Raw genomic sequence first — 230,686 nt, forward strand, 5'->3', positions numbered from 1 at the left:
AGTAGCGCTCAATCCAATGTTGAATACTGTGAACAAAAGATTTAAGTATAACGGCAGCACCACCCGATAAGAGCCCCACTATAATACTGCTGACAATCAAAAATTGTTTGTCACTTAAGTGATGCCTGAAAAAAATTATACCACGTGCGATTCTATTAAACCGGTCTATCAAAACATTTCAATTAGGCCTCAAAAATGAAATGATCTGAGCAGCAAAGCAAGTATAATTCAGTCTAAATACTTGTATATACAACTATTGATTGTATTTTCACGTTATTGCACTATGTCATTAGAAGACGATATTAAACAAGATAAATTTCAAAGTGAGCAACATAAGGCCGCTATTAATATAATGTTTACCAGTAGTTGGCTGCATGGCATCAATGCTTCCTATCTTAAAAAGTTCGACATAACTCCTGAGCAGTTTAACGTGTTGAGAATACTAAGGGGAAGTCATCCCAAAAAACTCATGCTCTCGGAAGTTGCCAGTCGCATGATCGATAAGAGCAGCAATTGTACCCGACTTGTAGAGAAACTTCGACAAAAAGCTTTAGTGCAAAGAGAAATCTGTAAAGATAACCGCAGGCAGGTAGATATTTCCATAACCGATAAAGGTCTGACCTTACTCAAAAAACTGGACGCTGAAGCCAGCTTGATGAAAGGCATTATGGATAAGTTGAGCAAGACTGATGCAAAAGAACTTAACCGTATGCTGGATAAGTTGCGAGAAGACAACTAAGGTTATCAACGAATCAACACATTAGCTAATCATTAATTATTCTAATCTGCCCTCAAGGTCTTTACCGGATTTTCTTTTACTACTCTGTATAATTGCGAGACAATGGTTAAGGCCAAAGAAAGAAGCATTAAAGCAAATGTTACCAATACGGGCCATGTTTTCAATGGGATATGATCAGGGTAAACAGCCACATTCAATGCTGAAATAAAGTGGTAACCAAGGGAAGTGCCAATAATAAAGGCAAGTATGATTACCAACACTTATTCCTGACTCATTAATCTGAAAATTGTAAAGGAGTTGGCGCCAAAAATCTTTCTTATACTAAACTCTTTCATTCTTCTGGAAAGGTTATAAGAAATCAAACCGAATAGCCCCATACAAGCAAGGACAAGGGCAATCATAGAAATAAAATACATGATCTTACTATCAGACTTGTTGCTGTTATAAAAACTTGCGAAAACTTCTTTTTGGGTAGCTCCCTGATAAGGATCATCTGGCGCGATATTACTCCAACTGTTTTGAATAATTTTTACAATTTTATCTGAACTTCCCTGCTCACTACTTACAACAAAGAAATTGTAAGTCTCCATTGGTTCTATGTGGAGTATGGCGGGGTCAAGCGGTTTATCAAAATCTTCATAATAGAAATTGTAAGCCACACCAATTACATTAAAAGTAATTCCGTGAAAAGTAATTTGCTGACCTACAGGATCCGTCCAACCAATTTTCTTCACTAAAGCTTCATTAACTACAACAGAGGTATGCTGATCAGCTTCTGCAGCAGCATTAAAAAAGCGTCCTTCTTTCAATCGGATGTTCATCGTTTCCAGATAATCAAATCCTATTGGAAATCTGGTAGCCTGAAAATTGATATCATTTCCCTGTACATTTGTAAGCTCATCATCCACACCGATATGCGATGCCGATCCGGCAAAACGGATAACATCCTTTTGCGGTGACAACAGATCACTCAACGCAAGGTATTGTTCTTTTCCGTGAATTGGGAAATAGCTTATATCATGGTAATCGTAGCCCCAATCTTTCTTTTCAAAGTAATCTTTATTACTAATGCTTAGTAGGGAGAAAACTATAGTGGTAAAAGAAATAACAAATTGAAAACCCAACATGCTCTTACTAAAAAGGCTTTTGCTTCCAAATTTTTCTTTTCCTTTTAGAATATTGACAGCATTAAAAGAGGAAACGTACAGTGACGGATATGCGCCTGATATTAAAGCAATTCCTAAGAGTACAATACCAAAAAACCAAAGCATGGTTGAAGTTGACGAAAAGGAAAATGGAATGGTGATAGGATACAATGAATTAAAAGCCGGTACAAGAAACAAATAAGCAAGCGCAACACCAGAGAGCAGTGAAATGGTACAAAGCACAAAATTCTCAACCATATATTGAAGAATAACTTGCGATTTATTACTGCCAATCACTTTACGAATACCAATTTCTTTTAATCGCAGGGATACTGAAGCGATGGCTACATTCATATAATTGAAACAAGCTAAAAGTAAAAGGAACACAGCTATAGTACCGACTGCAATAATTGTTACAGGGTGTAAGTCCCAAGATAAACTATCAACGATATCATGGCTTTGTGAAGCCATGTTTGAAATAGGAACACAATTGATGTCTGTCACCTGAAATCTGGTGTTGGCTTCATTTTGAAGTTTCTGATACTTAAATAATGATTTTTCGAATGAAGAAGGGTGTTGTCCCTCTTTCATTACTACAAAAGTAGACCTTGACCAAGACGCCCAATTAATGATGCCGTCACTTTTCTTTTCTTCCCAATATTCCATAGGAATCAGAAAACCGAAATGCATACTTGCTTTGTCGGGGAGGTTGTCAACAACAGCACTTACCTTGAACATAATAATCTCACCTGATGAGAATTTGATAGATAGTTCTTTGTCAATAGCGTCCCTTTCGCCAAAATATTGAATGGCCTTTTCTTTACTTAGCACTATACTTTTTTTATCAGATAGAGGATTTTCGGATCCGGATAAAATGGGATAACTAAATACATCAAAGAAGGTGCTGTCGACAGCCCAAACGTTTTCAGAGAACACATGCTCATTGTAACGTATACTTAAATCGCTGATGCGCTGAATACGCACCATTGATTCAACACCAGTCTGCTCAGTTTGAAGAGCAGGCCCTAATAGATAAGGTGTTCGCGCCCATGTTTCAGTTTCGTCACCTGACTTTACTTCGCTGGTTAACAAAAAGAGCCTGTTACCTTTTTCATGAAAATTATCCAGACTATAAAATGAATCGATTAACAAAAAAATACTAATTGCACAACCAATAGCGAGGGAAAGCCCGGCAATATTAATGGTGGAGTGCGTAAGGTGACGCGTTATATTACGTAAACCAGACCGAAAATAACTTTTGAGTATAATCATAAAGTGAACAATGTTAACGTATGGGCTGTTTGTCTTTATTTTGCGGATATTTTTTAATCTAAAAAAGCGGATTACATTCCAGCAATACATAAGATCAGCTACTAGCTTGTTCTTATCAGCTTGACGGTAATAGATTTCGTATGCATCCCCCTGTATTTCTTCTAACAGGTCAGCACGGCAATACCATTGCAGAAATTTATCTGCCCATACAGGTGGTTTATATTTCATTCTGAACGAAGGGTTTTAGCAGGATTCTCTTCTGCTACACGTTTCATTTGGGAGCCAATTGTAAAAACTACCGTGACAATCATGAGTAATATCGCAATGATAAATGGGGCTGGCCCTGCCGTTTGTGGGTCTTTATAAATATGATGTACCAAGGCATCCATTAGAAAAAATCCTGTTGGTGCTCCAATGATAAAAGCAATAGAGAGTATCCACACATAATCGAGACTCATTAACCGAAATACCTGTAGTGTATTAGCGCCAAAAATTTTACGAACACTAAATTCTTTCAACCTGCGTGTTATATTATAAGATACCAAGCCAAACAAACCAAGGCAGGAAAGAAGAATGGACATTGCAGCAATAAAGCTTAGTAGTCTAATTTCTTGTCCATTGTTGCGAACCCAGTTAGAGAAAGCTTTATCCTGCAACGCACCTTCATATGGATCATCTGGTGCTACCTTCTTCCAGGCTTCACGCAGCCAGGCTTCTGTTGCCAGTGTATTTCCCTCCTCAATTTTTATACTCATATAATTATAGCTTTCTTCGTTTGTTACGCTGAACATAACAGGAAGAATGTCTCGATAAAAATCATCGTAGTGGAAGTTTTGAACCACACCAATCACCACTCGTTTTATACTGTCATATTCAAAGATTTGACCAATGGGTTTGTTCCAGCCCATTGTTGAAACAAATTTTTCGTTCACCACTACAGACTCAATAGCATCCGATTGAATTTCTTTATCAAAGAGTCTGCCTTCTTTCAAACGAACATTCATGGTTTCCAGATAATCAAATCCTACTTTATACGATACAATCTCGTAACGCTGTCCGGCTTGCTCAACAGAAGATCGAGGATTCCACCAGGCAATATGATCTTTTGAACCAGCATAGCCTATTATATTTTTTTGGGTACTAACTAAATCACGCAAAGGCAGATATTGTGTTGATGATGCAAGAGGAACCACAATATTTTGATCGTGATTATAACCCCAATCTTTTTTACTCAGGTAGAAACTGTTATCAATAAATACAAAACAGCCCACAATAGTCATGAAGGAAAGCACAAATTGTACTGTGAGCAATACACGACTAAACATACTGCGTTGTCCGAACTTCTCTTTTCCCTTCAGTATTGAAACCGGTTTGAAGTTAGATATGTAGGCTGCTGGGTAAACACCAGAGACGATAACGATTAACAACAAGAGCGAGGCAAAAAAGTAAACCAAGGATTGTGCAGAAGAGAAGGCAAAGGGTATCTCATAATCCATCAATGCATTAAGCCAAGGCATAAAGAAAAAGTAAGCCATGATAAGTCCGGCAAGTAGAGAAAAAGAGCAGAGTACAAAACTTTCGATTACAAATTGCTTCATGATTTCTTGTCGGGAACTGCCAATCACTTTTCGTATGCCAATTTCTTTTAATCGTGTGCTAACGGTTGCTACGGAAATGTTCATATAATTGAAACATGCCAACATGAGTAATACAAATGCAATAACACACAAAACATAAACTCCTTGTGGATTCCCTGGTCCTGCCAATCCACTTTCAATCTCATGTGCTTGATTGCTAAGGGACTGGTATGAGTACACTTTAAATTTTTCGGTCAACCATTCAGGCGATGATGCATGTTGTAAGGTGACCAATCGTTCGAGGGTACTTTCCATCTCCTCACCTTTGTGATTTGGTTGCATCAATACAAACAAGCCATCGGTTAGATACCGCCAATCATTCACTTGTTCTTTACGTAAATCAAAGTAAACATCAATTGGCAATAGAAAATTGAAATAAATTGTGTTGCTCGCGGGTTGATTGATCACAGCAGTTACTGTAAACTCTTCCACACGATTGGCAGAGAACTTTATGGAGAGGGTTTCGCCAAGACAAGTTTTGTTACCAAAATACTTGGTGGCCATTTTTTGAGTAATCACAATACTCTTTTTACTATCCAACGCAGATACATCTCCTTCAACAAAAGGAAAGTTAAACACAGAAAAGAACGAGCTGTCGACAAAATAAAGTTGCTCTGAAAACACAGTGTTACCCACCCGAACAGCTCCATCGCCTAACTCCATGCGCACTATTTTTTCGATGCCAGGCACATTGTTTTGCAAGGCCTCACCCAATGCCATGGGGACATCGCCTAAGGTAACCTTATTATTATCGCGGTTTACAACATTAGTTACCTGATATATTCGGTCGCGTTTAAGTTGAAAATCGTCAGTGTGAAGAAATTGATCAGTAAAAATGAAAATAGTAATGGCACCTGCTATGCCTATTGCCAAACCGAAAGTGTTGATGAATGAGGTAGCACCATTGCGCAAGGCATTGCGCAGGCCAATCAAAAGATAACTTTTTAACATAATTCCGGGGGGTGTAATTTTTATCTTAGCAATATTTCTGATTCGAAAAAACCTCAGTACGTTCCAGATAAACTGAAGGTCAGCTTTGAATTTACTTTCCTTTACTTGTCGAGTATATAATTCATAAGCATCTCCTTGAATCTCTTCCAACAAATCAGCACGGCAATACCACATCAAAAAGCGATCTGCCCACTTTGGTGGAGATGTTGATCGTTGGTGGTTATTAGTTATTCGTGATTTCATTGAAGTGGTATTATTTAGTTAGCTAACTACCATCAACTAGTAACTAAATTGCAATGCGATTTTTGGTATCTGACTGAAAAGCTGGTTTCGTACTTCGTTAGCTTCCTCAAGTGCCCGTTTACCTGCAGCGGTTAACAGGAAAATCCTTTTTCTACGTCCGCCTCGTTCTTGCGAAGGATCACCCATTTTGGATTTGACATAACCTTTTTCTTCCAAACGGGTGAGTACAGCATGTACGGCACTGATATTGAGACTTCGTCCGGTTTGATTCTCCAGTTCGTCCATAACGCCAACACCGTAGGCTTCTGGATAGAGAACACCAACGGTTAACAAAACCAATTCTTCTAACTCACCAAGATAATTTCCTTTCATGACTGAGGATTTATAAGTTCTACAAACGTGAAAGTAATTAATATGTTTCATTTTTGTAGAATATATGGCTTGAAAATTTTTTAGTGTATATTTTAGCACTGAATGGAGCAAAAATTAGTATTTCATCCTTTGGGCGATCAAGCCGTTTTAGTCAGTTTTGGCAACAGCATAAGCCAAGAGTTGAGTAGAGCGGTTTATTCACTTTATCATGCTTTGCGTAAAAATGCTGATCCATCCTGGCTGGATATCATCCCGGCTTATGCTTCAGTAACAGTTGTATTTGAAGCAAGGCAACTTGCTACACAGTCCACCTCACCCTATGAAGCACAAGTAAAAAAGATAAGGACTGTTGCCGAACTTGCAACAGAAATTCAAGGCAAAGAGCAGAGGAAAATTAGTATTCCTGTTTGCTACCACCCCGATTTTGCTTTTGATAGTACAGCCATTTGTAAGCGCATGAAACTTAGTGAAGCAGAACTAGTAGACCTTCATACCGAAAAAAGTTACTTTGTTTACATGATTGGTTTCCTACCAGGCTTCGCTTATATGGGTAGCGTTGATCCGCGCATTGCATCACCCAGACTTGATAAGCCCCGAACATTAGTACCTAAAGGAAGTGTTGGTATAGCAGGATTTCAAACCGGTATTTATCCATTTGATTCACCGGGCGGTTGGAATATTATTGGCCGAACACCTATAAATATGTTTGATCTTAAAAATGAAGAACCAGTATTATTGCAACCTGGTGATGAAGTACATTTTTATGCTATAGATATAAATACGTTTAACGAAATGCAACAGCAACAACCTGTTTCAGTGCAATCATGAGTATACTTATTCAAAAGGCAGGCATACAAGATAGCTTTCAAGACAGCGGTCGCTTTGGATTACAACACTTGGGCATCAATGTAGGCGGTGCTATGGACATGGCAGCGATGCAAGTGGCCAATGCATTAGTAGGTAATGATATAACGGAAGCGGTACTGGAATTTTCCTTCCCTGCTCCTGTTATTCAATTTAATCAGACAGCATTATTGTGTTTAGCGGGCGCTGATTTTGGCGCTGTGCTTGATGGCAAATCTTTAGCAATGCATCAACCTTTTGTAGTGGTAAAAGGATGTGTGTTGTCATTTAAAAAATGGAAAACAGGAAGCTATGCTTACTTGGCCGTACAAGGTGGCTTTATATTAGATAAATGGAAGAAAAGCTACAGCACTAATTTAAAAGTAAATGCTGGTGGTTGGCAGGGACGAAGGCTGAAAAAGGGAGATGAAATTTATTTCAAGAAAATTTTCACAAAAGCAATTCAAACGCACATACTACCTTGGTTAGGCAATACTAGCGGACTATCTTTTACAAGAGAAAAGATCAGGGTGATTACAGGGAATGAATGGAACTGGATGTTGAAAGCTTCTCAAAAAGTATTTAGCAAACAACAATATGTGGTCACAAAGGTGAGTGACCGTATGGGATGCCGACTAAAGGGTGAGAAGTTAAGTAAACAAGTAAAAGAAGAGCTAGTTTCTTCAGCGGTTAGTTTTGGTAGCATACAACTCTTACCTGATGGGCAATTAATTATTTTAATGGCTGATCACCAGACAACCGGTGGTTATCCGCGCATTGCTCATGTAATCAGTGCTGACCGCAGTGCGGTAGCACAATTTCGACCTGGTGAAATATTTTCTTTTGAAGTAGTTTCTTTGGCAGTGGCAGAAGAAGCCTATCTTGCACAACGACTCTGGCTACAACAATTAGTCAGTGGGGCTATGTATAAGCTAAAACAGTACGATTTGATTGCATGACAAAACTTAGCATAGATCTTAATTGTGATTTAGGTGAAGGAATGCCAAATGACAAGGAACTGATGACTTACATCAGCAGTGCTAATATTGCCTGCGGATATCATGCTGGTGATGAAGATACTATGCAACGCACAATTGAATACTGCCTGCAGCATAAGGTAGCCATCGGAGCACATCCAGGTTTTCGCGACAAGGAGAATTTTGGGAGGACAGAGATACAACTCTCTAATGAGCAATTGTATGATTTGATATCAGAACAAATTGTTTTGATGCAAAATTATTGTAAAACAATGCAAGCAGATCTTCATCATATTAAATTGCATGGCGCCCTTTATAATATGAGTGCAAAAAGTGAACGTATGAGTGAGGTAGTTGCACAAGTAATAAAAGATCTGAATCCGAATTTAATAGTATATGGTCTCAGTGGGGGTACAACAATAACGCAATCAAAAATGGCAGGGTTGAAAGTGGCCAATGAAGTTTTTGCCGACCGAACGTATCAAGATAATGGCACACTAACACCGCGAACAGAAAAGCATGCACTTATCAGTGATCAGCAGGCATCACTTCAGCAGGTAATGGATATGGTACTGCACAAAAAGGTTTTATCTAATTCTGGTAAGGAAATACAATTAGAGGTTGACACAATCTGCTTGCATGGAGATGGTGCACATGCCTTGACCTTTGCCAAAGCCATTCATGCGTTTTTAATTAGTAATCATATTCACATTCAGGCACCACAACTTGACTAAGTTAAAAACTTCATCTGCTATTTTGGGAGCTGCCTTTCTGATGGCTACTTCAGCTATTGGCCCCGGCTTTCTTACCCAAACCACCGTATTTACCGAGAAGTTGCTCGCCAGTTTCGGCTTTGTTATTTTGATTTCTATACTTCTGGATGTTGTAGTGCAGTTAAATATCTGGCGTGTGTTAACCATGACAAAAATGCGCGCGCAGGATTTAGCAAATGAAGTAGTACCTGGATTGGGTTATGTATTGGCTGGTTTGATTGTGTTTGGCGGTTTAGTTTTTAACGTGGCTAACATGGGTGGTTGTGGATTGGGATTCAATGTGATCAGCAGCATTCCGGTAACATATGGTGCCTTATTAAGTGGTGTTGTAGCACTTTTTATTTTTTGGTTGAAAGAATTCGGAAAAGCACTTGATGTATTCACCAAAACCTTGGGTGTTCTTATGATCTTATTGACACTTTACATTGCAATTTCATCTAATCCTCCAATGGGGGAGGCTTTTAAACATTCAGTTTTACCTGAGCGCATTGATTTATTGGCCATTGTAACTCTTGTGGGAGGTACTGTAGGTGGCTATATCAGTTTTGCAGGCGCACATCGCCTATTGGATGCAGGTATTAGCGGAGCTGAAAACATTAAGGAAGTAACAAGGAGTGCTGTAAGTGGAATTGTCATCACGGGTGTGATGCGCATCATCTTATTTCTTGCAGTACTTGGTGTAGTGGCAGGTGGTATAGCCTTAGCAAAGGAGAATCCAGCCGCTGCCGTTTTTCAAGAGGCTGCAGGCAATGTTGGTTATAAATTTTTTGGTGTAGTCATGTGGAGTGCGGCCATTACTTCGGTGGTGGGCTGTGCTTACACCTCGATATCATTTTTAAGAAGCTTGCATCCTTTTATTGAAAGGAACCAGCGATACTTTACTTCGGGCTTTATCTTAATATCTACAATTATTTTTATGCTGATCGGACAGCCGGTTAGTTTACTGATTATTGCTGGAGCGGTCAATGGATTTATTTTGCCAATTGCACTCACAATTGTATTGGTGGCTGCGAGCAAAAGACGCTTGGCGCAAAGCAATTATCAACATGCTGTATGGATGAGGATGCTGGGATGGGTAGTAGTTTTGGTGATGACAACAATGTCAGGGATAAGCATTTACAAATTATTAGTGATTTAACTGTATCAGTATTTGCTTAATTGTATGCATGATTTGAAAAACAAAGGGCTGGTTTAACCAGCCCTTCTTATTTTATCTTAATCTTTTATTAATTTTTTTGTTCGAGTCATCTTTCCGGATGATGCCCGTAGAATATACATGCCTTTTGGATAAGTAGAGAAGTCTATTTCCGTAGTGCGATTTGTCATTGTTTGCATATCTAAGATAGCCTCACCTTTTATAGTATAAAAAGTAAGTTGCAGGTTTTGATTACGAGGTGTAGAAACCAGAACACTTACTTTGTCCTTTATAGGATTACCCCAAACCTGAAACTCAGGATCATCATTTCCTTCTTTCAGCAAATCGATTTCTTCAAGTGGTTCGTTTGTATTACTCCTCACACCGGGATCAGTGAATTGTACATATTCGCTTTGACGAACATAAACAGCATAGCTGCGTGGTGGTGCAGAGAAGTAGGCACGACCATCGGAATAAACGGTAACTGTTTCTGACGAGTTAAATGCATTTACTAACGTTTGATTTGTCCAGCTACCCCAACCAGATGGTGCCACATCGACCCAAATACCTTTTGTTTGCGAGTCGTGATTGTTTATAACCACTATTGCACCACTCTTGGTACCGTTACCTGCTCTGCGCGCAACGTAAACATTATACGCATCACCAGATGGATAGGGATTGCCTACCTGACTTAGTACAGTAAGAGTACCGCCTAAATAAGTTTTGCGAACATGAACAAGCTTGCGAATGTCTGTATCAAGATTTGAATCAGGTGTTACAGTTAACCCTGAGTTATGAGCATCGATCATCACATCACCAAAGTAATGGTTATAGAATACGCAAGGGCGACCTTCATGGGTAAGAATATAGGCATAACCTATTTTCCAATCTTTTGTAATCCACTTGTCATGCTCTTTACCGGTATCATGATTTTCCAGCCATGTAACCACTGATGTGCCGGGTAGTGAATTACCACCATTGTTACGTACCATACCTGTATTATTCAACCATCTCATATCGAAACCACTGCCGTTACCATTGCACATATTGGTAAGTGAAATTTTTAATGGGAAATCAAAACCGTCCACATCAGCCCCATAACCTCCAACTGTATTCACCCAATCTTTAATTCTTGAGTCAGAGCCCCAATACTCACCAACAATAAATCTTTGATTTCCATTTTTCAAAGGGAGGTTGTTTACCCATGCCGCAGCGTAACTTTCCTGAAAGCCTCTTACGAAATCTAAGCGATAGCCATCAAAACCAATTTGATTGGAGAGCCATACACCCCAGTCTTTATATCGGTTAGCTACTGTTGTATTGAATGTATTAAGATCATTACCAAAAAATTTTGTGTTGGTAATTATTTCATCAGATCCAGGATATCCTAACCAATCACTGTTATCAACAGGGTGAAAATCGCTGTATGTCCAGCTGAAATTTGCTTCACCTGTACCAGTATGATTAACATAGTTTATACCTGTATTTGTATGCGCTTCCAATTGTGCTGTAGTGGCAATATTGGTTCCGCTTTTCCAGATAGCTTTAGGATAATAGCCATTGGTTTGATCTGCCCAAGCCCATTCCCATGGACTTGCAATTTCTTTACGAGAGGTAAGTTTGATAATAACATCACGAGTTCCGCTTACCGTTATTTTGTATTCATCAAAATCACCCACTTCTATATGACCACGAACAGTATTTCCGGATGCAGGAAATGTATTAAAATTTCCCCCACCATTGTTCGGTTCTGCCTCCCAGCTATTGGTGCTATTAAAACCGGTGCTGTTATAATCAATTTGTAAATCGTAGCCACGTTCAGTTTTTGCAGTACTTGCTAAGTGATAACCATGAATCTGAATAAAGTAGTCGCCAGCAGTAGCATTTTTAATCACCCAGCGTATTTCATTGGTAGGGTAAGGTGAGAATTGTTGACTATTGCGGTAAGCCTCATCAAAAACATATTGCTTCACAGCAGGATTTGACTGGTCTTCGCCATCACCTGTATATAGGTGATTAAGAACAATGTCAGCATAAACGTCTATGCCATCAGTATGAAACTGACTGATCATTTGTTCGAGTTCAGTTCTTGAGCCAAAGCGTGTTTCGGTAGTTCCCTTCTGATTGTAATTTCCTAAATCATAAAGATCAAAGATGCCATAGCCCATATCATAGATTCCGAAATTTCCTTTTGCAGGCGAGGGAACCCAGATACCTGTAATGCCGGCATTTTTCAGGGTTGTTGATTTATTTTTTAGGTTGTTCCACCAGCTACCGTTAAAGTTTGCAGCATCAACGGGTACATCCCAATAGAATCCCTGCATCATAACGTCATTTTGCGCGAAAACCCAGCATGGCAATGAGATAGCCATACCTAGTAATAATGTTCGTAAACTTTTAAGTATCATCTGTATTTGGGTTTGATATCCTCAAATGTTGCAAAATACCACTCTGTAAAACGACCGAAATATGAAAGCAAGACCTATTTCTAAATGGGTTGATGTCCTATTTTTAAAAGTAGGCGCTTTATAGTGGAAATTTTACTCCTGAGTCTCGTGACTTTTGAAGAAGTCGCGCGGATTTTGATCAGTAACCTTTTTAAAGGCTAGATTAAAAGTTGATTTTGAATTAAATCCGACTTCCTGAGCCAGTGCCAAAAAAGTATAATGTTTGTAATCTTTGGTATTCGCTAAAGCAATAAATTCTTCAACGCGGTAAGTATTGACAAAATCTCTGAAGTTTTTTTTATAGGCATCATTTATAATACGTGAGAGAATGTGGGGTTTTGTTTCCAACATTTCTGCGAGGTCAGAAATAGTGAGATCTGCTTTTTTGTATGGCTTTACTTCTAACATGAATAGATTTAATTTAGGAATCCACTCCTGCAAATTATCAGCTACGGGTGTAGCTACTCTTTCATCTTCTATAATTTCCGGATAGCGCCACAGAAAATATGTTTCAATAAAGATGAGAAGTGTGAGCAACAATGCAGTGGTATGGAAATCTTCGAAGAAGGGATAACGCCAACCATTAACAAGGAAAAGAAGTGTAAGTGGCATGGAGATAAGGGCCAGCACATTAACCCAATAAAAACGTGATAAAAATGTAGACGCAGGATGTTTGCTATTCAGGTGAAAAGATTTAACAGCAGGAAATTTTTGAACAATGAAAATCAACACAAAAAAAGTAAAAACTGCACTACTTCCAAAGATGAATACATTTCCTAATGTGAGCGTGGACCATACAGGTTGTGCCAGAAAACTGAAGAATTGAATATTAAAAATACGTACAAGCGCAAGAAATAACGCAATGGCTGCTGGCAGAAAGTATATTCTGAATCTCGATGGTAACACCTGCAATTGCATTTTGTAAAAAAAATACAGCAGTAATGGCGCCCAACACTGTAGACTAATATGGAAAAGAAAAATACAATAGCTCTGCCAGATTTGATTACTTACTTGGTAGATTACCCCGAGCAAAAGAAGTAGTGTGAGTACGCTTGTAACAAGCAGCATCGCTTTAAGTTTACCAGACATTTTCTGGCGAACACGATAGACAAGAAAAAGTAAAAGCAACGCTTGAAAAGCACATGCAAAAAAATAGAATACAATATAATTGAGAGGCCTTGCTCCCCCCAAATCAAGCCAATTATCTATTCGTACATATACCGTTTTCTGGTCAAGAATAAACTTTCGATTATCGATATAGTTGTTTTCAATATCAGTTTCTACTTTAGTCCAGCTACCTCTTGTAAATTTATATTCGTGCCCAAACGTGTTGAACCCAAGTTTAATAGCTAATTGACCGTTTAATTGTTTCTTTAAAGCATATTGTACTTCGTTCGGCTTCCAGTTATTAAAGCTCCCACAAATGTAGATAGTATCGGTACTCGAAGTTGCAGGTGGTAAAGCCTCAACAATTATCTGCACTGGTACTTGTGCAGTGGCAATATGTGTCAGACACAAAAAAATAAGACTACAAAGAAAAGTGCTTTTTAGCATGAAGATAAAAATGGTATTCCATCAAATATAAAAAGAAGCAATAGACTTCTGGAAAAGTGTAGGCTATTAGAAAACAGGCTTATAAAAGCAAAAAGTATAGCGTTTAGTGACTACTCAATTTGTAAATGGTGAGTATAGGAGCATTTCAGACAGCTTACCAGTAAATTGAGCTTATATTAAAGATTTGGATACCTTAATTTTAAGGTATCTACCTGCACAATTAGAAAGTAGCAGATGTATAAGGATGTCAACTTTTTTATAGTTAATTCGATCCCTTATTGTATTATGAACCAAATCAGTTAGCTATTGAATGAAATCTCACATGAAAACTTGTAGAAAACTCAGCCAGAAAAGGATTTCTCTTTAACTATTGTGTGAATTAAAAATTATTGAGCGTAATCCAATAGCCTTCAAATCAATCAACAATAATCTCATTTAGCTTTTCCCAGATATCGTCCTGAAATAAAAATGGTACTAATGAATTATCGGGCACGTCACCCATTCTAATCATTATTAAATTTTGTGAAGGTACGATGTTAATCAACTGACCATTTTTACCCATGGCTGCAAACATGTCTGTTGGCGCTGAAGGTGTTACAGCCGAAGGGATGATCAGTTGGGAACCAGGCGCCATAAAGGATGCTTTGCCATTGAGCCATGTGAGGTAGCCATAGGAGAAATTAAGATTTTGAGAAGAGGTTGAGAGCAGTTCAACGTAATCAATTGGCACAACTTGTGTTTCATTCCATTTGCCTTTGTTTAATAATAGCAAACCAAATCGCGCCATAGATCGGGCAGTGCTATAATACACATTGTTATCACCTGTTTGAATATACTGTCCGTCCATGCCGATGGCGCTTTTCAGATTGTCATTTAGAAGAGTATTTAAATTTTTACCTGTACTGTTGGCAATTACATGATCAAGTAGCGTATAGGGTGCGTTGTGGTAAGCCCAACGAGTACCAGGTTCTGCCTTAAATACAAGACAAGTCGGTGTAGTGCAATCCGGATTGGCTACACCATCATCAAGACCTGTAGTCATAGTAAGCTGATGACGCACAGTAATTTTATTTTCTTGCGCTGTTGTGAGACTTGTCCATCCAACACCCAGGTAGTCTGAAGTTTTAGCATCGAAGTTTAATGATCCTTCATCTTCCGCAATACCTGCCAGTACTGAGGTTAACGTTTTACCTGCTGATGCCCAATACCAATTACTTGCAGCCGAGAAATTTGTGACATTGTCAAACTGTTTACCAAAATATTCTTCAACTACAATTTTGCCATCTTTTAAGATGATAAAGGCTCTTGTGTTATTTACTTCCAAAAAGGTTTTGAGGGCCACTAGTTTATTTACATCCCAACCAAGTGATTCAGGACTTGTACTTTCCCAACTACTATTATTGGGTGGAAAGTATAGTTTACTAGGAGTGGGGTCTTCTTTTTTGCTACAGCCAAGTAAGAGAAGGAACAATGTTATAAATGACAAGTAATTCATAAATCGGGACATTGAATTTATCAAATTTTCCACTAGCGATGAAGGTTTACTAAAGATCGATAATAAATGACAATTTGTTACAGTATAGACTCCCCGTTACTATTAGTTGTTAATATTTCAGTCATATAATCAAAGAAGGGTCTTATAACTTTGAAATCATTGTTTACCATCTTTAAAAAATCTTTTGACAGCACTTCTTTATCTGAATAGGATTTCTCAAACCAAAATTGTTTGTGACGTAAAAGATCGATAGCCACATGATCTTTGGAAAAGCCCTTTGGTTTGGTTTTAACAGTTTCACCTTGCAGAGTACCAAAAGTATTCTTGAGCTTTTTATTCTTTAGCAGCATATGCCAATCTTCATAGTTGATAGCAATATCCTGACGGATGCGCAGTAAGTCTTCTGCGTTTGGGTAAGTAAAGCCACAACCTATCCGTGAGGCACCGGGTTTGATCCAAAAGTAATAACCACCACGTAAGAAAGGTTTTAACCTTTTAATGTTTCCTGCAAAGCGAGGATTGTAAGGAGCTTTGTCTTTTGAAAAGCGAACATCATTATAAATTCTATATAGCGCTTCTTTACCGTTGGCAGTTTTAAGTTGATCGTGCTTGCTTAACTGCGCCAGTAGCGTATCAAGCCATTCAATCATGTTTTCTTGCGAGGCCAGATAGCGTTCTTTATTTTCTTGAAACCACTCACGGTTATTGTTACTCGCTAAAGCTTTAAGAAAATCGAGTGTATATTTTTTGATCATCATTTTTAGTGAGTCTTAAAATTTAAATAATGATAATCGCCTTTTCATTCAGAAATGATCTAAAACCCAACTCACCTAACTCTCTACCAAAGCCTGAGTTTTTAATGCCACCGAAAGGGATTCGTGGATCTGATTTTGTATAATCATTAATAACAACTGTACCCGCTTCAATGCCATGTGCCCATTGTATTGCTTTTGCTTCATCTTGCGACCATACGGATGCGGCTAATCCAAAGTTGGTGTTATTTATATTTCTTAATAAAGTGTTTTCATCCTGATACGGAATGAGATTAAGCACAGGTCCAAAAATTTCTTCCTGATTCATTGGGTTGCTGGCTTCACTCACGATAATGCCTGGTGTAAAAAAGGCTCCTTGTGCTTCAGCGCCTGATATTTTTCGGGCACCAAATGCGATTGCTCTTTTTACTTGTTCTTCTAGTTGTTGCACAAATTCAATTTTAGCAATAGGCCCAAGGTTGATACCTTCTTCTAACGGATTGCCTATGCGCAAGTCTTTTAATTTACCCTGCAGGTAAGCAATAGCTTCTTCAATTTTTTGTTCTCGTACAAAAATGCGTTTTGCAGCAATGCAGGATTGGCCGGCATTAAAAGTGCGTGACTGAAAAGCGCCATCAAGGGCTTTAAATAAAATGGCATCATCTAAAATCACTAAAGCATCTGCACTACCCAGTTCCAACACGCTTTTTTTCAGATGCTTACCTGCTAGCTCGCCTACAGCACTACCTGCTTTTACGCTGCCGGTTAAACATACGCCTTGTACTGCAGGGTGCGCAATAATACTTTCAACCTGATGGAGGTCAATAATAAGTGATTGAAATCTGTTTGGAAATGCTTCAGAAGAAAACAAGTCGTGTAAGGCAAGGGAGCAGCCAGTGGTGCTGGGAGCGTGCTTTAATAAAATAGTATTGCCTGCAAGGAGATTGGGGATGGCAAAACGAAATACCTGCCAGAAGGGATAGTTCCAAGGCATTATACCGAAGACAATACCTGTTGGAGAAAGGGCATGAACTACTTTTTTATCAAGGTATTTTTCTTCACGAGCTTGTAGAAAGGCGGGCACTTTTTCAATGTAGTAGTCGCAAAGTAACGCACACTTATCAATTTCGGCTAAAGCCTGTACTAAAGGTTTCCCCATCTCCGTGCTTATCAGCGTTGCATAAGCATCACGTTGACTGATGAGTTTATTTTTAACAGTATGTATAAAATCCTGTCTTACGGCAATAGCTGTATTTCTCCAATGCTGAAAAGCAAGATGACCTTGATTCAATGTTTTATCAATTTCTTGTTTTGATTGAAAATTGTATGTTTCAAGGACTTGTTGGGTAAAAGGATTAACTGTAGAGAGGGTATTCATATTTTTTAAAAACCTTGCTGTTAAGTCAGGTAGATGCTAAACGTCAAGAATTAAGTTTTGGTTTACAGAAGCAAAGCAGAAATTTTGGTGTAAAATTGATAATAAATATCTGGTTATGGAAGGAAAAGTAATACTGGTAACTGGCGCTAATAAAGGCATCGGTTTTGAAATTGTAAGACAATTGGCAAAACTTGGCCATGAAGTATTGTTAGCCACCAGAGATGAGCAGAAAGGTAGAGAGGCCTTAATTGAATTGCAGAAGGAAAATATTACGGCTCACATTATTCGATTAGATATTATTGATGAAGGTAGTATTAAGGCAGCGGTAAGTCAGGTGCAGCAACAATTTGGCAAATTGGATGTACTGATTAACAATGCAGCTATTCTTTTAAAAGAAGATCAATCATTATTAAAAAATAATTGGTTGACGATTGACCAAAGCCTGCAGACAGATGCCATGGCGCAACTTATGGTAACAAGGCATTTCCAATCATTATTTACCAAAGGGAGTCGGATAATAATGACATCGAGTGGTGGTGGTAGCATGAGTGATCCGGTTGGAGGCTGGTCGCCCGCTTATTGTATTGCCAAATCTTTATTAAATGCGATTACCCGACATTTAGCTTATGAGTACACTCAGCAACAAATTAGTGTAAATGCTTTTTGTCCGGGTTGGGTTAAAACCGATATGGGCGGAAAATCTGCACCGCGTAGTGTGCAGCAAGGAGCGGACACTGCAGTTTGGTTGGCCACAGCAGAGAAAATTCCTACTGGACAATTTTTTAGAGACCGGAAGGAAATTCCCTGGTAGATTTCATTTTAATAATTTTCACTCCAGAATAAATACCCTTATATCAGGTGTATGTAGATTAAAATAACCATATCCACCCTGCACATTAGTCGGATAGTTAATCGGTTCTCCGGCAAATTCCACAAAGCTGAATCGATTATCACTTCTTACTTTTAAGAAATCGTAATATGCCTTGCTGATGTTTGCCATAGACACCGCTATTGAATCGCCCTCCGAAAACTCCTGAAAAAGTACATTAAAGGTTTCAGCCTTTTCCTCACCATCAAATTCTTTGTCATCAAAAAGTTTAGTAAAAATTCTCGGGTTTACGAGATTGCCTAATTCCTGCGATGACCTGAAACGCTGTACGTTGATCATGTAATAGTTTTCACCTATGGGATCATTTAAGCGATAAGCGATCTGTGCAAGCGAATCGAAACCATTATCAAAAATGGTAGCACTTACTTCATTGAAAGATACAAAATCAGGAAGGCGTGTCACTGCACTGACCGACCCTAGTGAGGTTGTGTTGACGGTTAACGTGTAGTCTACATTGTTTTGCCAATCTAATATGATATTCCCGTATAAACCATTGCCAAGGTTTTCAAGTGTGTCAAGGTTCTCATCTACACTGAGGGTTACAAGAGCATCGCTAATGGCAATCTGCTCAATGAGACTTTCTGGATCGCTATCATCTCCGGCATCTAGTGCTCCAATGCTTTTAGAAACAAATACAACTAACCCAGTATTGGGAATAATTTGCGAAGACACAACAATCTTTGTTTCAAGTTTTGGAATGTTATCTACAGGAAGCGGCTCGGGTAAACAACTCAGCACTAGTAACGCTGATATTAAACTTGATAAAATGTTGAATACTTTTTTAGTCATCGCTTAAAACTTAAATCCATAACTGATAAAGGGCAATAATCCAAAAAGACCCGGTTGTTCATATCGGAAAGAACCATCAGGATTAGGTACGATGTTAATACCAAGTGGTGTGGCTCTATTGTATGTATTGTACACACCTACAAACCACTCACTCCTGAATTTTTTTGATGCTAATGATTGATATTTTAAACCAAGATCTAATCTATGTGTATCTGCCAACTTTACTGAGTTAATGCTGGCATACACTGGAATTAACTGAACACCACCCAAGGTAGTGCTTGGCACAATGTACTGACCAATGATGGGTGTAAAACGAGAGCCTGAAATAAATTCGAAAACACCAGAGAGAGAGAAGTGTTTATTTAACTCGTAATTGAGCACAAGGGCTCCGTTGTGTCTTCGGTCGTACCTTGCCAAAAACCAATTACCCTGATTAACCTCATCATACTGACGCAACGATTTGGAAAGTGTATAGCTAATCCACCCAGTGAACTTTCCTTTTTCTTTTTTGATGAGCACTTCAAAACCATATGCTTGTCCGGAACCTTGTATCAACTGATCTTCAAAAGAAGTATTGAGAAAAAGATTGGTGCCCTCTCTGTAGCCAATTAAGTTATTTAAGTCTTTGTAATACGTCTCCAGACTGATGAAGAGATTTCGTTTAGGTAAGTTTTGGTTGAAGGCAAGTGTAAATTGATCTGCAGTTTGCGGAACTACTCGATCTGTTACCGGATACCAGATGTCTGTAGGAAATGCTACAGCCGCGCTAGAGACTCTGTGTATATATTGCGCCATGCGTGAGTAGCTGGCTTTAAGTGCAGCATTCTCTTTTACTTGATAACGGATGGCTAATCGCGGTTCAGGATTCAGGTAGAATGTATTGTTAATCCCCACTGATGACAGGCGTATACCAGTACTCCAGCTCCAATCTTTTCCTAACTTACCATCTGCCTGGTAGAACAGTGAGCTTTCGAAACTTTTTTGTGCTTGTGTATTACTACTTTCCAGTAACTGAGAGATTTCACCTGAAGTGGTAATCACATTCGGGCTCACTTGGTGCTGTACAATATCAAAGCCCAGGGTTTGACTAAAAGCATCTGTCAGCTTTTGTGTCAGGGTCCAGTTAGCACCCCAGTCGAGTATATTCGAATTGGTGAAGAGTCTACTTTCTTCAAATTGATTTTCAATAGAGTAGCGAAAAGAAGTTCTGTAAAGGCGAAGCGTAGAATTAAGTGCTTCATTCATTTTTCTTTTCCATAAAAAAGTTTGTCCGCTGTTAGCAATGGTAAAGTCACTGGTGAAACGGAAGTTGCTTGCTGTGTCTCTTCCTGTTCTTACAAAATTCAGCACATCTTCGCCTACATAGTGTGTAAATTCAAAACGGTCTTTTTTATTAGCCTGATAAATGATTTTGGCATTTACATCATAAAAGAAATAGGGCAATGTTTCGCCAACGGCTTTTACCACTTGGTCCACATAAGTTCTGCGCCCTGCTACCCAGATTTCCAATTTGTTTTTAAGAATGGGTTGGCGTATCATGAGTCTGGAAGCCAGTAAACCGATATTGCCAGACACCATTGTTTTCTCAGCCATGCGCGATTTTGTATTCACATTTAGAATTGAAGAAAGTCTTCCGCCATAGTTTGCCGGAAAAGCACCATTGATTGATTCAACACCTTCTAATATATCAGGATTGAAAACAGAGAGAAAGCCAAAGAGATGTCCTGTATTATAAACAGGAGAACCATCTAACAACACAAGGTTTTGATCGGCAGCACCACCACGCACGAATAAATCAGTGGTACCTTCTATGCCTTTTGAAACTCCCGGTAATAATTGAATGGTTTTAATTAAATCGGCTTCACCACCCAATACGGGAATAGCATTTATCTCTTTTTCACTTAAGGTAAGGGTGCTTGAGCGTGTAGAGATTAATTGATCGGATTGTAAAATCTGGCTGGACTTTATAACTACTTCATTCAATTGTTCACTGTTCATTTGAAGTTTAATGATGAGCGTTGTATCTTTTTTTACATCAAATGATTTCCTGAATGTTGTATAACCTGTGTATCGGATTTCCAACATAAGGCTACCTGTAGGGTATGAGAAGGAAAATTTTCCGTTAACATCCGTAACAAATGCTTTATCATTTATGGGAATAAGAATGTGTGCAAGCGGCAATGCTTCCCCTTCGTTGTCCAGTACTTTTCCGGCAATCGTAAAATCCTGATTGAAAGCGGAAAGACTGATAAGGCTTAATAGTAAAACACAAAGGCCGCGCATGCTTTAAAAACCATTTTTGATAGCTAAAGTTCGGCAAAAAGAGTCTTTTGTAAAGTGAAAGACTGCAATATCTCTCTTTATTTGTCAGCTAAATTGGTTTTACGATCTAGCATCAACTTAGTCAGTAGTTGATTTTACAGGATGGGTGAAAAAGATAAGGGTGAAACAGATCGCAAATAAACCATAGAAAGTAGTTAATACAATGGTTAATACTTCCGGATGGCGGAGACTCAATTTGATCAAAGCGAGAAAACCAATAACAAAATGACAGAGGTTACCTATTGCAACAGGTCTGGCGTAAATACCACCAATCAGGTTGCCTTTGGCTGTCCAGTTAATCATGCCAAAGGCAAAATACAGTGCACCCATTAATTGAAGTAGCACACTTTGTAGAGGTGTGCTACTTTCTATTTGCATTTGCATTAATACTTCTTCTGGCAAAAAAGACAAACTTATGCCAGTACCGATTAGTAAAATTGCACTGGTCTGCATGATTAATTTCGTATTCATGCCTGAAGTTACAAAGAGTGGATTACATATTAGTAGCTAATTTAACCTTGTAACGTGTACCCATTCCAAAGTCTTCATCCATTTTAATAATCTCTCTGCTTTTTTTGCTGATATAGAAAACTGCATACGATTTAGCATTATAATCAATACGTAGTTTCCAACAGTCAATTTGTTTGCCATCAATTGTATTTAACTTTTCAGACCCTGTAACTTTATACTCATAAAATTGTGGATTGCTTCTTCCACCAGGATGATAATAATTAATGGCAAAACGCTTCCCTTCCTTCAAATCCAGTATTGTAAAGGTTTCTAAATCTAATTCCCAGTTAAGTGGTTTTTTTGTGATCAGTTCGAAGGTTGCTTTTTTATTGTTTGCGACTGAGTCGGAGCCTTTTATTTTATTATCATAAAAATCAAAAGCTTCAATGCCTGTTCTTTTTGAGATGGTTTTGTGGTAAGTGGGTAAGTAGTTTTCTTTGTCCACCAAAGAATACACGTACCGATAGTCAGTACTATCAGCGCCATACCAATGCTGTACTACTTCAATGTGGTCTTTCCCATTTACTTGTCTAACTGAGACTTTCCGATCCCACACAAATGTTTTACTTTGTTTAGGCATTTGTTTAAATTTAATAAACACCAGGTACTGGCTTGTGCCTTGTTTTAGTGAAGCATCTATTAACTTTTTCGGAATAGCATAAATGGTATCAACTTGCGCTTTCAGTGTTGAAAAGAAAAGTGTCAGGCTTAGTGTAAGGATAAATTTTGTCATAGCTTTTTTATAGATAGGTACGACTGCTTTAGCTTTCTGTTTACAATAATCAATAGATACCGAAATGAAATCATCGGATTATGATAATTAATCAATAAGATCAGTCTGTTGTATGAATCTTATATTCTGTTGATCCGTTGGACTGATTGATTGAAACTTTACAGCAATTCATCAGCTTTTCTCTATATTAACCCTGCATGAAAACATCTTTTTTCTCGAGGCATCGTATGTTGATGCTGCATCTATCTTTTTGGCTCGCTTATTTCACCTACAGCATTTACGACCTGCAGGCCTATCTCGGTCTGATTAAGGGAGCTGGGTATATTTCTCTTCGGCTGATCTTTCTGTTGCTGGCCAGCTACCTGCATTATTTTTTGGTGTTGCCTATTTGGTTAACAGAAAAGAAGATATGGAAGTATATAGGCTTGGTAACATTATTAACTATCGGAATAGTTAGCTTAAGAATTTTTGCTGAGAATATGATTCTTCCACACATTGTGAAAAATGAAGCCTACTATCAGACAATAAAACTGAGTCGGATAATCAGTACTTGCTGGGATACAATGGTATTCATGATGTTTACCGGGATGATTCGTTTCACTGTTGATCGTTTTGATTTTGAGTCGAGACAGAAACAGTTAGAGAATGAAAAGTTAGTAGCCGAACTGAATTATCTTAAGGCACAGATTAATCCTCATTTTTTATTTAACACTTTGCATAATTTAAATTACCTGGTGTATGCCGGTTCAGCCAAAGCAACTGAGGTAATCATTAAGCTGTCGAATATTATGCGTTACATGATTTACGAAGCGAATAAAACGGAAGTTCCATTGAAACACGAGGTTAATTATCTCTATGATTATATTCACCTGGAGTCAATCAGACTCAGTCAGGTTTTAAATCTTACTTTTGAAAAAGAAGGAGATATTGATAACGTGAACATTGCACCTCTTACACTCATTACCTTATTGGAAAATGCTTTTAAGCATGGTATTCGGGATACGGAACAGGATTGCTGGATAAAACTGAAACTGAAAATTGAAAAGGGTGTGATTTACTATGAAGTAGCTAACCGCATACTTGCCTCTGATCCCACGCGACAGGCTTCAGGCTTTGGGTTAGAGAATTTGCGTAGACGTTTAGAATTAGGCTACCCTAATCGACACAGCTTGCAAATCACCAAACAAAATGAAGTGTATACCGTTCAATTACAATTGAGATAATATGATTCGCTGCCTGATTGTAGATGATGAGCCTTATGCTCGTAAACTTTTAGAGGAGTTTATTCAGAATACAGAAGAGTTAACCTTAATTGCTTCGGCTAACAATGCGATGGAGGCCCGTGCAATACTGACCAGGCAAAAAATTGATCTTGTTTTTTTAGATATTCAAATGCCTGAGTTAACGGGCATAGATTTTCTAAAATCGAGTACTCGGATACCCTTAGTTGTTTTTACTACTGCTTATGCAGAATATGCCTTGCAAGGTTTTGAATATGACGCTGTTGATTATCTGTTAAAACCTTTTGATTTTAATCGGTTCTTAAAGGCAGTGAATAAAATTACTGAACGATTTCAGATAAAGAAGCCACATGTTGCATCAACTTCAGCTAACGAAAAGGATTATATTTTTGTAAAAGACGGTACACGTTTGGTTAAAATTGATTTGAGTAGTCTACTTTATATTAAAGGTTCACGCGAGTATGTAACTTTTGTAACAAAGACTAGTAAAACGATGACCCTGATGTCGATGAAACAGTTGGAGCAAGAACTGAAGGATGATTTTGTCCGCATCCACAATTCTTTCATTATCCGACTTGGGGCTGTTGATGAAATTACTAAAGATGAAGTAATTATTAATAGAGAAGCGCTGCCGATCGGGGCCACCTACAAGAAGTATTTGTTGCAGAAACTGTAGAAATAACTTTTTCTAGTATTTCTTAGCTTCTCTTTAGCTTTTTTTAACCCACCAAAATCTTCCCGGTCTCCTGCAATTCATCCATCACTATCGTATGTGGCCTGTCATGATAAACTTTTACATTAACCTGTGCTCCCATTTTCTCCATCAGTTTTTTTGAATCTTCGCTGCGTGTTATGGGAACATGCGGATCATTCTGACTATTGGCAATGAATACTTTAGTGCCAGCGAAATCACCTTGGTAATGTTCAGGATAAATTTTGTCGCCAATTAAACCACCCGTAAGGGCGAACACCCCACCCCAACGTTGAGCGTTACGTGTGGCGAACTCCAAAGTAAGGCAAGCACCTTGCGAAAAACCACCGATGTAGATGTGTTCTGCTGGAATACCTGCCGCTTGAATATCCTCAACAATGCTTTTTACATAAGCCAAAGCACTGCTGAACCAAGGCTCGTTTTGTTGTATGGGCGCTAAAAAGCTCAATGGATACCATGAGTTGTTGGTCGCTTGTGGCGCAACAATGTAAAAATCATTTACGGGCAAGTGTTCACGAAGCGTTAAAATATCTTCTGCGCTTCCGCCTCTGCCGTGCAGTAAGATCAAGGCTTTCTTTGCCTGACTCAACGGTAAGCCTGCTTCTATTATTTTTTTTACGTGTGTCATTAGTCCATGAATTTATCCGTATTCACTTTGATAGGCTGTAAGCCTTTTTCAATGGCTGTACGTGATGCTTCTTGCCATGGTGGTAATTTTAAAGCTTCACCTAAGTGTGCAGGGTGCTCATCAATAGCGAAACCTGGTGGATTAGTTGCTACTTCAAAAAGAATTCCACCCGGTTCTCGGAAATAAATGCTGTGAAAATATTGTCTGTCTAGTACAGGGGTAACGTTGTAACCTTTCGATAATAATTTCTCGCGCACTTCTAATTGAGAAGTATCATCCGCTGTAGCAAAAGCGAGGTGATGAATGGTCCCGCTACCTCCTACACCACGATCGCTTTCAGGCGTGTTGACAATATCAACAAAGTCACCTGCTACTCCACTTGCCGATAGGCGAAAGCGATTTCCTTTTTCTTTAAGTAATTGATGATCCATGCCATGTAGCAGCAGTGCGGCTGTTCTTTCATAACCCTCTTCCGAAAGTGTTACCCCATGAAATCCTTTCACAGCATGTTCAATCGGGATTTGTCCGTAGGTAAAACCAGGACGGTTATCGTCTTTGTTAAAAACCAACTCTAAACCAAGACCATGTACATCTTCAAAATAAATGAAGAGTTCGTCATCGAATCTTTGTTGTGGTGCCTTATGTTGTATGTTAAATTTTTTGAGACGCTTTAGCCAATAGTCAAGGCTTTTATCCGATACGGAAAAAGAAGTAGCCGTCATCTGGCCTTTACCATGCCTGCCTTTCATCATGCCTTGAAAAGGGAAGAATGTCATTATGGTACCAGGACTACCGGTTTCATTTCCATAATATAAGTGGTACACATCAGGTGCATCGAAATTCACCGTCTTCTTCACCATTCGTAAGCCCAAAATGCCCGAGTAAAAATCCACATTCTCTTGGGCATCATCGCCTAATGCTGTAACGTGGTGAATGCCATTGATTAATTGATTCTGCATAAAATCTCTTCTTTATATGAGTAATTCGAACTTTTTGAAGTAAAAAGGACCAATTAATGTGCTAATGTCAGTATAAACGTTGTAAGATAAAAATAGTTGTATATACAATAATTGTTGTAACTTTAATTAGCAGTTCGCGTGTAATAGATCAGTTATAACCTATGAAAACTTATAAAAACAGCATTTTGATGCTTTTGTTAATGGCTACCGCAATGGTTTCAAATGCACAAAAAACAAAAACCATGAAAACAGTATATCATAAAGCCGATACCCGAGGCCATGCTTACCACGGGTGGCTAGACGCACATCATACTTTTAGTTTTGCTAATTACTACGATCCGCTCCGCATACAATTTGGTGCCTTGCGTGTATTAAACGATGATATTGTGCAGGGTGGAAAAGGCTTTGGTCAGCATCCACATGATAATATGGAGATCATCACCATCCCTTTGCGCGGTGCACTAGAACATAAAGACAATTCAGGAGGACACGGAATTATTAAAGCAGGAGAGGTGCAGGTAATGAGTGCCGGTTCGGGAGTGCAACACAGTGAAGTAAATGCATCATCAACTGAAGAAGTAAATCTTTTACAAATCTGGGTTTTCCCGCGACAAAAAAATGTTCAACCCCGCTATGATCAAAAGCAATTCTCAATAGAAGGCCGCTTGAATAAATGGCAAACCATTGTTTCGCCTGCTAAAGATACTGAGGCGCTGTGGGTAAATCAGGACACCTGGTTTTCACTTGGAAAATTTGCCAAAGGTTTAAGCAAAGATTATGTACTCAATAAAGAAGGCAATGGTGTTTATGTTTTTGTGATTGAAGGTGATGTAAGTGTTAACGGACAAAAATTGAATAAGCGTGATGGACTGGGCGTTTGGGATTTAGATAAACTTACACTTGTAGCCGATAACGATGCTGAAGTTTTGCTTATGGAAGTGCCGATGAAATAGGTAAGAATTTCAAATCTAAAATTTCAAATTTTATCAAAAACGGTTAGGCGTATGAACAAACAAAACATAAAACGTTTGCTGTGGAGGCGAACTATAAATTAAATTATGAAAACAAGATCTGTCTCTCATTTATTATATGCTCACCCCATGGATATGGGAGGCTTGCCCATTAGGCAACCCTTACCTACACAACAGGTTCAGCAGGTAGATCCATTTTTATTATTACACCATGCCAACATAAAAGTACCTGTGCATCGTTCACCGTTGCATAGCGGTGTAGACCCACACCCTCATAGGGGTTTTTCTCCAGTCACTTTTGTTTTTGAAGGTGGTGTGCACCACCGCGATAGTCGTGGTAATAATAGTGTTGTTTATGCGGGAGGTGCCCAATGGATGAATGCCGGCATGGGTATTATTCACAGCGAAAGACCAGCACCAGACATTCATGAAATTGGTGGCAAACAAGAAATTATTCAGTTATGGATTAACACACCAGCAAAGCATAAAATGGATCAACCTTCCTATTTTCCTGTACAAGCGGATGAAGTGCCGGGTTTTCTTTCCACTGATGAATTGATAAAGACAAATGTTTTTGCAGGTGAACTACATGGTGTAAAAGGAAAGGTAAATACACTGAGTCCTGTTAATGCGGCCACTGTGTATGCAAAAAAGGGGGGACACATGGCCTATCAGTTGCCCGAAGATCATGCTGTGTTGTTATACCTGTTAGATGGTAAAATAACATTGGATGGTTATGGTTTAGCAGAAGGCTTGCACTTGGTTTATTTTAAACAAGATGGAGAAGGCATCAGCTTCGAGGCCAATGAAGATACACGTTTGCTTTTATTGAGTGGTGCGCCATTGAATGAACCGGTAGTTTCGCACGGTCCTTTTGTAATGAATAATCAAACACAAATTATGGAAGCCATGCGTGATTATCAGATGGGGAAGATGGGGATATTGGTGGAGGAATAGTTCTAATTCTAGCCCCTAGCTTCTAGCCTCTAGCTTCGAGTTTCTAAATTCTAAATTATGTCAAACAATCAATTAACCTTAACCAAAGCCTTAAAGGCTGGATTAATAGCCGGAATTATTGGAGCCGGTATTAATAATGTATGGAGCTTAATAGCCAGTGCATTGGGCGCTACAATCCCTGCAGGATTTTTTATGGCAGTAACTATTTCATCAATACTACCTGTATTAATCGGTGCATTCCTGTTTTTTGTTTTTGTGCGTTTTGTACCCAAAGGGAAGCTAATATGGCTAGTGCTAAGTATTGGTTTCACCTTATTTAGCTTCTATCCTGTGTTTACAACACCTCAGCTACCGGATGGCACAGTCCTGGATAGTACATTTCGGCTTTTAGCTGCGCCCATGCATGCTTTTTCAGGATTTTTAGCGATTTGGGGAATTCCAAGATGGAGCAAGTAAACCGAATGCACCTGAATATTGTTTGTAAGCGATGATCAATGAATTAACAATGACTAAATCAGCCAATATTGAATTTAAAGTAGCCGACCTGATCAAACAAAGAAAAAGTTCGAGAGCCTTTTCTACGAAGTTGGTTGAGCAAGAGAAAATAAACTCCTTGTTTGAAGCTGCCCGTTGGTCAGCTTCAAGCATGAACGAGCAACCTTGGCAATATTTATTTGCTACCCGTGAACAAACGGAATTATGGAGTAAATTTTTCAGTGTATTAAATGAAGGTAACAAGACGTGGGTTCAACATGTGCCCCTGCTGATTTTTAGTGTAACACGAAAAGTATTCAAACGCTTTAACTCACCCAATGCCTATACGCTTTATGATTTAGGTGCCGCTAACTCCTTATTATCTTTGCAGGCTGTTGACTTAGGTTTACAAGTGCGACAAATGGCAGGTTATGATCATCAAAAAGCCAGAGAAATTTTTAATGTGCCTGATGAATTTGAGTTAGGAGTGATGATGGCAGTTGGATATCCCGCACCGATTGAAGAGATGCCCGAAGAAATTCAGGCAAAAGAATTGACTGCCAGAGAACGCTTGTTGCAGGAACATTTCGTAAAAAATGGTATCTTTTAGGATGGAAGAAAAAGTAGCAGTTGCCACCATTGGCCAAGAAATTTATAAGACGGAATTAGTTGCTCGAACGCATACGATTGTTGCTGATGAACCGCTTGATGTCGGAGGAAAGGACTTGGGACCAAGACCGGGTGATTTCCTAAGAATGTCACTAGCCTCTTGTACTGCCATTACTTTACGCATGTATGCCAACAGAAAAAACTTTGATGTACAAGAAATAAAAGTAACAGTAGCTTCGATAGATGTAGAAGGAGGCACTGGTTTTGAAACACTGGTCGAAGTAAAAGGCAAACTTGATGAGCAACAACATGAGCGTATGTTGCAGATTGCGAAACTCTGTCCAGTGCATAAGGTGTTAACCAACCCTATTAAAATCAGTACCAGTCTTGCGATGATTAGTTGAAATAATTAATGGATAAGAGAAACATAATTAAAAAGTATAGCAATGGTGAGGTTACCATTGTTTGGAAACCTGGTGATTGTATCCATTCCACAATATGCTTTCGTGGTCTTGGTGAAGTATTTGATCCACAAAAACGCCCTTGGGTTACACCCGAACACAGTACCACAGAAAAAATAGTAGCGCAAATCAAAAAGTGTCCAAGTGGAGCGCTTAGTTATTATATGAATAGCGACACTGAACAAACACAGGTGGAGGTGAAATCAGAAACCATTGTTGAGACCAGCCCTAATGGACCACTATTGGTTTATGGAAATGTAGTAATAAAAGACAAAGAGGGTATTCTGACTAAAAAGAATAATGTAACTGCTTTCTGCAGGTGTGGAGCTTCATCTAATAAACCCTATTGTGATGGTTCGCACAAGAGAATAAACTTTGTCGATTAAGCCAGGGGCAAGGTAAAAGTAATTTCAGTACCTATACCCGACTCACTCTTAACAAACATTTGCCCACCATTGTGTTGTACAAATTCACGACAAAGTAAAAAGCCGAGTCCAGTTCCTTTTTCCTGTAAAGTACCAATTTTGGTAAAATGATCCTTGGTAAGCTCAAGGCGTTGTATTTCACTCTCTGTCATGCCAATCCCTTCATCTTTAATAGTTATGTAACAATCTTTTTCAATTGCGTTAGCAGTAACATAAACACAACTACCCGATTTAGAAAACTTGATTCCATTGTGGATAAGATTGCGTAAAATAACCTGTACCTGATCAGGATCAGCATAAACCAATTGAGTAGCTTCTATATTATTCTTTATAACAACTTCTTTGCGATTGGCGATGTCATGTAACAAACGTGTAGCTTCATCAACCGTACCTTTAATATCAATTATTACAGGCCTGGTTCTGATGCCCTCCATCTGACTCATCGACCAATTCAGCAGGTTTTCTAATGTCCGTTGTGTAACATTTACATTAGCTTTTAACTTATCTGAATGTTTAATAAATTCTTCCTGTGTCAGTAAGTTTTTTGTGAATAAATCTAAAAGTGATTGAAGATTATTGACAGGGCCTCGCAGGTCATGACTTATTACAGAAAAGAGTTTGGACTTGAGTTGATTGAGGTCGTGCAGTTTTTCAGCTTGCACCTCCATCTCTTCCTTTTGTTGTTCTATCGATTTATTTTTTGACGAGAGTTCTTCGTTCGCTTTACGATGAGCCCGTTTGGCATTCATTTGTATGAACAGTAAAGCCCACAACAGTATTATTATGATGATTAATGAAAAAACTATAATGCGTTGATTATTACTTTGCTGCTGTTTAAGGGCATTTTCTTTTGCAAGCAGAGAAATGGTATTGTCTTTTTGTTCGGTCTCATATAGAATTTTCATCTCTTCTATTTGACCTAATGAGGTAGCGTTAAACAAACTGTCTTTAAACTGAGAAGCAAGGTTAGTATGTACTAAGGAATTGTAAGGCTCCTTTTTAAAAAGATAGACTTCGCTTAATTTCTCATGTGCTTTAAAAAGAGCCTGCCAGTTATTAATTTCATAACTTGTGCTGATTGCTTTTTTTAGATAGCCTATAGCCTTGTCGTATTGCTCTAAACCAACTAAAGCTGAGGCGACTTGATAATTACTAATGCCGTAGCCACGCTTATTCTGTACCAAACTGTCTAGTATAAGTGCTTTAGTAGATAGTTGAAGCGCCTCATTAAATTTATTTTCCGATAAAAGAACGCGAGCTTTCCTTCCATATAACACACTGGTGTTAAGTGTATCATTTAGCAGATCATAAATTTCAATTCCTTTATCGGAGGCATAAACTGCAGAATCATTTTTATTGACTTCCGCATAATAGAAAGAAAGTTCTCTGTAATAGTTAGCAAGTACCTTTGGATCTTCAGGATGGAGGATTGCTATGTCGTAAACCATATTCAGGTATTTCCTTCCTTCCTCCGGATTATGGAGATCTAGAAAAGTGCGACAAAGTTCTAAAAGTATTAAGGACTTCTCATAGTCATATGGAGTGGTCTCCATGAATTTGAGTGAGCGGTAGCCATACTCTGCACTTAATTTATAGTTAGCTTTCACCCAATTGCTATACGCAAGTGTATAATAGGCAAAACCATTGAGGTAATTGTTTTTAGGCTTAAGCGAAGCGATTGTTTGTTTACAATAATAGATCGCACTATCAGGATTATTAAGCCGGATACTTTGCGCCCTATATAGAACAGCTATGATTTTCAGACTGTCTTGTTCACTTTGTGCTGGGGAAGGTGAGTAAACAAACAGCAGAAAGAATAAGATGATCAGTTTACCCTTCATGCACCCCGAAAAGTAGCGAACTCTTGTTACTTAGAAAAGCATTAACTCATTTAAACTTTTAAAAGTATTGGAATACTTAAATGAAAAGAACTTAAGTACTTATTTTTTATGAATTATTAACTAAAAACCTCGTTTTATGGAATTTTTTTATGTACTACCCAATACGTGGTACACAGTTTTTTGCAGAATATAAATGCGTTAAACAAGCACCGGTCGCTTAAGTAGCGACCGGTGCTTGGTATGGTGATAGAAATTAAATGTTTTCTGATAAGGCTGTAATCCGTTGCTCAGCTTCAGAGTAGCCAAGGGTTGCAGCCAGTTTGTACAACTCAAGTGCTTCTTGTTGTGTAGCTTTTTTCTTACGGGGAGCCAACTTAGTTCTTTCCGCGGCAGTTTCAAGTGCCTGTGCCTGCTTAAAATATGATTCAGCCTGGCTATCAGATGCCTCACGAATTAAACCGTCAACTTTTTGTTGTAAGGAAGCAATCCCTTGCTGATTTAACTTAATTATTTCAGTCTTCTCGAACAACTCCTCATCCTTATGTTTTACCACTAACATCAACTCACTGTTTTCACTTCTTACTTTTTCTACTTCTTCCTGAAGTGCTGCCAATTGCGCTGTACTTAGTTCAAGATCTTGCTTTAACTTTTTAACAGTGTTGGCATAGAAGCGATTATCAGCCTTAGACTTTTTAATGGTAGCCTCCATACCAGCCAGTTTATCAAAAGTCTGTTTCACATATTTATTAATGTCGTTAAGCCTTTCGGTATAATTGGCATATGAAGTGCCTTCAACCATATGCAGACTAAGTGAATTCCTGCTTACATCGATTGAATCGATAAGCACCCCCACATCATTTAAAGTCTGAGCAAGCTCAATACTTGTTTGTAATTCAGATTGAAGTGAATCAACAGTAGTTCTTAGCTGTTTATTTTCCTCAACATTACAACTGCTCAACATTGCTGCTGCAGCAATGCCTGCGGTGATAGTGAATAATTTAAGTTTCATAGATTATAATTAGTTTACACACTATAACGTATGAAGTTGAGGTAAAAATTGAATTCACAGGTGAGCTACAATATGCTTCGGTAAAGTAACGAATGTAGCAATTAACGTTATACTAAAATGAAACTCAATTTTTTATAAAGAATAAAGGCCATGAACTTAATCATGACCTTTATGCATTCGCTTTTAAAATTAATGAAATGGAGTTAGCATCTTTAATTTTTTACATCAACATGAGGAGGTATTAATTTGTATACAACAGGTGTTACAATTCTTGAAAGTAACGTTGAACTGACTAATCCACCGATAAGTACAATAGCCAAAGGAGATATCAAAGGATTAGATGACCAGGCAATCGGTAATAACCCACCAATGGCGGTCATTGAGGTTAAAATGATTGGGAGGAAGCGAACTTCACCTGCTTCACGAATAGCATCTTCTAATGATTTACCCTGCTCTCTCAATTGGTTAGTAAAGTCTACCAATAAAATTGTATTCTTTACTTCAATACCGGCTAACGCAATCAGCCCGATTATGGCAACAAATGAAAGTGAATTGCCTGTGATTAATAAAGCGAGCACTGCACCGACTATTCCTAAAGGAATAACAGACAATACAATTAATGTACTTTTAAATGTTCCAAACTCCAGTACCAGCACAGCTATAAATAAGAAGATGGTTACGATGATTACACTTTCAAATCCGCCAAATGATTCCTGTCTGCTTTCAACTTCACCACCCATGCCATAGGAATAACCAGCGGGTAAAGCCATAGCATCCATTTTTGTCACTACATCGTTAATCACATTATCAACTAAAAAACCTTTACCAACAAAAGAGGTTATAGAAACCATTCGTATTTTATCGAAATGATTTATGTTAATGGGTGATGACTCCAACCTGAGGTCAGCCACTTGATTAAGCGGAATCGCTCTCCCTTGTTGGTTGTTAATATATAGGTTTTGCAAAGCATCCAGAGTAGATTGACCTTGGTTTGCTTTTGTTAACAGAATCTCAACATCATCTCCGTTTTCATCAGAGAATTTACCAACGTTTAATCCTGCTACTGCTAAACGTACAGTGCGGTCAATAGTAACAGTTGGAATCCCCAGCATCTGCGCCTTATCTTTATTTATATCTACCTTAATATCAGACTTAAGGTGTGTAACAGGATTGGTAATGTATAAAGTGCCTTCAGTTTGTTCTAAGGTTTGTTCAACTCTTGCAGCAAGACTTCTGAGGGTGTCTAAGTTATCACCAAACAACCTCACCTCTACTGGTGCATTAATTGGCGGACCTTGTTCGAAGTTTTTCACTTCCACCTTTGCACCAGGGTAGGGTGTCCATTTACTCCGCAGTGTTTCAATCAGCGCAAGTTTCTTGGCTGGCGATGTATCTTCCTGCAACTGAACAAAAATCTGTGTATAATCTGTTCGTTCATTTTCAGGAATTACATTGTAGTAGATGCGCGGATTACCTTTGCCTACATTGGTAGCAACATATTGTACTTCATCATATTGGCTTAGTTCTTTTTCAATTTCTTTGGTAATGCTATCAGTATATGCCAGGTTAGATTGAAGCGGAGTAGTAATCTCCACCAGAAACTGTGGTTTTTCAGAGGCGGGGAATAAACTAAAACCAATGACCGGGAAAAGTTGTAGCGAAGCAATAAAAATAACTAATGCAATACCAATCGTCCACCAAGGTTTTGCTAAAGCTTTATCAAGCAGCACTGCGTAACTACCATTAATAAATTTTTTAAGACTACGCATAAAGATGTTGCCATCAGGATGACCATGGGGTTCTTTTAACAAACGACTTGATAAAAAAGGAATGATAGTTAGCGAAACCAGCATAGAGGCTAATACTGAGGTAATCACACCCATTGGCAAACTTCTGATAAATTCACCGGCTGCTTCCGGTAGAAATACCAAGGGTAAAAATGCGATAATGAGTGTTGCAGTACAGCCAACTACTGCCAAGCCTATTTGTTGAGTAGCTTTTAAAGTAGCCTCCATTCTGCTATGCCCGTCTCTTAACCAGCGCTCAATATTTTCTACTACTACAATACTATCGTCAACTAACAAACCGAGAGCAACCACTAAACCAACAATACTTAATTGATTAAGCGTATAACCCATGGCATTCATTAAGACTATACCTATTGCCAGGGAAAGTGGAATCGAAATCATTACAATGAGTGCGGCACGTTGACCGAGAGGAAGCAACGTTATGGCTACCAGTAAAATTGCAATGATAAAATCCATACCTAAGCCACTCAGTCTCTTATTTACATTGTCAGCCTGGTCGAAGTGGTGAACAAGATCAATGTTAACGGGAAGTGTTTTTTTAAACTCTTCAATAATGGGCGCATATATTTCCTGTGTTTTAGAAATGTTTTCACCTGGCTTTTGGGCAGCAGTTACAAAAATACTTCTATAACCATTCAATCGGGTAATGTGTGTCTCGTCCTCATAACTTAAATAGACAGCAGCAATATCTTTTAGTAGAATATTTTTGTTATTTGATGAAAGTACAATGGTGTTGCGGATTTCATCTACATCTTTATAATTACCGCTGGTTTTTATATTGAATGATTTGGTGCTTGCATCAACACTACCACCAGGGATGTTAGCGATTTCACTTTGCAGGTTTCCAATAACAGCCTCAAGCGGAATACGGAGCTGGGCCATTTTTTCTAACTGTAGGTCTATGCGTACTATTCGATCGGGCAGACCATGAATTTTTACGTTTTTTAGTTGTTTGATTTGTTCCAGCTTGTCCTGTAAATTTTCTGCGGCTTCTTTCATTTTATCGCGCGCGGCACTCTCGGAAACCAAGGCGATCTGAATGATGTTAACATCAGAGGGTAGTACCCTGCGCACTTCAAGACTCGCCAGGTTTTGAGGTAGTTCAGTGCGCAAGGCATTTACTTCTCTAACCAGCTCAGAGTATTTATCGTCAACATCATTTTCATAGAGGTATTCTACAAATAAAACAGCTACACCATCAGAGATATTTGTTTTGATGCGCTTGATACCTTCGAGTCCTGAAATTTTTTGTTCCATTGGCTCAACCACCAGTTCTTCCATGTCTTTAGGACTGGTACCAGGAAACACGGCTACAATTGGATATTGCGGTGCATGAAGTTCGGGGTCTTCCGAACGTGGCATTGTCAGAATTGTAGTAACGCCAAGCGCTATTATCATTAGAAAGATCACCAGTGTAAACTGATAATTCTTTACTGCATAATCTGATATTTTCATAGTAGTATTGGATCTACAGAGATCGCATTGTCTGATTAACTAATATTTAACTACTGGATAACTTTAATAGATGAACCATCCTTTAAGTAGGCGCTACCGGATATAATCAGCAGTTGCTTATCATCTAAACCAGATACGATGATCACTTCGTCTTTAGTAATGCGGCCAATACTTACTATTGTTTTCTGCACCGTTTTTGAATCGTTGGTGGTAAATACATAACCTGTTTGGGCATCACCATCCAATAAAGCAGTGTAGGGAATACGCCAGCCACGCTGTGCTTTGCTGGTGGTAATATTTACTTTGGCAAATAAACCGCTGGCCAGGTTTTCACTTTTGTTTTTAAGGGTAAGTTCTATGTTGAAGGCACCACCCATGCCATCGGTGGCTTCTGATTTTCTGCTAACAAAAGCCTCATGAACTAGATTTGGTGTTGCATCGGTGCTCACTTCTGCCACATCCCCAATATTGATTAAAGCCCACTCGCGATCACTCACACCTACTTTTACTTTCCATTTATTTTCTGAAGCACCATTGGTTTGAAATACGGCACTGCCAGAGGTGATTACTTGTCCTTCGTTAGCGATTTTACGAAGGATAAAACCATCACTTAGAGCTTTAATTTCAGAGTAACTAAGGTTAAAATTTGCTGCATCCATTTGTTGCTGTGCTACCTGCATGCCTGTTTTAGCATTTTGGTATTGCTCAAGTGTTGCCACACTGTCTTTGTATAAATTTTCGACACGCTTGTAATCGCGTTTAGCTTTTTCGAAAGCTAGTTTAGCTTGCGATACTTGCGCAGAAATTTCAGTAAGATTTAAGCGTGCCAGTATTTGATCTTTTTTAATGGCATCACCTTCTTTTACAAATATCTTATCGATAACACCACCAGTTTTAAAAGACAAAAATGTTTCATCATCCGTTGTGAATACACCTGAGCTTTGAATGGTAGAATTAAGTTTTTCTTTGGTAAGCGGTTTAACCGTAACGGGGATAACATCTTTAGCCAATTGCTTTTCGTTGTTGCCTTGGCTTGTGGTGCAGGCCTGAACAATGATCAGGGCTGCAACCATGAGGAATAGGGAGTTTAGTTTCATCGTTTTGTTGTTGAGTGTTGTATAATTTGGGGTCTGTAATAATTTTATCAGTTAACTAATAGTTTTCTTTTGGATCCGTCTGACCGCTGTTGGTATTGGTATTAAGTGGCCTGACGGATTTAATAGTCGTTATGTATTTGTTATTACTTCAGTGAATAGGCAGCTGTTTCTCGTTCAAGGTTAGCAGCAGCAATGAGTACTTTGTATCGGTTAATGTTTAGCAATAGTTGCGTTGTGGTTAGCTGATTGCGAGCATCGATACTTTCAATAAAAGTGCTGACACCTTCTTTATAACCTTTATCTATCAATTTTTGATAGCTGAGCGAAGCTTCATATTGCTTTTGTGCTGATACATAATTTTGGTAGGCACTGCTCACCGTATTGCGCGCAAACTGTGTACTCATTTTTAATTGACTGGCTACAAGACTGCGGTTGAGTTCAGCATTTCTAACATCAAGTTTCGATTGTTGTATGCGATGGCGATTAGTAAAACCAGCAAATAGAGGCATATCGAGTTGTAGACCAATCAAATAGTAGTTGGCGTCATTGTTGTATTTTAAGTTTTCAGCCTGAGCACCTAAGTCTACAAAGCCACTTAGTTTTGGCATCCAGAAAGCTTGTTTCATATTTAACACTGTAGTATTGAGCTCTACTGCACTTTGTAATTGCAATAACTCTTCGCGTTCACGAGCAATGTTTTCACTCTGGAAAGTACTGACAACCTCGTTAACTGCGTCCACAGCATTAAAGTCGGCATTGATGGGTGCATCGCTATCTCTGTTCAAGAGAAAGTTAAAATACAGTTTTGCATTTTTTACCTGCTGTTCAGCTTCGGTAGCCTGTGCTTTAATACTTTCGATTTCACTTTCTGCACGAAGTACATAAGCAGGTAATCCTTTTCCATTTGTTAGCAGTGACTCATTTACACGTTTACTTTCCAACGCCCTGTTCATAGCACTTTGGTAGATGCCTTGTGCTTCTAAAGCGTTTAAATAATTGTAGTATGCAGTTTTTATATTTTTTACAAGCTCTCGTTTGTACACCACTACTTCATATTCTTGTAATAGCTTTTGTTGTTGCTGAATTTTCTTATTGTAAACCAGATCAGTATTGATAAGCGGCATGGAAGTACGCACACGCACATCGTAAAAATTTTTAGGAAAAAAATTCTGATTTACATTTTCAATTTGCGGAAACTGATCGCTGGTGGTAAGTTGGTTTAGAGTAGCGTATACTGGATTTAACAAGTCACCAACAGGTAATGCAATACTTCTTCCACCATCGCCAGTAGTATAGTTACCGATAAGACCAACAGAAGGAGCAAACATGCCATTAGCTATTTTCAAAGCCAGCATGGCTTTGTTGAGCATAACAGTTTTTTGCTGGAGTACCTGATTAGAATCAATACCCTGACGGATATAATCTTCCAGGCTTTGTGCGTATAGCGACTGCGTTGCAAACAACACAACCAGTAGCTGGAGGGATAGAAGGGATTTTGTTAATGGTGTTCTCATAATGAACAGTGTTAAGTGAGGGGATAAAAAATTTTAGTTTTTTAGTTTTTCTAAGAGCGCTATAAATGTTCCGAAGTTGTGATCCAATAAAGTGTTTACATCCATGTTTAAATCTGTTACTTCTGCACAAGAGGTGGCCATGTGTTCTAAATGACCACTGGTTCGCAAAGTACAAAGTCCGTGCATGCTACTCCAGATCATAAAAGACAGACCAACTGACTCAAGGTCTTTGAAATAACCTTCTTTCTTGCACTCCTCTACAGTTCTGTATAATAAAGAGAAAGCGCGATCGCCTTCATGCCATTCTTTTTCGCAATCTGTTACATGCTGCATTGGCTCTTTCATAGAAAAGATAAGCGTATACACATCAGGATGTTCGAATGCGAATTGCATATAAGCCTTGCCTAAGGCAATGAGGCGTGAGAAAGCAGATTGACCAAAATCGATAGTACTGAAATGCTGCATTAATAAGTTGAAACCATCTTGATGCAAGGCATGAACAATTTCATTCTTGTCTTTATAATAGAGATAGATGGTAGCAGGTGAGTACTCAATTTTTTCTGCGATAGCGCGAATAGAGGTTGCTTCGAAGCCTTTTTCTGTAAACAATTGCTTAGCTGCGGTTAGAATATCTTTTTTCAGATCTTCCTTATGTCTCTCTTTTCTTTCGGCTACTCCCATATCGATAGCAAAACAACGGAATTATTCTGAACAGTGTTTAGTATCTCCCTAGTATTTTTAGCCAAAAATTTATAAGTATCTGATAATGAGGCAAAAAATTTTGATTTCTTGTTTTACTGAGCGGTCAAAAACTGATTAATGGAGCACCCTTTTGGGAGATTTACTGTTCTGAGATCTTGCGTAGTAGGGTGACTGGTATGTTTTTTTAATAGAAATTCACCAAACGGAAGCAGGTAATAACCCATAGCTAGTAGCGACAGCCCTAAAGTTTCACGCTGCAAGCTTCCTGAAGGATATGTGCTCAAAAGGTGGGGATATATTTCAAAAAATTGCATCTTACTAACACATTAATGAAATGGGCATTAAACTCGATTGACTCGCAAAAAGAGTCCTTTACTTCTGCTTTTGAGTACTTAACCTATTTTATTCAAAATAATCGAATATCACATGGAGCAGATAACTGAATTCTTTTCTAAACTATTTCAGACCGATGATTGGCCTGCACGCTGGGTGTGTGGTAAATGGTCATCGTTTCATGGGTGGCTATATATCACCAGTGACATTGCCATTTGGCTAGCCTATTTTGTGATCCCCGCCATTATCATTTTCTTTATCCAAAAGCGCCACAGTTTGCCATTCTTACCTGTCTTCTGGTTATTCGGTGCGTTTATTATTCTATGTGGGAGTACACATCTTGTTGATGCATTGATGTTTTGGTGGCCCGGTTATCGCGTGAGCGCGCTTTTACGGGTGTTAACAGCTTTTGTGAGTATGGCTACTGCTTTTGTGCTTATTCGAGATTTGCCTAAGTTGATAGATACACGTCCGGAAGATGAGTTAAGAACATATCAGTTGGAAAAGCAATTGAGAAAGTATGAAGCCGAAATCGCAGAATTAAAAATGCAATTGAATAATAAGGCTGATTAATGACTACTCAGCGAAGGGTTTTAATCTTTATGCAGAATGCCGTCTTAATTTTTATGGCGACATTAATTACGAGCGTTGTTTTCATAGTAGATATGAATACAGATAGCACAGTAGCGGTTGCCAGTATGTATGCTATAGTAATCTTATACAGTTGGCTCTTGCCTGGAAAACGTGCTACTACCTACACGGCAATGATATGTACCGCGCTCACTATTTTTTCCGCAACACAATCCCCAGAAATGGCTGTTAATCCTGATGAATTATCAAAAGCGAATTTCATTATATCATTGGTGGTTATTTGGATTTGTGTAGTAATGGTATTCATTGCAAAGAGTGGTTTTTCTAGCCTTGAAGGAATTAACAAACGACTTTCAGAAAGCACAATTGCACTGCGGGAGAAAGTAAGAGCATTGGATGAACAACAAGATCAATTATCAGATCAAAAGTTAAAACTCGAAAATCTGAATGCCGATTTAATAGTTAAAAATCGAGAACTTGAGCGTTTCACGAGTATTGCAAGTCATGATTTACAAGAACCACTTCGTACCATCAGTAACATGACCCAACTCATTACCCGCAAGTACTACGATAGTTTTGATGATCAAGGAAGAAAGGTGCTCGATTATGTGGCTACCGCAACCAACAGGATGACGGTCATGATTAAAGGACTATTAGATTTTAGTAGAATTGGTAACAAGCGAGAAACAGAAACTGTAGATTGTCAGGAGCTGGTACGTAATATTATATTGGATTTTGATTCAACTTTGAAAGCCGTAAATGCTTCCATTACAATCCATCCGCTACCTGATGTTAAAGGCAATTCAATTGAATTGCGCTTGCTATTTCAGAACTTGATCAGTAATGGACTAAAATTCAGAAGAGCTGATGTAGCACCCAGCATTGAATTATCTGCGCATAGTGATAGCACTCATGTTGAGTTTTGTGTAAAGGACAATGGTATTGGAATAGAAGAAACTGATCACCAAAAAATATTCTACATTTTTCAGCGTCTGCATTCAGCTGAACAGTACGAAGGAACAGGCTTGGGGTTGGCTTATTGCCGTAAGATAGTAGAGTTGCATGGCGGAAAAATTTGGCTTAAATCCATTAAAGGAGTCGGCACTTCTTTTTATTTCACTTTATCTAAAATTATATGAACGAAAAAATTAATAAACTGGAATGCGTCTTGCTAATTGACGATGATGAGGCTACAAACTTTTATCATAAAATAATATTGAAGGAAGAATGCACTCAAGTGCATGTGCAGGCCGTAAGCTCAGCAAAAGAGGGGCTTGATTTTTTGCTAGGCAGAGAAACTTTCGCGGATAGCCCTAAGCCGGGTATTATTTTTCTAGACATCAACATGCCCGGTATGAACGGTTGGGATTTTCTGGCCAAATACAACGAACTCTCATCGGATATACATGAACGATCGGTGATAGCAATGTTGACAACAAGTATTAATCCTGACGACAGAGAAAGAGCTACCGCAATACCTGTAGTGAAAGAATTTGTACATAAACCCCTTACACCTGAAGTTTTCAAGAAAATAGTTCAGAAAAATTTTGCCGATTAATCATTTCTCGTACCTGACATTTCATCGTTTACAGTAGCATATTATTTACTATTATTTGATTTCCACTCGTTGTATTTTTTAAATTCAACTTATTCATTGTGTAGTACCAGATGAAAGAAGAGAAACTTGGGCGCACATCTTTTTTATAATTGTTCTCCAAACGTTAGCAGGTTGTTATCAGGGTCTAACAAAGAAAATTCTTTTTGCCCCCAGGCTTTGCGTTGTAATTGTCCTGCTGGGTGTATGTTTACATTATTATTGAGCATGGCCTGGTATAAACTTTCTATTTCGTTGGCACGAATATAGACTTGGCCATAATTTTCTTTTGGATCAAGCGCCCTAAACTCAAAAAAATGAATTTGTATGTTATCTTTTTCCACCATGAGATAGCCTTCATAATCCTGGCCACCAAATTCAGAAAATCCGAGCATATTCAAATAGTAGTTTTTGGTAACGCTTTTGTCGCGCATAGGCAACTTAGGGTGAATTGTTGTAAGCATATTGTTTAAATTTATCATTAGGTTATTAAATCATCCCAGCTATAATGATTTGTGCGCACTCTTTTGCTTTAAGCCTAATAAGTTAAGATTATGTACCATAATTACAATAAGCCCGACTCTATTTAGCAAAGAGCCAGATACAAGTTGACTCTAAATCTCTTATCTTGTATTTATGGATGCTCAAATCAGTTTCTAATTATTATTTCGACACTATTCGGAATTCTATTAGTATTCATAATAGTATTGATTCTATTTATTGATTTTAGAGACCTTATTTTAAGTAAGCGCATACGGGCAAAAGTAATTCGCATTGTTGAATCACCATGGACGGACGATGATGGAGGTAAACAGATTATGCGATATCCTGAAATTGGATTTGTCGACCCTAATAGTAAAACGATAATACGCCATCTTGTACTTACTAATATAACATAGCGAAAGCCGGGCGATAGAATAAAAATTTATTATCGGCCTGTTAAAAATGAGGTGGGATATAAAATTTGTGCACCTTTTGTATGGATAAAACTTATAGTCATCTTTTTTCTTCCAGCAGGTGCGTTCATGCTATTTTTTGGGCCGCATAGACAATAGTATATATTATTATCTATTCCACCTGATATTAGTACACTATCACTTTTGCTTAGCATGTCCAGCGTAAGTATATCCTGACTTCATTTTTTATTTCTGCTTTCTTCCTAATTGCCCAACTTTTCTTAACCATTGTTTCCTTAAACTTTCAGAGGAGCTTTTAACAACACCAATATATGTGGTACGTACGGGTTTTACTCCGCAAAATTCCAGCGTTGATTTTTTTAATTGATTGATACTGGGCCTTCCATAAACAAGCCAGTAATACCAACCTGGTTGATCCATTGTGGTTATGATATGAGCAGTTTTACCTTTCAATAGTTTTTCCCACCAAACAGAGTTTTCCCGATATTTAAATGCAAAGCCTGGCAAAAAGAGTCTGTCAATAAAGCCCTTGCTAATAGCAGGAAGTCCTCCCCACCAAACAGGATGAACCCAGACTAAATGATCGGCCCATTTAATTTTTTCCCAGGCTTCTTTCAAGTCAGATTCCAGGTCGATTCTTTTTTGATAGCCAAATTGCAAGTTGGGATTGAACTTGAGATCTGCAATGATAACTTCTTTTACTGCTGCTCCTGAGGTTTCCGCCCCTCTTTTATACGCAGCTGCAATTCCAAAATTGAAAGCTTCCTTATTTGGATGACCATTAATGATAAGTATTTTTTTGCTCATCTGCTCTTGATTTAATTAAATTCAAAAGTAGAGCTGGAGTTATTCTTATTTTAGGACATTTGTCTAAAAAGAAATCTCTTTTCTTATCCGACTTAAATGCCTTTGAGTGATGCCTAAGTATGAAGCCAAGTATTGCAATGGGATGTTTTGTACATACTCAGGCTGATGTTTAAGCAAATCGATATATCGCTGTGTAGCACTTTTTTTCTGTAGTTTAAAAATTCTGTTTTCAAGTTCAACATACTGTTGCTCGGCAACGATTTTCATGAACTTTAACCAATTTGGATTTTTTAAGGCAAGGCCATCAATTTTGTTTTTAGGAATTATCAATAATTCAGCCGAAGTAATGGCCTGGATATTCTCCTCAGTACTCTGTCCTGTAATAAAAGAGGAGTAAGCTGTCATCAGATTGTTTGGAAAGGTAATGCAATACGTAGTTTCTTCTCCTTTGTCTGAAATATAGTAAGAGCGAAAAGTACCTGTTTGGACAAAGGCCACTTCTTGACAGGTTTCGGTTTCACGAATAAAATAATCTGATTTGTTCAAATTTCTTTTGGTTGAAAGTTGAATGAAATTTTCTATTTCATCATCTGTTAAAACATGAAAGGACTGTAAATATTTTTTTATCATTTTTTGGTTAATCCATTTCTCTCTTTATCGCCTTAGGGTCCGTGCCACTTCATTGTTAATTACTACAGCATCGTATCGTTCGCTTTGCGAGACTATCTTGAAGGTTAATTGGAAGCTTGTGTATTGCCTTGTGCGCCTCTGGTCTTACTCCTTATTGAGAGAGATGCAGCCATTTAGCTAATAGGTTAATTGGAATTCATGACGGAGTTCTTTCAGCAGTTCAGCATTCACCTTGACATAGGCTTCAAAAGGAATCATGCGCGTAGATTTAATATTGTTAGTGTGGTAATACCTAAGGGCATTGATATATGCCTCCCGGTTAATCTTTTCCGGCTGCGATAAATGAAAGGGAATATACTCATCACTGCTTTCGTAACTAGCCAGGCGATCAAAAATTCCTGTATCAAATAACTTACCTTGAAAGTCGAAATCCATGTGATCAATCATGATTGGCTCGATATACAATTTATATACTGCGGCTTCTAGTTCTTGCCGCTCAAGGATATATTCAATGGAGACAGACAAATCGCCCACCAATTGCTGCAAGCGTTGATTCTTAAAATAACGCAGGCTTCCTGAACTTTTTAACTGCTGAAATATGACCGTGCGAGGCGTAAAGATTATTGGCGTTCGGGCTGTGGTAGCCCACAAGAAATTTATTGCCAGACTTTTTGAACTTGTGTGCAGGCTACTGTCTTTCAAAAAGGTGACCATATAGTCGATGGCTTTTTCTTTTTTTATACGCCCTTCTATTTTGGACATGACTGTGATGGAATCATTTTTGAGTTCTTCATAAAAGCTCTTAGCAAGTTCGTAGGCAAGTTGCTTTTCGGCATTCTCCTCTCTCATGCTATCCGCAAAAAATCCTAAGAAAACGGCAAGGAACAGTAGACTAAATTCAAAGAGATATTTGTTGAAATTTCCTGATAAAAATTTTTTGGACTTAGGTTGAGGGGGTTCTGATAGGGCATCCATAGGTGTTATAGATTTTGAACCAATTTAATCAAAATAAAATTTATAATACATATTAATTAAATGCCCGACTTAAGTTGGTTATCAACACATCCGCGGTGCGAGACTATAATTGGATGTTAAGTAATGAAAAACACAAAGAAATGGTTTACATGGTGTTGGGTGAGCTTCACTTCTGAGGTTTGGCTTCTCCTCACACTTGTTGGTGTTGCGGTTAGGGTTTGCGTGCGTGATGCACCAACAAGCAGACGACTTAGCAATTCGGTAATATTGTAAGCGTAACTGTACTATTCATTTGGTATCAATTGTTGGTGATCTTTCCCACTTTACAACGCGCAACACCAACAATAGCGGAGCGAATTTACTGGGTTTCTCGATCTTGCCTGAAAATATTGAAGAGGAAATCGAATGGCATAAAACTGAAAACAAACAAAATAAGTACTAGTAAAGCCACCAAGGTTAGAATGATTGATGCTTTTAATGACAATAGCGTTAGTCCTTTCTTCAATAAAATAACATTGTCACTAATCAAGTAACCACTTTCAGCAAAAATTGACAGCTTCTCTTCTCCAATTTCTGAGCCATCAAATTGACCTTCTATTGAAAAGCCAGCATTGGTAAAATAGGAATCATCTTCAAGCGAGTTTTTGGTTACTTTCACATCTTCGATCACAACATAGCATGTCATATTGGTAATCGATGGGTTGGGATTTTCTTGTATCTCTTTCTTTGAGTATACAGGATAGAAAATACTAGAGATTGTAGTGTCACCGTTTTTGTTAACACGTTGGGACAATATATAGCTATAACTTTCAATCGGAAGGGGTAATGAATTTTCTTTAGCAGTGTCAGCATCTGAAGTTTCGAGTATTTCTGAGCTATAGAGTGGCTGTGCGTTATCGAGAATGATATATCTAGGCAGGTCTTCTTTAGCGATTGTTCTGATCTCTTCAATAGTGTATCGCTTAGGATTTTTTATCTCCAAATTGAAAATGAGATCTGGTACAAAAACACTTGTGAGTAAAATGAAAGCAACGCCCATCACAATAATTCTACTTATTATCCCCGCATTTTTTAAAAAAACCACAACTTTAAAGAGTATCTTCATAAAATGTATTTTACATGACAGACACATTTTATTGTATCCATATCATAAAGATATTAATTTCTCGTATTGTCTTCGCAGGGGTGATGCCTCTTCATTATTAATTTCTAAATAATCGTATCGTCCGCTGTGCGAGACGATACTGGACGTTTAAAGCGATGCTAGAAATGGTATCGGGTCATCTTCACTTCTGGGGTTTTTAATCCTACCCAGAGGTACCCGCAGGGAACGCTGAGCTTGATATGCTCTACCTATGGTTCTCAGAGTCCTTACGCTCATCCTCTACACTTGCCAAGTGACTCTGAGAAGGGGAATAGCTGCCAACGGTTTTGCTTCCACGACATTCTGCAACAACTTCCCTTTTATTTATGCGGATAATACTTTCCTTGATAGGACTTAATCTGAATATTTAAATATTTTAATAGTACCAGAATGTCTATAATATCATTTAGACTTAAACTCGTTACATATTCAATATAGATCCAAGTATTAAGATTATCCCCGCCCTTCCTTATGTGATCGTTCTTCAATCTGATAAGGACATCTCTCATGTCACTCACTTGCATACCCTTTTCTTTGGTCGGCTCACCCATGCTCATCAATTCTTCCCTGCTTTTGCTCTTTATGTACTTCGTTAAGTCGTCAAGGGTTATTTCTTTCGTTCCTACTAGATATTCTTTTGTGTCATAGAATAGTCCGTCCTCTGAAATTACTATCAACCCATCAAGGTGATTTTTTTCTTGAAGGTGTTCATGGTTACCGTAAAAAAATATTTTATCAAAATCCGCAAGTAGGTGGTTTTCTAAATAAGACCTGTACGCCATCAGGGTTGAGTCATCAGTTACTGTAAATTCTATTTGTACACCCATGTGTTTCGTTAGTTTATGTCTTACGTAATATAAAGTGACCAGCGAAATTAATGCTGCTATGTAGTTTGAACTATTTTTTATAAATACCTCAATTTATTTTGAAAGAATCGCCCCAGTCAAAAAGTCATCTATTTACAGTGGTCTAAGTTCTCCACGTGAACTACTGACTATATACATTCCATATTTTTCTCCTATAAAAGCTGCACATATCCAGCTGTATAAGTAAATGTAATCAATATTTCGTTTTTGTAAATGAGTTTACAGACTACTGTTCCAACCTTATCCGCATAATCTTCACATCTTCCAGCACAGCTGCATTGGAAATGGTGCCCTTGTCGTAATGGTTTAAATGGCTGTTGGCGATAAAGTAAAAGTAGTCGCCCGCAATGGCACCTGTAGTGGGTATGTTAAAAGAGACGTGGTCTGCTAATAATACTTCTGCTTTGTTTATAGTGGTGTGGTCAGCATTTAAATAGTAGCGATTAATGCAAGCAGGGTAGGTTACGTTTTGTATGCCTATCAGGGTATTGTCTTTATAATACAAGCCATCGATGCCTACAACAAAGTATTTTTCAAAAGGAATTTGCGTAAGTGTTTTAGTATCTACATCCACCAGATTAAAACCATTGCCTGCACTTACTACTAATTTGTTGTTAGGCATTGTGGTGATACCATTGGCGTAATACAATTTATCAGACTGTATAAAGAGTGCTGGTTTGTCTTTAGCAGGGTCAATTGTAAATACAGCCTTAAACTCTGAGTCGGTTAAATAGACCTGACCATTGAGCAGAACAAGGTCATTGAACAAATGTATTTCGTCTTTAACCTGGTAATTATATTGTTTAATTAGTTTGCCTGTTTTTAAATTGTAGCGGTGTACTGAAGATCTTCCGCCTTTCAGCGATTCTGCTTCGTTGCTGCAAACCCAGAGTTCTTGTTTGTCAGCGTCTATGTGTAAACCCAATACTTGTCCAATACTGTCTTGATGGGAATGCACAAAATCGGTGACTTCACCTTTGGCCGTAATTTTTACAATTTTATTCTTGTGAATACTGCCTACATAAAAGCTCCCGTCTAATGGATTGTAAGCAATGCCTTCTGGTATAAAATCTTTTTCTTTAATGGTAAAGGCGAGTTCGGGGGCTTGCGCTACAGCAAACAGGGGTATGCTTAGGAGTAAAAGTATCAGTCTCATACAGGTTTATATATAAACCTGATTAACGGATTAAAGCGGTAATGGTTGGTTAAGGAATTTTCTTGTTTTACTATTTTATTGATGACTTCACCTAATGATATTTAATATGCCTTCACTTTTTTCTGAGAGAAACCAAAATTAATCCCGGCAAGGGCTATAATATTATTTACATCTGAGAAATTCTTTCCAAATGTGGCTGTCAAGAAAATATTTTCGGCAAGGTGATAGCTTCCGATAGCAGCAAGTCTGTAATCATTTAAAATGTCGGTTGTAAAATTCATACGATGCACGTATTCTAAAGAAACTGTGAATTTTGAAATATCATAATTGAGTCTGCTGCCAATATCAACTAAATCAGCTTCGATATTAGTCTCTTCATATTTTTCGCTGTTGATATAGCGACTTAGTATTGTAAAGTAAAAGTCATCACCTTTTGGGCGACAATTAAATGTCATCCAGACAGCCCAACGGTTTAGCTCAAGGTCATCGAAGGAATTTGTAGTATTACTTCCACCCATTGCAGCTGCGATATCAATAGTGAAGACTGGCTTTTCCAGTATATCAATGTATAATTTGCGAAGAGAGTCAACTCTGTCAAATTCCGAATCAGCAAGTGCATCCTCAATTTTTGTTCGGAGATTATTAAGCTCGGTAGTGTCAGATCGGTAAGATTGAAAAATTCTTGTGCGTATTCCGCCAGACAAGTAACTCAATGTGTCTGTTTTAGCGGAAGCAATAGAGATGGCAAAGTGAGAGAGTATCGGTGACTTTTTATCTGACATAGCTTTAGCCGATAAGTTGGGATGATCTACTAACCAGAATGGTGCAAACTCAAGTGCGCCACCGTTTTGTCCCAGACCTAATAAGCTGAGTCCAAGTCCTTGTGGTGTTGTTGGCTTTTCAATCGAAGAGGGGGTTTCATCAAATAGGATTAATCCTGGTGATGTAGGTGTTTCTAGTTTGGTAAAGGTTAAATCTTTAGCAGAAGTTTGGGCTTGTACTTGTTGGTTAAAAAGACAGCAGAAGAAAAGTAAGACAATGATAAAGTTCACTATATATTTTCCTTTAAAACTGGCGACTCCATTTTCAGGAGCATCTCCTTTATCTATTTTTGAGAAAAGTTCTTTATTATCCTGGTTGTAGAATGCTGTAGTAAACACGCATCGGTTAGTGAATCCATTTACATCTAACACATTCGTTTCTACTTCTATTGTTTTTTGATTCAGGCTGTTTAGGTTTCCAATATGAGTTCGTGTGGTAAGATTTCCTTTAGCCAGTAATTTCCCTTCTGCAGTTACCTTGTTTCCGCCTAATTGTCCATTACCTATTTTAATGGATAGATAGATTTCGTCATTTGGATCTGCTGCATCAACACTTCTTGGATTTGGTTCAAGATTGTAATTTTTAACTTCCATTTTAGTAAAATTTAAATTTTGCGTATTTCTTTTATGAGTTTGTCTTCTTTTACTTAAACAAACAAGACCACATATTTCTCGAATAACCTTCGTTGTAAGCGTAAATATAATTAGAGGTGACTAAAAAAAATCACGGGTTTTAACTTTGCACTTTTCTGCTCCCTACCCTCTTTGAGGTATCGACCAGTAGTAGAATTTGTTTTTTGAAAAGCCAATGCATTCTGTCTTCATTATCGAACACCTTAATTTTAAGGTATAAATATTTTATTTTTTTTCTTGCGTTCATGTACTATTTCAAACAACATAGGTATTACTACTCATTTTTTTATGCGTCAATCGTTCAGGAATTGTAAATGCAGTACGCTTTCTATACACACAAATGTAATGTCGCAAAGCAAATTGTAAAGTTTTTACAAGTAAGAGAAGGCATTATGCATTCGTGTGCAATGCAAATATTGAATTGGCAGACCAAGTGCGGATGGCACCGACTAACAATGGTTTTTTATCAATCCATTGTAACAGCAATTTAAATGTGATGCGTAAGGTTTAGTGATCAATAGAGAAAATCATATCCAATCACTTTGATAGATTTGATTAATGTCAAACTCGTTAGTCCATGAAAGATCGCTTCCCCCCAAACAGTAAAGAACCCATTGCAATTATCGGAATGTCCTGTCGTTTCCCGCAGGCGAAAGACTTAGCAGCGTTTTGGGAAATGCTTGTGCAGGGTAAAGATGCCATTACCGAAATACCACAAACACGTTGGGACATAGAAGCCTACTATGATGCAGACCTGACGGCTGCTAATAAATCAAACCAACGTCATGGTGGCTTGTTAAGTGATATACACCACTTCGATCCACTCTTCTTTAATATATCACCTGCAGAAGCCACGGAGATGAGTCCTTCGCAAAAATTAATGTTGGAACTTACCTGGGAAGCAATTGAAAACTCAGGTATGCCATTTAAGAGAGCCTTGGGTAGCAAAGCAGGTGTTTATGTCGGCAATATCTGGAACGACTTTGAGCATTACCGAAAACATAAAAACGCAGCAGTTACTTCTCACTCTGCTGTAGGGCAGTCCTCTAATATTATTGCTAACCGTGTATCTTTTAGTTTTGGTTTTAGCGGGCCGAGCCTGGTAGTAGATACGGGTTGTTCTTCATCACTTGTTGCTTTACATATTGCCTGCCAGGCGCTTTGGGATAATAGTATAGAGATGGCAGTAACAGGTGGAATCAATCACATCGTTGATCCGGATCAAAATATTCTACTTTCAAAATTTGGTGGGCTTTCGTCTAAAGGTAAATGCAGCACCTTTGATAGTGAGGCCGATGGATTTGTAAGAAGTGAAGGTGCTGGCTTAATCTTATTGAAAACATTATCAAAAGCACAGGCAGATGGCGATCACATTTATGCGCTCATACGCGGATCTGCTATGAATAATAATGGTTACAACGTAAACCTACCTGCTACCAGTGTAAATGGTCAAAAGCAAGTTTTGCACGATGCCTATCAACACAGTGGTATTAATCCAAAAGATGTACACTATGTAGAAGCCCACGGAACAGGTACAAAATTGGGTGATCCTACCGAATCAAAAGCACTAGGAGAGTTTTTTGGTGTTGAGCGTGAGAACAAACTTCACGTAGGTTCTGTAAAAACCAATGTGGGGCATTTGGAAGCAGCAGCTGGTATTGCAGGGTTACTAAAAGTAGTGTTGGCCATGAACAACAAACTGCTTCCCTCAAATTTAAATTTTAAGACTCCTAATCCTGCTATTCCTTTTGATGAGCTGAAGCTGCAGGTGCAAGCGGGCAATACAATTTGGCCAGCACAAGAAGGAGACACACTTAAAGCGGGTGTTAACTCATTTGGTTGGGGTGGCACCAATGCACACACAGTATTAGAAGAGTATCGTGAGCAGGAAAGTGAGCCGATATGGAAAAAGCATTTGCGTTATAGTCTTCCCTTATCTGCAAAATCACCAGCAGCACTTCAGGCTTACCTAAAAACATACAGCGAGTTGTTTGTAAATCTTTCGGAAGCTGAAATTGAAAAAGCTTGTGTCGCCACAGCCATCAGCAAACCTTCTTTTGATTATCGGATACTATTGTCGGCAACATCCAAAGAAGAATTATTACAGACACTTGAACAGGCAGCGGAAGATAGTTTGCAGGCTGCACCACAAAAGCTGCGCGGTGAAAAGAATAAGCTTGTTATGGTTTTTCCCGGACAAGGATCCCAGTGGTTGGGCATGGGGCAGGCGTTGCTTGTAAAGGAGCTAATATTTAAAGAGGCAATTGAAGCATGCGATAAAGCTTTTCAACCTTTTGTGGATTGGTCGCTACTCGAACAACTCAACGCTACTGGCGATGCAAGTCGCCTGAGTGAAATAAATGTTATTCAGCCTATGCTCTTCGCAATACAAGTTGCCCTTGCGCAACTTTGGATTTCATGGGGTATTCGTCCTGATGCTGTAGTTGGTCATAGCATGGGAGAAGTGGCTGCTGCACATGTAGCAGGTGCACTTTCGTTAGAAGATGCCGCTGCCATTATTTGTACACGTAGTTTACTGATGCGTACAGTAAGTGGCAAAGGTGGCGCCATGGTAGTTACTGAGTTGTCTTTAGATGATGCAAAAAAATTAGTAACACAATTCCCTAAACTTTCGATTGCGGTTAGCAATAGTCCTAAATCAACTGTGTTGGCTGGCGATCAGCAAAGCGTAACAGAAGTAATCGCGCTATTAGAAAAGCAAGAACTTTTTTGCAGACAAGTAAAAGTAGACGTGGCTTCACACAGCCAACAAATGAATCCATTGAAAGAACCGCTGCGCGAGGCTTTGCAATCGGTTAGCCCCAATACCATAACAACACCTCTCTTTTCTACAGTACGCATGAAGTTTATGGAAAGTGCGGAAATGGACAAAGATTATTGGGTAGATAATTTACGCGGTACGGTTCAGTTCTCGTATGCCATGCAGCAATTGATGGAGACTGATCATACAGTATTTATTGAGGTAAGTGCGCATCCCGTATTAACTAATGCCATTCAGGAGTGTGCACAAGGCCAAAAAACTGAGGTAGTTATTGCACCATCATTGCTACGCGATAAGCCTGAACATGCAACTTTATATAAAAACATGGCAGACTTGTTTGCAGCAGGATTTAATATTCCCTGGGAAAAATTCTACGAGACAACACGTGCGCCTTATATAAGTTTGCCAAGTTATCCTTTTCAGCGTGAGCGTTATGAAATTGAAGATCACTCAGCAGAAAATGGTCGTCAGCGTCTCAATGCAAAACATCCTTTGCTTGGAGATGCGATTACGCTGGCTGGCAATGAACACACTTCTTTCTGGGAAAGTCAAGTGAGTCTTGAACAGTTTCCATACCTGCGAGATCATCAGGTAAATGATACGGTGGTTGTGCCTGGTGTTACTTACGTTGAAATGATTTTGGAAGCTGCAACTGAACTATACAGTCACGGTGTTCCAGTAATCTCAAATCTTAAATTTTTAAAATCTATTCAACTTGACAAACAACCAGTAACCATTCAGTTGAAGGTAAACCATACAGATATTGGTCAGGATACTTTTCAGTTCTACCAAAAGTCTGTGGGGAAATCTGGTAAAATTAATTGGCTGTTGTTAGCTGAAGGTATGCTTGCCTCTAAACCAAAACATTTAGTGCAGGTAACCAAAACACCTGTAGTAACTGAGGCGCAAGAAATACTTACAGGTGTTGAGTATTATCAACAATTGCGCGCATTAGGCCTTCAGTATGGTGACTACTTTCAGGGCATTAAGCAGATACTAAAAACAAAGGAGCCGCTAAATGAAGTACATTTTATATTGGAGGCAGACGAGCGCTTAAAGAAATCTAAGGCGAAGTATAAGTTACACCCTGCTATACTCGATAGTTTAATGCAACCACTTTTTTATGATGTAATTAAGAAAATTGAGGGAGAAACAAACAGAACAACGCTGCTATCAGAAATTGAGGAAATCACTTTTACAGAGGAATGGAATTATACAGGACTGCTAAAGGGTGTAGCCATAGTTTATCCATGTAAAGAAGATTTGCAACATGGTCTGTTGCATGCTGAAGCAGACATCGCCATCTATAATGAAGATGATCAACTGGTATTGAAAATTAAATCAGCAAAAGCTAAAATTATTGACAGTAGCTTAATAGAAAAGCAACGAGATAAACTGAATAAATGGCTTTATAAAATCAACTGGATTAAAAAAGCGCATGAGCTTAGTGAAGAGACAGAGAAAATCAAACATGAGAAAAGCTGGATAGTTTTTGGTGACCCTTACGGCATCAGTGAAATACTCATTGATAAAATGTTGCAAGCAGGTATGCAAACTATTCTTGTGTCACCAGCAGAGCGTTATGACAAGGTAAATTCTCAACAATATGCGGTCAACTACGCTATGGAGAGTGATTATGAAACGTTGATGAATGATATTTACGCCACAAGGTCTGGTAAGATTGAAGGTATCATTCATGCGGCAAGTATTAGCTATAATTGGAGTGATCCCCCGTTAACAGCCGATAGCGTTGAAGCGCAGCAGGTATTCGGTAGTATTAGTTTTATGTATTTGCATCAGCGACTCAGCGCGCTAAAACTATTTGAAATACCCAGATTGGTAATCGTTACTAATGGTATACAAACTGTAGGCATAGAAAAAGATATTGCACAGCCTGTACATAGTCCTTTATGGGGTATGGCTAAAGTTATGTTCAATGAACTGACCCAATATAATTGCCGATACCTAGATCTAAGCTCAAATCCTTCGCTGGAAGAATTTGAGCAATTGATTCAACACATAAGCTATCCGTTAGAATTTGAAAATGAGATTGTACTGCGTGGTAAAGACAGTTATGTTCCCCGGTTGGCTGTGCATCATCAAGAGGAGTACGATTATTCAGAAAAGAAAAAACAATTTTCGGCTGATGGTACTTACCTGATAACTGGTTTTAAAGGATTGGGATTTCACTTTATTGAGTGGATGATCAGGCAAGGTGCTCGCCATTTTGCATTGGTAAGCCGAACAGGAGAAGCACCTGAAGATGTAATGATTAAAATTACCAAGTACACTGCTCAGGGTTGTACCTTCAATATTTTCCGTGCCGATACCGGCAACTATGATGAACTTAAAACAGTGCTCGGTCTGATTGAGAATTGTATGCCTTCCTTAAAAGGTGTGGTACACGCAGCAGGTGTAATTGAAGCAAAAACACTTACAGATCTTGATCAACAGGGATTTTTGCGAATACTAAATCCAAAAGTAAAGGGCGCGTGGAATTTACACTTGCTTACCTTAAACAAATCACTGGATTGCTTTATCATGTTTTCATCGGCTTCAACACTTATTGGTTTAAGCGGACAAGGCAGTTATGTAGCAGCCAATGCATTTTTAGATACACTAGCACAAAGTCGTAAGAGCATGGGGCTTCCCGGCATGAGTGTTAATTGGGGTGTTATTAAAGATGTAGGCATGGTATCAAACGAAGCAGATTTAGAAAAGTATGCCAGAGCGGAAGGATTTGAACCGGTAGCCATGCGTGATGCGTTGGAAGTATTTAATGCCATTTACGATAGTGAACACACACAAATTGGAATTGTAAAACTTCATGCCGAATCAATGGCAACTTACTATTCCTCTTTAGCAAAGACACAGTATTTTAAAGGATTACTCAAAGCAGAAAATAATCAAGGGGCGCAGGAGAAAAAATTCATGGCCTTGTATGACGAACTCAACTCGAATGAAGAGCGCTCCATTGCACTTGAAGAACTGGTGATGCAACATGTGGCAACTATTGTAAAAACGGCAGTTTCCAGAATTAATCCGGCAATGACATTCAAGGGTTTGGGTATTGACTCCTTAATGGCAATACAACTTAGGAATCTCCTTGAAAAGAGTTTGAATCTGAAACTATCAGTTGCCATGTTTTGGTCGCACCCCAGTATCACAGAGTATGCCGGCTATCTGCTTTCACTTTTAGAAGATAACCATACCAAGTTGATCAAAGAGCTTCCGATCAAAAAAGAAGTACAATGGTTTGTCCGAGAAGCACCAAACCAGGAGGCCGCTGCACGTTTATTCTTTTTTCATGATGCCGGTGGTGACTCATCTTTATTTGCATCACTGACAAAAGCCCTCAATAAAGTATTTGATATTGTTAGTGTAGAGCTACCCGGCCGAGGACACCGCATGCAGGAAACCATGCACACCAATGTGCACACCTTAATTGATGAACTGATTCCAGCAATGATGCCGTTACTGGATAAACCATATTTTGTTTTCGGGCACAGTATGGGTGGGCTACTTGCTTTTGAAGTAACGAAGGCACTGGAAGAGAGAAACCTAATGTTGCCGGTAAAATTATTTGTGTCCTCAACACCTGGCCTGACTACTTATAGTAAAAGGGAAGTAGACCATACTTTACCTGATCAGGATTTGTACGAAATGTTTCCTTACCTGAATCCTGTTATGCATGATGATAAAGAGTGGCATAAATTGTTGATGAAAATGTTGCGTGCCGATCTTCACTTGTTGTCAAATTATCAATACAATAAGAAGTCGCCACTGACTTTACCAATTGTAGCAATTTATGGTAATGAAGATGAACGTGTGCTTAGAGAACAAGCAGAGCGCTGGAGAGATGAGACAACACATGAGTTTAAATTGATAGAACGACCTGGTGCACACCGTTACATTGTAAATGATACTCATTTCTTAAGCATTATGCTGATTGATGAGTTTAATCTTGTAGAGGTTCCAATAAAAACAATTCATTAATGCATGACTGATTCTATTAAAGAAAGATTGATTGGCACCTGGAGACTTGTTAGTTGGAAGTATCGTGATGCAGAAGGCAATGAGGTTGACTATTTCGGTAAGAATGCCGAAGGTATTTTGATGTATGATGCCTATGGAAATATGAATGCTCAGCTTATGCGGGCTAACCGCACCGCTTTTGTTTCTAATGATATAAACGGTGGTACACCACAGGAGACAAAAGTAGCTTTCGATTCATATATCGCTTACTTCGGTAAATATGAAGAAGTACGACCAAGTGAAATAGTGCATAAAGTGCGGGGGAGTCTTTTTCCAAACTGGTTTGAGAATAATCAGCTTCGCTATGCCACACTTTCCGAAAACCAACTCATGTTAAGTACACCACCTGTACCTGTGGATGGAGTTGAGATTGTTTTTCATATTACCTGGAGGCGTGTAACAGATTAAATAGTATTTAGTTAACAGCATATGAGTAACTAGAAATTTGTTGAGACAGTCTATTTACTGAAGAAGAAGAAGAAAATGAGTCGATGTACTTTTAATAGTATTGTAAATCAAGGCATTATCAAAGTACCTTAATTTTAAGGTGTTTTTTGCTTTTATTTTTTTTGTACATAGCACCAACTGAAAACACTATACACTCGTTCACTCTAAATTTTTTAATATTATGCAATCGCTCCACAAAGCAAAAAACATCGAGATTACCTATGACGCTGTAACGAAAATTATGATCTGTAACTGGATTGGTTTTCAAAACAAAGAATCTATTGTGGCATCAGGTGCTGTAATTCTTGACTTAGTAAAAAAGAAAGGAATAACAAAAGTACTTAATGATAACACTAACGTAACCGGCCCTTGGCAGGAGGCAGCAGAATGGACTGCAAAAGAATGGTTCCCAGCTATGATTGCCGGTGGACTAAAACATTTTGCATGGATTTTCTCTTCTAACATTTTTGCAGAAATGTCAGCTAAGAAAGCGATGCCAGCTTCAGATGTTATTAAATCGTTTGGATCTTATCGTGAAGCCAGCGATTGGTTAATGAAGCAAAACTAATTTGTGATAGCTGAATAAGTCACGAATTACGAATTATCTTTTTGATTTCAGCTGAGGCGTTCAAAGGTAGTATTTTTGCTCAATACGGCTTTTGAAATGCTTTAGCTGAAATATTGCTGCTGAAGGCGTTAAGTAAAAAAATTTCTTAACGGGTTTATTTTGTTTGTATCCTTTTACATAAACCAGTACACTATGCAAGTTATTATTGCTTCACTTACAGATTTTACTGAACATTCGCTACTTAGTGTTCAGGCAAGAAGAAAAACAAAAGTGCTTACTTCAAGGCATCGGCATATCTTTTGGAAGGATAAATTAAGGACTGAAGTAGGCATTCTGCTAACCGAAATAATGTTATTGAATATGGGAATTCATGAAAATGAATTAAATACCCTAACAAGAAATACATACGGTAAACCTTTTTTGCCAGGTGCTACTATCGACTTCAATATTTCACATAGTGGAGACCTTGTTGCTGCTGTATGTTCACCCTTCAAACATGTGGGCATAGATCTTGAGCAAAACAGAACAATAGACATATCGGCCTACGAAAGTATTTTTCATCCTAATGAATGGTTCCTTCTGAATTCAACGAATTCTGAAAGAATCTTTTTTGAAATTTGGACTAAAAAAGAAAGTTTGTTGAAAGCAAAGGGTTTAGGATTCCAAACTGATCTGATGAAAATTAATGTTTTTGATGAGGCAGAAACACAATATCATTTTCATTCAATCCCTATTCCAGATTACACTTGCCACATTTGCAGTACTTTTCCGTTGCAAGAAGTTGAACTAAGTTATTTTAGTACGGAACATGAATTATTGTACGAAACGGTATAAGACTTACGTAACGGATGCCGTCACCATTACCTCAGCATAGTCTTTTTTAATCATTTGCTCTTTTGTTAACCAAAAGTGAATATTTCCATCGAAGAATACATCTTGAAAAAAGAGAACATTATCTTGTACTGGCGGTGGTCCGGTGATCCAATCCCAATCGGGAGGTGCAAAAAGCCCATCTTCATCACCTTCTCCTTGCCACAGACGCGGAAATCCATATAGTCCACAGTCTGTATTTTCAAAGTAGGAGAGACTCAATTGATTAGAGAGTAATTCGCACAATTCTAAAGGCACATCCTCTATACCAAAGGTGAAACCTGGGGTAAATTCCATTTTATCGGATGTCGACACCAGGTCTTTGTAATAGCTTGGATGTGATTTATAAAAAGCCTGTGGTGGAGGATTGCGAATTTCAAGTTTATTCATATCTCCATCAAAATATAAAAGCTTAGCTGCTGTTTTACTCACTGGCCTGAAGTCATTGTCAGCGGGATTAAAGAATAACCAGAGCATACCACTATCTGGTAGTAGTTTCAAGGCATCAATAGGTTTAATCTGAGCGCAGTTAAATTGTGCAAAAAAGTAATAATTGTCTGGCCAATTGAAATCTTTAGGTAGATGAGGACAACCCCTGAGTAACGAAGTGCCTATTGGCATTTGCTTCATGTCTTTTATTTCTTTACCCGTTGTACTAATAGCATATTTAAAATGTGAAATGTAAAGATTTTTATCTGACTTACTCAGTGACGAGGCATTAATGATACTAGCGGCTTCCTTTTTAATATCCATGAGCATAAATGTAATTCTTGGCAAAACTAAAAGAGATACTTCTTCATTTATGTGAGGTAAGGATCAAATCATTATTATTTAAGTTCAAGTTTCCTGCTTAATTTCTTTTACTAGATTAATATAATGACTTAACGTAATTCGCGATATACTTTTTGCCAATGGCACCTTTGTCTTCTAGTACTCCTCCTTTAATAAGCCAAGCCGTACTAAAGGCAAAAATCATTAAGGCTTCAAAAATGAGTGTTGAGTATAAAAACATTTAAAATATCCGTAAATAGGTGTTAGAATTAAAAACAAGAGCATTAGCTAGCCACAGAGTTTATAAATGTGGTTTTCATTCCACATGCTCATGGGAATTTCTTCATTCTTCTCATGGCTTATTGTAAAAATGTTAATAGCAATTACAAATAGCGCCAAAAAGAAAGTGGCAGTAAAACCGTAATGCAGCCCACCTAACCAATCAATACAATAAGGGAGAGCAGTGTCTGTTTTTTAATGGCATTAGTGGGCACTAAGGCAAATAAAACAGAATTTTCAATACGGAGAACTATCCTTCAGACCGGTGAATGCGGGAGTAAACGGTTGTCAGACAGATTTTAGGTAAATACATAACTAAAGTATTTCTGTTTTAATAAATTGAGGAACAGAGCCTGTTTCATGATTATATTGCCTCACCAATTATTGACTATGGCTCGTCTTGAACTTACACTTCCAAATCAATTTATTTACACAACCGAACTGATCGTACGTGTTAATGATCTTAACTACGGAGCACACGTTGGCAACGATAATATGCTTGTTTTAATGCAACAAGCCAGAATTAATTTCTATCGCGAAAATGGTTTTAAAGATGAGGTAAGTTTTGAAGGTACTGTCGGGCAGGTAATTAGTGATACTTTAGTCATTTATAAAGCAGAAGCTTTTTTAGGCGATGTATTATTAATTCATCTTGCCATTGCTGATGTAAATAAATATGGTTTTGATATGTTGTATCAGGTTATTAATAAAGTGAATGGTAAGGAAGTGGCCAGGGGAAAAACTGGTATAGTTTGTTTTGATTATAGTAAGAGAAAAGTGGCTCCAATACCAGCGCGACTTCTATCACTTATTACAGCAAAGATTGATTAAACAACGAATTGTTTATTCACTTTTTAAACTTTCAACAGGATTCACAATTGCAGCCTTTAATGACTGGTATCCTACAGTAAACAAAACAATTGCCGATATAATGCCAAGTTCAAGTGCATAAATCCATAAATCAATATCTATTCTATATGTATAGCCAGACAACCAGTTCGACATCAGTAGCCAAGTAATAGGAGCTGCAATTATAAACGCGATAAGCAAGAGATAAGAAAACTCTTTTCCAAAAATGGTCAGTATTTGAGTTACACTACTGCCTAATACCTTTCTTATACCGATCTCCTTTGTTTTCTGAACTGCTAGAAAGGACACTAAACCATATAAACCTATGCAGCCAATAAGTAATGCAATGCAGGAGAATACCTGAACCATTGTAATCATACGTTGCTCCTTCTGGTAGAAGGAGGCAATCTGATCATCCAGAAAACTGTATGAATAAATTAACTCCGGATAAGCAGCCGACCAGTTTTTTTCAAGTGCAGCCAAAGTGTTGCTAATATTATTCATTTTAATTTTAACAGCCAGGGCATTGTAATGTTCTAACGAAGTGGTAATAAACAGTGGTTGTATATCAGATTGAAAGGAACGATCGTGAAAATCTTTGATCACACCCACCACAGGACCATTCAAAGAGCCACCATTTGCCGATAGTTGCCTTCCAAGAATTTCTTCAGCAGAGGAAAGGCCGAGCTTCGTGATAGTTTTTTCATTAACAAGAAATTCGCGTGCCGTATCGGAGGCAGTGAAGTTTCTGCCGGCTACTAGCTCTAAATCAAAAGTAGAGAGGTAATTTTCATCGGCACCTTTAAAGCTTATTGAAAAAGTTTCACTTTCACTGCGATTATCAAAGAGAAGGGAAGTTGTCCACATGTCATCAGAAGCAGGGGCAGCAAAACAAAGCGAAACATTTTCAACATCAGGCAAGGCCAGAAATTGATCTTTTAGTGTTTTCAGTTTCTCATCATTCGATCCGGTAGGAATCATGACAGTTGCATCATGTGCAAACCCCATGTTGGTATTAGAGAAATATTTCATCTGTTGCATCATTATAATTAAACCAATAAGCAGGATTTGCGATATGGTAAATTGTACAATAATAAGTCCGCGCCTGATGTTAAAACTTCCACCTTGTTGCCCCTGAAGTCTGCCCTTAAGTGCAGCCACAGGTTTAAAGCGAGAAAGAATAATGCCCGGATAAGCACCTGACAATAACGTTACAAGAAGTATCAACAAAGCCAGAAATAATAGGAGCCTTGTGTTCAGAAAGAGATCGAGAGAAATTCTTGTATCGAAGAAAGTATTGAGATTGGGTAGAATAAGGTAGGCACCTGAAAAGGCAATTGCAGAAGCTAATAAAACAATAACACCTGTTTCGATTGTGAATTGCCAGAATAATTGTGCGCGTGCACTGCCCAACACCTTGCGAACACCAACTTCTTTAGCTCTGGTAATTGCTTGTGCTGTGGCCAGATTAATGAAATTGAGACAAGCTGTAAAAACCAGCAGCAAGCCAATAGCAGCCAATACCCAAAGTGTAGACTTATCCATTTTACCACCGTATCGGGCATTGAAGTGAACATCACTAATAGCTTGAAGTTTATAGTGATGAACATTCTTACTTTTTGCTCTATACTTTTTTACATAGTCTGGTAATACTTTTTCTACTTCTTGCGGATTAACACCCGGCTGAAGCCGTACAAAGGTTTGGATGCTGGATGAAATACCACCCCAGGCATCATCGGAAGCATACCACTCACTGTATTGGTTTATTGTGCTGTAGGAAAAATAAATTTCAGATCGAAAGTCTGTGTTCTCCGGTATATCTTTTAGTACACCGCTAATGGTGAAGTCGATCCGGTTTTCAAAGCGAAAAGTTTTTCCCAAAGCCGGCTCATCTCCAAAATATTTTTTAGCAATACGCTCCGTTATAATGGCGGTATTGGCTCCACTCAAGACCTTATCAGCATTACCAGATGCCAGTGGAAAGTTGAAAATGCTGAAAAACTCGGGCTCAGCAAAAGCTATTTCCTCACTGAATTTACGGATGTCGGAGCCTTCACCCACAGCAATAAGCTGCTCATCAATGGTGCAAAGGCGTGCTACTTTTTCTCCAAAGGTATAATCTTCACGAAAAGCCTTTCCGAATACCGGTGGTACACTTCCGTCATAGTCGATCTGATCGCGGTGCTCCTCTGTAACAAAACGATAAATGCGATCAGAGTCGGCATGAAAGTTATCAAAATCGAGATGATGTGTAATAAGTGAAAAAATGAGAAGGGCGCAACCAATGCCAAGCGCGAGACCTGCTATATTGATGGAGGCGTAGACTTTTTTCTTGTTTAGATTACGCCAGGCTGTGGCGAAATAATTTTTATACATATCGGTATTTAATGAGTATTGCTGAAGTTCTATTGATTTTATTATCCCCGGACGAAAGAGTAACAATACATCTTTTACAAATTTTCTGTCAGCTTGCTTCTTTCCTTCTTCTCTTACGCGTTCATGATACAATTCAATAAGATCACCCTCAATGCTGTTGCGCAAATCAGGATTGCAATACCAGCGAAAGAATCGATGAAATGTTTTAGGAGGATCCGGTGATTTTTTCATCTTAAAAAAGTTTGACTAATCATTTGTGGTGCCTGAAATAGCTAAATGCTTATCACTTTGGTATTCCAGGCCATTTTTGGTATGGCGCTCCACAACTCGTCTCGTGTTTGTTTTGTATAGGCTACTGCTTTTTTGCCGTATGCTGTAATAGTAAAATACTTTTTTGGTCGTCCTGCTCTCTCTGCAGTTGTCTCACCTTCATGTGATTTGAGATAACCCTTATCTTCAAGTCGTTTTAAGGCAGTCTGTAATGCACCTACACTCACCGAGCGTTTTAATCTTTCTTCAATTTCTTTTTTTATTGAAACACCATAAGCATCATTATAGAGTATGCCCACTGTGAGCATTACTACCTCTTCAAACTCGCCTAACTGATATTTTTTCATTTGCTAATAATTAATTCTTATTTGTAGTAATAATAATCATGCCATTTCTAAAACGTGCCGAATTAGCAAGTATTTTAAGATTTATCAAATTTGCAATGTCCGTCTTCGGACGGATTTGAACGGAATAGATCAGTGAGATAAGTGATAAGTTGTCTCCAGGATTTGGTAATGGAACTATATAAAGAAACACAAGATACTGTATACAACCAGGATTAATTTTTATCAGAAAAATGGTTTTAAAGATGAAGTTAGTTTTGAGGGAAGTGTCGGGCAAGTGATTAATGATGCCCTGGTCATTTACAAAGCAGAAGCTTGTTTAGGGGATGTATTATTAATTCATCTTGCCATAGCTTATATAAATAAATATGGTTTTGATATGCTGTATCAGGTTATGAATAAAGCAAATGGTAAAGAACTCGCTAGGGGAAAAACGAATATGTGTGTTTTGATTATAGCGGGAGAAAGGTGGCTCCAATACCAGAAAAGTTACTGGCAGTAGTAACGTCAAATGAGAAGTAAATTTCTGTTTAGAGGATTTATTACTTGCTGAATGCTTCTGCCCAAGTGATTGATGTTTTCTTAAACTGCCTTTCAAATTATGAATGATTCGATCATTTTTAGGAGGGTTTATCTTTTTCCAATAGATCCTGAACAGGCACTTTCAATGCTTTTGAAATTTCGAAAAGTACTTCGACTGCCGGTTGCCGGTGGTTATTAACATAACGGTTAACCGTACGGTACTCCAATTCCAGTTCACCAGCGAGCCACGCCTGCGTTTTACCCTCATTTTCCAGGACTTCTGCGATGCGATTGTATTTTTTGGGTCGCGCGGACTTCTTTTTGGCCATGCATCGAAAATAGTTCTAAGACCAGTTTGGACATGAGATCAAAATGGTCTTATATTCATCCTTTCGGAACTTTTAGTTAAAAAACGCTATGAATAAGGGAAAGTATAAGTTACCTAAAGAATCAGTAGCTGAATTAAATATTCGTCAAGAAGATCAGCTTCTCGTTCAGTACCAAAACAATAATACAATTATTGATCATCTTTCTGAAATTCCAGTTACACTCCAAACGTATGAGTTTTTGGGCGAACTCTTCTTCAATTACACTTTTCGTGAATTGGGCGAGCACCCACCTTCCGATCAGTGGAAAACGCAATTGAAAACAATACGAAATGATGTGTATCAGTTATTCGAATTAGCAAGGGCAGCTAGGGCGCTAAAGCAGATAAACACGAGTGCTCAAAAGGATTGATTTTCATTTTAAGCATCGTCCCTGCTGAGACAATTCGTGTAGCAGGATGTAATTCGAGCACCCTGCCAAGTATCGTCTCGCGCAGCGGACGATACCATTACTTGAAGTTATCATATTAGAGTACTTACTACTAATTCAAAGTGTTTATAACCAAGCGGCTTTTTCCCTGCGGAGACAAGGCGTAGAGCAGAATGTAAAATTCTATTACTCTGTGATTATCGTATCTCCTTTCGGAGAATTTATGTAATAAGTATCTGTCCTGATTTCTGATTATTTCTAGTAGCTTAAAAATTTAATTATAAAAGAAGGAAAAACTTAATCTTGAGATATTGTTATAAAAAGTAAAAGCTAAAGTATTATATTGAATAACAATGAGACAGTTTCTCCCCATCCTCAGCTTTTATGGAGCCTTAAGTCTTCTTTTACTTTCTTTAGTTTTATTATCATGGCTTATTATACCAGATAATAGATTTGATCAAAATGAAAGTGAAGAAAGAGAAAAACGTTATACAAATAAGCGAGCCTTTGTACTTAACTTCAAAACACCAATACACGAACGCCCAATTGCTGTACTTGCATTAGTGGGAAATAAAGATAGTCTTGCTTTTGAAGAAGTAATTCTGGGCAAGCACTTCTATAAGTTGGCCACCGGGGATTCGGTTACCATTCTTTACAACGAGAGTGATAAAGGTTTGTATTCAGATACTGACCGAAACGAATCTGAAAATTTCAGGCCAATCATATCTATGGGCAACTTCATCTTTTCCGCTATCGGGTTTTTACTTTTGGGTTTACTTATTACACTTATCTGGAAAGGTTATTTCACGATTTCTCCATTAATGATTCTTCCAATGGCTTTTGGTTTAGTACCGATTTATATGGGAGGCTTGACTTATGCTGAAATGTATTATAACGAGCATGTTTTAAATGTAGAATTAGCAACCGCTAAAGTTCATTTTATTGAAGAACACGAATCTTGGATTGATGGAAGGAAGGAATACTACTATACAAACTACATTTCTTATAAAATGAAAAATGGCAATTCATTTTTCACGATTGTACGTGGTTATCACAATGTCAATGATTCTATTCAAGTAGCTGTCTCAGAGAAGGGAAGACAAGTATTTACCGCTAAAGAGTTTAATCCAAATTATTGGTGGGCTTATGCGCCTATAACAGTGGGCTCAATTTTCTGGCTGCTACCGTTCTTTGTTCAATTGTACGGTGTAATTCGATATGGTAATGTAAATCTATAAATGGTTTATCGTTATGGATTGCCAGATGCAATCAAACTAATACATTAAATCATTATTAATAGATACAGCGTTTCTTCGCAATATTATAATCGAGGGGGTCACTTAACTGGTTTTTAATTCCTGCATCGTCCCTACTGAGACGATGCGCGTAGGAGAGTATAAATTCGAGTATTCCGTCAAGTATCGTCTCGCACAGCGGACGATTGGATTTATTTAAATCAATTGGGCGACTTTGTTCATTTTTTTTATTTTTGCACCGCAATGAAGAACACGCATCAAAAGGGGTCGCTGACTCCACCCTGATTTACCAAGTTTAGTTCTGCCACTTCAGGTATCAGCAAGGGCATATTCTTCCCTTACTCTTCATTTCCATTTTTAATTTTTAATAATTTTCCCTACCCTATGCGACAGTATTTTCGATTATTCGATCTATCTCTAAAAGTTAATTATAAAAACGAAATCTTATCAGGTCTTACGGTAGCCCTTGCATTGGTTCCTGAAGCTATTGCTTTCGCATTCATTGCCGGGCTATCCCCACTCACTGGCTTGTATGCTGCTTTTACCATTGGTTTAATTACATCAATTTTGGGTGGGAGGCCAGGAATGATCTCCGGTGCGACTGGTGCGATAGCTGTGGTGATTGTAGCACTGGCTAAAAGTCATGGGGTAGAATATATTTTTGCCACAGTTGTATTGGCAGGTGTAATTCAAATATTTGCTGGTGTATTACGACTTGGAAAATTTATTCGATTGGTTCCGCATCCGGTGATGTTTGGTTTTGTGAATGGTTTGGCATTGGTGATTTTCCTTTCACAATTAAATGAATTCAAGATCAAGGATTCAGCAGGCACGTTACAATGGATGACCGGAAACACCTTGTTTGTAATGGTAGCACTTGTAGCCTTAACTATGTTAATTATATGGGGCTTACCAAAATTGACGAAAGCCATTCCGGCATCACTTGCAGCCATCTTAGCCGTTTCGGGTATTGTAATTGGTTTTGGTATTGATACGAAAACAGTAGGAGATATTGCTTCCATACAAGGCGGTTTTCCTCCGTTCCATATTCCGTCTATTCCTTTTACCTTAGAGAGTCTGCTAATCATTTTTCCGTATGCATTAATTGTTGCAGGCGTAGGTTTAATTGAGAGTTTATTAACGCTAAATCTAATTGATGAAATTACAGAGACCCGTGGAAGAGGAAACAAAGAATGTGTAGCACAAGGTACTGCGAATATAGTAACTGGTTTCTTTTCTGGTATGGGTGGTTGCGCTATGATTGGTCAAAGTTTAATTAATATATCAGCAGGAGCTCGTGCAAGGTTATCGGGTATTGTAGCCTCTGTTATGTTACTTGTCTTCATCATGTTTGGCGCACCGCTTATTGAGCAATTACCAATGGCTGCTTTAACAGGGCTAATGATAATGGTTGCTATTGGTACGTTTGAATGGGCAAGTCTTAAAACATTTGGTAAAATGCCCAAGTCTGATGTGTTGGTAATAATTATTGTTGCTTTGGTAACGGTGTTCCTCCACAACCTGGCGTTAGCGGTGTTAATAGGCGTAGTGATTGCTGCCCTGGTATTTTCATGGGAGAATGCAAAAAGAATTCGTGCCAGAAAGTATGTTGATGATAAGGGAGTAAAACATTATGAAATATTTGGACCACTCTTCTTTGGATCAGTGAGTGCTTTTAATGAAAAATTTGATGTGCTGAACGACCCTAACGAGGTGATAATCGATTTCGCAGAAAGCAGGGTGTCGGATATGTCGGGAATAGAAGCTTTAAATAAGATAACCGAACGTTATCATAAAGCCGGGAAAAAATTACACCTAAAACACTTAAGCCCTGACTGCCGACAACTACTAAGGGATGCAGAAAGTATTATAGTCGTAAATATTATTGAAGACCCTACTTATCGTGTGGCAGTGGATACACTAGCATAAGGATGACAATTAAGAGTCTCAGAGATTTCTGAGGCTTTTTTTATTACTTTTAAGAACAGCGCTTTGCTTGTAAATGGGAATTACTTGTAACTAATTTTAGTTGGAACAATAGTAAAAATAATGCTGATAAAATATGATTATTCTATAGTTGCTACACCCAAAATTGGTAGGTAACTTGTTAAGCATAAGTAAATTTAAAATGATAAAAATTTTAGGTGTTCCTGGAAGCCTTCGTGCAGATTCATCAAGTAATTTGATTCTGAAGGTTATTGCCTCAATGATACCAAAGCATGTCTCCTTTGAAATTTATGATGGTATCGGATCATTACCGCACTTTAATGATGCTAAGGATGTTCCTGACTCAGTTATTTATTTTCGGAATAAAGTGAAGGAGAGTGATGGCGTTTTGATTTGTACACCAGAGTATGCTTTTGGTGTGCCGGGCTCATTGAAGAATGCACTTGATTGGACAGTGGGATCAGGTGAGTTTTTTGATAAACCTGTGAGTCTTGTAACTGCATCCAGTCAGGGAGAGAAAGGACATGCTGCGCTCTTATTAATACTTGAGGCCATATCAGCAAAAGTGATAAATAATGGTACGCTATTGATTCCTTCGGTTCGCGCAAAGCTTGATCCAAGCGGTAACGTCAAAGATCAGGCTACAATTACAAATCTTCACAAAGTTATCGAAGCGCTCGTTCAAATAATCGATAAATGATTACGCCATTCAATAGTTCCAATCATCTTTATATTGTCTGTCTAATATCATAAAGTATGTAGAATGAAGTCGTCTAGTTATTTACGCACTTCCACAAGCGCGCATAGTGTTGGGGTTGGCCGAATTGCCCATGGAGGTCTGGACGGTATCTATCCTGGCAAGCTTAATACCCTTGGTGGTAGTGCAGATTTATAAAGCAATTATGGGTAAGAGAAGTGAGTAGTAGTGTATTTAAACAGTACTACTCACCGTATTCATCTTTACTAGCTTGGTGAAGTCATCGGCTTACTATCTTGCTAAATAACCTCCGTCTACTGGGTAATAGCCTCCGGTAACAAATGATGATTTGTCACTACTCAACCAAAAAATCAGTTCAGCCACTTCTTCACTTTTACCAAGTCGTCCTATGGGATGAAGCGCAACAAGTTGTTGCTTCATTTCCGCATCTAGTGCATCGAGTAAAGGTGTTTCAATAAAACCCGGTGCCACTGCATTGATGCGGATTTTTTGTGCAGAGTATTCCAATGCTGCTGCTTGTGTAAGCCCGACCACACCATGTTTTGCAGCAGTATAACCAGCTGAATTAGCAAAGCCTACAGCACCTAAAATGGAAGATATATTTACAATACTTCCACCTCCATTTTTTAACATAGCAGGTATCTGATATTTCATGCCATAGAAAAGACTGTTGAGATTAATGTCAATAACTTTTTTCCAGCCGTCAATACTCATATCAGCAATGAGTGCTTGCTCACCGCCAATACCAGCATTATTCACTGCCGCATCTAATTGGCCATAAGTTTTAACTGCAAAAGCCACAAGTGCTTCCATCTCTTCAGGCTTGGCAACATCAGTTTTGAAAAAGGATGCTTTACCTCCAGCGGCAATAATACTGTCAGTTGTAGCATTTCCCTCTGCTTCTTGTATGTCGGATACTACCACATTGGCACCATGCCTGGCGAATAATTCAGCTGTTGCTTTGCCAATGCCTGATGCAGCACCGGTAATAATTACAGTTTTATTTTTCATGTTTTTATTTTTTGATTTAACTCCATTGAGCTGACAGTTTACTTAAAAACATTAAAATTTATGATGATGCCAGTCTTTTTACCAAGTGATTGAAATCATGTTTACTGAAATGATAGTTGATTAACTAAATGATAACAGTTAAAGAATGAGATTAAACAGATAACCGGAGAGTATAATACAAGCTGCGACTACACCAAAAAAAATAAGCAGTAACTTAGTAGTCATCACTTTTTTAAGTAATGTGGCTTCAGGGATAGACAAACCTACTACTGCCATCATAAAGGCAAGTGAAGTGCCAATGGGAATTCCCTTGGCAACAAAAACCTGAATAACAGGAATGATACCGGCAGCATTCGCATACATGGGTATGCCCAATAGAACGGCTAGAGGAACAGCATACCAGGTGTCTTTACCAATATACTGTTCAAAGAAACCTTCCGGTACATAACCATGCATAGCCGCACCAATGGCTATACCAATGAGTACATAAACAAGCACACTTTTTACGATACCAAATGCTTCTTTAATGATCGTTGGAATGCGCTGAACAAAAGTTGTTTTTTCAGCATCAAATACTTCCTGATCTGCTTTTGCCTGCTTCCACACCTGCCGGACCCAATCAGTAAGTAAGGGTTCTAAATTCATTTTGCCAAGTACAGCACCACTTATTACGCCTAGTAGTATTCCGCTGACTACGTAAACTAATGTAGCTTTTACACCAAACATGCCTAAGAAAATGGCAATGGCAACTTCGTTTACAAGCGGTGAGGTAATGAGAAATGCAAAAGTTACACCTAAGGGAATTCCTCCCTTTACAAAACCAATAAATAGCGGCACCGATGAACAAGAACAAAATGGCGTAACTGCTCCAAAAGTAGAAGCCATTAGATATTCACCGCCATATAATTTATTGCGTGATAGAAAATTCTTGATTCGATCAATCGGAAAATAGGAATTAACAATTCCCATTAAAAATGTAATTAAAAAAAGAAGAATGAGAATCTTGATAGTGTCATACACAAAGAAGTTTAATGCTTCGCCTAAATGACTTTGTGGTGAAATTCCAATGACAGCGTAAATGAGCCAATCCGCAAAATGTTGCAGCCAGTCGAACATGTTAGTTCAATAGTTTTAGAATTTCGTCAACGCTGGGTACTCTTCCGCTTATTTTAATCTGTTCGTTTACTACCACTACGGGGGTAGTCAGGATGTTATATTTCATCATCCCCTCAAGATCTTCAATTTTGGTTATCTCAGCTTGAACACCACTTTGCTCAACTGCTTTTTTTACTACTTCAAATGTGGTCTTACACTTGGCGCATCCAGGACCTAATATCTTGATTGAAGTTGCCATAATAGTTTTGATTTAATTGTATCGTAATATTACGCTACAATCATTATTGAAGCAGTGACAAAAGTCACACTAACTCCTGATAGTAAACACGTTTAGGATTGCTCAATAAAAGCCTTGATTTCTTCTACGCTTTGTTTAGCACTTCTGCCAACACCAATTAAAGTTGCAGAAGCAAAACCTGTCCAGTTACCATAGCCAACAAACCAATGACCAGGAATAGCATTAGCCTTGGTTTCCTCTGTCGCTACAAGACTTACTTTTGTAATTATACCCAGACTGGATAAATGATTAAGTGAAGATTTGAAGCCGATACCATTTCAAATGGATGCTTATAATTATCTAAAACTTTTGGCTGCATACATTTTCTTCTTGAACCAGAAAGCAAGATTCACAAGCAATATCAACGCAGGCACTTCAATGAGTGGACCGATAACACCGGCAAAAGCCTGACCGGAACTAATACCAAATACACCAACGGCCACAGCAATGGCCAATTCAAAATTGTTTCCCGTTGCTGTAAACGATATGGATGCAATTTCTTCATAGTTAGCACCTAATTTTTTAGACAATACAAAGCTGAGCACAAACATGATGATGAAGTAAATAACTAACGGTATCGCTATCCTAACTACATCAAGTGGAATATCTACAATCATCTTGCCTTTAAAACTGAACATGATGACTATGGTAAACAACAAGGCAATTAATGTAAGCGGACTAATTTTCGGAACTGCATGTTGCACATACCATTCTTCACCTTTTGCTTTCTTAAAAAAGTATCGTGTTAAAAATCCTGCAATGAAAGGAACACCCAAATATAAGAATACACTCTCCGCTACATCGCCCATGCTTACATCTACAATTGTACCTTCAATGCCGAAGTAGGGAGGAAGTACTGTAATGAATAACCAGGCGAACAAGCTGTAAAATAACACTTGAAAAATACTGTTGAGTGCGACCAGTCCGGCTGCATATTCTTTATCGCCCTTTGCCAGATCGTTCCAAACCAATACCATCGCAATGCAACGTGCAATGCCAATCAGGATAAGACCAATCATGTATTCCGGTTTATCACTTAAGAAAATGATAGATAAAACAAACATGAGAATGGGCCCGATGACCCAATTGAGTAATAAGGACAGACTAATCACTTTTACATTCTTAAATACTTTGCCCAAATGTTCATAACGCACCTTAGCCAATGGCGGATACATCATAATGATAAGACCAGCAGCGATCAATAAATTGGTTGTGCCTACCTGGAAGTGATTCATAAAAATTTCCACATCAAAGAAATTGCCCAAGGCAACACCAATCACCATTGCGATGAAAATCCATAGCGTAAGGTAACGGTCTAAAAATCCGAGTTTCTTTTGATTACTCATTATCTAAATATTAAGCGTTAACCTGTGAAAAGGCAAATAGAATTTCTCTTCCAATTTCATGCACTCTTTCTGAATACTTAGCTGCTTCCAAAGGTGTTCCATCAAATTCTTTTGGATCGTTATAGGTTAAAGCAACTCTACCTGATGCACCTAACACCAAGGGGCAATTCTCGTCAGCATGTGAGCAAGTCATAATTGCTGCGAAGTCTTTATTGTGGTTAAACGGATCATCGTACTTTTTTGAAAAAGCAATGACAGGTTCAATACCTTCTGCAAAACGAACTTCATACATTGGATTTTCTCCCTCTTTAGTTATCGCAATAGCGAATCCAGCTTCTTGCATGGCTTTTACGGCACGGGGATTGAATGCAGTTGCCTCTGTTCCGCCCGAGTAGCAAAATACGTTAGGCACCTTATAATAATGTGCAGCTGCCTGTGCCCATATCTGTGATAAATGACTTCTACGTGAATTATGTGTGCAGATAAAATTTAAGTGTACGGGTTGACCAGCCTTTATTTTCTTTTCAACGAATTGTACCAGCTGTTGTAATAAGTCCTTGCGTTCAGCAGGAATTGAATCAAATTCGCTGGCAAGTTTTTCTACCGTTGGTGTGAGTGAGGCTAGCAGTGGTGCTTTGTTAGTTGTCGGCATAAGAGTGATCGTTGAGTTTTCTATATTGTATTATCGTAATATTACGTTATGATTAAGCAAAAAAATATCAGCAACAATCGTTCTGTTTTACGTAGCGTGTAAACATGTTAAGGAAGATATCCTTGGCTTCTTCCCACACTTTTTCATCAATGCAGTAGTTCACTTTCGGGCCTTCTATTTCTCCTTTAATAATGCCTATGTTTTTTAGTTCTTTTAAGTGCTGCGTTATCGTAGATTGAGACAAGGGCAGCACATCTACTAAATCGTTGCAGATACAGGTTTGGTGCGCCAGTAAATGCTCGAGTATAGCTACCCTGGCCGGGTGGTCAAAAGCCTTGGCAAGTGTAGCCATTTTATTTTGTCGCTTTTTGAATAATTCAGACTTGGTTATTCCCATAACGCAATATTACGATATAAGGATAATTTTTGCAAGTTTAATACGAATGTCAGGTATCGTTTTCTGCTAGGGAAGGAAACGATTCTTGATGAGACGATGCGGGAAAGGTCTGGATTTTATCGTTTGTTTTCTTTTTAATCGATGATGATAGAAAAATAACACCCTTGTCAAGTATCGTCTCCCGTAGGGGACGATACGATTAAGAGAACAATTGGCGGATAATTTTTTGCATTATCCCTTGAGAGTCGATAAGAGGGGGAAATTCTACGGTGCCCCAGCATCCTTATAATGGGTAATAGTAATGTAAGGGTGTGCTACATTGAAGTAATAAAATGAAGCACTTGAATGGCGATACTGAGCATAGTCCTCAATAAGTTTCCATTTTCCTCTTACTGGATTGTAATGGATATAATCTAATTTTTGGATGAGAAATTCTTCGGAATAGCATGCTTTAATATCTGAGGATGGCTGAAATACTCTATGCTTCTTTTGCCTTGCCATCTCATTCACTGTAACGCTTGTTCTTAATATTTTTAAGATGTTGTCTTTTTTCTGTTTCTTTAAACGCTTAACTATTTCGTAGGCAAGAAATCGTTTGCCATTAGCAAGGATAGTATTAATAGATTCATCAGAATGCGCGATGTGTATTAAAAGGTGAAGATGATTTGGCATAATAACGAAACCAAGAATCTGGTGACTTTTCTTTGTTAGAAGATTAAACCATTTGTAGACTTCATCATATGTATTAGTTATTTCAAACAATGAAATCCAATTGAGGCATGTAAAAGAGCAGAAGTAGGTTAGGTCGGTTTCGGTTTGTGTTAGCTTAACTGACATTGTATTGAGTATTTTTTAAAGCGAAGCTATTTAGCTTAACTTCTTTATAAAAAACGATAAGCTCAAAAGCTATTTAGAGACATCCATTTAACAAAGTCTTTATAAGGTACAGTTGTGACTCAATAAAAGCAGCTTAACAACTATCCCTTTTCAAGTATCGTCTCCCGCTAGGGGGCGATACGATTAGAAAAACTATTGAAATCTATTGCGTGCACATCGTCCCTTCGGAGACGATGCTGGAAAGGTCTGGGTTTTATCGTTTGTTTTGCTTTTAATTCATGAAGCCAGAAAAGCTGCCCCCTTTTCAAGTATCGTCTCCCGCAGGTGACGATATGATTAAGAAACCTGTTGAAGTCTTTTGCGTGCGCATCGTCCCTTCGAAGGCGATGCGGGAAAGGTCTGGATTTTATCGTTTGTTTTTCTCTTAATTCATGATGCCAGCAAAGCAGCACCCTTGTCAAGTATCGTCTCCCGCTAGGGGGCGATACGATTAGAAAAACTATTGAAATCTATTGCCTGCTTATCGTCCCTTCGGAGATGATGCGGGAAAGGTCTGGATTTTATCGTTTGTTTTTCTCTTAATTCATGATGCCAGCAAAGCAGCACCCTTGTCAAGTATCGTCTCCCGCAGGGGACGATACGGTAAGTAAACCTGTTGAAATCTATTGCTTACGCATCGTCCCTTCGGAGACGATGATAGGAAATTGTAAAGAAGAGATAATTGATTATTTTATTTGACTTTAGGGCCTTCTATTGGCAGTTTTTATGAGGAAAATACATAGATTGTATATAGCTGGTAGTTAGCAGACATTCAAAAAGACGATCACAATCCAAACAACATCAATTGATATTACAATGAAAGAATTTGTATTGCTATTCCGAATGGACTTGACAAATAAGGAAGCACAGCCTTCTCAAAAGCAAATGGAAATATATATGCAACAATGGATGGAATGGATAAATGAAATTACAGACAACGACCAACTTGCAGACGGTGGAAATCATTTTTCCAAACAAGGACGAGTGTTAAAACCAAACAATGAAGTTGTTGAAACACCCCACATTGCCGACAATAATTCCATTGCGGGATACATCATTGTTTTGGCTGAAAATCTTGACGAAGCGACAAAGATTGCCAAAAAATGCCCAATCTTAAACGGACAAAACACAAGTGTTGAAATACGGCAAACATCAACACCGGGTCAATAAACAACGAACGACAAGCAAACAAGAATTAAAAACCGCAAAATTATGGCACAAATTAATCCACACGTTAACTTCAACGGCAATGCCGAAGAAGCTTTTACCTTTTACAAATCAGTATTTGGCGGAGAGTTCGCAAAAATTATTCGTTTCAAAGACTTGGCTAGTGATGAATTTACAGTGAAAGAAAGTGAAGCAAATAAAATAATGCACATTGCCTTACCAATTGGTAAAAGCATCTTAATGGCTAATGATGTGCCTGAAATACTCGGACCAACAAATGAAAATGAGAACAGAAGTAAAATTGTAATTAGTGCAGAAAGCAAAGAAGAAGCCGACAAACTTTTTAGTGGACTTTCAGCAGGTGGGCAAATTGAAATGCCTATTACTGACAGTCCTTGGGGTACCTATTTTGGAATGTTTAGAGACAAATACGGCATTGAATGGATGGTAGATTACGACCCAAATTATAAAGGACAAATTTGAATCTGGAAAAACAACGAGCCGCTAACATTGGTTTGGCAATATAAGGCTGAAGTACTTGTATAGAACACTTGTGCAAGGTTCAACATTCGGCATTCTATTAAACTTTAATACTGAAAATCTGCGCATCAATAAACCACCAACCGTTGACGGGCATTGTGGGAATACTGTTCAGATAATATACTATCAACATAATGACAAAGACAGAAATAGCAAAAGCATTCTCAACCGGAGAATTTGAAAAGACTTACAGGTTCATTTCGGAGAGCGCAGAATGGACTGTTATCGAAGAAGAAAATTTTATAGGTAAACAAACAATTATTGACAATTGTGAGCGGGTTGGCAACTACTTCAAATCTGTAACAACTGACTTTAAAACATTAAACATTATTGCTGATGGGAACTATGTTGTCATTAATGGAACGGCAGAATTTTTAAGAGATAACAAACGTATTTCTTTCGTTTCGGCTTGTGATATATATGAGTTTAATGATCAGAGTCAAATTCAAAAAATTACTTCTTATTGCATTCAATCAAAGTAATCTAATAAAGAATGGAGCATACAGAAAATGAAACAGACGCTATTGTAAGCTCAACCGTGTCGTACTGCTTAATCATATCGTGCCCGTATTTGGTCTAACCAAGTATCACTAATACAACAAAGGCCAGAGAAATTTCTCTACTACTTTACCTCCGCTTTATTATTACCAAAAACCACCACATCTCCTCTTCTTATTTTTTTTCTTCGTTGTGTTTCAATTGCTCCGTTCACTTTAATCTCCTGGTTATCGATAAGCGCGTGAGCCTCACTGCCTGAGTCAACCCAACCGAGTAGTTTAATCAAATTTTTAAGTTCAATATACTCCTCGCCTTCCTTTAGTGTAAAATTCTCCATTATTTTTTGATACTAAATGTGCTCTATAAAATGTCCATTCAACTGGCTATGCCTTGGTTCCAATCGCATAAAGCACGTTGAACAAGGCATTACATTCCCCATTTTAAAATTAATCAAATTGATGCGTGTTCGCTGCCTCTTCCTCGTCTTCGGCCGTCAATATTTCTACATGTTTGCGATCAAAGAGTTTACTCATTAACATCTGTATGGGTACTAGTGCCGCGATCATCAATGGAAATAATATGCCCAACTTTGAAGCCTTCAGCACCCAGAGCACTACAAAGCAAGCCAACTGAATTAAGGTGAATTTGTGAATGGTACTTCGCGGAACGCTTTTTATATAATGCGTATCCGGATACAAAGTAGGATCAGTTACCCACAGCATGAGTCGTTCTGCAAACTGATTGCCACCCAGCGAGGTGAAACCCATGTACAGGAACAGACCAAATAGTACTGCCATAGGAATGTTGGAGACCAGCGCAAGAAAAAACACAGAAGCTCCGATGAGCAAGTGAATGAGCAAACCCGATACACGGTTTTCGCGCACAGCAGTGATCACTTCTTTATTCTCACCTTTTTCAGTAGCCACCACGTTGGTATCTGCCAAACTCTTCACGTGGTTTAAAGAGTGAACCGTGGCGGCCACTATCCAGGGCAGTGCAAAGAAACTACCCACCAATACGATTATACCAACAATGGCTAAATCGAGGTGATAGCCGCTACCCTTTTTTAACTTAAACTCTTTGCTATTGACAAGTCGTGTGGTAATATTTTGATCGAGAAAAAGAAGGATACTTGCCAACAAGGCAGGAATGATAGCAGCAAAAATGGCCCATGTTGGAATGTTGAATATATCTACCAGCCAACTTCTTCCTGAAGTGGGTTCAAGTGCATCGGGTACGGAAGGCGTGCTGAGCTTCACATCCGGAAATTGTAAGGCAAGCATCGTCATGAGAACGATGGCGATGGCAGGACCAAAATCACTTAAGAAAGTTCGCGCGCCAAGTCGCAGAAAGGGAGAGACAGTAATGCGTTTGAGATTACGTGCAATTAAAAATGTTCCGCCTGCCAGCAATACCGTAAGTAATCCTGTTGTTAATCCTCCCGATTCTCCGTTCGATGTAAAAGACTTGGTCATGTCTTTACCCGCTTCCACAATAAAGATTACGGATATTAAGGCTGCAAAAATTTCATCTGTAAACCGATTGAAATAATTCATCAATGCGCTGGCATCAGTTACGGCACAGATCAATAGAATAACACCAGACCATATACCCACCCAGGCGTAAGTGGCCAGAAAGGAAATTTCAAGTTGCGCACAAACGGTATAGAGCATACCGGTAAAGATGACGATGGGACCTGTGCCTCCTAAAATGGTGAGGGGTTGTCCGGCAAAGAGGGCGAATAGTATGCCCCCCACTGCAGTAACAACCAGCATTTCAATAATGCCGATTTCATTTCCTGTGAGTAATCCCGAGAGTGCACCAAAGGCAATGGCATTGGCAAGTGCTGCAAAAAACAGAAACAAGGTGGTGCCTGCTACTTTAGCGTGTAAGCCGTCTTTAAAATCAGAGAGATAATGGGGTGCTCTTCTTTTTATGTCATCGCTGATGCCCCCAAATAGCCTGCCTGTCCATTGAAGACCCTCATTCTCTGATTTAGTTTCACTCATGGTTTATTTATTTAGTATGTGAAAGGTTTATAAGGATAAGAAATGCCATACTGCTCAATAGTACTGCGAACTTAATCATTAATTCTTAGACCCATTAGCCATTATCCACAACCATGCCTGATTTGAGGCACTAGCTAATAAAATGAATGGAGTAGATCTCTTGTCAGGTCTCGTCTCCAAAGGAACGATACGATTAGAAAATTGAAAGATTGATTGTGCATCGTTCCTTCGGAGACGATGCCAGGAAAGAAATGACCAGCATCACGAGCAACCATCAACCAGCAACGAACACCCAATCCCCAGCCACACTACCAAACTTTGCTACGAGTTAACTACTTTTGCTAAAATTGTCTTTATGAAAGAGCAAGTAGCAGCGTTGTTGAAGCAAGTAAAAGATGAATCAATTGCTTTTAAAGAAGTTATTGCATTTATAGAAGCACATTACCAACACATACCAACCGCTTTTAAAAATGGATCAGCGTACAATGAAGCCACACAAAATCAGGGAAGTGCTAAAGTGTTTACATTCGCACAGCTAAATACGCTTGACAAAGAAAATACACTCGCTTTATTTGCAGAACATTATCAGGCGGTAATAAAAACGCCTGATGGTAGCGACCACCAGAATATCAGGCAATTTATGATTCACGGCTGGGAAGGAATTGTTTTTGAAGGAAAAGCACTCGTTGCCAAATAATAAGCCAATGAACATAAGAACGGATAACGTTTTGTGTTAAAAACGATTTCTCATTTACTGACATCGCCTCCGAAAGGATGTTGCCTAAAGAAACAAGTATGAAAACAATGTTGATTACGCCCGAAGGGTTGGAGAAAGTAAAAGCAGAACTCGATCATCTGTGGCGCGTTGAACGACCTGAAACCACGCAAAAGGTATCGTGGGCTGCAAGCCTTGGCGATAGATCTGAAAATGCAGACTACCACTACAACAAAAAACGGCTGAGGGAAATTGACGGACGCATACGTTATCTGCGCAAGTGTATTGATGATTTGAAAGTGGTGCATTATAGTTCTTTTCAGGAAGGCAAAGTAATGTTTGGAGCCTGGGTGGAGATTGCAAATGATAAAGGCAAACAAATACGTTTCCGTATAGTAGGAGGTGAGGAAATCATCAACACTAAAGATTATATTTCTGTAGACTCACCAATGGCCATGGCCTTGTTAAATAAAACAGTAGGAGAGGAAGCAATCGTGAAAACAGGCGCAGGTGAGTTTGTGTGGCGCATTGCTAAGATTGAGTACCAGAAAACGGAGTGAGCATTGACAAAGGACAGATTTCAGTAATAGTAAAAATCACTGGTTGTTAGCCTTAGCAAGGCATTTCTCAAACATCCTACTTGCAAACGAGAACGAGTGGTGTTGAATGTGTGCTGGAGAGAAGAGGCAATCTATTGACGGACATTTACCAGTAAGATTGCTGTGCCCAACCCGGCACAAAGCCTATCCACAGGACTCGCATGACGAGTCTTTTTATTTTTGAGATGGTTTCTACTCTTTTAATTCTTCTGCTACTGATCATCAACCTGGAAACAATTGTCTTCTCTCTGTTGTCTCCTCATAAAAAAATGAAAGGCGGCAATTCAAATAGCCACCTTTCATCAAGAGTCATGGCTTAGTCGTAGCTCAGCGAATCTACAGGGTTGGCTGAAGTAGCTTTGATGGTGTGGTACAAGAGCGACAAGAGCGTGAAGAGGGCACACATAGCAAAGGAAATCAGGAATGGCCAGACAGACAAAGTGATGCGGCTGGAAAAACTTTCGAGCCACATGCTGATCAGGTAATAGGAAGCAGGTATGGCTGCCAGGTTCGCAATCAGCAAGAGCGACACAAACTTTTTAGAAAGCAGTACGATGATGGAATCAGTTGGCGAGCCCAGTACTTTGCGAATGGCGATCTCTTTCTTCTTGAGTTCGGTGGTGTAAGAGATTAGTCCGATAATACCCAACGAGGCAATGAAAACAATGATAAAGGAGAAAGCGGTTAACAGAGATAAAAACTTTTCTTCCTTACGGTATAATTTGCCCAGCGATTCGTCCAGGAAGTTATACTCAAATTCGAAGCCGGCAAATTGTGTTTTCCAAATCGACTCCATGCCTTCAATAGAAGCGCGCAGGTTGTTACTATCAACACGTGCATAAAGTGTCCGGCCACCCTGGTTATTCAGGAAGATGATCAGCGGATTGATCTCCTTATAAGAAGCCCCCAGACTGAAATCTTTTACAACACCCACCACCTCAAGCTTCACTGGATTGCCTGCATCGTCAGTGCCGCCCACATACTTTCCGGCCAAGGGGTTTTTGCCCCAGTTAAATTTTTTCACGGCTGTTTCATTGATGAGGATGGCACCGAGTTCATCAGCCTTTGAAGTATTTGAAAAGTTGCGTCCCGCTACAATCTCGATGCCGATGGCATTCATAAAGTCAGCATCAACAGCAATAAGGTCTGCGCCCATCTGGAAGGTGCTTCCGTCTTCATTCTCCAGCGTAGGTGTAAACTGATTTGCTTCTTCATCCAGCGTATAAAAAGATACAGTAGCGCCTTTTACGTAGGATTGTTTCTTTAATTCTTCAACATAGGCATTGATGTGTCTTGACACAATAGTATCGGCAGGCACAGCCACTGTTATAATATTGCTTTTGTCAAAACCAATATCCTTGTTTTTGATGTACTGAGTTTGTTGTGCCACAAACAGGATACTGGTAATTAACATGGCTGCAATAAAATACTGACTGGTAACCAGCAGCTTCCGCAGCGCCTCACCCTTCGCGCTGTTGGTGAACTTGCCTTTTAATACTTTTAATGATTCTAGTGATGACAGGTAAAAGGCTGGATAGATACCTGAAACAAGGCCGATGGAAAGTGATAAAATTAATATGAAAGCAGTGGTGCCACCATTCAGGAATGTTGTTGCATCAAGGTGAAGGTCGGTAAGCACATTAAAATAAGGAAGCAAACCAATACACAGCAACAAGGCGATTACACCAGAGAACAAGGAAAGCAAAATTGATTCCGTTAAAAACTGGAGGATCAGGAATCGTCTTGGTGATCCGAGAATTTTTCGAACCCCGACTTCCGCAGCACGCTCAGAGGCGCGGGCAGTGGCGAGGTTTACATAGTTGATACAGGCAAAGATGATCAGGAAGATAATGACAATATCCAATGCCGCTACGTTGGTCTGACTGCCATGTGGGTAAGGCTCCCAAACGTACTCTTTAGTTAAATGTATGGAGGTGAGTGGTTGAAAATTCAGGTCCGCTGTTCCGTTAGCTTCATCAAACGTTTTTTTCATGTGCTTCTCAACGAAGGACGGGATTTTGCTGCGGAGACCTTCAATGTTGTTGCTCTGATTGAGAAGAATATAAGTATAAGTGTGTGCCCCATACCATTGCGTCATTTCTCGCGCGTAGGGAAAAGTTGACCATGAAATAAAGGCATCCATGGGGATATGGCTGTTGCGGTCATCATCTTTAATGATTCCCCGAATGGTGACTAAGCGAGGACTAAAGCCTGCCAACAATACCGATTTGCCATAGGCTTCTTCCGATTCAAAAAGTTTTGTGGCGAGCGATTCGGTGATCACAATAGAATTGGGTTCAACAAGCGCTTTGTTGGGATCGCCCTGGATAAAATCACGTTGAAAGACTTGGAATATGGTTGAGTCAGCAATGAAGAACTCCGTTGTCTTCACCCGTTTTTCACCGAGCTCTAAAATACCATTGTGGGTAGTCAGGCCATTCATGCCGCGAAGGCGTGCCGTGGCTTCTACCTCAGGGAAATCGGACTTTAATGTTGGTCCAATGGGACGTGGAGCATTGCTGTAAATATCACGCTTGCCGTTCATGTTAAAATCTGCATTCACCCGATAGATGCGCTCAGCGTTAGCATAATGCTTGTCGTACGAACGCTGATCGTCAGTATAGAACTTCAACAAAAAGGAAAAGGCAATGCTGGAAGCAAGACCAAGAATGTTGAGTACGGTGTAGAATTTTCTTTTCGCGAAGGATCGCAGCGTGATGCTTAACAGATTTTTTAACATAGGCGCTTAAGCGTTATTAAATTAAAAGATTTGCTTCAAAGCTAATGCATACGCGCCTCTATTCAGAAAATGCTTACGATTAGCACAGGGTTTATACGTGAAATTTTCACCGGTGTTGGCACTTGTCTGCTTAATTATTGACTTATTTATACAAGCGGGGCAGATAATAGCTGAGCAGTATCGTGAAGCGCATCTTCTTGTTTACCTATGTCAAGTAAAATAACCCGGGCCTATGGGTAATTTGTATTGTGTTTTGTAAGAAAGGTGCCCGGAAGATGAATTGGAAGATGATGGCGTGAAGCATGGCTTTATTCCTGGTTAACGGTTTTACACTTTCTGTAGACGTTTATGGTCTTTCTGTTTATACACAGAGAATGTCACCGTTAGAATTTAGAAATTAGCGGTGATTATGCTGAACGTAGCAATACATTATCCTCAAAAAAGAATGGTAAATTCTAATTAACCGAATCATGTCATACAAATTTCATACTTCCTTACTGCTGGTGCTTTGTTTAGGCTGTTCGTTTTCCGAGGATAAAAAAATGAAATCGAATTCATCCGATACGCTGGCTTTACTAACAGAACGAGATTTGATTCCGGAAGGTACAGCCTATGACCCCGGAAGCAAGCGACTTTTCATCAGCAGCATGTATAAAAGAAAAATTGTGGCCATCGAACAAAACGGGCAGTATTATGATTTTATTGAATCGGCTGCCGATGATCTGTGGAGTACGTTTGGGATGGAGGTTGATGGTAAAAGAAATAAGCTGTGGGTGATCAGTACAAAAGGAAAATCAATTCCCACAGCCCCGGCAATTTTAGATGATCGTTGGCAGTCGAGACTTTATTGCTATGATATAACAAGTAAAAAATTAACTGGAATTTATCAGGTCAATGCCACTGTTAAAGAGGACTTCGGCTTTAATGATCTCACCGTTGCCGAAAACGGTGATGTGTACATCACTGAGTCCATCACCAATAAAATTTTCATGCTTAAGTACGGGGTTCAGGAAATTGAAGAGTTCTTGAAGCCTGATGGATTTACGTTTCTAAATGGGATAACGCTATCTCAAGATAACAAAACGCTTTTCGTGTCAGGCACAGAGGGCTTACTTAAAATTGATGTAGCCACAAAACACTATAGCATACTGCAAAGTGAATTCACCACGCAGCCTCAAGCGATTGATGGCTTAGCCTTCTTTAATAATAGCCTGATTGCTCACCAGGGTTCTCTGATCAGACGATTTTACCTGAATCATGCGTTGGATTCAATTATAGATCAAAAGCTTATTGATGAACATAATTTGAACAGTTCTACCACAGGAGAAATCGGAGAAAACGGATGGTACTATTATATCGCTAACTCGCAAATCAGATCAGGTGTCGATTACACCCGTAAAAGAGTACGCTCTCTCGACAGTTTGCAAGAGGTGCTGATCAAGCGCAGGAAACTACAGCCTTAGCAATATCACCTTACCGAATAGCCTTGTATAAGCAACGTCTATGAAAGAAAACTGATTATGGAGAGAAAATCGTGCTCTGTTTTATGCTCCGCGTAACAAGGGATGGACAAACTTAACAAACCTTTCCAGGCAGCCACCTTAACACGCTAACACTTTAGCACTCTAACACTTTCACACCTTAACACTTTAACACTTTTATCCCGAGGCTCAAAAATAGTGGCTCGCAACTAAACCAACTTATTCAATAGACTCTACTTAAACATATTAGCACTCGCAGCCATCTTTTTATACTCTGGCAGTATTTTTTCGTAAAGAGCTTCATCTACTTTCTTCAGCGAATTCATGAGTCCACCAATGCCGGAATCTTTCAAAGAGACACGCTGTGCTTTTATTTCTTCCATTTTACCCCTAATGGTGGCTTCCAGTTTTCTAAGTTCTCTTTCGGTCATGGATTTGTATTTATGTGTTGGCGAACAAGGCTCAACGTCAGTGCGAAAGTAAACATAATTTTGTATTGACAGGATGCTTATGGTTTGTCCATTACACAAGCCATAAATTAGCAGTAGGCTACTTTAAGGTACTGATATGAGCAGGTTAATCAATCAAAATACCAATAACATCTGTGCTGAAGTCATTTCTTTTTTAATTTTAGTGTGTAAACGAATAATATGTTTAGCGGCCTGCATCAACTTGTAAGTCAATTTGTAGATTTTAATTCAAGTGAGCGAGTGCTTTTTGAAAATGCCTTTACCTTCAGGCAGATTCCAAAAAAGTTTAAGCTTGTGAGCAAAGGAGAAATATCCTCAGAACTTTACTTTATAAATAAGGGCCTTATCCGGCTGTACTACACCAAAGGTGCTGAAGAAATTACCGGCTTTATTTTTAGTGAAAACTTATTCGCCAGCAGCTACGATAGCTTCCTACGCAGAGCACCGGGCATTCAGACGCTCGAAAGTCTTGAGGAATGTGATTTGCTGGTGATTACCTATGATAAACTGGAGGAACTCTATCAAACACTGCCAAAAGTGAATGTACTTATCCGCAAAATAGCAGAGCAACGATTCATCAACACTCAGCAAGTACTGTCATCTTTTCTTTTAGAAAGTCCGGAAGAAAGGTACAAGCGCTTTGAGCAGCAACATAAGGATTTGCTTCAGCGTGTACCCCAAAACATTATAGCCTCTTACCTGGGCATTACTCCGGTTTCTCTGAGCAGGATACGCAAACGCATGCATGGTACATAACGCGTCCGTTTTATTATCTTTTGTTAAGCATCATTTTTTGTCATGCCTCGTTTGCTAGGGTATGAAAACGAAAAACACGATATCAACTGAAATTATTATCAACGCTCCGGCCGAAAAGGTTTGGGCAGTGCTGACCGACCTGGCTGACTATGCAAGATGGAATCCGTTCATGATTAAATCAGCAGGAGAGATTAAGCCCGGGGCACGACTTAAAAATGTAATGCGCACCAGCAGTGGTACTATGTCCTTTGCACCAGTGGTTCAGCGCGTAGAAGCTCCGTTCTATTTCGATTGGATTGGTAATCTCTTCTTCCGTGGATTGTTTGATGGTCATCACTATTTCAAGATTCAAAAAATAGCTGACAATCAGGTGAAGCTCATTCATGGCGAAAACTTTTCAGGTATACTCTCTTCATTCATTTTTAAAAAAATCGGTAATGACACCCGACTGAATTTTGTGAAAATGAATCAGGCCATCAAAAGCGAAGCAGAGAAAACGGATCATTAATAGCAACCCTGGCTATAAGCTTGGTGATGAACTTACCATTAAGACTACTACATTTGTGGGCTGTGTGATAAAATGGACTATCACATTGCATATTCCGGTTAAACAAAACATGTTCAAAAGAATCTATCTTGAAATATCCAACGTTTGCAATGTGCAGTGTTCTTTTTGTCCGGTAGTAGATAAGGACAAGAAGTTAATGGACGTGTTTGAATTTGAGGCAGTCCTGAAGGAGGTAGCGCCACTGGCTGAAATTGTCTGTTTGCATTTACTGGGCGAGCCACTTGCCCACCCCAGGTTTTCAGAAATACTAGATGTTTGCGAGCGATACAATACACAAATCGACCTGACCACTAACGGTATACTCATCAAACGACACCATGAGCGCATCCTGAATGCACCTTGCATAAGACAAGTTAATTTCTCGCTCCAAGCTTTTAAAGATAATTTTCCAGAGAGGGATCTCGACCCTTATCTCTTGCCCATATTTGAATTTACCACAGCAGCCCACGCCCTGCGCCCCGAACTCTTCATCAATTTCAGGTTGTGGAATCAGGAAAGTAACGACTCAGATAATGAAGATGTCTTTTTAAAAATAGAAGAGTACTTCAATTTAGAGATCAATCGAAATGTGGAGACCGGTGCGATCAAATCAAAAAGAATCTGGAACAAACTTTACCTGCATTTTGATTCCCGTTTTGAATGGCCTTCTTTTTCATTGCCACATCAGGGTACACGCGGTCGCTGCCATGGTGCAGTCAATCATATTGGCATTCATGCCGATGGTACTGTTGTGCCGTGTTGTTTGGATAAAAGTGGTGTTATCAAGTTAGGGAATGTTAAAGAGCAATCGCTGCAAGAGATACTAGCCAGTGAAAGATTTGTGAAGATGAGGAATGGCTTTTTAAATGGTGTGCTGGTGGAAGAATTTTGTCAGCATTGCTCATTTATTACACGGTTTGATAAGTCAGGAAAGAATGAGGCTAACCTTGTAAGGTAGAATCGCTGGCGTTGACTTTTTAAAGTGAATTGAGATTTCTGGTTTGAATCAGCGTTTTTGGATTTCGTTCTCATCCCTGCTAAATTCCACTTACATATAAAAGTGTATAAATAAAAAAACCTGAGTATTGCTACTCAGGTTTTTGTGATCCCGCTGGAGTTAAAATCTTTTGCCTGGGATTGCTTCTGGTTTCCTCAACCCTGAGCTAAACCTTGAATTTTGTTGCCACTTCTTCCTAAGGTTTCCTCCCTACATTGCCTCCAATTTGCCTTATTTTTTGATGCTATTTCCTCTTTTGCCACTAAATTGCCACTGGATTTGCCACCATTCTTAATGAATTCATGACTTAGGAAAAGATTAGATATGTTTAATCGATATACTTGGCTTTTGGGAAATGATTTCCAATAAGTATCTAAATGATCCATCCAAGATTTACTCAATTCTAAGCACAATTGATGGATTTGTGATAGGGCGTTTTAATGCTAATATAACCTTGTCTGGCCAGAGAAAATCCATACAGTTTTTCGTAGGCCGGCTACAGCTCTACACTTGAATGAATTTCCCGTGTGGAACAGACAGTTACTTTAAAAACGACTGAATTTAGGTAGTGTGAGTACCTATATTCTGGAAATTTTAATGAGTCGGATTGGCTACTTTTAAATCTATGATACGGGAGCAAGTGCGAATTTGTGCTGGAGATTGTAAACAATTTAACAAGGCAAAATAGCCTGAAATCTACTTTTACATTTATCACCCTAATTAATTGTATGGTTATTACTCTTTTTTCTTTGTGGGTTTACCCGTCAATTTTTTCACCTCTTTATCGAAATCACTTTCGAAATTGCGGTCTTGTATCACTCTGAATTTATTGTATTCTTTCTCCGCCAATTTCACGGCCACCTCATGGCTCACCTTTCCTGCATCTTTTAAAATCTGATATTCGTTGAATTGAAGGAACGCATCCAACCGTGTAACCCAATCGGCCATCTTCATGGGTATTTGTCGCGAAGCCTGTAGTTCGGCAAAATCAAGATACATGGTAACAACTCTTTCTAGTTCTTTAATCTCTTTTTCGATCAGGTAATTTTTAGCAATGCCTATGTCGCCTTTTAACACTTTGCCTGAGGGTGCATTTTTCCAGGTTTGCAAACCCATGTTGGGTTTATTGGCACTGGCTCTCTCTGCAATAATCTGTGCAGCAGTTTTGCCAGATATGGCAAAATGTAGCTTGTTCTGAACGGTTTTAAAGAACGTTTGGGTAATCTCAGCATCCTTGCTATAGTCGATACTACACTGTTCGTAGATGTCGGTTATTTTGAGGTAAAAACGCCTCTCGCTGGCTCGTATCTCTCGGATACGTTCAAGGAGTTCATCAAAGTAATCTTTGCCAAAACGCTTGCCCTGTTTAAGCCTTTCATCGTCCAGCACAAAGCCTTTGATTATAAACTCCCGAAGGGTTTTAGTTGCCCAAATACGGAACTGGGTGGCTTCAAAGCTATTTACTCGATAGCCCACGGCTATGATGGCATCAAGATTATAAAAATCTAAATTGCGGCTTACGTCTCTGTTTCCCTCTTTTTGAACTACTCGAATTTTTCGAGCAGTTGCCGTTTCCTCTAGTTCGCCTGTTTTATAGATCTCTTTTAGGTGATAGGTAATGGTATGGCTTTCCACACCAAACAATTCCGCCATCCGCTTTTGGGTAAGCCAAAAGGTTTCATCATTAAATACCACTTCTATTTTTACATCACCGGTGGGGGTGTTGTAAAAAATGATGTCGCTATGTTGTGGATTGTCTTTCTCTTCCATATTAAATTCTTCAATCCCAATTATTTTCCTTCAATAATCTTCACCTCGTCTGGTGTAAGGTTGTATAGATTGTAAATGATTTGATCTATCTCATCTTCCAAAACACTAATATCTGCTGTCTGATCTTTCTTTTTAAGTGCTAATATTTTCTCAACTCTTTGAGCGATTTCCTTAGCTTGTTGAGGTTTCACTTTCGGGACCGGAAGAGTTTCCATATAGATAGTTCTTAATTCCAAGCGGCCTCCCTTTTCAGGGTCACCAAGCACAGAACAAATCTTTTTTAAATAGTACCAAGCGAGCTTTGAATTTAAATACCCTAGAAGAAAAAAGTCCTTAGTTGGAATAAAGAATGTTTTATCATTGAAATACATTTCGTCAGCAGAAAATGCAAATCTTGCCTCCTTAGCAATAATCGGGTATACAATCTTGGCAGACAAAAAGCTTTCATAATAATCACAAGCCCTAAGCTCCCACCAGTACTTCCCTTTATCAGAGCGAGCTTCCAGTCTTGATTTAAACCTATCTAAATGATTCTTAATTGCTGGATAGGATTTAATATCAACCCCTATTTTGGTCAGGATTAAGTATCTTTTCGAATAGTCTATATTATACCTTCTAATGTCATCACCAACAGCAAGGGGTACAATTACTTTTTCTGAGTTTTTATCCTCAGTAATCAATTTAGATTTAGTTTCCTCATCTATGAAGAAGGCATCGTTATAACCTGTCTTCAGCCCATATACAATTTTAGTTTCAGTCAAATAATCAGATAAACTTATTCCCTCTGTTTTCAATTTTTCGATCAAGGCTACATTACTTTCCTCGGCAAGTATCCAGTCTTTTTGTAATGATTTCTTTTTAAGCTTTGACCCAATAGATTCTATAATGTCATTTAGATTAACAAAATCTAAGCTCTTTACCTGTGCGAAAGTAAGACCTGGCTTGTCACCATTTTTAGTAACATTTAAAATAACCGGAAATGTAGAAGCTTCATCAAACACTGGTAATTCGCCAAAATCAATTATCTCATCCATTTGATGTTTCGTTAGCAATGACCTTAAATTATGGCCATAATCAGCCTTCATGAATTTATTAGAAACAATCATGCTCAGGCTAGACTGATTTCTGAGAAGCTTCAAGCCTAGTTCAAAGAAATAAATTAAAAGATCCGCTGTACCTGTGAATACTTCATAATTATTTTTTAGGTAAGGTTTAATTTCTTTTATAGACTCTTGCCTAATATAGGGAGGGTTTCCGATCACTACATCAAAACCAATATACTCACCCTTATCATCTAGTACCTCCGGAAATTCAAATCGCCACTCAAAAGCATTTTGGTAAATCTTACTGTTTTTTGCTTCTTCTAGTTCAGTAGCGAGCTTATCATGTTCATCAACTAATTTCTGCCTTTTCTTTTTTTGCTCTTCACTTAGCTTACCGTCAAATAACTGAGTGCCCTGGTATTTGAGGTAAAGTTCCTCGCTTAATTTTTGAAGCCGTAGTACACGTGGATCGGTGTATTTTGCAATCTCTGTTCGAAACTGTGATTTAATCTGATCGATTATTTTTAATAAACCGTGTTTAGTTTCTTTATCATTAGCATTCTTATAATCGTTTACAAATCCGCGATACTGATTGATGTTGTATTTAATGCTGCGCAAGGCTTTTCCTAAATCTGCCTTTATATCAAACCGGCTTACAAGGGAGTTTCCGGCTTTAATGTTAATATCAATGTTAGGCAGGGTTTGTAATTCAAGTGAATCACCCTTTTTAGTTTTTCCATCCGTTAGGTAATAGGCATGTTTCAATAATTCAATCCACAAGCGTAATCGGCAAATCATTACGCTCTTTGGGTTAATATCTACTCCAAACAAACAACCTTCAATAAGCTTTTGCTTTTCGTGGAAGAGTGCCTGTTGTACCTTTTGCAGTGCAATGGGTGGTGTACCATCTTTATCAAGCAAATAATTGAATGGTTCATTAGTGCTACGGTGGGTAACAATGAGGGTATCGTTTTCAATCTTTACCAGGTATTCCAGCGGCTGCCCTTCGGCATCAATTAAAATTCCCAATTCACTTTTTATAGCGAGTAGTTCGTTGAGCGCAGAAACCAGAAAGTGACCGGAACCCACTGCCGGATCGCAAACCTTTATGCTATTAACTGTTTGATTAAATTTCTTAAGGTCTTCTTTTTTGTAAAACTTGTGAACGTACGATTTGACATCATCAAACGATTCTATACTTGGTTCGTGAACTTTAAATTTTTCTGCGACAGACCTTCGCAAACTTTCGCGACACATGTATTCCGTAATGAAGCCTGGCGTGAAAAAAGAGCCGTCTTTATAGCCATTGATTTTCTCGAAAATCAAACCCAATACAGATGCGTTAATCACATCCTTTTTGGTTTTCACTACTATGTTTTCTGTGTCTTCGCTGGCAAAGTCGTAGGCATTCAAAAATTCGAATAGATAGTGTAGGGTGTTTTTCTTACCCTTGAAGCGTTTATCTGAATTGTCTTTCAGTACCGTGCTTGAATAAACAGTTAAATCTAAGCGGTCTTTTAAATCCGCAATTCGCAGGGATGAGTTTTCCAGAGTGCTTGCCTCGAATAATGAGCTATTGAGGTAGGGGATGTTACCAAATTTCTTTACAACAGAAGCAGAGCGCTTTGACTGGGGCACGGCCAGTACTTCAAAAAAGAGTTCGTCCAGCTCATCAAAGTCTGCAATCTTGCCCGTATTTAAAAAGGCATAAGATGGGTCATTGCGGTGAAAGGTTATAAGTTGACCTTCGAGTAGTTTTAAAAACAAGATTCTGTTAAGCCAAGTAATGCAAAGCTCCAGTGCTACACTAAATAACTGGTCTTCTCCTTTTTCACCATATTGATGGAGGTTGTCAATATTCTGTAGCTTACTTCGGGTCTGCAAAATATTAATCGTATTTTCTAGCAGAGAGCCTTCGTCTACATCTTTCTTTTTTCGGTCAATCCGTTTCTTTCCGCCATCTTTTATCTCCTCTAACCCAATAATGTGCAGCAACTCAATATAAAATTCTTTGTTTAGTTGGTTACTGTCGTTGCGGGCTATTTCTTTTAATAGATGTCTTGGTGAAAAAACCTTGAAGTAGAGGGCGAGTTTATTATCGGCTTCCTTTGTATTTTTCTTAATTAGTTTTTCAGCATCTCGTAAGTCAAAATAGGTGTATGCTAACTGAGGCTCTAATTCAGCCACTAAAGGCTTGGCTATTTGCTTATAAAAAAGATCGCGATCACTGCTTACTTTAGCCTTCGCTCTCCACTCGGAATAATCCTTTATTAACGTTTTATTTTTGAAAAATAGTTTTTCAAAAATGGTAGCATCAAAAACGAACCACTCGTGCATATTGGTTGCCACGAGGTATTTAATGTTGATGTTGTTATGTTGAATCCGTTCTTCAAGGAAGTATAGCACCAATTGGTACATGGCCTTGGCATTAAGGTTGCCTGCTCGCACCATGTCGGGGTCAGTCTTTGCAGACGCCCTTTTGGTTTCAATAATGACTACAGGTTGGTCGCCCTCATAGATCGCAAAATCAATCCTCCCTTTTGTATTAATCTCATTTTTATCCTTAAAGAAGGTATCTCTTAAAAAGTCTCTTACAGGGTATTTCGCATTTTCCTCATGTTCAGCGGGATTGATTTTGGAGAGGTACTCAACCAGGTTTTTCTTAAAAAGATCAAATTCGGTTTCTCCAATCTTTTCGATCTGGTAGGAGACCGAGAGTGACTCCTGTATGGTTTGCTGCTGGATTAACTTCATTACGTGCTAAATGAAGCAAAATATGAAAATTTGACGGTTTTTAAGTGCTTTTTAACCCTCATTGTGTCTACCACCATTCTAATATTGTTGTGTAGAATATTCAATTCAGAAAACATTACCTTATAAAAATAATTCAAGCCAATGAAACTAGAACATCGGAAACAAAAAGTAGCACCTTTACCCCAGTTTTTACTCCGACAAGCACGATTTGGCTTATTTGCTTTCTTACTCATTTCAATATCGGTAGGTATTGGCACCTTAGGCTATCACCATTTTGCTAACCTGGTGTGGCTCGATGGTTTTCATATGGCTTGTATGATTTTAACCGGAATGGGGCCTGTGGTGGAAATGACAACTGAACAGGCAAAACTCTTTTCATCGTTTTATGCCTTATATAGCGGGGTGGCGTTTTTAAGCATTACAGCAGTATTTTTTGCACCTATTGTTCACAGGCTTTTGCATATTTTACATGTAGAGGCAACCACAGAAAAAGAGAACTAACGGACTTACCATTCCATTGGCTACAGAATCTCTCCAGAATCACTGTGTTCATTCGCGGTATGGTTAATCAATATATTTCAAAAATAGCTTCACAGAGATCTGGCCTTTTGGTTCTCATTACTGAAATGGTTGTTGGCATTTCCTTCCTTACCAGGATATCTCTACTTATAAAATCCTCATCTTCAGTTGATTTCTCTTTTCTAAATCTAGCGGGTCTTTTTTTAATCGGATTTTTCTACGACTTGGTTAATGCTGCCTACGTTTGCATACCCATCGTGCTGTATTTATGGCTTGTACCGATTCGGATTTATGGTAAAGCCTGGCACCGTTTTGTACTCTATGGATTATTTTCAGTACTCACTTTTCTTTTACTCTTTAATGCAGTTTCTGAATATTTCTTTTGGGATGAGTTCAACACCCGTTTCAATTTTATAGCGGTAGACTATCTGGTCTATACAACAGAGGTTATCGGTAACATTCAGCAATCGTATCCTATCGGATGGATTGTGCTGGCAATTAGTGTTATCTCATTGCTGTTTGTCTACTCACTAAAAAATAAAATCAAAGGAAGTAACATTGATCAAACACTATTCTGGCAACGAACGAAGTTTGTTGGACTGTATACCGTTTTAGTAGCTATGATTTTCTTTTTCGTTACAAATAAACAACATCGCTTTAGCGATAATGCGTATGTGAATGAACTGGCAGGCAACGGACTTTATGAATTATTTGCTGCCTATAGAAATAATGAATTGGATTATGATCAATTCTATAAACGTATTGATAGTAAAGAAGCATTTGCTTTAGTGCATCAATTACTAAAAACTTCAGATGCTGAATTTGTTGACTCAAATACAGAAGGCATCAACAGGAAAATTTCTAATGTTGGCGAGGAAAAGAAACTAAATGTAGTGTTGATAAGTGTCGAGAGCTTCAGTGCCGATTTCATGGCTTCCTTTGGCAACCAGCAAGGCATTACTCCATTTCTTGACTCTCTGGCACAACGGAGTTTACTATTTACTAATTTGTATGCTACTGGCACTCGCACTGTCCGCGGACTGGAAGCCTTATCGCTGTGTGTGCCCCCTACACCAGGTCAGTCCATTGTTAGGCGGCCTCATAATGAAGAGTTATTCTCCCTTGGAAAAGTGTTTAATGAAAAAGGTTATGAAAGCAAATACATCTATGGTGGATATGGTTATTTCGATAACATGAGCTACTTTTTTGGCAACAACGGGTATAGCGTTGTGGACAGGTCTGCCATTGCCGATGAGGACATTGATTACGAAAATGTTTGGGGAGTAGCTGATGAGAATCTCTTTGAATTAGCCACAAGGGAAATGGATAAGAGTTCGGCTGAAAAACCTGTCTTTGCACACATTATGACTACTTCTAACCATAGGCCTTACACCTATCCAGAAGGAAGGATTGATATACCGTCACATACAAACAGGCAAGGTGCTGTTAAATACACCGATTATTCGATTGATAAATTCATTAAGGAATCGTCCAAAAAACCCTGGTTCAACAATACGCTTTTTGTGATTGTGGCTGACCATTGCGCATCCAGTGCGGGTAAAACGGAATTGCCGGTGAACAAGTATCACATTCCAATGCTTATTTACGCTCCCTCTCATATTGCTCCAGGAAGAATGGAAAGGCTGATGAGTCAAATTGACATTGGGCCAACCATGTTGGGGCTTTTAAATTTCTCGTACACCAGTAAATTTTATGGATATGATATGTTTAAACTAGAATCTGGGCGCGAACGCGCTTTTATCAGCACATACCAAAGTCTTGGATATATAAAGGGTGATAAATTAATTGTTTTGTCTCCTCAGCTAAAAGTTGAGTCCTTTGCTGTTTATGGCAAAGAACAGGTCAAGGCAAAACCAGACCAAAATACGATTAATGAAGCCATTGCCTGGTACCAAACTGCCAGTTATTCATTTGCTCATGGACTGATGAACTAGTTTTGGTTATCTTCTGACCTTTAATATGAAAATTCTTATAATCGAAGACGAGAAACAACTGGTTAAAAGCATGGCGCAGTTCCTGCGTCAGGAAAGCTATGTGTGCGAGGTCGCTTATACTGCCAGTGAGGCCAATGAGAAAATCCTCCTTTTCGATTATGACTGCATTTTGTTGGATATATCGTTACCGGATGGAAACGGTTTGAAGATATTGGAAAAGCTAAGAGAAAATCATAAGGCTGATGGTGTAATTATGATAACAGCAAAAGGTTCTTTTGATGATCGCATAGCCGGTCTAAACCTGGGCGCTGATGATTACCTGCCTAAGCCATTTTACCTGCCTGAACTTAGTGCGCGCATATCAGCAGTTATTAGAAGGAAACGATTTGATGGAAATAACAAAATATCATTTCATGAAATTGAAGTTGACCTACTTGGCAAAACAGTGTCCGTGAGTGGTAAGGGAATTGAATTAACCCGAAAGGAATATGACTTATTGATATTCCTGATCGCTAACAAAAATCGAGTTGTGTCAAAAAATGCGATTGCTGAACACCTCTCCGGTGATGATGCCGAACTGATGGATAAATTTGATTTTATCTATTCGCATATAAAGAACTTGAAGAAAAAATTAACGGAATCAGGGTGTGAGGATTATATTAAGACTATATATGGGCTAGGTTATAAATTTACAGCATGAGATTATTACAAGTTAGTTTACGCAGTTTGCTCCTTTATTCCTTAATACTTGTTCTGATCAGTATCCCTATTTCAATTTTCTCTATACGTCAAATTATCAATGAAGAGGTGGATGAATCACTGGCGCTGCATACAAATCAGTTTATCAAGCATATTAAAAGTTATGAGTACCTAGAAGATCTGGAAATGGATTTAAGAATCTGGGATCAGCTTTCTTATAACATTACACTTATCCCATCCGAAATAATATCTGCCGGACAGATGTATGAGACGGTATCCATGTATGATAGTATAGAACAAGAATTCCATCCTTTTCGAACATTATCTTCTGTTATAATTATAAAGGATAAGCCTTACCTGCTCACGATTAAAATGTCGTTGGTAGATAATGATGAACTTGTGATGGCACTTGGAATCGTTCAAGTGATACTCATTGTACTTCTTGCAGCAGGACTACTCTTATTAAATCGCTCCTTATCCCGAAAATTATGGAAGCCATTTTACAATACCCTTAATCAATTGAAGGCTTATGAGTTGGATAAAAGTGAATCGATTCAGCCGGAGAAGACAAATATCATCGAGTTTGATGATCTTAATAAGACAGTAAGTCACTTAACAGATCGAAACCGCAAATTGTATTTGGAACAGAAGGAATTTATTGAAAATGCCTCGCATGAGTTGCAAACTCCGTTATCTATTTTTCAATCTAAGCTGGATAATCTTATGCAAATACCTGGGCTTACAGAAGCAGGGGCAGTTACCATACTTGACCTGGAGGAAACAGCACAGCGAATGGCAAGACTCAACAAGAATTTACTCTTGCTAAGTAAAATTGATAATGATCAATTCAATGAAATCGAAGAAATAGATTTGTCAGCATTGGCAAACAAGCTGTTGTCGAATTTGAAGCCAATGGCAGATATTGACGATATATCTATTCAGGCATCTATTAGCCCATTGTCAATAAAAGCCAACTCAACATTACTGGAGGTACTGTTGACAAATCTCTTTCATAACGCCATTCGCCACACGAATGCTAACGGAAAAGTCAACGTTAACGTTACTGATAAAGTTCTTACAGTTACCAACACTGGTAACCCGTTAAAAATGAGCGTGGAAAAAATGTTCAAACGGTTTAGTAAAGAAGGCAATGGCGAGAACAGTTCAGGTCTTGGCTTGGCAATAGTAAAAAAAGTATGCGATACATGCCGGTACAAAATCGCCTACAATTTTCAGGATGGGGTTCATTCTTTTTCTGTGACTTTTTAATCTTCCACTAATCACAAAATCCAATTTTCATCCAGAATTAGTAAAGAATTTTGAGGTATACGATCAAGGCATGAAAAAATTAAATATTCTAATTCTGTTATTGTCAACTTCGATCCTTTCCTTCTCCCAAGTTAAGAATGTTACATTGTCGGGAGTTCTGAAGGACAAGGCATCGAAGAATAATTTATCCTATGTGAATGTTGTCTTGAAGCTTGAACGAGACAGCTCCTTTGTGTCTGGAACCGTGACAGACGATGAAGGTAGGTATACCTTGGGTAATGTAAAGCCTGATAACTACATCCTTGAAATTTCTTTTGTTGGCTATCGCACACACAGGACTTTCGTAGTGGTTGGTAGATTAAGTGAGTTTCTTGACCTAGGTATAATGGAACTTGAAGAAGACGTCACTTCCCTTGATGAGATTATTGTTACAGGCACTCAGGATGCTGTTGCTGAAACACTTGATAAGAAAACCTTTTCCGTAGCAGATAACGTCAATCAAAGCGGTGGTTCTCTCATGCAAGTTATGCAAAACCTTCCTGGAGTTACCCTAAGTGATGATGGAAAGGTACGATTAAGGGGAAGCGATAAAGTGGTTGTGCTTATCGATGGAAAGCAGACCGCCTTAACGGGCTTTGGCAATCAGCGTGCATTGGATAATATTCCCGCCTCAGCCATTGAACGAATTGAGGTCATTAACAATCCCTCAGCAAAGTATGATGCCAATGGAAATGCTGGTATCATTAACATCATTTACAAGAAAGAGGTACAGGAAGGTTTTAATGGAAAGGTGGGTATGGCAGCAGGCTTGGGAGCCTTGTGGGTGAAGAAAGAAAGCTATCCCAACATACGCCCTCAGTATCAGGCAACACCTAAACTAAATCCATCCATTTCGATTAACTATAGGAAGAAGAAATTAAATCTATTTCTACAAGTTGATGACCTCTATACAAAAACATTAAATAAAAATGAGTTTGTGGACAGGTACTATGACAATGGAGATACCATACGGCAACAGACCGTTAGAAACAGAACTACTAATATCGTAACAGGAAAAGGCGGATTCGACTGGTACATCAACGACAACAATACCATAACGGTGTCAGGCTTATTCAGCAGTGAAAAAATTCTTGACGAAGGAGACGAGCCTTTTTTTAATGCTGATTTATCCGAGCGACTACGTCTATGGAGTTTTCTGGAAGATGAATTAAAGACGACCGTGACAGAAATCGCAACATGGCAGCACAAATTCAAACAGCCTGGACGACTATTAAACGTAGGCTTTAATTATACCTTTCATAGAGAAGATGAAAAATACTTTTTTACGAATGTCATGCCTACTTACACGGGACAGGACTCATTCAAATTGATTTCGGATGAGCACGTTGGTGATTTTAACATTGATTACGTCCAGCCACTTAAGTACGGACGATTTGAAACCGGAATTAAATTTAGGAACCGCTACATCCCCACCAACATGCTTTTTATTCCTGGACTCAATTCTCCCTTAGATGTTGATGCTGGAGGTTGGGCGAACTACAGCGAAGTTATTCCGGCTATCTACGGTAATTACTTATTTGAGAATAAAAATTTCGAAGTAGAAGCGGGTCTTCGGGTTGAGTATGTAGATATATATTATGAAGTAAATCCTGACCACAATACCTATAAGAGTGACGGTTATAATTACACACAACCCTTTCCCAATCTTCGTCTGGCTTATAAGTTGAACGACAACAACACGTTTTCTGTATTTTATAATCGCAGAGTCGACAGGCCGAATGAAGTAGACATACGCATCTTCCCTAAGTATGATGATGCCGAAATTATCAAAGTCGGGAATCCCGGTCTTCGTCCACAGTTTACCAACTCGTTCGAACTTGGGTATAAGGCTAATTGGAGTGAGGGGTATCTATACTCAGCGTTATACCATAAGCGAATGGAAGCAACCATTACGCGTATTGGCAGTATTGTACCCGGCAGTACCCTGATCTATAATATTTTTCAAAATGCTGGGCGTAGTTACTCTTCTGGAATTGAAGTTATACTCTCTCAAAATGCAGGAAAATGGGCAACCTTAAGTCTTAACCTAAATGGATACCAGAATATTATTGAACCTTTCAGTGTAGTCAATCTATATCCACGGGAAAATACTTTCTCTGCCGCGAGGCAGGAGATATTTTCTGGCAATGTTAAACTAAATGGACTGTTTCATCTTCCGGGTAAGTATGATGTACAGTTAACCAGTGTGTATATGGCACCGGATGTTGTACCACAGGGGAAAATCTATTCGCGTTTCTATATTGATCTTGGCGTTAAAAAGTCGTTGGAAAAAGGAAAGGGTGAAGTGTTCTTGAACGCTACCGACATCGCAAACACGCTACGCATTAAGAGAGAAGTGAAGGGTGACGGGTTTAATTATGTAAGTACTGATTATTACGAAACACAAGTTGTTCGACTCGGATATACATACAAGTTCTAGCATTGTGAATCAATAAACCAATCAGCCATGCAAACCTGGATTATCTACGCCATCATCTCTATGATTTTTGCCGGTTTAACTTCAGTATTGGCGAAATACGGACTTCAAAATATCAGTGCAGACTTTGGCCTTGGCATCAGAACGACAGTGATTTTTGTAATCATTACTGCGATTAATTTGATAGGAGCTAAATACAAAGAATTTGCTAACTTGACTACTTTACAAGTAACACTTCTAATTGCCTCTGGAGTAACCACAACGATAAGCTGGATTTTTTACTACAGAGCAATGAAAGACGGGTTGGTCTCATATGTTGCTGCAATTGATAAGGCAAGCATTATCATAACACTACTACTTTCATTTCTATTGCTCAAGGAACCTGTTACGCCTAAGATTTTAATGGGTGGTGTTTTGATTCTTGCAGGAATGTTGGTACTAGTCTGGAAATAGAAATATTTTCACCCTGAATTTTTGTATGACGTGGTTTTCAAAGTTAAAAACAGAAGCTAAAAAACTTAAACTAAAAGCGCAGGCTTTACTCTTTGCTTATGCTGACAAGCGAACTCCCCTGATAGCAAAAATCCTGATTTGGATAACACTCGCCTATCTTCTAAGTCCTGTTGATTTGATACCTGATTTCATACCAGTATTAGGTTTGTTAGATGATTTATTGATTGTTCCTATTCTTATTACTCTTTCTATAAAACAAATCCCTAAAGAAGTCTGGCTGGAAGCCATCGCGAAAGCAGAGGCTAATCCTCACCGACTAAAAAAAACGAATTGGATAGTAGGGGTCATCTTTATTTCGGCATGGTTAGTAGTGATTTATTATCTTATTCAATACATCTTCACTTAACGATAAGAAATTTTCTCATTAAGCTAATAATCCAGAGTTGCTCCAGAATGCAATCGTTAGTTTGATTATACAAAATCAAATGAATATGAAAACAATACTAGTAGCCCTCGCAATGGTGCTTGCAATCAGCCAGGGTAACGCGCAAAAAATCAGTACTAAGGATGTTCCAGTCAATATCAAAAGCAGCCTAGAAAAAAACTATGCAGTTAGGGATGTAGACTGGAGTAAAGAAGGAGCAAATTATGAGGCCAGTTTTGAACAAAAGGGAACAGAGATTTCAGTTGTGTTGGACGGTACCGGTTCTATTTTGGAGATTGAACGTGAAATCAAGAAAAGTGAACTTCCATCCGCGATTCATGATCTTTTGAAAAAGGACTATGTCGCGTTTGAAATTGAGGAGACCGCAAAAATTGAATCGAAGGGTGAAATAACTTACGAGGTGGAAGTAGAAAAGGGTAAACAAAATTTTGATCTCATTTTCGATGTCAATGGAAAATTGCTTAAAAAGCTTTCAAAGGAGGATGAAGAAAAAGAATAATTAAAACATAGCTTCCATCTGTTCTACAGAATTTCTCCAAAATGTACTCGTAACCTTGAATCAGAAACACATAATGGCCAGGTCTGTGAAAATGAGTTTACGGGGAGGGTAAAAGATCAGTCATTATAGCCAGCAGGAGCAATATTTCCTGCTGGCATTTTTAGTTGAAATTCTGATTTATGAAATATATGAACCCTGGCGTCCTGATAACCCTTCTATTAATCGGAAATTTATCGGCCACTGCACAATTCAATAATAAACGTAATCCGGAGAAAACACTATCGTTTCAGAGTGTCACTTTAACAAAGCCTCCATTTTTTAAATCAAGAGGCTTTCAAAAGGCGATAGCGGTTCCCCTTTTGTTTACCGCAGCAGGTTTATATTCATTAACAGACAACGATTTACTTAATAAGTATGAGGTGCATGAAGAACGACAGGAATGGATGCCCAAGTTTCATCACCGTGCCGATGACTATCTTCAGTATACACCTATTGTTGCTGTTTATGGATTAAATGCGTTTGGAATAAAAGGGAAGAATGATTTTGGAAACAGAACAGCTTTACTTGTAAAGTCTGAACTATTAGTAGGTGTGTTGACTTATTCATTAAAAAGGATTACGGCAGTACCTCGTCCTGACACAAGTCAACCAACCTCCTTTCCATCAGGTCATACTGCACAAGCATTTGCAGCGGCAACGTTCATGTCAAAAGAGTACGGTCATAAAAGCATTTGGTATAGCATCGGAGCCTATACAGTAGCCACTGGTATTGGCACCATGCGGATGATGAACAATCGCCATTGGGTGTCAGATGTGTTAGTAGGTGCAGGTATCGGAATATTTTCAACAAACATTGTTTACCTCACTCATCAATACAAGTGGGGTAAGAAGAAAAGCGCAGGTCAAACCCTGATTGTTCCTTCTTATGACGGGCAAACTGGAATGGTAAGTGTTGTGCACCGCTTTAGGTAACTTGTTTTAACTCTTTTCAACTTATTTCAACTTTAGTTCAACCCTATTTCAACTCAATTGCATCCATTCTAAATTGGCCGTTATTGATTTGTTGAAATGAATTCATTTATAATCATTCACAATGTTTCACAATCCTTTAAAAACTTTAAGGGTGCTTTTTGTTGTTGTCGATATTGCTCCCAAAACAGAAGAAATGAAAGTGAAGGAGGTAAGCGAGACTAAAAAAGAGGAGGTGTTTATTTTAAGACCCCTTAACCACAAGCAGTTAGCACAAATGTATGGCGTGAGTTGGTTGACCTTCCAGAATTGGATTAAAAAGGTTGACAGTTCTCAAGGGCTATCGCTTACTTACAAGTATCAATGAAAGTGAGTCTTTATAGCTAATCAGTTTTGGTAGTAATTTGTTATGTACGAAAGATGTATTTGACCGCAAGCATTTTAAACGCGGTTAATACCCACTCGAAAAGAGTCAATTAAATGAGTGCACTAATATCTACCACCGACATAACCCTGGAATCCATTACATTGAAGTTAAAGAGTCTCATCTCTCATTCCACATCCTCAAGGTGAATCTTCAGGCAGAAGAGAGTTTTAGACTGCTTTTAATAATGTAGTACCTATGAAATCTATAAGAAACAAAGCATATCTAATCTTATTTAGACTCATTACGCCACATGGTAGTACTAGCTTCCTTATAGATTAGAAACCCTAAATTTCATTCAGTCACCATTGACGTAATTTTCCGTATCCGAAAGGAATTTTTCATTATTTTTAAATATAGTGAAGCGACTTACCACCCTTTTCTTCCTTGCTGTCATCCTAATCCAGGTATTGGGTTGCTATGTATATTTCGCTTCACGCCTCATCACCCTGCGTCATGAAATGCACCAGCAATTGAAACAACTACAGGATGAGGAGTTGACAAAATTCATTTTTACAGAAGCTGAATTCGAAAAAGCGAAAGTAAATAGTCATGAAATCAAAGTAGGTGGTAAAATGTACGACATCGCCCGTACGGAAGTTATAGTCGACAGGGTTCACGTATATGCACTTCACGATGAGGCAGAAGATAGTCTTCTCACCTTGCTTTCAGAAATTACCTCACGAGTGGACAAAGATAAAAAGCCGGTACCTAAGCAATTGATGAAGCTTATTCTATTAAAGTTTATTAAAAGCGGACTCTCATGGAGTAACGTTATTACCAGCCTCATAATTCATCATACACATTATCACATAAATGAATTTTTCTTTATCAGTTCAATAGACGTACCCCCGCCAAGAAGTTGATTCCTTCGGATTTATAAATCCCGCAACATACCTAGGCATAGATAAAAGCTTAAACCAAAAGTTTACAGACTGCAACCTAATGGCTTTTTACTTAGCCTTTGCGTGCATTGTCTATTGCCTATTTTTTGACGTGCATGAATAAACCTTCAGCGTATTCATGCCAGCACGTCATCACTATTTCTATTGAGTTTTTTTCAATTATTAAAACACACTTTTATGAAGAAAGTAGTACTTACTTCTATTATACTCTTCCTGCTTTCAGCGACCTTACTGGCACAGGATATTTTAAAAGGTAAAGTATTTGACAAGTCGACCAATACAGCCCTGCCCGGAGCCAATGTGCTGCTTGCTGGAAAGGGAACTGTAACGGATAATAACGGCTCATTCACTATTGCCTGTGAAAATGATGCAGAATTGATAGTGTCTTTTGTAGGCTATGAAATTGCCCGCCAAACCATCGCAGATTGCCAAGCGGAAATTATCATTGCACTAAATCCATCAAGCCACTTTTTGCGCGAAGTCGAAATCACAGCCTCTTCTGAATTTAATCGCTCGATCTTGTCACAGCCGGCAACCATCAATAAGCTTGGCCTTACTGAAATCAAACGTTCTACCGGCCTGTTCCTTGATGATGCGATCAATGCCAACGTGCCAGGAGTAAGTATGCAAAGAAGAAGTATTAGTGGGGGGCAGCAAATTAATATACGTGGTTATGGTGGCGGGGGTCCTGGTCCCCGCGGTATTAACAGCAATTTCGATCAGCAAGGTATTAAGGCCTACCTCAATGGCATTCCTATTACCGATGCGGAAGGTATTACCCTGATGGATGACATCGATTTTGGTTCTATTGGCAACGTGGAGATTCTGAAAGGCCCTGCAGGGTCCTTATATGGACTCGCGATAGCCGGTGTTGTCAATCTTCAAAGATTGCAGGCAACCCCAGGGAGAGTTACAGTAGGACAGGAAATAATGATGGGAAGTTACGGCTTGGGTCGCTTCAACACCAACATTCAGGTAGGCGGCCAAAAAGGATCATTACTGATTAACTATGGGAGTCAACACTATAAAGGCTTTATGGAGCACACTGCCTCCGACAAAACTTTTGTGAACGTAATGGGTGACTATAAACCTAGTGACAAGCAATCTGTGACTACTTACTTCAGTTATAACAATAGTTATGACGAACGCAACGGTGAGCTTACCATTGATCAATACAACAACCTCGACTACAGTGGAAACCAGGCTTATATTAAGAACGATGCGCATTCCAATGTAATCAGTTTTCGTGCTGGCTTAGGTCATGCGTATCAATTCTCTGAATCTATATCGAATCAAACTTCCGTGTTTGGCACCGGTATCAACAGCAATGCAAGTTCTGCAGGTGGATGGACAGACAAAGCACCTGTGAATGCTGGTTTGCGCTCGGTGTTCGATACAAAATTCAGTCTCAACCAACATTTAAAACTCTCAGGGGTAACGGGTGTAGAAATGCAAAAGCAACTTGCGCAAGTAATTGCCTATAGCATGACTACCAACAACTCAGATCCAAACGGATATAATATCATAGGTGCGATGCGCAGCAATCAAACACAAATTACAGGAACTAATTCGCTTTTTACACAATGGACGTTGTCAATGCCACATAATATTTCGCTTACAGCAGGACTTGGTTTAAGCTCAATGAACATTGAAATTCAGGATAAACTGTACATAGATGCCAACAATGTGGCCGACCCTACAGTGCCGCGATTGTATAAAACTTCTTATAACAATCTTACCTCCCCCCGCGTAGCCTTGAATAAGATTGTAAACAAGCAAGTATCCGTGTACGCCTCTTATAGCGTTGGTTATAAAGCTCCCGTGGCTTCCAACATTTATACACCTCTTGCTGGAAGAGCTAACATCGATCTCATGCCTGAAAAGGGAATGCAATTTGAAATAGGAACAAAGGGTACCATTCTCAATGACAAGTTGCTGTATGAATTAGTCTACTTCAATTCGAAATTCTCAAACAAGATGACGCTGGTAGGAGTGCCTAATACTGAAGGAACAGCCACACTATATTCATATGTAGTAAATAGCGGTAGCTTACTCAATGAAGGAGTAGAGGCAATGTTTAAATACAATGCGATTAGTTCAAATACAGGTTTTACGAAACTACTTCGCCCATTTGTAAATTTTACATATTCGGATTTTGTGTATAACGATTTCACGTTCCAAAATAATATCTCTGTACCTCCGGCTGATTATTCAGGAAAAGCTGTAGCAGGTGTTCCACCAGTGGTATTCAATGGAGGTGTTGATTTTGTTTCTAACACTGGTTTATATGCAAATATGATTTATATGTATCGTGATAAAATGCCATTAACACCTGATGGGTTAAACATAGCAAACAGTTATTCATTATTGAATGCAAAAGTAGGCTATCACAAAAATTTTGGCAAACACTTCGATGCCGATGCTTACTTTGGTGTAAACAATATGTTAAGTGAGCAGTATTATCAAATGGTATTTGTAAATCAGTTGCCTGATGCATTTATACCTGGTCCTAACAATATCAACTACTTTTCTGGTATTAACGTTAAATATATATTTTAAAATCAATTCAAAAGGTGATCACTTAAGTGATCGCCTTTTGAATTAAAATATGAAGAATAAACCATCGATAATCATGCTGGTTTTACGCTTTAGTCCTGGATAATCTTCCTACAAAATAATAATGACAATAAAAATATTGAACTGGCTGCGTAAGCTCTAGTAGAGGAGTAAGTACAGGAATTGTACTTATACGAGATGATTACTGTAATGATTGTATAAACCTAAAGTTTGAACAAAACTAGCATAAAATATGTATAAAAATCAGAAAGCGATTCACCGCTGCTCAGGCTGTAATTACTACAATATTAAATGTCTGCTTCTAAAGGTCTCATACTAAGCTACACGTATCACGAAAAAGGTTTCATAATCCTAAGAAAAGGACTATGAAACCGTTTTCATTACATATCACTTGGCAAAGAAAGCAGGCTAGCGCCATCCACCACCTAGTGCGCGATATATGTTTACCTTAGCGCTTAATTGCTTATTCTTTATTTCTATCAATTCCATCCTTGATTCCAAGGCTTCGCGCTGTGTCAATAATACTTCTCCATAATCGGCTCGCGCAGAATTGAAAAGATTATTAGCAATTGTAACAGAGCCACTTAATATGGTTGCCTCCTTATTTTTCATATCGAAACTATTTCTATAGTTCTCAATCTTTGAAAGCTGGTTAAGAACATCGAGGTAGGCGTTTAAAATTACCTGCTCGTAAGTATAGGCAGCTTGAATCTGTCTGGCATTGGCGGTACTATAGGCTGCCTTAATTGCATTCCGGTTTATCAAAGGGGCCACCAGATCCCCTGCTAGATTGTACATAATGGCCTCAGGGCTTATTAAATAAGCCGTATTAAAAGACTGGAAGCCTACTCCTGCCCTAATCCCAAATGATGGATAAAAATTAGCTCTTGCTATTTTTACATTAAGTTTACTTGCCTCCAATTCATATTCTGCCTGTCTTATGTCCGGACGATTACTAAGTAAAGCTGAGGGAATACCAGAGCTGATTGAATCCACTTCTATCCTTAAATAACTTACCGAATTTCTTATAACAGGTGCTTCAAAACTGCCAGTAAGAAAACGAATTCGATTCTCCGTTTCTACAAGTTGTTGCTTAATTTCATTTTGAAGATTTTGAGTATTCAATAATTGTGCTTCAAAGCGATTGACTGCCAACTGGGTTACGCGTGCTGCATCTTTTTGCTGTCGAACAACCGATAAAGCACTTGATTGTATTTCTATGCTTTTTGAAGTTATCTCTAACAAATTATCCATAGCCATTATCTCGTAGTAAGCATCAGCAATTTCGGCAATGAGCTGGGTCACCATCAGATTCCTTCCTTCAACGCTACTCAAATAGCTCATCACTGCTGCCTTTTTAGCATTGCGTAGTTTTTTCCAAATGTCAACTTCCCATGTAGCTTGGGCCCCTAGTAAGTAATCTTGCACAGGATCAGGAAAAGGAACACCAGGTTTTACCGATAGTTGACTTTCTACAGCACCCATTCTTGTATAGCGACCTGCTTTATCAACGCCTGCGCCAGCCACTCCATTAACAAAGGGCAAATACTCACCTTTTCTAGCCCTTATTTCATTCTTACGCATTTGCAGCTCCTGAAGAAAAATATTTAACTCTTGATTATTCTTCAGAGCCGTATCGATTAAGGCGATCAAATGCGGATCGTCAAAGTAGGTCCTCCAATTGATAGAAGCCACATTGCTGGTGTCTGTCGAATTATAAAAGCGATTAGGCAATCTTCTGCTTTCAACTTTATCAGTTGATTTTAATGCGCTGCAAGACATGAGCACAAATGATAACAGGAGCAGACATAAAACTTTATCTATTAAACTATTTTTCATTTCTAATTTCCTTTACGTTTGCCTACACTTTTAAACAGGCCAAGTTTTTTAAATCGTTTGAGAATAGATGCTTCCGAATTTTCTTCCACAATATTTTCAGTTAATGGTTCAGCATCCTCATCCTGAATCAACTTCCTACCTTCCGCAATTTTTGCAAATACATAGTAGAGTCCTGGCACTATAATTACTCCAAAGAGCGTTCCTAGCAACATACCCCCTAATGCAGAAGACCCGATGGTACGATTGCCAATGGCTCCCGCACCAGTAGCTCTCACCAAGGGAATTAATCCTGCGATGAAAGCAAAAGATGTCATCAGAATAGGCCTGAAACGTACACGTGCCCCTTCAATAGCTGCATTTAAAATACTGGTTCCCTGATTGTGTTTTTGCACGGCAAATTCTACTATTAGCACAGCATTTTTACCTAATAAACCAACGAGCATAATCAATCCTATTTGTGCATAAATATCGTTAGCAAGGCCCATGCTCTTCAGCAGCAGAAAAGCCCCGAAAATTCCAGCAGGCAAAGAAAGTAATACAGCCATGGGTATAATAAAACTTTCATACTGTGAGGCTAGTACCAGGTACACAAAAATGATAACAATAATAAAAATATACAGAGCCTCATTGCCCCTGTTTGCTTCATCGTAAGAAAGGCCCTCCCAGGCAATATCGTAACCGTTTGGTAATGTTGCTGCTGCTACTTCTCTAATAGCTTTGATAGCATCACCAGTAGTATAACCAGCCCCAGGAAGTCCACGGATGGAAGAGGATGTGTACAAATTAAAACGAGTAATTTCATTAGGCCCTTGTTTCTTAACCAATGTCATGAAAGAAGAATAAGGCACCATCTCATCCCGATCATTCTTTACAAACAGATTTAATACATCAGAAGGTAGTCTCCTGTATTCAGGCGCTGCCTGGGTATATACTTTAAAAAATGTATTAAAGCGTGTAAAGCCTTGCTCATAAGTACTACCGATAAGGATGTTTAGGTTCTCCATGGCTGTACCAATAGAAACACCTTTTTGCATCGCTTTTTCGTTATCGATGACAAGCTCATATTGAGGATAATTAGCAGCATAAAAGGTAAATAAACCAGTAAGCTCTTTGCGCTTTTTCAGCGCTTCCATAAACTCAATATTTACTGCATCAAATTCCTGATAGTCGATAGTGCTATTTTTGTCAAGCAAGCGCAAAGAAAAACCATCGGAAGATCCATAGCCAGGCACTGCAGGTGGCTCAAAATACTCAACTACCGCGCCTAAATTTTTGGTTTTTTCTTCTAATTCTTCAATTACTTCTTTCACTGAATGTTCACGTTCATCCCAGTCTTTAAGATTGATTAGACAAGTACCTGCATTGGATCCTCTTCCTTCGGTAAGAATTTCATAGCCTGCCAAAGATGTTACAGACTGTATGTCTTCAATTTCTTCAGCAATGGCCTGTAGCTGTCTTGAAACATCATTGGTACGTTCTAAAGTACTACCAGGAGGTGTTTGTATGATTACATAAATTTGTCCCTGATCTTCATTCGGAATAAAACCAGAAGGTAGTTGGCTATCAATACCGAATATTCCAAAAGCAAATAGGGCAAGTAAACCAAAGGTAACTAACCTTCTATTCACTATTCGTTGCAGCAGTTGTACATAACGACCAGTTAATCTTTCAAAATTCTTATTAAACCAATCTAAAAATATTTTTATCGGTGTTCTTTTTTTAGGTTTCCCATGATTATTTTTCAAAATCATAGCACAAAGCACAGGCGTTAAGGTTAGTGCTACAACACCCGAAAGGATAATTGCGCTCGCCATCGTAATAGAAAACTGTCGATAGAAAACCCCTACTGGTCCAGTCATAAAAGCGACAGGCACAAACACTGCTGTCATAATTAAAGTAATGGCAATTACAGCACCACTAATTTCGCCCAAAACCAATTTTACTGCATTAAAGGGTGAGAGGTTGGTCTCTTCCATCTTAGCATGTACAGCTTCTACCACAACAATTGCATCATCTACTACAATACCAATGGCCAATACCAGTGCAAATAAGGTTATTAGATTAATGGTCAGGCCGAGCATTTGCATAAAAACAAAAGCGCCAATGAGCGAAACAGGAACAGCAATAATTGGGATTAAGGTAGAGCGCCAATCGCCCAGGAAAAGGAATACTACCAAGGCTACGAGAATAAATGCCTCTATCAGTGTATGAATGACTTTATCGATAGAGGCATTCACAAACTTGGACACATCATAATTGATTTCAAAGTCCATTCCCGGAGGAAAATCTCTCTTCAATTCATTTAGTTTCTCCTTTGTCTTTTCTATAACTTCGCTGGCATTAGTGCCAAAATTTTGTTTGAGTACAATAGAGGCAGAAGCATAACCATCCTTATTCGAATAAATATCAAAAAACTCACTACCCAATTCTACCTCGGCAATATCTTTTAGTTTTAGAATCTCACCTTCGGCATTAGCCCTGATAATAATGTCACCATACTCCTCAGGCTTATTAAAGCGACCTTTATAAGAAAGCGTAAATTCAAGGGACTGTGCTTTTTTACCAGAAGCTTGTCCAAGGCGCCCTGGTCTTCCAATAATACTCTGTTCTTCCATCGCCTTCATTACCTCTTCGGTTGCTATATTGTAGGCCCGCATTCGATCAGGCTTTAACCATATGCGCATAGCAAATGTGCGACTACCGAGAATTTGTGCTCTACCCATCCCTTTAATTCTCTGTAATTCAGGAATGATATGAACGTTTGCGTAGTTGTATAAAAATTTCTCATCAGCCTTCTTATCTGTGCTATAAAGATTAACATACATCAACATACTGGGCTGAATGGGGGTAATGATCAAACCCTCGCGCTGAACTAGTGGCGGTAGGTTGTTCATGATGGCATCTACACGGGTTTTAACATTAACAACAGCAGCATTGGGATCGGTGCCTGGCTCAAATACAATCTGTATGGTTGCTTCACCTGCGCTGGTCGCATCAGAAGTAAGGTAAAGCATACCTTGCACACCATTAATGGCTCTCTCCAATGGAATCAAAGTTGATTCAACTAATATTTGCGCACTCGCACCAGGATACGCAATAAAGATATTCACCCTTGGAGGAGCGATATCCGGAAACTGTGAAATCGGTCTTGTCCTTATGGCTAGTATTCCCAAAAAAACTATAGCTAATGAAATAGAAATAGCCAGAACTGGTCTTTGAATAAATTTACTAAACATGATAGATTTGTTTAAAGGTTCTTACCTTGTTTATTCAGCTTTGAGACTAGTGAGTTCACGAAGAATGCTATCGAAAGCTTTCTCAGTATAGTGAATCTTGTCACCATTCTTTACTTTCCGAATCCCTTCTATCAGAATCTTATCACCAGGATTTAATCCTTCTGTTACTTCATAGATATGAGGCATTTCATTCCGTATTGTTATTTCTTGCGCATGCACTACATCATTACTGTCTACTGCATACACGAACTTTTTATCTAGTACTTCAAAAGTGGCAGCTTGTGGAATAAGGATTGCACCCTTTAAAGGCTTGTGCATAAAAATATTGCCAGTTTCACCATGCCTTAAAATTCCAGTAGGGTTCTCAAAGGCAGCACGAAATGCTATGTTACCTGTTTCATTATTAAAATCTGCTTCAATCGTTTCGATAACTCCTTCTTGCTTAAACATTTCGTTATTAGCCATTTGCAATGTGACACGAGCAGCTACTTCCGTATTTCGATTATTCATATAATCTATATATTCCGATTCTGGAACGTTGAAATAAACCCACATCTTTTTATTATCAGAAAGGGTGGTAAGCAGTTCCCCTTCATCAAGAAGGCTTCCTACTCTCACATCATTAAAACGCCCCACGATACCATCAAAGGGAGCCCGTATTTCAGTAAAGCTTAAATGAGCCTTTGCAAGTTGATAATCGGCCTTTTCCTTATCAAGTGTTGCCTTTGCTAGTGCTAATTCATTTTTAGAAACGACATTACTATCGGCCAGGGCTTTAGTATTTTGATACTCGATTTCAGCAAAACTTACTTCTGCTTTTGCTCGTTGGGCTTCTGCCTGATATACGATGGGAAGAATCTGAAATAATAACTGACCCTTTTTAACCTTTTTTCCTTCATCAACAAAAACCTTTTGAAGATAGCCTTTCTCCAGTGCCCTCATTTCAATATGCTGGATGGAGCGAATCTGGCAGACATAAGTTTGGTTAAGTGTTGTATCTCGCTGGATAACTTTGGTTATTTTAAAAATAGCTTCTTCATGCTGAATATGTTCTTTGTGGATACAACCGGATAAGATAATAGTTGACAGCAGTACTATAAAAATGATCGTTTTCATTCTTTCTCAGAATAACTGTAGTGAAATTTAAATATGGAATTAGGATCCCGGAATCAGGATCTTGATGTATGTGTACTCCTCTGAAATGAGGTGTAGAGAATAGAATAATTAGGCAATAAAAATTCTCAAAGATTGGTAGAGAATATACAATTGGATGAGACTAACTGATTCAAAATAAAGAGCCTGATAACCAGATGCGAGTTTTTTAGAATTGAAGTTGCCTAAATGATCTGATAAAGTTGAGGCGGAAGTGTTATCCTCTTCGTTTGAATCCTCTTCTTCAAAAAGAAGTTCTGCTTCACTTTGTAGTTCAACAGAAAAGCCATCAGACGGGATTAAATAGTAAGAGTCCTTATTAAGTTCTGCATTATTATCAGCTTTTGCATAAAAGTTTAGTAAACCATGAGAATCTGTTGCCAGGTAAGCAGAGGTTGAAGCAACGGTTGTAATGGCCGCACAACATATCGCCCAGAAAAGAACCATTACCAAGGCAACTTTAGTAATTGGGATATGCTGGCGTATACTCATAAATTAATCTTCTTACTTAATGGTTATAATCATTTGCCCAACTCGTTGAAAACGAACACTAGATGATACTTATTAGTTCAACTAATATTTTGCCCGTATTAAGCATTTTTCGTTTAGATGGAAATTTAGCAATAAAAGTAACCCTAAAACTTAGTTTTCTGCGATTAGAAAATAAAAATAAGGCCTAACGGTCCGAATATAATAATATTTTTTTGACACATTAGAAAATCACCCTACTCATAGGTTGAGAATCGCCACTAGCACGCTGGAACCCCACTTCCTTTGGCAATGTCCAATAAATCATTTTCCTATAAAAAAAATTTAAGTCAAAATTAATAAACTCAGGTAAAGCTGCTCAAGAATTTCAACTTCATGCTTTTATCTTCAGACCTGATCAGCGCCTCATTACTTCATTTTCATTCTATGATATTTCTTCCCAATCTAAGTTGCCATTATATCTGTGTGAGACATTTCCATGATCATCCATTGCCAGTAAATGAATCCAATTATTATCACATAATACCCTTACAGATTTATGTTTCTCCAATATTGCATTCATGGCATATAATGGTGCATTTATAATAACATTAAGTCTGACTGGTTCATGTTGGTAGTTTTCACCATCATGAATCGCTTGCCAGGGCAATCCCACTCTGAGGTCACCCGAGAAACCTTCGAGCACGCCTACTCCAGCTGTTACATTATGCAGCGTTTTATTTCCTGATCCAAAAACACGGTTGTCAACAGTCGATGCATAATACTGAAGGTTAATCCAACTCGTTACGATCATGGGGGCTGTCATAATCAATTCAAGTACAGAAAAGTTTTGATCCATTTGCCAGTCATAGCTGTGCAAGAATGAACTACCACCAAAATCAATTCCTCTTGTAAAATCGCGTGGTGCTACTACAAACGCGGAGCATGCTGCAAGTCCCCATTCAGGTCGGGTCTGCGACCAATCCTTACTGCGCTGCAGAATGGCCTTATCAATATTTGAAACTTTTTTTGGATTTAATCTCGTTATTCGTTCTGCTCTTGAAGTCTGTCCTGCTCTTATTAATGAATGTTTGAGTTGATTTAATTCCTGTACTCTATCAGCTGGAACATCGTTCTCATTATAAATCGTCACCTCATCCGTGGTCGTGTTGTGCAAGCATGCTAGAAAAATAGTTTCTATAGGTATAAAAATGTTTTCTTTCAGAAGGCCAGCCCTGACTTCTCTACTATTCAGAATGGCTGCTGCTACCTTGGCATTAGCTTCACCGGTATGACCACCACATGCACCACAATCATAACCCGTTGCATGCGGATTGTTTACCATAGAGGAGCCATGTCCGACAATTAAAACAAGTTTTGCAAAGTTGCAAGTCAGTGACATGGCACTCAATGCATTCTTTGCCATTTGTATCTGTTGATCAAGTGGAATTCCCACTGTTTCTTGATGATAATGATTTATTTCAAGACTCACACTCTTTATTTTTGAATATTTAGCGGTTAAGCCCGCGCTGTCAGGATGTGGAACTGGTCGGGTGAGTCCGAAACTATCGGAAATAAGTTTTGGGAGGTATGACAAACCAATCGGGCTGACAAAGCTAAAGCATGTTACAGCTCCTGTCTTAAATGATTTCCAAATTTGATGAACTTGTTGGTTGAGTAAACGGCTTCTTAGAACTTGCCTGTTACGCTTTTCGTTGGGTATTTCCTCCAATATAGTTGGGCCAGTTTTTAACAAGACAGGACATTGAGACTCGCCTTCTTCATGTCCTAAAGGAATATATTTTATTGGAAAAGCAAAAAAGCCTGCAAAGCCGAGTGTTTCAATCGCATTGTCTGCATTCTCCAGGTTTCTGCGAAAAACCTCAGAGCGAACATCGATACAAAATATTGCCTGTGCGCTAGCTTGAGATTTCGTTTTTGCTGATACAGTTTGGTGTCCTTGAAATTTACCAATTATACTTTCTTGCACTGAAAGGTCGAAAGCATCCTGTAAGATAAGCTTTTGATTAAGCTGTTTGTTCAACTCGTCCTGAGTATAAAGGATTGAAAGTTTATTGAGGGCTTCAGTCCACTGTGGCTCAAGCTGAACATGCGCGATACTTTCCAACAAGCAAGCCTCCCAGCAAAGCAGAACAGTCAGGAATTCAATCAGTTTTCCATCCTTGCCTCCATAAAGTTCGCTATCCCAATCAAGCCTTGCTGCAAAGGCAGACCATCCACCAACGGTGAGGAGCAATCTGTGCAAGTAGATATCCATGCCTGCCTCTGGTATCCTCAATTTTTCGATGGCAAATTGTGCAGCTTCTATAGGATCAGCCGGTAAAATTTCAGCATTTTTTCTAAAACCTTTCAGTCCACTTACATCAGGTGTAAGATCAACCATTGCTTCTTCCTTCCAGGCGGCAAATATCCCTTTTTCTTGATTCGTTGCTTTCCAACTGGCTTGTCCTTTATCAAAATAGGAGGCTGCGAAATTTGAAACTCTCGCAACCATAAAACGCTTCCAGTCCTTACCAGTGACTTTACTTACTACATCGACTAATGTTGAGATCGTCTCTATACTATCAGCATCACTTGACGTATTTTCAAGATTACTGATAAACTGACTTGCATTTGTATTTTTCTGTCGTTTCTTTAGTGCGGTGGTAATATGTTCAACTTTTAATTTACCCTCCTTTACTTTTTTCAGGTAGAAAGATAAAGGTAATGTCATTTGAACAGCACCAGCTGCTGCTAAATCCTTCGCTGCAATTTCAAAACTTTTGTTTGTAAGGCCAAGATATGGATTAACTGCAACAAAATTTTCAAGCGGCCACACAGGAGCAATTTTCTTTGTCGCTCCTTTCAATTTGGCTACAAGCGTCTCTGGCTTTTTTGATACTCGAGATTGAGTTTGTATAGCTTCGGCAATATTAGATTCAATCATTTTGAGGTGTATTTAGATTTTGCTTTATCAATCCTTTTTAATAATTTTTTGAGATAATGTCTTTTTTACCTTCAACGTTTAACGCGTTAGTTATGCGATCGAAAATGGCATTGGCATAAAAGCCATTTCTCAAATGGATGGCGATCCTGCGATAAGATGGTTTAACTGATAAGGCAGGTGCCAGTATTTGAATAATAGCTGCAGCGCCAAAGGCAATCAACAAGATAATAAACATGGTTATCTCAAGTGAACTTATCCCACTCGTTTGTGGTAATTGTGATTTAAGTAGAAGACTTGATCCTGATTCGAGTGTTAAGAACGAAACCGTTACAATGCTTGCCAGAATCGAAGTTCGAAATAACGCTGTAAAATTGCTTTCATTGCTATCCATGGCTGTTGCGAATAAAGTAGAAAGTCCCATCACGATAACTCCGCCAACAAGTAAAAGAGAAATGTCTTTTGTCAGGTCAACACCCCAAACGAATGCAATTACAGTGAAGAGGAAGGTGGCGAGTATAATACTCAAAATAATTTTTATTATACTGCCTGTTCTTTTGCTGCTTTTTATTTTTGAGATTCTCATTACCTCTATGATACTTCCGGATGAAAGAAAAGCATGCGCTTTGTAGAATGAATGCGCAACCAAATGAAGCAAGGCAACTGAATACGCGCCAACACCACAAACCAATAGGCTAAAACCCATATGAGCCACGCTTGAGTAACCCAGTGATGTTTTGATTGATGTCTGCGTAAGGAAAGCAGAAGAAGCAAAGAGTGCCGTGAATCCACCAACTATTATAATCAAAACTGGTGCATAGCTACTTACTTCCATTAAGTGCGCCATTCTGATGAGCAGGAAGGGGCCGGCATTTAATAATCCGGCATGTAATAGTGCAGATACAGGAGTAGGAGTTTCCATTACTTCTATTAACCACCCATGCGTTGGGAACTGAGCCGACTTTAAAAAGGCAGCAAGTGCTATTAGTATTGCTGCGAGTTCCAGGCTGGATGAAATTGCACCTGAGTCGATTTGTCTAAAGATGGATTCAAAGTTACCAGTGTTGAATTGGAAATAGAGGATTCCAAAAGCTATTAAAAGACAAGCATCTGCTAGTCGGGCAACAATAAATTTTTTTCTTGCGGCTACTATTGCACCAGGTCTGTCGGAATAGAATACAAGGAGTCGGTGAAGAGAAATACTTGTAAATATCCAAGAGATTAGAAGTATTCCGAGATTGCCGGATACAACCAGCAGTTGCACAGATGCAAGGGTTGCTGCTAATCTTCCAATGAACCGGCCTTGATTAGCATCGCCATCAAGATAATTATTACTGAATTTAACTACAACAAATCCAATGATTGATATCATTGTGAACATCAGTAGGCTCAATGCATCCAGACGGATACTAAAACCAATTCCATAAAGACCCCAGAAAGGGGATTCTAACATTCCTTGTCTGAACACGAAAAAGCCGCAAATCGCGGCTAAAAAGATGCTTACCAATACGGAACTTGTTGCTAATCTTTTTACGAAATGCGGTCGTAGCCCAGGCTGAAACCAGGATACCAATGACGTACCCAAAAAAGCAATAGGTGAAATCAATAAGATAAGTGAAATAATTTCTTTATACGTATATAAATAGTTCATAGTATATATTATGATGGTAGAACTTCAATAGAAATGTTTGACTTTATATTGAGATAAACGCCTTGTTCTCTGGCTTTTACTATAATGTCTTGAATCGATTCTAAACATTTCCTTAGCTCCTCGATCCGGGACTCTGACCACACGTCATTTAGACCAAATCTTTCAGAATGGCTAAAACTTCTAAGGTTATGATAATTAATCTTTTTTTGGATCAGATTACTCAGAATGTCCAGGGCATCATCCGGGGAGAATTTGCCTGTAATGAGTTCAAAATCACCTTTTACGATTTCTAATTTTTCTTGAGAATAAGATGCTTTCATGGCTATGAATTACGCCACAAATTTTATTGATCAAATTCATATATTTTTATTAATACTTAATATGAGTTACATAAAATTTATTTATGTAACTCGTATTAAGTCAGTTGAGGATATTCCTCAAAATATCTGAAAAGGGAGGTATCAAAAAGCGGCCGAACGTTCAATACACAAAGCAAAAAACATTAGTGATAAGGTTAGGCAACCCCTAAAAAGAAGCTACTTCTAATCACCACCCGATCTAGGTGGTACAATTGCATTCAGGCTTTATTCTTCATAAGAATTCAACTTCTGCATTTTACTTCAATGTTATTTAATGATGTTTTATCCCTAATTTAACTTTAACCTAACCCGGGGACATCTAATTGGAATACCTAGTCCTTAGAAGAAGTTTCGGTCAGACATTTCTAGGTATAATCATTAATAATTTATTGAAATCATTCAAAATCATTAATAAGCTTTTACATACATTAACCCTCACTTTCTCCTTACTCTATATTTGAACGAGTGAGAGACAAAACAATCATAAAGGCACAATTTCTTCAGCACGTTCGAAACGAGCAAGATTCAAGGAAAAACCGCAATAGAAAATCTATTAAGCGCATGGAAGGGAGCGAAGAGAAAAAATTTGAGGAGTTACTTGAATTGCCAAAATCTATGGATATATCAGATTTTGATAATTATATAAACGACTACTTAAAACGTAAGGCCGATAAGAATTTGGCGATCCAAGAACTTGATAGAATACTAGCTGTCCTTCAAAATCATATAACTTCTCTTTCCCTTTATCTTAAGCAAAATCATATAATTTGTAAGCACAAGTTCAGCTCTGAGAATACAGAAGTCGAATTTTATACTAAACAGGATATTGCTGCAAAATATAGAGTGAGTATCAGGACAGTGACTAACTGGATTATTGATGGTTTAGAAACCGTTGAGATTGGAGGAGTAAAAAGAATTAGCAGCTCTGCCTTGAACGCCTTCACGAAGATAAAACAGACGAAGAAATTTAGTTGGAAATCGATTGCGAAATGATATTACGGTTGAACAGGTGTAGGAATATTAGGGTTTCCATTTACGTTCCTGTAGTTAATTACTTTGTAGAGATAAAGATAAGCTTGCTCACAACCATCACATGCGAATTCCAAGTGTTCCCTAAAAAAAGTAGGCATACGACTCTTTTCATCCCAGATTGCGGTCAATCCGGGAATGCTACTTGTATTACGAATAAAATCATCATGATAGGTAGTTTCATATTGATAGTAATGCACAATATTTCTTCGGTATGAATTAAGTTGGTCGTACTGATTAAGACGATAATTATACAACCATAAAAAATTGGGGTCTCTCTCTCCAATGCTATATATAGCATCGACAATTCGTACAAAATCTACACTTCGAATATTTGCTATTAACGATGGGTAGAACGAATACAGTAAATCGCCAATGCGGTCCCAGTAATTATACGTTTTTTCAAAACAGCAGCTTACATAAGTGCAATACCGATGATCGTAAAGGTTCTGATGATAATGCGCAAACGTAAAACTGAATGTAGTAGTATCTAATTCTCGCAGAGGATTGTTTATGTATGGAAGGAGTAGAAAAAGATTTCCAGTAAAGTATTTAATGTCCTGATTGCAGTTCACTATATCACGCAAATTCTTGTAACTATTCCACTAAGGGTGGACAAAATTTGCATCAGGCTGATTCATCACATTGATCGTTTTGTACTGATATTCATTATCCGAAAGGCAGACCATGTTATTCAGCTGATAAATGCCCTGTAATTTCTGATATTGAAGATCAATTAAAGTTTTGTCAGAAATCATATTTGCTATGAGGTTTATAAATATTACTAAAACTATTTTATCTTAAAAATCCCAAACAATCCACCCTTACTTTTCTTTGATTGTTGTCTTTCATGAATATAGCCAAGTGTCGTTCCGATTACTGTGTGTCCAGCCTGGCTCATTAATTCTTTTATACCAAGTTCGTCTGCCTTTTCTCCAAGGTTGGTCAGGAATGACCTTCTACCAGTCATAAGTTCAACAAACAATCCTCGGTGCTGAATCTTAAGTATTTCCCTTTCTCCTTTCCTTATTTTCTGAGTACAAAGTATTTCAAAATGTTCATCATGCTTTTTGTCGAAGCGTTTTCGGTACAACTCAAAGATTGTAACAAAAATATGTTTCAGTTCTCCGTTAACGGTTTGATCTGTAAAGTCCATATTAAAATTGTTCCGTACCAAGATTTGTTCTGCTATTGGATCAAGATCAACTTTGAATTCATTTCCAGATTTACTTCGCTCTTTAACAATCTTTCCATTTCGAATATCTGATTTCTTTATCTGCTTTGTGTCAATGGGTGCTGTTCCTTGAAGACACATGAATATTAAAATATCCAAATAACGTTTTTGGTTCTCAGAGAGAGATTCCCAGAAGTCTGGTTCAAAGTGATCGAGATTAACAACAAACTGAATTTCATCTGATGTAAGAGTAAGCTCCCATTTCTGTGTTTTACTCAACGGTCTTACCTCTTGCTTATGTCGTGCAAGCTTGATGAATTTTTTTATCTTCTCAAGGTTAATCTTTATATCATGCTCAACTAAGCAATACTTAAGGTATTCTGTGAAATCTTTTAAACGCTTGATCGCGGTCTCGTTCGCGAGGCCTATTTCAGGTTTAAGTCCGTGTTCTGCTCTAGTCAAATGGTGGTTACGAACGTACTCGTGTTCGTTGACCATATAAGCTAAGAAATCATTGAAGAATTTCTGATCGAGCAAGTCGAATGAAACAATATAGTTTCTTTTCTCTACGAACTTGTTTAGTGTCCCCTCAAGATTGTTGTATCTTTTAATCGTTCCTGGGTTACGGGTAGTTTGTTCCTTTTCTGCAATAAATTCTTTCCAATAGCAAAGCGCATAATCCAAATCTTTTCGCGCATCAATTAACGGTTTGTCGAACTGCTTTTCGAGCCACTCAACAGAAGGTTTTTCTCCATACTTATCCTTGAAGGAAATTACTATGTCCTCAACACGATCTTGAAGAGATTTTATTTTTTTTAAGTCTTCTTCGTAGCCTGGATGATTGGTTGAGATCGCACCTTTAGAAGTGATATTTTTTGAAAGAACTCTAACTCCTGTTGAGCGCCTGAACTTTTCTCCGTTCTTAGAATAATAGACAATCACATCATTGTGATCTTTTCGCTTTACGAATTGGATCTGAGTATAGAGATACATTGCCGCTTAAAGTTTATTCCTTCTTTAAGCTAGCAATTTTGCCACCAGATTGCCACTGAATTTTAAAGATGTTGCCACTAAACGTGCAACTCACTGATAATGAGACATAAAAAAAGAGCTATTTCTAGCTCTTAGTGATCCCGCTGGGATTCGAACCCAGGACCCATACATTAAAAGTGTATTGCTCTACCAGCTGAGCTACGGAATCTTCAATTTTATATTGCCCTCTGGTAAAGACAACCTTCTATTTTCTCGACTAGCGAATTTGCCATTATAAACAGCATTTCCGTAATTGAGGGCACAAAGGTAACAGGATTAAAAAAATATGCAAAAGCGAATGCGAAAATTTATTGTACTTATTTTCTTGTCTTTTTTCTCATTCACACCACTCTTTGCGCAAGTATCGCAATATCGCTTATATACTGCTGATTCTCTTTTTGAAGCCAAACGCTATACGCAAGCCCTCAGTAAGTATGAAGGTGTACTTCAAAATAATGAGTACACACCAGCTATGTTGCTGAAAATGGCCTACATACATGAAGGCTTGGGCAATATTGCCAAGACACAATATTTTCTTAATCTCTATTTTCTATCAACCAACGATGCTTCTGCATTAGATAAAATCGCAGAACTGGCAGTAAAACATAACCTCCGCGGATATGAGGATGCGGGAGTTGTCGGGCAGATTATTATGATGATTCAAGAGAATGTAAAGCAAATAATTTTTGTGTTGGCAGGCTTACTCATGCTCAGTATGGCCTGGTTAGCACGCGCCAAGCGAAAAACCAAGCGCCCTGTAGGGCCTGTTATTGCAGTTCTGCTGTGCATTGTGTTTATACTCAATGGTTTTTTCGGCATCAGTAAAGAGGAGACTGCAATTATTGCACAACCCAATACCTACCTGATGAGCGGCCCTTCAGCAGGATCAGATCTGATTGATATTGTTGATGCCGGACATAAGCTTACGATTACCGGTAAAAAAGATGTTTGGCTGGAGGCTCGTTTAGATGGACAAACGGTATACGTTAAACAAGAAAAACTAATGCTCCTTACCTTATAAAGGTATATCACCATCTATCGTAATTTGCACCCAGATGAAAAAGGGTGATATTTTAGCAGATATAGTAGTAGAAACCATGGCCGCTGAAGGCAAATGCCTGTCGCGATTAGAGGAAGGCCGTGTTTTATTTATTGAAGGTGCCGCCCCTGGCGATACCGTAGATGTGCAGCTTACACGTATTAAAAGTAATTTTTTAGAAGGCAAAGCAGTTGCCATCACTAAATTTTCTTCTCATAGAACAGATCCTTTCTGCAAGCACTTTGGCATGTGTGGAGGTTGTAAGTGGCAACACCTTAATTACGAGCAACAACTTCAGTATAAACAGCAGCAGGTTGTTGATAATTTGGAAAGAATTGGTGGTGTTTCTGTAAAAAATATCAGAAGCATTATCCCTTCTGCTGATATAAAGCACTATAGAAATAAGCTCGACTATACTTTCTCAGCACAACGCTGGTTGACCAGAGATCAGTTGGAGGAAAGAAAAGCAAAACAAGCACTTACACCTGATGACATACTACCTTTCGAGCCAGCGCTAGGCTATCATTTGCCTTCGTTTTTCGATAAAGTATTTGATGTAGAAGAATGTTTCCTGCAACCAGAACCATCAAATGCCATTCGTTTATTGGTGAAGAAAATTGCCCTTGAAAATCAGATGGAATTTTTTGATCTGCGTAAACAGACAGGCTATCTGCGCACCATTACGTTGCGCACAGCATCCAGTGGCGAGATGATGGTGATATTACAAGTCACCAGCGATAAACCTGAGTGGCATGAGAAAATACTGCAAGGCATTGCAGATCATTTTCCGCAAGTCACTTCGCTCAATTATGTAATCAATGCAAAGCGAAATGACACCTTTCACGATCTTACAATCGTTTGTTGGAAGGGTTTGCCTTACATCACTGAAGAGATGCAGAAACCTGACGGAAGTGGTGTGTTGAAATTCAGAGTAGGGCCTAAATCTTTTTATCAAACTAATTCTAAACAAGCTTATACCTTATATGAAGTAGCCTGGAAGATGGCCGACCTGAAAGGAGATGAACTGGTGTACGATTTATACACAGGCACAGGTACCATTGCAAGTTTTGTTGCGGCAAATGCTAAAAAGGTAGTAGGACTGGAGTATGTGAAAGCAGCTATTGACGATGCTAAAATTAATGCATCATTAAATGGTATCAGCAATACTGATTTTTACGCAGGCGATATGAAGGATTTGTTGAACGAATCTTTTTTGAATGAACATGGCCGACCTGATGTAATCATTACCGACCCGCCACGTGCTGGTATGCATGAAGATGTTTGTAACATGTTATTACAAGCTGCACCTAAAAAGATTGTTTATGTGAGCTGTAATCCGGCCACACAAGCGCGGGATTTAAAAATCCTGTCGCAGAAGTATGAAGTAGTAGATATTCAACCAGTTGATATGTTTCCCCACACCACCCATGTAGAAAATGTGGTGAGTATGATTCTGCGCTAAAAATTGCCATTCTTTATTCAATGTCGTTTACTTAAGCTCCATAGATCCTCTCCTCAGGAGAGGGAAGGGTGAGGCCAAATAAAAAGAAAGCTTACGTAAACGACATTGATTCTTTATTATCTTACAAAGTTTAAAACAATAAAAAATTCAATCAAAATACCTATCCGTCACACCGCTCTACTACAAATAAAACAGCGGTCAGACGGACTGTAGATAAGATGCTGACTAGTGTTAAAAAAATTCAGTTTCATTTTGTCTCTTATATTTGCTGATCAATTTGAGCCTATGTCTATTAAAATAAGAAAACAGGACGCCCTTAATTACCACATGCAAGGCCAGCCTGGTAAAATTGAAGTTGTCCCTACAAAAGTATTAAGCTCGCAGCTGGATTTGGCTTTGGCCTATTCACCAGGTGTAGCCGAGCCTTGTAAAGAAATTGCGGCCAATAAAGATGATGTTTACAAGTATACCGCAAAAGGTAATCTTGTAGCGGTGATTACTAACGGAACGGCCGTATTGGGTTTGGGCGATATCGGGCCAGAAGCCTCAAAGCCGGTAATGGAGGGTAAGGCTGTTCTCTTTAAAAAATATGCAGGCATTGATAGTTTCGATTTAGAAATTGATGAGAAAGATCCTGATGCTTTTATAAAAATTGTAAAATCGTTAGAACCGACTTTCGGAGGCATTAACCTGGAAGATATTAAAGCACCGGAGTGTTTTAAGATTGAAACTGCCCTTCGCGGCATGATGCAGATTCCTATCATGCATGATGATCAGCACGGTACAGCCATTATTTCAAGTGCTGCTTTATTAAATGCATTAGAGTTAGTTGGTAAAAAAATTGAAGATGCTGTATTGGTGCTGAATGGTGCTGGTGCTGCAGCTGTTTCATGCACGCGCTTATATGTTGCGTTGGGTCTGCGCAAAGAAAATGTAATCATGTGCGACAGCAAAGGTGTGATCAGAAAAGATCGCCCGAACCTGGATGGCACTAAAGCTGAGTTTGCTACGACACGTGATATCACTACATTACAAGAAGCCTTGAAAGGTGCTGATGTATTTGTTGGGTTGTCCGTGGCTGATATTTTAAAATCAGAGGACATCAAGACCATGGCAAAAGATCCTATCATTTTTGCCTTGGCTAATCCTAATCCTGAAATTGCCTACGACATAGCCATGAAATCGCGTCCTGACTTGATTATGGGTACAGGCAGAAGTGATCATCCTAATCAGGTGAACAATGTGTTGGGTTTCCCTTACATATTCAGAGGGGCATTAGATGTACGCGCTACAGAGATTAATGAGGCCATGAAACTTGCTGCCGTGTATGCGCTTGCATCATTGGCCAAAGAACCAGTGCCCGACATTGTTAACAAAGCTTATAATATAGAGAAGCTGAACTTCGGCCGTTTCTATTTAATTCCCAAACCACTAGACCCACGTTTGATCACCACCATTTCTCCGGCTGTAGCCAAAGCAGCAATGGCGAGTGGTGTTGCTAAAAATCCGATTACAGATTGGGGAGCGTACCATGTAGAATTACAGAAACGTATTGGTATCGATCAGAAATTCATGAATAGAATTATTGATCGTGCCAAGCAAAACCCTAAGCGTGTAGTGTTTGCTGAAGCAACACATCATAAAATTCTAAAGGCGGCTCAGGTATTAGTTGATGAAGGAATTGCACAACCTATTTTATTGGGCGATCCTAAAGAAATTAAAGCGCTGATTGAAGAGCATAAGCTTGAATTAGATTGCCCGATCATTTATCCACGCAAGGATAAAGAGAGACTAGAGCAATATGCGCAAAAGTTGTATGAAAAGCGTCAACGCAAAGGATTAACCTACCGTGACTGCTTGAAGCAAATGCGCGACAGAAATTATTTTGCTGCCATGATGGTTGAGATGGGTGAAGCAGATGCGCTGGTGTCAGGGTTAACAAAAGATTATCCTAAAACAATTCTTCCTTCATTGCAGATTATTGGTACCGCCCCGAATGTAAAACGTGTTGCCGGTATGTACATCGTCATGACTAAGAAGGGAAATTATTTCTTTGGCGATTGCACCGTCAATGTAAATCCTACTGCCGAAGACTTAACAGAAATTATTAAGTTAACTGCGAATGGTGCTAAGTTCTTTGATGTAGAACCGCGCGTTGCAGTATTGTCTTATTCAAACTTTGGTTCTAGTAAAGGTGAAATACCTGATAAGGTCAGAGATGCAGTGCGCATGGTAAAAGAAATTAATCCTAACCTGGTCATCGATGGTGATATACAAGCTAACGTGGCGCTGAATACAGAACTGCAGCAAGAGATGTATCCATTTAGTAAGCTGGCGAAAGATGGTGCTAACACCCTTATCTTCCCCAATCTGGCAGCAGGTAATATTGCCTACAAATTATTAATGGAGATTGGTGGAGCAGAAACCATTGGTCCAATTTTATTAGGCATGAAAAAACCTGTTCATGTTTTACAATTAGGCAGTTCAATACGCGAGATTGTAAACATTGCCGCTATTGCAGTAGTTGATGCACAAGTGCATGAAGATGCTGCAAAGCAAGTGGCAAGCTGATGTGGTGATGTGCTGAATAGTTGATATGCTGATTCGTTGATTTGAGAATGGATAACGAAATCACCAAGGTTTAGCCTTCAGGCGCTTACGACCTCGGAGATTTAAGCGAAGCGTTTAGTTATTTTTATTTTTTGATATTGACTATTTAAATCAATAAAAAAACGCGAAGATATTTCTTCGCGTTTTTTGTTGATTTAAAAACTTATCATCAATTGCTCTCCAGCAATTTAAATAACTCATCCAGATCAGGAGTAATGATAATCTCAGTACGTCTGTTCTTTTGTTTGTTTTGTGGTGTATCATTAATTAATAAGGGAGAAAACTCACCCTTACCCGCAGCCACAATGTGATTTGGTGGAACACCACCTTTAACCAAAATTTTAGTGATAGACGTAGCACGTAATACACTTAAGTCCCAGTTGTCCTGCATGTAAGCAGATTTTTTTGAAACGGGCACATTATCAGTATGTCCTTCTACCATAATATTTATATCCTTCTGATCTTTCAACGCTTTAGCCAATTGCTGTAAAGCACCAACCCCTTTCTGATCTACATCAATGCTACCAGAACCAAACAAGAGTTGCTCAGCGAGTGAAACATATACTTTACCATTTTTTACTTTCACTGTTAAATCATTTTCTTTAAAGTTTAACAATGCATCGCTAATACGAGATTTTAAATCCTGAACAGCTTTATCTTTATTAGCCAAAACCTGTTCTAATTCTATAACCTTTTTTTCACGTTCTGCCAGACTTGTACTTAATGAGTCATTCTCTTTTCTTGTCTTATCCAGATTTTCCTGAATAGCTAATAATTGTTGTTGCTGTTGTGTTAAGTCGCGGTTCATACGACCACTATTATTAAGGAGATTTTTATATAAGCTATTAAGTTGTTCATGTTCTGATTCCAAACCTGCAAGTTTTTTTTGATTAACTCTTAAACTTGCGCCCAACGTTGTTGTATCTGATTTAAGTTGATCAAACTGTTGATTCAGGTTTGAAAAATTTGCAGAAAGTGAATCAAAAGCTGCAGTTTTTTCGTTTAAATCAGCCTCAGTCCTTACTTTCTGAGCCAACATGTCGTCAAACTTCTTTTTAGAAACAATACAGCCACTGACTAAAAGGGCTGTTGCAAAAAATAAAAAAGACTTTTTCATATGTTCTGTGTGGTTACTTCGTTACTACTACTCAAAATTAAGGACAATTAAGTTCAAAACTTCTAAAACTGAGTTTTCTTTAAAAAATCATTTTTTTATGCTAAAACAAAGCCTCCAATTATCAACAATTCTTTTAGCTGGCCTCCTGTTATTTACGGCCTGTGAAAAAGATGAAACCGAAAGTCTGTCTGCTAATGAAGCCAAACAATCGTTGTTAGCAGTTGATGCAGGATTATCTGTAGAACTTGAGAACTTCGCTAATGCCGAAGGTTTTAAAGCACTTGAAACACTAGCTGCATTAACCAATAGCGGATCGATTTTTACCACAGCGCGTGTAAAAGAAGTAAGAAAGAATCCAAATACTTATGTGCGTAAGGCCATAGCAAATTTTCAGCACATGATTAGTGAACCCAGTGAATCTGGTCGCACACAAGGGGATGAGCCATTCAATTATGATGAGAACAAAGGTGTTTATACGTGGAATCCGCAGATTGAAGATTTCGAGTTAACTGCACAATCTAACATTATTGAATTACGCTTTCCTACAGAAGGTAGCACCACTAACAATGCTGTTTTCAGATTGACAGATTATGAAGAAGTTTCTACACCATTGGGTGATGAATTATACAGTGCCTCAATTATTGAAGCTACACTTGATATTAACAATGTAAAACAAGCTTCATTAAGTGCGGAGGTAACATATAAAAACAATGGTACAGACGAGCCAAACTTTGCGGACATCTCTTACTTTGTAAATCCTTATACACTTGATATTGATTTGGATGATACAAAAGCTGCTGAATCAAGTTTCTCTCAATACTTAAGTAAAGGTGATGATAAACTTATTGGTTGGGATTTAACAGCTACTTATCAGGGTGCAAAAAATTTAACGACTCCAACAAAGGTAGAAGGCAATGTACAATTAGGGTCGGTGATCTTTAACATTGTCATCACGCCTCCAGCCGATCCAACTGAGTTTACTGAAGATTTGAATGACTATGCTGATATTTCAGTAAGTGTGAATGGTAAAGCAGCTGGTCAAATTATTTGGGTAACCGAGGATGGCGATTTTGAGGCTACACCGTATGTTCAGTTTAACGATGGTACAAAGCAAGCACTAAGTGAAATATTTGATTCACTTGAGCAATCATTGAACGACCTGGTCGAGATAGGTTAATTCAATGCGTTTAAAAAACTAAAAGGAGTCTTCGGACTCCTTTTTTATTTTTTACCTTTCCGTTCAAAATGTTAGTGTATGGAAGGCATGTTAAAACCTGGAAGTTTACAGAATAAAACTATTGTAATTACTGGTGGAGGCACCGGTCTGGGCCGATCCATTGGCAAATACTGCCTGGAACTTGGCGCCAACCTTGTTATTACCTCTCGTAAAAAAGAAGTCATAGATAAAACCGCAACGGAGCTCATGCAGGAAACTGGTGGTAAGGTTTTGGCCATTCCTGCCGATGTACGCAAGTATGAAGAAATTGAAAATGTGCTAAAGGAAGCGGAGAAAGAATTCGGACAGATACATGCAGTATTAAACAACGCAGCGGGTAACTTTATCAGCCCGACAGAACGTTTGTCGCATAGGGCCTTCGATATAATTGTGGATATTGTATTAAAGGGAACCTACTACACAACATTAGCAGCCGGTAAAAACTGGATTAGTAAAAAGCAAGGTGGTATTTTTTTAAACATTGTTACCACATACGCATGGACTGGTTCTGGCTATGTAGTACCCTCTGCTTGCAGCAAAGCCGGTGTTTTGGCCCTCACCAGATCATTGGCACAAGAGTGGGCAAAGTATAACATCAGAAGTAATGCGATAGCACCCGGACCCTTCCCTACAGAGGGTGCCTGGAGTCGATTGTTACCGGGAGATCTTGTAAAGAAATTTGATCCGGCACAACGCGTTCCACTCAAACGTGTGGGTGAGCATCAGGAATTAGCAAATCTTGCGGCTTATTTGTTGTCCGATTATTCTGGCTACGTTAATGGAGAGGTAATTACCATTGATGGTGGGGAGTGGTTGCGAAGCGGAGGTGAATTTAGTCACCTCGAAGATATACCTGAAAGTATGTGGGATATGATTGAGAAAAACAGGGGCAAGTAGCACTTTAGCTATATTGCAGAATATTTTAAAGATTTTTTTCAATACTGATAATAATCCAATATGAAATTCGCTACAAAAGCAGTTCACGCGGGCGTTGCTCCCGACCCCTCGACAGGCGCGATTATGACGCCTATATTTCAGACCTCTACTTATGTACAAGAGGGCCCTGCCCAGCATAAGGGTTATGCCTATGCGCGTGGTGCTAACCCAACCCGTAATAGCTTACAAAAAAGTATTGCTGCCTTGGAAAACGGAAAGTTCGCATTATGTTTTTCGTCAGGTATGGGCGCAACAGATGCAGTAGTAAAATTATTGAAACCAGGTGATGAAGTAATCACAAGCAACGATTTGTACGGTGGAACGTACCGGATGTTTACAAAAATTTATGAGAAGTTTGGCATCAAATTTCATTTCATTGATTTAACCAATAGCGCTAATATTCAGCCTTTGGTTAATGCTAATACTAAATTGTTATGGGTAGAAACACCCACCAATCCTTTAATGAATATTGTAGACATTAAAGCTTGTGCTGTCATTGCTAAAAAACATGATATTCTTTTAGCAGTGGACAATACTTTTGCGTCACCTTATTTACAAAGCCCGCTTGAACTGGGAGCAGACATTGTCATGCACTCGGTTACCAAATACTTGGGCGGACACTCCGATGTAATTATGGGCGCCTTAGTTGTTAATGATGAAAAAATTCATCAGGAGTTGGCGTTCATTCATAATTCTTGTGGTGCTGTGCCAGGCCCTCAGGACTCGTTCTTGGTTTTGCGTGGTATAAAAACCCTGCACTTGCGGATGGAACGTCATTGTATCAATGGAAAAAAAGTGGCTGAGTTTTTAAAAGCCCATCCAAAAGTTGGGCGGGTGTATTGGCCAGGTTTTCCTGATCACCCAAACCATGCTATAGCGAAGAGTCAGATGAGAGATTTTGGCGGCATGTTATCATTTACGTTGAAAGATGATAGCATTGAAAAAGCACATACGCTGATGAAGAGTGTAGAGCTTTTCGCATTAGCAGAATCACTGGGTGGAGTGGAGTCACTTATTAATCATCCGGCTTCTATGACACACGCAAGCATTCCAAAAGAGGAAAGACTAAAAAGTGGTTTGGTAGATTCGCTTATGCGTCTTAGCATAGGTGTTGAAGATGCTGAAGATTTGATTAGCGATTTGGAACAAGCTTTGAATAAGGTATAATTGTAACTATAAATTCCTCAGCGTCTTGTAAGGACGCTGAGGAATTTTTGTTAACCTTTTCTATCAATAGGATTGTGTTTAGCCCTACGTATCGCATGATTTGCGCGATGTTGTTGGCGATGTAATTCTCTCCGCTCTCTTACTGTCACCACCCCATCAGCTTTAGCCACGCATTCACTTCTTCTAATGTTACGTTGCTGTTTATTTAGCAGGGCTGTTTCTCCTTTGGTTAGGTCTCCATTAGCACGACCCTCGGCAATTCTTACCCTTTGGGCTTTCTGTCTGGCATTTACTGGTGTTTGGGCCTGCACCGCAGCTATTGATATCATTAGCATTACGGCAATTATCATTATCTTTTTCATGACCTTTTTTTGTGCTTTGACTCGCACAAGCCTGAAAGGTTTAATCAGTATTATAAGATTTAAGTAAATATTTTATTTATCCTTCACCGCTGGTAAGTTTATAAAAAAGAAAGCTGTCATTTTTCTATGACAGCTCCGTTTTGATTATTCTTTATGTTCACCTTCTTTTTTGGGAATCACTGGGCTGATCCAAATTATAGTAACAACAAAGGTATTGCGCTTATTTTCAAATCGATTATTCCCCCACCATGATAAACGCTCCCCAGTAAAATGGTTGTTTGAATTTTAGTTTGAGTTGCTGTTGCGCCACACGGAAAGCCTCATGTTGTGTTTTGCCACCCAGCATTTCTTTATAAAAGAGTGACATAAGTTCCTGAGTAGCCTCATCATCTACACTCCACAAACTCATTACAATATTTTTGGTTCCCGCCAGGCGAAAAGCTCTTTGCAGGCCATAAACACCTTCACCGTTTTTTACCTGACCAAGCCCAGTCTCACAGGCCGACAGTACAACAAGATCCGTATCGTCCAGATTTAAATTCATGGCTTCATATGCTGTGAGTATGCCATCATCTCCAGATTCATTTAGATTACCCGTTAACAGAAAATTCTCTGCTCCCGCTAAAATCAATCCGGCTTTAAGCAATGGGTTAGCAACATATTGCGATTGAGTTGCTTCGGTAGCAGGTGCTTCATCTTCTAAAAAATAACCATGTGTAGCAATGTGTAATACACGTGGATTGTTCACTTCTTTGATTGTATGTTCAGCTGCCTGCGATTCCATAAATACATGTGGCTTGTCTTGAAACAAGACCGAGATTTCATTGATTTCCTTTTCAGTACCAGGTAAAACGGATATACCATCTTCCTCACCTCGCATGTAGCGCAGTAGACCGCCTCTGAAGCCACGTGTTATACCACCTCTTGTAATACTTCTGGTAGCACCTCTTGTTTCTGCAACTTTTTTGTTGCCAGTTTCTTCAAGGTTAAATTTAGGGAAACCAAGTAAAACAGGCGCCTGACCTACACGTTTGTCGGGCATATTGCTGGCCAACTCACGTGTGTTGTTGAGAAGGTGTACATCATACTCATCCAGTATGTATTTCTGTGTAAAAGGATTTCGAATGCTGTTGAGGTTAATTTGATTGTAAACACCTTCTGATGATAAGTATACTTTTTGAATCTTATTCTTTTGTAAATAATCAGCCAATGATTCGAAATAATTTTTATAAGAGTATGGGTCTTCCTGTTGAAAACGAATGCTATTGCGATAAAAATTCATAAACTTGCTTTCAAGTTCATTTCCATTGTTTAATAAGATAATATCGGGTTGTGTTTTTGTTTGTGTAGTCACTACCAAAAATGCATAGCGTATTTCATTCGTAAATGCTCCTCCATTTTCAGGATTATAATTTGTAAAGCGAATAACTTCAACAGCAGCTTCATTTGGTTTGAGTGCCTTCTGCACATCAAGCCAGCTGTATTTCTTACGGATGTACTGCGATGCAAATGCGGATGATTTTCTGGTAAGCTCTTTTTCGTAGATGTTGGCGACATTCACAAGCGAATCAATTGATTGTGACTCATCACGTTGCCCGTAAAGCTTTGCTATCTGTTCCTTTATTCCCTGCCATTCTTCAAACTGTGTCATCAGGCTTGGGTCATTCATACTTTTAATGCCTTGCTTAACTTTTTCTGTGGATAGCATGATCACAGCTTTTGTATTAATCTGGTGGTCGTACACCTCAGCCAGAACGCTTGGAATTTCTTCTTTGCTTTGTACAGCGAAGGCATTGAATTTATCGAATGAAGGACGAATTTTATTATAATAAAATTTTGCTTTCTCTTCTTCCGTAAGCACAGGGAAAGTAACATCGATTTGGTTATAATAGTTGTTGAAGACTTCTCCGAAAGTCTGTTGTGCTTCTTTATTTTGTTTTTGTAACCATTGGTATTCGGCAATTTTCTGACTGGTTTCGGCATAGCGTTGATGATTCTTGCCTAAACTTGCTGTGATAATTGATGCAGCTGTTTTAAGTTGTTTAATACCAACACTACCCTTACCGGCTTTCCAATTAGCCATGCCAAGGTTAAAAAGTGCCCAGGCATAATCGGGATCTTTATCACCTAATTTGGTTTTAAAAATAGTTGAAGATTGTTCTAATAAAGGAATAGCCTTCTCCACCTGCCCGGCAGACTGATAAACGCGTGCTAATAATGTTTGCGTTCGTGTATAGGTTAATGATTTGGTTCCACCGTTTGCTTTTTGGATGGCAAGTGTTTTTAACAGATTATTTTCAGCCTCTTTGTACTTACCAGCATCCGTTTGTATAAGCGCCAGGTTTGAAAGCGTAATAGCGTAATATGGATGAGTAGTGCCAAGGGTTGCGCTATCCATAACTTTTATTTCTGTAAAAATTTTCTCAGCCTTTTCTAATTGACCAAGGCTTCTGTAAACCAATGCCTGATCATTTAATGCCGACATATACGTTTCTTCTTCCGGCTTCAGTAAATCAAGCGCCTGATCGAAAGTTTCTTCTGCTTCCGGATACTTGCCCTGCCTTACGTAATGTGTGCCTGTAATGACCAATGCATCTAAATACTCAGGAGAATTAAGTCCAAATTGTTTTTCGATAATTGGAAACACTTCGCTTAGTGTTTTGCCTGCCTTTGAATATAGCCCTGCATAGGAATATAAATCACCAAGTTTTAATAAAAGTAATGCATAGTTGGCAGAGCTTTTTTCCTGTTGCTTAATATTCGACTCTAGTAAAGTCTGTGCTTCTTTAAGTTTGTCGACATCACGTAAGACAGAAGCAGTATTAAGAACCGTTTGAACATATACATCACTAGTGATTCCATAGTTCTTCTTGTCGTTTTCAAGTAGTTGGTAAGCCATAGAGGCAGCTTTCTCGTTATTGCCTATTTCAAAATAGAGGCCTACAAGATTAGACAATACATTTCCGTAATCTTCACTGCTTTGTAATCCAAGACTTTCCCTGATGCTTTTCTCTTTTTCGAATTGAGAAATTGCTTTTTCGGTTTTACCGAGCATTGAGTTAGCAAAACCAATATAATAGTAACCGTTGGCTACCAGTGTATCGTTTCGTTGCAATGCTAATTCGGCAAGGGCCTTTTCCATTTTGGAGCAGGCTTCATAGTTCTCTGAATTAAAATTACTTTCTATATCCAGATAGAGTTTGGGGATATCTTGAGTGTAAGATGTAACTCCAATGAGTAATAATGCTAACAAGCATGGAAAACATTTCATGATATTGATTTTAATAACCTATAAAGCAAATAAGGATGCTGCATGCTGGTTTTGGTGCAACCTTGCATGCAGCATTTAAAATTAATTTTGGACTGCGATACGTATAACTTTTACAGTGTTGTCTTTATCTTTTATTTTTAACAAATAAATACCTGTTTGAAGACTGCTCACATCAAATTGCGTTGTCTGGGTATTTGCAGATTGCTTATTTAATATAGCGCCTGCCATGTCAGTCAATTCAATTTTTCTATTAGTAGATGATTTTTCAAAGTTGATATAAAGTGCAGTGGACGCAGGGTTTGGATATACTTCCGCTTTATATTCGGTACCTTCCAAGCTGGTAATAATAAGCTGTCGCACACTAATTTTCCCTTCAGCTACAGTAGCTTCAACCTCTACAACTTCATCTAAAACATTTGTTCCAATAGGAATATCTACAAATGATGTTTCATCCATAGGGAAACCGGGGTATTGTATATTAATTCTATAAATGCCGGTTGGTAAACCGGATATGTCGAATTCTCCTTCATCATTTGTAAATACATAAGCAACAAGAACGAAAATCTCCTTGCCTCTGCCTGTTCCCTGCGATCTGCGCGCTGTAACACCAGCACCTTTTATTCTTGAGGTTTTTTCTGTTCGTTCACCGGTTCCGTCATCTTCCTGAACAATACCTTTAATAATACCGTCTTCTACCAAAGGTTCAGTAGGCTCGAGTTGTGAAAGTATATCAAGCTCCGATATTGAATTCTCTATAAATAAGGTGTCGGCTTCTTCCCAGAAAATGGTGCTGCTATAGTAGGTTGGTAGCGCACGTTCCTGCCCTACCACAAGGGTGTCTGCAAAACCTACAATCTGGTAATCGTCTAACACAACATTATCAAAGAGGTATGTACCATCCCCGTTTACACCAATAGTACTAATGGTGTCATAACCATTGCTGGCGGTAACCCTGAGCAAACGCAGTGTGCCTGCAGTCGCGGGTACGCTGGCAGACATCAGCAAGCTTCCGGATAAATCGGCTGTAGCTAAAACATTTACCGGCACTGTTTTAAGCGTTAGTCCTGTTACTATACTATTCGTTAACTCTACCGTATAAGCACCCATATTATTTCTGCCAATGCTTTCGATGAATAGTGTATCACGTAGAGCATCAGTAATATTTACTTCATTAAGTTTCCACTGATAATTATTGACTGTGCCACCGATGGTAGTCTCTAAGATATAATCATCGCCAGCAGCCACTAAAATTGAATCAGGGAAAGCTATTATATCTTTTTGATCCGCATAATTAATACCCGGTACATCCACGTTATATTCAAGGGAACCAAAATCCAGGTTGTTGCGCGAAACATCAGCCACAGTAATATCAGTAAGAATGCTGAGATCAGGTATAGCTTGCAGGTTATTACCAGCCAGATTGATAGTTAATAAATCATCAAGGATAAGTGCATCAGCAGGGATAGATCCCGTAAGGTTATTTTCAGGAAGATTGATGGCCGTAATCTTATCGTTTGTAACGGTTATGCCAAACCATGTACTTACATCGCCACTTAACCAGTTTGTACGATTAGTCCAATTTGGTCCGCCTGTGGCTTGATAAAAAGCTTGGAGTGCTAATGAGTCAGCCGACAAAACACCGCCCTGAATATCATATGTTAAGAAAGCAAAGTCTTCATCATTGCTGTTGGATGAAATTGTAAATACACCAGGGCCTGGTTCAACATCAACATCGGTGTTTCCCTCTCCGTAAAAGATAACGCTGGCTAATTCATTCTGACTATTCAGTTTGGAAATTAAACCAAAAGAATTTGGCATTGCTGCACCCCAAATGAATGTACCGGTTGAGGATAGTTTGGTAATGAAAGAAGAGGTCTTGCCGTAAAACTCGTATTTAGCCGCAGAAGGATCCAAATCAATTGTTCCTTCAAAACCACCTGATATTAACAAATTCCCATCTTCTAAAACACTTAATGATACTGGATAAGCTTCATTAGAAGATTCAAAAGCAAAAGCATTAATAAATGCACCGTTTAAGTCGTAGATAGCCACGTATCCATTGTCACTATCATTAGTTGCAGGTAAGGTTCCACTACCCGATGTGCCTGTAAAATTTGGTGTGCCCGAGTAGCTTCCTGGTATATACAGTCTGTTGTTTGTTTCATCAATAGTTAAACTTCTAAAATCAGATCCGTAAAGATTAGTATTGGTTACAGCCCAAATTGATGTGCCATTGGCATCATACTTACTGATGATCATTTCTGATGACCCGCCCGAATCGTTTGCCTCATAAGTAAGATAAATATTATTGGTGTCATCAGTGGCAAGCGACATTGGATACTGATAGAGATCTGGATCCCCTATTGGAATTGACCAGATGTAGTTTCCATCATTATCGTATTTGGCAAGAAAAGTTATCACGCCTATTCCACTATTAGTAATAAGGGCTGTGCCTACGCCAGGATCTGCGTCAATATCACCGCCTCCAAAGCTTCCTGTAATAATTACATTTCCTGCTTCATCAACTTGTACTACATCTATTCGAGGGTAGTTGCCTGTGTTGCTTAATAATTGTTTGGCCCAGAGAAAATTTCCGGTAGGAGAGTATTTAGCGAAATAAGGGTCTCCGTTCAAACCGTTACTGGTAAGTGTGGTAACACCAATGGTAGGGTCAACATCGAAAGTGCCTGACACCATACCGGCAATAATAACATTGTTACTGGGATCAGCTGCCGTTGATTCATGATCAACTCTATTTCCATTATCATTAGCAAATGGATAAATCCATGCTAAAGCACCTGTAGATGTATACTTACCAATAAAATTATCATCATTTGAAACTGAAGAAGAAGTTAAAATTTCAACGCCTGCACCGGGATCAAAATCAATGCTGCCAATAAAGTATCCTGAAATAAGCATGTTGTCGGCATTGTCCAGATTGTAATCTTCTAATGAAGCAAAGCTTTCTGCATTTTGAGAGGCTACTTGGTAAGCAGCAATCAACTCCATATCTGTATCGCTAACAGGATTGAGGGGCTCGTTAATAAGTATCAATTGATCAGCAGCCTGGTTTACGATTATTTGACGGTAACCACTTGGCCATTTAACAACTACACTATCAATTACCGTAGCGCTACCTGTGCCAAAGTGTGAGAGCAAGCTATTTTGGTTAGCAAAGCCATTAGTAGTAATTACCTGGTGGTGTCTCCAAAATCCATCAGCTTTAACGGCAATGCGTGCCCCAATTCCATTGCGGTTAGTTGTTGAACCTGTTAACTTTATTTTTAACCAATGATTAGCATTACCTGTATTGCGGTATAACCCATTGGTAGTTCCGGGATTGAAGGTTGCAGAAACGGCATCAAGAAAACCATTGTTATCATAATCACCCAATGCAATACCAGCAAAAGTATTACTGTTTTTAAAAGTCTGGTTTAATTCACGCGTGAAAGTTCCATCACCATTATTAAAATAGACTGTCCATCCGTTAGGTGCTAAGGTATTTTGATCAGTAATGAGATCTATATGACCATCATTATTTAAATCGCCAAAGGCGGAGCCTCTTCCTCCTCTTACCAATTCACCAAGTCGTATCGATGCAGGTTCCTCAGTAAAGTATCCATAACCATCATTAATAAAAAAAGCATTTTCTCCAACACCAGTCGATAGCATAACATAGATATCATAATCACCATCATTATCAATATCAGCTACAGAAGCACCTCTGGTTAAACCTGACAGAGTAGGAAAAGTAAAGCCATCATAAAATTGATTTGAATTATTGCCATAAAACAGACGTAGTGAGTTTACATTAGAGTTTGGCGAGGGGATGAGGTAATCAAGCCTTATATCAGCATCGGCATAGAAGGCGATGTTGTTCCACTGGCCATTATCGTTAATATCATTTTCGATTCGTGTAAACACATCGTTACCATCATTTCTAAAAAACACTTCATTAAACTGTGTGCTTGAAATACTGATATCAAGATCGCCATCAATGTCAAAATCTCCCCATGTACCTGCTACACCATCGATAGGTAAATTAATTTTTGTGAATGTACCATTACCATTATTTTTATAAATCTGTACTTGATTATCGGTAAGGGCAGTAGCAAAGCCAAAATCAGGCACAAACAAATCGAGGTTACCATCATTATTATAATCGCCCCAAGTACCACTCCGGCCATCGGCAAAGTCAATAGCATTTGTTCTTGTAAAAGTTCCGTTCCCATTATTTCGGTATAAGCCACCTGATAGTGAGTCGTTAACCCCCAATGTATAAATATCTTCAAAACCATCGTTGTCAAAATCCCCCCAAACACCACTGTACATACTTGCGTTGTTACCATCAGTAGTAAGGTCGCCACCATTTTGCCAGGTGAAAACACTCTCTGCTACTACTGTAACTTGAGCAGGACTTGTAGTAAGTGTAAGCGATGGAACCAGACTGTTGGTTATGGTAAGCCCCCACGTTCCGGCATTGGTGGCTTGAACAGAAACTATTGAAATAGTGCTTGCTATTTCTGTAGGTTGAATAACATTGTTTAGTCGCCAGGTATAAGTGTTGGCGCTGCCGCCAATACTAAAGGCTATGTTAAGTGCATTGCCAGGCACTAGCGAAATATTTTGTGGCGTCCCTATTTGATTTTGTGGAGCATAATTAACTGGGTCACTGAACTTAAGAATGTTAGGTTCGAGAGCATCGAATTGCAAATTATTATTTCTGACTTCAAGGTAGTTCAATGATGTGGTTCCGGAAAAGTCGGGTAAAGTGCTAAGCTGGTTGTTACTCACAACCAGTGTATTCAAATTTGCCTTGGCAGCTAACGATACAGGTATAGATTCGATTTCATTAAAATCGAGAAAAATATCAGTTAGTAGTGGTATGTCACTTATTGTTGTTGGGATGTTGCCAGTGATACCGCAGTAGGATAAATATAGAATAGTGATGTTTGGAAGACTTAATACCTCTGGAGGAAAAGCGCCAAACGTAAAGTAGTTACCGCTAAGCCACAGCGTACCCAGATTGGTTAAATTAGATATGCCAGCAGGGAGTGTTCCTGTTAATTCATTGTGACTCAGGTTTAAAAAATTCAGGTTAGTAAGATTTGTTAATGACGCAGGAAAACCACCGGTTAATCTATTTCTGATGATATTATTTTGACGACCATTAATAAAATTACCACCAAGATCTAACCTTGTTAAAGAGGATAGGTTACCCAATTCAGTGGGTATGCTTCCAGTTAATTGACAGTTTTGTAATTCAAGGATAGTCAGGGTTGAAATATTTCCAATTTCTATTGGAATATTTGTAATCAATGGATTGTTATTTAAAATTATAACCGATAAACCAGGTATTGTTGCAAGAGATGTTGGAATAGGACCAGATAAAAGATTGTTTAATAATCTTAATTCCAACAGACTAGAAATATTTCCCAATGTTGTTGGAATACTCCCTGTAAGTTGGTTGGTGCCAAGATCTAGGGTTCGCAGATTAGGCAAGACGCCTAACTCTGAAGGAATTGATCCGGTGAAACTATTATTGGCCAGGTTGAGTACCTGCAACGATGCTAGCCTACTCAAGTCAGGCGGGATTGTTCCTGACAATTGATTGTTGTTAAGTATAAGTGTATCAATTGCTGAAAGGTTACTGAACGAAAGAGGTAAAGATCCTTGTAAGAGATTATTTGCAAGTGAAATACTACTTACTCTGTTGCCATTTAAATTAATACCATACCAGGTATCCAATGTTCCACTAAGCCAGTTAGTATTATTTGTCCAGACAGCACCATTGGTTGCATTATAAAATGAAACCAATGTTAAGGAATCCGTTAGTCGTGTTTCAACAATATCTATGGTAGATAAATTTCCAACAAGTGGATTTGCTGTAAGGTAATTAACCGCGCCCGCACTTTCGGTATACGCAAAAACAGAGTAATGATAGTTGACATCTGCCGCAAGGTTATTGTCTGTAAAGGAAGTAACTGCACCCACCGATACAACCATACCATCACCAATGTTATTTCCAACGTTATACGTAAAACCATCTTTTGGAATAGAGGTAGAGGCAGCGTTGGCTCTTCTCATAACAAGATAGCCATCAGCACCAGCTGCCGGTGTAAAAGCAACATCAATGCTTGATGTTGTTTGTCCTGGGAAAGTTAGTGCCGTTGCTTGTGCAGCAGGTAAAGTCGATAGTAAGGAATAGCTAGCTAAGTAAGCCTGCTGGAATCCAGTGTCATTAATGAGGTTGTAGATATTACTACTCGGATCAAAATCTATTGTTTGCGTAATGTTTCCAATGATTGAAAAACTGGATCCTTGTCCATTAATAAGACCTGCCGTTTCAGACACACCCGATGCACCGTAATTAAATCCATCCAGTAAATTACCAGTGTCATTAAGCACAATTAAATATGCATCGCTTGCATTTTCGGGGCCGGCATTGGTTAATTGCTTTGTTCCGGCACCTGGATCAATATCCATTGATAAGCTACTGAAAGTTCCACAGATAACTATTCTGTTATTGTCGAGTGCCACTAGTGATGTTGCCTGATCGGCCCTGCTTCCTCCCCAGCTTCTTACCCAGTCTAAGCCACCCGCACTATTGTATTTAGCGGAAAAGGCATCGTTAAGACCATTGCTTACAATGTTTTGAACGCCAGCACTTGGGTCAAAGTCGGCTGTTTGATTGAAATTACCAGCAATGTAAATATTCGAACCAGCGTCAACAGCTATGTCAACGGCATTGTCGAAGTCGACACCACCCATGGTGTTGTTCCAAACTAAATTTCCATTTAAATCAAATTTACTTAGCCAGATATCGCTGGAACCTGCGGGGCTTTTTAGAAGTGTAGTAGGACCTGGATCCATGTCTGTTGTTGTCTGAAAACTTCCTGTGACTATGAAACTGCTTGCATCCAACGCAATACTGGTAACGAATAAATTAGGTAAAGCATGTGCCCATTGTAAAGTGAGTAGGTCATCATACTTAGCGATGAAACGATCTTGCCCACTAGTTGCAGCACTTAAGTAGAGTTCTCCAACACCAAAATCGAAATCCACAGTTTGTGCAAAGTAGCCATACATATATGCATCGTTATTGCTGGCTACTACTATTTTACTAATACCATCGTTACCAGCACCCCCTGTTGCAGAAGCAGATTCGAAAGCGCCTGTGGCAGCATCAAAGCGGGCATAGAATGCATCAGAGCCACCTAAAGATCCTAAAGAAAAATCTGTAACTCCTGGATCAAAATTAGCAAAGCCAAAAAAGTAACCCCCTATAAGTACCTTGCCATTTGATGTTAATGCAATAGTATTAGCTGTTTTATCGCCCAATCCTGAAATTGCCTTGACATAAACCAATGCACCATTTGCACCATACTTGGCAAAAAAGGCATCAGCTACACTTGGCGACTGACTTACCAATTGTTGGGTAGCAACACCAGGATCGAAGTCTGCGGTGCCTCTAAAAAATCCAGTAACGTAAGTGTTACCGGCATTATCAATCACTGATTCGTAGATTTGATAGGCAGGGAAAGTTCCTACCACAACACGTATAGGTTGTTGTACACGTTGTATAGCATAGGGTAACTCTTGGGCTTCTAATACAAGAGTAAACAAGCAAAAGGCAATGAGATGAAATGCAGATTTTAGCATAGAGGGCAGAGATTAGGTGAATTCTTTTACAGACTTTCCGCTAGATCGAAAGCTTCTGATTATTAAGTGCTGGAGAATTCAAGCGAAACGTATCAACAATTTAGGTAAAGGCAGTTTCGATTTAATTCAGAGGTTAGTAGCTGTAATTAGTTGGTGAAAAGAAGCTTATAAAAAAAACGGTCAATCAAATTTTATTTGTTAAAAGTGAAAGTGTGTAAGCCGGCCAGCGACTTATTTCTTCCGTCTTCGTAAGTAGTTTCATTCCACTGCAAAGTTAGTTTTACAGTATTGGCTGAGATATCCACAATGGTCACCTCTATGTTATCGTTTCTTCTAAATTTTGTGCCGCTATTATCCACAAAACTCCATGTGCCAGATCTTGCCCAAACAGGAGTTGTGCCAGTGGTTGTGTAGCCTGTAGTTGTAAACGTGATGCTGAAGTTTTGAAATAACTCACCAATATCAATGGTGTTGACACCTTCGCCTAACAATACTCCATCAGAAGCAGGGATGTTCCAAGTGCCATTTCCGGCAGTTAATATTTCTGTCCGCAGCTCTGCCTCTGTAGGCGGGGTTACACTTGGATCATCTTTGCACGCAAAGGCGAGTATAAGCAAAAGAACAAAAAGCAGAAGGTGTTTAAATGATGTTTTCATAAAGCCAATATTTATATCTAAAATACAGCAAACAGCGGGATTGAACAATACCTAGTTTCTTGTATTCGAAGTGATTAGTATAAACTAAGGGCTACAAAAAACAAAATCCCGCAGATTAGTTTGTTCTGCGGGATTTCAGGGGTTTGAGTTTGTCATTTATTGTATAACTACCCTGACTATTTTCTTAAGTACAGCGCCTTCCTTTATTTGGAGTAGATAGGTGCCACTTTTCAGGTCGTTTACGTTGAGAGCATTTTGCTTTTCTGGCGCTTGCTGTTGTTTAAGTCTGTTACCGTTAAAATCAAGTAAAACCATTTCACGCTTGTTTGAAACATCTTCAAATTCAATCTGAATAGTTTCTACAACGGGATTGGGGAAAACATTTGCTTTAAACTCAGCGGCTTCAAATATTCCGGTTACAATGCGTTCGCGCACAGTAATTTTACCATCAAAAACTGTAGCGGCTACTTGCACTTCAGCTTCGCGACCAACGCCAATCGTAAAATCAATAAATGAAGTGGAATCCATCGGATTCCCCGGATACTGCATATTTAAACGGTAATCACCTTGCGGCAGATTGGGGAAATTAAAGTTACCCTCATCATCAGTTACTGTATAACCAACAAGGATGTAGACTACATCTTTACCACGACTGGTTCCTTGCGTTCTTCGGGCAGTAACGCCAGCACCTTTTATTCTGCTTGTTCTTTCTATACGTGCATCATCTATGCCATCATCCTCTTCTAAAAAACCACCAAGTATACCATTACCTTCAGAGGCACCAGGTTTAGCATTGGCTATAATATCCAATCCATCTACGCTATTGTTCAATACTACGGCCTCAGCTTCTTCCCAAAAAATGGTATTTCCATTATAGGTAGGAATGGATTGTGTATGCACTTGTTCGTTGGGTTTAGCCAATAAAATGTAATCAGCCAGTATCACATTATTAAAAGTGTAGTTGCCAGTAGTATTAATTATGTTAACCTGCGCAGTGTCATAAGCTCCACTTTCGGTGATGCGAAATAATTCAACCACACCTGCACTGGCTGCTTCGTTCGCACTAATGAGCATCCGGCCATCAATTGATGCCACAGCAAGAATATCTACTGGTAAAGTTCTTAAAGTAAGATTGGGAACTAACGAATTTGTAATGTCTGCTTCATAACGCCCCATATTATCTCTATTGATGGCATCAATGAAAAACGTACTATTAGCACCTTCATTAACTAATACGTTGTTGCGTTTTATTGCATAATTGTTTTGTGTTCCACCAACTGTTGATACAAATGTGTAGTCAGTCCCAACATTTACTAACACTGTATCGCCAAGGTTAAGGCTAATAGGTTTTTGATTTGAATAATTCACCACCGCACCAAGACTGACATTAGGTTCTAATGAAGCAAAATCAAGGTTGTTATTAGAAACGTTTAAACTGGTGAGCGCAGTCAGGCCAGAGAAATCGGGAATACTGTTGATGTTATTATCGGCAACATTAAGAGTTGTTAAACTGAGTATGTCGGCAATTTCTGAAGGCATACTACCTGTAATATTTGCTGCATCTAAAGTAATAGCTGTAATGGAATTACCTGTTTGCGTAATACCCTGCCATGTATTCACATTACCACTTAACCAATTGGCATCTTTTGTCCATGTAACAGCACCAGTATTGTTGTAGAAAGTTACGAGCGCCAACGAGTCAGTTTCGAAGTTTCCACTAAAACCTGCAGCAATAGTGAATAGTCCTTTTAAACCTTTAGAATAACTGGTAAGCGTTGTGTTGCCATTATTGCTTATGAGGTTACGCTTACCCATACCTTCAAATTGATTTCCGGACACAGCTCGTGCGGCAACCGCAACAGATGGAAAAGCCACTGCGTTATCAGGGAACTGAAAACGAATATAAGAGGCAGTATCTGTTTGTGCCGATGCATTGATGCGCCAGGCCACAGGAAAATTGTTTAACAATGAATCGATACCGGCACCTGCTGTATATCCCGCAGGAAATGTTTCGATTGAAGCCGTGACTTTAGGCGCAACACCAATTACTTGTGTAAGCGTCACCGGAAATGCGCTGCTACCATTGCCAATAGGAAAATACTTATTACCATTTCCTAAGTGCGTAAGGTAGCCAGAAACATAACTTCCGTTATTAGCATTTACAATAGCGCTATTAGCAACCAGTAGCGTGTCTGCATTGGTAAGTATAATACCATTTTCTAAAAGCAACGAATCCAGTACTTGAGTATTGGTTATGAGTGTGGCACTGCCAATACCACGCTTTGCTAAACTGCCAACGGCTTGGTTGTTGTGATTAAAACTATGGTTAACATCGTAATCAAGTATAATCTTTCCATTGCCTGGAATGTAAGTTCCTTGGTTTGTCCAACTATCTTTTAAAATTAAAATACCGTTATTAGTAAACGTACCTGTATTTACCCAATCGCCATTGGTGGAAAGAGTGGTAGTACTGGCAAGGTCAATACCATTGCTGTTAACAATGAATTGAGCCTTAAGCGACAATGTTGTAACCAGTACAAGAATGACTAATGAAATTCTTTTCATAATTAAGCCAGATATAATGGGTTGAGTTCTTCTTTAAACTGTAAACAATCAATACCCGTTTACATATTTAATTCAACCAGTAGTACTAAAAATATAAATCATAAGAAGCTACAATCAATGTTATTTTCTTTATATCGAAATAGTTTAAAGAAGTGATTAAATCTATTTGAGCTAAAGATGGATACATAAATTAAGGTGCCGTATATGCAAAGAAGCGTAGAGCTCCAGCCATGTAGATGCCTACAATGCCTTGATTCGATGCTATCACAAGTGAATCTACAATTGCATTATTACCTAAATCACCATTAAAAATGTAAATCATATCTCCCTCATCAAAGGCGACACCGCCACTAAAGGTGAATGAAGATGATGCATCCTCAATAAAGTAAGCAACTGCTCTTGTGGTAATTAAAGTATTAGTACCAGCGTTTAAGGTAGCTGTAGATACTTTCATACCTCCCTGGAAAATTGCAAAGGCATTTCCATTAGCAAAATTAAATGCTCCTAAAGCTAATCCCGCTGGTGCATTAGTGCTGGCAAAAAGGGCAGATGCGTTGTTGGTGGGTTCCTGATTTTGAAAATTACCTGCACTCCCTACACCATCACCACCTTGTTTCTCGGCATAAATAGCATCGTTCGTTCCAAAGGCTCGCGCATACATTGCGGCACCGGTTCCCCTATTTAGTGCCTTTATAGCATCACCGCTACCATTTGTTTCACCCAAAATAGCTGTCGAATCGTTTACAGGGTTACTAATGGTAAAGAATGCGGCATTTCCTAAACCACTTGTAAATCCGCGTAACGCAGCACTGGTATTTCCAGCATTACCAATCTGAAATTGCCCTGCCCGTCCTGTTGTACCTAAATGATTTCCAAAAATGGCAGAGCCTGTGCCATTTGTTTCACCATACAGCGAAGCGTAAGGGCTGCCTGCATTGGTAATGCGAAATGCACCAGCTGCATCGCCTATACCTTCATGTAAGCCATATACAGCAGCTGATCCAAATTTAGAACCCAGCGATTTTCCGTACACACCAAAACCATTTCCTATATTATTGCCATGTACTGCTGCACCAGTAGAGTCACCGTTGCTTTGTGCGTACAAAGCGAAATTCTGACTACCAGCATTGTTAATTGAAAAAGCACCTGCGCGACCATTAAGTGCATTAGTATTTACGCCAATGGCATCATTATTATTAGCAGGATTGCTTACTACAAAATCTGCCGCGCCATTGGTGGCAGATGTAGTGCGGGCAAACAATGTGCTGAAAGCTGCATTAGGATTGATGGTTTCAAAATGTGCTACACCAAAGTTGCCTGTATCTGTACTATTATACACTATACGTAAGGCATTGCCATTAGGTGGGATGGTATTTATCGTATCTACAACAGGAAATTGCAGTTTAGCAGAACTCTGCCACGCAGCGCCATCCCAAATGAAAAGTCCTTTTAAATCATTATCATAAAGTAATAAACCTGCGTCAGCAACGCCTAAAATACCACCCATGGCTGTTCGTTGTGCCGTACTAAGCCGAGGCATAATAGCACCTTGATTGCCTGTTGGCGATTCTACATGAAGTGCCGCATTAGGATTTGGTGTGCTGGTGCCAACACCAAGAGATTTATTTTGTGCGAAAGCCAGACTTGAAACTGCTAATAGCAGTGCAGAGAGGATAACTCTGTTCATAGATTTGTTAGTTAAATAATAAGTTAAAGCCTTAATGTCACAATATATTGAACCGTGACAGATACCACAAGTTAAGTTTATGGCATTTATCAAAATACCGTGATTATGGTATTTTGAATTCCGCTTAATATTGTTGATCGTTATTAAAGTAAAGTGGAATATTAAAGTTATTACTCGGTATTATGCCAACTGTAGTAGCTACAGTCACAGCTCTAATAGTACTGTTTTGGTTGAGTTTCCGCAAAATATTTTTCCGATGTGTTTGTATGGTATGAAAACTCACACCCAATTCGTTTGCAATGTTTTTAGAACTCATACCCTGAGCCATTAATTTTAAAATTTCCTGTTCGCGATGTGTTATGAGTTTTTTCATATTGTTAGGGTTTATTAACTCTTTATGAAGCATCTTCAAAAAAGTACCCTTTAGTGGGTATAATAATTTTATTTTCATATAATTGAGGTTTGAGGGTTACCTAAACCCCATTACTACATAAATTTTTGAGCCCAAGGTTTTCAGATATAGTTGAACAGATAAAGGAAAAAGGTGACCGCGCGTTAACCGACCTCTACGTGCGCTACAGATCGGAGTTTATTCAATGGCTTTGCGGAAGATTAGGTTGTGATAAAGAACTGGCTAAAGATATCTACCAACAAAGTATTTTAATTTTTTACGAGAATATTCAAAGTGGGAAATTGACCACGCTCACCAGTCAGGTGAAAACCTATCTGTTTAGTATTGGGCGAAATAAATATTATGAGGCGGTACGAGAACAAAGAAAAGTTGATGCCCTTAAACCATATGAAATTGATGAGGAAGGACTGCCAGAGGAATTATTGCAAAAAGTAGAAACTAAGCTCGAGGTTTTGGGCGAGCCTTGTCGCAGCCTTTTGATAGAGTATTATTATCACAAAAGAAGCATGGAGCAATTGGTGGCAATATTTGATTATAAGAATGCAGATTCTGCCAAAAACCAGAAATATAAATGTCTGGAACGTTTGCGTAAGCTGATGAGAGATAGTGAATAATTGATGTTTAATAAAATGCAAGAGAACTTAGACATAGTAGAACGTTACCTGGAGGGCAATCTCTCTGAACAGGAGCGAACTGCTTTTGAAGAAAGGCTTTTGCATGATGAAATGCTACGGCTGCAAGTGGATGACATGAAAGTGATCCGCGCTGGAATTATGCTGGCCTCGCGAAATGCCACATTACAAAGTCTTAAACAGTTAGAAAACACTTTGCCTTCAATTGAAACCAAGGTGATTAGCTTTTGGTCCAATACCTGGCTGCAGGCAGCGGCAGTTTTGTTAATCGGTATTGTAGCATATGTCTTATGGCCCGTAAACAGTATTGAACAGAAACTTTTTGCCACACATTTTGAGGTTTATCCAAATGTAATTAGTCCAACCGTTCGTGGTGGAGAAGCGAACGATAGCACACTTCGGGCAAAAGCTTTTCGTGCCTATGATCAAAAAAAATATGAGGAGGCAATAGAATTATTTCTTAACATCTCAGAAAAGGACGAGGGCATATTATTCTATTTAGGCAATTGCTATCTGGCAAATGGTCAAGTAGAAAAGGCCCTTCCTGTTTTTGAAAAAGTGCTGAATGAGTATGACATATTTGATGAACAGGCTGAGTGGTATCTGGCTGTTTGCTTTTTAAAAATGGAGGAGCGGGAGCGCGCCACACAAGCATTAAAAAAGGTGGTGGCAAGAAATAGTGCCTACAAAGAAAAGGCACAGACTATTTTGGATAAACTTAATTAACCCCTATATCATGAAAATGAATATTTTACCAAAACTAATACTGATCGTTACAGTATTGGCTAGCGCTTGTGCACCAAAAAAGGATGATTCTGAAGTGTTAAAAAAACTCACCGTTATTGAACAAAAAATTGATTCATTGTCCAGCGCTAATGAACCAAATTCTTCTTCAAGAACTTCTGACCCAGATAAAGATCATGTAGCAGGTCATATAATTGACCCACCAGATGATGATAAGATTATGAAAACATCTAAAATGGCAAAGATTGAAATTCATAGAAGTATTCATGAATTGACAGCGGGCGATATAATTTATGGAATAAACAGTAGGCAAATCAGCGTATCTAAAAATGATACTGTTTATTTCTATTTAGCCTATGATCCAAGTGGAACGAAGAAAAAATATTATGCTTACGATTTGTGTCTAAAAGACAAGTGTCATTAATCTTCTTAGAACCATTACCAAGCTAAAAGGAAGATTTTATTTCCTCATCTTAATGTAAAGCATTGCGCTAATACAAATGAGGCCAAATATAATTGAGTAAAAAATTGAATCTTTTTCCTTATTAAATTTTGTGGTGCCATCCTCACCGATAAATACCAAGCCAGCCCAGTACGCTGGGTGGCTTGTGTAGTTATCCGATGATTGTAAGTATTGCTGTTTGGACAGCCTTAACCCCTCGCTAAAAGTTTTTCCTTCTTCTAAGTGTTTATAGAAGTTTTCAAACACCTTCAATGAAGCCTGATCGTTAAGTTTCCATAAACTTTGCATAACGGCTTGTGCCCCCGCAGAAAGGAAACCACGTGCAAGACTGTACATCCCTTCACTCGCCTCATATGTTCCGGCACCACTTTCGCAGGTACTGAGTACCACAAGGGCAGACGGAATGTAGTGTCGGTATAGTTCAAAAGTATACAATTTCTTTTCAGACGCTTCTCCGTTGGGGAATTGTAAGTATGAAGTATAGCGGTTGTTCGTATCACTTTTACCATGTACTGCTAAATGAATAATAGATGCCTGAGTTGCATGTTTAAAGAAATTTTCTTTTGTACACGATTCCTGGTTAAGAAAAACTCCATCAGAATAACTGGCCAGCACATCAATTTCAGATTCGGAATTGCTTAATGATAATGGGTCGTTTGCATGCATACCATAAGCCATACCAAGTACATTGCCTGTGCCAGAAAAGTTATCAGTTGTTTTGTTTACTGATGTAATTGATAAAGCATAGGATATCTTATTGGTATGAAGTAAATAATCGAGCTCTTTATAACCTTTCTCTTTGCCTGAATACGATTTTAATAAAGCATCAAAGGGTATGTTTAACAGAGCATTATCGGCAATAATAATAATGTCTTCAGTGTGATTTATTGCTAAAATTGGACCAAGTAATGTATTGTATAATTTAAGCGCTAACTGAGCATACTTCTGATGTTCAAGAGATGGGTGTTCTAAGTGAAATAATAGAGAATCAAGATCTACTTTAATTACATCACTCTTACCTAGATTGAAAAACTTACTTCCGGAAGCATTTATACTAAGGCCATATACTGCCTGATTGCTCCAGGTATAATCTATAATCGTTTTATTTTTTGCAGCACAATAAGCCTCAAGATTTTTAAGCGTTGGTAGCGAATCAACTTTGGCATTGGCATAGGCCGGAAACGATATGGATAGTGCTTTGTTATAAGTTGCGCGCTCTCGCTCTAAACTGTCAGTTTTTTTGGTTAGGTTTTCTTTTTCCTTTTCAGTTGTGGCAAGACCAACCGAAACCTGCCAATAGGCTGATTCCTGTTTTAGTTGCCTCAACTTTATCACAGCATCATTAGGTAGGTAGATTTCTTCAATACTTTGCTTATTCAGCCGGCTGAGCATTAATTGAGACTTCGTTCCTGCTACATAGTCGTATACTTCTTCAATATGGTCTGCCGGGTTTTGTTCATAGTATTGATTCAAAACATCAATACCTTCAGCCAGATTTGGCCATATATGACTTATGTTGATAAGCTGTGTGTTTTCATTAGCAAACAGTGCAGCATTTGATTTTAGGACGTTATTAGCAAGATTGTAGCATACAACACTTTGGTTCAGGTAATTTGCATCTTGACTTATTGTATATTTTTCTTTTAGTAATGCTCCCTTTAAACTCAACATTCCAACAGCAGTTGACTTGTCTATCCAATCGCCAGCACTTGGATTTATATTTATTGATTTTTCAAAAGCTGATCTGGAAATTTCAGCAATAGCTTTTTGTATGTAGAAAAGACTGCTATCGATTTTGTTAAGTTCTTTTAACAGAGACGCGTAACGGTAGTAGGTATAACCTTTTTCAGGTGATGGTGACGGATAATGTTGGTTGCGATAATGTTTTACTTTTCTATAGTAATACAGTGAAGAATCATAACGGCCCATTACTCGATGTAGGTATGCCAGATTCATGTGTACATCAGAATGGTTTTCTACGCTGTTATTGATAAGTACTTTAAGAGATTGATTATAAGTAGATAATGCTCTACTGTATTGTTTCAGCTTTTGCTCAGCAAAAGCCTTATTGTTTAAAATGGTAGCCAATGTTTTACTGTTTGCTTTAGTACTTTCAAAATGAACTGATGAGTCGTAATAAAGGGTGGCGAATTGATACTCTTCTTTTGAAGAATAAATATTGGCCATAACACTATAGGCTAGTCGTGTTAGTGCTGAATCCCTTTTAGGCATTGTGCGAAGTGCCGACAACATTAATCTGCCATAATTAATACCCATATCAAAATCAGATTTTAACCGTGCAGTGGCTGCGAGCCTGTAAAAAAGTATGGGGTGATAAAGGGATTTCGGATAATGCGATTCAAGCAACTCACGCGCCTGAAGTAAGTACTTTTCTGCATTAGTATAGTCATTACGACCAAACCTGTATAACGACCCCAGTGTTAAATAATAACGCATTTGTAAGGGCCTATCTCCATTTTTAATTAAATGCCTATTGTTCTCAAGTACGGTAATACCTTTTTCATACGCCTGAGTATTGTAGGCATGTTCAGCCTGTAATACATAAAGCATTAATTGATAAGTCGAATCATAGGTATTGACTTGCTGAACCAGGAATTGTGCGCTATCAATAAAATTTTTAGCGGCTGAATTCTCCTTTACCAATAATTTTATCTCCGCCAGGGCTAGAATAGAAGGTAGTAAATCTGAAGGGTCTTTTTTTTGTGAAATTTCTGCTCTATAAGCTTGTTCGGCTTCTACAAAAAGTCCTGAAATTTTCAAGGAGTCTGCTACTGATAGATCTGAGGATTCATTAATTGAATTGTTATGCTTCTTGTTACATGATTGTAAACCCACAGTTAGCAATAAGCAACAGCAGAAAACAGTTAATGCTGCGCTTATTGGTTTTTGTTTTATTAATGAGTTAGGCTTGGGCATTTCATGTGCTCATTTATATCTGAGCATCTAAAAATAAATGATTTATGCGTGATGGTTGCTATGAGTATGAAGTGCGCTGAAGACAAATGTGTAAGTGTTGAGGATAAAAAGTATGCCATCATCTGCGGTCTTTCTTCAAAGTTCTGTGTAAAATGAAGCCTTTAACCATTCGTATTTCATTCCATTTTTAAGCACATGAGGTCGATATTAAATGCATAATCTCCAGCCATATCAAATGGCTTATTAACAGCCAATCGATTAGTAATACACCTACAAAAGAGCTGCGGTAATCAGAAGCATGGATTTCAGCTGGAAGTAGTTAAATCAGAATGACATATTTGATGGAGCGCTGAGCAGTATAAATAAGACAAAGTGGCATATTTATTTTTATCTCTCCCTATTTTTAAGTCAAAATGGCTTAAAAATTGACTCGGCATAGATTTTCCTGATAAGCTTTCCAAAAAGGATTTTGAAACTTAAACAATAAAAATTATGAGCCTTATCAAGTATAACTCCGTTGTAAACGATTTTGTACCAACATCATTCGGTCATGTAATTGATCGTTTCTTTAATGAATCTGTTGCACGTACTGGTGGTTCTACTGCCTACTCTTTTGTGCCCAAAGTAGATGTATTCGAAGATGAAAAAGCTTTTGAAGTGCAGGTAGCTGTTCCTGGTATGAACAAAGAGGATTTTAAGATCGACATTAATGAAGATCGCCTCACAATAAGTGGAGAACGTAAATACAGCAAGGAGAAGAAGGAAAACAATTTCCGTTCTATTGAAACAAGCTACGGCTCCTTCAGCAGAACATTTACCTTGCCTGATAACATCGATGTAAACAAAATCGAAGCGGCATACAACAATGGTATTTTGGAACTAACACTTCCGAAAGACGAAAAGAAAATGTTGAAGACAAGCATTCGTGTAAAGTAAGCTTATTAAAACAACAGAAGACAGGGTTTAGGTAGTATCGGCACAAAGCCGATACAGGTCGAGGAGTGATCCTGGTGGTTCGGGATCAGAGAAGGCATTCGAAAGAATGCCTTTCTTTTTTTAACTAACCTCCTTTTAACACGTTATTACAAAGTGTAGTTGCACAATTAGTCTTATCTTTCAAATCTAGTATAAACCGGCAATTATGAAGCGTTATCTGTTTGTGGCTGTGGTATTGGTTGCGGCATTTGTAGGAGGAATTGTGGGCTCTATTTACACAGCGCGTTTCATCGACACTTCTGTAAGCACTTATAATTCTATCGAAGAAAGACAAAACAGTCTTCTTACTAATTATAAAACGGACACAAGTTATCAGGTGCCACCGGGTTTAGATTTTTTGGCAACAGCTAAAAGTATTACCCCAGGTGTAGTGCATATCAGAACCTCTTATGGCCCTGGTGATTTTAGTTTTAATCCTTTAGCCTTTCGTCAGGATTGGTCAGCCCGCTCTTCGGGTTCAGGAGTTATTGTTTCTGATGATGGTTATGTTGTGACCAATTATCACGTGATAGAAGACGCCACAAACATTGAAGTGGTAATGAATAACAACCAACGCTTCTATGCTAAACTGATGGGTGTTGATCCAAGCACTGATTTGGCCTTGCTTAAAATTAAGGGGAAACAACTTCCTTTTGTTAAATATGGCAATTCTGATAATGTGCAACTAGGAGAGTGGGTATTGGCTATTGGTAATCCTTTCGATCTCAACTCAACAGTCACTGCAGGTATAATCAGTGCAAAGGCGCGTAACATTGGCATATTGCGCGATCGCAACAACTTGCAGGTAGAAGCATTTTTACAAACCGATGCTGCAGTAAACCCAGGTAACAGTGGAGGTGCGTTGGTTAATTTAAAAGGTGAATTAATAGGTATTAACTCTGCCATTGCTACCTCTAACGGAAGCTATCAGGGTTATTCATTTGCCATACCTGTAAGTCTTGTAAAAAAAGTAATGGACGACCTGTTAGAGTTCGGCCAGGTGCAACGCGGCTTGTTAGGTGTACAAATTACTGATGTTAATGCAGAGCTTGCTGAAGACCTTCAGCTAACCATTAACCAGGGCGTGTTAGTAAGCAGAGTAAACGAAAATAGTGCAGCACAAGTTGCCGGAATACAACAAGGCGATGTAATAGTTTCTATTGATCAACATACAGTAAATACAGTTTCTGAATTACAAGAATGGGTAGCGAGAAACAGACCTGGAAAAGAGTTAATAGTAACTTTTGTAAGGGCTGGAAACATGAAAGATGTGAAAGTACGCTTGCGCAATAGTGAAGGCTTGGAAAATATTGCCGTGAAAGAAATAAAATATGAAATAGGTGGTGCCACTTTTGAAGATGTGAATTATAAAACGTTGGCAGCTCTTCAGCTCGAAGGTGGGGTCCGTATTGCTTCGTTGAAAGAAGGTAAATGGAAGAAAAGCGGAGTTAAAGAAGATTTTATCATTGCTTTCGTTGATAAATTACCTGTAAATAATGTTGAAGATTTTAATCGTATCCTCGATTTTAAGAAGGGAGGCATACTCATTGAGGGCTTTTATGCCCAGGGAGAGAAGGGTACCTACGGAATTGACTGGTAGCTTTTGAAATTCCTGTTAGTTTTGCAGAGTAAATACTGATAACCATGAACAACTTCGGCATGCAAGAAGCACTCAAAGCTTTGGGTGTAAACAGATCTAATCAAGGCACTTCTACCGGCTCCAAATGGTATAAAACAAAAGGAGCCAAACTTGAATCTTATTCTCCTGCCGATGGTAAATTGATTGGTACGGTACAGGCATCTGATGAAAAAGCTTATCATGCTGTAATTAAACAAGCTTCCGCTGCTTTTGAAGAATGGCGTTTATGGCCTGCACCAAAGCGCGGTGAAGTTGTACGCCAAATCGGTGTTGCACTTAGAAAATACAAAGAACCACTCGGTAAACTTGTTTCTTATGAAATGGGTAAATCATATCAGGAAGGGTTAGGTGAAGTGCAAGAGATGATTGACATCTGCGATTTTGCAGTGGGACTTTCACGTCAGTTGAACGGGCTTACCATGCACTCGGAGCGCCCCAATCACCGCATGTATGAGCAATACCATCCTTTGGGTATTGTAGGAATTATTTCAGCTTTCAATTTCCCTGTAGCGGTGTGGTCGTGGAATACTATGCTGGCCTGGGTGTGCGGAGATGTTTGCGTTTGGAAACCATCAGAGAAAACGCCTTTGTGTAGTATTGCCTGTCAGAATATTATCAATAAAGTTTTTGAAAAAAATAATGTTCCGGAAGGTGTATCCTGCATCATCAACGGAGATGCTATTGTTGGTCAGTTAATGGCTGGTGACGAGCGTGTACCCTTGGTTTCAGCTACGGGTTCAGTGCGTATGGGTAAAGCAGTAGGCAGAACTGTAGGCGAACGTTTAGGTCGTGCGTTGCTTGAACTGGGTGGTAACAATGCCATCATTATTTCAGAACATGCAAATTTAGACATTGCTATTCGTGGTGCTTTGTTTGGTGCGGTGGGTACTGCTGGTCAGCGTTGTACAACAACACGCAGATTAATTATACACGAAAGTGTATATGAAGAAGTAAAAGAAAGATTGAAAAAAGCCTATTCGCAATTGAGCATAGGCAATCCGTTAGATGCCAACAATCACGTAGGGCCACTCATAGATAAGCTAGCGGTAAAAGCCTATAGCGCTGCCTTACGCAAAGTAAAGGAGGAGGGTGGCGAAATCTTGGTAAAGGGAGGAGTGCTTAACGGAAAAGGATATGAATCAGGATGTTATGTAAGACCTGCCATAGCCGAGGTCAGAAATGAATTTGAGATTGTTCAACACGAAACCTTCGCACCTATTTTATACATCATGCCATACGGTACAATCGAGGAGGCCATAGCTCTTCAAAATGGCGTAAAGCAGGGTTTGTCTTCAGCAATTATGACTAACCACATGCAGGAGATGGAGAAATTCCTGTCGCACGCAGGTTCCGATTGTGGTATAGCCAACGTTAACATTGGTACTTCAGGTGCAGAAATAGGTGGTGCCTTTGGAGGCGAAAAGGAGACGGGCGGGGGTCGCGAGTCGGGTTCTGATGCCTGGAAGGTATACATGCGCAGGCAGACCAACACCATTAACTACGGTAGTACTTTACCTTTGGCACAGGGGATTAAATTCGATATCTAACGGTCTGTATATCCGCGTATCATTTCCCGGTACTTTATATCCTTTTATTGGTTAGTGTATTTGTTATATAGGCCTATTTGTATATTTTTAATAAATAATCTACCAATTTTCCATGGCAAAGAAGTATAAGACCGTAATGTTGATTGATGACAATGAGATCGACAACCTCATCAATCAAAAAATGATAGAGGCTGCTTCTATTGCAGAAAATATCTACACACATACGGGAGCTAAAAGCGCCATTGAGTTTTTGAAGAATATGGAAAAAACAGGTGTGGCCGATCAGGTGTTGCCGGACGTTATTTTTCTAGATATTGACATGCCACTCATGGATGGTTTTCAGTTTTTAGACGAGTTCGAAAAACTTTCTGCAGTAGCGAAGAAAAAATGTCGCATTGTTATGCTCACCTCTTCAATCAATCCACAAGATTTCAACCGTTCTAAAAAATACGAAAACGTAAAGCTTTATTTAAATAAACCCCTTTCCCACGAAAGCATTATTAAGTTGGAAGTATAATTTGCTTTTAAGCCAGTTTAGTTTCTACTAATGAAGTGCAAATAAGAAACATCTTATCTCTTTCATAAGAAAGAACGTTTGCAAAAGGTTTTAGGGATTAATATTTTTCCCCCAATCATTATTCAAGCATGTTTTTCAAATTTCTCGTAGCTCGCAGCTGACAGCTAGCAACTATTAGTTATTCACCGGCTCTATATCGGTAAGTTGCTTAACAAATTTCTCATCAAAGCGAATAAGGAGCGTAGGTGCAAAATACTTCACCTCCAATGTTTTCAATCGTGGTAAAAGCGTACTGATTTTTTTTGCTTTTTCTTTCTTAGCCTCGCTGGTGGTAATTTTCAAAACCTTTAAGAACAACAAAATATTTTCGCAACTGTCTTTGCCGAGTAAACGGATTTGACGTTGTATGCTGTTACTTATCTGATTAAACAATTCATAATCCTGTAGCATTACATATTGTAGCGATAGCAATGCTTTAACCTCCATAAAAGTAATTGCATACTTCTTGAGGCTTACTTCATTTAACAGGTTATTCAAGATTTTGGCTGCTTCATCGTACTTACCCGCATAATAACAAGCCATTGCCCTATATGTAGTGTAGATGGTGTGCTTTGGCACATCCATTGGGTCTACTTCAAAATCCAGAAAAAAATTGTCATTCTCAGCGTACAAGTCCGCTTCATTGCCGAGGCGCAAATGCCTTTGAATCTTAGTAATCAGAAACTGAGCAGGGAAAGTATAGGTTGGGTAATTAACCAAAAGGTTAGTAGCCGCATCATTTACTTCCTCAAAGTACTTTTCAGATTCGCGATAAACCTTATAGTGGGTGTAGTACTCTAATCTTAAAAATTCAAACACCAAATTCAAATGATAATAAATTGAATCCAGGTTATATGTTTCAAATATCTTTTGAACTTTCGCGAAAACATCTTCTATCGACTCCAGATCTGGGCGGTAAGTATCATCAGGCTCAACAAAAAGCCTGTGAAAAATGGACATGCAACTATGGTAAACGAACAAACGATGCGATTCGTAAAGTTTAGAAACGTTATCCATCTCTTTTAACAAGAGGCTAAGGCTCAGTTTTTCAACCTCACCACCTGTAAACAGATAGTCTCCGTATTTCTTAAAATAATCGGCCAGCAAATCCTCTGCTTTATCCAGCGCCAGCATATAGGCCACATGGCGGTTATAAAGCTGAGAGTACTGGAAGTAATCAGGAGAATTAATGTTGAGCTTTTTGAGCGATTTATAGATGGTGGTCAGTTCGTTAGCTAAATCGTAATCAAGCAATTCCTTCTCTAACTTCTTAAGTGTAGCAACAGAAATGGCTTTTTTCTTCGTAAACAGCACTTCGTTGATGTTGGCAAGCTTCTTAAGTACATCTGTGCGAGGACTTTCGAGTTGTGCCATCAAATATTCCTCAATTTTCAGGTTGAGTCTGGAGCGCAGCGTATAATAGGCGTTGGCGTTAACCTCTAATTCGGCCATAATCTTGTTGTCGGACAGCTGACGCTCACGCAGTGACTTAAGCAGATAGGCGGATTTATCCGCATTACTCTCTACTAAACTGTCGTGTATAGCCTGGAAATCTTTTTCGGAAAGCTGTTTAACAATATTTTTGAGCTTGGCCATTAGATCGGTTTGTTTCAATGTTCAAGATAAAAAATATTTCTGTGCTCACAATATTCGTTGAAAGCTGTTTTACAGAAGGTAAAGAACTCCTCGCTTTCCTTACCTTCACATTTTAGATCAGGTATGAGAAAACGCCTCCCATTTTTTGCCTGCGCACTCGTTTTACTGCTGTCGCTGCAAGGCTACAGTCAGCTGGCGCCCGAGCGTCTTGCCTGGAATAATCTAGGTAAGGAAAACTGGAATAAAACAGAGATGCAGGTGAAGAAAGCCCTTCGCAAGGATAGTTTGAACCTCGGAGCGATCTATACCTACGCCTGGTTTTATTTCACTGCGGCAAATCCGAAATTCAACATCGATTCCGCATCCTTACTTGCCCACAAAGCTCAACAACATTTTAGCAGTTTTACAAAAAAAGATAAAGAGAAAAATCTACGCTTCCCTTTCGATAGCCTGGGCTTGCAGAAATTGAGAACATATATCGATAGTACGGCCTTCAACAGAGCTAAACAGTTAAATAGTGTAGAGGCTTATTCTTATTTCATTAACAACTACGCAAGTTCCAGTCAACTTAGCAGAGCTATTGAATTACAAGAGGAGGTAGCTTTTTTGGATGCCCTGAAAGAAAATACCTACCAAAGCTTCCAAGCGTACATAAACACTTATCCGCAATCGAGCCGTGCCGAAGAGGCAAGCAAGCGTTACGAAAAATTGCTGTTCGAAAGTAAAACAAAGGATCAGAAATTGAATAGCTATGTCCACTTTCTGGAAGAATACCCTCAAACACCTTTTAAAAAATTAGTTGAACAACAAATTTTTGAAATGAGTACAGCTTCAGGTGAGGTAAAAGCTCTTCAGGAATTTTTGAAAATAAATCCGTCAAGCGCGTATGCAAAACAAGCCAGAGACTTTCTGTATTATTTTTTAAAAGATCAGCCATTTCAGCTTAAAACATTGCTTACCGATTCATTGGCAAATGTTTTGGCATTGGAAGGTCAAACCTGGATACCATTCTGGAAAAACGGAACGTACAGCTTTCTGGATATGAAAGGTGGAGAACATTTAAGTAATCTTACTGATTCTTTAGACGCTGACATATTATGCGATGGCTTTATAGGGGATATTTTATTGACTAAAAACAAGTTATGGTCAAGAGCAGGATTTTTATTGGCTGAAAATGTAGCTGATTTTGAAGATATCGGTTTTGGTTTTTTGTTGGTAGATTATGCATCCGGGGGCACAAAAATCATTCATAAATCTGGTTTAATTTGCCTTGATGAAGAAGCCAAATTGGTTGGTCATCATTTTCTATTTTCAAAAAATGATGGGGCAAGCCTTTACACATTAACAGGGAGAAAACTTTTATCGGGTAATTGGAGTGAAGTTATTTCATTCGGTGATGTAATTGCGTTTAAGGATTCTCAGGGATTTAAACTGGTTTCTGCAGCTAACCTTGGCTTACATGCCAATGCCCAACCTATTCTGTATACCAATTATTTTGATGAGGTTAAGAGTATAGATGAAAAGTATATTTGGGTAAAAAAAGGAGACCAAACAGGATTGCTTGATTTAAATCTTCAGTTTGTTTTACCGTTGACTCAACAGCATATCGAAAAAGCAGGAAATACTATACTTATAAAAAGCAATAAGCAAATCAAAACCTTTGCCAAGGGCAAAGCAGGTGAACCTTATGATGATTTGCAATTGACTGAAAGCTGGATGTTGGGAAAGCATCTTGGTCAATATCATTTGACAAGCAGGAGCAATAATAAAAGTACAACAATGGATAGTGCTTACCTCCTTTCATTTGCAGCCATTGGTTATCGCAACGATTCAACTTTTGTTTTTGTGAACACCTCGCGGCATTACTTCTCAGGTTTGTTAGAAGTCACCTTACTTAAGAATGCCAATGTTTCATACGTAATGGTTTCTGATCAGAACAATAAAATAGTTGTTAATGAAAATGGCGAAAAATTATTTTCAGTTCAGGCTGATAATCTTGAGTGCGTTAGTGCTGACTATTTTACATACCAGAAAAGAGATAAGCGTATATTAATTAACAAGAAGGGATTAATAGTGCCACTACCAGACTTTGATGCTTTTGGAAGTGCCACAACGTTGGGTATACCGGTATTGGCAAACAAAAAATTCGGTTTAATAAATCGTAAAAACGACCGAATTATAAAGCCAACGTACAATAGAAACCTGAATGCTTATAACGATAAACTAATTGTGGCTTATAAAAATGACGCCTATGGTTTTATAGGTTGGGATGATAAACCAATTGGCAAATTTGAATATGATGAGATACAATATTGGAATGACTCAGTAGCACTTGTTAAACATAATTTTTCCTGGCGTTTTTTAGATTTAAGCAGTTTTAATTTTCGACTGGGGAAAATCAGTGAATTTGTATCTTTTAAGAATGCCAGCGAAGAGCACTTTCTAATTTACAAACAGGATAATTTTTATGGTGTGCTTTCAAACAGAAGGGGTGTTATTTTAGAGCCCACCTATACCTCAATAGAAAACCTGGGTAATAGCGAGCAACCCTTTTACATGACTGACAAGTATGTTGAAGAGGCAGAAATCCATATTGTAATTTATTACAATCAGACGGGCAAGCAAGTAAGGAGGCAGATTTATGAGGAAGATGAATTTGAGTATATACTTTGTAAATAATCCTTTTAAATAATTAACAGCTTCTTCATCAACTTTTCTCCATTCTGCATAAAGTATTACTTAATATTGTTTTGTATTTCGTCTTAAACACATGAAAAAGATAGTTTTTTTCTTCACCGCTTCACTTTTAGTTTTTAGTTTAACGCTTTCAGCTCAGCCAAAGGCGTTACAAAATACATCTAAGCGTCCAAAGCTTATGGTGGGTATAGTTGTTGATCAAATGCGTCAGGAATACTTATACCGATATGAAAGTAAGTTTGGTGAGGGAGGTTTTAAAAGGCTAATGCGTGAGGGTTTCATGCTGACGAATGCACATTACAACTATGCCCCTACTGTAACAGGCCCAGGTCATGCTTCTGTTTACACAGGTACAACGCCCGCAATACATGGTATTATCGGTAACGATTACTATGATAAAGAGTTAAAAAAAATGGTGTACTGTGTGGAAGATCCTACACAAAGAATGATAGGTAGCACAATGTCAGGTGGCGTTTCCCCATGGCGCATGTTATCAACAACAGTAACGGATGAGCTTGAGTTATTTACCAATAAGAAGGCAAAAGTAATTGGAATATCTATTAAAGACCGAGGCTCTGTATTACCTGCAGGGCACATGGCTGATGCCGCATATTTTCCAGAAGGCAGAGGAGGGAATTTTATCACCAGTTCATTCTATAGAAATGATTTGCCGGAATGGGTAACAAAATTCAATGCTAGAAATCTTCCTGCAACTTATATTACCAAACCTTGGACGCCCCTCTTATCAATAGAACAATACACAGAAAGCGGACCAGATGATTCGCCTTATGAACGTAAGATAGGAGGCAAAGAAAAAATGACGTTTCCTTACAACTTTGCAGAAATGATTGCCAAGGGTGGAGGTGATGTTTTTGCATACTCGCCTTATGCTAATGATTATGTTACAGAGTTTGCAAAGGCTGCGTTGGTTGGCGAGCAAATGGGCAAAGATGAAGTGTCTGATTTTCTGGCAATATCATACTCGACACCCGATATATTAGGTCATTCAGTTGGGCCACGTTCGGTTGAATTGCAGGATTTATACATGCGCTTAGATCGCAATATTGATGACTTACTTAAAGCCCTTGATAAGGAGGTAGGTGTTGGCAATTATACAGTTTTCCTTTCTGCTGACCATGCCGTGGCTGACGTGCCTCAATTTATGAAAGACAATAAAGTGCCTGCAGGGTATTTTAATGATGAGTACGCTTTAGCGAAACTGAATGAATACCTGGCAACCTTTTATCCGGGTAAAAGATTAATAGAAAAAATCAGTAATGAACAAGTATTTCTTAACCACAACGCTTTCGATGGCGATGCCCGCACTTCGGGATTAGATATGTTTGTAGTGGCGGAACTTGCTGGCAAGTTTTTAATGACGCTCGATGGTGTTGCCAATTATTACACAGAAGCAATAATCAAACAAAGCGATTTTGATGAAGGTGGTCTAAAAGGTAAAATTATTCGTGGACATCATGCCAAACGTTCAGGTGATATTGCTTTTATACTTGAGCCGGGTTGGTTCGAAGGTAACAGTGTACAAGGCACCACGCATGGCTCGCCTTATGCTTATGATACACATGTTCCGATGTTATTTTTTGGACATGGTGTAAAACAAGGCACATCTTCTGTTTACCATCCCATTACAGATATTGCACCAACAGTTTCAATATTGTTAAAGATCATGTTTCCTAATGGTTGCACTGGTCAGCCGATTGCGGAGCTATTAAAAGATTGATTTGCTGATTAGAGTTGATTTGCTGATTCGTTGATTCGTTGATGTGCTGATTTGACTTCTCTTCGACATGTTTCCAGCGATTTTAAAAATTGATTTTGGTTCAACCACAGCAACTGGTCAGACCGGTTGTTATATGCTGTTGTATAGTTTAACGCAGCGCATTTCAGACGAGTAATAATGCTGGATTTAAATCCAGCACATTAAACGTTCCAGATGCCCTACGGAACATCTGGAACAGCAGGTTTCCCATCCTACCCTTAAATGATCATAAAAACCAGTCTTATTTCATGAGTCAAGTTGTGTAATAGGTTTTCGTATTACATAATTCCAGTTAAATTGCTGAGATTATTCTGAAAATATTATGAGCGAAAAAAGCTTTAAACCTGTATTGGGTCTTTGGGATGCCACCATGATTGTGGCAGGTTCTATGATTGGCTCAGGAATTTTTATTGTAAGCGCCAACATCACTATGAATGTCGGCAGTGCAGGTTGGTTAGTGGCTGTTTGGGTTATAACTGGTTTCATGACCATCACTGCGGCTGTAAGCTATGGTGAACTAAGTGGTATGTTTCCTAAAGCTGGTGGTCAGTATCAATATTTAAAAGAGGCCTACAATCCTCTTATTGCTTTTCTCTATGGCTGGAGTTTTTTTGCTGTTATACAAACAGGAACTATTGCTGCGGTGGGTGTGGCTTTTTCAAAATTCACAGCCTATTTAGTACCGGCAGTAAGCGAAGATTTAGTTTGGCTCGACCTTGGTTTTGTAACTATTTCACCGGCTCAGGTGCTGGCTATTTTTACCATTGTTTTACTAACCTACATTAACACACGTGGTGTTAAGAGTGGAAAAATTATCCAATCAACTTTAACTACAGTAAAGTTGGTGAGTTTATTCGGCCTTATTGTTGCCGGATTTTTTATGTTAAAAGCTGATGTGTGGACTGCCAATTGGAGCAATGCCTGGGATATGAAAAAGCTTTTACCCGATGGCAACATTGAAACCTACATAACCATCGGAGCCTTTGGTGCTATTGCAGCTGCCATGGTTGGCTCGATATTTAGCAGCGATGCATGGAACAACGTTACTTTTATTGCAGGTGAAATTAAAAATCCTCAACGTAACATTGGTTTGAGTCTTTTTCTCGGGACTTTGATAGTTACCATTATTTATGTTTCAGCTAACGTAATGTATACTGGTATTTTACCGCTGAATGAAATCGCTTTTGCAGAGAACGATCGCGTTGGGGTTGCGGCTTCTACTGCCATATTTGGTGCAGCTGGCACCATAGTTATTGCCTTGATGATCATGGTATCAACCTTTGGGTGTAACAATGGATTAATACTTTCAGGTGCACGTGTTTATTACACCATGGCTAAAGATGGTTTGTTCTTTAAACAAGTGGGTGAATTGAATAATGCCTCTGTACCGCAAAAGGCTTTGTGGATTCAGTGTATTCTTGCCAGCGTCTGGTGTTTAAGCGGAAAGTATGGTGATTTACTGGATATGATTTCTTTCGTGGTGGTGTTGTTTTATATGCTCACCATCATAGGAATTTTTATACTCCGCAAAAAGAGACCAGATGCTCCACGTCCTTATAAAGCTTTTGGTTATCCTATACTGCCCCTTATTTATATTATAATGGGAATTACTTTCTGCTCTTTATTGATTATTTATAAGCCGGAGTACACCTGGCCGGGATTCATCATTACCCTTATTGGTATACCACTTTATTATATTGCCTTGAGGAGTAAATCAAATAAAGATTAGTCCTACCTGATTCAACATTAAAGCCCCGCTAACATTAGCGGGGCTTTTAATTTTCAGACCCTCTGGATTTAGACACTGAGAAAAGGTTAACATAAAGAGAGGAGTTCGATATTTTTTTGATCACTGAGAATTTGAAATCTGATATTTTGAATTTTTATATCAGCTCAACTTAGGTTACGAATCAGCCCTACAGTTGCTCACTCATTATTTTCAAACCCTCTTCAAAGGAACGCGGCTCATAACCAAGTTCTTTTCTGGCCTTTTCAATGACAAATCCTGTGGTTAAAGGCCTGCGTGCCGTTTGCTTAAAAGTATCAGAATCTGTTGCTGTAATTAACGACTTGTCAAGCTTAAAGTACTCGGCTGTTTTGATCGCAATATCATAAGGACTCATAAAATCCTTTCCCGATATATTGAAGATACCTTTAGCATTTTTCTTAGCAGCCAGGTAGCAGCCCATTGCCAAATCTTCTGCCAATGTAGGGGTACGCCATTGGTCGTTTACTACTTTTATCGGTTTACCTTGCTCAAGACTATTTTTTACCCATAACACTATGTTGGAACGACTCATATCAGGTGTAACGCCATATACTAATACCGTTCTTAGAATACTCCAGGTAAGCGAAGAGGCTTGTACAACTTTTTCAGCAGCCAACTTACTTTCTCCATAATAATTGACAGGGGCAGGCTTTTCATTTTCATCTAAAGGGCCATGGCTACCATCAAAAATAAAATCGGTAGAAACATAGATCAGATGCGTATTGTACCATTGGCAAGCTTCGGCTAGTAATTCAACTGAGGTTACATTTGCCGTCCAGCATTGTTCACGTTGCACTTCACAATCGTCAACCTGGGTCATGGCTGCCGCATGAATAACCACTTCCGGTTTATGCTCAAAAAAGGCAGAAACTATATCTTCCTTATTTTCAATATCCATTTTGGCATAGACACCATTTTGCAACGCATAGCCTAATGGTTTACGCGCTGTGGCAACCAGTTCAATTTCCGGGTCTTCATCTAAGAGGCGGGCAAGTTTTTGACCTAATAATCCATTTGCTCCGGTAACGAGAATTTTCATGGTAAAGCCACAGGTTAATAAAGATGATTAATTTGCAAGCTCAAAAGTATCATTTCCTTTAATTGAAATGAGCTAAGCCCATGAAAATTTCGCCCAAGGCAACGTATAAACTTACCCTGTTGTGGGCTTTTGCTGAAAGTGGCCTTGGTGGGCTACTCCATGGCTTGCATGTGCCGGTTACAGGGTTTGTGCTAGGCGCTTTTTCTGTTGTTATCATTTCATTAATTGCCTGCTATTCTACTAATCAGACACGCGATATATTAACTTCAACTTTGCTGGTGTTAGTCGTAAAGTTTAGTGTAAGCCCGCATAGTCCATTACCTGCTTATGTCGCTTTGCTTTTTCAGGGTTGTGTGGGCGCTATTATGTTTAAGTTGTTTAGGTATAATGCTTTTTCATTGATAAGCTTCTCAATAATAGCAATGGTAGAATCAGCTATTCAAAAACCATTATTAGCGACAATAATTTTTGGTAAAGAATTATGGTTGGCTGTAGATGAGTATGTTAATAAACTGCTTGTTTTAACCACTGATCAAACCTTCACTAGTTTCTCAATTTACTTTTTATCGACTTACACTATTTTATATGCAGTGTGGGGGGTAGTAGTTGGCATTTGGGCATATAAACTTCCTATTAAACTTGCAGGATTATCTGTAGTTGAACAAAGTATAATAAATGTAAATACGTTACAGGCTGGTCCTAAACGAAAGCGCTGGTTTTTTATAGGTATCTTCTTAGTAATCTTGCTTTTACTAGCATTTTATGTTTTTGATATGCCCACTCCTTTGTTATATATTACCAGAACAATAATTATTGTTGTATTAATTTACTTTTTAATCACACCTATAGTAAGATACTTTTTGAAACGATTTACAGCGCAACATCATTCTTTTATTGCAAATTTTAATAAAGCACTTCCTGAATTGAAAATTACTTTGCAAAAGGCAAATCAATTTGCTTCTTCACACAAAGGGTTGTATAAACGCTGGAGCACATTTTTACTTTACCTACTTTATCTAAATCTGCAAGATGAAACCAGCTAGGATAATTATATTAACAGGCGCTAAACAAAGTGGCAAAAGCACTACGCTGCTGCAATGGAGTGAAAATAAAAATGTTGGTGGATTTTTAACACTTATTGCTTCAGGTAAACGCATGTTATTTTCATTACCTGAAAAAATATATTCTCCTTTCGAAGCAGCTGAATCCACTGAGCAAACCATTTCCGTAGGACGTTATCATTTACTCAAGAGCACCTTTGTTCAAATGAATGGTCACTTAATAAATCAATCAAACAACTTATTCGACTATTTGATTATAGATGAAATTGGCCCGCTTGAATTGAAAGGTGAAGGTATTTATGCTGGTCTTACTTATTTGCTGTATAACGCTAGTGTTCCCTTGTTGCTGGTGATAAGAGAGGGCTTGGTGCAGCAAGTAGTTGATAAATTTAAGCTCAACAATGTCGAAATCATTTCGAAGGAGTACCTTATTCGAATTTAGAAATCAGTCAGTTGCAGAAGTTATTGTTGGCAAGGAAATTTGCACAGTGGTTCCTTCATTTATTTTCGAATTAAGCTGTATTTCACCTTTGTGTAAGCGCACAATATTTCTTGTCAAAGGTAACCCAATACCATAGCCAGCATATTCCCGTGCGTTCGATGCTCTGAAAAACGGATCATAAATATATTTGAGGTCTTCTTCAGGAATACCAATGCCCATATCTTTAATGAGTATAACCACATTATTGTCTGTAGTGCCAACGGTAACGGTAACAACTTGATTATTGGAGTATTTACAAGAATTATTGATTAAGTTACTGATTGCCAGGTGAAGTAATTGTTGATTACAATTAATTTGCAGTTGCTCGGGATTATCTGGCATTAAACTCAAATTCAGTTGTACTTTATTTCCGGGATTAATTTTATCGATTGTACTTTTTACATCCCATAATAGCTGATCAATCCTGGTTATTTCGAATTTTTGAATTTTATCTGTTAAGCCTGTTTGAGCAAGAAATAATAACGATTTGGTTATTTTCTCCAGTCGCTCTGCTTCTTTTTGAATAATAGTTAAAGAATCAATGTATTCTTGTTTAGTCCGCTCCCTCGTAAGGGTTACATCAGCTTCTCCAATAATAGTGGTTAATGGTGTGCTAAGCTCGTGTGAGGCATTGCTGATGAAATTATTCTGGGTTTCAAAAGAAGTCTCCAGACGATCAAGCATATTATTAAAAGTTCTTTCAAGCTCACTTATTTCATCATTAGCTCTGGCTGTTTTCAGACGTAAATGCAAACTTTGTGAGCTGATCTCATTTACCCTGTTAATGATTTGTTTTACAGGATTGAAAATTTGCTTTGAAAAAATGAGGGCTATGAATAATGCGAAGAGCGAAACAATAAAAATACTGATTGTAAAGATATTCCGGAGGTAGCTCAGCAATTGAATATTATAATAATTATCAGCCGAAACAATTACGATGTATTTACCAGTTTTACCCTGGTATTGGATACCAGCATAGAAAGTATTGTCTTTTCGATAGGTTGCCTTTCCAACTTCAATTACCTTATCAAAAAACTCCAGAGGTATAAATAATTCTGCTGCCTCTTGTTCAAAGCCCTTACCCTCTTCCATTTTAAGAAAGTATTCACGCTCTTCAGGAAGCTCCTCCAGGTGCATCTTGCGTACCTCTTGCAAAACAGCCTGACTGGCTTCTTCCTGATCTAGGTAGGATTTAGCAGTTATAAAGCCGCGAATTTCCAACCTTTTGTAAAAATCGGTTGAAGAATATTGAATAATAAAGTAGTAAACACTTGCGCTAAGAATAATAATGGTAGCAAGGGAGATGAGAAAGAAAATAACGGCTATTTTAGTTTGAGTCCTCATCGGCTTCTTTTAAAACATAACCCATGCCAATTACGGTGTGTATCAGTTTTGTCTTCTGATCTTTATCAATTTTTTTACGCAAATAGTTTACGTACACATCTACAACATTTGTTCCCATATCGAAATCTACACCCCATACCTTTTCCAATATATCCATTCTTGACAGCACTCTTTTTGGATTTTTAAGAAAGAGTAAAAGCAATCGGTATTCTGTAGAGGTTAGTGAAACGGTTTTTTCACTACGCTTTACAATTTTAGTGTATTCATTTAAAACAAGATCAGCGAACTGGTAAATCTCCTCTGTTTTGAATGATACATTGTTGGTTGCAGGACTGCAATCTGTTCTACGCAGCAACGACTTAATTCTAGCAAGAAGTTCAGCAAATTTAAAAGGCTTAACAAGGTAATCGTCCGCTTCACTATTAAATCCGGTTACTATATTTTCAGATGTCCCTAATGCTGTTAAAAATAAAATTGCAACCTGTTTGTTATGCTTTCTAATAGTTCGGCACACCTCTACACCATTCATACCTGGCAACATTATGTCTAAAATAATCAGATCAAAATGATGCGAGAGAGCCATACTTAAACCAGTATTGCCATCTAGGGCAACATTCACATCCAATCCTTCTTCACTCAGTCCTTTTTTAATGAAAGAGGCAACACCAGTCTCATCTTCAACCAATAAAATCTTTTTAGCCTCAGGCTGCATCATTCACTATTCGTATTTTGAGGTAAAATAGTAAATCTTAACAACAGATGAGCATATACTGAAGCTGATCTTATAAATGCTGATTTTTAACACAACTGAGTGTCTATTTGTTTCATAGCTGATTATTAACAACTACATTTAAATAGAATAGTGCGGTAAAGTATCAGATTATTGAGGGTAAGAAGCTATCTTCTCTTTAGCCCAAGCTATACCTTCACTTTCTGAGCCCACCACTGTGTATGGAACAGGTGGTTTGTTGGCTAATAAAATCCCTTTCAGAATTGTCATGGGTATAAAAGAGTTATTAATGTAACAGAAACCATGCATATTCTTTTTCATTACCTCTGTATGAATCTTAATCCAGTTACCAATTCGGGTTCTTTTCTCCGATGGTAAAAATTTGGCTTCAGATATTTGAAAAATCAATACACCATTTTCATTTCTTTTACAGCCTTGGTGAGGTCTTTTATGTAGTCCTCAAATTGTTGCTCTGTCGGATCAATGGGATTAACACGAACTATTACAATCTGATTTTGCGAGAAGTCTAAGTCAGCGTATTTCATAGCTTTTGATTGAGTTAACCTTTTAAATACACTAATAAATGAAATGTCACCATCTATTGAGCTATAAACGATTATAATAGAGCTTTAAGAAATACTAAAAAACAAGACAAGAAGTCTAATTTGTATCACAATACTTTTTTGAGTATTGCCATTACAGTTCTATTAATTGTCAGGGATTAGATCGGTATTATGATCTGATTAAGTTACACGAAAATGAGATTTTTTATTTTTTCGATTTGGGTACTTTCTTATGGCTTGCCCATACTACCTGCGGGCATGCTTTTTAGCAACAGCTTCCCTCTCAACAACCTGCCCAGCGAGGTTATGTTTTTATTAGTTCTACCGGGTTCACTTTATATTATACTTCATTCCATTAAAAATCGTCAGGGATTCAATTTTATCAAGGCTAACTTTCTTAACGGACTCCCACCAACGATAGCTTTATTTGGTATAAGTCTTCAGCCCAGTTTGCTTCAATATGCTTATTCATTTTTACTGTTGAGTTGTATAATTGTGCTTATTATTTGGTGGAATTATCCCTACAATAAAAGTAGAATCTTCTAAAAAAAAACTTATTTTAGACAAATTAATCAGCTAGCGAATGCCCTCTAGGTTAGTGCTCCCAGTTATTTTATTATTTTTTCAATTGACATCCTTTGCGCAAAGCGATATTCCTACGTTGTCACAAGGCCATTATGTTATTATAGGCGCTTTTGCCGTTCAACAGAATGCCACCGCCTATAAACAAGTAATTCTGAATAGTGAAATTGCTGTAAATGTGGGTTATGTGCCATCCCGCAATCTCTACTATGTTTACCTTAATATGGACTTGAGTATCGAGGCTTGTCTTGAGCAAGTTAAAATAACCAGACAAGACCCAAGATTTACTGATGCATGGGTAAAGCGGATAGGCGATGAAAGTAAGGAGCCTACAAATGTTGCTGCGGATACAGAGATTGAAACTGAAACGATTGTAATAGAAGAGGAAGTTATTGAAGAAGATGTTGAAGAGAAGATTCAGTTTTTTGCTAATCCATCTTTGGAACAAACGGAGGTTTTTCTAAGTCTTTATAATGAAGCAAATGATAGGGTAGTGGCTGGTAAAGTGCGCGTGATAGATAGTGAACGTGCGCGTTTACTTACCGAAGTTGACGGGAATACGTATTTAATGCTGCCAGACCCAAAAAGTAAAACGGGAAAAATCACCTTGTTATGCGAAGCATTCGGTTACAGAAAGGTGCAACATGAAATTGATTTCAATAGGCCCTACACTGATTCAACAGCTACATTTATTGATGACATGGGCACTTCACTTATTGTAAAGTTTCCATTGGTAAGGTATTTGAAAGGCGAAATACACACACTATACAATGTCTATTTTTATAATGATGCCGCTGTATTTTTACCAGAATCCAGATTTGAATTGAATGAACTTCTAGTGATGATGAAAGAGAATCCTTCAGTGAGAATACGATTACATGGTCATACTAATGGCAGCTATCATGGTAAGATAATTCGTGTTGGGCCTAGTCAAAACTTTTTCTCCATGACGCAAGATGTTAAAACGGGAAAGGGCAGTTCAAAAGAATTATCAGAGAGCAGAGCGGAAGTGATTAGAGACTACCTGGCAGCAAATGGGGTTGATGCATCCAGGATAGAGATAAAAGCGTGGGGTGGCAAAAAGCCCTTGTTCGATAAGCACAATGCCAATGCTAAAAAGAATATTAGAGTAGAAGTTGAGGTGTTGGATCTTTAAAAATTAATTCTCCTATTAATTTCAGAACTTAAATAGACTATCGTACTTTCGGTCTCGCAGCATGTATTAGGTGCCTATATTCTAGATTTGAATGGTTATGCTGTTATTTTAAACACTAGAGTTCTGGAATACTAAATGATATGGTCTTCCCATACATTACTAAAATGAGAGTTTATTTAGTTTTAATATTCTTAATGCATGTTGCTACTTGCATTTTTGGACAAATCAAGTACAATCTAAGGACCGAAATTGGCACGCTCAGATTTCAGAATACCACAATTGACGTTGACCCAGGACCAAATTGGAGAGGGTACAGTCTTAATGAAAATCAAAACGGTCTATCATTTGACATAATAAACGGTATATCGTTTAAGGATAAGCTACAAGTTGGCATAGGTGTAGGATATCTAAATTTTGAAGGTGTCTATGGATATAGTTTGTTTGGTGATCTTCAGTATTTACCATTAAACTCGAGACTAACGCCAATAGTAAATTTGAAAATAGGTTCAAACCACATATGGAATCAGTATGAAAATGGGCAACGGAGCTTAATGTTTGATTTAAGTGGAGGCATAAATTATAAAGTAAAGAATAACTTTAGTATTTACTTAACAGGTGGACTTCTATTGACGCAGCAGGCATTTTTAATCCCCATTCGGCTTGGTGTTAAGTTAAAATAGGGATAAGATATACAAGGAAATATTAACTCAAGAGGGTGCAATGAAAAAAATGATTTTTATAATATTGATTGATCCATTATTTAAGTCACTCTCCCGTGATTAAAAATTCCAGATTTCAAATTGGAGTAATTGTAGATCATTAATGACTGTGAGAAAATTTAATTCAATCTAGCGAGTTATATGCGAAGAATTTGTTTGCCCATTTTTATTTTCACAGTACTTGGCTTATGCTCTTTCTCTTCATCAGAAGACCCACTGAATAGATTGGTAGCTGGTTTAAAGAAATATCTTGACGAACTTCCTCAAGAAAAGATTTACCTGCATTTTGATAGGCATCACTACTTAAGTGGAGAGACAATTTGGTTTAAAGCTTACCTTGTAGCAGGGGCTTACCATACGCCATCTACAATTAGTCGCACAGTCTATGTGGAATTGATTAATGAACAAGGTGAGCGTTTGCATCATCTCAAACTTTTTGCTGTTGATGGATCGGCCGCAGGAGATATTGAGCTACCTGATTCTTTGGCATCAGGAAATTATTTGGTACGGGCATATACAAAATGGATGAGAAACACGGAGGAAGATTATTTCTTTCACCATTTAATAAAAATCTGGAATGATAATGATCTAGTAGTAGCTACAGCTTCGCAAACAATACCCATGGACATCCAGTTTTTTCCTGAAGGAGGGGATATGGTCGATGGCATTCTTAACAAAATTGCCTTTAAAGCTATTGGTAATGATGGAAATGGAAAAGAAGTGAAAGGTAAAATTGTTGATGAGTCTGGTGAAATTGTTAGCCATTTTAAAAGTAACTCACTTGGCATAGGATCATTTTTATTTACTCCTCGCAAGGATAAAAATTATCGGGCTATTGTTGATAATCACCCACAAGAAGTAAATCTGCCAGGTATAAAAGAATCTGGACTAACAGTATCAATAAATAATTCACCCCGTTTAAATGAAGTTATTGTAAGAATACAAACTACTGACTTTTCAAAAATTGAAACTATTTATATACTCGCTCAAACGCGAGGTATCGTTTGTTATACGGCCAGGGCAAATCTCACTACAAATATTGTTATCGCAAAAATACCAAAGTCTAAGTTCCCAGCTGGCGTTGCTCAAATCACCATAACAGATCGTAATGGAATTCCTTTGGCTGAAAGATTGATATTTTTAAATGAGAATGAAGACAGACTATCACTAAATATCACTCCCGATAAATCAACTTACAAACCAAGGGAGAAGGTGACATTTCAAATTCAAGCAACAAACGCCAATGGCACACCAGCCATTACTGACCTTTCTCTAGCTGTGGTAGATAGTGCACAAGTTCCGCTAGATGAAAATCATGAAACAATTAATACTTACTTACTACTTTCATCAGAATTGAAAGGGATAATAGAATCTCCTGGTTCTTACTTTAATCCAATGAATAATAATAGAGATGTGGACTTGGACAACCTTTTACTTACACAAGGTTGGCGGAGATTTGCACTTAAAAAAGCGCTGGAACCGAATTGGCAAAAACCTAACTATAAAAGTGAACAAGGATTAACCATTAAGGGCAAAATGGTGCAGAGCGATAACAATAAACCTGTTGCTGACGGTAAGGTGTCTTATTTGACTCTTTATCCTATACCTGGCACCAAACAAGTGAGAACCAACCCATCAGGTGATTTTGAAATGGATAATATTCTGTACTTCGATTCCACGCAGATAACACTTCAGGGTGAAACAAAAAGTGGTAATAAGCGTGTAAAATTTCTTCTCAACAATATCTCTGATTTACCTGCTAATCGTTTTCTTATTCCTCATTTGCAACGAAGTCAAACTGAGTTTGAAAGGAATTTTGTGGCAAAAAGTGTTGACAGAAAAAATATAGATGATGCATACAATTTTAATGGAAAAACAATTCTACTGGACGAAGTAGAAATACGCACAAGTAAGGTAAATTCTAAGAGCAATGTTAGCCACATATATGGAGAAGGGTCAATAAGTGTTAAGGTAGTCGATGATCCCGCCATGGAAAATCAGTTGCATCCACTTCAATTAATACAGGGAAGAGTGCCCGGTGTGCAAGTAATGGGTAATGGAACTGATTGGAAAGTATTAATACAAGGTATTGGTTCTATTAACTCAGATATCACACCATTAATTCTGGTTGATAATATGCCTGTTTCAATAGAGAGCCTTAATATGCTCATGGTACGCGACATTGAAAGTTACAATGTTTGGAAGGGACCTGATGCAGCCATTTTTGGAGCAAGAGGTGCTAATGGCGTTATTGGATTTTATACTAAAAAAGGTGGAGATTTTAATCTTCCTGCTGAGGGCATACTAACCTTTAACGATTTCGGCTTTCGTGTTGAACGAGAATTTTATGCACCACTATATGATGTAAAGAGACCTGATCACACAAAACCAGATAGACGGGTAACGCTATATTGGAATCCTCTTATTCAAACTGACTCTTCAGGTTGTGCCACCGTTTCATTTTATAATCATGATTTAGAGACCACTGTTGCCGGAATTTTACAGGGTAATTCTAAATCTGGTAGTTCTGGAAGTGTGCGTGTGAAGTATTTAATAAAAGGTAGTGAGTAGCCGAATGCCATTATCAAATGGGAAACAAAATCACACTAAAGAGTAAGGGTGACAATAGAGAAGTGCGGTAAAAGTATTATCAGACACATAATACTAGACTTGTCAATATGTAAAGAAGCAAAGTTGAGTATGTGTATAAAGTTTATCGGATGCCTTTTTTGCCTAGTTAACTCAAACGAGTAAATTCGCTTTTTTAACATTAGGTAAGCCTATTTCAATAACTTATAAGCAATTTGTTTAAATATTATCATTCATTAAAACAGGATATGAAATCAGTACTATCAGTTCTAATTTACTTAACAGCAATTACACTTAATGCTCAAACATTTGAAGAATTCGTACAAAATGGAGAGAAGCTGTATAATGAAAAAAAGTTCTCTGAATCTGTAAATGAATATGCAAAAGCTTTTAATATAAAAGAAGGTAATGCAAGTCAATATTACAATGCAGCTTGCGCGTGGGCTTTATTAGGGGACACTACTCAATCTATAAAGTATCTGAACTTGTCGGCAGCTAAAGGCTGGAAAAACTTGAAACATATCAAGCGCGATCCAGACCTGACAAGCCTCCACTCCGTTCTGGGATGGGATAAAGTACTGGAGATGGTAAAGCTAAATCTTGATGAATATGAAAAAGACTTTGATAAGCCATTAAAGGAACAATTAGAACTTATTTATGTAAGAGACCAAACGCTTCGCCAATTATATCAGGATGCTGAGAAAAAGTTTGGAAGAGAATCTGAGGAGATGAGTTACTACTGGAAATTAGTTTCAGAGCAGGACAGCTTAAATGAAAGTGCAGTAATAAAAATAATTGAAGAGAAGGGTTGGGTTGGTACAAGTGTAGTTGGAGGGCAGGCAAACATCACCTTATGGTTAGTAATTCAGCATGCACCTATTGAAACACAAGAGAAATATTTGCCTTTACTACGGGAGTCTGTTAAAAAGGGAGAATCGAGCGGTAGTCATTTAGCACTGCTTGAGGATAGAATCCAGATGAGAAATGGTAAACCTCAAACTTTTGGATCACAAATCATTAGAGATGAGAAAACGGGCAAACAAGTTGTTTACGAGATATGGGAACCAGCCTACGTAAATCAACGGAGAAAAGAAGTTGGGCTTGGCCCAATTGATGAATATGTAAAACGCTGGGGGATTGAATGGACAATTGAGCAAAAGGAAAGATAGGGGTTAGGAATTTAGGTGTCGAAGCTTATGTTGGAGGTGCAGTAACACATTCATAGAGTTATGGATGCATATATGAACTTCATTTAGAGAGATACACTTTATGAATATGAATAATGCCCTGAAAAAATTCATCACTAAATACGTAATCCTTCCTGATGCTGAGCTCGAAAATATTTGTAATAAGTTTAAGTGTAAAACACTAAAGAAGAACAGCTATTTATTACGCCAGGGAGACATCTGTAAAGACCTGGTATTTGTTCAGAAGGGTTGTTTGCGCTTGTATTACCTGAAAGATGATGTTGAAGTGTCTGTTTGGTTTGCTTTTGAGCAATCGTCAGCAATAGAAATCTATAGTTTTATTAGTGAAGAACCGACCAACTATTTTATTCAGGCAATAGAAGACAGCGAAGTGCTCTATCTTTCAAAAGCAGAGTTAAACAGACTGTATCAGCTACAACCAAAAATGCAGGAGATGATGAGAAAATTTTGGGAAGATGTAATTCTAAATCTAATTAACAGATTTACCGCACTTCAAACAGATTCTGCAGAGAAGCGTTATTTCGATTTATTAAGTAAGCCAGAATATATGGACACCATTCCACAAAAATACCTGGCCTCATTTATAGGTGTAACGCCTACTTCGTTGAGTAGGATAAGAAAGCAAATCATGAAAAATGATTAGTTGTCATATGACAACTTTTCATTTAGAAATAGATTTGAGTTTTGTGCTGCATTAAAAATCAGAAAGATGAGTACAACAAAATTAAGGTTAATTGAGGCTGAAAATATTGCAAGTCAACTATTTACGGCCATTGAAGATCGTGGACTAATCAAGGCCGGAAAAACTGAAAATGATTTGAATGAAGAAGTATTTAAATTAGCAGAAGTGCTTTATGGTATTAAAAAATATTGGCACAAGCGCATTGTAAGAAGTGGTGTAAACACCTTAGCACCTTATGATGAAAACCCACCTAATCTTATTATACAAGAAGATGATATTCTGTTTTTAGATTTTGGGCCTATTCTGGAAGATTGGGAGGCTGATTTTGGGAGAACTTATGTTATTGGAAGTGACCCACACAAGCATAAATTAAAAAAGGATATAGAGCTGGCTTGGCACGAAGCAAAAAAGTGGTTTGACCAACAAACGCAACTCACGGGAGCCGAATTTTGGAAGTACATTAATGAACTGGCTATAAAATATGGCTATACGTATGGAGGTCAACTTGGTGGACATTTAATCGGGCATTTTCCACATGAGAGATTGGAGCCAAAAAATTATGGGCTTTATGTTCATCCTGAAAACCCTAACGATATGTTTTTGCCAGATGCAAATGGAAACAAAAGAGAATGGATTTTGGAAATACATTTTGTGGACAGGGAAAAGCAAATTGGTGGTTTTTTTGAGCAGTTATTGACCTAGGTCAAAAAGCCAAAGCGCTTGTACTGCTCGCTTTGCACACTTGCTTATGAATCTCAATTTCTATACACAATCGCATATTATTGTTACTTTTCAGCGGTTATGAATAGCTCACTTTTTGCTTCCACCTGCTGTACTATTAAAAGATTTTACCTAGATTGATTAAAAACCAATGGCCATAGTTGAGATAAATGGTGACTGGATTGGTTACTATACCTTTGACAACGGATACTCAGAGTAGAATAAGCAACAAAAGGTTCCCTTTCGATTAACAATTAAAAGGGGTATAAATGAATTCGTTGGAAGAATTTATGAGGAAGTCGACTTTGGAGGAATTGACGATGAGATTGTCATTAAGGGACACCAAAACGGTGATGAAATTGAATTCACTAAATACTATACCCTCGAACATCTTATTGACGAGAATAATGATCTGATCTCACTAGAAAGCGAAAATCCTACAACAGTTTATTATAAAGGACACTTTGACGATAGCGATAATAAGTTTAAGGGAGACTGGGAGATAACAGGACTACGAGAAGACGAGAATGGCATTTTTCATGCTGACAATCAAACTGGGCAATGGACTATTTGGAGAGAAGAGTGAATGCGGTTATTGGCATCAACCCTTCATAAAGGATTGATAACAGACTTATGAGACTATTAATTACATCAGCATTAGTAACGATATGTTTCACTGTAATGGGGCAGGCCTTTTTGCAAAAAAAGGCACTAACATTCTATCCGGCAACGTACATTGACACTGAGTATAGATACACTGATTCTACCGGAATAGTTGTAATTATTCAAAACAGTGTACGAAAAGGTGGAGAATACACAGACCCCACAGGAAAGAGTTTTTTTTCTGTGATCTACTGGTATCGTGTGATTAATGAAACTGCTAAACCATTAGAACTGACAATTAATTTCCCGGCAGATTCATTTGCAACTCTTCCTTCCGCTGACTCATACATAAAGGTTTTTCTGCCGCAGGATACAATGAAACTTGAAAATGAAACATTGCATGGCTACGGAGCCTCAGGTTTAAATTCGTTTTTGGATTTAGGTTTGCGTGAACCGACCACATTGCAAAGAACTATTAATCCTAAAGAGGCATGTCTTTTTTATATCGGAGCACTTTATCATCAGGCATTCGCGCCCGCACGAGCAGAGCTTGTTTTAAAAGGGCAAGCGCTTTTTTACGAAATTGGGACAATAAAAATTCCCTGCGGACAGATTGCATTTAAAGATTAACAGATAATATCCTTGTAGTAATTTCTATGTACGAATAAGAGACTATTAGCGGCAAGAGGTCGAACAACATCAAACAATGGAAAAGCTGATTAATGGTATAAAAAAATTAAGCACGACTTTAAGCATATTATTGAGGCGGGCGATAAAATATTGCTAAACAAAAAAGAGAATCATTTACAGTGGGCAACTAATTTACTCAATGACGAAAGCTATCAGGCGAGAATGTTGGCGACTTATATTCTTGGGAAACTTGCAACGAACAATCCGAGCGCTTTAAAAATTCTTAAAACAAAAGTTTCCAAAGACGAAAATTGGCGAGTGCAAGAGATGTTGGCAAAGGCATTTGATAATTACTGTATGACACTTGGATACGAAAATTCTTTAGTAACAATTGAAAAATGGTTGACAGACAAAAACCCGAATGTAAAAAGAGCGGTTGTTGAAGGACTTCGCATTTGGACCAACCGACCTTACTTTAAGGAAAATCCAACAAAAGCAATAGCATTAATAAGCAGACACAAAGCAGACGACAGTGAGTATTTGCGTATGTCGGTGGGAAATGCTTTGCGAGACATTAGTAAGAAGTATTCAGAACTTATTGCAAATGAAATGGCAACGTGGGATTTGCAAAACCCAAAGATTAAATTCACATATAAATTTGTGACAAAGAATGGATAAATCCGTGCCCTTTTTTCTACACCTTGACCAACCTTATAGTAACAACAAAACAACATATCAATTCGTAATAACTGGCAAAAAGAGAGTCATAACCTCGACCGTTGCTGAACGGTCTTGGTCGATTATGAACAGACTATACTCTTAGATTCCCGCATTCTAACTCAAAATCGGAGAATTTACCATGGCATGAAAATCGTAAGGATGATTGAAATCAATCTCTTTTATGATTCGTAATTACTTCAAAATCGCTATCCGATCGTTGAGCCGAAATAAGACCTTCACATTTATTAACGTCTTTGGGCTGGTGCTGGGTATTTCATTTAGCACCATGCTATACATTTATGTAAGTAACGAATTATCATATGATTCCTTTCATCAGAAATCAGACAGAACATATCGGGTGCTTTGGCAGAATAAATCTATTCCGGATAATATAAGAACCTACGGCAGTATAGTGCCCCCGATGGGACCTGAGCTAGTCAACTCTTTCCCTGAAGTAGAAGAGATGACGCGCCTCTATCAATTTTCCGGTCAGGTGGTTGTTGAAATTGGGAATGACAAGTACAGTGAGCGCAACTGGTTTACCTCAGAAGACGCTAACTTTTTTAACGTTTTTGATTTTGATTTCATAACAGGAGATAAAGCAACAGCACTCAAGCAATCGTTTTCAGTGGTGCTCACAGAGTCTACCGCTAAAAAATATTTTGGCGATGAAAACGCACTTGGTAAAACTTTTAATCTACAAGAAATTGGAGAAGTAAAAGTAACAGGAATTATTAAGGACAATCCCAGAAATTCACATCTTCAATTTGACTTATTGTTTTCTAAAATTCTTGTCAATGAGGAATGGCAGGCTTACCTGAGTGACTGGCGAAGCCTGGGAGCCTACACCTATCTCGTTTTGAAAGAAGGAAAATCAATCATCGATGTAGAGTCAAAGATGGAGCCGTTTAGGAAAAAACATTGGGGCCCCGATATGGAATCGCGCGCTATTGCTTTTCAACCTATTACCGACATCTATCTTCACTCAAATCATATTCAATCAGGTTTAGAGCGGGAGCATGGTGAGCTTTCGTATGTGTATATTTTTTCCAGCATGGCGATATTCCTCTTAGTTATAGCCGCTATTAATTATATCAATCTCACTACGTCTAAAGCTTCTTCGCGCGCCAAGGAAATCGGTATTCGCAAGGTAGCAGGTGCCGTTAAAACACAACTTGTCTTTCAGTTTTTAACGGAAGCTTTTGTTATCACATTTGTTTCCATGCTACTGTCACTGGTAATGATGAATGTGTGTCTTCCGTTATTTAATTCGATAACGGGAAAGAACTTTGTTCTTTCATTATCAACACTAGGTGAATTCTTGCCTGCACTTCTAACAATCACCCTGATTATCGGCACAATCGCAGGGAGCTACCCGTCCTTCTACCTATCAAAACTAAAACCAGTGGCTACCCTTAAAGGGGAGACAGTGTTTACTAAAAACAGATTTAGTCTGCGCACAGCCTTAGTGGTTTTTCAGTTTACCATAACTATTGCCTTGATCGTATCTACATTGGTGATTGGCAACCAGATCAATTTCATTAAAACAAAAGATATTGGCTTCAATAAAGATCAACTAATGATTATTGATATCAATAGCGGTATTGTGCGAAACCAGTTTCAAGCCATGAAGAACGAGTTCTCTAAACTTGCAGGTGTACAGCATGTGGCCGTTTCTTCGCGTGTACCAGGCGAATGGAAAAACATTAGAGAAATCTATAGTAGAAATGCAAATGACGAAAGTGCTAAAAATGATTCCCTCCAAACGTATTTTATGGGATTTGATGAAGATATGCTCCAGACCTATCAGCTTCGGCTTGAGGCCGGCAGATTTTTTGGAGGCAATGAGGCCGATTCGATGAATGTGTTGATTAATGCTTCAGCAGCAGAAGCCCTGAACTTAAAAAATCCGATTGGTGCGATGCTTCAAATCAATTCGCCAAACGGCAAATGGTTCACTCAGGTGATTGGTGTGCTGGAGGATTTTAATTTTCAGTCGTTACACCAGAAGATTGCTCCGATTATTATTGGCTATCGAAATAATCCGATTCAATCCATTGATTACTTTACGCTAAAAGTATCGGGTGATACACAACCACTTATTGAAGGAGCTGCTAAGGTTTGTGAAAAATTTGATCCGGCAACACCTATTGAATATCATTTTCTTTCTGAACAATTAAACAGCTTTTATGTATCAGAGAAAAAGGCAGGCAAGATTTTTCAAATGGCCGGGGCCTTAAGCATTCTGGTAGCTTGCCTCGGACTGTTAGGCTTAGCCAATTACCATGTAGAACGTAAAACCAAGGAACTCGGGATTAGAAAGATACTGGGCGCTGGTTCATTCAATTTATTTTTCATGGTTTCACTGTCATTTACACGCCAGGTGGCAATTGCCTTTGTGTTAGCTTGTCCGTTGGCCTGGTATGTTATGCGGGAATGGCTGAGTGCTTTTGAGTATCGCATTTCGTTAAATGCAGGAGTGTTTATATTGGCAGGCGCTATAGTGTTGCTGTTGGCACTTATTACGGTAAGTTACCAATCGGTGAGGGCAGCAATTTTCAACCCGATAGACTCGCTGAGGGCAGAATAAATTAAGTTAGATTGGTTTTCAGGGTGCTAGCTTCACCTGGAGAATCCTCTACTTAACTGTCACGGACTTAATGAAAACAAGAAACTGCCCTTTCGTAGAAAAATGTTGAGTAACTAACAAAGTAAAATATATTTTAGCTTCATCAAAGCTGCATCCGGTTTCCGGTGCAGCTTTTTTTGTTTTTCGGGTCGTATACCACTTTTTAGTTCTACTTGAGTATCCCACCTTTTATTATCAATGACTGTACAATTGAAATGGTTTTAGCTACATTAGTTATAATAGTTTTATAATGAGCTCTGGAGTTTGAGTTATCAATACCAGTTAATTTGCCAAATCCCCACAAACTACTAACTTCGTTTTATAACACAGTAAAATAATCCTGCATTTCATACTTCGCCATTTCACCCTAAATTTTTAGCGTCATATTTAACTACAATAAAAAATCATAAAATTTTATGCGAAAAATAATTTCATTTATGCACATGTCATTAGATGGTTTTGTTGCAGGGCCAAATGGAGAGATGAACTGGATTAAAGTTGACGAAGAAATTTTTAGCCATGTAGGAAAGCGGATTAGTAAAGGCGACATGGCCTTATACGGACGAGTAACCTATCAGATGATGGAGAGTTACTGGCCTACAGCAGGAGACAAGCCTGCAGCCACGAAACACGATATTGAACATTCAAAATGGTACAAAGAAGTTGAGAAAGTTGTGTTATCAAAAACAATGAATGACACGGGATTAACGAATACAAGAATTATAAGCGACAATCTTGCGGATAGAATAAATGAAATAAAATATTCCAACACTGGCAATGGTGAAGATATCTTACTTTTTGGTAGTCCGACAGCAACACATGCACTGATGCAGCAGAATTTAATTGACGGATACTGGTTATTTGTTAACCCAATTATTCTTGGGCAAGGCATTCCATTATTTGTGGACATTAAAGAGAAAATAAAACTAAACTTATTAAGCACCCGGCAATTTGCTTGTGGGGTTACTGAATTGAATTATACGGTAGAGAGATAATATAAACAATATGAAAAGGATTTTTCAACTGACACTTTTTGGAACACTACTCTCAATTGCATCATGTAGCCAGCCTGACCCAAATAAACAAATTGACGAAGGAAAAGTAGATAAGAACATCTATACAAGTAAAGAGCTTGGTTGGGTAATGGAAATTCCTAAAGGCTGGACTGTAGTAGAAAGGGATAAATCAGAAGAGTATAATAAAAAAGGACTAGAAGCTATTGGCGAAGTTATAGACGGTGAGATTGATGTTACTGATCTTAAGCACTTAATAAGTTTTCAAAAGAATCAGTTTAATATCTTTCAGTCGACATCACAACCTTTTAAGGTAGAGTATGAAGGCGAATGGGAAGCAACAAATGCTGAACTGAAAAAAATAATCTATGCTGCTTTCCTTAACCAAGGCATAAAAGTGGACTCCTCAGCAACATCTACTGTAAAAGTTGATGGACTCGATTTCCGTTATTACTCATTTACTGTTTATGGGCCGAAAGGCGATGTAATTTTGAATCAATCGATTTATAGTAGGTTAATAAATGGGTTAGACTTCGGAGTAAACATTAATTCTAATAATGAAGAAGACAAAAGTGATATGCTGATGGCCTGGAAAAACTCAAAATTTAAACGGAAGTGACTACACCTGGTAGCATCTTTTTTATCAAATTACGAGGTGGAGTGCACTTATATGAATTGACATCGTAATTAATTCGCATGACCTAAAACAATTGCGGCAGGTTGGTCATAATATTCTATCTCCGCTTCTCGACATGTAATTTGATTAAAAGAAAATTGAAAAAAGATTGATTACAAAGCTAAATAGTAATAACAAGGAAACCGCTTATGAGATTCGCTCTCTTTTTCAAGCTTCATACCGAATTGAAGCAGCATTGCTCAATGTTTCCGATTTCCCTCCTTTAAATAGAGAACTAGTTGATTTCTTAAATAGTGATACTGAATTTTATGGATTATTTAGAGATGATAAAATGGTAGCTATTGTTGAAGTGAAATCTTTAGAAGGTAAGACTGACATTGAAAGCCTTGTGGTTCATCCTGAATATTTTAGACAGGGTTTGGGCAAACGATTAATGCAGTTCATTCTCAAAACTTTTGATTCCGAAATTTTTACAGTCGAGACGGGGCTTAAAAATAAACCAGCAACAGAATTATATAAGCAATTAGGATTCTATGAACAGCAGCAGTGGGATACAGAATTTGGTATTAGAAAGGTAAAATTTATAAGAACTAAGGATAACACTATGTAAAAATGCTCTACATCACATTTTACATTAACCGATCTGGACAGTCGACTCATATCACTGCTGTTCGACAGGTTTCCAGCGATTTTAAAAATTGATTTTGGTTCAACAACAATTGCTGCTGTTCGACATGTTAGCGCAGCGCATATCGAACTTTTAATGATGAGGGATTTTTAATCCCGCTTTAAAAGACGGATTAAGTAGATAAATGCAATAAAACTTTCCCAAAAGCTGCATCCGGTTTACGGTGCGGCTTTTTTACTTTCCGAACTATCTCTCTGTTTTTAGTTAATGACAATTAGCTCACCTTTTGTTTTTTGTGGTTGGAGAATTGAAAAGAATTTACTTATATTAGTTAATACAATTACTAAACGGGCTCTGAGGTTAGTGTGCAGAAACAATCAAGGTTGTTGAATATATGCGTATGAAATAGACAGGCTGTATAGATAAGAATTGTATATATACAAAGGTTGGCAGTAATACCGCCCGGACAATTTAGATATCTAAACGGGCGACACTCAACTAGTAAAGATTTCCCACGGGGACAAGTGAACAGCCTCGCGACAACTTTGACTTTGAAAAAAAATTTTAATGTGAGACAGGAAAAAATAATACAGCCGACCCTTCGCATTTTTAAGAAGATTGTGCTGCGACTTGCCCGCATATTTGGCACATGCCATAGCCGCGCAAACCCACCGCGACACCAAAGCTATGGCAAGAGCCAAATCCTCACCCGCCTGAGCATGGATAACCCCTTTTATTCTATAAATTTGAATAACAACTCTACAGTTTTAGACTAGCCTGACGATTATCATATGAGCAACAAGCATAAAACATTTATAAGCTGCCATCACTTGAACGATGAGTCGTATAAGACTGCGTTTAAAAAAATCTTTGCAGACATTCACGACATTATTATTCCATGGGACGTTGAAATTGGGGACATCGACCCAAACTTGAAAACGGAAACAATACGCCAAAAAATCAGAGACGAATATTTGAAAGATTCAACTGTAACAGTAGTCCTGATTGGCAGCCAAACCTGGCAGCGAAAACATATAGATTGGGAAATCTCCTCAAGTATCAAGGATACCCAAAACAATTCAAGGTCTGGACTATTGGGAATATTTCTTCCAACATATTCTTTAACGTCTGACAATAAATACAACCCCAATACAATACCCCCGCGTCTTTACGATAATGCAAAGTGTGGGTTTGCTAAGCTCTACAAATGGAGCAATGATCCTTCTGAGGTGCAAAGATGGATACATGAAGCATTTGAAAGAAGGGTTAAAGTTAATCCTGATAATTCATATCCCTTATTCGTTAACAATAGAACAGGCAACCAGTGGCAATAAAAATTAAGACTATGGAGTTTAGCAGTTATCAGGAAAAGGCAAAAGAAACCATTCAAAAGAGTGCTTCTGATGATAAGTATACAGAGATGGTTCCTTTCCTTGGAATCATTGGTGAAATCGGTTCCGTTGTTACGCAACTAAAGATAAAGCTTAAAGACGGTGATTCGTACATCGCTTATAAGAATAAATTAACTGAGGAACTGGGGGATGTATTATGGTACCTCTCGACTATAGCCACACAAAGTAACCTAGACTTAAGTGATATAGCAGAAAAGAATCTTGAAAAAATTCACGATAGATTTCTTGTTGATGATGTTTCATTATACAAGGACTTCGATCAAAATTATCCCGAGGGTGAAAGGTTCCCTGATGAATTTGAAATAGAATTTGTCAGCTATGAAGAGGGTGGAAAAAAGAAACTGAAAATTATTGATAAAAGAGATGGGCAGTTAATTGGCGATCCTCTGACAGATAACACATACGAAGATGATGGATATAGATTTCATGATATTTTTCATTACGGATATTTAGCTGTTTTGGGGTGGTCTCCTGTTTTACGTAAACTTCTTAAAAAGAAAAGAAAGAGTGACCCCTCAATTGATGAAAATGAGGATGGCGCAAGGTCTCAAATAACAGAGGAACTTATTTCATTATTTATTTATCATCATGCGCTAGACCATGATTTATTGAAATACAGCGAGAGTGTTGATTCAGGGATAATTAAAAAAGTGAAGAATTTGGTAATAAAGACTGAGGTCAAAGAATGTAGTGGTAAACAATGGGAAAAAGCTATTCTAAATTCATACAACATTTTCAATAAACTACGTGAAAATGATGGGGGTCGGATTATGGTGAGTAAGAAGAACAGAACACTAACTTATTTAGGTAAAAAATAGATTGAATGGAAGGTATTAACAGGGCACTTAAAGACCAGAAAATAAATAAAGCGTGGAGAACTTTAGAGTCTGTCTCCACTGATGACGTGCCAAGTATCTTCATCAGCTATCAAAGAAAGGACGAAGAGTATGCAAAGGATGTATCTGGGTACATTGTATCAAAACAGCTCGATGTCTATTTCGACTTAGAAGACAATGATTTGAAATTCAGTAAGCAATTGAATAATCCAAAAGGTGTAACCACTTCCATTCAAAAAGGATTGAATGAATCGGACTATATGCTGGTAATAATTTCACCCGATACATATAAATCTCTTTGGGTTCCATTCGAAGTAGGGTATGCTTATGACAGCATGGGTGATAACCTGAAACTTTTGCGTCATAAGGATATAGACAAAACGTCACTCCCAAGTTATTTAAAAGTAAAAGAAATGCTTAATGGAACGGAGTCTTTAAACCGATTTTTAGACTCAATTAGAAAAAAGCATCTCATTTACGAAAGTCTCTTAGAAAAAGGTGAAAAAATCAAAACCTTTAGTTCATATTATTCGAACCCATTGAGTAAATATTTAGACAACGAATGAGTTACAAAACACCATTGGCAGTTTATATCATCTGGCATCCTGACTACCTTGAGGGTCAACAAATGGCTGATTACTTATACTCTGTTTTGTGTAGGAATCCAGATAAGCCTCTTGTACGCGCGTTAAGCATTCCGGTCTATTTCCGAAGTAAAAACAAGGGAGAGGAATCCTCGCCAATAGAGATTGATTTTAATGAATCGGAATACACAGCCGTTATTCCGTTGATTACAGATGATTTTGTGAATGACAAGAACTATGGTAATTATCTTGACCAAATACATGATGTATGTAATACGAAAAAAAACAAAAGAAGAGTCTATCCAGTAGCTTTATCAAAAGCTGCTTTTAATGTTTCCGCAAAGCTCTCATCCATTAATTTTATTCGAATTAATAAAAATAAAGACGGTTGCGATGTAAGTGCCTCCAGAAGTACTGAGTCACAAATCAAAAGCCATGTCCTTCATGAATTATGCCGTTTACTCATGAACATGAAAAAGGCAAGTGAGGAAACGGATTCATTGACTGTCTCACCACCTGTTAAACTATTCATCAGTCACTCCAAACACGATGAATCAAAGCTGGATGCAATTAAATTCAGGGATTACATTAATTCTCAAACGCAGTTAAAAACCTTCTTTGATGCTAACGATATTGCCTATGGCTCAAACTTTGGAGAGGAAATAAAAAAAGCGGCAAGCGAATCTGCGTTGGTCGTTTTTCAATCGGATAGTTATGCTGATAGGGAATGGTGCAGAATTGAAGTTCTTACCGCTAAATCCGAAGGATGTCCGATAGTAATCGTAAATGCAGTCCAAAATGGAGAGAAAAGAGCTTTCCCTTATCTGGGAAATAATCCGTCCATACGGTTTAAGGAAAATTTTCAAGAGATCATTGATCTAACCTTGGAACAGGTACTGTTTAATAAATACACCAGAAATTATCTGGATTCTTTAACAGATTTATACAATATCAGAACTGACAGAATACTTAGCAATGTTCCGGAACTTTTCAATTTCATTCAATTGAGAAAACAGAAGATAACTAAGGGAGAAAAATATGCTTTAGTCATTTATCCTGACCCACCATTGGGTACAGAGGAAATGGATATTCTAAATCAATTAGATGATGACTTTGTTTTTATAACACCATTAATGCTTCCGTCAATTGCAAAGAGGAATGAGCAAAAAATATAACATATCAAATATATCAGCGGATACAGGTAAGGGAAATCCAGTTGTGCTTGACAAGGAAGAAATCCTTTCAAGAAGGTATTTCCTTAAAAGTAAAACTATAGGTGTTTCAATTTCCGAAAGCGACAATCTTAACGAATTGGGTTATGGTGTTGCTCATTTGAAAGATGCTATGATCGAAATAGCACGATATATTGTAGCAGCAGGCGGGAAGTTAGCTTATGGTGGCGATATGCGACAAGGTGGTTTTACGGAGTTGATTTTTGATTTGTTGGCGTACTATAAAGCTGATAAAGAACTTCCTCCAAACGAGAGATTTTATAGTTATTTAGCGTATCCATTATCAACAACACTTTCTTCGGAAAAAGAAGCGGAGCTGAGACAGAATGTGTCATTTAAGAAAATCACCCCACCGGCAGATTTACAGATAACCAACCCAAAAGAATTTCTAAAGCCTGATTCGGCAGATAATCTCTATGTATGGACAAGATGTCTGACAAAGATGAGAGAAGACATGGAAACCGACTGTGATGCAAGAATATTTATTGGCGGAAGGACAAAAGGATTCAAAGGGAAGTGTCCAGGTATACTGGAAGAACTTTTAATTGCTATTGAACGAAAACATCCTGTCTATCTGATTGGAGCATTCGGGGGAATTACTAAAGATGCAATTGATGCTCTGGGCGGCAAGCAGCCCGGCAGCTTTGCGGACGAGTATTATTTTGACAATACTGATTATCAGAATTTGTTTACGCTTTTCAATGAAAAACATCCCAACAATACTATTGACTACAAAAAATATCTTACAACATTACAGGCGATTGGATTGAAAGTGATAGCAGAACAAAACGGACTTTCCGAAGCCGACAACCTTAGACTAACAATTACTCCCCACATAAGCGAAATAGTGCACTTAATTCTGAAAGGATTAACCAATCACTTTACAAAATAATTATGCAGACAGAGTTAGTGAAAACATATAACAATAAAAACGAGCAAGTTTTGATTATAACGAAAAGGATAAAGCCTAAAGCAAGTGTTGTTTACAATACATACTGGAAGTTTGCAACTGAGAGGCAGCACATTTTTTTTAAACGGTTCAATGGCGAAAGCTACCCATGGACGAGAGACAAAATCCTGAATCAACACAAATTTACAAATGTTTATAGAGCTGCCGATAGAGTTAGTCAATACTTGATTAAGCATGTGATTTACAAGGGCAGCCAGAAACCTGAAGAAGTATTTTTCCGTCTGATGCTTTTTAAACTTTTTAATCGCATTTCCACTTGGGAATTTTTGCAGTCTGAACTAGGTAGAATCAGCTATAAAGACTATACTTTCAAGCGATATGATAATCTTCTTTTGGAATTACTGGACAGTAAAATTCCAATTTACTCTGCCGCTTACATCATGGCGTCAGGAAGGTCAAACTTTGGTTATAAAAGGAAACATCAAAATCATTTGAAACTATTAGAGTTGATGATGAAGGAAAGAGTTCCTTACAGGCTTCAACAGTCTAAAAGTATGAGTGAGGCATATAATCTTCTTCATTCTTATCCCACAATAGGAGATTTTCTGGCTTATCAATATGCTACTGATATTAATTACAGTACACTTACCAATTTCAGCGAAATGGATTTTGTAAAAGCAGGCCCCGGAGCGAAAGATGGAATTGCGAAATGCTTTAAAGATTTTGGTGACTATTCATTTGAAGATATTATTCGATTGATGGCAGATAATCAAGAGTATGAGTTTGAAAGATTGGGCCTTGACTTTAATAATCTGTGGGGAAGAAACTTACAATTGATAGACTGTCAGAATGTTTTTTGTGAAGTGGACAAGTATTCAAGAATTGCCCATCCAGAAGTAAAGGGCTACTCACACCGAACGAGAATAAAGCAAAAATTTACCGTTCAGAATCAAGACTCAATTGAATTTTGTTTTCCCCCGAAGTGGGGTTTAATCATTTAACCAGATAGAAATATGAGTACATCAAAAAATGTTTTCATCAGCCATCATCATAAAGATGACAAAGCAGTAACAGATTTTACGAATCTTTTAGCGGGTAAAGATTATGTTATCAGAAACAGTTCTATCCGGGCTAAACCAAAAAACACGGAAAGGTTAAATCAGAAAACAGTAAGTGATGATACAATTAGACGACTTTTAAAGATGAAAATGTCTTGGGCGGGAACCGTTGTTGTTTTGATAGGTTCTGAGACTCATTCCAGAGACTGGGTGAATTGGGAAATTGAAGAAGCGCACAGGCAGGAGAAAAGAATAATTGGAGTTTTTATGCAGGGTTCAAAAGATTCTGATATACCTGAAAGTCTTGAAAAGTATGGACATGGCTTAGTTGGTTGGAATTCCGAGAAAATTATTTCCGGGCTTGAGGGGGAAGACGTTGGATGGTGCAATTCAAATGGTGAACCTAAAATACCTACATATAATGTTGCCAGAATTAGTTGCCAATAATGAGTTATTATTCATACAAAATAACCAGGGACTACGGTTTTGCCCCTAATCCTTTTTTTGGCTATTGCACTTTAGCCTGTTGCAAGCCTCATATCAGAAAAAAGGCTGAAATAGATGATTGGATTATAGGGACAGGGGCAAAACAGAATGGTCTCCTAAATAGATTGATTTTTCTTATGAAAGTTTCGAGCAAAATAAGCTTTGAGGAATATTGGAACGACAAACGATTCGCAAGAAAGAAACCAGTTATAAACGGCAGCCTAGTTCAAATTCATGGCGACAACATTTACTATAAGGAAAATGGTGATTGGTGTCAGTTGGATTCCCACCACAGTCTCCATGATGGTAAATTGAATGAAGCTAACCTTAAACAAGACACCAAAGGAGAGTACGTATTAATATCAAATCATTTTATTTATTTCGGAGATAAACATATAGAGGTTGAGGATATTTACAAACCGTTGTGTAGTAAGTTGCGAGATTATTATGCGATAGAAGACAATGTGTTAGCAGCAGAATTTATTAGGGAAATGGAAAGCAAATACGCTTTAGGTATTCACGGTGACCCGATAAACTGGCTAGAATACAACCAACTTAGTTTATTTTAACGAGTAAATGTCAGCATGCAAACCGCACACACATTGCCTTGCCGCACATTCCACCCGCATCCAAAGCCAGCCAATAAGTGTGCTCAGTGCAGTGCAAGTGAACAGAATAGTGAATGAAAAATGCCCTACCGCACTACTGAATTATAAAGAGAGGTGTAACATTAACGGGTGAAGAAAGACAAGGCTTCGAATGAAGTGCGGAGAAGACCCTACGGCTGGCAACAAAAAGTTTATGCAATGTGGGGGTTCAGTGTAGCTATTAAAAGTAATTTCTTAATTTCGTTCAGTAACGTTGGACAGTTCGGAGCAGGTCGGGCTTAACATTTCGCTGCGCTACATTTTTAAGCCCTCTTATTCCCCACACTGCATAAACTCAAACGTTAGCAGTAATTTAAATTAGTCATATAGAGACTTCAGAAAACTTGACCCTCAAGATGGGGGATGGGAAGAAATTATTTAACAATCACTTCAACCCCTTAAATGCTAAACTTATGTTAGGATTATTTTTAATCTACTTTATCGGAAAAAACTATTACGAACTGGCGGAAAAATTTGGCAGGAGCAAATGGGGATTTGCCATTCTGGGTGTTTTCATATACTATTTTGGAACATTTACTTCCGGTATTTTTTTCGGTGTGCTGGCTGAAGCGGGCGTAACTAATTTTTTTATGGAATTGCCGGAATTGGCCTTATCATTACTCGCTATTCCATTTGGTATAGCGGCCTGTTGGGGAGTCTATAAATTGTTAGCGAAGCAGTGGAGTAATCAAGCCACAGAAAATGATAATGGTTTACTCGATAGTGACCTGATTCGTAATTCACAGCAGGATTCAAACCAAACTAGAAATGAAAACATGTAATGTCGCTTATTTGTGATTGCGTTTAAGAATAGAACATTCTCTATTTTTCAACTACCTTAATTAAGCTGCCCTTAGCAACATTCTCATTCAATAGCATTCCGTTTAGCACTGCTAATTCTTCAAAGCGATTGGCTGGCATTTTAAAGTGCTGAAAGGCTGCTTGCGCGCTCATCTGCTGAGGCACTGTTTTTATTCGAATCACTTCAGGCTTTCTGTTTAATTTTTCCAAATCACTAAGCGATTTAAAGTTTTTCATAGTAGAAAGAAAAGTGGATTGATAGCTATTAAATTTTGATAGCTCAGTGATGCCCATCAGGCTATAAACATTTCCTTCATATTGAATGAGTGAGGAGAGCACACGGATTGTACCGGCTTCCTGTTTCTGATCAGCTACCATCAAAATAGAATTTAACCCATTGTTGTTTTCTTTTTTCGACTCAACCAAGGTGAGCTTATATTGTGCTAACAACTGGTTAGCCGTTTCTTCCAGCGTACCTTTTCCTACAATCATCATCATCATTAGTGCCTCTCCATTATCTGGAGCCATTTGCACTTGCTGTGGTGTATTTTGTAGTTTCCATCCATTGGGAATCGAGAAAGAGAATTTCAAGTCTGGATGATAGAAGGTATTGTTTTCAACAAATCCTTGTTTAGGATCTTCCCCTACAATTAGTCCGTCAATAAGCTTTAAGTAGTTTTCTCTATTGACTTTAGGATTGTTCAATTTTAGTTTGTTTTTCCATGTTGCGGCTAACTTGTCTACCGTAACATTACGTTCTTCAGGCGAAGGGTGTGTTGAGAGAAATTCAGGAACCTTTTCACCACCCGCTGCCTTTTCTTGTCGTTCTAAGGTCTTAAAAAACTCAGCCATTTCGGAAGCATCATACCCAATCCGGGAAGAATATTCCACACCCAGTTTATCAGATTGTCGTTCGGCATCTCTTCCAAAACTCATCAGCGCAAGCTGCATACCAGCCGAAAGCGGCTCAACAAATTGAGAAAGTTCGGGCACGAGTATTATGCCTGCAATAAGTCCGAGTTGTCCCAGCATCGCATTGCGTTGTTGTATTACCGAGTGGCGTGCAGTGATGTGCCCGATTTCATGCCCTAATACACCTGCAAATTCTGCTTCGTTGTTGAAGTGAGCCATTATGCCTCGGGTAAAATAAACGTAACCACCAGGGGTAGCAAAGGCATTTATTACAGGTGAATCCACTATTTTAAATTGGTAGGCAATTTTAGAGCGGTGCGAAACCTTTACCATCTCCTGTCCTTTGTCATTGATAAATTTTTGCAGCTGAGGATTTTCATAAGCGCCAAAGAAGGCCATCACCTGTGGATCAGATTCTTTACCCATGGCAATCTCTTGTCCTTCCGACATCATTACAAATTGCCTTTTTCCGGTTACAGGATTTATGGCGCAACTTGAAATAAGAATGAGCGAGAATGTAATGGCAACTTGCCACATAGTTATTGATGCTTTCATATGTTATAGTTTGCAGGCGAGAACATTAGGCAAATGTCAGGCCATGCCACGCAAGAATGAAGTATAGCATTTACTTCTAGTTATTGGAAATCAGCAGTAAGAGAAGGTCAACAACTACTTTGTAAAAAATATCAGTTTCAGGCAGGCATTATTTCAATTTCGATTTCATCTCTATTATCACTTTTGTAAGCGCAGTAATTTCCTGTTTTAATTCAGAAACGTTTTTTGCCGAAGCCAGTGTTGTGTCTTTTTCGTCAGCATCGATACCGATAAAAAATGTAGCCAACATGGCGGTTACATATCCAAAAATGGCATAACCAAATAAAGCGATAATAAAAGCAAGCGCTCTTCCTTCTGAAGTAGCAGGATGATGTTCGCTGCCAGCGGTAATTACGCGCATGGCGGTCCACCACAATGCCTTACCATAACTTTCGAAACCAGGAGAAGGTTTTTCAATAGCAAACATACCTGCAGCTCCTGCAAATGTGACTACCAACGCCAATAAGAATACATAGCCAAAAGCTCTTCGCCTCATAGTAGCCGCAAGGCTTTTCATGCTGCGGTTAACCGATGAAACAACCCTGACAAGGCGAATGCCTCTTAAACTTCTGAGTAAACGTATGAATCGGAAAATGCGGAAAACACGCAATGCAGGAATAATGAGTGAGATAATGGTAAGCCAGTTCTTTTTTAAAAAAATAAGTTTGGTTGGTGCGAGAATTAATTTGATAAGAAAATCGAATATGAAAATGACCCAGATAACAATACCCGTATATTCTAATCCTTTGGAAATGCCCCATATTAATTCAGAGATAAGTAAAAGAAGCCAGACAAAGCCTAGAAAAATCATTGGGCCTTCTAACAATTCTTGTATTGAAGTAAGCAGCTTTCTTCTTTCACTTATGATTTGTTTTTCCATCAGGATTGTTTTTTACAACATTAATAAATGGCCTTAAGTGGCATTTGATTTACCAGGTAGTTAACCAAATGAAAAGCTACTGGTAACCTAACTGCCCATGCTATAGCAATTGTAATGCACTAAATTGAAGCCAATCACCTTAACAGCAACTTTTTTTAAGAGCATGGCGACTTCATTGTTTAAAATTCAATGTCGTCTAGCTAAGCCTTTATTTTGCCTCACCTCTAATCCTCTCAAAAGGAGAGGACAAATTTGGAAGCTTAACTACACGACATTGATTTAAAATTTCTAAATTAATAGTAGTTAAGTAATGCGCCTTTTTATACTTTAAACAATGACAGAACTTGAGAAGTACATACAAAGCTATTTTGGAGTAAGCAATAGTGACTTATCTTCAATAAGCAAAGGATACTTTTTTTGGAGAAGGGTCATCATTTTATGATATTTATGGTATGGAAAAAACGATTTGTAAAGGCGAGCTTAGATTGGCTGTAATTGCTATTTATTTTCTAACGATCATTCCTACAATAGCTCAGGATATTTCTATTAATGGGAAATTAATTGATAAAACAACAAAAGATCCAATACCTTATGCAAGTATAGGTATTAGTAATACGTCTTATGGAACAGCAACTGATGAGGCAGGTATCTTTCATCTTAAAATCAAGAGTGATTATAAAGGGGGAAGTCTTGCAATTTCTTCTATTGGGTATAATACGGCCAGGTTTTCCATCGATAGCTTAAGTTCACTAAATAATATCGTGTTAACCTTAATGCCAAGTGCTATTTTGCTAAATGCAATAGAGGTTAATGCAAAGCCCGTAAATCCTCTTGATGTTATCCAGATGTCGCTAGACAGTATTAATGTTAATTATAGGCAAAATGGCTTTAACCTAATATTTTATTCAGTAATGAATTGTAAGAGCACCGTACTTAATCAGCACTATAAAATTGAGTCTATTATTAATGGTTATTACGATGGCTACTCCTCTGTAGCAAAAAAGCGATTTGAAATTATAAGTAAAAAGTCTGAAGGGGATAATCCTTTAGCGGTTTCGGAATATCCGTTTTGGCCTACCTTAGAGTTGCACAGAGCTGATTTAATTGCTGACCCCGCTGCTACCGGAATTTTTAATAAAAAGAATCTTGATAAGTTTGATTTTGAATACAAAGGTATCACAGTATTTGATGCAGATACTGTTTATAAAATTTTATATAATGCTCCAAAGCCTAGTTTCAAGATTACTGGTTACAGGGTTCCTAGGAAATTTTATAAGGGCACAGTATACATTACCACAAATACTTTAGCAATCGTAAAACATGAGATTGAGACAAATGAATTTAGTTATACTATTATTTATAGAAAATTTGGTAATGAATACTTTCCCTATCTTGTTCGCGGATTAAGGACTCAAACTGGATCGGGTGTTATGGCTAACATAACTAATCTCGTCAGGCTTTTATTTATTGAACTAGATCAAATTAATAAGCTTGATTATAAAACTAATGAATTCAACAATCTGGCGTCTTTGCCGGAAGATGAATCATTTTGGATGGACCGGTAAAACGTTTGGTATGTATGCTATCCATACTTTGAACGTAACAGAAAAGAATGGACTCCTGATAGTAGAAATACATGAGAGTATGGAGGAATTTCTTGCTTCGCTATTTAAAAAATCGTTCAATAAAAGCATGGAAAAGGACTGCAAAAGTTGTTGAACCTGCTTAGTATGGAATAGAATAATTAGAAAAAGTAAGAGTGTTGTCACATCTGCGCATAAGATGACTTAAGTTTAATGAGTTACTAAAGCAAATGGGAATTCATTGACAACCAATTGAATTTGACTATATTAGATTCTATAATGTAGAACTTCATTATTTTCAAAATGTGAAAGTGATTCTGAAACATATATGTCTTTTAACCTGTATTTTTATGGGAACTGAGTGCCTCGGTCAGAGATCTTTAAAGTTGAGATTTTATCAATCTTTATCAGATATGGCTAATCCTCAAACTCTTTCGAATGAACTTTCTAAAAAGCAGGTAATAAATTTATCAGAATATTTTATAGGTTACCAAATTAGAGATACTTGGTTTGAAAAAATTGAACATGTTAAGCAAGGTAAAGTTGTAAATTCGTACCACTACACATATAAAAATGATAAAGTAGCTAAAATCATTTGGCTAAAATTTCAAGATGATATTTCAGACAGGTGTCAAATGGATTTCACAGATACAACTAAACATACCCTTTGTTATTACAAAAGCGGAGGTTTGTACACTGAGGAATGGTTAAATATTATGACTACAGAATATCATTTTGGACAATATGATGAAAATGGGAAATTATTGTATAGCGAAAATGGTTCTTATAGCCCGTTGAAGTAGACGAGGTATCTTAATTCTATTTGAAGTAAGGTGCGATAAGTGTTTGTTTAGGATTCTTTTTCGTTATATAATAGATGCCATGATCGTGCGCATCAGTTGTTATTAATTTAGTAAGCTGATCGTTTTCGTAATCTTGATGATACTGCTTTTGAAGTAGTACAATTATGTTACTTTCATCCTCAATATCAGATCTGACTTCATTAATTTTATTTCCGATTGATAATTCAGAAGTAAGGATTGCCTCAAGTGAAGGCGAAAGTCGTTCCAATCTCTTTATGTAGATTATTTTTGATGAAACTGAAAGATTTGAAGTAAAGTGATTGTGCTCCACTATCATAGCGATTTGTATTTTTTCAGATAGACAATAATTACGAATATACAAAAACTCGTAATGATGCCAGAGATAAATAGTTATGAGACCAGCTTAGGGTCACCTTTTAAAAGATTGCACCACTTTATGGGATGTCCACCAAAGAGCGGAAACAGATAGCAAGGAGAAATCAAAAGGGGGGGAGAAAAATCCTAGTGATAGTAGTAGAAGCAGCAAAATAATGATTTAAATTTTTCTTTTTTTGTAAGATTGGGGAAGTTCTTTGCAATTTTAGAGCAAAGGCGCTATCACTTTATCCTTTATTTTTGCTTAACTGATATGCGGTGACAATGTGTCTTTTTCTTTTTTGTTTGTCTGATTATTTGGTACAAGCCAAATGCTACCGCAATAAAGAAAAGTGCTTTCTCGTCAATGGGCACATTCTGGTTGGGTCCGCCACACGGTGGTTGTGCACAGGGTCTGCCGTTTCCATTTCCATTGCCAGGCTGGCTAAGTGCGCAATGCTCTATAAGAAAAAAAAGCAGGCACAAAATAACTAGCTTTTTCACTGATACAATAAGCATAGCTGATTTTTATAGACGAAGTAAGCTATGCTTAATGGGTAACTTTAATTATTTCCTAAGGCTCATTGTTAATTAATTTTAGGCTTGGATCAATTTGAACTTTTTATAATATTTTTGAACTTCTAATGAATAGCCATCTCCAGTGTAGTAGGTGATAGTTTTTTGAGTTTTTGCTCAAGAAACAAGATTTGTTCATTTTTGACTTTTATTTCTTCTTTTAATTCCTCCTCTGTCCTGGTTAATTCTTCTTGAGTTGCTGCTATCTCCTCCATACTTTGACGCATTTCTTCCTCCTGACTTTTCATTTGTTCTGCCATTGCTTGCGTTTCATAAAGTAGTGTTTGTGTTTGTTCATTTGTCTTGATAGATCTAACAGTCATGGCAATGTTTTCCCCTACTTCCAGCAGAAAAGTCACTTCATGATTTTTAAATTCTTTGAATGAAGCAATCTCCATTACGCCATATACAACATCATTGGCAAGTAACGGTATAAGTAGAATACACCGTGGCTTACTATCACCTAATCCACTGCCAATTAAAATGTAATCTTCGGGCACATCTATTAGATAGATATGTTCTTTTTCTAGGTAACACTGTCCTAATAAACCCTCTCCGATAGCGACTTGCTTTTTTAAATATTTTTTACGTTGGAAAGCATAGCATGCCTTCATTTCTAGCAGTTGATTTTCTTCATTCCCTTCTATTAAAAACAGGCCAGCTTGGTTCGCTTTCAAGGTCTTTACTAAATAGATTAGCGCTTTATCAGCAATAGCATTTAAATCATCACTTTCTTGCATTATTTTGACAATATCGGCAACGCCCTTAGCGGCCCATATCCTCTTTTCTTCTTCAATCTTAGATTTGTTTAATTCTTCTAGCGTGTGATTTAGTTTTTCTTGAGATCGGTTTTGTTCTTCTTTTTCCTGTTCTACTCTTTTGATTAAATCGATATTTTCTTTATTTGTTTTTACAAAAATATTATCCATTGCACTGAGCAAACCTATAACTAACAGTAGTCCAATAGCAATGGTAATAAATACCTGGATTGGTGGAGTGAAGGGAATTTGCGCCAGTTCGATCCACTGATTAAATTGCTCATAACAAAAAGCTATAGCTATATTCAAGCAGATAGAGACTAAACGAAATTTCTTTTCAGAGGGATCAAAAAGCAAAAATGGTAAGACCTGAAAGCCAACAATAAAAACCCATGCTGATGCATTAGGTAATTGGTTATTCATTTGGTAAGCACCCTGAATGCAGCTGGAAACAAGTACAGGCAACACGGAAACTAATAAACGTGTCAGGTAGTGAAACCCAAGACTGTGCATCCAAATGGTAAGGGCTACAATTACGAGCGAGATGCTGATAGCGAGCGTCATTATTTGCGTTGCAAAAAACAACGAACTGATTAACAACAATAGTAGTATAACAGAGAGTATACTAAATACTGAGTTAGTAGCCTTGATGCGCTGTTGAAGCCATTTGGGCTGCGAATCCTTAATGCCAATGCTCAATAAATTCATAATAGTATTTTTTATTTCAATCAGTCTCCGTGTAGGTGCAAGAATTTTTGAAAATGAAGACTGTGAATTTTGGCTATTAAGCTATTGAATTAACCATAGTGATGGTAAAATTGAACTTTTGACAATATAGATTGAAATCAAATTGATATTCCTTGACTAGAAGTAAGACGCAAAATTGATCAGCATAGTATTACTGATCGATTGATAGTTGATGCAGGTATTTACTGACTTATTTTTATAGTAAACAAAAAAGTCTTTGCACCGATGTAACACAGCACAAAGACCTTTTATAAAATGTAATTGATTTTAATATTGATGCCGGGAATGTGGCGTTAATCTTTAGATTTCCTCAGCTTTAAAGCCGGCCTTTTCTACTGCTGCTTTTACCGTGGTTGCCGAACTATCTGTTAAAATACTTAAAGTCTTGGCAGGGTTGTTCAGGTCTACTTGCCACTTGCCTTCTCCTACACTTTCGTTTAAATGCGGTGTTACTTTGGCGAGGCAGCCCTCGCACTTTATGTTTGTTTTAAAAGTTTTGTTTTCCATAGTTTTATTTATTGATTGATTCTTACTTTAATTTCTATGAGTATCCCCAAAGAGCCCTAAAATAATAATTCGCGTAATTGCGATCCCGATGGAATCGGGAGAAGCGATCTAATTTTTTCACAAATTCTTCTCATGATTTCTTCGAGTTCACTATTACACAACCTTTAGGGTTTTAAACAGATATACATATTGATTTTAAATTTTAGCAAACTTTAATCTTAAGCTGTTACTCACCACACTTACCGAACTTAGTGCCATAGCTGCACCGGCAATCATTGGATCTAAAAGAAAGCCATTAACAGGATATAACAAACCAGCAGCTAACGGTATTCCAATAATATTATAAATGAATGCCCAGAATAAATTTTGGCGTATAGCCTTCACTGTTTTGGTAGAAAGATTTAATGCTTTTGGAATCACATTTAAGTCAGAAGTGATGAGGGTCATTTTAGCCACGTCCATAGCAATGTCCGATCCTTTACCCATAGCAATGCTAACATCAGCTTGTGCCAAGGCTTGCGAATCATTAATACCATCGCCAACCATGGCAACAATTTTACCTTGTGCTTGTAACTGTTTTACAAACTCAGCTTTTTCGGCTGGCAATACTTCAGCTTTATAATGCTTTAGGCCTACTTGCTGAGCAACGGCTTTTGCAGTCTGCTGATTATCGCCAGTGAGCATGTATACTTCTATGCCTTTCTTTTGCAGCGTTGTGATAGCCACTTTTGAACTCTCTTTTATTTTGTCGGCTATGGCAATGATTGCAAGTACCTGATGCTGATCAGCAAAGTATACTACTGTTTTGGCAGCTGCTTGCCATTCGGCTACTTGTGTTTGAACTGAAGTGTGAATGGATACACCTTTATTAGCCATCAGTTTTTCATTGCCTAGAAAATAACGAATACCATTATGCTGTGCTTCCACTCCCTTTCCGGTAATGCTTTCAAAGGCAGTGAGTGTAATGGATTGCGCTTTATTTTCTTTGAGCCGATCAACAATGGCTTGTGCTAATGGATGTTCTGATTGTACTTCTATGCTATAGAGTAAATCTTTATATTGATCAAAATCTTTATTGCCATCAACCCAAAACATATCGGTTACTACTGGTTTGCCTTCGGTAATGGTGCCGGTTTTATCTAGTATGATAGCATTAACTGTATGTGCCAGCTCAAGACTTTCGGCATCTTTAATTAATATATTGTTTTCTGCGCCTTTACCTACACCAACCATAATAGCTGTTGGTGTGGCTAATCCTAGTGCACACGGACATGCAATAACCAACACTGTAATTGAAGTTAATAAGGCATGCGTGAAAGCATTGTCTCCGCCAAAGATCATCCAGATAATAAATGTCATTATAGAGATTCCAATAACGATTGGTACAAAGATGCCTGCAATTTTATCCACCAGTTTTTGCACAGGTGCTTTACTTCCCTGTGCGTCTTGTACCATTTTTATGATTTGCGCCAGTATAGTATCCGCACCAACTTTTTGTGCTTCAAATTGGAAGCTGCCTTTTTGATTGATCGTACCGGCAAATACTTTATCTCCGTTTTTCTTTTCAACAGCAATGGGTTCCCCCGAAATCATACTTTCATCAACAAAGGAATTTCCGTTTACTACCTGTCCGTCTACGGGTATTTTTTCGCCAGGTCTTACAATAATAATGTTGCCGGCTTTTACGGTGGCAATAGGCCATTCAAGCTCTTGGCCATCTACTAATACACGCACCGTTTTGGGTTGTAGCCCCATTAGTTTTTTTAGCGCTGACGAAGTATTTGACTTAGCTTTCTCTTCCAGTAATTTACCTAATGAAATAAAGGCAATAACTACTGCGGCCGCTTCATAATAAACATGGGCATGTAACCCACGGTTATGCCAAAACTCAGGAAAAAATGTATTGAAAACACTAAATACAAAAGCAATACCTGTAGAAAGGGCTACCAACGTATCCATATTGGCTTTTCCATGACGCGCTTGTTTCCAGGCGTGTATAAAAAAGTTACGGCCAAAGTAGAAAACAACGGGAGCGGTTAAAACCATAGAAATATAGTTTCCATAAGGCATGTCCATAAAGAACATACCAATAACCACTACCGGTAAAGCTAAAACAGATGACCAGATGGTTCTGTTCTTTACAGTTTCATATTGCTTCAGTTGTGCTTCTTCTTTTATTGCTTGCGGATCTTCAGTATCAATAACTAAATCGTATCCGATAGATCTTACGGCTTTTTGTAAATCGCTTACCGTAGCGGTACTGTTATCATATTCAACAAAGGCACTTTGATTGGCATAATTCACTGTTGCATCTACAACACCGTTTGTTGCTTTCAGCATGGATTCAACACTTACGGCACAGGCAGCACAAGTCATTTCCAGCACAGGGAAACTCTTTTTGATTAATTTTTCTTTATCTATTTTCGGTGCTAAAACTTTTTCTGACATAACCCTTAAATTATATGCAAGTATACTCTGCTTACGGTTGTATTGTTTTACACAATTTAGGGAAGGATTTACGAAATTTTGGCTTAGTAGCTTATTCGCAGGCCACCACCCAGTTTCATATCACTGTCGTAATGCGTTGAAATAGAAACATACTTAGTAAGAATATACCTGGCGCCAACACTGTATTCCAAATCGCTATTTACATTTGCCCATAATCTTATCCGTTGTGTTACAGGAATATCATCGCGGCTTATTTGCAAGCGCACTATACCGGTGTGATCCAAGCGCCAATCTGCAACAATAAACCAAGGCATAATGTATTGAAAACCAAAGCAGGCAACACCTCTTTTATTTTTTGTATTCGTCTGTCCAAAAATGCTTTCTTCATTTTCAACAGTATCTCGGTAGCGCTGATCCCAACCAGTGTACAGGAACAGAAATTGATTGCGGCCAATAAATCTGCCCGCATGTAGTTCTGCTTCATACCCGCTTTTTGAATTTAACCCAAGGCGCCATTCGGTTTGAAGCATCCAACGTGTATTGGATAACATTGCTTCTCCATCGCTACCATTGCTCTCAAGCCCAATGTGAGCGCCCAGGTAAAAGCGTCTGTCATCATGATATACCTTACGCAAAGCCCGTTTCGGATTGGGTAACTGTGTATTAGGTGGGGAGTTTTCATAACTAAAAATTCTACCCATACCGCTCATCATGTGATAGAGGATGTGGCAATGAAAAAACCAGTCGCCATATTGCTCTGAAGCATGAAACTCAATCGTGTCGGTTTCCATGGGCATGATGTCAAGCACATTTTTTAATGGAGCATATTCTCCTTGTCCGTTAACAATGCGGAAGAAATGGCCGTGTAAATGCATAGGATGACGCATCATAGAATTATTGGTGAGTATAATCCGAATATTTTCTCCTTGCTTAATCAGAATTTTATCACTCTCTGAAATGGTACGGTTGTCCATTGTCCAAATGTACCGATTCATGTTTCCGGTTAGCGTAAAGTTTAGTGTGCGTGTTGGTGCATCAGGTAAGGTTGTAGTGACTGGTGATTTGAGCATGGCATAGTTAAGCGTTACCGGACTTTGTTCTTGTTCGGTTAACTCACGATACATAACAGCATTCATGTCCATTTGCTGCAGACTCATGTCCATACCCATATCATGCATTTGCCCACCAACCGTCATCATATCATTCATCATCGTCATGCCTTCAAAATAGTTGAGACGTGGCATATCTTTAATAAATTGTTTGTCACCTTGACCTAGCCAGAGAGTGGTATGGTTGGTTCTGTCTTCTGAGGTGGCGCGTAATTCATAACTGCCGGTATCGGGTATTTTTATAATCACATCATAACTCTCGGATACACCTACAATCAGGCGATCAACAGCTACTGGTACAACATCCATTCCATCGCTCGCAACCACACTGATTTTTCCACCCGCGTAATTCAACCAGAAGTATGTCGAAGCACTACCATTAATAATTCTTACCCTAATGCTATCTCCTGGTTGTAGCGCATTGTATTGTTGTTCAGGTTTGCCGTTGGTTAGTAACCTTTCGTAGTACACATCGCTTACATCCATGGCGGCCATGCGCTTGAATTCATTTTCGAACTTTGTGCCAAGTTGTTTAGCCTTTAATGCTTCTGCATAACTTTGTGCGGCTCCCTTTTTAATAGCATACCAATCGGTGGCGTAATGAAGTGAGCGCTCAATCTGGTGTGGGTTTTCATCACTCCAGTCACTTAGTAACATGGTGTATTCTGGCACCAGACTTTCTTCTCTTTTGTGGATGATAAAAGCGCCATACATACCGATCTGCTCTTGTAACATGGTATGAGAATGATACCAATATGTTCCGTTTTGTACAATTGGAAAACGAAAAACGTGGTGACCGTGAGGTAATATCGGAGCAGTAGTTAAGTAAGGAACACCGTCTTGCTCATTGGGTAAGATTAAGCCGTGCCAATGGATGGAGGTTTCGTGATGAAGCTTATTGTAAACATGGATTTCAGCGGTATCACCCTCTGTAAAGTGAAGAGTTGGCGCTGGTAGTTGACCGTTAATAGCAATTGCTTTTTTTTCTTTACCAGTATAATTAACTGTGGTGTCGCTAATGACTAAATTGTAACGAACAAGTTTTTGGGCTTGCGAAGTTAAAGAGCAAAGCAATACAAGTATACTGCTGATGAGCGTACGCATAATTGAAATTAAGTATAAGTAAGACTAGTTAATTTTTTCGGCTACTTTTCCGCAGGTCAACATTTTAGCTCCGTAATAAGGATTTTTAATACTTTCTTCAGCACTGATCCAATAGCTTTTCTTCATGGGGCAATAGTCGTAATACAGTGTTTCGCCTGTTGTGCTCAGCTTAACTATAGGCCAGTAGGCAAGGGATAATTCAGCAAAGGCAGTGCGTTGTTTTTCTATGTCCTTTGCTTTGGTGATAATATCAGCCTGCTTTAACAGATTGTCTTTGTGTTGTTTCCAGGCAGCAGAAACTGCATCATTATTATTTGTCGCTTTAACTTTAGAGATGGCATTTGTTAGAGCTACTGCAGCCTCGCTAGCATCAGCTGATTTATTGGATATGAGCGCATCCTTTAAGTCGAGGTATGCTGTTAATAATGATAGGTCGTTGTTTTGCGCCTGAAGTTGAGCAGAAAGCAAAAGCGTTAAAATGATAATACGAATTTTCATAGCACGATGATTAAGTGAACGTATAGTATTTAACGCCTGGAGGCTTACAGCGTTTTTTATAATTGATTACATAAATTACATAATTCCTTTATAAAACTCAATTAATAACTTTATAAATCGTCAAGTGGCTTTCTGATGTCTTTAGGTTGCCTGTTTTTCTTTAATGCAGAGGGAGTCATGCCTGTAACCTTTTTGAATTGAGAAGATAGATGTGCCACGCTACTATACCCAAGCTGACTGGCTATTTCACTCAGGTTTAGCTCATCATAAAACAGTAGTTCTTTAGCTTTTTCAATTTTTTGCCGGATAATATATTGCTCAAGCGTTATCCCCTCTACTGAGGAAAAAAGATTACTCAGGTAGTTGTATTCGTAATGCGCATGTTCAGCAAGTATAGTTGACCAATTATATTTCCGATCAATTTCTTTGCTGTGGTGGATTAGTTGAATGATTTTATTTTTTACCGCTTCAATAATACGCGCTTTCCTATCGTCTATTCTTTCAAAACCTAAAGCATTAAGCCCCATATCCAACTGAGCCAGTTGTTCATCGGTTAGGGACTCAGTCAAATCAGCTTCACCAAGAGTAAGACTGGTTGGCTCTAATCCAAGCTTATTGAACTCCTGCTTCACAGCAGCAATACAACGTTGGCAAACCATATTCTTAATAAAAAGGCGATTCATAGAAGTACAATGCTATTCAACTAACCAATACAAATCAAAGATAGTTTCTATCGTGCCTCAAACTTTACATTGTTTACAGATAAATTTAGAGTATTTACTGTTTGGCAGCTTCTCTTTGACCAAGTTTAGTGGCTATAACACTCACGATAAGAATTTGCAGGGCATGGAAAAGCATTAAGGGTAATAGAAGAATACCCGCGGAAGCTGAGTTGGCAAATAATATTTTTGAAAAAACAGTACCGTGAACTAGCGATTTTTTGGTGCCACAAAATTGAGTGGTGATGCGGTCGGGTAAACTAAAATTCAGGCGACTGGCCATGTATCCTGTAAGGTGGTAGACTACAAAGAATAAAGCGATTACAATTATAGAAAGGAGTAACAGCATCGGCAGACTAAGTGCATCGAATACATTTGTGAAAAAGGATTCAGCAAAGCTTTTGTAAATGATGAGCAGAATAATTGCTTTATCAAAAATGGCCAGACTTGAAGCATGCTTTTGAATGTATTTTCCAAAGTACGGCTGTAGTACAATCCCTAATATGACGGGGACAATAATTTCAATCAATAGCTTTAGATAGATAGAGCCAAAGTCAAATGAAGCATCAGCACTTTTAATAAACAAACCCATCCAAATTGGTGTAAGTGCTATTCCTATAATTCCTGAAAGACTTGCGTTAAAAATTGCGGCTGGTATGTTACCTTTGGCAATAGACACCATTACAACGGAAGATGATACAGTAGAAGGTAATGCTGCCAGAAAAAATATAGCTAGCCACAATGTTTTCTGCTCGGCTGTATTTGCCAACGGATAAAACAGCAGTACAATAAGTGGAAAAATTAGAAATGTTGTTGATTGAACAAGTAAATGAAGTTGCCAATTTTTTAATCCTTCCCTCAGCTTTTCAAAGCTGAGCTTTAATCCGTAGAAAAAGAAAATAAGTGAAACGCCAATGCTACTAATGATTTCAATTGACTGGTCGCCTTTCTGTACGGCCCATCCCGGAAAAAAATAGGCAAGGGCTATTGTTATAATGATGAACAGTACAAAGCGATCAATTTTCATAAGAGCAACTGATTTCAATCGCAATATACTATTTGCATGAATACAGACTATAACCGCTTTAGGCAAATTACCCCAATCGCTGGTCTGTGTCTTCACTGACCAGTATTGGATTTACAATTTTTATATCAAGTCGGCATTAGTTTAGTTTTATATTTCGGTCTGTGAGGACACAGACCGAGGAGAAGAGGAAACAGACCGAGGAGAATTATGTAAACCGAATAAGAATCGCAATGCTTTTATTCTCCGTATAATTTCATAGGTGAAGTAACAACCCGCAAAAGTAAACACAAGTACAAGTAGAAATTTAAGTGGTGCCACTATATCAAGCGGAAAGATGATGACGGAGCCCAGATAAAGAAATACCATGTGAAGTACATAAACCGGATAAGCAGCCTGACTCAAATATTGTAAGGTTTTACTTTTCTGGTTTAAATATTTGTTGCCAAAAGCGAATACAGCTAGTATCCAGCAGATAGTCTCAATGGGCAATTGATAAATTGGTATTGGCAGACTCATTTCAAATTCAACCATGCGCAACACAAAAAGCGAAAGCCCGGCAAGTAGAAATAGCCAACGCCACTTTACAATCATTTTCCAAAATACCTCACCGCTGTACACAAAATAGAAGCCAAAGAAGAAGGAGAGCAAGCCATGGAAAAAGCCATGTAAATTCATAACATAGAATTCGTAGGGCTGGGGTTTAATAATTAGTACTTCGGTAACAAAAGCTGCAATAACAATTAACAAGCCAACGGGATGGCTCATAATTTTCTTCAGCGCGACAGCCAATTTTCCAGTTTCGTTTTTCTTAAGAAAATAAAATAATGGTGTGAATAGTAAAATGTAGACAACAATATTACCAAGGAACCACAGATGACCCGTGTGTGGGAAATATTTGTATTCCATTCCATAGTAGCTACTCATTATATAAATATGAATGGGCACGATACATAAAGTACCAAATACAAATGGCACAAGTATTCGCGAGGCACGCTCTGCCCAGAGTTGTTTCCAATTTCTATTTTGAATTGCAAAGTATACACCCATACCCGATACAAAGAAAAGCAAGGGTATTCTCCATACATTCAGCATGGCCATGGGCGTCCATAAAGCCGCCCATGGTTCTGAGTTTGTAATAAATCCAATCATCATACCCCAGGGCTGAAAGCCAATGGCTGTATGGTAGATGAGTAAAAGCCAGATTGCGATTACCCTTATCCAATCTATATCGTACCTTCGATCAGTTATTAACATGATTTGCAATTAGATGTTAACTATTTTAGCATAGCCGCAATTTCAGGGCGCGTCTTTTCAAGATAGGCATAGTCAAGTTTTAAGCCCATTGGACCAAGTGCACTTACCATCATATCGTACACTGGTTTCACATCGGCAAATGATCCAGCCACATTTTCGTAAGCAGTAGAGTTATATTTATTTTTGAGCGTTTTAACTGCATTTTTAGCAAGCAGCATTTTTACAATTTCAGGTCTGCAAAAGAAAGCAGCCGTATGTAAAGCAGTAGACCCTTCGTTGTTTTGAAAATTAATATCAGCGCCTGCATCAATAAGCACTTTTGCGATCTCAGGTTTGCCGAAAACCGCTGCGCTTATTAGTGGGCTTGAACCACCAAATGGATCTTTCGTATTAATATCGGTACCGGCAGCTATATGCATTTGTACTGCTTCCAAATTGCCGGTTACTACAGCGGTGTGTATATCCATCTGCGGGGCTTGCGAACTGGTTTTGGTGTTCGTTTTTTCTTTAGTCGCTTCTTTGTTCTGGCAGGCACCTGAGGTTAAAAGCATGGCAAACAATGCAATTGCAAAACTTGATTTTAAAGGGTTAATCATTCTAGTTTTCATAAGTCGATAATTTTTATTTAATGATGCAAAGAACTGTTTGCAGCCGCCTTACGACTAAATAGCCCTGCGGCTAAAAGCATGAAAGTTGAAGCAAAGCGTATAAATTTTGATGCAGAAGTATAAATTATCGCGCAAACCGCGTATTTCTGAGTAATTCTGACCTTTCTAAACCGGGGTGCCAGATGTGGTCAGTCCATTTTTTTACCCCATATTGTGCCTGAATTTTTTGATTAAATCGTTCCAGTATCTCTACCGTATGCCCGATAACCCAACTCCTGCAAATGAATTTCTGAGTCAGGTCACTTCCATTATCGAAAGAAATATGGCAAACGAGCAATTCGGGGTTTCTGAATTGGCCGATGCTATGAATATGAGCAGGTCCAATCTACTTAGAAAAGTTAAAAAGGATAGCAAGCTTTCCGTGAGTCAGTTGATCAATCAGGTAAGGTTAAATCGCGCCATGGAGATGTTGCGCACCTCATCCTTAAATGTTTCTGAAGTATCGCATCAGGTGGGTTTTAATAGCACTTCCTATTTTATAAAATGCTTTCGCGAATATTATGGATATCCTCCGGGAGAAGTTGGTAAGCATCCTGAAACAGAAATACTCCCTGTTCATAATGTTAGCAAAACTAAAAAGTTGTGGATACCTGTTTTGGCAGGCGGTGTCGTTGTGGTGTTGGCTTTGCTCTTTATATATAGAGGCAGCAAATTTAGTACATATGAAGTTGAGCTGGAAAAGTCAATTGCTGTATTGCCATTTAAGAATGAGAGCAATGACTCTACAAACGTTTACCTGATTAATGGTTTGATGGAGTCGACCTTGCTGAATTTACAAAAGATACAAGACTTGCGGGTAATCAGCAGAACCTCTTCAGAAAAGTATAGAAACAGTGCTAAGTCAATTCCAGAAATGGCAAAGGAATTGAACGTGCGTTATTTTGTTGAGGGGAGTGGGCAAAAAATCGGAGATCAGATATTGCTTAACATACAGCTTATTGAAGCATCAACCGATCGGCATCTATGGTCGAACCAATATAAGAGGGAGGCAAAAGATATTTTTCAGTTGCAGCAAGAGATAGCCCGTAGTATTGCCGAAGAAATTAGAGCGATTATTACTACTGATGAAAAACAGAGGATAGCGAAAAAACCTACTGAAAATATTGTCGCTTATGATTTGTATTTAAAAGGCAAAAACTTTCAACTATTAGGTGGAGAGGTTAACGATTTAAAAGCGATTGAGTATTTTAAACAAGCTATTGAGGAAGACAATGAGTTTGCGGTGGCATATGCAGAAACGGCAATTGCATATTACTATTTGGATTTTTACAGGGCAGAAAAGAAGTACTCAGAAGAGATTAATCAATACGCAGACAAGGCATTTTTGTATGACTCAAAACTTGGGGGTAGCCTTGTAGCTAAAGCTTTGTCCTACATGACTAAAAGAGAGTATGAGTCAGCGGTGCCTTATCTGGAAAAAGCACTCGAGTACAATCCTAATTCTGTTGAGGTAATCGGTTTCTTATCCGACTTTTATTCAATTTATAATCCTAATACCGGGAAGTATTTAGAATATGCCTTGAAGGGAGTTCAGCTGGATGTTGCTTCACTAGATTCGACAACAGCAAGCTATACGTATTTGCGGTTAGGAAATGCTTTAATACAAAATGGATTTGTAGAAGAATCTTTGGTATATATCGATAAATCATTGGCATATAACCCACTCAATCCCTTTGCTAAATATGTGCGTGCTTTTATCATGTTTGCTACAAGTAAGGACCCTAAGTTGACCAGGGATTTATTAATAGAAGAATATAAGAAAGACACAACGCGTTTTGATATTTTGCAAGACATTGGTAAAGTCTCTTATTATATGAGAGACTATAAAGGAGCATACCAATACTATAAACGATTTTTACAGATTCGTGAATCACAACAGATGGATATTTATCGTCACGAGAATTTAACCATAGCCTATGTATTGGCAGAAGTAGGATTTCAAGAAGAGTCTGATGTGTTGGTAAAGGATTACAAGGCATTTATTGATGAAGATAAGTCGCTTTACAAGAATTTGGGCCTTTCCGCTTACTATACATATATAGGTAATCAGAACGAAGCAATACAACATATGCAGCTCTTTTCTAAAGAAGATAATGTGCAATACTGGATAATTTTATTTTTGGAGGAAGATCCGCTAATGGTAACTATAAAAGACAATACTGAATTTAAAAAATACCTGAACATTACTAAATCAAAATTTTGGAAATCGCATGAAGCATTAAAAACAACTTTGGGCGATAAGGGATTATTGGTTACCCATTAAGGTGTTTTTCATTTATTAATAAGTTGCATATCTTGTTAGCAGTTCTGTAATTATGATCACTCCAGCTTGTGTGTAACATTTTTGGAGAAGTGAGTTCTACTATATAGAAAGTATGATTAACACTTCAATTTTAGTTTTATTAATAGCTTTATTGTTAATTTTTCTATTTCTATCCTTACTTCATTTTTATTGGGGCTTTGGTGGGAGGTGTGGGATAGAGGTTGCTTTACCTTCACGGGAAGATAATATTCCATTATTCAGACCTGGTAAATTAATTACATTATTGATTGCTTTTGTGCTTCTTATATGTGCAGGCTTTTTTCTGCTGATAATTATTGGATTAGCTCCAGAGGTGACGAAATATTTTTTCTGGGTAATCTTAATTGTCTTCTCTTCAAGAGTAATCGGAGATTTTAAATTTTTTGGACTTTTTAAGAAATACAAATACACAAGGTTTGCCGTCAATGATTCAAAATACTATACACCCTTATCGTTGGTCATAACCATACTAGTGCTTCTACTAATCGTGTGGATTATTTTTTCTCAGGACCACAATCTAATCAGCTGATTTATTATTGAGGGAGGCTACATCTAATGTTACTGGTAATAATGCTAGGCAATTTTTTTAGAGTTAACGATTTGATTAACTCGACTTTGAATTATCCATATTCCAAAAGGCAGGAAGATCAGCATAAAGAAGTAATGAAAGAAGTCATTGAAATAAACAGGTCTATTAACTTCTGCTGATCTTATTATCTTGGCGTTTTGGTAAATGATATACCATGAAGCGCCCACCCAAATAAAGTAAAGTGGAATTATTGATAAGATGGGAGTCATATCCGATTCGGATAATGTTGCCAGCGTAACCATTATGTATATTGTAATTGCAACTTTTAATCCGTAGAAAATTTGATAAAGTATTTTATTAAATTTTTGCTCCGGGTGAATAAATCTTGATAGTCTATGACCGATAGTATACTCCCATATATACCAAATTATAAAAAAGAGAATAAGCCAAAGTGCGAAATTATCAGGTGCGTCTTCACTTAACTTTTGTAGTAAAAATCGTAAGGGAGAAATGATCAAAGATGGTCCACAATAAAATAAAAGAAAAATTTGCCAGTTTTTTAGCTTTAGAATATTCATTACGAGTTAAGGCTTACTTATTAATCATTTAATTAGGCATCTCGGTGTCAGTAGAGTTCAGCATAGCCGAGTGCAATATTTTGCATAGTAAATGTAGTGAATATTTTAACTGCTAATCAATACCTTGGCGATGTTTACACAAGTCATGGAGTTTTTTAAACATCCTAATAATGCAAAAGGAGCTGTATTCCTACAGCTCCTTTTAAAATCATGTTCCTATTAATTTTGAATCTAGAATTTGAAATTTATAATTGCTTAATCAGTCAACACAATCGCATCAACATTTTTCTGTTTTACTAATGCATTCAGCTTCGGCACTTCTTGTGTGATTATTTTATTAAGCACAGCAAGTTGCTCATCTATCTTGCCACTAATCTCCTGATACACCGCTTTTACCTGTGCCGTAGGACGGTAATCGCTGCCGCTTGCTTCGCGTGAAAGACCTGCTAACTTATTATTTAAACGAATTGGGAAATTCAATGGATCTTGTCCGCTTCTGTTTTTAGTCTGATACAAAGCTTCTTCTACTTTCTTCATTTCAGCTAAAATAGTTTTGGCAAGTTCTGTTACTTCCTTCATATCTTCTTTTCCCTTCATCGGTTCTGTAACACGGTTAATTTGTTCGCGGGCAGAGCGAATGCGTTTTACGGCATTATTGGTCTCACTCAATTTGTCTCTCACCAACATCAGAAAATCAAATTGTGCTTTAATATCTTCAACACTGCCTTCAGTGCGAGGATCTTTAACAATTTCAAATTCTGTTTCCTGTGCTTGTCCATTAATGGTAAGCTTAGCCTTGTATTTACCAGGTACTGCTTTGGGGCCGGTTAGTCCTCCGCCCCACATAATCAAACCATCAAAACCATCGGCATTAGCATAGCGCATGTTCCAGTTGTGGCGGTTGAAGCCCAGCTTCACAGTCATCTCTTCTTCTTTGGCTTTTTTATCTGGCTTAGTACTGAACTTCTTTATCAGTGTGCCATTCATTTCCATAATTTCTAGCGAGGCTTTCAGCTTAGCGGTGTCTTTTACATAATAATGAATCAACACACCGTTCGGATGGTTCTTACCTTCTTTTTTCGATTCGCCTCTCCAGCCACCCTGGCTGCCATTCATGCGGTAGCTTGGCATAGGTTTAAATAAATGAAAATCGGCTTTCGCTACTGTTTCATTTAATTGATGAAGTGGGGTCAGGTCATCAATTATCCAGAAGCTTCTGCCCTGTGTAGCAGCAATCAAATTATCATTCTTGATAGTTAAATCAGTGATGGGCACTTTGGGTAAGTTTAGCTGAAAAGGTTTCCAGCTGGTACCATCATCAAAGGAAACATACATACCAAATTCGGTACCGGCATAAAGCAGACCGGCACGCTTAGGATCTATACGGACTACACGTGTAAAGTGTGGCGCTTTAATTCCGTCAGTAATTTTAGTCCATGTTTTTCCATAGTCTTTTGATTTGTATAAATATGGTTCATAGTCGCCCGACTTGTAACGTGTGCCTGCTACATAAATACCTCCTTTAGTATGCGGATCAAATTCAACGCTGTTAAACATTACCCACTCAGGCATACCAGCTGGTGTAATCTTTTCCCAAGTCTTGCCACCATCTTTAGTAATGTGCAACAATCCGTCATCAGAGCCTGCAACAATCAGGTCTTTTTCGTAAGGCGATTCGCCTACCGCGAAGATGGTACAATAGTATTCTACACTTGTATTGTCTTTTGTAATAGGCCCACCACTAGATCCCATTTTGCTTGCATCATTTCGGGTTAAATCAGGACTTATAATTTCCCAGCTCTCCCCACCATTGCGTGTCATGTGCAATACGTTAGACGCAGCGTATAATTTTTTAGTATCGTGTGGCGAAAAGAAAATCGGGAAGTTCCACTGAAAGCGATACTTCGCACCTTCCGCACCGTGTCCCATTGGGTTGTCGGGCCAGGCGTTGATGCTGCGCTCTTCTTTTGTGCGGTGATTTAAGCGTGATAAGTAACCATCATAACTTCCACCATACACAATATCAAGATCAGTCGGGTCAACAGCAATGTGCCCACTTTCACCACCTGCTGTTTCTTCCCAATCTTGTTCGCCTATGCTATTGCCATCGGTGCGGTGATAAATGCGTACCGTAGAATTGTCTTGTTGTGCACCATAAATTCTGTAAGGAAAATGATTATCGGTAATCACACGATAGAATTGAGCAGTAGGTTGGTTGTGATAAGTCGACCAGTTCATACCACCATCAAAGGTAACGCTACCACCACCATCATCACCCATAACCATACGTTGGTTATCTTCAGGAGCTATCCATAAATCGTGGTGATCACCATGGGCAGCATTAAATGACTGAAATGTTTTGCCGCCATCTTTAGAGCGATGGTATGAAACATTCAACACATAAACCATATCTTCTTCTTTTGTGTCGGCATAAATTCTGGTGTAATACCAGGCACGTTGACGCAACGCACGGTCATCATTCATTTTTCTCCAGGTAGCACCGGCATCATCAGAGCGATATACACCGCCATTATCATTTTCTATAATGGCGTACACACGGTTTGAATTAACAGGTGAAACTGTTACACCTGAGATACCCCAAATACCTTTAGGGAGTCCGTTGTTTTTGGAAATATTTGTCCAGGTCTCTCCGGCATCAGTGCTTTTCCAAAGGGCAGAACCTTCACCGCCACTTTCTAAGCTATAAGGTGTTCTACGAATGCGCCAGGTAGAAGCGTAGAGCACACGAGCATTGTTAGGGTCGAAGCACAAATCGATAGCACCGGCATCAGCATTGGCAAACAATACACGTTTCCAGGTTTTACCCCCGTCAATAGTTTTGTAAACACCACGTTCATCAGAGGATTTAAATAAATCTCCCATAACAGCAGCATATACCACATCAGGGTTTTTAGGATCGATTCGGATACGTACTACATGTTTAGAATCTTTGAGACCTATATGGCTCCAGGTTTTACCTGCATCTACTGATTTGTAAACGCCTTCACCAAAGGAGACGTTACCGCGTACAGTTTTTTCTCCTCCGCCTACATACAGCACGTTATTGTCCCACTCACTTACCGCTACTGCTCCAATGGAATTTCCGAAGAAGCCATCAGAAATATTTTCCCATGTTCCTCCACCATCTGTGGTTTTCCAAACACCACCACCAACGGAACCCATGTAAAAAAGATTAGGCTTGCCGGGCACACCTGTTACGGTTGACGAGCGGCCACCACGGAAGGGGCCAATGTTGCGCCATTCCATACCGGCATAAAGTTTTTCATCGTAGGTAACTGTGGTCTTGGCAGGCGCACTGCCTTTTTTCTGTGCCTGACCTGCAAATGTTACAGTTAAGAGCACAAAACTGAGTAGAAGTATTTTCTTCATAGTGTTTATGGTTTCCGTATTATCGGTTTTTAAGGGATAATGAGTTACTAATTATGCTCCAAATGAGATTGTGCTTTTTTATGAAAGGTTAATTTCGTTTTTTGGTAGTGCCAAGTTCGATAGATTAAAGACTTTAATTAGGAAAAATTGAACTGGCATCGTGCCTGCCTTTTATAAAAGATTAGGCTTCATTAAATTTTTTGATGTAATGAAACAAGATTATCGTTCGCTTTACTCGGTTCCTGTTGTTGTAGCTGCACTGGGTTACTTCGTAGATATTTATGACTTACTACTTTTCAGTATTGTGCGCATCACCAGCTTGCGTAGTCTGGGTGTTGCTGAAGAAAATTTGATGAGTACAGGAGAATTTCTCATTCAAGCACAAATGTTTGGTTTGTTGATAGGTGGTATTATCTGGGGCATTATGGGCGACAAGCGTGGAAGACTGTCTGTTCTGTTTGGTTCTATTCTATTATACTCATTGGCCAACATTGGTAATGGCTTTGTTACTACAGTTGATCAATATGCGTTATTGCGTTTTATTGCAGGTATAGGTTTGGCGGGTGAATTAGGTGCCGGTATTACTTTAGTTTCAGAAGTATTATCGAAAGAGTTACGCGGTTATGGCACCACCATTGTGGCTTCTGTTGGTTTAATGGGTGCAGTGTTGGCCAATATAGTAGCCCGCACATTCGACTGGCAGATGGCTTACTTTATTGGAGGTGGTTTAGGGCTACTGTTGTTGTTGGCGCGTGTAAGTATTTTTGAATCTGGCATGTATGAAAAGGTAAAAACAAAGAATGTAAAGCGTGGTAATTTCCTGCAGCTCTTCACAAACCGGGATCGACTACAGCGCTTCGTGTCTTGCATTTTTATTGGTTTGCCAATCTGGTTTGTGATTGGTATACTCATCAGCTTTTCGCCTGAGTTTGCTAAAGCGTTGGGTGTTTCAGGCACCATTATAGCGGGTGATGCGGTGATGTTTAGTTACATCGGGTTGGCAGTGGGCGATTTAAGCAGTGGTTTGATTAGTCAATGGCTGAAGTCGCGTAGAAAAGTAGTGCTGCTCTACATTTTAATTACACTTGTTTTTATTGTGCTTTATTTATTCAATCCATCCGATTCGCCTGCCGTATTTTATCTGATCTGCTTCGGTCTTGGTGTAGGCACTGGTTATTGGGCTTTGTTTGTAACTATTGCTGCAGAGCAATTCGGCACTAACCTTCGTTCTACTGTTGCCACTTCAGTGCCCAATTTTATCAGAGGTACTGTTGTGCCCTTGGTGGCTTTATTTAGTTTGTTGCGGCCTCTTTTGGGTATTACCTGGGGCGCTTTTATTGTGGGTTCGTTTACTATTTTAATATCGTTAATAGCTTTAAAATTTTTAAATGAAACATTCGCTAGAGATCTTAATTTTTTAGAAGAAGATTAAGTAGTAAATTGAGTAAACGAGAACAGGAGATGATGGCATGGACCCCGGCTAAAATTTTCCCAAGAACTTACCGGTTCTTTCTGGCGCAATACAGTGCCACGCTCGATCCTGATTTTACCCGGGCACGACTTCTGTTAAACTTTATTTTCATTACTTCTATCATCAGTATTATATTCTTTATTACATATCAGTTTTTTAACACAAATATTCCGACATATATTTATTTAGTTACACCACTTTTTTTATTCTTCATTGCTTTTTTGCTACGCACTAAAATTAGTCTTGATGTGCTGTCCAATATTCTGCTGACTTTCTATTGGATTGTTTTTTCTATTGGTGTCTATTTTTCAGGAGGTATACATTCGGTGGTTTTACCATGGCTTACATTACTGCCTTTTATGGCTAATGTGTTTAATAATTATACTAATGCGATTGTTTGGTTTGGAATAATTGCAGCAACGGTTTTGCTTTATGCATTGCAGAATGCTCATATACCAGCTGTTGCTTTTTCAGAAGATCCATGGCGACCACTGATATCGTACACAGGGTTGGCATCTTTGCTTTTTTTCTTCACTACTTTTTATCATAATACTCAAACTCGGTTTATCAGTTTGCTTAAAGAGCGAAATTATATGCTGGCCGAAAACCAAGATGAATTACAAACACAGAATGAGGCATTAAAGAAACAAAGAGATGTTATTGAACTTCAGCAGGAACAAATTAAGCAGATTAATGAGCAACTGCGGGATAAACTTAACGAGATAGAAAGTATAAATGATGTGTTGGAAGAACAGCGCGAAATATTAATGCATTTAACAAAGTGCAGGTGGATTAAAGAAGGCGAGTTGCAGGGTGCACTTAAGGAAGTAGCCTTGTTGGCATCAAAAGCAATGGGGATTACACAGGTAACTGTATGGCGGGTAAATGATAAACAAGACAGATTAGAGGCTATTATGAGTTACAACGCCCTCTCTAGTCAATTTTCGTCAGGTATTAGTTTTGAAGTGGCGGGTTATCAGCTTTATTACGAGGTTTTATATGCTGAAAAAATTGTAGCAGTTGAAGATGTTTTTTTACATGACCTCACCCGCCATAATGTGGTAGACTATTTCATTCCGCAGAATATTAAATCATGCATGGATGTGCCATATTATATTGGTGGAAACCTTGGTGGTACTGTAAGTTTTGAAAATCATCAGGAAACAAGGAAGTGGACAAGTCAGGATAAGAATTTTGCAAAAGCGTTAGCAGATATTGTAACCTTGGCTATTGAATCTGCGTGGAGACGTGAGTACGAAGAGAAAATACGGGAACAGAATGAGACTATTTCGCAAATAAATAAAGGACTAGAAGACCGTGTGCGAAAACGCACTGAGGAATTGGAGCTCCAGAATGAGAAATTGGCCGAGTATGCTTTCATTAACTCTCATGTACTCCGTGGACCGCTCAGCCGCATGCTTGGGCTTATTCACCTGATGGAAATGACAGATAAAAAGGACTTGCAACTTATTGACTACCTTAAGAAATCAGGTGAGGAGCTAGATGAAGTGGTAAAAAAAATTAACACAACTTTAGCTGAGCGGACTGACTTAGGACGTAAAGATTTTCGGTAATTTTGTACAATGGCTTGTAGGCGGATCTTTTTCTGTGTTTTTATACTTACAATACTGTCTTTTGAGGTATTGGCGCAGGATTATGACCGAATTGCAGGTATCAAGCAACAGCTTTCAATTTCAACTGACGGTATAGAGCAATTTCAGCTATTGGGCGATTTGGCATTCGAATACCGCTTTGCTCATCCAGATTCTACAATCTATTTCAGTCAACAAGCTTATAACTTGGGCTTAAAACTAAAACTTAAGCTTGGCATGGCACGCCCATTCAATTTCATGGGGGTTGCCCACAACTACAAAGGCGATAGGTTAGCCGCTTATGAGGCCTATTCAAAAGCCTTTGAAATTGCTGTAGAGCAGAACGACACATTACAAATCGCCCACGCAAAGAATAATATGGGGCGTGTATTTTTCGATCAGGGTTTACTCTCCAGATCATATGATTATTTTTTGGAAGCTATTCCTCTTTTTGAAGAAGTGAAGGACTCGACCGGTATGGCCTACGGATATCAAAGTCTCGCCAATCTTTACAGAACACAACGCGATTATGTAAAGGCGGAAGAGTTTTTTGTTAAGGCCTTAGAAATTCGATTAAAACTTAAAAGGACTCGCGACATCATGTCTGCCTATACCTACTTAGGGAGGTTGTACAATGAATCAGGAAAATATACAAAAGCAACAGAGTATTTCCTAAAAGCCGATTCGGGGTATTCTTCAACCAATGACCAAATAAACTTAGCGGAAACGAGAATTTTTTTGGCTGAGAATTATATTGAAGACAATAAGGTAAAAGAAGCTGAAGAAATTTTTGAAAGAGGATATGAAGTAATCAGCCGAAGCAATGTAGTGCGGTTTCAACCACGTGCTCATATTACGTTAGGTAAGATTGATTTTTTGAAGGGGGATTATAGAAACGCTAAATCAGAATTTGAAAAAGGTTTATCAGTTGCCAAAGATATCAAAGACATCGCATTGCAAATGGAAGCCCACCTATACCTGTCGAAGGTGGCAGAAAAGCAAGCTAACCCATCAGACCAACTTAATAATTACAATAAATACCTGATCCTAAAAGATTCGCTCAAAGACCTTGATGTTGCAAGACAGGTTGAAAGATTGCAATTCGAACTGCAGATTGAGAAGAAAGATCAGGAAAATAAATTATTAAAGATTAATGAAGAGCGTAACAATGCCATTATTACACAACAACGTTACCAAAATATTGCACTCTTCGCAGTAGTCTTTTCTTTATTGATTGTTGGATCGCTTATATGGCGAAACAGCAGAAGAAAGGCAGCAGCCAATAATGTGCTTGCTAAACAGAATGCAGAAATTGAGAGCCAGCGTGTGGAGATCCTTAAGCAAAACGAAGAATTAGCGAATCAAAATTTAAAACTGTCGGAATTGAATCATGAGAAGGATACACTCATGAGTATTGTAGCACATGATTTAAAATCACCACTAAACAGGATCCGAGGACTGGTAGAAGTTATTCGTTTGGAGCCTGGCGGACTAAGTGAAGATAAACTCAAGCTGTTAAAAATGATTGAGACCTCCACTCAGGCAGGTGTTGACTTGATTACAGATTTACTGGACGTACATGAAATTGAAGAAAACAGAAATGTTTTAAAGGCAACTATTGATATGCCATCGTTTTTGCGTAGCAGGTTAGAAAATTTTCGCTCAATTGCTATAGCAAAAGGTATTGATATTAAGCTGGAAGACAATCATGTAGGTGCGATACAATCTGATATTGAGTACCTCAATAGAATTCTGGACAATTTGTTATCGAACGCTATTAAATTTTCTCCAAAGGGCTCAGTTATTGAAATGTCATCTGGTAGAGATGGAGACATGGCTTGGATATCTGTTAAAGATCACGGACCAGGATTTCAGGATTTTGATAAAACATTAATCTACCAGAAATTCAAACGACTTAGTGCAAGACCCACCGGGGGCGAGAGTTCAAACGGATTAGGATTAGCCATTGTAAAAACATTGGTAGACCGCTTACAAGGCGAAATTATTCTTAACACAACTTCAGGTAAGGGAAGCGAATTCATTGTTAAGTTTCCAGCCAACTAACTGCAAGCGCCATTCAGCGTATCTTTTAAATCTTAAAATGATATCCGATGCTAACTAGGACTGGAGAAGGGGCAGAGATGTCAATGCCAGGATTGTTTTGCAAGGCCTTTATATCATTTTGAAATGAAGCAGATCGAAAAGGAATGACTAACTCAAGATGAATATAATTATCATCACTGTTTCTTGTTTTATTCTCAAAACCAACCGCAACTGATGGCCCATAATATGTTTTGTCATATTGTGATGCACCAATCACTTTTATAACACCATTGTAACCATACATAGCGGAAATTGTCGGCACCAATCTTTGTTGACCTAAACGCAGATTTAGGCCTGCATTAAAACCAAGGCCGTTTAAGGCATAGCCAGCGGCAACAAAAATTCCTACCGAAGTCTTCTCTGCATCACCCGGAATAAAAGTCAATCGACCACCAACTCCACCATAATCAAGGCCGAGACCCAGTCCTAAATGTAAACTCACATCATTTATTTCATTATAATCTTCTGTAATTGTACCATCTTCTTCCGACTCAGCTTCACTTTTTTGAATAGTTGGTTCTAACGGTTTATTAACCAATGCAGGATTTACCACTTGAGTGATGCTTTGTCGCGTGGTGTCAGGTGTAGAGATTGCCTCTTTTTCCTTAACAAACTTTTCCTGCCCTATGTAGACTACAATATTTTCTTTTAATAAATTTTCGATTAATGCAAGATCCACAACTTTTTTATCCTGCGTTTGAAATTGGACGACAGCAATAAGATTAAGTGAGAGCGCACCTTCTTTAACAATAAGTAAGTTATCGCTGATGGTTTTAATTTCTGTAGATACACGGGCACTATCTTTCATTGTAATCAAGGCCTGCTGACCTTGTACAGCGAAACAGCACCCTAATATAATTAGCAGCACAGCGAACTTTCCTACGATTTTATGCATAAATATTAAGTGATCTGTATGTTGTGCTTTCTTACTTCTTTTTTTCCTCTTTAGGATATTCGTATCCGTATAGCTTGGTGATTTTCTTCTTCGATAATTCCTCAACAGTAACAAACATACGGACGTCTTCTTTTGGTCTATTAGCACGATTGCGTTCTAAGGCGGCTATCTTATCAATTACTTCCAATCCTTTAATTACTTTTCCAAATACAGTATACTCATCATCCAAATGAGGTGATCCTCCGGTTGTAGTATATGCTTTCAACCGCTCAGAAGCCATTGGCTTATTTAATTTAAGACCAGTTTCTTTTTCAATTCGAGGAGCCAGTGCATTGATGCATGCCTGATATGCATTCTGATCGGTCTGGTATAATTGAACTAAAGAATCGTACAAAGGCTTGTTCTCTGGTTTTGAAATTAGCTGTCGTATACCCATGCCCAGTTTCTCCTGGTCAATCAGTAAGTCGCTTTCTTTCCAGACTTGACCATGAACTATATAAAATTGTGAGCCATTAGAGGCACGTTTCGGATTCTGCTTATCCTCTTGACGCGCTGCTGACAGTGATCCTTTTTCATGAAACAAGGAAGGAACAAACTCTGCGGGCAAGGTATAGCCTGGACTACCCGTACCTATAGGTTGCCCTGCATTGGCTTTTTTCGAATTAGGATCACCGCCCTGAATCATAAAATTAGGGATTACACGATGAAATAATAAACTGTCGAAATACTTTTCTTTAGCAAGTTTGATAAAATTCTCTTTGTGCTTGGGAGTCTCGTCATATAGAATAGCAACCATATCACCATAATTGGTTTTAATAGTCACAACATAATCTGTTTTTTTTGACTGAGCACATCCTAATAAAAAAGCAAATGATAAAAACAGGGAGAAAAAAGTTACACGATTCATATAAATTTAAAATTCAAAGACTTAACTCAGAGTTGTTTACATAAGCTTTCTTTTTTATCCCCCTGCCTTTCAAAATGACTTATTGCAGGCAGACGCATCCTTCCCTCTACTTAGAAGAACTCTAATGGAGCTTAAATTAACAACATCGATACTATCTTATGCTTGCATGCTTAATCTGATTTTATTCAAAATCTCCTGGCCGCCTTCTGCTAACACTTCCAACGCAACGCGTTTACCCAGCTCCTTAGCATCAATAGCAGGAGCAGCGTCTTTTACCTTTACTACACGCTTACCATCTAACGAAATAATGCCAGCTTTTAGTGTAATCAAATTTCCTTCATAATGGGCATAACCAAAGGAAGGTATGCTGCAGCCGCCTTGTAAAGTTTTTAAAAAAGAGCGTTCTGCTCTCATACAATCTTCTGTATCAGGGTGATTGATGTAGCGTTGTACGGCATCTTTCTTTTTGAAATCAAGTTTTTTATGGCACTCAACAGCAATAGTGCCCTGACCAACAGCAGGAACAAAATAGCTAGTCTCAATTTTATCAGCAATCAGATTGTCATATCCCAGGCGATGCACACCAGCGTAAGCCAGCATTAAGGCATCGCATTCACCTGCTTTCATTTTCTCGATACGTGTCTGCAAATTACCTCGTACGGTTACTGCTTCAATGTTTGGATAGTAGTGCTTTAAAAAAGCAACCCTGCGTGTGGAGGCTGTACCAATGCGCAGACCTACTTTAAATAGATCTAAATGTTTGTTAGTGCTAACCATCACATCATTGACCTGCTCTCTTTCGGTAAAAGCAATCAGCTCTAATTCTTCAGGCAATTCACTTGACAGATCTTTGGCGCTGTGAACGGCAATGTCGATACTACCATCCAATAGCTTGGCTTCAATTTCTTCAGTGAACACACCCTTGCTACCAATCTTACCAATCGTCACATCCAGGATTTTATCACCTTTAGTGTCGATGGTAACAATTTCGGTTTTCATGCCGGATGGGCGCAGTAATTGTGCAATGTGTTCTGCTTGCCAAAGAGCCAGCTTACTACCACGGGTACCTATGCGTATGGTCATAATATATGATTTGAAAATGAACTGATGTGCTGATATGTTGATTTGCTCATGTGCTGATTGAATAATGAGAATCAACGAATCAGCACATCAACGAATCATCTAATTATTAGTTAGTGTTTTAGACAAGTTAACAGAAAGGTCCAGGAAAATCATTTTGGCACTGCCGTTTCTTTCTAAATGGTAAGTAGCCTCGCTCATCAATTTAACTGACGTTTCTATTTTTTGCCAGTTAAGTACTTTTCCAAAGTTTTGAACAAACTGCAATTCCTCGCCACGGGTTCGGTTAATAGCATTGGCTCCTGATATATGCAGTAGTGTTTCTCTAAGCATGTTCATGCTATAAGAGAGCATACTCCGCTGACTCAGTTTATCCAGGTTATGGTATTCATCAGCCATGCCTACCAAAGCGATATAATCTTTCTTAAAGCAAGTGCGCATCCATTCAATAAAACGTTGCGTGTTATTGTCTTCTTCTTTTGATAGTATTTTAAAGGAGAGATTCAGATTTCCATCGGCTAGTTGTGCTGCTTTACCCGCCCGCTTCTCGTCCACCTCCATATGTTCCATCAGATACTGCTCTAATTCTGTATCACTTAGGAGAGGAACTGTAATGAGTTGTGTACGTGATAAAATAGTGGGCAATAAACGATCGCCTGCGTTTGTAATCAGTATGAAGTAAGTATTGGGTGTAGGTTCTTCTAATATTTTAAGGATACCATTGGCTGCTGAAGGGTGCATGTATTCAGGCTGCCAGATAATCATCACTTTATTTTTACTTTCAAAAGGTTTTAGTGAAAGTGCTTTTACAATCTCACGACTTTCTTCTTTTGAAATATTCGCTTGCTTATCCTCACCACCATAGAAGTTGGCCCAGTCTTCTACATTTCCGAATGGTTGTTGCAGCAAAAAACTTCTCCAGGTTTTTAACTTTTCAATTTTAAAAGTCTCCTCGTCTTTACTTCCTTTAATATTCCCTATGGGAAAAACAAAGTGGGTGTCTGGATGAATAAACTTCAGGTTTTTACTACAGGCAGCACAAACACCACAGGCATCATCTTCACCAGGATTTTGACAATGCAAGTAAGTGGTGTATGCCAGTGCCAGCGGTAAATTCAAGGCGCCTTCGGCACCTAAAAAAAGTTGTGCATGTGCTACGTGATTGTTCTGCACAGCTTGCAGTAAAACTTTTTTTACTTCTGTTAGTCCGGGTATTTGAGAGAAGAGCATAGCGTCAGGCTTTCTTTAATTCTTCGGTTGAATCAAAGATATGTTTCAATATGTCTTTGTCAAGTTGAGTAAGTTCTATATGTCTGCGACTCATTACGCGTTCAGCGGTTTCAAATGCTTTATTAAGCTGATAGGGAATAAAACCGGAAGCACCACCCCAAGAAAAAGAGGGTACGAAATTGCGTGGATAGCCATCACCAAAAATATTAGCAGAAACACCAACAACAGTGCCGGTATTAAACATGGTATTAATACCACATTTACTATGGTCGCCCATCATTAAACCACAAAACTGCTGACCGGTATTAACAAAGCTGCGTTTGGTATAACTCCATAACTTCACCTGATCATAATTATTTTTTAAGTTAGATGTATTGGTATCGGCACCAAGATTACACCATTCACCTAACACCGAGTTGCCAAGGAAACCATCATGTCCTTTGTTACTAAAACCAAACAAAACACTATTACTGATTTCACCACCTACTTTGCAATGAGGACCTATGGTGGAATCGCCTCGCATTTTAGCACCCATATTAACAGTTGATCCTTCGCACAAAGCGAAAGAACCTTTAATGAGTGAGCCCTCCTGCACAACAGCATTTTTTCCTATGTAGATTGGGCCACTTTCTGCATTGAGTACAGCGGCTTTAATGTCTGCACCATCCTCTACAAAAATATTTTCGGCACCATATACAATGGTGTGCTTGTCTTGTATACCAATCGATTCTCTTCCTTCAGTGATCAGCACAAAATCTTTTTTAAGCTCTGAGGCATTATGTTGAAAGATTTTCCAGGGCTGATCAATCAGTGTGTAGGTGCTATCGTAAATTATATTTTGAGTAGCTGAAGGTAGATCAAGTGTTTTACTACGAGAAGCCAACACCACAGCTCCACTAACAAGGTTTTGGCCGATTGTTAATTTCTTTATGGCCTTAACTAAATTTTCATCAGGGCACAGCGCCCCATTAATCATGAGGTTATCGTTGGTGGCGAGTGCAGTAAATTTAGGTTGAAGGTAATTTTCAGTTAAGCTCGAGCTCTTGCCACCAAAGTATTGCTCCCATTTTTCACGAATAGTGATGATGCCTATTCGGATGTCTGCCACAGGCCGTGTAAAAGTGAAAGGTAACAGGTTGATGCGAATGATTGGATCGTCAAACAGTACAAGATTCATGGAGTAAAAATAAGTGCTTATTGGTAATTTCAGCGTAATTAGAAGAGTTGATTGCCAAATAAGTGAAAAGCTTTTCAGAAAACCTTTTTTCTTTATATGAATCCGTCTGACCGCTGTTTACTTCAGCTTTCAGCGGTCTGACGGATTGCAATTCTTTGGCAATATTTTCAAATTCGAAGCGTGACTCCAGTGATACGCGTGAAATAGCTGATTTCTTTGGTGCAGTAATAAATGAAAAAATCCTTCCCCAGTGACAAGGAAGGATTTTTAGCAAAATAATTAGAAGAAGTAATTATGCTTTTTTGTACTTGTTCTTGAATTTTTCAACGCGACCAGCGGTATCCACGAACAATTTCTTACCAGTGTAGAAAGGATGTGAAGCAGAGCTCACCTCGACTTTAATTACAGGGTATTCTTTGCCGTCCTCCCACTTTACAGTTTCCTTAGACTTAAGGGTAGAGCGAGTTAAAAATTTAAAATCGCTTGCCATGTCGTGGAAAACAACTTCGTTATATTCCGGATGAATGTCGTTTTTCATATCAAAATTGATGTTTTTCTCAAAAGGGACTGCAAAGATAGGACTAGCGTTGCAAAATACAAGCATGGCTTTTTAATAAATCATGAAAAACACCAAAAAGAGTATTGAAAGCCTTAATTTTATGTTTTTATGATAAGAAACTCAGCGTTTTTATGGCTTTTCCTCCATTTTTCAGGTTGTGTACTTGCTCAAAGTAGCTTCATACCCTTAAATGAAGACTACTACCAGCGTATAGACCGCTACGAAATAAAGTCAGGTAAAATCTACCCCCAAATTTTTACGGGTATTAAGCAGTACAAACGCTCAGATGTAGTCACTTTTATAGATTCTATAAATGCTGATGGATATTCAACCTCAAAAAGCGATCAATTCAATACCAGCTATATCCGAAACGACAACTGGGAATGGAGCCAGGCTGAGGATGCCGATAGTGAGAAACCGGTTTTAAAGCACTTTTATAAAAAGAAGGCCGATTTTTACAGCCATCATACTGAAGATTTCGATGTTCATATTAACCCCATTTTGTACTTAGGGGCTGGAATGGACTCACGCTTGAGCGATGACCAACTCCTCATCAATACAAGAGGTGTCGAAGTGAGGGGCATGGTGGATGGTAAAGTGGGGTTCTATACCTATTTGACAGAAAATCAGATGATCATGCCGTCTTATATTAATGACGAGCGAACAAGAACTGGCGTAATCCCGCATGAAGGGTTTTGGAAAAGATATAAAGAAGGACCAGGTATAGATTTTTTACAAGCCAGAGGGTATATCACTTTTGAGGCCACGAAACACATTAACCTACAATTTGGGCACGATCGTTTTTTTATAGGTAACGGCCATCGTTCCTTAATACTCTCCGACTATGCGCCACCAGGTTTGTTCTTTAAAGGGAATGTAAAAGTCTGGAAATTCAATTATCTCTTTCTCATCAACAGATATACAGCTGAGCCACGAGGTAACGCGGGTGGTTCTTTTGGTAATGCAGGCTATCCTGAAAAATTTGTGGCATTACATCATTTCAGTATTAATGTTGGGAAGAAATTAAACATTGGTGTTTTCGAATCAGTAGTATTTGGGGCCGACTCATTAAATCAGGGTAAGTTTGATTTTGCCTATGCGAATCCTATCATTTTTTATAGAGCCATTGAGCATCAAACCGGAAGTCGTGATAACGTATTATTGGGAGCCGATTTTAAATGGAATGCTATTAAAAAAGTACAGCTCTATGGTCAGCTTACACTTGATGAATTCTTACTCGACAATATTAGACAACGTAACGGCTGGTGGGCCAATAAATTTGCTGCGCAAGCTGGGTTAAAATATATAGATGCTTTTGGCGTCTCTAACCTCGATATACAAGGTGAATTGAATGTGGTGAGACCCTTTACTTTCTCGCACTATACCAAATATGGAAGTTACTCACACTTTAATCAATCCATTACACACCCACTAGGTGCCAATTTTCAAGAGATGTTAGGAATAATCCGTTATCAGCCTCTACCTAAATTAACATTTACGGCTAAAGTGATTATGATAAAAACTGGTCGTGATGGTGTAAATGAAAACTGGGGTGGTAATATTTTAAAAAACAATAGTACAAGACAACAAGACTTTAACAATAGTATTGGTCAGGGTATAGAACAAGAAATCATCTATGGAAGCTTTACAGGAAGTTGGATGTTAAAACACAATCTCTTTGTTGATGCTATGCTTATTACACGTGACAGTAAGAGCCCTGATCCACTTTATCAAAATAACAGCACTATTACTACATTAAGCCTGCGTTGGAATATCGCGCAGCGTCATTACGAATTTTAACAAATGAAAGTTTATCTCCGCATTTTTAGTTACGCACCTAAACTTGTTTCACGCCTGGTGCAGTTTTTTGTTTTTTCTCTTTTAGGAACTGTTTTTGGAGTACTTAACCTTACGTTGGTTATCCCCATGCTTGATGTGTTATTTAACACGACAGACCAAACGCTGATACCCGCACTCCCTGAGTTCGAAATATCGATTAAGTATTTCACTGCTACCTTCAACTATTATTTTACAAAAGTGGTTTTGGAATATGGTAAAGTGGAGGCATTACTTTTTGTTTGTTCCTCTATTGTAGTTACAGTTATTCTGGCCAACCTCTTCCGTTATGGGGAGCGAATGACAGCCTCAAAACTAAGAGTAGACATAACCAAAAATTTGCGTATGCATATTTTCGGAAAAGTAATGCAGCTTCATATCGGCTTCTTTAACGATCAACGTAAGGGCGATTTGATTTCGCGTTTTACCAACGATGTAGGTGAAGTTGAAAGTTCAGTGGTGAACAGTCTTAAATCTGTCATGAAAGAGCCGATCACCATCCTGGTTTCTTTAGGTGTATTATTTACCATTTCATTTCAACTTACGTTATTCACACTTTTAGTACTGCCAATTATTGCCATTGTTATTGGCGGTATTGTTAAACAGTTAAAAAGAAGAGCAACACAAAGTCAGGAGTCGCTAGGTAGAATTGGAAATATTCTAGATGAGACATTTAGTGGCATGCGTGTGATCAACGCTTTCAATGCCAAAAAATTTGTGCTTAACAGAATTGATAATGAAACTTCCTATCACCGTAAGGTAAACTTATCCCTATCTCGTAAAAATGAATTGGCCTCACCTGTTTCTGAAATATTAGGGGTGATAGTCGTAGCCATTATTGTTTACTATGGCGGTAATCTTGTGTTAAGTAATACTCCTGAACTCGAGGCTTCACAGTTCATGGCTTTTCTGGCCATCTATGCTTCCATGATACAGCCAGCTAAAAATTTCTCCAACGGCATTACTTCAGTTCAAAAAGGAACGGTTTCAGCAAGTCGCATTTTTGAAATAATCGACACCGAATCTGCTATTAAAAGTAAACCCGATGCTACCATACTTAAATCATTCGAAGACAAGATTGAATTTAGAGATGTAAGCTTTGCTTATAACGACAACACTGTACTTAGAAATATTAACCTCTCTGTTAAAAAGGGTACAACATTGGCACTGGTGGGGCCATCGGGTGGTGGTAAGTCTACTTTGGCCGATTTAGTACCTCGCTTTTACGATCCATTAAAGGGTGATGTGTTTGTTGATGGACTTTCTCTTAAAGATTATGAGCTAGAATCGCTAAGAAGTGTAATGGGAGTAGTCACACAGGAGTCTATTCTCTTTAATGACACTATTTTTAACAACATTGCCTTTGGTATAGATAATATACGTGAGGAAGATGTTATGAATGCTGCTAAGGTTGCCAATGCACATGACTTTATTATGCAAACAGAGCAGGGTTATCAAACAACCATTGGCGAAAGAGGTAGTAAGTTGTCGGGTGGACAGCGTCAACGGTTGAGCATTGCACGTGCAGTGCTTAAAAACCCACCCATTTTAATTTTAGATGAGGCAACCTCGGCTTTAGATTCTGAATCGGAACGACTGGTACAGGACGCTCTCACTAAACTAATGAAGAACAGAACATCTATTGTGATTGCCCATCGGCTTAGCACTATCCAGCATGCGGATGAAATTTTGGTGGTACAAAACGGGGAAATTGTGGAGAGGGGTAGACACGAAGAGCTGATTGCGAATAGTGGCTTATACCGTAAACTCACAGAAATTCAGAAAGTCTGACATTTTTCTTTAACTTTCCAGTGTCCTTATAACCGAAAACGAAGATCATGAATCGCAATCGTATTATCTTTTACATAGCCTTTGGCACTTTTCATTTAGGTGCCTTCATTTTTACTGTTATGTTAAATAATGACACAGGCTTGTTATTTAAAATGGTAAGTTACGTGCCTATGTTTAAATGGGTAACCTTTGCAGGGTTGCTCATGTTATTGGCTGATGCTGGTTGGTCCTTCATAGCGAATAGAAATGCCTCAAAAGAAAATGCAGCTCTCACCCAAGAGCTCAATATGCTGAAAGCAAAATTGTTCGATTTGCAAGAAGCAGCAAAAAAGCAAGCAGCAATAGTTGCCCAGAAAGAAGCAGAAAAATAATTTTTTTAGCCCATGTTGGCGAAAACATTCGGAAGTGCAGTACAAGGAGTGGATGCCCGTACCATTACCGTAGAAGTAAATGTAGGTCAAGGCGCCAAGTTTTGGATGAGCGGCCTGCCAGATGGTGCTGTAAAAGAAAGTGAACACCGTGTTGAATCTTCTGTAAAAACTTTTGGCTATTACATGCCACGACAAAAAACTGTCGTAAAC

194 protein-coding genes and 1 tRNA gene (2 of these 195 running past the window's edge) are annotated in these 230,686 nt (G+C 38.4%); 102 read left to right on the forward strand and 93 right to left on the reverse strand.

Annotated elements, in window-relative coordinates:
• Positions 1 to 172: the start of a chloride channel protein gene (locus SanaruYs_RS14490; RefSeq protein WP_127123305.1), read on the reverse strand. 1,592 nt of this gene lie to the left of the window's left edge; the window shows 172 of its 1,764 coding nt (coding positions 1-172); its start codon is at positions 170 to 172; its stop codon lies off the left edge, out of view.
• A gap of 111 nt (positions 173 to 283) precedes the next feature.
• Here SanaruYs_RS14490 and SanaruYs_RS14495 point away from each other — a divergent pair, with 111 nt between their 5' ends.
• Positions 284 to 739, forward strand: coding sequence for a MarR family winged helix-turn-helix transcriptional regulator (locus tag SanaruYs_RS14495; protein ID WP_127123306.1), 456 nt, complete (start codon positions 284 to 286; stop codon positions 737 to 739).
• Between the two features lie 41 nt (positions 740 to 780).
• On the opposite strand, the gene SanaruYs_RS14500 is transcribed toward SanaruYs_RS14495, so the two are convergent.
• From SanaruYs_RS14500 to SanaruYs_RS14515, 4 genes are read right to left on the reverse strand one after another with little or no spacing between them, the layout of a single operon-like run.
• Positions 781 to 999: a hypothetical protein gene (locus SanaruYs_RS14500; RefSeq protein ID WP_127123307.1), complete on the reverse strand. Its 219-nt coding sequence runs from the start codon at positions 997 to 999 to the stop codon at positions 781 to 783.
• Positions 1,000 to 3,384 (reverse strand): ABC transporter permease, encoded by a 2,385-nt coding sequence (locus SanaruYs_RS14505; RefSeq protein WP_127123308.1) that lies wholly within the window; start codon positions 3,382 to 3,384, stop codon positions 1,000 to 1,002.
• Positions 3,381 to 5,987 carry an ABC transporter permease gene (locus tag SanaruYs_RS14510; protein ID WP_127123309.1) on the reverse strand — a complete coding sequence of 869 codons (2,607 nt, stop codon included), beginning with the start codon at positions 5,985 to 5,987 and terminating at the stop codon, positions 3,381 to 3,383. Before SanaruYs_RS14510 ends, SanaruYs_RS14505 begins: the two co-directional genes overlap by 4 nt.
• 36 nt (positions 5,988 to 6,023) lie before the next feature.
• Complete coding sequence (locus SanaruYs_RS14515; protein WP_127123310.1) at positions 6,024 to 6,359, reverse strand: PadR family transcriptional regulator; 336 nt, start codon at positions 6,357 to 6,359, stop codon at positions 6,024 to 6,026.
• 102 nt (positions 6,360 to 6,461) lie between these two features.
• Here SanaruYs_RS14515 and pxpB point away from each other — a divergent pair, with 102 nt between their 5' ends.
• From pxpB to SanaruYs_RS14535, 4 genes are read left to right on the forward strand one after another with little or no spacing between them, the layout of a single operon-like run.
• Complete coding sequence (gene pxpB / locus SanaruYs_RS14520; protein ID WP_127123311.1) at positions 6,462 to 7,187, forward strand: 5-oxoprolinase subunit PxpB; 726 nt, start codon at positions 6,462 to 6,464, stop codon at positions 7,185 to 7,187.
• The gene (locus SanaruYs_RS14525) at positions 7,184 to 8,161 is read left to right on the forward strand and encodes a 5-oxoprolinase subunit C family protein (protein WP_127123312.1); all 978 of its coding nucleotides are present in this window, start codon (positions 7,184 to 7,186) and stop codon (positions 8,159 to 8,161) included. The genes pxpB and SanaruYs_RS14525 overlap by 4 nt, the downstream gene beginning before the upstream one ends.
• Positions 8,158 to 8,913 (forward strand): 5-oxoprolinase subunit PxpA, encoded by a 756-nt coding sequence (locus SanaruYs_RS14530; protein ID WP_127123313.1) that lies wholly within the window; start codon positions 8,158 to 8,160, stop codon positions 8,911 to 8,913. The genes SanaruYs_RS14525 and SanaruYs_RS14530 overlap by 4 nt, the downstream gene beginning before the upstream one ends.
• On the forward strand, positions 8,906 to 10,090 hold the full coding sequence (locus SanaruYs_RS14535) for an NRAMP family divalent metal transporter (protein ID WP_246011914.1): 1,185 nt from the start codon (positions 8,906 to 8,908) through the stop codon (positions 10,088 to 10,090). The genes SanaruYs_RS14530 and SanaruYs_RS14535 overlap by 8 nt, the downstream gene beginning before the upstream one ends.
• Before the next feature lie 77 nt (positions 10,091 to 10,167).
• Here the strand turns inward: SanaruYs_RS14535 and SanaruYs_RS14540 are convergent, their stop codons facing one another.
• From SanaruYs_RS14540 to SanaruYs_RS14560, 5 genes are all read right to left on the reverse strand, one after another.
• Complete coding sequence (locus SanaruYs_RS14540) at positions 10,168 to 12,495, reverse strand: T9SS type A sorting domain-containing protein (protein WP_127123314.1); 2,328 nt, start codon at positions 12,493 to 12,495, stop codon at positions 10,168 to 10,170.
• Positions 12,496 to 12,627: 132 nt separating this feature from the next.
• Positions 12,628 to 14,088, reverse strand: coding sequence for a helix-turn-helix domain-containing protein (locus tag SanaruYs_RS14545; protein ID WP_127123315.1), 1,461 nt, complete (start codon positions 14,086 to 14,088; stop codon positions 12,628 to 12,630).
• 415 nt (positions 14,089 to 14,503) lie between these two features.
• Positions 14,504 to 15,583, reverse strand: coding sequence for a serine hydrolase domain-containing protein (locus SanaruYs_RS14550; RefSeq protein WP_246011915.1), 1,080 nt, complete (start codon positions 15,581 to 15,583; stop codon positions 14,504 to 14,506).
• A 77-nt stretch (positions 15,584 to 15,660) separates the two neighbouring features.
• Complete coding sequence (locus tag SanaruYs_RS14555) at positions 15,661 to 16,341, reverse strand: DUF2461 domain-containing protein (protein WP_127123316.1); 681 nt, start codon at positions 16,339 to 16,341, stop codon at positions 15,661 to 15,663.
• 19 nt (positions 16,342 to 16,360) lie between these two features.
• Entirely contained in the window at positions 16,361 to 17,713 is a 1,353-nt protein-coding gene (locus SanaruYs_RS14560) for an aldehyde dehydrogenase family protein (RefSeq protein WP_127123317.1), read from the reverse strand.
• Positions 17,714 to 17,828: 115 nt separating this feature from the next.
• Between SanaruYs_RS14560 and SanaruYs_RS14565 the strand changes: the two genes are divergently transcribed.
• Positions 17,829 to 18,524 carry an SDR family oxidoreductase gene (locus tag SanaruYs_RS14565; RefSeq protein ID WP_127123318.1) on the forward strand — a complete coding sequence of 232 codons (696 nt, stop codon included), beginning with the start codon at positions 17,829 to 17,831 and terminating at the stop codon, positions 18,522 to 18,524.
• Between the two features lie 18 nt (positions 18,525 to 18,542).
• On the opposite strand, the gene SanaruYs_RS14570 is transcribed toward SanaruYs_RS14565, so the two are convergent.
• The 4 genes from SanaruYs_RS14570 to SanaruYs_RS14585 all read right to left on the reverse strand — a co-directional run bounded on the left by SanaruYs_RS14570 (position 18,543) and on the right by SanaruYs_RS14585 (position 22,956).
• Positions 18,543 to 19,391 carry a DUF4249 domain-containing protein gene (locus SanaruYs_RS14570; protein WP_127123319.1) on the reverse strand — a complete coding sequence of 283 codons (849 nt, stop codon included), beginning with the start codon at positions 19,389 to 19,391 and terminating at the stop codon, positions 18,543 to 18,545.
• 3 nt (positions 19,392 to 19,394) lie between these two features.
• A complete protein-coding gene (locus SanaruYs_RS14575; protein ID WP_127123320.1) occupies positions 19,395 to 21,674 on the reverse strand; it encodes a TonB-dependent receptor in 2,280 nt (759 codons plus the stop codon).
• Positions 21,675 to 21,791: 117 nt separating this feature from the next.
• Positions 21,792 to 22,184, reverse strand: a complete 393-nt coding sequence (locus SanaruYs_RS14580) for a hypothetical protein (protein ID WP_127123321.1) — start codon at positions 22,182 to 22,184, stop codon at positions 21,792 to 21,794.
• A gap of 22 nt (positions 22,185 to 22,206) precedes the next feature.
• Positions 22,207 to 22,956 (reverse strand): DUF3108 domain-containing protein, encoded by a 750-nt coding sequence (locus SanaruYs_RS14585; protein WP_127123322.1) that lies wholly within the window; start codon positions 22,954 to 22,956, stop codon positions 22,207 to 22,209.
• A 197-nt stretch (positions 22,957 to 23,153) separates the two neighbouring features.
• Between SanaruYs_RS14585 and SanaruYs_RS14590 the strand changes: the two genes are divergently transcribed.
• On the forward strand, positions 23,154 to 24,179 hold the full coding sequence (locus SanaruYs_RS14590; RefSeq protein WP_127123323.1) for a sensor histidine kinase: 1,026 nt from the start codon (positions 23,154 to 23,156) through the stop codon (positions 24,177 to 24,179).
• A gap of 1 nt (position 24,180) precedes the next feature.
• Positions 24,181 to 24,873 carry a LytR/AlgR family response regulator transcription factor gene (locus SanaruYs_RS14595; protein ID WP_127123324.1) on the forward strand — a complete coding sequence of 231 codons (693 nt, stop codon included), beginning with the start codon at positions 24,181 to 24,183 and terminating at the stop codon, positions 24,871 to 24,873.
• 43 nt (positions 24,874 to 24,916) lie between these two features.
• Here SanaruYs_RS14595 and SanaruYs_RS14600 read toward each other — a convergent pair whose 3' ends face one another.
• Together SanaruYs_RS14600 and SanaruYs_RS14605 are read right to left on the reverse strand one after the other, a co-directional pair.
• The gene (locus SanaruYs_RS14600; protein ID WP_127123325.1) at positions 24,917 to 25,537 is read right to left on the reverse strand and encodes an alpha/beta hydrolase; all 621 of its coding nucleotides are present in this window, start codon (positions 25,535 to 25,537) and stop codon (positions 24,917 to 24,919) included.
• Positions 25,537 to 26,496, reverse strand: a complete 960-nt coding sequence (locus SanaruYs_RS14605) for a ring-cleaving dioxygenase (RefSeq protein ID WP_127123326.1) — start codon at positions 26,494 to 26,496, stop codon at positions 25,537 to 25,539. The genes SanaruYs_RS14600 and SanaruYs_RS14605 overlap by 1 nt, the downstream gene beginning before the upstream one ends.
• Before the next feature lie 161 nt (positions 26,497 to 26,657).
• On the opposite strand from SanaruYs_RS14605, the gene SanaruYs_RS14610 reads away from it, so the two are divergent.
• From SanaruYs_RS14610 to SanaruYs_RS14635, 6 genes are all read left to right on the forward strand, one after another.
• A complete protein-coding gene (locus SanaruYs_RS14610; protein WP_306307939.1) occupies positions 26,658 to 27,449 on the forward strand; it encodes a pirin family protein in 792 nt (263 codons plus the stop codon).
• Between the two features lie 105 nt (positions 27,450 to 27,554).
• Positions 27,555 to 28,424, forward strand: a complete 870-nt coding sequence (locus SanaruYs_RS14615) for a pirin family protein (protein WP_127123327.1) — start codon at positions 27,555 to 27,557, stop codon at positions 28,422 to 28,424.
• A gap of 57 nt (positions 28,425 to 28,481) precedes the next feature.
• Complete coding sequence (locus tag SanaruYs_RS14620) at positions 28,482 to 28,880, forward strand: DUF6069 family protein (RefSeq protein ID WP_127123328.1); 399 nt, start codon at positions 28,482 to 28,484, stop codon at positions 28,878 to 28,880.
• 49 nt (positions 28,881 to 28,929) lie between these two features.
• A complete protein-coding gene (locus tag SanaruYs_RS14625; RefSeq protein ID WP_160118672.1) occupies positions 28,930 to 29,508 on the forward strand; it encodes a nitroreductase family protein in 579 nt (192 codons plus the stop codon).
• The gene (locus SanaruYs_RS14630; protein WP_127123330.1) at positions 29,495 to 29,911 is read left to right on the forward strand and encodes an OsmC family protein; all 417 of its coding nucleotides are present in this window, start codon (positions 29,495 to 29,497) and stop codon (positions 29,909 to 29,911) included. The genes SanaruYs_RS14625 and SanaruYs_RS14630 overlap by 14 nt, the downstream gene beginning before the upstream one ends.
• A gap of 8 nt (positions 29,912 to 29,919) precedes the next feature.
• Positions 29,920 to 30,354, forward strand: coding sequence for a (4Fe-4S)-binding protein (locus SanaruYs_RS14635; RefSeq protein WP_127123331.1), 435 nt, complete (start codon positions 29,920 to 29,922; stop codon positions 30,352 to 30,354).
• Here SanaruYs_RS14635 and SanaruYs_RS14640 read toward each other — a convergent pair.
• From SanaruYs_RS14640 to SanaruYs_RS14665, 6 genes are all read right to left on the reverse strand, one after another.
• The gene (locus SanaruYs_RS14640) at positions 30,351 to 32,234 is read right to left on the reverse strand and encodes a sensor histidine kinase (protein ID WP_127123332.1); all 1,884 of its coding nucleotides are present in this window, start codon (positions 32,232 to 32,234) and stop codon (positions 30,351 to 30,353) included. The two genes, SanaruYs_RS14635 and SanaruYs_RS14640, sit on opposite strands and share 4 nt — an antisense overlap.
• A 253-nt stretch (positions 32,235 to 32,487) precedes the next feature.
• Positions 32,488 to 33,243 (reverse strand): hypothetical protein, encoded by a 756-nt coding sequence (locus tag SanaruYs_RS14645; protein ID WP_127123333.1) that lies wholly within the window; start codon positions 33,241 to 33,243, stop codon positions 32,488 to 32,490.
• 212 nt (positions 33,244 to 33,455) lie between these two features.
• Positions 33,456 to 36,506: an efflux RND transporter permease subunit gene (locus SanaruYs_RS14650; protein WP_127123334.1), complete on the reverse strand. Its 3,051-nt coding sequence runs from the start codon at positions 36,504 to 36,506 to the stop codon at positions 33,456 to 33,458.
• A 50-nt stretch (positions 36,507 to 36,556) separates the two neighbouring features.
• Positions 36,557 to 37,603 (reverse strand): efflux RND transporter periplasmic adaptor subunit, encoded by a 1,047-nt coding sequence (locus SanaruYs_RS14655; RefSeq protein ID WP_127123335.1) that lies wholly within the window; start codon positions 37,601 to 37,603, stop codon positions 36,557 to 36,559.
• A 143-nt stretch (positions 37,604 to 37,746) separates the two neighbouring features.
• On the reverse strand, positions 37,747 to 39,117 hold the full coding sequence (locus tag SanaruYs_RS14660; protein WP_127123336.1) for a TolC family protein: 1,371 nt from the start codon (positions 39,115 to 39,117) through the stop codon (positions 37,747 to 37,749).
• A gap of 33 nt (positions 39,118 to 39,150) precedes the next feature.
• Positions 39,151 to 39,798, reverse strand: a complete 648-nt coding sequence (locus SanaruYs_RS14665) for a TetR/AcrR family transcriptional regulator (protein WP_127123337.1) — start codon at positions 39,796 to 39,798, stop codon at positions 39,151 to 39,153.
• A gap of 447 nt (positions 39,799 to 40,245) precedes the next feature.
• Between SanaruYs_RS14665 and SanaruYs_RS14670 the strand changes: the two genes are divergently transcribed.
• From SanaruYs_RS14670 to SanaruYs_RS14680, 3 genes are read left to right on the forward strand one after another with little or no spacing between them, the layout of a single operon-like run.
• Positions 40,246 to 40,725, forward strand: a complete 480-nt coding sequence (locus SanaruYs_RS14670) for a hypothetical protein (RefSeq protein WP_127123338.1) — start codon at positions 40,246 to 40,248, stop codon at positions 40,723 to 40,725.
• A 53-nt stretch (positions 40,726 to 40,778) separates the two neighbouring features.
• Positions 40,779 to 41,882, forward strand: a complete 1,104-nt coding sequence (locus SanaruYs_RS14675) for a sensor histidine kinase (RefSeq protein ID WP_160118673.1) — start codon at positions 40,779 to 40,781, stop codon at positions 41,880 to 41,882.
• A complete protein-coding gene (locus SanaruYs_RS14680; RefSeq protein ID WP_127123340.1) occupies positions 41,879 to 42,301 on the forward strand; it encodes a response regulator in 423 nt (140 codons plus the stop codon). Before SanaruYs_RS14675 ends, SanaruYs_RS14680 begins: the two co-directional genes overlap by 4 nt.
• Before the next feature lie 143 nt (positions 42,302 to 42,444).
• On the opposite strand, the gene SanaruYs_RS14685 is transcribed toward SanaruYs_RS14680, so the two are convergent.
• From SanaruYs_RS14685 to SanaruYs_RS14700, 4 genes are all read right to left on the reverse strand, one after another.
• Positions 42,445 to 42,801 carry a bleomycin resistance protein gene (locus SanaruYs_RS14685; RefSeq protein WP_127123341.1) on the reverse strand — a complete coding sequence of 119 codons (357 nt, stop codon included), beginning with the start codon at positions 42,799 to 42,801 and terminating at the stop codon, positions 42,445 to 42,447.
• 678 nt (positions 42,802 to 43,479) lie between these two features.
• A complete protein-coding gene (locus SanaruYs_RS14690; RefSeq protein ID WP_127123342.1) occupies positions 43,480 to 44,061 on the reverse strand; it encodes an NAD(P)H-dependent oxidoreductase in 582 nt (193 codons plus the stop codon).
• 63 nt (positions 44,062 to 44,124) lie between these two features.
• Positions 44,125 to 44,691, reverse strand: coding sequence for a Crp/Fnr family transcriptional regulator (locus SanaruYs_RS14695; protein ID WP_127123343.1), 567 nt, complete (start codon positions 44,689 to 44,691; stop codon positions 44,125 to 44,127).
• Positions 44,692 to 44,868: 177 nt separating this feature from the next.
• Positions 44,869 to 45,666 carry a hypothetical protein gene (locus SanaruYs_RS14700; protein ID WP_127123344.1) on the reverse strand — a complete coding sequence of 266 codons (798 nt, stop codon included), beginning with the start codon at positions 45,664 to 45,666 and terminating at the stop codon, positions 44,869 to 44,871.
• A gap of 123 nt (positions 45,667 to 45,789) precedes the next feature.
• Between SanaruYs_RS14700 and SanaruYs_RS20120 the strand changes: the two genes are divergently transcribed.
• Positions 45,790 to 45,939, forward strand: coding sequence for a hypothetical protein (locus SanaruYs_RS20120; protein WP_160118674.1), 150 nt, complete (start codon positions 45,790 to 45,792; stop codon positions 45,937 to 45,939).
• 85 nt (positions 45,940 to 46,024) lie between these two features.
• Here the strand turns inward: SanaruYs_RS20120 and SanaruYs_RS14705 are convergent, their stop codons facing one another.
• The 4 genes from SanaruYs_RS14705 to SanaruYs_RS14720 all read right to left on the reverse strand — a co-directional run bounded on the left by SanaruYs_RS14705 (position 46,025) and on the right by SanaruYs_RS14720 (position 50,247).
• Positions 46,025 to 46,771 carry a hypothetical protein gene (locus SanaruYs_RS14705; protein WP_127123345.1) on the reverse strand — a complete coding sequence of 249 codons (747 nt, stop codon included), beginning with the start codon at positions 46,769 to 46,771 and terminating at the stop codon, positions 46,025 to 46,027.
• 359 nt (positions 46,772 to 47,130) lie between these two features.
• The gene (locus SanaruYs_RS14710) at positions 47,131 to 47,637 is read right to left on the reverse strand and encodes a hypothetical protein (RefSeq protein WP_127123346.1); all 507 of its coding nucleotides are present in this window, start codon (positions 47,635 to 47,637) and stop codon (positions 47,131 to 47,133) included.
• A gap of 265 nt (positions 47,638 to 47,902) precedes the next feature.
• A complete protein-coding gene (locus tag SanaruYs_RS14715; protein WP_127123347.1) occupies positions 47,903 to 48,832 on the reverse strand; it encodes an SMP-30/gluconolactonase/LRE family protein in 930 nt (309 codons plus the stop codon).
• Between the two features lie 101 nt (positions 48,833 to 48,933).
• A complete protein-coding gene (locus tag SanaruYs_RS14720; RefSeq protein WP_127123348.1) occupies positions 48,934 to 50,247 on the reverse strand; it encodes a hypothetical protein in 1,314 nt (437 codons plus the stop codon).
• Positions 50,248 to 50,863: 616 nt separating this feature from the next.
• Between SanaruYs_RS14720 and SanaruYs_RS14725 the strand changes: the two genes are divergently transcribed.
• The 4 genes from SanaruYs_RS14725 (at position 50,864) to SanaruYs_RS14740 (ending at position 58,952) form a co-directional block, all read left to right on the forward strand.
• A complete protein-coding gene (locus tag SanaruYs_RS14725; RefSeq protein WP_127123349.1) occupies positions 50,864 to 57,064 on the forward strand; it encodes a type I polyketide synthase in 6,201 nt (2,066 codons plus the stop codon).
• 3 nt (positions 57,065 to 57,067) lie between these two features.
• Entirely contained in the window at positions 57,068 to 57,511 is a 444-nt protein-coding gene (locus tag SanaruYs_RS14730; protein ID WP_127123350.1) for a lipocalin-like domain-containing protein, read from the forward strand.
• A 220-nt stretch (positions 57,512 to 57,731) separates the two neighbouring features.
• Positions 57,732 to 58,118: a hypothetical protein gene (locus SanaruYs_RS14735; protein WP_127123351.1), complete on the forward strand. Its 387-nt coding sequence runs from the start codon at positions 57,732 to 57,734 to the stop codon at positions 58,116 to 58,118.
• 192 nt (positions 58,119 to 58,310) lie between these two features.
• On the forward strand, positions 58,311 to 58,952 hold the full coding sequence (locus SanaruYs_RS14740) for a 4'-phosphopantetheinyl transferase family protein (RefSeq protein WP_127123352.1): 642 nt from the start codon (positions 58,311 to 58,313) through the stop codon (positions 58,950 to 58,952).
• A 3-nt stretch (positions 58,953 to 58,955) separates the two neighbouring features.
• Here the strand turns inward: SanaruYs_RS14740 and SanaruYs_RS14745 are convergent, their stop codons facing one another.
• On the reverse strand, positions 58,956 to 59,741 hold the full coding sequence (locus SanaruYs_RS14745; RefSeq protein ID WP_160118675.1) for a DUF1963 domain-containing protein: 786 nt from the start codon (positions 59,739 to 59,741) through the stop codon (positions 58,956 to 58,958).
• Positions 59,742 to 60,428: 687 nt separating this feature from the next.
• On the opposite strand from SanaruYs_RS14745, the gene SanaruYs_RS14750 reads away from it, so the two are divergent.
• Entirely contained in the window at positions 60,429 to 60,869 is a 441-nt protein-coding gene (locus tag SanaruYs_RS14750) for an acyl-CoA thioesterase (protein WP_127123354.1), read from the forward strand.
• A 12-nt stretch (positions 60,870 to 60,881) separates the two neighbouring features.
• Here SanaruYs_RS14750 and SanaruYs_RS14755 read toward each other — a convergent pair whose 3' ends face one another.
• Both SanaruYs_RS14755 and SanaruYs_RS14760 read right to left on the reverse strand, forming a co-directional pair.
• Complete coding sequence (locus SanaruYs_RS14755) at positions 60,882 to 63,494, reverse strand: ABC transporter permease (protein ID WP_127123355.1); 2,613 nt, start codon at positions 63,492 to 63,494, stop codon at positions 60,882 to 60,884.
• 41 nt (positions 63,495 to 63,535) lie between these two features.
• The gene (locus SanaruYs_RS14760) at positions 63,536 to 63,880 is read right to left on the reverse strand and encodes a PadR family transcriptional regulator (protein WP_127123356.1); all 345 of its coding nucleotides are present in this window, start codon (positions 63,878 to 63,880) and stop codon (positions 63,536 to 63,538) included.
• A gap of 196 nt (positions 63,881 to 64,076) precedes the next feature.
• Between SanaruYs_RS14760 and SanaruYs_RS20505 the strand changes: the two genes are divergently transcribed.
• A complete protein-coding gene (locus SanaruYs_RS20505; RefSeq protein WP_370684889.1) occupies positions 64,077 to 64,379 on the forward strand; it encodes a thioesterase family protein in 303 nt (100 codons plus the stop codon).
• Between the two features lie 118 nt (positions 64,380 to 64,497).
• Here the strand turns inward: SanaruYs_RS20505 and SanaruYs_RS14765 are convergent, their stop codons facing one another.
• The gene (locus SanaruYs_RS14765; RefSeq protein ID WP_127123357.1) at positions 64,498 to 64,728 is read right to left on the reverse strand and encodes a helix-turn-helix transcriptional regulator; all 231 of its coding nucleotides are present in this window, start codon (positions 64,726 to 64,728) and stop codon (positions 64,498 to 64,500) included.
• Between the two features lie 88 nt (positions 64,729 to 64,816).
• Here SanaruYs_RS14765 and SanaruYs_RS14770 point away from each other — a divergent pair, with 88 nt between their 5' ends.
• From SanaruYs_RS14770 to SanaruYs_RS20415, 5 genes are all read left to right on the forward strand, one after another.
• Positions 64,817 to 65,137 carry a hypothetical protein gene (locus SanaruYs_RS14770; protein WP_127123358.1) on the forward strand — a complete coding sequence of 107 codons (321 nt, stop codon included), beginning with the start codon at positions 64,817 to 64,819 and terminating at the stop codon, positions 65,135 to 65,137.
• 371 nt (positions 65,138 to 65,508) lie between these two features.
• Entirely contained in the window at positions 65,509 to 66,393 is an 885-nt protein-coding gene (locus tag SanaruYs_RS14775) for a hypothetical protein (protein ID WP_127123359.1), read from the forward strand.
• Between the two features lie 402 nt (positions 66,394 to 66,795).
• On the forward strand, positions 66,796 to 68,340 hold the full coding sequence (locus tag SanaruYs_RS14780) for a SulP family inorganic anion transporter (RefSeq protein ID WP_127123360.1): 1,545 nt from the start codon (positions 66,796 to 66,798) through the stop codon (positions 68,338 to 68,340).
• 199 nt (positions 68,341 to 68,539) lie between these two features.
• Complete coding sequence (locus SanaruYs_RS14785) at positions 68,540 to 69,058, forward strand: NADPH-dependent FMN reductase (protein ID WP_127123361.1); 519 nt, start codon at positions 68,540 to 68,542, stop codon at positions 69,056 to 69,058.
• 63 nt (positions 69,059 to 69,121) lie between these two features.
• Positions 69,122 to 69,253, forward strand: a complete 132-nt coding sequence (locus SanaruYs_RS20415) for a hypothetical protein (RefSeq protein WP_262708687.1) — start codon at positions 69,122 to 69,124, stop codon at positions 69,251 to 69,253.
• Between the two features lie 93 nt (positions 69,254 to 69,346).
• Here SanaruYs_RS20415 and SanaruYs_RS14790 read toward each other — a convergent pair whose 3' ends face one another.
• The 7 genes from SanaruYs_RS14790 to SanaruYs_RS14820 all read right to left on the reverse strand — a co-directional run bounded on the left by SanaruYs_RS14790 (position 69,347) and on the right by SanaruYs_RS14820 (position 74,712).
• Positions 69,347 to 70,087 carry an SDR family NAD(P)-dependent oxidoreductase gene (locus SanaruYs_RS14790; RefSeq protein ID WP_127123362.1) on the reverse strand — a complete coding sequence of 247 codons (741 nt, stop codon included), beginning with the start codon at positions 70,085 to 70,087 and terminating at the stop codon, positions 69,347 to 69,349.
• 138 nt (positions 70,088 to 70,225) lie between these two features.
• Complete coding sequence (locus tag SanaruYs_RS14795) at positions 70,226 to 71,203, reverse strand: permease (RefSeq protein ID WP_127123363.1); 978 nt, start codon at positions 71,201 to 71,203, stop codon at positions 70,226 to 70,228.
• A gap of 1 nt (position 71,204) precedes the next feature.
• Entirely contained in the window at positions 71,205 to 71,441 is a 237-nt protein-coding gene (locus SanaruYs_RS14800) for a thioredoxin family protein (RefSeq protein WP_127123364.1), read from the reverse strand.
• A gap of 335 nt (positions 71,442 to 71,776) precedes the next feature.
• On the reverse strand, positions 71,777 to 72,826 hold the full coding sequence (gene arsB, locus SanaruYs_RS14805; RefSeq protein WP_127123365.1) for an ACR3 family arsenite efflux transporter: 1,050 nt from the start codon (positions 72,824 to 72,826) through the stop codon (positions 71,777 to 71,779).
• Positions 72,827 to 72,836: 10 nt separating this feature from the next.
• Entirely contained in the window at positions 72,837 to 73,478 is a 642-nt protein-coding gene (locus SanaruYs_RS14810) for a low molecular weight phosphatase family protein (RefSeq protein ID WP_127123366.1), read from the reverse strand.
• A gap of 67 nt (positions 73,479 to 73,545) precedes the next feature.
• Positions 73,546 to 73,875 carry an ArsR/SmtB family transcription factor gene (locus tag SanaruYs_RS14815; RefSeq protein ID WP_127123367.1) on the reverse strand — a complete coding sequence of 110 codons (330 nt, stop codon included), beginning with the start codon at positions 73,873 to 73,875 and terminating at the stop codon, positions 73,546 to 73,548.
• A 264-nt stretch (positions 73,876 to 74,139) separates the two neighbouring features.
• Entirely contained in the window at positions 74,140 to 74,712 is a 573-nt protein-coding gene (locus tag SanaruYs_RS14820; RefSeq protein WP_127123368.1) for a transposase, read from the reverse strand.
• Positions 74,713 to 75,567: 855 nt separating this feature from the next.
• Between SanaruYs_RS14820 and SanaruYs_RS14825 the strand changes: the two genes are divergently transcribed.
• The 3 genes from SanaruYs_RS14825 (at position 75,568) to SanaruYs_RS14835 (ending at position 76,940) form a co-directional block, all read left to right on the forward strand.
• A complete protein-coding gene (locus tag SanaruYs_RS14825) occupies positions 75,568 to 75,921 on the forward strand; it encodes a YciI family protein (protein ID WP_127123369.1) in 354 nt (117 codons plus the stop codon).
• Between the two features lie 42 nt (positions 75,922 to 75,963).
• Positions 75,964 to 76,401 carry a VOC family protein gene (locus SanaruYs_RS14830; RefSeq protein ID WP_127123370.1) on the forward strand — a complete coding sequence of 146 codons (438 nt, stop codon included), beginning with the start codon at positions 75,964 to 75,966 and terminating at the stop codon, positions 76,399 to 76,401.
• Between the two features lie 191 nt (positions 76,402 to 76,592).
• Positions 76,593 to 76,940, forward strand: a complete 348-nt coding sequence (locus SanaruYs_RS14835) for a nuclear transport factor 2 family protein (protein WP_127123371.1) — start codon at positions 76,593 to 76,595, stop codon at positions 76,938 to 76,940.
• 140 nt (positions 76,941 to 77,080) lie between these two features.
• Here the strand turns inward: SanaruYs_RS14835 and SanaruYs_RS14840 are convergent, their stop codons facing one another.
• Together SanaruYs_RS14840 and SanaruYs_RS14845 are read right to left on the reverse strand one after the other, a co-directional pair.
• The gene (locus SanaruYs_RS14840; protein WP_127123372.1) at positions 77,081 to 77,293 is read right to left on the reverse strand and encodes an RNA-binding S4 domain-containing protein; all 213 of its coding nucleotides are present in this window, start codon (positions 77,291 to 77,293) and stop codon (positions 77,081 to 77,083) included.
• A 109-nt stretch (positions 77,294 to 77,402) separates the two neighbouring features.
• The gene (locus SanaruYs_RS14845; protein ID WP_127123373.1) at positions 77,403 to 78,965 is read right to left on the reverse strand and encodes a sodium bicarbonate transporter family protein; all 1,563 of its coding nucleotides are present in this window, start codon (positions 78,963 to 78,965) and stop codon (positions 77,403 to 77,405) included.
• Positions 78,966 to 79,320: 355 nt separating this feature from the next.
• Here SanaruYs_RS14845 and SanaruYs_RS14850 point away from each other — a divergent pair, with 355 nt between their 5' ends.
• Together SanaruYs_RS14850 and greB are read left to right on the forward strand one after the other, a co-directional pair.
• Entirely contained in the window at positions 79,321 to 79,662 is a 342-nt protein-coding gene (locus tag SanaruYs_RS14850) for a HopJ type III effector protein (protein ID WP_127123374.1), read from the forward strand.
• Between the two features lie 98 nt (positions 79,663 to 79,760).
• Positions 79,761 to 80,240 carry a transcription elongation factor GreB gene (greB, locus tag SanaruYs_RS14855; protein WP_127123375.1) on the forward strand — a complete coding sequence of 160 codons (480 nt, stop codon included), beginning with the start codon at positions 79,761 to 79,763 and terminating at the stop codon, positions 80,238 to 80,240.
• A 355-nt stretch (positions 80,241 to 80,595) separates the two neighbouring features.
• On the opposite strand, the gene SanaruYs_RS14860 is transcribed toward greB, so the two are convergent.
• A complete protein-coding gene (locus SanaruYs_RS14860) occupies positions 80,596 to 83,019 on the reverse strand; it encodes an ABC transporter permease (RefSeq protein ID WP_127123376.1) in 2,424 nt (807 codons plus the stop codon).
• 470 nt (positions 83,020 to 83,489) lie between these two features.
• Between SanaruYs_RS14860 and SanaruYs_RS14865 the strand changes: the two genes are divergently transcribed.
• On the forward strand, positions 83,490 to 84,482 hold the full coding sequence (locus SanaruYs_RS14865; RefSeq protein ID WP_127123377.1) for an SMP-30/gluconolactonase/LRE family protein: 993 nt from the start codon (positions 83,490 to 83,492) through the stop codon (positions 84,480 to 84,482).
• A gap of 251 nt (positions 84,483 to 84,733) precedes the next feature.
• On the opposite strand, the gene SanaruYs_RS14870 is transcribed toward SanaruYs_RS14865, so the two are convergent.
• Entirely contained in the window at positions 84,734 to 84,931 is a 198-nt protein-coding gene (locus tag SanaruYs_RS14870) for a hypothetical protein (RefSeq protein ID WP_127123378.1), read from the reverse strand.
• A gap of 219 nt (positions 84,932 to 85,150) precedes the next feature.
• Between SanaruYs_RS14870 and SanaruYs_RS14875 the strand changes: the two genes are divergently transcribed.
• The 3 genes from SanaruYs_RS14875 (at position 85,151) to SanaruYs_RS14885 (ending at position 87,231) form a co-directional block, all read left to right on the forward strand.
• Positions 85,151 to 85,726, forward strand: a complete 576-nt coding sequence (locus SanaruYs_RS14875) for a Crp/Fnr family transcriptional regulator (RefSeq protein ID WP_127123379.1) — start codon at positions 85,151 to 85,153, stop codon at positions 85,724 to 85,726.
• Between the two features lie 61 nt (positions 85,727 to 85,787).
• Entirely contained in the window at positions 85,788 to 86,234 is a 447-nt protein-coding gene (locus SanaruYs_RS14880) for an SRPBCC domain-containing protein (RefSeq protein ID WP_127123380.1), read from the forward strand.
• Positions 86,235 to 86,343: 109 nt separating this feature from the next.
• Positions 86,344 to 87,231 (forward strand): radical SAM/SPASM domain-containing protein, encoded by an 888-nt coding sequence (locus SanaruYs_RS14885; protein WP_127123381.1) that lies wholly within the window; start codon positions 86,344 to 86,346, stop codon positions 87,229 to 87,231.
• A gap of 774 nt (positions 87,232 to 88,005) precedes the next feature.
• Here the strand turns inward: SanaruYs_RS14885 and SanaruYs_RS14890 are convergent.
• Together SanaruYs_RS14890 and SanaruYs_RS14895 are read right to left on the reverse strand one after the other, a co-directional pair.
• Positions 88,006 to 89,040 carry a virulence RhuM family protein gene (locus tag SanaruYs_RS14890; RefSeq protein WP_127123382.1) on the reverse strand — a complete coding sequence of 345 codons (1,035 nt, stop codon included), beginning with the start codon at positions 89,038 to 89,040 and terminating at the stop codon, positions 88,006 to 88,008.
• 20 nt (positions 89,041 to 89,060) lie between these two features.
• A complete protein-coding gene (locus SanaruYs_RS14895) occupies positions 89,061 to 92,837 on the reverse strand; it encodes a type IIG restriction enzyme/methyltransferase (RefSeq protein WP_127123383.1) in 3,777 nt (1,258 codons plus the stop codon).
• A 141-nt stretch (positions 92,838 to 92,978) separates the two neighbouring features.
• Between SanaruYs_RS14895 and SanaruYs_RS14900 the strand changes: the two genes are divergently transcribed.
• From SanaruYs_RS14900 to SanaruYs_RS14955, 12 genes are all read left to right on the forward strand, one after another.
• Positions 92,979 to 93,338, forward strand: a complete 360-nt coding sequence (locus SanaruYs_RS14900; RefSeq protein ID WP_127123384.1) for a hypothetical protein — start codon at positions 92,979 to 92,981, stop codon at positions 93,336 to 93,338.
• A 107-nt stretch (positions 93,339 to 93,445) separates the two neighbouring features.
• A complete protein-coding gene (locus SanaruYs_RS14905) occupies positions 93,446 to 95,311 on the forward strand; it encodes an LTA synthase family protein (RefSeq protein WP_246011916.1) in 1,866 nt (621 codons plus the stop codon).
• 25 nt (positions 95,312 to 95,336) lie between these two features.
• The gene (locus SanaruYs_RS14910; RefSeq protein ID WP_127123386.1) at positions 95,337 to 96,011 is read left to right on the forward strand and encodes a response regulator transcription factor; all 675 of its coding nucleotides are present in this window, start codon (positions 95,337 to 95,339) and stop codon (positions 96,009 to 96,011) included.
• Positions 96,008 to 97,279, forward strand: a complete 1,272-nt coding sequence (locus SanaruYs_RS14915) for a sensor histidine kinase (RefSeq protein ID WP_127123387.1) — start codon at positions 96,008 to 96,010, stop codon at positions 97,277 to 97,279. Before SanaruYs_RS14910 ends, SanaruYs_RS14915 begins: the two co-directional genes overlap by 4 nt.
• A 70-nt stretch (positions 97,280 to 97,349) precedes the next feature.
• Entirely contained in the window at positions 97,350 to 99,758 is a 2,409-nt protein-coding gene (locus SanaruYs_RS14920; protein ID WP_127123388.1) for a TonB-dependent receptor, read from the forward strand.
• A 27-nt stretch (positions 99,759 to 99,785) separates the two neighbouring features.
• Positions 99,786 to 100,208 carry an EamA family transporter gene (locus SanaruYs_RS14925; protein ID WP_127123389.1) on the forward strand — a complete coding sequence of 141 codons (423 nt, stop codon included), beginning with the start codon at positions 99,786 to 99,788 and terminating at the stop codon, positions 100,206 to 100,208.
• A 25-nt stretch (positions 100,209 to 100,233) separates the two neighbouring features.
• On the forward strand, positions 100,234 to 100,614 hold the full coding sequence (locus SanaruYs_RS14930; protein ID WP_127123390.1) for a YkvA family protein: 381 nt from the start codon (positions 100,234 to 100,236) through the stop codon (positions 100,612 to 100,614).
• Positions 100,615 to 100,699: 85 nt separating this feature from the next.
• Positions 100,700 to 101,152 (forward strand): PepSY-like domain-containing protein, encoded by a 453-nt coding sequence (locus SanaruYs_RS14935; RefSeq protein WP_160118677.1) that lies wholly within the window; start codon positions 100,700 to 100,702, stop codon positions 101,150 to 101,152.
• Between the two features lie 179 nt (positions 101,153 to 101,331).
• Positions 101,332 to 102,123, forward strand: a complete 792-nt coding sequence (locus tag SanaruYs_RS14940) for a phosphatase PAP2 family protein (protein WP_218022443.1) — start codon at positions 101,332 to 101,334, stop codon at positions 102,121 to 102,123.
• A gap of 121 nt (positions 102,124 to 102,244) precedes the next feature.
• Positions 102,245 to 102,487 carry a hypothetical protein gene (locus SanaruYs_RS14945; RefSeq protein WP_127123392.1) on the forward strand — a complete coding sequence of 81 codons (243 nt, stop codon included), beginning with the start codon at positions 102,245 to 102,247 and terminating at the stop codon, positions 102,485 to 102,487.
• 416 nt (positions 102,488 to 102,903) lie between these two features.
• The gene (locus SanaruYs_RS14950; protein WP_127123393.1) at positions 102,904 to 103,410 is read left to right on the forward strand and encodes a hypothetical protein; all 507 of its coding nucleotides are present in this window, start codon (positions 102,904 to 102,906) and stop codon (positions 103,408 to 103,410) included.
• Between the two features lie 216 nt (positions 103,411 to 103,626).
• Positions 103,627 to 106,008 carry a TonB-dependent receptor gene (locus SanaruYs_RS14955; protein ID WP_127123394.1) on the forward strand — a complete coding sequence of 794 codons (2,382 nt, stop codon included), beginning with the start codon at positions 103,627 to 103,629 and terminating at the stop codon, positions 106,006 to 106,008.
• A gap of 426 nt (positions 106,009 to 106,434) precedes the next feature.
• On the opposite strand, the gene SanaruYs_RS14960 is transcribed toward SanaruYs_RS14955, so the two are convergent.
• From SanaruYs_RS14960 to SanaruYs_RS14990, 7 genes are all read right to left on the reverse strand, one after another.
• A complete protein-coding gene (locus SanaruYs_RS14960; RefSeq protein ID WP_127123395.1) occupies positions 106,435 to 107,865 on the reverse strand; it encodes a TolC family protein in 1,431 nt (476 codons plus the stop codon).
• A 2-nt stretch (positions 107,866 to 107,867) separates the two neighbouring features.
• Complete coding sequence (locus SanaruYs_RS14965) at positions 107,868 to 111,101, reverse strand: efflux RND transporter permease subunit (RefSeq protein WP_127123396.1); 3,234 nt, start codon at positions 111,099 to 111,101, stop codon at positions 107,868 to 107,870.
• Between the two features lie 30 nt (positions 111,102 to 111,131).
• Positions 111,132 to 112,217, reverse strand: a complete 1,086-nt coding sequence (locus SanaruYs_RS14970) for an efflux RND transporter periplasmic adaptor subunit (RefSeq protein WP_127123397.1) — start codon at positions 112,215 to 112,217, stop codon at positions 111,132 to 111,134.
• A gap of 108 nt (positions 112,218 to 112,325) precedes the next feature.
• On the reverse strand, positions 112,326 to 112,745 hold the full coding sequence (locus SanaruYs_RS14975) for a hypothetical protein (RefSeq protein WP_127123398.1): 420 nt from the start codon (positions 112,743 to 112,745) through the stop codon (positions 112,326 to 112,328).
• Positions 112,746 to 113,166: 421 nt separating this feature from the next.
• Positions 113,167 to 115,668: a YbcC family protein gene (locus tag SanaruYs_RS14980; RefSeq protein WP_127123399.1), complete on the reverse strand. Its 2,502-nt coding sequence runs from the start codon at positions 115,666 to 115,668 to the stop codon at positions 113,167 to 113,169.
• A gap of 37 nt (positions 115,669 to 115,705) precedes the next feature.
• Complete coding sequence (locus SanaruYs_RS14985) at positions 115,706 to 117,316, reverse strand: NADH-quinone oxidoreductase subunit L (RefSeq protein ID WP_127123400.1); 1,611 nt, start codon at positions 117,314 to 117,316, stop codon at positions 115,706 to 115,708.
• Between the two features lie 8 nt (positions 117,317 to 117,324).
• Positions 117,325 to 117,636 carry a hypothetical protein gene (locus SanaruYs_RS14990; RefSeq protein ID WP_127123401.1) on the reverse strand — a complete coding sequence of 104 codons (312 nt, stop codon included), beginning with the start codon at positions 117,634 to 117,636 and terminating at the stop codon, positions 117,325 to 117,327.
• Positions 117,637 to 118,236: 600 nt separating this feature from the next.
• Between SanaruYs_RS14990 and SanaruYs_RS20250 the strand changes: the two genes are divergently transcribed.
• Entirely contained in the window at positions 118,237 to 118,668 is a 432-nt protein-coding gene (locus SanaruYs_RS20250) for a helix-turn-helix domain-containing protein (protein WP_218022444.1), read from the forward strand.
• A 2-nt stretch (positions 118,669 to 118,670) separates the two neighbouring features.
• Here SanaruYs_RS20250 and SanaruYs_RS15000 read toward each other — a convergent pair whose 3' ends face one another.
• From SanaruYs_RS15000 to SanaruYs_RS15010, 3 genes are all read right to left on the reverse strand, one after another.
• Entirely contained in the window at positions 118,671 to 119,279 is a 609-nt protein-coding gene (locus SanaruYs_RS15000; protein WP_127123402.1) for a Cthe_2314 family HEPN domain-containing protein, read from the reverse strand.
• A gap of 215 nt (positions 119,280 to 119,494) precedes the next feature.
• Complete coding sequence (locus tag SanaruYs_RS15005; RefSeq protein ID WP_127123403.1) at positions 119,495 to 120,871, reverse strand: phage integrase SAM-like domain-containing protein; 1,377 nt, start codon at positions 120,869 to 120,871, stop codon at positions 119,495 to 119,497.
• 135 nt (positions 120,872 to 121,006) lie between these two features.
• Positions 121,007 to 121,079, reverse strand: a tRNA-Lys gene (locus SanaruYs_RS15010).
• A gap of 129 nt (positions 121,080 to 121,208) precedes the next feature.
• Between SanaruYs_RS15010 and SanaruYs_RS15015 the strand changes: the two genes are divergently transcribed.
• The 3 genes from SanaruYs_RS15015 (at position 121,209) to SanaruYs_RS15025 (ending at position 125,982) form a co-directional block, all read left to right on the forward strand.
• Complete coding sequence (locus tag SanaruYs_RS15015; protein ID WP_160118678.1) at positions 121,209 to 121,931, forward strand: SH3 domain-containing protein; 723 nt, start codon at positions 121,209 to 121,211, stop codon at positions 121,929 to 121,931.
• Positions 121,932 to 121,965: 34 nt separating this feature from the next.
• Complete coding sequence (rlmD, locus tag SanaruYs_RS15020; protein WP_127123405.1) at positions 121,966 to 123,411, forward strand: 23S rRNA (uracil(1939)-C(5))-methyltransferase RlmD; 1,446 nt, start codon at positions 121,966 to 121,968, stop codon at positions 123,409 to 123,411.
• 285 nt (positions 123,412 to 123,696) lie between these two features.
• Positions 123,697 to 125,982, forward strand: a complete 2,286-nt coding sequence (locus SanaruYs_RS15025; protein WP_174842776.1) for an NADP-dependent malic enzyme — start codon at positions 123,697 to 123,699, stop codon at positions 125,980 to 125,982.
• Positions 125,983 to 126,190: 208 nt separating this feature from the next.
• On the opposite strand, the gene SanaruYs_RS15030 is transcribed toward SanaruYs_RS15025, so the two are convergent.
• The gene (locus SanaruYs_RS15030; RefSeq protein WP_127123406.1) at positions 126,191 to 127,138 is read right to left on the reverse strand and encodes an OmpA/MotB family protein; all 948 of its coding nucleotides are present in this window, start codon (positions 127,136 to 127,138) and stop codon (positions 126,191 to 126,193) included.
• A 97-nt stretch (positions 127,139 to 127,235) separates the two neighbouring features.
• On the opposite strand from SanaruYs_RS15030, the gene SanaruYs_RS15035 reads away from it, so the two are divergent.
• The 3 genes from SanaruYs_RS15035 (at position 127,236) to SanaruYs_RS15045 (ending at position 130,457) form a co-directional block, all read left to right on the forward strand.
• A complete protein-coding gene (locus tag SanaruYs_RS15035) occupies positions 127,236 to 128,315 on the forward strand; it encodes a hypothetical protein (RefSeq protein WP_127123407.1) in 1,080 nt (359 codons plus the stop codon).
• Positions 128,316 to 128,393: 78 nt separating this feature from the next.
• Positions 128,394 to 129,251 carry an SDR family oxidoreductase gene (locus tag SanaruYs_RS15040; protein ID WP_127123408.1) on the forward strand — a complete coding sequence of 286 codons (858 nt, stop codon included), beginning with the start codon at positions 128,394 to 128,396 and terminating at the stop codon, positions 129,249 to 129,251.
• A gap of 60 nt (positions 129,252 to 129,311) precedes the next feature.
• Positions 129,312 to 130,457, forward strand: coding sequence for a cystathionine gamma-synthase (locus SanaruYs_RS15045; protein ID WP_127123409.1), 1,146 nt, complete (start codon positions 129,312 to 129,314; stop codon positions 130,455 to 130,457).
• Between the two features lie 50 nt (positions 130,458 to 130,507).
• On the opposite strand, the gene SanaruYs_RS15050 is transcribed toward SanaruYs_RS15045, so the two are convergent.
• From SanaruYs_RS15050 to SanaruYs_RS15080, 7 genes are all read right to left on the reverse strand, one after another.
• Entirely contained in the window at positions 130,508 to 130,819 is a 312-nt protein-coding gene (locus SanaruYs_RS15050; RefSeq protein ID WP_246011917.1) for a hypothetical protein, read from the reverse strand.
• Positions 130,820 to 131,054: 235 nt separating this feature from the next.
• Entirely contained in the window at positions 131,055 to 134,090 is a 3,036-nt protein-coding gene (locus SanaruYs_RS15055) for a CHAT domain-containing tetratricopeptide repeat protein (RefSeq protein ID WP_127123410.1), read from the reverse strand.
• A gap of 81 nt (positions 134,091 to 134,171) precedes the next feature.
• Positions 134,172 to 141,752, reverse strand: coding sequence for a leucine-rich repeat domain-containing protein (locus tag SanaruYs_RS15060; protein ID WP_127123411.1), 7,581 nt, complete (start codon positions 141,750 to 141,752; stop codon positions 134,172 to 134,174).
• A 191-nt stretch (positions 141,753 to 141,943) separates the two neighbouring features.
• A complete protein-coding gene (locus SanaruYs_RS15065; protein ID WP_127123412.1) occupies positions 141,944 to 142,408 on the reverse strand; it encodes a hypothetical protein in 465 nt (154 codons plus the stop codon).
• Between the two features lie 156 nt (positions 142,409 to 142,564).
• Positions 142,565 to 144,973, reverse strand: coding sequence for a T9SS type A sorting domain-containing protein (locus SanaruYs_RS15070; RefSeq protein ID WP_127123413.1), 2,409 nt, complete (start codon positions 144,971 to 144,973; stop codon positions 142,565 to 142,567).
• Between the two features lie 190 nt (positions 144,974 to 145,163).
• A complete protein-coding gene (locus SanaruYs_RS15075) occupies positions 145,164 to 146,660 on the reverse strand; it encodes a phage tail-like protein (RefSeq protein WP_127123414.1) in 1,497 nt (498 codons plus the stop codon).
• Between the two features lie 124 nt (positions 146,661 to 146,784).
• Entirely contained in the window at positions 146,785 to 147,033 is a 249-nt protein-coding gene (locus SanaruYs_RS15080) for a response regulator transcription factor (RefSeq protein WP_160118679.1), read from the reverse strand.
• A 125-nt stretch (positions 147,034 to 147,158) separates the two neighbouring features.
• Here SanaruYs_RS15080 and SanaruYs_RS15085 point away from each other — a divergent pair, with 125 nt between their 5' ends.
• The 3 genes from SanaruYs_RS15085 to SanaruYs_RS15095 are packed head-to-tail and all read left to right on the forward strand — an operon-like array spanning position 147,159 to position 148,872.
• Positions 147,159 to 147,686 (forward strand): RNA polymerase sigma factor, encoded by a 528-nt coding sequence (locus SanaruYs_RS15085; RefSeq protein WP_127123416.1) that lies wholly within the window; start codon positions 147,159 to 147,161, stop codon positions 147,684 to 147,686.
• Between the two features lie 15 nt (positions 147,687 to 147,701).
• On the forward strand, positions 147,702 to 148,430 hold the full coding sequence (locus SanaruYs_RS15090; protein ID WP_160118681.1) for a tetratricopeptide repeat protein: 729 nt from the start codon (positions 147,702 to 147,704) through the stop codon (positions 148,428 to 148,430).
• Positions 148,431 to 148,440: 10 nt separating this feature from the next.
• Complete coding sequence (locus tag SanaruYs_RS15095) at positions 148,441 to 148,872, forward strand: hypothetical protein (protein WP_127123418.1); 432 nt, start codon at positions 148,441 to 148,443, stop codon at positions 148,870 to 148,872.
• 36 nt (positions 148,873 to 148,908) lie between these two features.
• Here the strand turns inward: SanaruYs_RS15095 and SanaruYs_RS15100 are convergent, their stop codons facing one another.
• Complete coding sequence (locus SanaruYs_RS15100; RefSeq protein ID WP_160118682.1) at positions 148,909 to 151,767, reverse strand: CHAT domain-containing protein; 2,859 nt, start codon at positions 151,765 to 151,767, stop codon at positions 148,909 to 148,911.
• Between the two features lie 573 nt (positions 151,768 to 152,340).
• On the opposite strand from SanaruYs_RS15100, the gene SanaruYs_RS15105 reads away from it, so the two are divergent.
• The 4 genes from SanaruYs_RS15105 to SanaruYs_RS15120 all read left to right on the forward strand — a co-directional run bounded on the left by SanaruYs_RS15105 (position 152,341) and on the right by SanaruYs_RS15120 (position 156,526).
• Positions 152,341 to 152,784: an Hsp20/alpha crystallin family protein gene (locus SanaruYs_RS15105; RefSeq protein ID WP_127123420.1), complete on the forward strand. Its 444-nt coding sequence runs from the start codon at positions 152,341 to 152,343 to the stop codon at positions 152,782 to 152,784.
• Positions 152,785 to 152,989: 205 nt separating this feature from the next.
• On the forward strand, positions 152,990 to 154,423 hold the full coding sequence (locus SanaruYs_RS15110; protein ID WP_127123421.1) for a S1C family serine protease: 1,434 nt from the start codon (positions 152,990 to 152,992) through the stop codon (positions 154,421 to 154,423).
• A 44-nt stretch (positions 154,424 to 154,467) separates the two neighbouring features.
• Complete coding sequence (gene amaB / locus SanaruYs_RS15115) at positions 154,468 to 156,009, forward strand: L-piperidine-6-carboxylate dehydrogenase (protein WP_127123422.1); 1,542 nt, start codon at positions 154,468 to 154,470, stop codon at positions 156,007 to 156,009.
• 112 nt (positions 156,010 to 156,121) lie between these two features.
• The gene (locus SanaruYs_RS15120; RefSeq protein ID WP_127123423.1) at positions 156,122 to 156,526 is read left to right on the forward strand and encodes a response regulator; all 405 of its coding nucleotides are present in this window, start codon (positions 156,122 to 156,124) and stop codon (positions 156,524 to 156,526) included.
• A gap of 174 nt (positions 156,527 to 156,700) precedes the next feature.
• Here SanaruYs_RS15120 and SanaruYs_RS15125 read toward each other — a convergent pair whose 3' ends face one another.
• A complete protein-coding gene (locus SanaruYs_RS15125) occupies positions 156,701 to 158,161 on the reverse strand; it encodes a hypothetical protein (protein ID WP_127123424.1) in 1,461 nt (486 codons plus the stop codon).
• 123 nt (positions 158,162 to 158,284) lie between these two features.
• On the opposite strand from SanaruYs_RS15125, the gene SanaruYs_RS15130 reads away from it, so the two are divergent.
• The 3 genes from SanaruYs_RS15130 (at position 158,285) to SanaruYs_RS15140 (ending at position 164,364) form a co-directional block, all read left to right on the forward strand.
• Positions 158,285 to 160,840 (forward strand): outer membrane protein assembly factor BamD, encoded by a 2,556-nt coding sequence (locus SanaruYs_RS15130; protein ID WP_127123425.1) that lies wholly within the window; start codon positions 158,285 to 158,287, stop codon positions 160,838 to 160,840.
• A 91-nt stretch (positions 160,841 to 160,931) separates the two neighbouring features.
• Positions 160,932 to 162,596: an alkaline phosphatase PafA gene (gene pafA / locus SanaruYs_RS15135; RefSeq protein ID WP_246011918.1), complete on the forward strand. Its 1,665-nt coding sequence runs from the start codon at positions 160,932 to 160,934 to the stop codon at positions 162,594 to 162,596.
• A gap of 361 nt (positions 162,597 to 162,957) precedes the next feature.
• The gene (locus SanaruYs_RS15140) at positions 162,958 to 164,364 is read left to right on the forward strand and encodes an APC family permease (protein WP_127123426.1); all 1,407 of its coding nucleotides are present in this window, start codon (positions 162,958 to 162,960) and stop codon (positions 164,362 to 164,364) included.
• Between the two features lie 187 nt (positions 164,365 to 164,551).
• Here SanaruYs_RS15140 and SanaruYs_RS15145 read toward each other — a convergent pair whose 3' ends face one another.
• On the reverse strand, positions 164,552 to 165,442 hold the full coding sequence (locus tag SanaruYs_RS15145) for an SDR family oxidoreductase (protein WP_127123427.1): 891 nt from the start codon (positions 165,440 to 165,442) through the stop codon (positions 164,552 to 164,554).
• Positions 165,443 to 165,522: 80 nt separating this feature from the next.
• Between SanaruYs_RS15145 and SanaruYs_RS15150 the strand changes: the two genes are divergently transcribed.
• Positions 165,523 to 166,485, forward strand: coding sequence for a hypothetical protein (locus tag SanaruYs_RS15150; RefSeq protein ID WP_127123428.1), 963 nt, complete (start codon positions 165,523 to 165,525; stop codon positions 166,483 to 166,485).
• The gene (locus tag SanaruYs_RS15155) at positions 166,472 to 166,945 is read left to right on the forward strand and encodes a nucleoside-triphosphatase (protein WP_127123429.1); all 474 of its coding nucleotides are present in this window, start codon (positions 166,472 to 166,474) and stop codon (positions 166,943 to 166,945) included. Before SanaruYs_RS15150 ends, SanaruYs_RS15155 begins: the two co-directional genes overlap by 14 nt.
• A 3-nt stretch (positions 166,946 to 166,948) precedes the next feature.
• Here the strand turns inward: SanaruYs_RS15155 and SanaruYs_RS15160 are convergent, their stop codons facing one another.
• The 4 genes from SanaruYs_RS15160 to SanaruYs_RS20130 form a co-directional block, all read right to left on the reverse strand.
• Positions 166,949 to 168,328, reverse strand: a complete 1,380-nt coding sequence (locus SanaruYs_RS15160) for a sensor histidine kinase (protein WP_127123430.1) — start codon at positions 168,326 to 168,328, stop codon at positions 166,949 to 166,951.
• Positions 168,312 to 169,043: a response regulator transcription factor gene (locus SanaruYs_RS15165; RefSeq protein ID WP_246011919.1), complete on the reverse strand. Its 732-nt coding sequence runs from the start codon at positions 169,041 to 169,043 to the stop codon at positions 168,312 to 168,314. The genes SanaruYs_RS15160 and SanaruYs_RS15165 overlap by 17 nt, the downstream gene beginning before the upstream one ends.
• 165 nt (positions 169,044 to 169,208) lie before the next feature.
• Positions 169,209 to 169,379: a hypothetical protein gene (locus SanaruYs_RS20125; RefSeq protein ID WP_160118683.1), complete on the reverse strand. Its 171-nt coding sequence runs from the start codon at positions 169,377 to 169,379 to the stop codon at positions 169,209 to 169,211.
• A gap of 83 nt (positions 169,380 to 169,462) precedes the next feature.
• Positions 169,463 to 169,603 carry a hypothetical protein gene (locus SanaruYs_RS20130; protein ID WP_160118684.1) on the reverse strand — a complete coding sequence of 47 codons (141 nt, stop codon included), beginning with the start codon at positions 169,601 to 169,603 and terminating at the stop codon, positions 169,463 to 169,465.
• A gap of 213 nt (positions 169,604 to 169,816) precedes the next feature.
• Between SanaruYs_RS20130 and SanaruYs_RS20135 the strand changes: the two genes are divergently transcribed.
• The 22 genes from SanaruYs_RS20135 (at position 169,817) to SanaruYs_RS15270 (ending at position 192,084) form a co-directional block, all read left to right on the forward strand.
• The gene (locus tag SanaruYs_RS20135) at positions 169,817 to 170,167 is read left to right on the forward strand and encodes a hypothetical protein (RefSeq protein WP_160118685.1); all 351 of its coding nucleotides are present in this window, start codon (positions 169,817 to 169,819) and stop codon (positions 170,165 to 170,167) included.
• A 37-nt stretch (positions 170,168 to 170,204) separates the two neighbouring features.
• The gene (locus tag SanaruYs_RS15170) at positions 170,205 to 171,359 is read left to right on the forward strand and encodes an OmpA family protein (protein ID WP_127123431.1); all 1,155 of its coding nucleotides are present in this window, start codon (positions 170,205 to 170,207) and stop codon (positions 171,357 to 171,359) included.
• 164 nt (positions 171,360 to 171,523) lie between these two features.
• Positions 171,524 to 172,039 carry a hypothetical protein gene (locus tag SanaruYs_RS15175; protein WP_127123432.1) on the forward strand — a complete coding sequence of 172 codons (516 nt, stop codon included), beginning with the start codon at positions 171,524 to 171,526 and terminating at the stop codon, positions 172,037 to 172,039.
• Positions 172,040 to 172,219: 180 nt separating this feature from the next.
• Entirely contained in the window at positions 172,220 to 174,649 is a 2,430-nt protein-coding gene (locus tag SanaruYs_RS15180) for a TonB-dependent receptor plug domain-containing protein (RefSeq protein ID WP_127123433.1), read from the forward strand.
• Positions 174,650 to 174,915: 266 nt separating this feature from the next.
• The gene (locus SanaruYs_RS15185; protein WP_127123434.1) at positions 174,916 to 175,836 is read left to right on the forward strand and encodes a DUF6624 domain-containing protein; all 921 of its coding nucleotides are present in this window, start codon (positions 174,916 to 174,918) and stop codon (positions 175,834 to 175,836) included.
• Positions 175,837 to 175,942: 106 nt separating this feature from the next.
• Positions 175,943 to 176,518, forward strand: coding sequence for a Crp/Fnr family transcriptional regulator (locus tag SanaruYs_RS15190; protein ID WP_160118686.1), 576 nt, complete (start codon positions 175,943 to 175,945; stop codon positions 176,516 to 176,518).
• 66 nt (positions 176,519 to 176,584) lie between these two features.
• Positions 176,585 to 177,259, forward strand: a complete 675-nt coding sequence (locus SanaruYs_RS15195; protein WP_127123436.1) for a M24 family metallopeptidase — start codon at positions 176,585 to 176,587, stop codon at positions 177,257 to 177,259.
• A gap of 651 nt (positions 177,260 to 177,910) precedes the next feature.
• Positions 177,911 to 178,510 carry a hypothetical protein gene (locus SanaruYs_RS15200; protein WP_127123437.1) on the forward strand — a complete coding sequence of 200 codons (600 nt, stop codon included), beginning with the start codon at positions 177,911 to 177,913 and terminating at the stop codon, positions 178,508 to 178,510.
• A gap of 150 nt (positions 178,511 to 178,660) precedes the next feature.
• Positions 178,661 to 179,188 carry a DNA alkylation repair protein gene (locus SanaruYs_RS15205; protein WP_246011920.1) on the forward strand — a complete coding sequence of 176 codons (528 nt, stop codon included), beginning with the start codon at positions 178,661 to 178,663 and terminating at the stop codon, positions 179,186 to 179,188.
• A 223-nt stretch (positions 179,189 to 179,411) separates the two neighbouring features.
• Positions 179,412 to 181,820: an ABC transporter permease gene (locus SanaruYs_RS15210; RefSeq protein WP_127123439.1), complete on the forward strand. Its 2,409-nt coding sequence runs from the start codon at positions 179,412 to 179,414 to the stop codon at positions 181,818 to 181,820.
• Between the two features lie 455 nt (positions 181,821 to 182,275).
• Positions 182,276 to 182,854 (forward strand): dihydrofolate reductase family protein, encoded by a 579-nt coding sequence (locus tag SanaruYs_RS15215; protein WP_127123440.1) that lies wholly within the window; start codon positions 182,276 to 182,278, stop codon positions 182,852 to 182,854.
• A 10-nt stretch (positions 182,855 to 182,864) separates the two neighbouring features.
• Positions 182,865 to 183,491, forward strand: a complete 627-nt coding sequence (locus SanaruYs_RS15220) for a hypothetical protein (protein ID WP_127123441.1) — start codon at positions 182,865 to 182,867, stop codon at positions 183,489 to 183,491.
• 166 nt (positions 183,492 to 183,657) lie between these two features.
• Positions 183,658 to 184,119 carry a GNAT family N-acetyltransferase gene (locus SanaruYs_RS15225; RefSeq protein ID WP_127123442.1) on the forward strand — a complete coding sequence of 154 codons (462 nt, stop codon included), beginning with the start codon at positions 183,658 to 183,660 and terminating at the stop codon, positions 184,117 to 184,119.
• A gap of 809 nt (positions 184,120 to 184,928) precedes the next feature.
• A complete protein-coding gene (locus tag SanaruYs_RS15230) occupies positions 184,929 to 185,471 on the forward strand; it encodes a TIR domain-containing protein (RefSeq protein ID WP_127123443.1) in 543 nt (180 codons plus the stop codon).
• Positions 185,462 to 186,367 (forward strand): nucleoside triphosphate pyrophosphohydrolase family protein, encoded by a 906-nt coding sequence (locus SanaruYs_RS15235; RefSeq protein WP_218022446.1) that lies wholly within the window; start codon positions 185,462 to 185,464, stop codon positions 186,365 to 186,367. The genes SanaruYs_RS15230 and SanaruYs_RS15235 overlap by 10 nt, the downstream gene beginning before the upstream one ends.
• Before the next feature lie 5 nt (positions 186,368 to 186,372).
• Entirely contained in the window at positions 186,373 to 186,951 is a 579-nt protein-coding gene (locus tag SanaruYs_RS15240) for a toll/interleukin-1 receptor domain-containing protein (protein WP_127123445.1), read from the forward strand.
• Positions 186,948 to 188,144: a toll/interleukin-1 receptor domain-containing protein gene (locus tag SanaruYs_RS15245; RefSeq protein WP_127123446.1), complete on the forward strand. Its 1,197-nt coding sequence runs from the start codon at positions 186,948 to 186,950 to the stop codon at positions 188,142 to 188,144. Before SanaruYs_RS15240 ends, SanaruYs_RS15245 begins: the two co-directional genes overlap by 4 nt.
• Positions 188,128 to 189,093, forward strand: coding sequence for a hypothetical protein (locus SanaruYs_RS15250; RefSeq protein WP_127123447.1), 966 nt, complete (start codon positions 188,128 to 188,130; stop codon positions 189,091 to 189,093). The genes SanaruYs_RS15245 and SanaruYs_RS15250 overlap by 17 nt, the downstream gene beginning before the upstream one ends.
• 2 nt (positions 189,094 to 189,095) lie before the next feature.
• Positions 189,096 to 190,112 carry a nucleotide kinase domain-containing protein gene (locus tag SanaruYs_RS15255; protein ID WP_127123448.1) on the forward strand — a complete coding sequence of 339 codons (1,017 nt, stop codon included), beginning with the start codon at positions 189,096 to 189,098 and terminating at the stop codon, positions 190,110 to 190,112.
• Between the two features lie 12 nt (positions 190,113 to 190,124).
• A complete protein-coding gene (locus SanaruYs_RS15260; RefSeq protein ID WP_127123449.1) occupies positions 190,125 to 190,616 on the forward strand; it encodes a TIR domain-containing protein in 492 nt (163 codons plus the stop codon).
• Complete coding sequence (locus SanaruYs_RS15265) at positions 190,616 to 191,224, forward strand: Nmad2 family putative nucleotide modification protein (protein ID WP_160118687.1); 609 nt, start codon at positions 190,616 to 190,618, stop codon at positions 191,222 to 191,224. The genes SanaruYs_RS15260 and SanaruYs_RS15265 overlap by 1 nt, the downstream gene beginning before the upstream one ends.
• A gap of 491 nt (positions 191,225 to 191,715) precedes the next feature.
• A complete protein-coding gene (locus SanaruYs_RS15270; protein WP_127123451.1) occupies positions 191,716 to 192,084 on the forward strand; it encodes a hypothetical protein in 369 nt (122 codons plus the stop codon).
• A 40-nt stretch (positions 192,085 to 192,124) separates the two neighbouring features.
• Here the strand turns inward: SanaruYs_RS15270 and SanaruYs_RS15275 are convergent, their stop codons facing one another.
• Both SanaruYs_RS15275 and SanaruYs_RS15280 read right to left on the reverse strand, forming a co-directional pair.
• On the reverse strand, positions 192,125 to 193,570 hold the full coding sequence (locus SanaruYs_RS15275) for a M48 family metalloprotease (protein WP_246011921.1): 1,446 nt from the start codon (positions 193,568 to 193,570) through the stop codon (positions 192,125 to 192,127).
• A 148-nt stretch (positions 193,571 to 193,718) separates the two neighbouring features.
• The gene (locus SanaruYs_RS15280; RefSeq protein WP_127123452.1) at positions 193,719 to 194,489 is read right to left on the reverse strand and encodes an ion transporter; all 771 of its coding nucleotides are present in this window, start codon (positions 194,487 to 194,489) and stop codon (positions 193,719 to 193,721) included.
• A gap of 452 nt (positions 194,490 to 194,941) precedes the next feature.
• Between SanaruYs_RS15280 and SanaruYs_RS15285 the strand changes: the two genes are divergently transcribed.
• Together SanaruYs_RS15285 and SanaruYs_RS15290 are read left to right on the forward strand one after the other, a co-directional pair.
• The gene (locus SanaruYs_RS15285) at positions 194,942 to 196,054 is read left to right on the forward strand and encodes a carboxypeptidase-like regulatory domain-containing protein (RefSeq protein ID WP_127123453.1); all 1,113 of its coding nucleotides are present in this window, start codon (positions 194,942 to 194,944) and stop codon (positions 196,052 to 196,054) included.
• A 431-nt stretch (positions 196,055 to 196,485) separates the two neighbouring features.
• Positions 196,486 to 196,875 carry a hypothetical protein gene (locus SanaruYs_RS15290; protein ID WP_127123454.1) on the forward strand — a complete coding sequence of 130 codons (390 nt, stop codon included), beginning with the start codon at positions 196,486 to 196,488 and terminating at the stop codon, positions 196,873 to 196,875.
• 16 nt (positions 196,876 to 196,891) lie between these two features.
• Here SanaruYs_RS15290 and SanaruYs_RS15295 read toward each other — a convergent pair whose 3' ends face one another.
• From SanaruYs_RS15295 to SanaruYs_RS15345, 11 genes are all read right to left on the reverse strand, one after another.
• Positions 196,892 to 197,212 carry a hypothetical protein gene (locus SanaruYs_RS15295; protein ID WP_127123455.1) on the reverse strand — a complete coding sequence of 107 codons (321 nt, stop codon included), beginning with the start codon at positions 197,210 to 197,212 and terminating at the stop codon, positions 196,892 to 196,894.
• 293 nt (positions 197,213 to 197,505) lie between these two features.
• Positions 197,506 to 197,769, reverse strand: coding sequence for a hypothetical protein (locus SanaruYs_RS15300; protein WP_127123456.1), 264 nt, complete (start codon positions 197,767 to 197,769; stop codon positions 197,506 to 197,508).
• Between the two features lie 122 nt (positions 197,770 to 197,891).
• Positions 197,892 to 199,148, reverse strand: a complete 1,257-nt coding sequence (locus SanaruYs_RS15305; RefSeq protein ID WP_160118688.1) for a GAF domain-containing protein — start codon at positions 199,146 to 199,148, stop codon at positions 197,892 to 197,894.
• 483 nt (positions 199,149 to 199,631) lie between these two features.
• Positions 199,632 to 199,838, reverse strand: coding sequence for a heavy-metal-associated domain-containing protein (locus SanaruYs_RS15310; protein WP_127123458.1), 207 nt, complete (start codon positions 199,836 to 199,838; stop codon positions 199,632 to 199,634).
• A gap of 195 nt (positions 199,839 to 200,033) precedes the next feature.
• Positions 200,034 to 202,286 (reverse strand): heavy metal translocating P-type ATPase, encoded by a 2,253-nt coding sequence (locus tag SanaruYs_RS15315; protein ID WP_170177238.1) that lies wholly within the window; start codon positions 202,284 to 202,286, stop codon positions 200,034 to 200,036.
• A gap of 83 nt (positions 202,287 to 202,369) precedes the next feature.
• A complete protein-coding gene (locus SanaruYs_RS15320; RefSeq protein WP_127123459.1) occupies positions 202,370 to 204,499 on the reverse strand; it encodes a multicopper oxidase domain-containing protein in 2,130 nt (709 codons plus the stop codon).
• A 24-nt stretch (positions 204,500 to 204,523) separates the two neighbouring features.
• Entirely contained in the window at positions 204,524 to 204,997 is a 474-nt protein-coding gene (locus SanaruYs_RS15325) for a DUF3347 domain-containing protein (RefSeq protein ID WP_127123460.1), read from the reverse strand.
• 110 nt (positions 204,998 to 205,107) lie between these two features.
• Entirely contained in the window at positions 205,108 to 205,680 is a 573-nt protein-coding gene (locus SanaruYs_RS15330; protein ID WP_127123461.1) for an AraC family transcriptional regulator, read from the reverse strand.
• 94 nt (positions 205,681 to 205,774) lie between these two features.
• Entirely contained in the window at positions 205,775 to 206,743 is a 969-nt protein-coding gene (locus tag SanaruYs_RS15335; RefSeq protein WP_127123462.1) for a bile acid:sodium symporter family protein, read from the reverse strand.
• Between the two features lie 147 nt (positions 206,744 to 206,890).
• Positions 206,891 to 207,997 (reverse strand): acyltransferase family protein, encoded by a 1,107-nt coding sequence (locus SanaruYs_RS15340; protein ID WP_127123463.1) that lies wholly within the window; start codon positions 207,995 to 207,997, stop codon positions 206,891 to 206,893.
• 20 nt (positions 207,998 to 208,017) lie between these two features.
• Complete coding sequence (locus SanaruYs_RS15345) at positions 208,018 to 208,605, reverse strand: ankyrin repeat domain-containing protein (RefSeq protein WP_127123464.1); 588 nt, start codon at positions 208,603 to 208,605, stop codon at positions 208,018 to 208,020.
• A gap of 226 nt (positions 208,606 to 208,831) precedes the next feature.
• On the opposite strand from SanaruYs_RS15345, the gene SanaruYs_RS15350 reads away from it, so the two are divergent.
• Together SanaruYs_RS15350 and SanaruYs_RS20510 are read left to right on the forward strand one after the other, a co-directional pair.
• A complete protein-coding gene (locus SanaruYs_RS15350) occupies positions 208,832 to 210,928 on the forward strand; it encodes a helix-turn-helix domain-containing protein (RefSeq protein WP_246011922.1) in 2,097 nt (698 codons plus the stop codon).
• Between the two features lie 112 nt (positions 210,929 to 211,040).
• The gene (locus SanaruYs_RS20510; RefSeq protein WP_127123465.1) at positions 211,041 to 211,496 is read left to right on the forward strand and encodes a DUF3995 domain-containing protein; all 456 of its coding nucleotides are present in this window, start codon (positions 211,041 to 211,043) and stop codon (positions 211,494 to 211,496) included.
• 44 nt (positions 211,497 to 211,540) lie between these two features.
• On the opposite strand, the gene SanaruYs_RS15360 is transcribed toward SanaruYs_RS20510, so the two are convergent.
• Together SanaruYs_RS15360 and SanaruYs_RS15365 are read right to left on the reverse strand one after the other, a co-directional pair.
• A complete protein-coding gene (locus tag SanaruYs_RS15360; RefSeq protein WP_127123466.1) occupies positions 211,541 to 212,074 on the reverse strand; it encodes a hypothetical protein in 534 nt (177 codons plus the stop codon).
• A gap of 255 nt (positions 212,075 to 212,329) precedes the next feature.
• A complete protein-coding gene (locus tag SanaruYs_RS15365; protein ID WP_127123467.1) occupies positions 212,330 to 215,464 on the reverse strand; it encodes a WD40/YVTN/BNR-like repeat-containing protein in 3,135 nt (1,044 codons plus the stop codon).
• A 208-nt stretch (positions 215,465 to 215,672) separates the two neighbouring features.
• Here SanaruYs_RS15365 and SanaruYs_RS15370 point away from each other — a divergent pair, with 208 nt between their 5' ends.
• Genes SanaruYs_RS15370 through SanaruYs_RS15380 form a run of 3 tightly spaced genes read left to right on the forward strand, consistent with a single transcriptional unit; the run spans position 215,673 to position 220,591 of the window.
• The gene (locus SanaruYs_RS15370; RefSeq protein WP_127123468.1) at positions 215,673 to 216,896 is read left to right on the forward strand and encodes an MFS transporter; all 1,224 of its coding nucleotides are present in this window, start codon (positions 215,673 to 215,675) and stop codon (positions 216,894 to 216,896) included.
• Positions 216,897 to 216,904: 8 nt separating this feature from the next.
• Positions 216,905 to 218,509, forward strand: a complete 1,605-nt coding sequence (locus SanaruYs_RS15375) for a GAF domain-containing protein (RefSeq protein WP_127123469.1) — start codon at positions 216,905 to 216,907, stop codon at positions 218,507 to 218,509.
• Between the two features lie 9 nt (positions 218,510 to 218,518).
• Complete coding sequence (locus SanaruYs_RS15380) at positions 218,519 to 220,591, forward strand: ATP-binding protein (RefSeq protein ID WP_127123470.1); 2,073 nt, start codon at positions 218,519 to 218,521, stop codon at positions 220,589 to 220,591.
• Between the two features lie 25 nt (positions 220,592 to 220,616).
• On the opposite strand, the gene SanaruYs_RS15385 is transcribed toward SanaruYs_RS15380, so the two are convergent.
• The 6 genes from SanaruYs_RS15385 to SanaruYs_RS15410 all read right to left on the reverse strand — a co-directional run bounded on the left by SanaruYs_RS15385 (position 220,617) and on the right by SanaruYs_RS15410 (position 226,457).
• Positions 220,617 to 221,438 (reverse strand): hypothetical protein, encoded by an 822-nt coding sequence (locus SanaruYs_RS15385; RefSeq protein ID WP_218022447.1) that lies wholly within the window; start codon positions 221,436 to 221,438, stop codon positions 220,617 to 220,619.
• A gap of 118 nt (positions 221,439 to 221,556) precedes the next feature.
• Positions 221,557 to 222,432 carry a peptidylprolyl isomerase gene (locus tag SanaruYs_RS15390; RefSeq protein ID WP_127123472.1) on the reverse strand — a complete coding sequence of 292 codons (876 nt, stop codon included), beginning with the start codon at positions 222,430 to 222,432 and terminating at the stop codon, positions 221,557 to 221,559.
• A 156-nt stretch (positions 222,433 to 222,588) separates the two neighbouring features.
• The gene (gene hemC / locus SanaruYs_RS15395) at positions 222,589 to 223,515 is read right to left on the reverse strand and encodes a hydroxymethylbilane synthase (protein ID WP_127123473.1); all 927 of its coding nucleotides are present in this window, start codon (positions 223,513 to 223,515) and stop codon (positions 222,589 to 222,591) included.
• Positions 223,516 to 223,614: 99 nt separating this feature from the next.
• Complete coding sequence (locus SanaruYs_RS15400) at positions 223,615 to 224,742, reverse strand: DNA polymerase III subunit (protein ID WP_127123474.1); 1,128 nt, start codon at positions 224,740 to 224,742, stop codon at positions 223,615 to 223,617.
• A gap of 4 nt (positions 224,743 to 224,746) precedes the next feature.
• Positions 224,747 to 225,919 carry a GlmU family protein gene (locus SanaruYs_RS15405; RefSeq protein WP_127123475.1) on the reverse strand — a complete coding sequence of 391 codons (1,173 nt, stop codon included), beginning with the start codon at positions 225,917 to 225,919 and terminating at the stop codon, positions 224,747 to 224,749.
• A gap of 292 nt (positions 225,920 to 226,211) precedes the next feature.
• The gene (locus SanaruYs_RS15410; RefSeq protein WP_127123476.1) at positions 226,212 to 226,457 is read right to left on the reverse strand and encodes a type B 50S ribosomal protein L31; all 246 of its coding nucleotides are present in this window, start codon (positions 226,455 to 226,457) and stop codon (positions 226,212 to 226,214) included.
• Between the two features lie 129 nt (positions 226,458 to 226,586).
• On the opposite strand from SanaruYs_RS15410, the gene SanaruYs_RS15415 reads away from it, so the two are divergent.
• The 4 genes in view from SanaruYs_RS15415 to SanaruYs_RS15430 are tightly spaced (at most 47 nt apart) and all read left to right on the forward strand, a layout consistent with a single transcriptional unit that may run on beyond the window.
• Positions 226,587 to 228,278, forward strand: coding sequence for a hypothetical protein (locus SanaruYs_RS15415; protein ID WP_127123477.1), 1,692 nt, complete (start codon positions 226,587 to 226,589; stop codon positions 228,276 to 228,278).
• 3 nt (positions 228,279 to 228,281) lie between these two features.
• Entirely contained in the window at positions 228,282 to 230,105 is a 1,824-nt protein-coding gene (locus SanaruYs_RS15420; protein ID WP_127123478.1) for an ABC transporter ATP-binding protein, read from the forward strand.
• A gap of 47 nt (positions 230,106 to 230,152) precedes the next feature.
• Positions 230,153 to 230,476, forward strand: a complete 324-nt coding sequence (locus SanaruYs_RS15425) for a hypothetical protein (RefSeq protein ID WP_127123479.1) — start codon at positions 230,153 to 230,155, stop codon at positions 230,474 to 230,476.
• A 12-nt stretch (positions 230,477 to 230,488) separates the two neighbouring features.
• Positions 230,489 to 230,686, forward strand: the 5' end (the start) of a protein-coding gene (locus SanaruYs_RS15430) for a YifB family Mg chelatase-like AAA ATPase (protein WP_127123480.1). The gene runs 1,341 nt beyond the window's last position; the window shows 198 of its 1,539 coding nt (coding positions 1-198); its start codon is at positions 230,489 to 230,491; the stop codon falls past the right edge of the window.

Origin of the sequence: Chryseotalea sanaruensis, from assembly GCF_003990915.1 — a bacterium.
GTDB lineage: Bacteria > Bacteroidota > Bacteroidia > Cytophagales > Cyclobacteriaceae > Chryseotalea > Chryseotalea sanaruensis.

What these genes read in the sequence shown, in the direction of transcription:
- SanaruYs_RS15185 (WP_127123434.1), top strand. Translation starts at nt 174,916, where the DNA reads ATGAAATCAGTACTATCAGTTCTAATTTACTTAACAGCAATTACACTT.
- SanaruYs_RS15120 (WP_127123423.1), top strand. Translation starts at nt 156,122, where the DNA reads ATGGCAAAGAAGTATAAGACCGTAATGTTGATTGATGACAATGAGATC.
- SanaruYs_RS14590 (WP_127123323.1), top strand. Translation starts at nt 23,154, where the DNA reads ATGAAAACATCTTTTTTCTCGAGGCATCGTATGTTGATGCTGCATCTA.
- SanaruYs_RS15300 (WP_127123456.1), bottom strand. Translation starts at nt 197,769, where the DNA reads ATGCTTATTGTATCAGTGAAAAAGCTAGTTATTTTGTGCCTGCTTTTT.
- SanaruYs_RS14550 (WP_246011915.1), bottom strand. Translation starts at nt 15,583, where the DNA reads ATGAATTACTTGTCATTTATAACATTGTTCCTTCTCTTACTTGGCTGT.
- SanaruYs_RS15230 (WP_127123443.1), top strand. Translation starts at nt 184,929, where the DNA reads ATGAGCAACAAGCATAAAACATTTATAAGCTGCCATCACTTGAACGAT.
- SanaruYs_RS14580 (WP_127123321.1), bottom strand. Translation starts at nt 22,184, where the DNA reads ATGAATACGAAATTAATCATGCAGACCAGTGCAATTTTACTAATCGGT.
- SanaruYs_RS15315 (WP_170177238.1), bottom strand. Translation starts at nt 202,286, where the DNA reads ATGTCAGAAAAAGTTTTAGCACCGAAAATAGATAAAGAAAAATTAATC.
- SanaruYs_RS14960 (WP_127123395.1), bottom strand. Translation starts at nt 107,865, where the DNA reads ATGAAAAATAGTTTAATAGATAAAGTTTTATGTCTGCTCCTGTTATCA.
- SanaruYs_RS15075 (WP_127123414.1), bottom strand. Translation starts at nt 146,660, where the DNA reads ATGAACAGAGTTATCCTCTCTGCACTGCTATTAGCAGTTTCAAGTCTG.
- SanaruYs_RS14650 (WP_127123334.1), bottom strand. Translation starts at nt 36,506, where the DNA reads ATGAAAATATCAGATTATGCAGTAAAGAATTATCAGTTTACACTGGTG.
- SanaruYs_RS14980 (WP_127123399.1), bottom strand. Translation starts at nt 115,668, where the DNA reads ATGATTGAATCTAATATTGCCGAAGCTATACAAACTCAATCTCGAGTA.
- SanaruYs_RS14770 (WP_127123358.1), top strand. Translation starts at nt 64,817, where the DNA reads ATGAATAAGGGAAAGTATAAGTTACCTAAAGAATCAGTAGCTGAATTA.
- SanaruYs_RS15180 (WP_127123433.1), top strand. Translation starts at nt 172,220, where the DNA reads ATGCGAAGAATTTGTTTGCCCATTTTTATTTTCACAGTACTTGGCTTA.
- SanaruYs_RS14915 (WP_127123387.1), top strand. Translation starts at nt 96,008, where the DNA reads ATGAGATTATTACAAGTTAGTTTACGCAGTTTGCTCCTTTATTCCTTA.
- SanaruYs_RS15125 (WP_127123424.1), bottom strand. Translation starts at nt 158,161, where the DNA reads ATGGCCAAGCTCAAAAATATTGTTAAACAGCTTTCCGAAAAAGATTTC.
- SanaruYs_RS14850 (WP_127123374.1), top strand. Translation starts at nt 79,321, where the DNA reads ATGAAAGAGCAAGTAGCAGCGTTGTTGAAGCAAGTAAAAGATGAATCA.
- SanaruYs_RS15035 (WP_127123407.1), top strand. Translation starts at nt 127,236, where the DNA reads ATGCTAAAACAAAGCCTCCAATTATCAACAATTCTTTTAGCTGGCCTC.
- SanaruYs_RS14600 (WP_127123325.1), bottom strand. Translation starts at nt 25,537, where the DNA reads ATGACACACGTAAAAAAAATAATAGAAGCAGGCTTACCGTTGAGTCAG.
- SanaruYs_RS20510 (WP_127123465.1), top strand. Translation starts at nt 211,041, where the DNA reads ATGATTAACACTTCAATTTTAGTTTTATTAATAGCTTTATTGTTAATT.
- greB (WP_127123375.1), top strand. Translation starts at nt 79,761, where the DNA reads ATGAAAACAATGTTGATTACGCCCGAAGGGTTGGAGAAAGTAAAAGCA.
- SanaruYs_RS14835 (WP_127123371.1), top strand. Translation starts at nt 76,593, where the DNA reads ATGACAAAGACAGAAATAGCAAAAGCATTCTCAACCGGAGAATTTGAA.
- SanaruYs_RS14725 (WP_127123349.1), top strand. Translation starts at nt 50,864, where the DNA reads ATGAAAGATCGCTTCCCCCCAAACAGTAAAGAACCCATTGCAATTATC.
- SanaruYs_RS15005 (WP_127123403.1), bottom strand. Translation starts at nt 120,871, where the DNA reads ATGTATCTCTATACTCAGATCCAATTCGTAAAGCGAAAAGATCACAAT.
- SanaruYs_RS14575 (WP_127123320.1), bottom strand. Translation starts at nt 21,674, where the DNA reads ATGCGCGGCCTTTGTGTTTTACTATTAAGCCTTATCAGTCTTTCCGCT.
- SanaruYs_RS15025 (WP_174842776.1), top strand. Translation starts at nt 123,697, where the DNA reads ATGTCTATTAAAATAAGAAAACAGGACGCCCTTAATTACCACATGCAA.
- SanaruYs_RS15160 (WP_127123430.1), bottom strand. Translation starts at nt 168,328, where the DNA reads ATGAGGACTCAAACTAAAATAGCCGTTATTTTCTTTCTCATCTCCCTT.
- SanaruYs_RS14765 (WP_127123357.1), bottom strand. Translation starts at nt 64,728, where the DNA reads ATGGCCAAAAAGAAGTCCGCGCGACCCAAAAAATACAATCGCATCGCA.
- SanaruYs_RS15140 (WP_127123426.1), top strand. Translation starts at nt 162,958, where the DNA reads ATGAGCGAAAAAAGCTTTAAACCTGTATTGGGTCTTTGGGATGCCACC.
- SanaruYs_RS14545 (WP_127123315.1), bottom strand. Translation starts at nt 14,088, where the DNA reads ATGCTAAAAAGCACTTTTCTTTGTAGTCTTATTTTTTTGTGTCTGACA.
- SanaruYs_RS15295 (WP_127123455.1), bottom strand. Translation starts at nt 197,212, where the DNA reads ATGATAGTGGAGCACAATCACTTTACTTCAAATCTTTCAGTTTCATCA.
- SanaruYs_RS14630 (WP_127123330.1), top strand. Translation starts at nt 29,495, where the DNA reads ATGGTATCTTTTAGGATGGAAGAAAAAGTAGCAGTTGCCACCATTGGC.
- SanaruYs_RS14705 (WP_127123345.1), bottom strand. Translation starts at nt 46,771, where the DNA reads ATGAAGATACTCTTTAAAGTTGTGGTTTTTTTAAAAAATGCGGGGATA.
- SanaruYs_RS14595 (WP_127123324.1), top strand. Translation starts at nt 24,181, where the DNA reads ATGATTCGCTGCCTGATTGTAGATGATGAGCCTTATGCTCGTAAACTT.
- SanaruYs_RS14525 (WP_127123312.1), top strand. Translation starts at nt 7,184, where the DNA reads ATGAGTATACTTATTCAAAAGGCAGGCATACAAGATAGCTTTCAAGAC.
- SanaruYs_RS14885 (WP_127123381.1), top strand. Translation starts at nt 86,344, where the DNA reads ATGTTCAAAAGAATCTATCTTGAAATATCCAACGTTTGCAATGTGCAG.
- SanaruYs_RS15400 (WP_127123474.1), bottom strand. Translation starts at nt 224,742, where the DNA reads ATGCTCTTCTCTCAAATACCCGGACTAACAGAAGTAAAAAAAGTTTTA.
- SanaruYs_RS14790 (WP_127123362.1), bottom strand. Translation starts at nt 70,087, where the DNA reads ATGAAAAATAAAACTGTAATTATTACCGGTGCTGCATCAGGCATTGGC.
- SanaruYs_RS14505 (WP_127123308.1), bottom strand. Translation starts at nt 3,384, where the DNA reads ATGAAATATAAACCACCTGTATGGGCAGATAAATTTCTGCAATGGTAT.
- SanaruYs_RS14620 (WP_127123328.1), top strand. Translation starts at nt 28,482, where the DNA reads ATGTCAAACAATCAATTAACCTTAACCAAAGCCTTAAAGGCTGGATTA.
- SanaruYs_RS15150 (WP_127123428.1), top strand. Translation starts at nt 165,523, where the DNA reads ATGAAAATTTCGCCCAAGGCAACGTATAAACTTACCCTGTTGTGGGCT.
- SanaruYs_RS15265 (WP_160118687.1), top strand. Translation starts at nt 190,616, where the DNA reads ATGAGTTATTATTCATACAAAATAACCAGGGACTACGGTTTTGCCCCT.
- SanaruYs_RS15390 (WP_127123472.1), bottom strand. Translation starts at nt 222,432, where the DNA reads ATGAATCGTGTAACTTTTTTCTCCCTGTTTTTATCATTTGCTTTTTTA.
- SanaruYs_RS14795 (WP_127123363.1), bottom strand. Translation starts at nt 71,203, where the DNA reads ATGTTCGACTGGCTGCAACATTTTGCGGATTGGCTCATTTACGCTGTC.
- SanaruYs_RS14900 (WP_127123384.1), top strand. Translation starts at nt 92,979, where the DNA reads ATGAAACTAGAACATCGGAAACAAAAAGTAGCACCTTTACCCCAGTTT.
- SanaruYs_RS15030 (WP_127123406.1), bottom strand. Translation starts at nt 127,138, where the DNA reads ATGAAAAAGTCTTTTTTATTTTTTGCAACAGCCCTTTTAGTCAGTGGC.
- SanaruYs_RS14540 (WP_127123314.1), bottom strand. Translation starts at nt 12,495, where the DNA reads ATGATACTTAAAAGTTTACGAACATTATTACTAGGTATGGCTATCTCA.
- SanaruYs_RS14800 (WP_127123364.1), bottom strand. Translation starts at nt 71,441, where the DNA reads ATGGCAACTTCAATCAAGATATTAGGTCCTGGATGCGCCAAGTGTAAG.
- SanaruYs_RS14870 (WP_127123378.1), bottom strand. Translation starts at nt 84,931, where the DNA reads ATGACCGAAAGAGAACTTAGAAAACTGGAAGCCACCATTAGGGGTAAA.
- SanaruYs_RS20125 (WP_160118683.1), bottom strand. Translation starts at nt 169,379, where the DNA reads ATGAAAAAGAATATGCATGGTTTCTGTTACATTAATAACTCTTTTATA.
- SanaruYs_RS15050 (WP_246011917.1), bottom strand. Translation starts at nt 130,819, where the DNA reads ATGAAAAAGATAATGATAATTGCCGTAATGCTAATGATATCAATAGCT.
- SanaruYs_RS15175 (WP_127123432.1), top strand. Translation starts at nt 171,524, where the DNA reads ATGAGAGTTTATTTAGTTTTAATATTCTTAATGCATGTTGCTACTTGC.
- SanaruYs_RS15215 (WP_127123440.1), top strand. Translation starts at nt 182,276, where the DNA reads ATGCGAAAAATAATTTCATTTATGCACATGTCATTAGATGGTTTTGTT.
- SanaruYs_RS15240 (WP_127123445.1), top strand. Translation starts at nt 186,373, where the DNA reads ATGGAAGGTATTAACAGGGCACTTAAAGACCAGAAAATAAATAAAGCG.
- SanaruYs_RS15270 (WP_127123451.1), top strand. Translation starts at nt 191,716, where the DNA reads ATGTTAGGATTATTTTTAATCTACTTTATCGGAAAAAACTATTACGAA.
- SanaruYs_RS14495 (WP_127123306.1), top strand. Translation starts at nt 284, where the DNA reads ATGTCATTAGAAGACGATATTAAACAAGATAAATTTCAAAGTGAGCAA.
- SanaruYs_RS14635 (WP_127123331.1), top strand. Translation starts at nt 29,920, where the DNA reads ATGGATAAGAGAAACATAATTAAAAAGTATAGCAATGGTGAGGTTACC.
- SanaruYs_RS15280 (WP_127123452.1), bottom strand. Translation starts at nt 194,489, where the DNA reads ATGGAAAAACAAATCATAAGTGAAAGAAGAAAGCTGCTTACTTCAATA.
- SanaruYs_RS14880 (WP_127123380.1), top strand. Translation starts at nt 85,788, where the DNA reads ATGAAAACGAAAAACACGATATCAACTGAAATTATTATCAACGCTCCG.
- SanaruYs_RS15155 (WP_127123429.1), top strand. Translation starts at nt 166,472, where the DNA reads ATGAAACCAGCTAGGATAATTATATTAACAGGCGCTAAACAAAGTGGC.
- SanaruYs_RS15325 (WP_127123460.1), bottom strand. Translation starts at nt 204,997, where the DNA reads ATGAAAATTCGTATTATCATTTTAACGCTTTTGCTTTCTGCTCAACTT.
- SanaruYs_RS15275 (WP_246011921.1), bottom strand. Translation starts at nt 193,570, where the DNA reads ATGAAAGCATCAATAACTATGTGGCAAGTTGCCATTACATTCTCGCTC.
- SanaruYs_RS15080 (WP_160118679.1), bottom strand. Translation starts at nt 147,033, where the DNA reads ATGAAAAAACTCATAACACATCGCGAACAGGAAATTTTAAAATTAATG.
- SanaruYs_RS15320 (WP_127123459.1), bottom strand. Translation starts at nt 204,499, where the DNA reads ATGCGTACGCTCATCAGCAGTATACTTGTATTGCTTTGCTCTTTAACT.
- SanaruYs_RS20135 (WP_160118685.1), top strand. Translation starts at nt 169,817, where the DNA reads ATGAGATTTTTTATTTTTTCGATTTGGGTACTTTCTTATGGCTTGCCC.
- SanaruYs_RS15245 (WP_127123446.1), top strand. Translation starts at nt 186,948, where the DNA reads ATGAGTTACAAAACACCATTGGCAGTTTATATCATCTGGCATCCTGAC.
- SanaruYs_RS14510 (WP_127123309.1), bottom strand. Translation starts at nt 5,987, where the DNA reads ATGAAATCACGAATAACTAATAACCACCAACGATCAACATCTCCACCA.
- SanaruYs_RS15165 (WP_246011919.1), bottom strand. Translation starts at nt 169,043, where the DNA reads ATGATGCAGCCTGAGGCTAAAAAGATTTTATTGGTTGAAGATGAGACT.
- SanaruYs_RS15310 (WP_127123458.1), bottom strand. Translation starts at nt 199,838, where the DNA reads ATGGAAAACAAAACTTTTAAAACAAACATAAAGTGCGAGGGCTGCCTC.
- SanaruYs_RS14565 (WP_127123318.1), top strand. Translation starts at nt 17,829, where the DNA reads ATGGAAGGAAAAGTAATACTGGTAACTGGCGCTAATAAAGGCATCGGT.
- SanaruYs_RS14970 (WP_127123397.1), bottom strand. Translation starts at nt 112,217, where the DNA reads ATGAAAACGATCATTTTTATAGTACTGCTGTCAACTATTATCTTATCC.
- SanaruYs_RS14735 (WP_127123351.1), top strand. Translation starts at nt 57,732, where the DNA reads ATGCAATCGCTCCACAAAGCAAAAAACATCGAGATTACCTATGACGCT.
- SanaruYs_RS15145 (WP_127123427.1), bottom strand. Translation starts at nt 165,442, where the DNA reads ATGAAAATTCTCGTTACCGGAGCAAATGGATTATTAGGTCAAAAACTT.
- SanaruYs_RS14840 (WP_127123372.1), bottom strand. Translation starts at nt 77,293, where the DNA reads ATGGAGAATTTTACACTAAAGGAAGGCGAGGAGTATATTGAACTTAAA.
- SanaruYs_RS14930 (WP_127123390.1), top strand. Translation starts at nt 100,234, where the DNA reads ATGACGTGGTTTTCAAAGTTAAAAACAGAAGCTAAAAAACTTAAACTA.
- SanaruYs_RS15285 (WP_127123453.1), top strand. Translation starts at nt 194,942, where the DNA reads ATGGAAAAAACGATTTGTAAAGGCGAGCTTAGATTGGCTGTAATTGCT.
- SanaruYs_RS14940 (WP_218022443.1), top strand. Translation starts at nt 101,332, where the DNA reads ATGAAATATATGAACCCTGGCGTCCTGATAACCCTTCTATTAATCGGA.
- SanaruYs_RS14605 (WP_127123326.1), bottom strand. Translation starts at nt 26,496, where the DNA reads ATGCAGAATCAATTAATCAATGGCATTCACCACGTTACAGCATTAGGC.
- SanaruYs_RS14860 (WP_127123376.1), bottom strand. Translation starts at nt 83,019, where the DNA reads ATGTTAAAAAATCTGTTAAGCATCACGCTGCGATCCTTCGCGAAAAGA.
- SanaruYs_RS14875 (WP_127123379.1), top strand. Translation starts at nt 85,151, where the DNA reads ATGTTTAGCGGCCTGCATCAACTTGTAAGTCAATTTGTAGATTTTAAT.
- SanaruYs_RS14720 (WP_127123348.1), bottom strand. Translation starts at nt 50,247, where the DNA reads ATGGAAGTTAAAAATTACAATCTTGAACCAAATCCAAGAAGTGTTGAT.
- SanaruYs_RS15170 (WP_127123431.1), top strand. Translation starts at nt 170,205, where the DNA reads ATGCCCTCTAGGTTAGTGCTCCCAGTTATTTTATTATTTTTTCAATTG.
- SanaruYs_RS15370 (WP_127123468.1), top strand. Translation starts at nt 215,673, where the DNA reads ATGAAACAAGATTATCGTTCGCTTTACTCGGTTCCTGTTGTTGTAGCT.
- SanaruYs_RS15130 (WP_127123425.1), top strand. Translation starts at nt 158,285, where the DNA reads ATGAGAAAACGCCTCCCATTTTTTGCCTGCGCACTCGTTTTACTGCTG.
- SanaruYs_RS14660 (WP_127123336.1), bottom strand. Translation starts at nt 39,117, where the DNA reads ATGAGAACACCATTAACAAAATCCCTTCTATCCCTCCAGCTACTGGTT.
- pafA (WP_246011918.1), top strand. Translation starts at nt 160,932, where the DNA reads ATGAAAAAGATAGTTTTTTTCTTCACCGCTTCACTTTTAGTTTTTAGT.
- SanaruYs_RS15015 (WP_160118678.1), top strand. Translation starts at nt 121,209, where the DNA reads ATGCGAAAATTTATTGTACTTATTTTCTTGTCTTTTTTCTCATTCACA.
- SanaruYs_RS14810 (WP_127123366.1), bottom strand. Translation starts at nt 73,478, where the DNA reads ATGCCGACAACTAACAAAGCACCACTGCTAGCCTCACTCACACCAACG.
- SanaruYs_RS15335 (WP_127123462.1), bottom strand. Translation starts at nt 206,743, where the DNA reads ATGAAAATTGATCGCTTTGTACTGTTCATCATTATAACAATAGCCCTT.
- hemC (WP_127123473.1), bottom strand. Translation starts at nt 223,515, where the DNA reads ATGACCATACGCATAGGTACCCGTGGTAGTAAGCTGGCTCTTTGGCAA.
- arsB (WP_127123365.1), bottom strand. Translation starts at nt 72,826, where the DNA reads ATGAGTAATCAAAAGAAACTCGGATTTTTAGACCGTTACCTTACGCTA.
- SanaruYs_RS14755 (WP_127123355.1), bottom strand. Translation starts at nt 63,494, where the DNA reads ATGAAAAAATCACCGGATCCTCCTAAAACATTTCATCGATTCTTTCGC.
- SanaruYs_RS14655 (WP_127123335.1), bottom strand. Translation starts at nt 37,603, where the DNA reads ATGAAACTAAACTCCCTATTCCTCATGGTTGCAGCCCTGATCATTGTT.
- SanaruYs_RS14625 (WP_160118672.1), top strand. Translation starts at nt 28,930, where the DNA reads ATGACTAAATCAGCCAATATTGAATTTAAAGTAGCCGACCTGATCAAA.
- SanaruYs_RS14830 (WP_127123370.1), top strand. Translation starts at nt 75,964, where the DNA reads ATGGCACAAATTAATCCACACGTTAACTTCAACGGCAATGCCGAAGAA.
- SanaruYs_RS15065 (WP_127123412.1), bottom strand. Translation starts at nt 142,408, where the DNA reads ATGAAAACATCATTTAAACACCTTCTGCTTTTTGTTCTTTTGCTTATA.
- SanaruYs_RS14760 (WP_127123356.1), bottom strand. Translation starts at nt 63,880, where the DNA reads ATGAAAAAATATCAGTTAGGCGAGTTTGAAGAGGTAGTAATGCTCACA.
- SanaruYs_RS14815 (WP_127123367.1), bottom strand. Translation starts at nt 73,875, where the DNA reads ATGGGAATAACCAAGTCTGAATTATTCAAAAAGCGACAAAATAAAATG.
- SanaruYs_RS15365 (WP_127123467.1), bottom strand. Translation starts at nt 215,464, where the DNA reads ATGAAGAAAATACTTCTACTCAGTTTTGTGCTCTTAACTGTAACATTT.
- SanaruYs_RS14780 (WP_127123360.1), top strand. Translation starts at nt 66,796, where the DNA reads ATGCGACAGTATTTTCGATTATTCGATCTATCTCTAAAAGTTAATTAT.
- SanaruYs_RS14910 (WP_127123386.1), top strand. Translation starts at nt 95,337, where the DNA reads ATGAAAATTCTTATAATCGAAGACGAGAAACAACTGGTTAAAAGCATG.
- SanaruYs_RS20415 (WP_262708687.1), top strand. Translation starts at nt 69,122, where the DNA reads ATGAAGTCGTCTAGTTATTTACGCACTTCCACAAGCGCGCATAGTGTT.
- SanaruYs_RS14920 (WP_127123388.1), top strand. Translation starts at nt 97,350, where the DNA reads ATGAAAAAATTAAATATTCTAATTCTGTTATTGTCAACTTCGATCCTT.
- SanaruYs_RS14585 (WP_127123322.1), bottom strand. Translation starts at nt 22,956, where the DNA reads ATGACAAAATTTATCCTTACACTAAGCCTGACACTTTTCTTTTCAACA.
- SanaruYs_RS14685 (WP_127123341.1), bottom strand. Translation starts at nt 42,801, where the DNA reads ATGCTTACAACAATTCACCCTAAGTTGCCTATGCGCGACAAAAGCGTT.
- SanaruYs_RS14820 (WP_127123368.1), bottom strand. Translation starts at nt 74,712, where the DNA reads ATGTCAGTTAAGCTAACACAAACCGAAACCGACCTAACCTACTTCTGC.
- SanaruYs_RS15425 (WP_127123479.1), top strand. Translation starts at nt 230,153, where the DNA reads ATGAATCGCAATCGTATTATCTTTTACATAGCCTTTGGCACTTTTCAT.
- SanaruYs_RS14680 (WP_127123340.1), top strand. Translation starts at nt 41,879, where the DNA reads ATGAACGAAAAAATTAATAAACTGGAATGCGTCTTGCTAATTGACGAT.
- SanaruYs_RS14730 (WP_127123350.1), top strand. Translation starts at nt 57,068, where the DNA reads ATGACTGATTCTATTAAAGAAAGATTGATTGGCACCTGGAGACTTGTT.
- SanaruYs_RS14925 (WP_127123389.1), top strand. Translation starts at nt 99,786, where the DNA reads ATGCAAACCTGGATTATCTACGCCATCATCTCTATGATTTTTGCCGGT.
- SanaruYs_RS14670 (WP_127123338.1), top strand. Translation starts at nt 40,246, where the DNA reads ATGGAGCAGATAACTGAATTCTTTTCTAAACTATTTCAGACCGATGAT.
- SanaruYs_RS15305 (WP_160118688.1), bottom strand. Translation starts at nt 199,148, where the DNA reads ATGACGCTCGCTATCAGCATCTCGCTCGTAATTGTAGCCCTTACCATT.
- SanaruYs_RS15250 (WP_127123447.1), top strand. Translation starts at nt 188,128, where the DNA reads ATGAGCAAAAAATATAACATATCAAATATATCAGCGGATACAGGTAAG.
- SanaruYs_RS15345 (WP_127123464.1), bottom strand. Translation starts at nt 208,605, where the DNA reads ATGAAAACTAGAATGATTAACCCTTTAAAATCAAGTTTTGCAATTGCA.
- SanaruYs_RS14570 (WP_127123319.1), bottom strand. Translation starts at nt 19,391, where the DNA reads ATGACTAAAAAAGTATTCAACATTTTATCAAGTTTAATATCAGCGTTA.
- SanaruYs_RS14935 (WP_160118677.1), top strand. Translation starts at nt 100,700, where the DNA reads ATGAAAACAATACTAGTAGCCCTCGCAATGGTGCTTGCAATCAGCCAG.
- SanaruYs_RS15380 (WP_127123470.1), top strand. Translation starts at nt 218,519, where the DNA reads ATGGCTTGTAGGCGGATCTTTTTCTGTGTTTTTATACTTACAATACTG.
- SanaruYs_RS14560 (WP_127123317.1), bottom strand. Translation starts at nt 17,713, where the DNA reads ATGAATACCCTCTCTACAGTTAATCCTTTTACCCAACAAGTCCTTGAA.
- SanaruYs_RS15040 (WP_127123408.1), top strand. Translation starts at nt 128,394, where the DNA reads ATGGAAGGCATGTTAAAACCTGGAAGTTTACAGAATAAAACTATTGTA.
- SanaruYs_RS14710 (WP_127123346.1), bottom strand. Translation starts at nt 47,637, where the DNA reads ATGGGTGTACAAATAGAATTTACAGTAACTGATGACTCAACCCTGATG.
- SanaruYs_RS14865 (WP_127123377.1), top strand. Translation starts at nt 83,490, where the DNA reads ATGTCATACAAATTTCATACTTCCTTACTGCTGGTGCTTTGTTTAGGC.
- SanaruYs_RS20130 (WP_160118684.1), bottom strand. Translation starts at nt 169,603, where the DNA reads ATGAAATACGCTGACTTAGACTTCTCGCAAAATCAGATTGTAATAGTT.
- SanaruYs_RS15200 (WP_127123437.1), top strand. Translation starts at nt 177,911, where the DNA reads ATGAGACTATTAATTACATCAGCATTAGTAACGATATGTTTCACTGTA.
- SanaruYs_RS14775 (WP_127123359.1), top strand. Translation starts at nt 65,509, where the DNA reads ATGAGACAGTTTCTCCCCATCCTCAGCTTTTATGGAGCCTTAAGTCTT.
- SanaruYs_RS14825 (WP_127123369.1), top strand. Translation starts at nt 75,568, where the DNA reads ATGAAAGAATTTGTATTGCTATTCCGAATGGACTTGACAAATAAGGAA.
- SanaruYs_RS15360 (WP_127123466.1), bottom strand. Translation starts at nt 212,074, where the DNA reads ATGAATATTCTAAAGCTAAAAAACTGGCAAATTTTTCTTTTATTTTAT.
- amaB (WP_127123422.1), top strand. Translation starts at nt 154,468, where the DNA reads ATGAACAACTTCGGCATGCAAGAAGCACTCAAAGCTTTGGGTGTAAAC.
- SanaruYs_RS20120 (WP_160118674.1), top strand. Translation starts at nt 45,790, where the DNA reads ATGAAAAACACAAAGAAATGGTTTACATGGTGTTGGGTGAGCTTCACT.
- SanaruYs_RS15290 (WP_127123454.1), top strand. Translation starts at nt 196,486, where the DNA reads ATGGCTAATCCTCAAACTCTTTCGAATGAACTTTCTAAAAAGCAGGTA.
- SanaruYs_RS15410 (WP_127123476.1), bottom strand. Translation starts at nt 226,457, where the DNA reads ATGAAAAACGACATTCATCCGGAATATAACGAAGTTGTTTTCCACGAC.
- SanaruYs_RS15190 (WP_160118686.1), top strand. Translation starts at nt 175,943, where the DNA reads ATGAATAATGCCCTGAAAAAATTCATCACTAAATACGTAATCCTTCCT.
- SanaruYs_RS14640 (WP_127123332.1), bottom strand. Translation starts at nt 32,234, where the DNA reads ATGAAGGGTAAACTGATCATCTTATTCTTTCTGCTGTTTGTTTACTCA.
- SanaruYs_RS14965 (WP_127123396.1), bottom strand. Translation starts at nt 111,101, where the DNA reads ATGTTTAGTAAATTTATTCAAAGACCAGTTCTGGCTATTTCTATTTCA.
- SanaruYs_RS14675 (WP_160118673.1), top strand. Translation starts at nt 40,779, where the DNA reads ATGGCGACATTAATTACGAGCGTTGTTTTCATAGTAGATATGAATACA.
- SanaruYs_RS14555 (WP_127123316.1), bottom strand. Translation starts at nt 16,341, where the DNA reads ATGATGATCAAAAAATATACACTCGATTTTCTTAAAGCTTTAGCGAGT.
- SanaruYs_RS14750 (WP_127123354.1), top strand. Translation starts at nt 60,429, where the DNA reads ATGGCTCGTCTTGAACTTACACTTCCAAATCAATTTATTTACACAACC.
- SanaruYs_RS15340 (WP_127123463.1), bottom strand. Translation starts at nt 207,997, where the DNA reads ATGTTAATAACTGATCGAAGGTACGATATAGATTGGATAAGGGTAATC.
- pxpB (WP_127123311.1), top strand. Translation starts at nt 6,462, where the DNA reads ATGGAGCAAAAATTAGTATTTCATCCTTTGGGCGATCAAGCCGTTTTA.
- SanaruYs_RS15330 (WP_127123461.1), bottom strand. Translation starts at nt 205,680, where the DNA reads ATGAATCGCCTTTTTATTAAGAATATGGTTTGCCAACGTTGTATTGCT.
- SanaruYs_RS15105 (WP_127123420.1), top strand. Translation starts at nt 152,341, where the DNA reads ATGAGCCTTATCAAGTATAACTCCGTTGTAAACGATTTTGTACCAACA.
- SanaruYs_RS15055 (WP_127123410.1), bottom strand. Translation starts at nt 134,090, where the DNA reads ATGAAATGTTTTCCATGCTTGTTAGCATTATTACTCATTGGAGTTACA.
- SanaruYs_RS14615 (WP_127123327.1), top strand. Translation starts at nt 27,555, where the DNA reads ATGAAAACAAGATCTGTCTCTCATTTATTATATGCTCACCCCATGGAT.
- SanaruYs_RS15255 (WP_127123448.1), top strand. Translation starts at nt 189,096, where the DNA reads ATGCAGACAGAGTTAGTGAAAACATATAACAATAAAAACGAGCAAGTT.
- SanaruYs_RS14895 (WP_127123383.1), bottom strand. Translation starts at nt 92,837, where the DNA reads ATGAAGTTAATCCAGCAGCAAACCATACAGGAGTCACTCTCGGTCTCC.
- SanaruYs_RS14785 (WP_127123361.1), top strand. Translation starts at nt 68,540, where the DNA reads ATGATAAAAATTTTAGGTGTTCCTGGAAGCCTTCGTGCAGATTCATCA.
- SanaruYs_RS15220 (WP_127123441.1), top strand. Translation starts at nt 182,865, where the DNA reads ATGAAAAGGATTTTTCAACTGACACTTTTTGGAACACTACTCTCAATT.
- SanaruYs_RS14740 (WP_127123352.1), top strand. Translation starts at nt 58,311, where the DNA reads ATGCAAGTTATTATTGCTTCACTTACAGATTTTACTGAACATTCGCTA.
- SanaruYs_RS15095 (WP_127123418.1), top strand. Translation starts at nt 148,441, where the DNA reads ATGAAAATGAATATTTTACCAAAACTAATACTGATCGTTACAGTATTG.
- SanaruYs_RS14610 (WP_306307939.1), top strand. Translation starts at nt 26,658, where the DNA reads ATGAAAACTTATAAAAACAGCATTTTGATGCTTTTGTTAATGGCTACC.
- SanaruYs_RS15045 (WP_127123409.1), top strand. Translation starts at nt 129,312, where the DNA reads ATGAAATTCGCTACAAAAGCAGTTCACGCGGGCGTTGCTCCCGACCCC.
- SanaruYs_RS15260 (WP_127123449.1), top strand. Translation starts at nt 190,125, where the DNA reads ATGAGTACATCAAAAAATGTTTTCATCAGCCATCATCATAAAGATGAC.
- SanaruYs_RS14645 (WP_127123333.1), bottom strand. Translation starts at nt 33,243, where the DNA reads ATGAAACTTAAATTATTCACTATCACCGCAGGCATTGCTGCAGCAGCA.
- SanaruYs_RS15060 (WP_127123411.1), bottom strand. Translation starts at nt 141,752, where the DNA reads ATGCTAAAATCTGCATTTCATCTCATTGCCTTTTGCTTGTTTACTCTT.
- SanaruYs_RS15420 (WP_127123478.1), top strand. Translation starts at nt 228,282, where the DNA reads ATGAAAGTTTATCTCCGCATTTTTAGTTACGCACCTAAACTTGTTTCA.
- SanaruYs_RS14955 (WP_127123394.1), top strand. Translation starts at nt 103,627, where the DNA reads ATGAAGAAAGTAGTACTTACTTCTATTATACTCTTCCTGCTTTCAGCG.
- SanaruYs_RS14530 (WP_127123313.1), top strand. Translation starts at nt 8,158, where the DNA reads ATGACAAAACTTAGCATAGATCTTAATTGTGATTTAGGTGAAGGAATG.
- SanaruYs_RS14700 (WP_127123344.1), bottom strand. Translation starts at nt 45,666, where the DNA reads ATGGATGCCCTATCAGAACCCCCTCAACCTAAGTCCAAAAAATTTTTA.
- SanaruYs_RS15210 (WP_127123439.1), top strand. Translation starts at nt 179,412, where the DNA reads ATGATTCGTAATTACTTCAAAATCGCTATCCGATCGTTGAGCCGAAAT.
- SanaruYs_RS14665 (WP_127123337.1), bottom strand. Translation starts at nt 39,798, where the DNA reads ATGGGAGTAGCCGAAAGAAAAGAGAGACATAAGGAAGATCTGAAAAAA.
- SanaruYs_RS14745 (WP_160118675.1), bottom strand. Translation starts at nt 59,741, where the DNA reads ATGGATATTAAAAAGGAAGCCGCTAGTATCATTAATGCCTCGTCACTG.
- SanaruYs_RS14715 (WP_127123347.1), bottom strand. Translation starts at nt 48,832, where the DNA reads ATGAGACTGATACTTTTACTCCTAAGCATACCCCTGTTTGCTGTAGCG.
- SanaruYs_RS20250 (WP_218022444.1), top strand. Translation starts at nt 118,237, where the DNA reads ATGGAAGGGAGCGAAGAGAAAAAATTTGAGGAGTTACTTGAATTGCCA.
- SanaruYs_RS15110 (WP_127123421.1), top strand. Translation starts at nt 152,990, where the DNA reads ATGAAGCGTTATCTGTTTGTGGCTGTGGTATTGGTTGCGGCATTTGTA.
- SanaruYs_RS15415 (WP_127123477.1), top strand. Translation starts at nt 226,587, where the DNA reads ATGATAAGAAACTCAGCGTTTTTATGGCTTTTCCTCCATTTTTCAGGT.
- SanaruYs_RS14690 (WP_127123342.1), bottom strand. Translation starts at nt 44,061, where the DNA reads ATGAGCAAAAAAATACTTATCATTAATGGTCATCCAAATAAGGAAGCT.
- SanaruYs_RS15405 (WP_127123475.1), bottom strand. Translation starts at nt 225,919, where the DNA reads ATGAATCTTGTACTGTTTGACGATCCAATCATTCGCATCAACCTGTTA.
- SanaruYs_RS14695 (WP_127123343.1), bottom strand. Translation starts at nt 44,691, where the DNA reads ATGATAAAAAAATATTTACAGTCCTTTCATGTTTTAACAGATGATGAA.
- SanaruYs_RS14845 (WP_127123373.1), bottom strand. Translation starts at nt 78,965, where the DNA reads ATGAGTGAAACTAAATCAGAGAATGAGGGTCTTCAATGGACAGGCAGG.
- SanaruYs_RS14945 (WP_127123392.1), top strand. Translation starts at nt 102,245, where the DNA reads ATGTTTCACAATCCTTTAAAAACTTTAAGGGTGCTTTTTGTTGTTGTC.
- SanaruYs_RS14975 (WP_127123398.1), bottom strand. Translation starts at nt 112,745, where the DNA reads ATGAGTATACGCCAGCATATCCCAATTACTAAAGTTGCCTTGGTAATG.
- SanaruYs_RS14515 (WP_127123310.1), bottom strand. Translation starts at nt 6,359, where the DNA reads ATGAAAGGAAATTATCTTGGTGAGTTAGAAGAATTGGTTTTGTTAACC.
- SanaruYs_RS14985 (WP_127123400.1), bottom strand. Translation starts at nt 117,316, where the DNA reads ATGAACTATTTATATACGTATAAAGAAATTATTTCACTTATCTTATTG.
- rlmD (WP_127123405.1), top strand. Translation starts at nt 121,966, where the DNA reads ATGAAAAAGGGTGATATTTTAGCAGATATAGTAGTAGAAACCATGGCC.
- SanaruYs_RS14990 (WP_127123401.1), bottom strand. Translation starts at nt 117,636, where the DNA reads ATGAAAGCATCTTATTCTCAAGAAAAATTAGAAATCGTAAAAGGTGAT.
- SanaruYs_RS15070 (WP_127123413.1), bottom strand. Translation starts at nt 144,973, where the DNA reads ATGAAAAGAATTTCATTAGTCATTCTTGTACTGGTTACAACATTGTCG.
- SanaruYs_RS14890 (WP_127123382.1), bottom strand. Translation starts at nt 89,040, where the DNA reads ATGGAAGAGAAAGACAATCCACAACATAGCGACATCATTTTTTACAAC.
- SanaruYs_RS15090 (WP_160118681.1), top strand. Translation starts at nt 147,702, where the DNA reads ATGCAAGAGAACTTAGACATAGTAGAACGTTACCTGGAGGGCAATCTC.
- SanaruYs_RS15385 (WP_218022447.1), bottom strand. Translation starts at nt 221,438, where the DNA reads ATGAAAGATAGTGCCCGTGTATCTACAGAAATTAAAACCATCAGCGAT.
- SanaruYs_RS15195 (WP_127123436.1), top strand. Translation starts at nt 176,585, where the DNA reads ATGAGTACAACAAAATTAAGGTTAATTGAGGCTGAAAATATTGCAAGT.